This window comes from Allobosea sp. 05L423 (genome assembly GCF_056397745.1).
On the sequence record NZ_JBFTOA010000005.1, the window covers coordinates 114,210 to 337,007 of the forward strand.

212 protein-coding genes, 2 tRNA genes and 3 pseudogenes (2 of these 217 running past the window's edge) are annotated in these 222,798 nt (G+C 66.8%); 119 read left to right on the forward strand and 98 right to left on the reverse strand.

Annotated features, from left to right (window positions below; genetic code table 11):
- On the reverse strand, window positions 1–595 hold the 5' portion of the coding sequence (locus AC1DNE_RS14780; RefSeq protein ID WP_441469256.1) for an ABC transporter substrate-binding protein. It extends 959 nt beyond the left edge of the window; only the first 595 of its 1,554 coding nucleotides appear in the window; it begins with the start codon at window positions 593–595; its stop codon lies beyond the left edge, outside the window.
- An 11-nt stretch (window positions 596–606) separates the two neighbouring features.
- Entirely contained in the window at window positions 607–1,872 is a 1,266-nt protein-coding gene (locus AC1DNE_RS14785; RefSeq protein WP_441469257.1) for a M20 family metallopeptidase, read from the reverse strand.
- Window positions 1,873–1,989: 117 nt separating this feature from the next.
- On the opposite strand from AC1DNE_RS14785, the gene AC1DNE_RS14790 reads away from it, so the two are divergent.
- From AC1DNE_RS14790 to AC1DNE_RS14820, 7 genes are all read left to right on the forward strand, one after another.
- Window positions 1,990–2,880: a GntR family transcriptional regulator gene (locus AC1DNE_RS14790; protein ID WP_441469258.1), complete on the forward strand. Its 891-nt coding sequence runs from the start codon at window positions 1,990–1,992 to the stop codon at window positions 2,878–2,880.
- Window positions 2,881–3,258: 378 nt separating this feature from the next.
- Window positions 3,259–4,089 (forward strand): AraC family transcriptional regulator, encoded by an 831-nt coding sequence (locus tag AC1DNE_RS14795; protein WP_441469259.1) that lies wholly within the window; start codon window positions 3,259–3,261, stop codon window positions 4,087–4,089.
- Between the two features lie 97 nt (window positions 4,090–4,186).
- Complete coding sequence (locus tag AC1DNE_RS14800; RefSeq protein ID WP_441469260.1) at window positions 4,187–4,912, forward strand: alanyl-tRNA editing protein; 726 nt, start codon at window positions 4,187–4,189, stop codon at window positions 4,910–4,912.
- A gap of 8 nt (window positions 4,913–4,920) precedes the next feature.
- Window positions 4,921–5,856, forward strand: a complete 936-nt coding sequence (locus AC1DNE_RS14805; protein WP_441469261.1) for a DMT family transporter — start codon at window positions 4,921–4,923, stop codon at window positions 5,854–5,856.
- A complete protein-coding gene (locus tag AC1DNE_RS14810) occupies window positions 5,853–6,920 on the forward strand; it encodes a Glu/Leu/Phe/Val family dehydrogenase (protein ID WP_441469262.1) in 1,068 nt (355 codons plus the stop codon). Before AC1DNE_RS14805 ends, AC1DNE_RS14810 begins: the two co-directional genes overlap by 4 nt.
- A gap of 3 nt (window positions 6,921–6,923) precedes the next feature.
- Window positions 6,924–8,039 (forward strand): acetylornithine deacetylase, encoded by a 1,116-nt coding sequence (argE, locus tag AC1DNE_RS14815; protein WP_441469263.1) that lies wholly within the window; start codon window positions 6,924–6,926, stop codon window positions 8,037–8,039.
- A gap of 49 nt (window positions 8,040–8,088) precedes the next feature.
- A complete protein-coding gene (locus AC1DNE_RS14820) occupies window positions 8,089–9,429 on the forward strand; it encodes an MFS transporter (RefSeq protein WP_441469264.1) in 1,341 nt (446 codons plus the stop codon).
- A 197-nt stretch (window positions 9,430–9,626) separates the two neighbouring features.
- Here AC1DNE_RS14820 and AC1DNE_RS14825 read toward each other — a convergent pair whose 3' ends face one another.
- Window positions 9,627–10,172 carry a cupin domain-containing protein gene (locus tag AC1DNE_RS14825; protein ID WP_441469265.1) on the reverse strand — a complete coding sequence of 182 codons (546 nt, stop codon included), beginning with the start codon at window positions 10,170–10,172 and terminating at the stop codon, window positions 9,627–9,629.
- A gap of 135 nt (window positions 10,173–10,307) precedes the next feature.
- On the opposite strand from AC1DNE_RS14825, the gene hisD reads away from it, so the two are divergent.
- From hisD to AC1DNE_RS14850, 5 genes are all read left to right on the forward strand, one after another.
- A complete protein-coding gene (gene hisD / locus AC1DNE_RS14830; protein WP_441469266.1) occupies window positions 10,308–11,615 on the forward strand; it encodes a histidinol dehydrogenase in 1,308 nt (435 codons plus the stop codon).
- Between the two features lie 125 nt (window positions 11,616–11,740).
- Window positions 11,741–12,793 (forward strand): ABC transporter substrate-binding protein, encoded by a 1,053-nt coding sequence (locus tag AC1DNE_RS14835; RefSeq protein WP_441469267.1) that lies wholly within the window; start codon window positions 11,741–11,743, stop codon window positions 12,791–12,793.
- A gap of 180 nt (window positions 12,794–12,973) precedes the next feature.
- The gene (locus tag AC1DNE_RS14840) at window positions 12,974–14,044 is read left to right on the forward strand and encodes an ABC transporter ATP-binding protein (protein ID WP_441469268.1); all 1,071 of its coding nucleotides are present in this window, start codon (window positions 12,974–12,976) and stop codon (window positions 14,042–14,044) included.
- A complete protein-coding gene (locus AC1DNE_RS14845; protein ID WP_476765419.1) occupies window positions 14,041–15,210 on the forward strand; it encodes an ABC transporter permease in 1,170 nt (389 codons plus the stop codon). The genes AC1DNE_RS14840 and AC1DNE_RS14845 overlap by 4 nt, the downstream gene beginning before the upstream one ends.
- Complete coding sequence (locus tag AC1DNE_RS14850; protein ID WP_441469270.1) at window positions 15,207–16,040, forward strand: ABC transporter permease; 834 nt, start codon at window positions 15,207–15,209, stop codon at window positions 16,038–16,040. The genes AC1DNE_RS14845 and AC1DNE_RS14850 overlap by 4 nt, the downstream gene beginning before the upstream one ends.
- Before the next feature lie 261 nt (window positions 16,041–16,301).
- Here the strand turns inward: AC1DNE_RS14850 and AC1DNE_RS14855 are convergent, their stop codons facing one another.
- Window positions 16,302–16,715 carry a DUF411 domain-containing protein gene (locus AC1DNE_RS14855; RefSeq protein WP_441469271.1) on the reverse strand — a complete coding sequence of 138 codons (414 nt, stop codon included), beginning with the start codon at window positions 16,713–16,715 and terminating at the stop codon, window positions 16,302–16,304.
- A 270-nt stretch (window positions 16,716–16,985) separates the two neighbouring features.
- On the opposite strand from AC1DNE_RS14855, the gene AC1DNE_RS14860 reads away from it, so the two are divergent.
- Both AC1DNE_RS14860 and AC1DNE_RS14865 read left to right on the forward strand, forming a co-directional pair.
- Window positions 16,986–17,471: a DUF6790 family protein gene (locus AC1DNE_RS14860; RefSeq protein WP_441469272.1), complete on the forward strand. Its 486-nt coding sequence runs from the start codon at window positions 16,986–16,988 to the stop codon at window positions 17,469–17,471.
- Window positions 17,468–17,686: a hypothetical protein gene (locus tag AC1DNE_RS14865; protein WP_441469273.1), complete on the forward strand. Its 219-nt coding sequence runs from the start codon at window positions 17,468–17,470 to the stop codon at window positions 17,684–17,686. The genes AC1DNE_RS14860 and AC1DNE_RS14865 overlap by 4 nt, the downstream gene beginning before the upstream one ends.
- A gap of 203 nt (window positions 17,687–17,889) precedes the next feature.
- On the opposite strand, the gene AC1DNE_RS14870 is transcribed toward AC1DNE_RS14865, so the two are convergent.
- Both AC1DNE_RS14870 and AC1DNE_RS14875 read right to left on the reverse strand, forming a co-directional pair.
- Window positions 17,890–18,522: an HAD hydrolase-like protein gene (locus AC1DNE_RS14870; protein ID WP_441469274.1), complete on the reverse strand. Its 633-nt coding sequence runs from the start codon at window positions 18,520–18,522 to the stop codon at window positions 17,890–17,892.
- Window positions 18,523–18,839: 317 nt separating this feature from the next.
- Window positions 18,840–19,064, reverse strand: coding sequence for a hypothetical protein (locus tag AC1DNE_RS14875; protein ID WP_441469275.1), 225 nt, complete (start codon window positions 19,062–19,064; stop codon window positions 18,840–18,842).
- Between the two features lie 189 nt (window positions 19,065–19,253).
- Here AC1DNE_RS14875 and AC1DNE_RS14880 point away from each other — a divergent pair, with 189 nt between their 5' ends.
- The gene (locus tag AC1DNE_RS14880; RefSeq protein WP_441469276.1) at window positions 19,254–19,496 is read left to right on the forward strand and encodes a hypothetical protein; all 243 of its coding nucleotides are present in this window, start codon (window positions 19,254–19,256) and stop codon (window positions 19,494–19,496) included.
- Between the two features lie 128 nt (window positions 19,497–19,624).
- Window positions 19,625–19,885 (forward strand): PsiF family protein, encoded by a 261-nt coding sequence (locus AC1DNE_RS14885; RefSeq protein ID WP_441469277.1) that lies wholly within the window; start codon window positions 19,625–19,627, stop codon window positions 19,883–19,885.
- A gap of 85 nt (window positions 19,886–19,970) precedes the next feature.
- Here AC1DNE_RS14885 and AC1DNE_RS14890 read toward each other — a convergent pair whose 3' ends face one another.
- The 3 genes and pseudogenes from AC1DNE_RS14890 to AC1DNE_RS14900 form a co-directional block, all read right to left on the reverse strand.
- Window positions 19,971–20,510 carry a hypothetical protein gene (locus AC1DNE_RS14890; protein ID WP_441469278.1) on the reverse strand — a complete coding sequence of 180 codons (540 nt, stop codon included), beginning with the start codon at window positions 20,508–20,510 and terminating at the stop codon, window positions 19,971–19,973.
- A gap of 258 nt (window positions 20,511–20,768) precedes the next feature.
- Window positions 20,769–20,846 (reverse strand): annotated as a pseudogene (locus AC1DNE_RS14895) (IS5/IS1182 family transposase); the annotation flags it as partial.
- A gap of 140 nt (window positions 20,847–20,986) precedes the next feature.
- A complete protein-coding gene (locus AC1DNE_RS14900; RefSeq protein ID WP_476841114.1) occupies window positions 20,987–22,459 on the reverse strand; it encodes a DUF2252 domain-containing protein in 1,473 nt (490 codons plus the stop codon).
- A 310-nt stretch (window positions 22,460–22,769) separates the two neighbouring features.
- Here AC1DNE_RS14900 and AC1DNE_RS14905 point away from each other — a divergent pair, with 310 nt between their 5' ends.
- Together AC1DNE_RS14905 and mctP are read left to right on the forward strand one after the other, a co-directional pair.
- Complete coding sequence (locus AC1DNE_RS14905) at window positions 22,770–22,976, forward strand: DUF3311 domain-containing protein (RefSeq protein WP_441469281.1); 207 nt, start codon at window positions 22,770–22,772, stop codon at window positions 22,974–22,976.
- A 51-nt stretch (window positions 22,977–23,027) separates the two neighbouring features.
- Window positions 23,028–24,575 carry a monocarboxylate uptake permease MctP gene (gene mctP, locus AC1DNE_RS14910; protein ID WP_476766297.1) on the forward strand — a complete coding sequence of 516 codons (1,548 nt, stop codon included), beginning with the start codon at window positions 23,028–23,030 and terminating at the stop codon, window positions 24,573–24,575.
- 123 nt (window positions 24,576–24,698) lie between these two features.
- On the opposite strand, the gene AC1DNE_RS14915 is transcribed toward mctP, so the two are convergent.
- The 6 genes from AC1DNE_RS14915 to AC1DNE_RS14940 form a co-directional block, all read right to left on the reverse strand.
- The gene (locus AC1DNE_RS14915) at window positions 24,699–25,388 is read right to left on the reverse strand and encodes an anti-sigma factor family protein (RefSeq protein WP_476766298.1); all 690 of its coding nucleotides are present in this window, start codon (window positions 25,386–25,388) and stop codon (window positions 24,699–24,701) included.
- Window positions 25,389–25,495: 107 nt separating this feature from the next.
- Window positions 25,496–26,026 carry a sigma-70 family RNA polymerase sigma factor gene (locus AC1DNE_RS14920; RefSeq protein ID WP_441469284.1) on the reverse strand — a complete coding sequence of 177 codons (531 nt, stop codon included), beginning with the start codon at window positions 26,024–26,026 and terminating at the stop codon, window positions 25,496–25,498.
- A gap of 47 nt (window positions 26,027–26,073) precedes the next feature.
- Window positions 26,074–26,418, reverse strand: coding sequence for a cupredoxin domain-containing protein (locus AC1DNE_RS14925; RefSeq protein ID WP_441469285.1), 345 nt, complete (start codon window positions 26,416–26,418; stop codon window positions 26,074–26,076).
- A gap of 29 nt (window positions 26,419–26,447) precedes the next feature.
- Window positions 26,448–27,401, reverse strand: coding sequence for a metallophosphoesterase family protein (locus AC1DNE_RS14930; RefSeq protein ID WP_441469286.1), 954 nt, complete (start codon window positions 27,399–27,401; stop codon window positions 26,448–26,450).
- A gap of 504 nt (window positions 27,402–27,905) precedes the next feature.
- Window positions 27,906–28,397 carry a hypothetical protein gene (locus tag AC1DNE_RS14935; protein ID WP_476766299.1) on the reverse strand — a complete coding sequence of 164 codons (492 nt, stop codon included), beginning with the start codon at window positions 28,395–28,397 and terminating at the stop codon, window positions 27,906–27,908.
- A 430-nt stretch (window positions 28,398–28,827) separates the two neighbouring features.
- Window positions 28,828–28,903 (reverse strand) — tRNA-Ala (locus AC1DNE_RS14940).
- A 118-nt stretch (window positions 28,904–29,021) separates the two neighbouring features.
- On the opposite strand from AC1DNE_RS14940, the gene AC1DNE_RS14945 reads away from it, so the two are divergent.
- Together AC1DNE_RS14945 and AC1DNE_RS14950 are read left to right on the forward strand one after the other, a co-directional pair.
- Window positions 29,022–29,312, forward strand: a complete 291-nt coding sequence (locus AC1DNE_RS14945) for a YggT family protein (protein ID WP_441469299.1) — start codon at window positions 29,022–29,024, stop codon at window positions 29,310–29,312.
- A 109-nt stretch (window positions 29,313–29,421) separates the two neighbouring features.
- The gene (locus tag AC1DNE_RS14950) at window positions 29,422–31,017 is read left to right on the forward strand and encodes a gamma-glutamyltransferase (protein ID WP_476766300.1); all 1,596 of its coding nucleotides are present in this window, start codon (window positions 29,422–29,424) and stop codon (window positions 31,015–31,017) included.
- Between the two features lie 57 nt (window positions 31,018–31,074).
- On the opposite strand, the gene AC1DNE_RS14955 is transcribed toward AC1DNE_RS14950, so the two are convergent.
- Both AC1DNE_RS14955 and AC1DNE_RS14960 read right to left on the reverse strand, forming a co-directional pair.
- Window positions 31,075–32,655: an ABC transporter substrate-binding protein gene (locus AC1DNE_RS14955; RefSeq protein WP_476766301.1), complete on the reverse strand. Its 1,581-nt coding sequence runs from the start codon at window positions 32,653–32,655 to the stop codon at window positions 31,075–31,077.
- A 40-nt stretch (window positions 32,656–32,695) separates the two neighbouring features.
- Window positions 32,696–34,189: an amidase gene (locus tag AC1DNE_RS14960; protein ID WP_476766302.1), complete on the reverse strand. Its 1,494-nt coding sequence runs from the start codon at window positions 34,187–34,189 to the stop codon at window positions 32,696–32,698.
- Between the two features lie 131 nt (window positions 34,190–34,320).
- On the opposite strand from AC1DNE_RS14960, the gene AC1DNE_RS14965 reads away from it, so the two are divergent.
- Window positions 34,321–34,653 carry a DUF167 family protein gene (locus AC1DNE_RS14965; RefSeq protein ID WP_476766303.1) on the forward strand — a complete coding sequence of 111 codons (333 nt, stop codon included), beginning with the start codon at window positions 34,321–34,323 and terminating at the stop codon, window positions 34,651–34,653.
- Between the two features lie 69 nt (window positions 34,654–34,722).
- Window positions 34,723–35,421: a carbonic anhydrase gene (locus AC1DNE_RS14970; protein ID WP_441469304.1), complete on the forward strand. Its 699-nt coding sequence runs from the start codon at window positions 34,723–34,725 to the stop codon at window positions 35,419–35,421.
- A 117-nt stretch (window positions 35,422–35,538) separates the two neighbouring features.
- On the opposite strand, the gene AC1DNE_RS14975 is transcribed toward AC1DNE_RS14970, so the two are convergent.
- Window positions 35,539–36,468 carry a site-specific tyrosine recombinase XerD gene (locus AC1DNE_RS14975; protein WP_441469305.1) on the reverse strand — a complete coding sequence of 310 codons (930 nt, stop codon included), beginning with the start codon at window positions 36,466–36,468 and terminating at the stop codon, window positions 35,539–35,541.
- Window positions 36,465–36,611 carry a histidine kinase gene (locus AC1DNE_RS14980; RefSeq protein ID WP_441469306.1) on the reverse strand — a complete coding sequence of 49 codons (147 nt, stop codon included), beginning with the start codon at window positions 36,609–36,611 and terminating at the stop codon, window positions 36,465–36,467. Before AC1DNE_RS14980 ends, AC1DNE_RS14975 begins: the two co-directional genes overlap by 4 nt.
- Window positions 36,612–36,785: 174 nt before the next feature.
- On the opposite strand from AC1DNE_RS14980, the gene AC1DNE_RS14985 reads away from it, so the two are divergent.
- Window positions 36,786–37,379 (forward strand): shikimate kinase, encoded by a 594-nt coding sequence (locus AC1DNE_RS14985; RefSeq protein ID WP_441469307.1) that lies wholly within the window; start codon window positions 36,786–36,788, stop codon window positions 37,377–37,379.
- Between the two features lie 5 nt (window positions 37,380–37,384).
- Window positions 37,385–38,524 carry a 3-dehydroquinate synthase gene (gene aroB / locus AC1DNE_RS14990; protein ID WP_476766304.1) on the forward strand — a complete coding sequence of 380 codons (1,140 nt, stop codon included), beginning with the start codon at window positions 37,385–37,387 and terminating at the stop codon, window positions 38,522–38,524.
- A 15-nt stretch (window positions 38,525–38,539) separates the two neighbouring features.
- Here aroB and AC1DNE_RS14995 read toward each other — a convergent pair whose 3' ends face one another.
- The 11 genes from AC1DNE_RS14995 to AC1DNE_RS15045 form a co-directional block, all read right to left on the reverse strand.
- Entirely contained in the window at window positions 38,540–38,875 is a 336-nt protein-coding gene (locus tag AC1DNE_RS14995) for a DUF1330 domain-containing protein (protein WP_476766305.1), read from the reverse strand.
- A 99-nt stretch (window positions 38,876–38,974) separates the two neighbouring features.
- On the reverse strand, window positions 38,975–40,084 hold the full coding sequence (locus AC1DNE_RS15000; protein WP_441469310.1) for a calcium:cation antiporter: 1,110 nt from the start codon (window positions 40,082–40,084) through the stop codon (window positions 38,975–38,977).
- 129 nt (window positions 40,085–40,213) lie between these two features.
- Window positions 40,214–42,028 (reverse strand): glucan ABC transporter ATP-binding protein/ permease, encoded by a 1,815-nt coding sequence (locus AC1DNE_RS15005; RefSeq protein WP_476766307.1) that lies wholly within the window; start codon window positions 42,026–42,028, stop codon window positions 40,214–40,216.
- 11 nt (window positions 42,029–42,039) lie between these two features.
- Window positions 42,040–42,528 (reverse strand): hypothetical protein, encoded by a 489-nt coding sequence (locus AC1DNE_RS15010; protein ID WP_476766308.1) that lies wholly within the window; start codon window positions 42,526–42,528, stop codon window positions 42,040–42,042.
- A 126-nt stretch (window positions 42,529–42,654) separates the two neighbouring features.
- Window positions 42,655–42,951, reverse strand: a complete 297-nt coding sequence (locus AC1DNE_RS15015) for a hypothetical protein (protein WP_476766309.1) — start codon at window positions 42,949–42,951, stop codon at window positions 42,655–42,657.
- 7 nt (window positions 42,952–42,958) lie between these two features.
- Window positions 42,959–43,957, reverse strand: coding sequence for a WD40 repeat domain-containing protein (locus AC1DNE_RS15020; protein WP_476766356.1), 999 nt, complete (start codon window positions 43,955–43,957; stop codon window positions 42,959–42,961).
- A 182-nt stretch (window positions 43,958–44,139) separates the two neighbouring features.
- Window positions 44,140–45,102, reverse strand: coding sequence for a CobW family GTP-binding protein (locus AC1DNE_RS15025; protein ID WP_476766310.1), 963 nt, complete (start codon window positions 45,100–45,102; stop codon window positions 44,140–44,142).
- 43 nt (window positions 45,103–45,145) lie between these two features.
- Window positions 45,146–46,087 (reverse strand): metal ABC transporter substrate-binding protein, encoded by a 942-nt coding sequence (locus AC1DNE_RS15030; RefSeq protein WP_476766311.1) that lies wholly within the window; start codon window positions 46,085–46,087, stop codon window positions 45,146–45,148.
- A gap of 34 nt (window positions 46,088–46,121) precedes the next feature.
- Complete coding sequence (locus AC1DNE_RS15035) at window positions 46,122–46,997, reverse strand: metal ABC transporter permease (RefSeq protein WP_441469316.1); 876 nt, start codon at window positions 46,995–46,997, stop codon at window positions 46,122–46,124.
- A 163-nt stretch (window positions 46,998–47,160) separates the two neighbouring features.
- Complete coding sequence (gene aztA / locus AC1DNE_RS15040) at window positions 47,161–47,895, reverse strand: zinc ABC transporter ATP-binding protein AztA (protein ID WP_441469317.1); 735 nt, start codon at window positions 47,893–47,895, stop codon at window positions 47,161–47,163.
- Window positions 47,896–47,908: 13 nt separating this feature from the next.
- On the reverse strand, window positions 47,909–48,055 hold the full coding sequence (locus tag AC1DNE_RS15045; RefSeq protein WP_441469318.1) for a hypothetical protein: 147 nt from the start codon (window positions 48,053–48,055) through the stop codon (window positions 47,909–47,911).
- 133 nt (window positions 48,056–48,188) lie between these two features.
- On the opposite strand from AC1DNE_RS15045, the gene AC1DNE_RS15050 reads away from it, so the two are divergent.
- Entirely contained in the window at window positions 48,189–48,908 is a 720-nt protein-coding gene (locus AC1DNE_RS15050) for a hypothetical protein (protein ID WP_441469319.1), read from the forward strand.
- Between the two features lie 6 nt (window positions 48,909–48,914).
- Here the strand turns inward: AC1DNE_RS15050 and AC1DNE_RS15055 are convergent, their stop codons facing one another.
- Window positions 48,915–50,549, reverse strand: a complete 1,635-nt coding sequence (locus AC1DNE_RS15055; RefSeq protein WP_441469320.1) for an OpgD/OpgG family glucan biosynthesis protein — start codon at window positions 50,547–50,549, stop codon at window positions 48,915–48,917.
- Window positions 50,550–50,773: 224 nt separating this feature from the next.
- On the opposite strand from AC1DNE_RS15055, the gene AC1DNE_RS15060 reads away from it, so the two are divergent.
- From AC1DNE_RS15060 to AC1DNE_RS15070, 3 genes are all read left to right on the forward strand, one after another.
- Complete coding sequence (locus AC1DNE_RS15060) at window positions 50,774–51,742, forward strand: TAXI family TRAP transporter solute-binding subunit (RefSeq protein ID WP_441469321.1); 969 nt, start codon at window positions 50,774–50,776, stop codon at window positions 51,740–51,742.
- A gap of 108 nt (window positions 51,743–51,850) precedes the next feature.
- Window positions 51,851–54,007: a TRAP transporter permease gene (locus tag AC1DNE_RS15065; RefSeq protein ID WP_476766313.1), complete on the forward strand. Its 2,157-nt coding sequence runs from the start codon at window positions 51,851–51,853 to the stop codon at window positions 54,005–54,007.
- Entirely contained in the window at window positions 54,004–54,372 is a 369-nt protein-coding gene (locus AC1DNE_RS15070; protein WP_441469323.1) for a DUF1850 domain-containing protein, read from the forward strand. Before AC1DNE_RS15065 ends, AC1DNE_RS15070 begins: the two co-directional genes overlap by 4 nt.
- A gap of 110 nt (window positions 54,373–54,482) precedes the next feature.
- Here the strand turns inward: AC1DNE_RS15070 and AC1DNE_RS15075 are convergent, their stop codons facing one another.
- Window positions 54,483–54,722 carry a hypothetical protein gene (locus AC1DNE_RS15075; RefSeq protein ID WP_441469324.1) on the reverse strand — a complete coding sequence of 80 codons (240 nt, stop codon included), beginning with the start codon at window positions 54,720–54,722 and terminating at the stop codon, window positions 54,483–54,485.
- Window positions 54,723–54,857: 135 nt separating this feature from the next.
- Between AC1DNE_RS15075 and AC1DNE_RS15080 the strand changes: the two genes are divergently transcribed.
- From AC1DNE_RS15080 to AC1DNE_RS15100, 5 genes are read left to right on the forward strand one after another with little or no spacing between them, the layout of a single operon-like run.
- Window positions 54,858–56,447, forward strand: coding sequence for a gamma-glutamyltransferase family protein (locus tag AC1DNE_RS15080; protein WP_441469325.1), 1,590 nt, complete (start codon window positions 54,858–54,860; stop codon window positions 56,445–56,447).
- A gap of 6 nt (window positions 56,448–56,453) precedes the next feature.
- The gene (locus tag AC1DNE_RS15085; RefSeq protein ID WP_441469326.1) at window positions 56,454–57,650 is read left to right on the forward strand and encodes an amidase; all 1,197 of its coding nucleotides are present in this window, start codon (window positions 56,454–56,456) and stop codon (window positions 57,648–57,650) included.
- Window positions 57,651–57,662: 12 nt separating this feature from the next.
- Entirely contained in the window at window positions 57,663–58,292 is a 630-nt protein-coding gene (gene nthA, locus AC1DNE_RS15090) for a nitrile hydratase subunit alpha (RefSeq protein ID WP_441469327.1), read from the forward strand.
- A complete protein-coding gene (gene nthB / locus AC1DNE_RS15095; protein ID WP_476766314.1) occupies window positions 58,289–58,948 on the forward strand; it encodes a nitrile hydratase subunit beta in 660 nt (219 codons plus the stop codon). The genes nthA and nthB overlap by 4 nt, the downstream gene beginning before the upstream one ends.
- Window positions 58,935–59,318, forward strand: coding sequence for a nitrile hydratase accessory protein (locus tag AC1DNE_RS15100; RefSeq protein ID WP_476766315.1), 384 nt, complete (start codon window positions 58,935–58,937; stop codon window positions 59,316–59,318). Before nthB ends, AC1DNE_RS15100 begins: the two co-directional genes overlap by 14 nt.
- A 148-nt stretch (window positions 59,319–59,466) precedes the next feature.
- On the opposite strand, the gene AC1DNE_RS15105 is transcribed toward AC1DNE_RS15100, so the two are convergent.
- Window positions 59,467–60,495 (reverse strand): nickel/cobalt transporter, encoded by a 1,029-nt coding sequence (locus AC1DNE_RS15105; protein ID WP_476766316.1) that lies wholly within the window; start codon window positions 60,493–60,495, stop codon window positions 59,467–59,469.
- An 83-nt stretch (window positions 60,496–60,578) separates the two neighbouring features.
- Window positions 60,579–61,223 carry a DUF1007 family protein gene (locus tag AC1DNE_RS15110; RefSeq protein WP_441469331.1) on the reverse strand — a complete coding sequence of 215 codons (645 nt, stop codon included), beginning with the start codon at window positions 61,221–61,223 and terminating at the stop codon, window positions 60,579–60,581.
- Between the two features lie 317 nt (window positions 61,224–61,540).
- On the opposite strand from AC1DNE_RS15110, the gene AC1DNE_RS15115 reads away from it, so the two are divergent.
- The 4 genes from AC1DNE_RS15115 to AC1DNE_RS15130 all read left to right on the forward strand — a co-directional run bounded on the left by AC1DNE_RS15115 (window position 61,541) and on the right by AC1DNE_RS15130 (window position 66,591).
- Window positions 61,541–65,080 carry an indolepyruvate ferredoxin oxidoreductase family protein gene (locus AC1DNE_RS15115; protein ID WP_476766317.1) on the forward strand — a complete coding sequence of 1,180 codons (3,540 nt, stop codon included), beginning with the start codon at window positions 61,541–61,543 and terminating at the stop codon, window positions 65,078–65,080.
- 165 nt (window positions 65,081–65,245) lie between these two features.
- Complete coding sequence (locus AC1DNE_RS15120) at window positions 65,246–65,920, forward strand: Crp/Fnr family transcriptional regulator (RefSeq protein WP_441469333.1); 675 nt, start codon at window positions 65,246–65,248, stop codon at window positions 65,918–65,920.
- A gap of 80 nt (window positions 65,921–66,000) precedes the next feature.
- Entirely contained in the window at window positions 66,001–66,207 is a 207-nt protein-coding gene (locus tag AC1DNE_RS15125) for a hypothetical protein (protein ID WP_441469334.1), read from the forward strand.
- 78 nt (window positions 66,208–66,285) lie between these two features.
- Window positions 66,286–66,591 carry a hypothetical protein gene (locus AC1DNE_RS15130; RefSeq protein WP_476841115.1) on the forward strand — a complete coding sequence of 102 codons (306 nt, stop codon included), beginning with the start codon at window positions 66,286–66,288 and terminating at the stop codon, window positions 66,589–66,591.
- Window positions 66,592–66,688: 97 nt separating this feature from the next.
- Here AC1DNE_RS15130 and AC1DNE_RS15135 read toward each other — a convergent pair whose 3' ends face one another.
- Window positions 66,689–67,087, reverse strand: a complete 399-nt coding sequence (locus AC1DNE_RS15135) for a VOC family protein (protein ID WP_441469336.1) — start codon at window positions 67,085–67,087, stop codon at window positions 66,689–66,691.
- Between the two features lie 272 nt (window positions 67,088–67,359).
- Here AC1DNE_RS15135 and AC1DNE_RS15140 point away from each other — a divergent pair, with 272 nt between their 5' ends.
- The 7 genes from AC1DNE_RS15140 (at window position 67,360) to AC1DNE_RS15170 (ending at window position 76,168) form a co-directional block, all read left to right on the forward strand.
- Window positions 67,360–69,345 (forward strand): AMP-dependent synthetase/ligase, encoded by a 1,986-nt coding sequence (locus tag AC1DNE_RS15140; RefSeq protein ID WP_441469511.1) that lies wholly within the window; start codon window positions 67,360–67,362, stop codon window positions 69,343–69,345.
- 11 nt (window positions 69,346–69,356) lie between these two features.
- Window positions 69,357–70,157, forward strand: coding sequence for an ABC transporter ATP-binding protein (locus AC1DNE_RS15145; protein WP_441469512.1), 801 nt, complete (start codon window positions 69,357–69,359; stop codon window positions 70,155–70,157).
- A gap of 172 nt (window positions 70,158–70,329) precedes the next feature.
- Window positions 70,330–71,244, forward strand: coding sequence for a branched-chain amino acid ABC transporter permease (locus AC1DNE_RS15150; protein WP_441469513.1), 915 nt, complete (start codon window positions 70,330–70,332; stop codon window positions 71,242–71,244).
- A gap of 13 nt (window positions 71,245–71,257) precedes the next feature.
- Window positions 71,258–72,337, forward strand: coding sequence for a branched-chain amino acid ABC transporter permease (locus tag AC1DNE_RS15155; RefSeq protein WP_441469337.1), 1,080 nt, complete (start codon window positions 71,258–71,260; stop codon window positions 72,335–72,337).
- Between the two features lie 104 nt (window positions 72,338–72,441).
- The gene (locus AC1DNE_RS15160) at window positions 72,442–73,773 is read left to right on the forward strand and encodes an ABC transporter substrate-binding protein (protein ID WP_441469338.1); all 1,332 of its coding nucleotides are present in this window, start codon (window positions 72,442–72,444) and stop codon (window positions 73,771–73,773) included.
- A gap of 146 nt (window positions 73,774–73,919) precedes the next feature.
- Window positions 73,920–74,765 (forward strand): ABC transporter ATP-binding protein, encoded by an 846-nt coding sequence (locus tag AC1DNE_RS15165; protein ID WP_441469339.1) that lies wholly within the window; start codon window positions 73,920–73,922, stop codon window positions 74,763–74,765.
- Between the two features lie 170 nt (window positions 74,766–74,935).
- Window positions 74,936–76,168 carry a phenylacetate--CoA ligase family protein gene (locus tag AC1DNE_RS15170; protein ID WP_441469340.1) on the forward strand — a complete coding sequence of 411 codons (1,233 nt, stop codon included), beginning with the start codon at window positions 74,936–74,938 and terminating at the stop codon, window positions 76,166–76,168.
- 116 nt (window positions 76,169–76,284) lie between these two features.
- Here the strand turns inward: AC1DNE_RS15170 and ung are convergent, their stop codons facing one another.
- Together ung and AC1DNE_RS15180 are read right to left on the reverse strand one after the other, a co-directional pair.
- Window positions 76,285–76,983 (reverse strand): uracil-DNA glycosylase, encoded by a 699-nt coding sequence (ung, locus tag AC1DNE_RS15175; RefSeq protein ID WP_441469341.1) that lies wholly within the window; start codon window positions 76,981–76,983, stop codon window positions 76,285–76,287.
- Window positions 76,980–78,500 (reverse strand): bifunctional metallophosphatase/5'-nucleotidase, encoded by a 1,521-nt coding sequence (locus AC1DNE_RS15180; protein WP_441469342.1) that lies wholly within the window; start codon window positions 78,498–78,500, stop codon window positions 76,980–76,982. Before AC1DNE_RS15180 ends, ung begins: the two co-directional genes overlap by 4 nt.
- A 183-nt stretch (window positions 78,501–78,683) precedes the next feature.
- Here AC1DNE_RS15180 and hemH point away from each other — a divergent pair, with 183 nt between their 5' ends.
- Window positions 78,684–79,748 (forward strand): ferrochelatase, encoded by a 1,065-nt coding sequence (hemH, locus tag AC1DNE_RS15185; RefSeq protein ID WP_441469343.1) that lies wholly within the window; start codon window positions 78,684–78,686, stop codon window positions 79,746–79,748.
- Between the two features lie 134 nt (window positions 79,749–79,882).
- Here hemH and AC1DNE_RS15190 read toward each other — a convergent pair whose 3' ends face one another.
- Window positions 79,883–80,761, reverse strand: a complete 879-nt coding sequence (locus tag AC1DNE_RS15190) for an alpha/beta fold hydrolase (RefSeq protein ID WP_441469344.1) — start codon at window positions 80,759–80,761, stop codon at window positions 79,883–79,885.
- Window positions 80,762–80,806: 45 nt separating this feature from the next.
- Between AC1DNE_RS15190 and AC1DNE_RS15195 the strand changes: the two genes are divergently transcribed.
- Window positions 80,807–81,334, forward strand: coding sequence for a MarR family winged helix-turn-helix transcriptional regulator (locus AC1DNE_RS15195; RefSeq protein ID WP_441469345.1), 528 nt, complete (start codon window positions 80,807–80,809; stop codon window positions 81,332–81,334).
- Between the two features lie 12 nt (window positions 81,335–81,346).
- Here the strand turns inward: AC1DNE_RS15195 and AC1DNE_RS15200 are convergent, their stop codons facing one another.
- Together AC1DNE_RS15200 and AC1DNE_RS15205 are read right to left on the reverse strand one after the other, a co-directional pair.
- Window positions 81,347–81,982, reverse strand: coding sequence for a TIGR00725 family protein (locus tag AC1DNE_RS15200; RefSeq protein ID WP_441469346.1), 636 nt, complete (start codon window positions 81,980–81,982; stop codon window positions 81,347–81,349).
- A 4-nt stretch (window positions 81,983–81,986) separates the two neighbouring features.
- Window positions 81,987–82,700 (reverse strand): orotate phosphoribosyltransferase, encoded by a 714-nt coding sequence (locus tag AC1DNE_RS15205; RefSeq protein ID WP_441469347.1) that lies wholly within the window; start codon window positions 82,698–82,700, stop codon window positions 81,987–81,989.
- Window positions 82,701–83,035: 335 nt separating this feature from the next.
- Here AC1DNE_RS15205 and AC1DNE_RS15210 point away from each other — a divergent pair, with 335 nt between their 5' ends.
- Window positions 83,036–84,274 (forward strand): MFS transporter, encoded by a 1,239-nt coding sequence (locus AC1DNE_RS15210; RefSeq protein WP_441469348.1) that lies wholly within the window; start codon window positions 83,036–83,038, stop codon window positions 84,272–84,274.
- A 237-nt stretch (window positions 84,275–84,511) separates the two neighbouring features.
- On the opposite strand, the gene AC1DNE_RS15215 is transcribed toward AC1DNE_RS15210, so the two are convergent.
- Window positions 84,512–84,673 carry a sugar-binding domain-containing protein gene (locus AC1DNE_RS15215; protein WP_441469514.1) on the reverse strand — a complete coding sequence of 54 codons (162 nt, stop codon included), beginning with the start codon at window positions 84,671–84,673 and terminating at the stop codon, window positions 84,512–84,514.
- 376 nt (window positions 84,674–85,049) lie between these two features.
- Between AC1DNE_RS15215 and AC1DNE_RS15220 the strand changes: the two genes are divergently transcribed.
- A complete protein-coding gene (locus tag AC1DNE_RS15220; RefSeq protein ID WP_441469349.1) occupies window positions 85,050–85,997 on the forward strand; it encodes an N-carbamoyl-D-amino-acid hydrolase in 948 nt (315 codons plus the stop codon).
- 18 nt (window positions 85,998–86,015) lie between these two features.
- Here AC1DNE_RS15220 and hydA read toward each other — a convergent pair whose 3' ends face one another.
- Window positions 86,016–87,458: a dihydropyrimidinase gene (gene hydA / locus AC1DNE_RS15225; RefSeq protein WP_441469350.1), complete on the reverse strand. Its 1,443-nt coding sequence runs from the start codon at window positions 87,456–87,458 to the stop codon at window positions 86,016–86,018.
- A gap of 74 nt (window positions 87,459–87,532) precedes the next feature.
- Here hydA and AC1DNE_RS15230 point away from each other — a divergent pair, with 74 nt between their 5' ends.
- Window positions 87,533–88,384 (forward strand): NHL repeat-containing protein, encoded by an 852-nt coding sequence (locus AC1DNE_RS15230; RefSeq protein WP_476766320.1) that lies wholly within the window; start codon window positions 87,533–87,535, stop codon window positions 88,382–88,384.
- 20 nt (window positions 88,385–88,404) lie between these two features.
- Here AC1DNE_RS15230 and AC1DNE_RS15235 read toward each other — a convergent pair whose 3' ends face one another.
- The 4 genes from AC1DNE_RS15235 to AC1DNE_RS15250 are packed head-to-tail and all read right to left on the reverse strand — an operon-like array spanning window position 88,405 to window position 91,324.
- Complete coding sequence (locus AC1DNE_RS15235; protein WP_441469352.1) at window positions 88,405–89,079, reverse strand: amino acid ABC transporter permease; 675 nt, start codon at window positions 89,077–89,079, stop codon at window positions 88,405–88,407.
- On the reverse strand, window positions 89,079–89,753 hold the full coding sequence (locus AC1DNE_RS15240) for an amino acid ABC transporter permease (RefSeq protein ID WP_441469353.1): 675 nt from the start codon (window positions 89,751–89,753) through the stop codon (window positions 89,079–89,081). Before AC1DNE_RS15240 ends, AC1DNE_RS15235 begins: the two co-directional genes overlap by 1 nt.
- A 9-nt stretch (window positions 89,754–89,762) precedes the next feature.
- Window positions 89,763–90,512 (reverse strand): amino acid ABC transporter ATP-binding protein, encoded by a 750-nt coding sequence (locus tag AC1DNE_RS15245; RefSeq protein ID WP_441469354.1) that lies wholly within the window; start codon window positions 90,510–90,512, stop codon window positions 89,763–89,765.
- A 14-nt stretch (window positions 90,513–90,526) separates the two neighbouring features.
- Window positions 90,527–91,324, reverse strand: coding sequence for a substrate-binding periplasmic protein (locus AC1DNE_RS15250; RefSeq protein WP_441469355.1), 798 nt, complete (start codon window positions 91,322–91,324; stop codon window positions 90,527–90,529).
- Between AC1DNE_RS15250 and AC1DNE_RS15255 the strand changes: the two genes are divergently transcribed.
- A complete protein-coding gene (locus AC1DNE_RS15255; protein WP_441469356.1) occupies window positions 91,323–91,490 on the forward strand; it encodes a hypothetical protein in 168 nt (55 codons plus the stop codon). The genes AC1DNE_RS15250 and AC1DNE_RS15255 overlap by 2 nt on opposite strands.
- Window positions 91,491–91,545: 55 nt before the next feature.
- Here AC1DNE_RS15255 and AC1DNE_RS15260 read toward each other — a convergent pair whose 3' ends face one another.
- Complete coding sequence (locus AC1DNE_RS15260; protein ID WP_441469357.1) at window positions 91,546–92,472, reverse strand: LysR family transcriptional regulator; 927 nt, start codon at window positions 92,470–92,472, stop codon at window positions 91,546–91,548.
- A gap of 115 nt (window positions 92,473–92,587) precedes the next feature.
- On the opposite strand from AC1DNE_RS15260, the gene AC1DNE_RS15265 reads away from it, so the two are divergent.
- The 8 genes from AC1DNE_RS15265 to AC1DNE_RS15300 are packed head-to-tail and all read left to right on the forward strand — an operon-like array spanning window position 92,588 to window position 100,847.
- A complete protein-coding gene (locus AC1DNE_RS15265; protein WP_441469358.1) occupies window positions 92,588–93,685 on the forward strand; it encodes a DUF917 domain-containing protein in 1,098 nt (365 codons plus the stop codon).
- 48 nt (window positions 93,686–93,733) lie between these two features.
- On the forward strand, window positions 93,734–95,083 hold the full coding sequence (locus AC1DNE_RS15270) for a dihydroorotase (protein WP_441469359.1): 1,350 nt from the start codon (window positions 93,734–93,736) through the stop codon (window positions 95,081–95,083).
- A 7-nt stretch (window positions 95,084–95,090) separates the two neighbouring features.
- The gene (locus AC1DNE_RS15275) at window positions 95,091–96,335 is read left to right on the forward strand and encodes a hydantoinase/carbamoylase family amidase (RefSeq protein WP_476766321.1); all 1,245 of its coding nucleotides are present in this window, start codon (window positions 95,091–95,093) and stop codon (window positions 96,333–96,335) included.
- A gap of 4 nt (window positions 96,336–96,339) precedes the next feature.
- Window positions 96,340–97,002, forward strand: coding sequence for a flavin reductase family protein (locus tag AC1DNE_RS15280; RefSeq protein ID WP_476766322.1), 663 nt, complete (start codon window positions 96,340–96,342; stop codon window positions 97,000–97,002).
- Window positions 96,999–97,682, forward strand: coding sequence for an aspartate/glutamate racemase family protein (locus AC1DNE_RS15285; protein WP_476766323.1), 684 nt, complete (start codon window positions 96,999–97,001; stop codon window positions 97,680–97,682). Before AC1DNE_RS15280 ends, AC1DNE_RS15285 begins: the two co-directional genes overlap by 4 nt.
- A gap of 2 nt (window positions 97,683–97,684) precedes the next feature.
- The gene (locus AC1DNE_RS15290) at window positions 97,685–99,124 is read left to right on the forward strand and encodes an FAD-binding oxidoreductase (protein ID WP_476766324.1); all 1,440 of its coding nucleotides are present in this window, start codon (window positions 97,685–97,687) and stop codon (window positions 99,122–99,124) included.
- A gap of 8 nt (window positions 99,125–99,132) precedes the next feature.
- Entirely contained in the window at window positions 99,133–100,062 is a 930-nt protein-coding gene (locus tag AC1DNE_RS15295) for a dihydrodipicolinate synthase family protein (protein WP_476766325.1), read from the forward strand.
- A complete protein-coding gene (locus tag AC1DNE_RS15300) occupies window positions 100,062–100,847 on the forward strand; it encodes an SDR family oxidoreductase (RefSeq protein WP_441469365.1) in 786 nt (261 codons plus the stop codon). The genes AC1DNE_RS15295 and AC1DNE_RS15300 overlap by 1 nt, the downstream gene beginning before the upstream one ends.
- 206 nt (window positions 100,848–101,053) lie before the next feature.
- On the opposite strand, the gene AC1DNE_RS15305 is transcribed toward AC1DNE_RS15300, so the two are convergent.
- Window positions 101,054–101,128, reverse strand: a tRNA-Gly gene (locus AC1DNE_RS15305).
- A gap of 238 nt (window positions 101,129–101,366) precedes the next feature.
- Here AC1DNE_RS15305 and AC1DNE_RS15310 point away from each other — a divergent pair.
- The 4 genes from AC1DNE_RS15310 (at window position 101,367) to AC1DNE_RS15325 (ending at window position 104,961) form a co-directional block, all read left to right on the forward strand.
- Entirely contained in the window at window positions 101,367–101,891 is a 525-nt protein-coding gene (locus tag AC1DNE_RS15310; protein ID WP_441469366.1) for a prolyl-tRNA synthetase associated domain-containing protein, read from the forward strand.
- 81 nt (window positions 101,892–101,972) lie between these two features.
- Window positions 101,973–102,872: a thioredoxin gene (trxA, locus tag AC1DNE_RS15315; protein ID WP_476767283.1), complete on the forward strand. Its 900-nt coding sequence runs from the start codon at window positions 101,973–101,975 to the stop codon at window positions 102,870–102,872.
- Window positions 102,873–102,895: 23 nt separating this feature from the next.
- Window positions 102,896–103,567, forward strand: coding sequence for an LON peptidase substrate-binding domain-containing protein (locus tag AC1DNE_RS15320; RefSeq protein ID WP_476767282.1), 672 nt, complete (start codon window positions 102,896–102,898; stop codon window positions 103,565–103,567).
- Window positions 103,564–104,961 (forward strand): MFS transporter, encoded by a 1,398-nt coding sequence (locus AC1DNE_RS15325; RefSeq protein ID WP_476767281.1) that lies wholly within the window; start codon window positions 103,564–103,566, stop codon window positions 104,959–104,961. Before AC1DNE_RS15320 ends, AC1DNE_RS15325 begins: the two co-directional genes overlap by 4 nt.
- A gap of 16 nt (window positions 104,962–104,977) precedes the next feature.
- On the opposite strand, the gene AC1DNE_RS15330 is transcribed toward AC1DNE_RS15325, so the two are convergent.
- The 4 genes from AC1DNE_RS15330 to AC1DNE_RS15345 form a co-directional block, all read right to left on the reverse strand.
- Entirely contained in the window at window positions 104,978–106,414 is a 1,437-nt protein-coding gene (locus tag AC1DNE_RS15330; RefSeq protein ID WP_476767280.1) for a homospermidine synthase, read from the reverse strand.
- A 150-nt stretch (window positions 106,415–106,564) separates the two neighbouring features.
- Complete coding sequence (locus AC1DNE_RS15335) at window positions 106,565–107,101, reverse strand: GNAT family N-acetyltransferase (RefSeq protein ID WP_476767279.1); 537 nt, start codon at window positions 107,099–107,101, stop codon at window positions 106,565–106,567.
- 228 nt (window positions 107,102–107,329) lie between these two features.
- Window positions 107,330–108,475: a type III PLP-dependent enzyme gene (locus AC1DNE_RS15340; RefSeq protein ID WP_441469372.1), complete on the reverse strand. Its 1,146-nt coding sequence runs from the start codon at window positions 108,473–108,475 to the stop codon at window positions 107,330–107,332.
- 573 nt (window positions 108,476–109,048) lie between these two features.
- Entirely contained in the window at window positions 109,049–109,609 is a 561-nt protein-coding gene (locus AC1DNE_RS15345) for a glyoxalase superfamily protein (protein WP_441469373.1), read from the reverse strand.
- Window positions 109,610–109,883: 274 nt separating this feature from the next.
- Between AC1DNE_RS15345 and AC1DNE_RS15350 the strand changes: the two genes are divergently transcribed.
- Both AC1DNE_RS15350 and AC1DNE_RS15355 read left to right on the forward strand, forming a co-directional pair.
- A complete protein-coding gene (locus AC1DNE_RS15350) occupies window positions 109,884–111,506 on the forward strand; it encodes an OpgD/OpgG family glucan biosynthesis protein (RefSeq protein WP_441469374.1) in 1,623 nt (540 codons plus the stop codon).
- 16 nt (window positions 111,507–111,522) lie between these two features.
- Window positions 111,523–111,795, forward strand: coding sequence for a GNAT family N-acetyltransferase (locus tag AC1DNE_RS15355; RefSeq protein ID WP_476767278.1), 273 nt, complete (start codon window positions 111,523–111,525; stop codon window positions 111,793–111,795).
- A gap of 25 nt (window positions 111,796–111,820) precedes the next feature.
- Here AC1DNE_RS15355 and AC1DNE_RS15360 read toward each other — a convergent pair whose 3' ends face one another.
- Window positions 111,821–112,288: a Fur family transcriptional regulator gene (locus AC1DNE_RS15360; protein WP_441469376.1), complete on the reverse strand. Its 468-nt coding sequence runs from the start codon at window positions 112,286–112,288 to the stop codon at window positions 111,821–111,823.
- 164 nt (window positions 112,289–112,452) lie between these two features.
- On the reverse strand, window positions 112,453–113,460 hold the full coding sequence (locus AC1DNE_RS15365; RefSeq protein ID WP_476767277.1) for an LLM class flavin-dependent oxidoreductase: 1,008 nt from the start codon (window positions 113,458–113,460) through the stop codon (window positions 112,453–112,455).
- A gap of 188 nt (window positions 113,461–113,648) precedes the next feature.
- Here AC1DNE_RS15365 and AC1DNE_RS15370 point away from each other — a divergent pair, with 188 nt between their 5' ends.
- Window positions 113,649–113,825 carry a hypothetical protein gene (locus AC1DNE_RS15370; protein WP_441469378.1) on the forward strand — a complete coding sequence of 59 codons (177 nt, stop codon included), beginning with the start codon at window positions 113,649–113,651 and terminating at the stop codon, window positions 113,823–113,825.
- A gap of 18 nt (window positions 113,826–113,843) precedes the next feature.
- Here the strand turns inward: AC1DNE_RS15370 and serA are convergent, their stop codons facing one another.
- The 3 genes from serA to AC1DNE_RS15385 all read right to left on the reverse strand — a co-directional run bounded on the left by serA (window position 113,844) and on the right by AC1DNE_RS15385 (window position 116,634).
- Window positions 113,844–115,103 carry a phosphoglycerate dehydrogenase gene (serA, locus tag AC1DNE_RS15375; RefSeq protein WP_476767276.1) on the reverse strand — a complete coding sequence of 420 codons (1,260 nt, stop codon included), beginning with the start codon at window positions 115,101–115,103 and terminating at the stop codon, window positions 113,844–113,846.
- A gap of 96 nt (window positions 115,104–115,199) precedes the next feature.
- Window positions 115,200–115,646 carry an NfeD family protein gene (locus AC1DNE_RS15380; protein ID WP_441469380.1) on the reverse strand — a complete coding sequence of 149 codons (447 nt, stop codon included), beginning with the start codon at window positions 115,644–115,646 and terminating at the stop codon, window positions 115,200–115,202.
- A gap of 7 nt (window positions 115,647–115,653) precedes the next feature.
- Window positions 115,654–116,634 carry an SPFH domain-containing protein gene (locus AC1DNE_RS15385; RefSeq protein WP_441469381.1) on the reverse strand — a complete coding sequence of 327 codons (981 nt, stop codon included), beginning with the start codon at window positions 116,632–116,634 and terminating at the stop codon, window positions 115,654–115,656.
- A gap of 255 nt (window positions 116,635–116,889) precedes the next feature.
- On the opposite strand from AC1DNE_RS15385, the gene AC1DNE_RS15390 reads away from it, so the two are divergent.
- Complete coding sequence (locus tag AC1DNE_RS15390) at window positions 116,890–117,387, forward strand: c-type cytochrome (protein ID WP_441469382.1); 498 nt, start codon at window positions 116,890–116,892, stop codon at window positions 117,385–117,387.
- A 197-nt stretch (window positions 117,388–117,584) separates the two neighbouring features.
- Window positions 117,585–118,640, forward strand: coding sequence for an acyltransferase family protein (locus AC1DNE_RS15395; RefSeq protein WP_441469383.1), 1,056 nt, complete (start codon window positions 117,585–117,587; stop codon window positions 118,638–118,640).
- Window positions 118,641–118,736: 96 nt separating this feature from the next.
- On the opposite strand, the pseudogene AC1DNE_RS15400 reads toward AC1DNE_RS15395, so the two are convergent.
- Window positions 118,737–118,931 (reverse strand): annotated as a pseudogene (locus AC1DNE_RS15400) (SEC-C metal-binding domain-containing protein); the annotation flags it as partial.
- A gap of 47 nt (window positions 118,932–118,978) precedes the next feature.
- Window positions 118,979–121,520 (reverse strand): annotated as a pseudogene (gene secA / locus AC1DNE_RS15405) (preprotein translocase subunit SecA); the annotation flags it as partial.
- 368 nt (window positions 121,521–121,888) lie between these two features.
- On the opposite strand from secA, the gene AC1DNE_RS15410 reads away from it, so the two are divergent.
- The 5 genes from AC1DNE_RS15410 (at window position 121,889) to mutT (ending at window position 126,071) form a co-directional block, all read left to right on the forward strand.
- Window positions 121,889–122,749 carry a peptidylprolyl isomerase gene (locus tag AC1DNE_RS15410; protein WP_441469384.1) on the forward strand — a complete coding sequence of 287 codons (861 nt, stop codon included), beginning with the start codon at window positions 121,889–121,891 and terminating at the stop codon, window positions 122,747–122,749.
- A gap of 233 nt (window positions 122,750–122,982) precedes the next feature.
- Complete coding sequence (argJ, locus tag AC1DNE_RS15415; RefSeq protein ID WP_441469385.1) at window positions 122,983–124,233, forward strand: bifunctional glutamate N-acetyltransferase/amino-acid acetyltransferase ArgJ; 1,251 nt, start codon at window positions 122,983–122,985, stop codon at window positions 124,231–124,233.
- Entirely contained in the window at window positions 124,214–125,143 is a 930-nt protein-coding gene (locus tag AC1DNE_RS15420) for a DMT family transporter (protein ID WP_441469386.1), read from the forward strand. Before argJ ends, AC1DNE_RS15420 begins: the two co-directional genes overlap by 20 nt.
- A complete protein-coding gene (locus tag AC1DNE_RS15425; protein WP_476767178.1) occupies window positions 125,140–125,655 on the forward strand; it encodes a peptidase associated/transthyretin-like domain-containing protein in 516 nt (171 codons plus the stop codon). Before AC1DNE_RS15420 ends, AC1DNE_RS15425 begins: the two co-directional genes overlap by 4 nt.
- 11 nt (window positions 125,656–125,666) lie before the next feature.
- Window positions 125,667–126,071, forward strand: a complete 405-nt coding sequence (gene mutT / locus AC1DNE_RS15430; RefSeq protein ID WP_441469388.1) for an 8-oxo-dGTP diphosphatase MutT — start codon at window positions 125,667–125,669, stop codon at window positions 126,069–126,071.
- 58 nt (window positions 126,072–126,129) lie between these two features.
- Here mutT and AC1DNE_RS15435 read toward each other — a convergent pair whose 3' ends face one another.
- The 5 genes from AC1DNE_RS15435 to AC1DNE_RS15455 all read right to left on the reverse strand — a co-directional run bounded on the left by AC1DNE_RS15435 (window position 126,130) and on the right by AC1DNE_RS15455 (window position 132,703).
- Complete coding sequence (locus AC1DNE_RS15435) at window positions 126,130–126,831, reverse strand: DUF930 domain-containing protein (protein WP_441469389.1); 702 nt, start codon at window positions 126,829–126,831, stop codon at window positions 126,130–126,132.
- Window positions 126,832–126,934: 103 nt separating this feature from the next.
- Window positions 126,935–128,137: a winged helix-turn-helix domain-containing protein gene (locus AC1DNE_RS15440; protein WP_441469390.1), complete on the reverse strand. Its 1,203-nt coding sequence runs from the start codon at window positions 128,135–128,137 to the stop codon at window positions 126,935–126,937.
- Between the two features lie 99 nt (window positions 128,138–128,236).
- Window positions 128,237–128,761 carry a CAP domain-containing protein gene (locus AC1DNE_RS15445; protein ID WP_441469391.1) on the reverse strand — a complete coding sequence of 175 codons (525 nt, stop codon included), beginning with the start codon at window positions 128,759–128,761 and terminating at the stop codon, window positions 128,237–128,239.
- Window positions 128,762–128,765: 4 nt separating this feature from the next.
- The gene (locus AC1DNE_RS15450; RefSeq protein ID WP_441469392.1) at window positions 128,766–131,297 is read right to left on the reverse strand and encodes a DUF3772 domain-containing protein; all 2,532 of its coding nucleotides are present in this window, start codon (window positions 131,295–131,297) and stop codon (window positions 128,766–128,768) included.
- Window positions 131,298–131,602: 305 nt separating this feature from the next.
- Window positions 131,603–132,703 (reverse strand): ROK family protein, encoded by a 1,101-nt coding sequence (locus tag AC1DNE_RS15455; protein WP_441469393.1) that lies wholly within the window; start codon window positions 132,701–132,703, stop codon window positions 131,603–131,605.
- A 188-nt stretch (window positions 132,704–132,891) separates the two neighbouring features.
- On the opposite strand from AC1DNE_RS15455, the gene AC1DNE_RS15460 reads away from it, so the two are divergent.
- Window positions 132,892–133,368 carry a DUF2938 domain-containing protein gene (locus AC1DNE_RS15460; RefSeq protein WP_441469394.1) on the forward strand — a complete coding sequence of 159 codons (477 nt, stop codon included), beginning with the start codon at window positions 132,892–132,894 and terminating at the stop codon, window positions 133,366–133,368.
- A gap of 111 nt (window positions 133,369–133,479) precedes the next feature.
- Here AC1DNE_RS15460 and AC1DNE_RS15465 read toward each other — a convergent pair whose 3' ends face one another.
- The 3 genes from AC1DNE_RS15465 to gloB are packed head-to-tail and all read right to left on the reverse strand — an operon-like array spanning window position 133,480 to window position 135,468.
- Window positions 133,480–134,238: a GNAT family N-acetyltransferase gene (locus AC1DNE_RS15465; protein WP_441469395.1), complete on the reverse strand. Its 759-nt coding sequence runs from the start codon at window positions 134,236–134,238 to the stop codon at window positions 133,480–133,482.
- A 1-nt stretch (window position 134,239) separates the two neighbouring features.
- Window positions 134,240–134,695 (reverse strand): cupin domain-containing protein, encoded by a 456-nt coding sequence (locus tag AC1DNE_RS15470; protein ID WP_441469515.1) that lies wholly within the window; start codon window positions 134,693–134,695, stop codon window positions 134,240–134,242.
- An 8-nt stretch (window positions 134,696–134,703) separates the two neighbouring features.
- Window positions 134,704–135,468 carry a hydroxyacylglutathione hydrolase gene (gene gloB, locus AC1DNE_RS15475; RefSeq protein ID WP_441469396.1) on the reverse strand — a complete coding sequence of 255 codons (765 nt, stop codon included), beginning with the start codon at window positions 135,466–135,468 and terminating at the stop codon, window positions 134,704–134,706.
- Between the two features lie 157 nt (window positions 135,469–135,625).
- Here gloB and AC1DNE_RS15480 point away from each other — a divergent pair, with 157 nt between their 5' ends.
- The 4 genes from AC1DNE_RS15480 to AC1DNE_RS15495 all read left to right on the forward strand — a co-directional run bounded on the left by AC1DNE_RS15480 (window position 135,626) and on the right by AC1DNE_RS15495 (window position 140,181).
- Window positions 135,626–136,393: a class I SAM-dependent methyltransferase gene (locus tag AC1DNE_RS15480; RefSeq protein ID WP_441469397.1), complete on the forward strand. Its 768-nt coding sequence runs from the start codon at window positions 135,626–135,628 to the stop codon at window positions 136,391–136,393.
- 102 nt (window positions 136,394–136,495) lie between these two features.
- Complete coding sequence (locus tag AC1DNE_RS15485) at window positions 136,496–137,449, forward strand: acetyl-CoA carboxylase carboxyltransferase subunit alpha (protein WP_441469398.1); 954 nt, start codon at window positions 136,496–136,498, stop codon at window positions 137,447–137,449.
- Window positions 137,450–137,646: 197 nt separating this feature from the next.
- Window positions 137,647–139,065: a L,D-transpeptidase family protein gene (locus AC1DNE_RS15490; RefSeq protein ID WP_441469399.1), complete on the forward strand. Its 1,419-nt coding sequence runs from the start codon at window positions 137,647–137,649 to the stop codon at window positions 139,063–139,065.
- Window positions 139,066–139,326: 261 nt separating this feature from the next.
- On the forward strand, window positions 139,327–140,181 hold the full coding sequence (locus AC1DNE_RS15495; protein WP_476767177.1) for a TorF family putative porin: 855 nt from the start codon (window positions 139,327–139,329) through the stop codon (window positions 140,179–140,181).
- 75 nt (window positions 140,182–140,256) lie between these two features.
- Here the strand turns inward: AC1DNE_RS15495 and AC1DNE_RS15500 are convergent, their stop codons facing one another.
- Genes AC1DNE_RS15500 through AC1DNE_RS15515 form a run of 4 tightly spaced genes read right to left on the reverse strand, consistent with a single transcriptional unit; the run spans window position 140,257 to window position 147,346 of the window.
- Complete coding sequence (locus AC1DNE_RS15500; protein WP_476767176.1) at window positions 140,257–140,928, reverse strand: AroM family protein; 672 nt, start codon at window positions 140,926–140,928, stop codon at window positions 140,257–140,259.
- A 59-nt stretch (window positions 140,929–140,987) separates the two neighbouring features.
- Window positions 140,988–142,661 (reverse strand): OPT/YSL family transporter, encoded by a 1,674-nt coding sequence (locus AC1DNE_RS15505; protein ID WP_476767175.1) that lies wholly within the window; start codon window positions 142,659–142,661, stop codon window positions 140,988–140,990.
- A gap of 54 nt (window positions 142,662–142,715) precedes the next feature.
- The gene (locus AC1DNE_RS15510; RefSeq protein WP_476767174.1) at window positions 142,716–146,564 is read right to left on the reverse strand and encodes a hydantoinase B/oxoprolinase family protein; all 3,849 of its coding nucleotides are present in this window, start codon (window positions 146,562–146,564) and stop codon (window positions 142,716–142,718) included.
- Window positions 146,561–147,346 carry an IclR family transcriptional regulator gene (locus tag AC1DNE_RS15515; RefSeq protein ID WP_476767173.1) on the reverse strand — a complete coding sequence of 262 codons (786 nt, stop codon included), beginning with the start codon at window positions 147,344–147,346 and terminating at the stop codon, window positions 146,561–146,563. Before AC1DNE_RS15515 ends, AC1DNE_RS15510 begins: the two co-directional genes overlap by 4 nt.
- 204 nt (window positions 147,347–147,550) lie before the next feature.
- Here AC1DNE_RS15515 and AC1DNE_RS15520 point away from each other — a divergent pair, with 204 nt between their 5' ends.
- Window positions 147,551–148,522, forward strand: a complete 972-nt coding sequence (locus tag AC1DNE_RS15520) for an ornithine cyclodeaminase family protein (protein WP_441469405.1) — start codon at window positions 147,551–147,553, stop codon at window positions 148,520–148,522.
- A gap of 2 nt (window positions 148,523–148,524) precedes the next feature.
- Here AC1DNE_RS15520 and AC1DNE_RS15525 read toward each other — a convergent pair whose 3' ends face one another.
- Complete coding sequence (locus AC1DNE_RS15525) at window positions 148,525–148,956, reverse strand: DUF1810 domain-containing protein (RefSeq protein ID WP_476767172.1); 432 nt, start codon at window positions 148,954–148,956, stop codon at window positions 148,525–148,527.
- A 130-nt stretch (window positions 148,957–149,086) separates the two neighbouring features.
- Here AC1DNE_RS15525 and AC1DNE_RS15530 point away from each other — a divergent pair, with 130 nt between their 5' ends.
- Window positions 149,087–150,124 (forward strand): DmpA family aminopeptidase, encoded by a 1,038-nt coding sequence (locus AC1DNE_RS15530; RefSeq protein WP_476767171.1) that lies wholly within the window; start codon window positions 149,087–149,089, stop codon window positions 150,122–150,124.
- 129 nt (window positions 150,125–150,253) lie between these two features.
- On the opposite strand, the gene AC1DNE_RS15535 is transcribed toward AC1DNE_RS15530, so the two are convergent.
- Entirely contained in the window at window positions 150,254–151,516 is a 1,263-nt protein-coding gene (locus AC1DNE_RS15535; protein WP_476767170.1) for an aminopeptidase, read from the reverse strand.
- A gap of 108 nt (window positions 151,517–151,624) precedes the next feature.
- Window positions 151,625–152,515 (reverse strand): GntR family transcriptional regulator, encoded by an 891-nt coding sequence (locus AC1DNE_RS15540; protein ID WP_441469409.1) that lies wholly within the window; start codon window positions 152,513–152,515, stop codon window positions 151,625–151,627.
- Window positions 152,516–152,597: 82 nt separating this feature from the next.
- Here AC1DNE_RS15540 and AC1DNE_RS15545 point away from each other — a divergent pair, with 82 nt between their 5' ends.
- The 3 genes from AC1DNE_RS15545 to AC1DNE_RS15555 all read left to right on the forward strand — a co-directional run bounded on the left by AC1DNE_RS15545 (window position 152,598) and on the right by AC1DNE_RS15555 (window position 156,977).
- Window positions 152,598–153,740: a C45 family autoproteolytic acyltransferase/hydolase gene (locus AC1DNE_RS15545; protein WP_476767169.1), complete on the forward strand. Its 1,143-nt coding sequence runs from the start codon at window positions 152,598–152,600 to the stop codon at window positions 153,738–153,740.
- 48 nt (window positions 153,741–153,788) lie between these two features.
- Complete coding sequence (locus AC1DNE_RS15550; RefSeq protein ID WP_441469411.1) at window positions 153,789–155,342, forward strand: ABC transporter substrate-binding protein; 1,554 nt, start codon at window positions 153,789–153,791, stop codon at window positions 155,340–155,342.
- A gap of 93 nt (window positions 155,343–155,435) precedes the next feature.
- A complete protein-coding gene (locus tag AC1DNE_RS15555) occupies window positions 155,436–156,977 on the forward strand; it encodes an ABC transporter substrate-binding protein (RefSeq protein ID WP_476767167.1) in 1,542 nt (513 codons plus the stop codon).
- A 16-nt stretch (window positions 156,978–156,993) separates the two neighbouring features.
- Here AC1DNE_RS15555 and AC1DNE_RS15560 read toward each other — a convergent pair whose 3' ends face one another.
- Window positions 156,994–157,662, reverse strand: a complete 669-nt coding sequence (locus tag AC1DNE_RS15560; RefSeq protein WP_441469413.1) for a GntR family transcriptional regulator — start codon at window positions 157,660–157,662, stop codon at window positions 156,994–156,996.
- A gap of 107 nt (window positions 157,663–157,769) precedes the next feature.
- On the opposite strand from AC1DNE_RS15560, the gene AC1DNE_RS15565 reads away from it, so the two are divergent.
- Genes AC1DNE_RS15565 through AC1DNE_RS15585 form a run of 5 tightly spaced genes read left to right on the forward strand, consistent with a single transcriptional unit; the run spans window position 157,770 to window position 163,814 of the window.
- A complete protein-coding gene (locus AC1DNE_RS15565) occupies window positions 157,770–158,654 on the forward strand; it encodes an alpha/beta hydrolase family protein (RefSeq protein WP_441469414.1) in 885 nt (294 codons plus the stop codon).
- A gap of 29 nt (window positions 158,655–158,683) precedes the next feature.
- Window positions 158,684–160,225 (forward strand): ABC transporter substrate-binding protein, encoded by a 1,542-nt coding sequence (locus AC1DNE_RS15570; protein ID WP_441469415.1) that lies wholly within the window; start codon window positions 158,684–158,686, stop codon window positions 160,223–160,225.
- A gap of 60 nt (window positions 160,226–160,285) precedes the next feature.
- Window positions 160,286–161,230, forward strand: coding sequence for an ABC transporter permease (locus AC1DNE_RS15575; RefSeq protein WP_441469416.1), 945 nt, complete (start codon window positions 160,286–160,288; stop codon window positions 161,228–161,230).
- A 50-nt stretch (window positions 161,231–161,280) separates the two neighbouring features.
- Window positions 161,281–162,099, forward strand: coding sequence for an ABC transporter permease (locus AC1DNE_RS15580; RefSeq protein WP_441469516.1), 819 nt, complete (start codon window positions 161,281–161,283; stop codon window positions 162,097–162,099).
- Window positions 162,096–163,814, forward strand: coding sequence for an ABC transporter ATP-binding protein (locus AC1DNE_RS15585; protein ID WP_441469417.1), 1,719 nt, complete (start codon window positions 162,096–162,098; stop codon window positions 163,812–163,814). The genes AC1DNE_RS15580 and AC1DNE_RS15585 overlap by 4 nt, the downstream gene beginning before the upstream one ends.
- A 217-nt stretch (window positions 163,815–164,031) precedes the next feature.
- Here AC1DNE_RS15585 and AC1DNE_RS15590 read toward each other — a convergent pair whose 3' ends face one another.
- Genes AC1DNE_RS15590 through AC1DNE_RS15600 form a run of 3 tightly spaced genes read right to left on the reverse strand, consistent with a single transcriptional unit; the run spans window position 164,032 to window position 167,041 of the window.
- A complete protein-coding gene (locus tag AC1DNE_RS15590; protein WP_441469418.1) occupies window positions 164,032–165,225 on the reverse strand; it encodes an extracellular solute-binding protein in 1,194 nt (397 codons plus the stop codon).
- 32 nt (window positions 165,226–165,257) lie between these two features.
- Window positions 165,258–166,292 carry an N-acetylglucosamine-6-phosphate deacetylase gene (locus AC1DNE_RS15595; RefSeq protein ID WP_441469419.1) on the reverse strand — a complete coding sequence of 345 codons (1,035 nt, stop codon included), beginning with the start codon at window positions 166,290–166,292 and terminating at the stop codon, window positions 165,258–165,260.
- A 2-nt stretch (window positions 166,293–166,294) separates the two neighbouring features.
- Window positions 166,295–167,041 carry a 6-phosphogluconolactonase gene (locus AC1DNE_RS15600; RefSeq protein ID WP_441469420.1) on the reverse strand — a complete coding sequence of 249 codons (747 nt, stop codon included), beginning with the start codon at window positions 167,039–167,041 and terminating at the stop codon, window positions 166,295–166,297.
- Window positions 167,042–167,157: 116 nt separating this feature from the next.
- On the opposite strand from AC1DNE_RS15600, the gene AC1DNE_RS15605 reads away from it, so the two are divergent.
- The 11 genes from AC1DNE_RS15605 to AC1DNE_RS15655 all read left to right on the forward strand — a co-directional run bounded on the left by AC1DNE_RS15605 (window position 167,158) and on the right by AC1DNE_RS15655 (window position 179,130).
- Window positions 167,158–168,342 carry an ROK family protein gene (locus tag AC1DNE_RS15605; protein WP_441469421.1) on the forward strand — a complete coding sequence of 395 codons (1,185 nt, stop codon included), beginning with the start codon at window positions 167,158–167,160 and terminating at the stop codon, window positions 168,340–168,342.
- Between the two features lie 149 nt (window positions 168,343–168,491).
- Complete coding sequence (locus AC1DNE_RS15610; RefSeq protein WP_441469422.1) at window positions 168,492–169,667, forward strand: extracellular solute-binding protein; 1,176 nt, start codon at window positions 168,492–168,494, stop codon at window positions 169,665–169,667.
- 248 nt (window positions 169,668–169,915) lie between these two features.
- Window positions 169,916–170,956 (forward strand): Gfo/Idh/MocA family protein, encoded by a 1,041-nt coding sequence (locus AC1DNE_RS15615; protein ID WP_441469423.1) that lies wholly within the window; start codon window positions 169,916–169,918, stop codon window positions 170,954–170,956.
- Window positions 170,957–171,110: 154 nt separating this feature from the next.
- Complete coding sequence (locus AC1DNE_RS15620) at window positions 171,111–172,121, forward strand: Gfo/Idh/MocA family protein (protein ID WP_441469424.1); 1,011 nt, start codon at window positions 171,111–171,113, stop codon at window positions 172,119–172,121.
- 167 nt (window positions 172,122–172,288) lie between these two features.
- Window positions 172,289–173,815 (forward strand): xylulokinase, encoded by a 1,527-nt coding sequence (locus AC1DNE_RS15625; protein WP_441469425.1) that lies wholly within the window; start codon window positions 172,289–172,291, stop codon window positions 173,813–173,815.
- Window positions 173,816–173,827: 12 nt separating this feature from the next.
- Window positions 173,828–174,640 (forward strand): SDR family NAD(P)-dependent oxidoreductase, encoded by an 813-nt coding sequence (locus AC1DNE_RS15630; protein ID WP_441469426.1) that lies wholly within the window; start codon window positions 173,828–173,830, stop codon window positions 174,638–174,640.
- Between the two features lies 1 nt (window position 174,641).
- On the forward strand, window positions 174,642–175,598 hold the full coding sequence (locus AC1DNE_RS15635) for an ABC transporter permease (protein WP_476766613.1): 957 nt from the start codon (window positions 174,642–174,644) through the stop codon (window positions 175,596–175,598).
- Between the two features lie 32 nt (window positions 175,599–175,630).
- Window positions 175,631–176,590, forward strand: a complete 960-nt coding sequence (locus tag AC1DNE_RS15640; RefSeq protein ID WP_441469428.1) for a sugar ABC transporter substrate-binding protein — start codon at window positions 175,631–175,633, stop codon at window positions 176,588–176,590.
- A 151-nt stretch (window positions 176,591–176,741) separates the two neighbouring features.
- Window positions 176,742–177,512 (forward strand): ATP-binding cassette domain-containing protein, encoded by a 771-nt coding sequence (locus AC1DNE_RS15645; protein WP_441469429.1) that lies wholly within the window; start codon window positions 176,742–176,744, stop codon window positions 177,510–177,512.
- 155 nt (window positions 177,513–177,667) lie between these two features.
- Window positions 177,668–178,597 (forward strand): nucleoside hydrolase, encoded by a 930-nt coding sequence (locus tag AC1DNE_RS15650; protein ID WP_476766614.1) that lies wholly within the window; start codon window positions 177,668–177,670, stop codon window positions 178,595–178,597.
- An 11-nt stretch (window positions 178,598–178,608) separates the two neighbouring features.
- Entirely contained in the window at window positions 178,609–179,130 is a 522-nt protein-coding gene (locus AC1DNE_RS15655) for a hypothetical protein (RefSeq protein ID WP_476766615.1), read from the forward strand.
- Between the two features lie 183 nt (window positions 179,131–179,313).
- On the opposite strand, the gene AC1DNE_RS15660 is transcribed toward AC1DNE_RS15655, so the two are convergent.
- Entirely contained in the window at window positions 179,314–181,134 is a 1,821-nt protein-coding gene (locus AC1DNE_RS15660) for an ABC transporter ATP-binding protein (RefSeq protein ID WP_441469432.1), read from the reverse strand.
- Window positions 181,135–181,254: 120 nt separating this feature from the next.
- Between AC1DNE_RS15660 and AC1DNE_RS15665 the strand changes: the two genes are divergently transcribed.
- Both AC1DNE_RS15665 and AC1DNE_RS15670 read left to right on the forward strand, forming a co-directional pair.
- A complete protein-coding gene (locus AC1DNE_RS15665) occupies window positions 181,255–182,391 on the forward strand; it encodes a DSD1 family PLP-dependent enzyme (protein ID WP_441469433.1) in 1,137 nt (378 codons plus the stop codon).
- Between the two features lie 61 nt (window positions 182,392–182,452).
- Complete coding sequence (locus AC1DNE_RS15670) at window positions 182,453–183,229, forward strand: hypothetical protein (RefSeq protein ID WP_441469434.1); 777 nt, start codon at window positions 182,453–182,455, stop codon at window positions 183,227–183,229.
- 167 nt (window positions 183,230–183,396) lie between these two features.
- Here the strand turns inward: AC1DNE_RS15670 and obgE are convergent, their stop codons facing one another.
- Together obgE and AC1DNE_RS15680 are read right to left on the reverse strand one after the other, a co-directional pair.
- Complete coding sequence (gene obgE, locus AC1DNE_RS15675) at window positions 183,397–184,440, reverse strand: GTPase ObgE (protein ID WP_441469435.1); 1,044 nt, start codon at window positions 184,438–184,440, stop codon at window positions 183,397–183,399.
- Window positions 184,441–184,640: 200 nt separating this feature from the next.
- Window positions 184,641–185,507, reverse strand: coding sequence for a LysR family transcriptional regulator (locus tag AC1DNE_RS15680; protein ID WP_441469436.1), 867 nt, complete (start codon window positions 185,505–185,507; stop codon window positions 184,641–184,643).
- A 166-nt stretch (window positions 185,508–185,673) separates the two neighbouring features.
- On the opposite strand from AC1DNE_RS15680, the gene AC1DNE_RS15685 reads away from it, so the two are divergent.
- A complete protein-coding gene (locus tag AC1DNE_RS15685; RefSeq protein ID WP_441469437.1) occupies window positions 185,674–186,576 on the forward strand; it encodes a DMT family transporter in 903 nt (300 codons plus the stop codon).
- Between the two features lie 9 nt (window positions 186,577–186,585).
- Here AC1DNE_RS15685 and AC1DNE_RS15690 read toward each other — a convergent pair whose 3' ends face one another.
- Window positions 186,586–187,158 carry a dihydrofolate reductase family protein gene (locus AC1DNE_RS15690; RefSeq protein WP_441469438.1) on the reverse strand — a complete coding sequence of 191 codons (573 nt, stop codon included), beginning with the start codon at window positions 187,156–187,158 and terminating at the stop codon, window positions 186,586–186,588.
- 100 nt (window positions 187,159–187,258) lie between these two features.
- On the opposite strand from AC1DNE_RS15690, the gene AC1DNE_RS15695 reads away from it, so the two are divergent.
- The 3 genes from AC1DNE_RS15695 (at window position 187,259) to AC1DNE_RS15705 (ending at window position 189,638) form a co-directional block, all read left to right on the forward strand.
- A complete protein-coding gene (locus AC1DNE_RS15695; RefSeq protein WP_441469439.1) occupies window positions 187,259–187,762 on the forward strand; it encodes a winged helix-turn-helix transcriptional regulator in 504 nt (167 codons plus the stop codon).
- 74 nt (window positions 187,763–187,836) lie between these two features.
- Window positions 187,837–188,973, forward strand: a complete 1,137-nt coding sequence (locus tag AC1DNE_RS15700) for a hypothetical protein (protein WP_441469440.1) — start codon at window positions 187,837–187,839, stop codon at window positions 188,971–188,973.
- Window positions 188,970–189,638: a hypothetical protein gene (locus AC1DNE_RS15705; protein ID WP_441469441.1), complete on the forward strand. Its 669-nt coding sequence runs from the start codon at window positions 188,970–188,972 to the stop codon at window positions 189,636–189,638. The genes AC1DNE_RS15700 and AC1DNE_RS15705 overlap by 4 nt, the downstream gene beginning before the upstream one ends.
- A gap of 10 nt (window positions 189,639–189,648) precedes the next feature.
- Here the strand turns inward: AC1DNE_RS15705 and AC1DNE_RS15710 are convergent, their stop codons facing one another.
- The 3 genes from AC1DNE_RS15710 to AC1DNE_RS15720 form a co-directional block, all read right to left on the reverse strand.
- Window positions 189,649–192,870 (reverse strand): efflux RND transporter permease subunit, encoded by a 3,222-nt coding sequence (locus AC1DNE_RS15710; RefSeq protein ID WP_476766616.1) that lies wholly within the window; start codon window positions 192,868–192,870, stop codon window positions 189,649–189,651.
- Between the two features lie 11 nt (window positions 192,871–192,881).
- Window positions 192,882–194,069, reverse strand: coding sequence for an efflux RND transporter periplasmic adaptor subunit (locus AC1DNE_RS15715; RefSeq protein ID WP_441469443.1), 1,188 nt, complete (start codon window positions 194,067–194,069; stop codon window positions 192,882–192,884).
- 65 nt (window positions 194,070–194,134) lie between these two features.
- Window positions 194,135–194,773, reverse strand: a complete 639-nt coding sequence (locus tag AC1DNE_RS15720) for a TetR/AcrR family transcriptional regulator (RefSeq protein ID WP_441469444.1) — start codon at window positions 194,771–194,773, stop codon at window positions 194,135–194,137.
- A 247-nt stretch (window positions 194,774–195,020) separates the two neighbouring features.
- Here AC1DNE_RS15720 and AC1DNE_RS15725 point away from each other — a divergent pair, with 247 nt between their 5' ends.
- Complete coding sequence (locus AC1DNE_RS15725; protein WP_441469445.1) at window positions 195,021–195,824, forward strand: glutamine amidotransferase; 804 nt, start codon at window positions 195,021–195,023, stop codon at window positions 195,822–195,824.
- Window positions 195,821–197,062, forward strand: coding sequence for an NAD(P)/FAD-dependent oxidoreductase (locus AC1DNE_RS15730; protein WP_441469446.1), 1,242 nt, complete (start codon window positions 195,821–195,823; stop codon window positions 197,060–197,062). Before AC1DNE_RS15725 ends, AC1DNE_RS15730 begins: the two co-directional genes overlap by 4 nt.
- 253 nt (window positions 197,063–197,315) lie before the next feature.
- On the opposite strand, the gene AC1DNE_RS15735 is transcribed toward AC1DNE_RS15730, so the two are convergent.
- The 6 genes from AC1DNE_RS15735 to AC1DNE_RS15760 form a co-directional block, all read right to left on the reverse strand.
- Window positions 197,316–198,113, reverse strand: a complete 798-nt coding sequence (locus AC1DNE_RS15735) for a succinate dehydrogenase iron-sulfur subunit (protein ID WP_441469447.1) — start codon at window positions 198,111–198,113, stop codon at window positions 197,316–197,318.
- Between the two features lie 10 nt (window positions 198,114–198,123).
- Entirely contained in the window at window positions 198,124–199,956 is a 1,833-nt protein-coding gene (sdhA, locus tag AC1DNE_RS15740; RefSeq protein WP_441469448.1) for a succinate dehydrogenase flavoprotein subunit, read from the reverse strand.
- Window positions 199,957–199,960: 4 nt separating this feature from the next.
- Complete coding sequence (gene sdhD, locus AC1DNE_RS15745) at window positions 199,961–200,353, reverse strand: succinate dehydrogenase, hydrophobic membrane anchor protein (protein WP_441469449.1); 393 nt, start codon at window positions 200,351–200,353, stop codon at window positions 199,961–199,963.
- Window positions 200,354–200,363: 10 nt separating this feature from the next.
- Window positions 200,364–200,765 (reverse strand): succinate dehydrogenase, cytochrome b556 subunit, encoded by a 402-nt coding sequence (gene sdhC / locus AC1DNE_RS15750; RefSeq protein WP_441469450.1) that lies wholly within the window; start codon window positions 200,763–200,765, stop codon window positions 200,364–200,366.
- Between the two features lie 152 nt (window positions 200,766–200,917).
- A complete protein-coding gene (locus AC1DNE_RS15755; RefSeq protein ID WP_441469451.1) occupies window positions 200,918–201,979 on the reverse strand; it encodes a MaoC family dehydratase in 1,062 nt (353 codons plus the stop codon).
- Window positions 201,980–202,155: 176 nt separating this feature from the next.
- Complete coding sequence (locus tag AC1DNE_RS15760) at window positions 202,156–203,868, reverse strand: serine/threonine dehydratase (RefSeq protein ID WP_476803711.1); 1,713 nt, start codon at window positions 203,866–203,868, stop codon at window positions 202,156–202,158.
- A 91-nt stretch (window positions 203,869–203,959) separates the two neighbouring features.
- On the opposite strand from AC1DNE_RS15760, the gene AC1DNE_RS15765 reads away from it, so the two are divergent.
- Window positions 203,960–204,835 (forward strand): HpcH/HpaI aldolase/citrate lyase family protein, encoded by an 876-nt coding sequence (locus AC1DNE_RS15765; RefSeq protein WP_441469453.1) that lies wholly within the window; start codon window positions 203,960–203,962, stop codon window positions 204,833–204,835.
- 61 nt (window positions 204,836–204,896) lie between these two features.
- Here the strand turns inward: AC1DNE_RS15765 and ppa are convergent, their stop codons facing one another.
- Window positions 204,897–205,436, reverse strand: coding sequence for an inorganic diphosphatase (gene ppa / locus AC1DNE_RS15770; protein ID WP_441469454.1), 540 nt, complete (start codon window positions 205,434–205,436; stop codon window positions 204,897–204,899).
- 196 nt (window positions 205,437–205,632) lie between these two features.
- Between ppa and AC1DNE_RS15775 the strand changes: the two genes are divergently transcribed.
- Complete coding sequence (locus AC1DNE_RS15775; protein ID WP_441469455.1) at window positions 205,633–206,310, forward strand: fused DSP-PTPase phosphatase/NAD kinase-like protein; 678 nt, start codon at window positions 205,633–205,635, stop codon at window positions 206,308–206,310.
- Between the two features lie 16 nt (window positions 206,311–206,326).
- Here AC1DNE_RS15775 and AC1DNE_RS15780 read toward each other — a convergent pair whose 3' ends face one another.
- The 3 genes from AC1DNE_RS15780 to hmuQ form a co-directional block, all read right to left on the reverse strand.
- Window positions 206,327–207,682 (reverse strand): hypothetical protein, encoded by a 1,356-nt coding sequence (locus tag AC1DNE_RS15780; RefSeq protein ID WP_441469456.1) that lies wholly within the window; start codon window positions 207,680–207,682, stop codon window positions 206,327–206,329.
- Between the two features lie 237 nt (window positions 207,683–207,919).
- Window positions 207,920–208,441 (reverse strand): heme utilization cystosolic carrier protein HutX, encoded by a 522-nt coding sequence (gene hutX / locus AC1DNE_RS15785; protein ID WP_441469457.1) that lies wholly within the window; start codon window positions 208,439–208,441, stop codon window positions 207,920–207,922.
- A gap of 10 nt (window positions 208,442–208,451) precedes the next feature.
- Window positions 208,452–208,799 carry a heme-degrading protein HmuQ gene (gene hmuQ / locus AC1DNE_RS15790; RefSeq protein ID WP_441469458.1) on the reverse strand — a complete coding sequence of 116 codons (348 nt, stop codon included), beginning with the start codon at window positions 208,797–208,799 and terminating at the stop codon, window positions 208,452–208,454.
- A gap of 358 nt (window positions 208,800–209,157) precedes the next feature.
- Here hmuQ and AC1DNE_RS15795 point away from each other — a divergent pair, with 358 nt between their 5' ends.
- From AC1DNE_RS15795 to AC1DNE_RS15810, 4 genes are all read left to right on the forward strand, one after another.
- The gene (locus AC1DNE_RS15795; protein WP_441469459.1) at window positions 209,158–210,102 is read left to right on the forward strand and encodes a heme/hemin ABC transporter substrate-binding protein; all 945 of its coding nucleotides are present in this window, start codon (window positions 209,158–209,160) and stop codon (window positions 210,100–210,102) included.
- Window positions 210,099–211,205: a FecCD family ABC transporter permease gene (locus AC1DNE_RS15800; protein WP_441469460.1), complete on the forward strand. Its 1,107-nt coding sequence runs from the start codon at window positions 210,099–210,101 to the stop codon at window positions 211,203–211,205. The genes AC1DNE_RS15795 and AC1DNE_RS15800 overlap by 4 nt, the downstream gene beginning before the upstream one ends.
- A complete protein-coding gene (locus AC1DNE_RS15805; protein WP_441469461.1) occupies window positions 211,198–212,022 on the forward strand; it encodes a heme ABC transporter ATP-binding protein in 825 nt (274 codons plus the stop codon). The genes AC1DNE_RS15800 and AC1DNE_RS15805 overlap by 8 nt, the downstream gene beginning before the upstream one ends.
- A 109-nt stretch (window positions 212,023–212,131) precedes the next feature.
- On the forward strand, window positions 212,132–212,644 hold the full coding sequence (locus AC1DNE_RS15810; RefSeq protein WP_441469462.1) for a L,D-transpeptidase: 513 nt from the start codon (window positions 212,132–212,134) through the stop codon (window positions 212,642–212,644).
- Between the two features lie 4 nt (window positions 212,645–212,648).
- On the opposite strand, the gene AC1DNE_RS15815 is transcribed toward AC1DNE_RS15810, so the two are convergent.
- Window positions 212,649–213,596 (reverse strand): 2-hydroxyacid dehydrogenase, encoded by a 948-nt coding sequence (locus AC1DNE_RS15815; protein ID WP_441469463.1) that lies wholly within the window; start codon window positions 213,594–213,596, stop codon window positions 212,649–212,651.
- A gap of 237 nt (window positions 213,597–213,833) precedes the next feature.
- Between AC1DNE_RS15815 and AC1DNE_RS15820 the strand changes: the two genes are divergently transcribed.
- Window positions 213,834–214,151, forward strand: a complete 318-nt coding sequence (locus AC1DNE_RS15820; RefSeq protein WP_441469464.1) for a DUF2853 family protein — start codon at window positions 213,834–213,836, stop codon at window positions 214,149–214,151.
- Window positions 214,152–214,237: 86 nt separating this feature from the next.
- Here AC1DNE_RS15820 and AC1DNE_RS15825 read toward each other — a convergent pair whose 3' ends face one another.
- Entirely contained in the window at window positions 214,238–215,542 is a 1,305-nt protein-coding gene (locus tag AC1DNE_RS15825) for a class I SAM-dependent methyltransferase (protein WP_441469465.1), read from the reverse strand.
- Between the two features lie 154 nt (window positions 215,543–215,696).
- Between AC1DNE_RS15825 and AC1DNE_RS15830 the strand changes: the two genes are divergently transcribed.
- On the forward strand, window positions 215,697–216,074 hold the full coding sequence (locus AC1DNE_RS15830; protein WP_441469466.1) for a hypothetical protein: 378 nt from the start codon (window positions 215,697–215,699) through the stop codon (window positions 216,072–216,074).
- A gap of 31 nt (window positions 216,075–216,105) precedes the next feature.
- On the opposite strand, the gene AC1DNE_RS15835 is transcribed toward AC1DNE_RS15830, so the two are convergent.
- Window positions 216,106–216,327: a DUF1674 domain-containing protein gene (locus AC1DNE_RS15835; protein ID WP_441469467.1), complete on the reverse strand. Its 222-nt coding sequence runs from the start codon at window positions 216,325–216,327 to the stop codon at window positions 216,106–216,108.
- A gap of 183 nt (window positions 216,328–216,510) precedes the next feature.
- Here AC1DNE_RS15835 and htpX point away from each other — a divergent pair, with 183 nt between their 5' ends.
- From htpX to AC1DNE_RS15860, 5 genes are all read left to right on the forward strand, one after another.
- Window positions 216,511–217,464, forward strand: coding sequence for a zinc metalloprotease HtpX (htpX, locus tag AC1DNE_RS15840; RefSeq protein WP_441469468.1), 954 nt, complete (start codon window positions 216,511–216,513; stop codon window positions 217,462–217,464).
- Between the two features lies 1 nt (window position 217,465).
- A complete protein-coding gene (locus AC1DNE_RS15845; protein ID WP_441469469.1) occupies window positions 217,466–218,827 on the forward strand; it encodes an RsmB/NOP family class I SAM-dependent RNA methyltransferase in 1,362 nt (453 codons plus the stop codon).
- Between the two features lie 120 nt (window positions 218,828–218,947).
- Window positions 218,948–220,666 (forward strand): heparinase II/III family protein, encoded by a 1,719-nt coding sequence (locus tag AC1DNE_RS15850; protein ID WP_476841116.1) that lies wholly within the window; start codon window positions 218,948–218,950, stop codon window positions 220,664–220,666.
- Between the two features lie 105 nt (window positions 220,667–220,771).
- Window positions 220,772–222,364 (forward strand): bifunctional phosphoribosylaminoimidazolecarboxamide formyltransferase/IMP cyclohydrolase, encoded by a 1,593-nt coding sequence (purH, locus tag AC1DNE_RS15855; protein ID WP_476766623.1) that lies wholly within the window; start codon window positions 220,772–220,774, stop codon window positions 222,362–222,364.
- A 196-nt stretch (window positions 222,365–222,560) separates the two neighbouring features.
- Window positions 222,561–222,798, forward strand: partial view of a low temperature requirement protein A gene (locus AC1DNE_RS15860; RefSeq protein WP_476766624.1) — the start only. Its footprint extends 941 nt past the window's final position; the window shows 238 of its 1,179 coding nt (coding positions 1–238); its start codon is at window positions 222,561–222,563; its stop codon lies off the right edge, out of view.

Sequence of the window (222,798 nt, forward strand, 5' to 3'; positions counted from 1 at the left end):
AGACGAGCTTGAACGGACCGGTGCCGATCGCCTGGCGGTCGAGCTTCTCCAGCCCGCCCTTGATCACGGCGGCCGGCACGATCTTGGCGTTGGTGTAGGCCAGCGTCACCGGCAGGTCAGCGAAGGGCGCCGAGAGCGTGAAGACGACGGTAGTATCGTCCTTGGCCGCAACCTTGGCGATGGGGCCGACATTCTGGCGCGCCGGCGAGGCCGTCTTCGCATCGAGGATAGCCTCGAAGGTCGCAACCACGTCGGCGGCCGTGCAAGGCGAGCCGTCATGGAAGGTCAGGCCCTTGCGCAGGACGAAGGTCCACTCGGTCAGATCGGCCGAGTTGGTCCAGGATTCGGCCAGATCAGGCTCGGCGCTCATGTCGACCTTGAGCCGCGTCAGACCGGAATAGAGCAACTCGGCAACGAGGTATTCCGGGTTCACGCGGGTGACGAGCGGATTGAGCTTCGCAACCGCCTGGTCGACGCTGACGCGCAGCGTGCCGCCTCGCCGCGGTGTCTGCGCGAAGGCCGGCAGGCCGGATATGGCAAGGCCGCTCAGAGCAGCGGAGGCGGCGAGGAAATCGCGACGATGGATGCTCGGCATGGAACGCTCCTTCAGCTCTGGGACGAGGGCAGATCGGGGTTGATGTCGGGTCTGAAATCGACGGCGAGATAGGCGAGCACGGACTTCGCCAGCGAGACGATGTCAGGCACCGTCGTGTATTCGCCGGGCGAATGGATGTTGCGGTCGGGCCGGCCGAGGCCGCCGAGCAGCACTTCGCTCTGCCCGGTGGCGCGCTGGACCCAGCCGAAATCGGAACAGCTTGCTGCGCCCCATTTCCGGAATTCTTCCGGCGCATAGCCGAAGCCAGCGCCCATGGCAGCCTGCCAGCGCGGCCAATGCGGCCCCGCCGGATCCGCGGTCGGCATGAGATGACCGACCAGCGCCGTTTCGACCGAGAGGCCCGGCATGGCAGCCGTGCTGCGGCGGATCACCTCCTCGATCTCAGCGAGCGCCTCCTCGAAGCGCTCCTCGGGCGCATAGCGCCGGTTGACCGTCAGCTCGACGAGAGCCGGAACCTGCCCGCCGGCCGTTCCACCCGAGATCGCGGCGAGATTGAGCTGGGCCGCGAGCGGCGGCTTGCCCGGCGGCGGCGGCAAGGCCGAGATACGCGTCGCGACCTTTTCCTTCAGTTCCGTCAGCGCATTGAGCAGCGGCAGCGCGGCGTCGATCGCATTGAGCCCGGAACCCTTGCGATTGCCTTCGCCGGCATGGACGGCTTGGCCGTGGATCCGGACGAGCAGGTTGAACAGACCGAAGCAGCCTGCCCAGATCCGCGCCTCGGCACTGCCGTTGAAGTTGAGCGTGTGATCGGGGAGCCGGCCCTGCTCGGCGAGATAGCGAATACCGGGATAGAGACCGCCCTCCTCGTCGGTGCAGAAGAGCAGCATCGGATCATAGGCGAGCGCCACCCCGCAGACCCGCGCCGCCCGCAGAGCCAGCAGCACGGCGGCAATGCAGCCCTTCATGTCGGCAGCGCCAAGCCCTATCAGGCGATCGTCATCGCGTTCCAACCGCAGCGGAGCAGTTTCCCACCCGGCGGCGGCGGGCACCGTATCGACATGGAAATAGAGGCCGCAGGCTGGCCGACCGCTCGAGTGGCTGGCGATCAGATTCGTGCGCGGGCCAGCAGCGGGGCCATTCGGAACGCGCCAGAGTGCCTCGGGGACAGCCACGCGCTCGGTCGCAAAGCCGAGCGGAGCAACGAGTTCTTCCATCAACCCGGCGAAATCATCGTAACCGAGGCCGGGCGGGAAAGAGGTATCGACCGCGATCATCCGGCCGAGATCGGCGACGGCAGCGTCGACATGGGCGGACATCCAGCCGCCTGCCTCTGCCAGCGCAGTCTCATGGTGTCGCGGAGAGGAGGTTCCCGCCATCGCTCAGCCCAGCGAAGCCGCGCTTGTCCAGCGCCGGCACGATCTGCGATGGAGCACTTGAACCGCCGCAGCTGGCAATACCATTTGCGGGCCCCCCTCTTTCATATAAACTATATAGAAATAGGACAGACTGGCATGCCCCCTGTCAATGCCAAAAAAGCGACGAGCGCTGGCGCCGGAACAGGCAATGGCGCCGGCGCGGCTGCGCCGGTTCTGCCAAATTTCGGCGCTGGCGAGGCGGCGCCGCTCTATGAGCGCGTGAAACGGCATATGTCGGAGGCCATCCTGGTTGGCGAGTGGCCGCCCGGCATGATGCTGCCCAATGAAACGGCTTTGGCCCAGGGGTTCGGGGTCGCAGTCGGCACGGTGCGCCGGGCCATGAGCGATCTCGTCGCGGAGGGGCTGCTCTCCCGTCGCCGCAAGACCGGCACGGTCGTGACCGGGCGCACCCCACATCACAGCCTGCGCTTCTTCTTCCAATATTTCCGCTTGCACCGGGCCGATGGCAGCCTCGTGCACTCGACCAGCCAGTTCCTGGGCGTCGAGACCCTGCCCGCCACGCAGGCACAGGCCGAAGCGCTGCAGATCAGGACCGGCGGTGTGATCAAGGTCCACCGCATCCGCCATGTCGACGGCCGCCCGATAATGCACGACAAGCTGGTCATGGCGGAGGAGCGGCTGCCGGACTGGCCACACGACACCGCCGAATTACCGCCCTTGCTCTATCTCCATCTGTTGGAGCGCTACGGCATCCGGATCTCCGCGGTTCGCGAGCAGATCACCGCCGACCTCGCCGGCGACGAGGATATCACGCTGCTCCAGTTGGGCGGACGTGAAGCCGTGCTCACGATCGACGAGGTCGCATATGATCAGGCAGGCGTGCCCACGATCCTCGGGTGGCATCGCGCGACGACTGCCGCGCACGCCTATGTCAACGAAGTCAGGTAGGTCCATGCCAGAAACTGACATAGCGGAAGGGCCTTGAAGCCGACATTCAGGCGCCCGGCGTCTGGAAGATCGCAAGCGCCCCGTTGTGAACGGGACTGTGGATCGGCGCTCATCCGAAGGCCACTCTTCCAATGGCCATCGTCACTGCCGGGCCCCTTGCCACACGGCGTCATGTCCTCGCGCGGGCCAGCCTCGGCAGAGCGATGGCATGAGGCCCCGCTCTCGATGATCTCGCAGCCACTGCCGACCGACATTGCCAGTGCCTTCATCGCGCCCCTTTTGGAGCGCTGCCCATCGTGTCCTCGGTAGCCCCCTCTCGGTTGCGATCTCGGCACGATCGTTGCACGATCCCGGCTCTCCTGACGACCGGATCGGATCTTGGCCCGTACCGACCTGCGCAATTCGTCCCGCTACTGGCGCGACCCTCGGGTTCCGGGCCTGAGCTGTCTCGTCGCCGACTTCACCAGTCACGACTATGCGCCCCACAGCCACGAGGCCTTCGTCGTTGCGGTGACAGAGGTCGGCGGCGCCGAGTTCAAGAGCCGGGGACGGAGCGACGAGGCCGGGACCTCGACGCTGCTCGTGTTCAATCCCGACGAGCCGCATTCCGGGCGCATGGGCTGGAGCCCGCGCTGGCGCTATCGCGGGCTCTACCTGACCCGCCCGGCGATCGAGACGCTCAATGCCGCGCTCGGGCTCGATGCGACCGCCTATTTCTGCCGCAACAGCTTTCAGGATCCCGATCTGGTCGAGGCCTTCCTCGAGCTGCACCGCATTCTCGACGATGGCAACGACCCTTTCGAGGAGCGCGAGCTGTTGCTGCGCAGCTTCGGAGCCCTGATCCGGCGCCACGCCGCCGGCGAGCCCAGTCTGTCGCTGCCGGCGCGCGATGCCAACAAGGCCATCCACGTCCGCCAGATCATGCGCGAACGTCACATGGAGGAACTCACGCTGGAGGAACTCGGCGCCACGGTCGGGCTCACTCCGTTCCAGTTGATCGCGGTCTTCAAGCGCACCACGGGCCTGACGCCGCACGCGTATCTTACGCAACTGCGCCTGAAGGCTGCCATCGCCGCGCTCGGCCGCGGCACGAGCATCGCCGCCGCCGCCCTCGATGCCGGCTTCTATGACCAGAGCGCGCTGACGCGACATTTCAAGCGCAGCTATGGCATCACTCCGCTGCAATGGGTGCGCGCGACCACCGTCTGATCCGCGTTCTCAATTTCCGCCAATAGCCGCGCGGTTCGGCGCGCCAATCTCGTCCCCGAGCAGATGCCCTGTCGGCACTGCGGAAAGGATGAGATTCATGTCCCGCTACTTCTGCCTCGACAATCCGGAGGTCCCGACGCTCGCGACTGAGGTCGTCGAGGCGGGACCGGGCTGGGTCGTTCTCGCGGAGAGCCCGTTCTATCCCGGCGGCGGCGGGCAATTGCCCGATCGCGGCGCACTGGCCTGGGCCGGTGGCGAGGTCGCGGTCGCCGGCTTCGAGAACGAGGGAGGCCGGCTTCGGCTTATGCTCGGCGACCCCATCGAACTACCAGCCGGCGCCGTGGAAGCCCGGGTAGATCCGACTTTTCGCAAGCTGATGCGCGCGCTCCACACCGATCTGCACATCGTCAACGCGGTGGTCTTCCAGAGCTTCGACGGAGCGCTCGTCACCGGCGTCCAGATGAACGAGGACGGCACCGCGCGCATCGATTTCGACCTCCCGGATGCTGACAACGACCGCCTGCGCGCGATCGAGGAGCCGGTGAATGCGCTCATCCGGCAAGACCTCGCCATTCGGCAGGACTATCTGCCCGAGGCCGCGGCCTTCGCGGAGCCGGGGCTGATCCGCTCGCGCTCGGTCGCCCCGCCGCCGACCGCGGACGGGCAGGTGCGCGTCGTCGAGATCGTCGGCCTCGACCGTCAGGCCTGCGGGGGCACCCATCTCGCCTCGACCGGCGGCTCGCCGCCGATCCGCATCCTGAAGATCGACAACAAGGGCCGGCACAACCGGCGTCTGCGTATCGGCCTCGCGGGCGCGCTGTGAGGTCGGCGATGCCGATCCTCCGGCGCATCTGGGACCAGCCGCTGCTGCTGCTGCCCCTGCCGCCCCTCTTCTGGGCCGGAAACCTCGTGCTCGGACGGGCGCTCGCGGACACGTTCCCGCCGGTCTCGCTCGCGGTCGGGCGCTGGCTCGTCGCGCTCGCCTGTCTGGCGCCCTTCGTGCTCGGCGCGCTCAGCGCGCAGCGGCAGGCGCTCTTTCGTGCCCGCTGGCTCGTCCTGGCCTGCGGCGCCTTCGGCATCGCCGGCTACAATGCGCTCGGCTATCTCGCTTTGCAGAGTGCCCCCGCCGCCAGCGTCGCCTTCCTCAACTCGACCCTGCCGCTGATGGTGCCGCTGGCGGCTTTCGCACTCGGGGTAGAGCGTGTCTCGGCCCGCACGCTTGCCGGCATCGCCATCTCCTTCCTGGGCGTGACCTGGATCGTCGCGCGCGGCGAGCCCTCGAGCCTGTCGCGGCTGGGCATCAGCGGTGGCGAGCCGCTGGTCCTGCTCGCGGTCGCCAATTACGCGGTTTATTCGGTGCTGCTGCGCCGGCGGCCCGCCGATCTCGATCCGCTCCTCTTCCTGGCGGCGACGATGGTGGCGGGGCTTTTCGTGCTGCTGCCGTTCTGGATCTGGGAACTCGCACGCGGCGCGGCGATCCCAATCGCGCCCGGCCCGCTCGCCGCAGTGCTCTATATCGGCGTCTTCGCCTCGCTGCTGGCCTTCGTCATCTGGAACCGCTGCGTTGCGACGCTGGGTCCGAGCGTCACCGGGGCCTCCTTCCACCTCGTCGCCCTGTTCACCGCCATGCTCGCCTTCCTGCTGCTGGGCGAGTCCGTGCGGCCGTTCCACCTCGTTGGTGCCGCGATGATCCTGTGCGGCTTCGGCCTCGCGGCGACGAGCGGCCGCCCTTCCCCATCCCGAGCCGCCGGAGCGCTCAAGCCATGACCGTCTTTTCTCACGACGACTTCGCCGACCACGAGCAGGTGGTGTTCATCTCTGACGAGGCGGCGGGGTTGAAGGCTCTGATCGCGATCCACGACACCGCGCTCGGCCCCGCGCTCGGCGGCTGCCGCATGTACCCCTATGCCGACGAGCAGGCGGCGCTGCGCGACGTGCTTCGGCTCTCGCGCGGGATGACCTACAAGGCCGCCGCCGCGGGCCTCGATCTCGGCGGCGGCAAGGCGGTGATCATCGGCGATCCCAGCCGGCAGAAGACGCCGGAGCTTCTCATGGCGATGGGGCGGGCGGTCGAGCGGCTCGGCGGTCGCTACATCACGGCCGAGGATGTCGGCACCTCGGTGGCCGACTTCGCCGAGGTCCGCAAGGCGACGGGCCATGTCGTCGGCTTGCCGATCGAGCTCGGCGGCAGCGGCGACCCGTCGCCGACGACGGCGCTAGGCGTCTTCCACGGCCTGGACGCGGCCGCGCGGCATCGCTGGCGCGCGACGAGCCTGTCCGGGCGCTCGGTCGCCGTCCAGGGGCTGGGCAATGTCGGCTGGCATCTCTGCCAGCTTCTGCGCGAGGCGGGGGCGTCGCTGGTGGTCAGCGACGTCGACGAGAGCCGTGTCGCGAAGGCCGTTGCGACATTCTCGGCCCGTGCCGTGGCTCCCGAGGCGATCTATGCCGCCGAGGTCGACATCTTCTCGCCCTGCGCCATGGGCGCCGTGCTGGACGATGCGAGCATCGCCCGGCTGCGCTGCGGCGTCGTCGGCGGGGCGGCGAACAATCAGCTTGCGCGCGAGGAGCATGGCGAGCAGCTGCGCGCCCGCGGCATCCTCTACGCGCCGGACTTCGTGATCAATGCGGGCGGAATGATCCGCGTCGCGTCCGAGCGCGCCGGCTACGATCAGGATTTCGTCGATCGCGGCGTCGCGGGCATCGGCGACACGCTGGGGGCGATCTTCGAGAGCGCGGAGGCGGACGGCCTGCCGACCCAGACGGCCGCGCTGCGCCTCGCCCAGGCCCGGCTCGGGCGGGCTCGAGCCGGACAGCACGCGCTGGCAGCTTGAGCGATGAGCGCGACGGTCTCCCTGCTCGAGGAACTGGTCGGCTTCGACACCACGTCGAGCCGCTCGAACCTGGCTCTCATCGGCCGTGTGGCCGACCGGCTCGACAGCCTCGGTGCCCGCATCCGGTTGAGCTATGACGACGCTGGCGCCAAGGCGAACCTCCTCGCCAGCTTCGGGCCGCGGGCGCCGGGCGGCGTCGTCCTGTCGGGGCACACCGACGTCGTTCCGGTCGCCGACCAGGACTGGACCTCCGACCCGTTTCGTCTGGCCGAGCGCGACGGCAAGCTGCATGGCCGCGGCGCCGTCGACATGAAGGGCTTCGTCGCGGCCTGTCTTTCGGCGGCCGAGGGCTTTGCCGGCGCCGGTCTCGCCCGGCCGGTCCATCTCGCGCTGTCCTATGACGAGGAGGTCGGCTGCCTCGGGGTTCCCCGCCTCATCGACGACCTGCTGGCCCATGAGGAGAAGCCGGAGCTTGCGATCATCGGCGAGCCGACCGGCATGCGGATCGGCGACAGCCATCGCGGCTTCCTCGGCTTTCGCACCCGCTTCGAGGGCAAGGCCGCGCATTCGAGCGACCCCGGCGCCGGCGCGAGCGCGATCTATCCGGCTGCCGATTTCGTCGGCTTCCTGAAGACCATCGGGCACCGCACGGGCGTGGGAGCCGACGCGACCACGGTCAATATCGGCCAGATCGAGGGCGGAACCGCGATCAATATCGTACCGTCCCTTTGCGAGGTGCTCTGGGAATTCAGGCCGGTAACGGCCAGCGACGCCGCCGAGATCGAGGCGCTCGCCCGCTCCTATCTCGCGCGCGCGATGCCGGACGATGTCCGCCTGTCGATGCGGCGGGACATCCATGTCCCGCCGCTATGCGCGGGAGGCGACGAAGGTGCGCTCGCCGTCGTGGCTGCGCTCGGCGGCATCGCTCCGCCCTTCCCGATGGCTTTCGGCACGGAGGCCGGCTTCTTCCAGGGGGCGGGCATTCCCGCCGTCGTCTGCGGGCCGGGCTCTATCGGGCAGGCTCACCAGCCCGACGAATGGATCGCGCGCGCCGAGCTCGATGCCGCCGACGCCTTTCTCGCCCGTCTCACCGGCTGGGCCCGACGCCAGCACGCCTGAAAGCCCGGGGCCTCGACGCCAGGGGCATGTTTTCAAAGAGGGGATCACCATGACAGAACTCGCCGCCACGCATGCCATTTCCGAATCCAAGGCCGGGAGGACGGCCGACACGATTTCGAGCCGACGGGCGGTGATTGCAGCCGTCGTCGGTAACACGCTGGAATGGTACGACTTCGCCGTCTACGGCTTCTTCGCGCTGACGCTCGCCAAGCTCTTCTTTCCCGCGGGTGACGCCACGGTCTCGCTTTTGCTGACCGTCGCCACCTTCGGCGTCGGCTTCGTGATGCGTCCGGTCGGGGCGCTCGTGCTCGGGACGCTCGCCGACCGGCGCGGCCGCAAGGCGGCGCTCTCGCTGACGATCCTGCTGATGGCGCTCGGCACCGCCATGATCGGCTTCGCGCCGACCTACGCGACGGCCGGCGCCTGGGCGCCGGCGATCATCGTGCTCGCGCGGCTGATCCAGGGCTTCTCCGCCGGCGGCGAGATCGGCGGCGCCACAGCCTTCCTGGTCGAGCATGCTCCTCCCAAACGCCGCGGGCTCTATGCGAGCTGGCAGCAGGCAAGCCAGGCCGGGGCTCTGCTGCTGGGCTCGCTGACCGGCGCGCTGCTCACCGGCTTGCTGCCGCCGGCTGAGCTTGAGGCGTGGGGCTGGCGCGTGCCGTTCCTGATCGGGCTCTTGATCGCGCCGGTCGGTCTCTACATCCGCTCGCGCGTCGACGAGACCGAGGCCTTCAAGGCCATCCTGCGCGAGCGCGCCGCGCGGCCCGAGTCCGACTTCTCGCCGCTGCGCGACACGCTCGGCCAGCATCGTGCCGCCGTGATCACCGGCTTCGGCATCACCATCGCCTGGACGGTCTGCACCTATTTCTTCCTGGTCACCATGCCGACCTATGCGGTGCGCCAGCTCGGCGTGCCGCAGAGCGCGAGCCTTCTCGCCAACAGCGTCGGGCTCGTCCTGATCGTGGTGCTGGCACCCGTCTTCGGCGCCTGGTCCGACAGGGTAGGCCGGCGTCCGATCATGCTGGCTTCAGTGGTCGGGCTCTTCCTGCTGAGCTGGCCGGTGCTCTTCTGGCTGACGGGGCAGCCCAGTGCGTTCAACCTCATGCTCGCGCAGATCGTGTTCGCCGTGCTGATCGCCGGCTTCAGTGGCCCCGCGCCGGCGGCGATGGCCGAGCTCTACCCGCCCGCCATGCGCTCGACCGGCCTGTCCATCGCCTACAATCTCGCAGTCACCGTTTTCGGCGGGTTCGCGCCGTTCATCACCACCTGGCTGATCGCCCAGACGGGAAGCGCCCTCGCGCCGGCCTGGTATGTGATGCTGGCCGCAGCTATTAGCCTGAGCGCCTTGCTGATGGGCAGAAACCTGCTGAAGGCGTCATTCGGCCGCTAATTGGGGATCGCGCGACCAATCCGACGGGCGGCAGATCCGGGAGCTCGGCGGCAAATCGCAACAAGATTGCGGACGGAAGCCAAACCATGTGGCAACGGGACTTACTTGTCATGTTGGATTCGGTAGGGCGCACAACCAGACACCGCGCTTTGGCCCGAGAGCGGGCATATCCAACGCGGTTATCCTCGTCAGGGCCGCTAGTATGTCGGAGGCGTGATGGCGCTCACGATCTCGCTCGGCTCATTCGCGGCATTGCGGAATCGGTGCGGCTCCCGGCTGTCGAAATAATAACCATCACCGGTCTGCAAGATCGACGTTCGGCCCGCGACCGTGACCTCGACCGCGCCGCGGATAACGAGGCCACCTTCCTGAGCCGAATGGGAGAAGGCCTCGCCCGTATCGGCCCCCGGAGCGTAGGTCTCGTGCAGCATCAGCATCGAGCGGTTGGGAAATCCGGTTCCGATGACGCGGTAGGAGATGGCGTCGGCGCGGCCGATTTCGGCCATCTCCGCAGCTCGGCAGAAAGGATTTGGCGGAGAAACGGCATGAAAATCCAGAAAGAAGCCGGACATGGTCGTTCCGAGCGCGTCCAGCACGGCATGCAGCGTATCGAGCGAGGGACTGATCAGATCCCGCTCGATCAGGGAGATGGACGAGTGGGAAACACCTGAGCGCAAGGCGACGGCGCGGACGCTGAGCTTGCGGCGCTGGCGAAGCTCCCTCAAACGGTCGCCGATTTTCATGGAAGGCCTCCTTCACCAAGCCCTGCATGTGAGCGCAATTGGTGAGGATCTTCAACAGGCCCGCCGGCCCTCCTTGCCTTGTCGTCGCGTGCCGCTGAAGCTTGCAGCTCTCTCCTGCTCACCGGAACACGCTGCATGTCCAAGTCAGATCCCGCCCTGGAACGCCGGATAACGCGCATCAAGGCACCCCAGCGCAGCGCCTGGAGCGACAACACCCCCGTCGAGACAACCGTGAAAGCCGTTCTGGAGGCAGTGCGGCGTGATGGCGACGCCGCCTTGCGCCGCTATTCGCGCGAGTTCGACAAGGTCGATATCGAGGCGTTCGAGGTCACGCCGGCGGAGCGCGCCGCTGCGCTCGATGGACTGGAGAAGCAGACCCGCGCCGATACCGAATTCGCGATCGAACGGGTGCGGAGCTTCGCCGAGGCGCAGCGCCGGACCCTGCTGCCCCTCGACATCGAAGCGCTGCCGGGGCTGCATCTGGGCCACCGCATCATCCCGATCGCTCGCATCGGCGCCTATGTGCCGGGTGGGCGTTACCCGCTACTGTCGGCGCCGATCATGACGATCGTGCCGGCCAAAGTCGCCGGCTGCGACGAGGTTATCGCCTGCCTGCCGCCCGGAGCCCATCCCGCAATGGTCGCGGGCTGTCACCTCTCAGGGGCGGATCGGATTTTCCGTATCGGCGGCGCCCAGGCGATCGCGGCGATGGCGTTCGGCACGGAGAGCATTCCGGCCGTCGACAAGATCGTCGGGCCCGGAAACGCCTATGTGAACGAGGCCAAGCGGCAGGTCTTCGGCCAGGTCGGGATCGACCAGTTGGCCGGACCGAGCGAGATCTTTATCGTCGCGGATGAAACCGGCGATGCCGTGACGATCGCAGTCGATCTGCTGGCGCAAGCCGAGCATGACGTTCGTACCCGTGTCGGCCTCATCACCACCGATCGCGCTCTGGCCGAGAAGGTCCTAGTCGAGATCGAGCGCCAGCTCGGTAATCTCTCGACCGCGCCGGTGGCCGCCGCCGCCTGGCGCGACTATGGCGAGATCGTCGTCTGCGCTGACCAGGCGACGATGCTGGCCTACTCGGACCATATCGCCGCCGAGCACCTGGAAGTGCACACGCGCGATGCGCAGGCGACGGCCGCGAAGCTGCGCAATTACGGCTCGATCTTCGTCGGGGTCGCCGCCAGCGTGGTCTATTCCGACAAATGCTGCGGCACGAACCACACACTGCCCACCATGGCGGCCGGGCGCTACACCGGCGGCCTCTGGGTCGGCTCCTATCTCAAGACCTGCACGCATCAATGGCTCGACGAGCGCGGCGTCGCGGCCGTCGCTCCGCCGGCCATGCGCCAGAGTGCGAGCGAGGGCCTGGAAGGACACAGGCGGGCAGCGGCGCTGCGGCTCGCCCCGGCGCAGTTGCTGAGCGAGATCGGAGCCTGACCGGCGACAAGATTTTCCGGAAACCCTCTATCGCACCACGAAAAAGGGGGTTCCAATGAGGGCAACACCGATCCTGTCCGCGAGGGGCGGAACGGATCGCTGCAGCAGAAGCAGGGAGACAATCCATGACGTTTCTGAAGTCCATACTCGGCAACACCGCGCTCGCGGCGGGGCTCGTCATTGCCGGTCTCGGCGCGGCATCCGCCCGTGACCTGACCGTCGTATCCTGGGGCGGCAACTACCAGGACGCGCAGCGCAAGATTTACTTCAAGCCCTTCGCGGACAAGACCGGCAAGCCGGTCCTCGACGAATCCTGGGACGGGGGCGTCGGCGTCGTCCAGGCGAAGGTGAAAGCGGGAACGCCGAACTGGGACGCGGTACAGGTCGAGGCCGACGAGCTTGCCATCGGCTGCGCCGACGGCCTTTACGAAAAGCTCGACTGGAACAAGCTCGGCGGCAAGGACAAGTTCCTGCCGAGCGCGGTGAGCGACTGCGGCGTCGGGGCGATCGTCTGGTCGACGCTGCTCTCCTACGATTCCGAGAAGCTGAAGACGGCGCCGACCTCCTGGGCCGATTTCTGGGACACCAAGAAGTTTCCGGGCAAGCGCGCCCTTCGCCGGGGGCCGAAATACGCGCTCGAATTCGCGCTGATCGCCGACGGCGTCGCGCCGAAGGACGTGTACAAGGTGCTGCGCGAGAAGGGGGGCGTCGATCGCGCCTTCAAGAAGCTCGACGAGATCAAGTCCGACATCGTCTGGTGGGAATCGGGCGCGCAGCCGCTGCAACTGCTGAAATCCGGACAGGTCGTGATGACCTCAGCCTATAACGGCCGCATCAGCGGCATCAACAAGACCGAGGGCACCAAGTTCAAGACCGTCTGGCCAGGCAGCATCTACGCAGTCGACAGCTGGGTGATCCTGAAGGGCAGCCCCAACAAGGACCAGGCGATGGACTTCATCGCTTTCGCCAGCCTGCCGGAGAACCAGTCGAAGCTGCCGCAGGACATCGCCTACGGCCTGCCCAACAAGGCCGCCGCCACAGCCGTTCCGGCCGATCTCGCCGTGGATCTGCCGACCGCGCCGCAGAATCTCGAGAACGCGATCGCGATCGACGTCGATTACTGGAACGACAACATCGAGGACCTGACCAAGCGTTTCAACGCCTGGGTCGGCAAATAGCTCGGCGACGAGGGCGGCAACCTGCCGCTTTCGGTTCGCAGGTCTTCATGCAGCGAAGCCCCGGGTGCGCCAGAGCGTGCCCGGGGCCGTTCCGGCCGGCCGGCGTGGCGCGGCCATTCCCTCACGTTCCTCGCCGCGGCCGCAACGGCAGCGCCTTATTCGTCACGGGAAGATTGATCTTTGCGAGCTCCGGATCCGTTCATTCATTTCGCGGCCATCAGCAAGGTATTCGGCGCGGTAACCGTGGTCGACTCGCTCGACTTCCATGTCGCGCGGGGAGAGTTCGTCAGCCTCCTCGGCCCTTCGGGCTCGGGCAAGACGACCCTCCTGATGATGCTTGCCGGCTTCGAGACGCCGTCCGGCGGGAGCATCCATGTCGACGGGCGGCGCGTCGAGCATCTGCCGCCGCACAAGCGCGAGATGGGCGTGGTCTTCCAGAACTACGCTCTCTTCCCCCATATGACGATCGCCGAGAATGTCGGCTTTCCGCTCAAGATGCGCGGCGTCGCCCGGGCGGAACGCGAGACGCGGGTGAAGCGCGCGCTCGACCTCGTGCGCCTCGGCCATCTCGCCGACCGCAAGCCTTCGCAGCTCTCCGGCGGCCAGCAGCAGCGCATCGCGCTCTCCCGCGCCCTCGTCTACGAGCCCAAGGTCGTGCTGATGGACGAGCCGCTGAGCGCCCTCGACAAGCAATTGCGCGAGCATATGCAGCTCGAGATCCGCGCCCTGCATCGCGACCTCGGTCTGACGGTGATCTTCGTCACGCATGATCAGGGCGAGGCGCTGACCATGTCCGATCGTGTCGCCGTGCTGAACCGCGGCAAGATCGAGCAGTTCGATACGCCCTCGGGCCTCTACGACAGGCCGCGCACACGCTTCGTCGCCGAGTTCATCGGCGAGACCAATCTGCTTGCGGGACGAGTGTCCCAGCGTCAGGGCGAAGCCGGGACGGTCGCGCTCGCGGCCGGCGGGAGCGTGACCTGCGACAGGGCCGGAGCTTTCGAAGCCGGCCATGACGTCATGGTCTCGGTTCGTCCTGAAATGCTGCATCTCGTGCCGGATGCTGCGGCGAACGCATTGCCGGTGACCATCGAGGACCATGTCTATCATGGCGATCACATCCGCCTGCACCTCGCCTACGGCGAGAACCGCCTCGTCGCCAGGGCCGGGCGCCGCGATGCGGCACCGCCGATCGGCAGCAAGGCCTTCGCCAGCTTCGCGCCCGGCGACTGCTCGCTGGTGGCGCCATGAGCGCACGCCTCAAAGCCTTCCTCCTCGTGACGCCGATGGTGGTCTTCCTCGGCCTGTTCTTTCTCTGGCCGCTGTGGATGATGATTTCGACCGCGGTGCAGGGCGGCACGGTGCGCCTCGCCTTTCCGCAGACGGCGACCGCGATCACGAGCTGGGATGGCAACAGCCCGCCGTCCGCGCCGTTGCAGGCGGCGCTCATCCGGGATCTGCGGGCCGATACGCCGCAGGAGCGCTTCGGCGATGCGGTGCGCACGCTCAACAGCCAACAGGCCGGCTTCCGCACGCTGCTGCCCCGCACGGCGCGCGCCGTGCGGGAGGCCGGTGAGGCCGACGTGGTCGATCTCGCCGCCGTCGATCCGCGCTGGAGCGACCAAGCCTACTGGCTGGCGCTGAAGCGCAGCATGCCGGCCTATACGGACGCCAATCTGCTGGCGGCGGTCGACCTCAAGCGCAATGACGACGCGCGGATCGAGCCCGTGGAAGCCGACTTCGCCGTCAACCGCGCGATCATGCTGCGCACCTTCATCATTGCAGCGCAGGTCACGCTCCTCTGCGCAGCGATCGGCTTGCCTTTCGCGATGCTGGCGGCGAGCGTCAGCGGCTGGAAGCGCAATGCGCTGCTAATCGCCGTGCTGCTGCCGCTATGGACATCGCTGCTGGTGCGCACCGCCGCCTGGCTGATCCTGTTGCAGGACAACGGGCTCATCAACCAGACGCTGCGCGCGATCGGGCTGATCGATTCGCCGCTTTCGCTCATCTACAACCGCACCGGCGTGCTGATCGCCATGACGCATGTACTGCTGCCGCTGATGGTGCTGCCGATCTATGCCAGCCTGATCGCGATCCCGCGCAACCTGATGCCAGCCGCTGCGGCTCTGGGCGCCGCGCCATTGCAGGCCTTCCGGTACGTCCTGCTGCCGCTCGCCATGCCCGGACTGCTCTCGGGCTCGCTGCTCGTTTTCATGGTGGCGCTCGGCTACTACATCACGCCGGCGCTCACCGGTGGAGCCGGCGACCAGATGATCAGCTCGGTCATCGCCTTCTACGCCACCGGAACGGCGAACTGGGGCATGGCGGGCGCGCTCGGCCTGTTCCTGCTGGTGCCCACGATGGTACTCTACATCGCATACAGCCGGCTCTCGCGCACGCCGCTGGTGCAGACATGAGCGGCGTTTCGGTCCGCCCCGGCGGCGCCGCCTTCAACGCGCTGCGGCTCGCCTTCGCGGCACTGGCCGTCGCCTTCCTGCTACTGCCGCTCGTCGCGATCCTGCCGCTCGCCTTCACCGACAGCGTCTTCCTCGTCTACCCGATCAGCGGACCTTCGATGCGCTGGTTCGGCGCGCTCGCGGAAAGCCAGGCCTGGACGCGTGCGATCGTCAATTCGCTGATCATCGGCACGGGCGCGACCATCGTCGCCACAGTGGTCGGGACGCTGGCGGCGCTGGGCCTCAGGCGCGAACTCGTGCCGTTCTCCGGGCTGCTGCGTTCTGTGTTCCTGTTGCCGATGGTGGTGCCGGCGGTCGTGCTCGGCGTCGGCATGCAGATCCTCTACGCCCGCATGGGGCTGGCCTCGAGTTATCTCGGCGTCATCATTGCGCATGCCGTGCTGTGCGTGCCCTTCGTGCTCGTCAACGTCGCGAGTTCGCTCGCCAGCATCGATCCGGCGCTGGAGCGTGCCGCGTCCAGTCTCGGAGCCTCGCCGGTCAAGGTCTTCCAGAGCGTGACGCTGCCGCTGGCCATGCCGGGCATTTTGACCGGCGCGGTCTTCGCCTTCGCCACCTCGCTCGACGAGGTGGTGATCACGCTCTTCGTCGCCGGCCCCAACCAGACGACGCTCGCCCGCCAGATGTTTTCGTCTTTGCGTGAGAACATCAGCCCTGCAATCGCAGCAGCGGCCTTCATCATCATGATCCTGACGTTCGTGCTGCTCCTGACCGTCAAGGGCGCTTCGCTGTACCAGGCTTTGCGCAAGAGGCAGAGGATCGAGATCGGCTAGCTCGGGCATCATTAGAAGCCATCTGTCGCTTCGGTACTGGTCTGCGCAATAGCGGGATCTGGGCCCCGCTCGAAAGCAGACTTCCAGAGCTCCCGTGTCCGCATGACCGAAAATCGATCCAACTCAACGGAGGTGGATCAATGCCCGGTCCCCGGCCGGGCATCTTTCGTTTGTAGAATCGCGCGCTTCCGCTCGCTTGGCGTTCCGTCGAGACGCTGGAGATCCATCGTGCAAGTGGGGAAGGAGGATTGATTGCTCGGTTCAGATCTGTGCGAGCCCCCGGCAGCGCCCGAAGACGCTCTGTCTGCCCGCCGAGAAGATGATGACCTCGTGGGTATCGGGCGCCTGTCCACGCACCTCCATACCGGGCGAGCTGATGGGCATGCCTGCGACGACGAGGCCCGTCGCCTTGGGGCGCTCGACCAGCAGGCGCTTGATCGCCTCAGCCGGCTTGCTGCAGCCCTTATTCGGATAGTGCTTCGCGACGCAGGCGCGAGCCTCCTCGTCAGTCTGCTCGAAGCGCTCGCGCACCGGGACCATGCTGGCACAAACCACCCGCCGCGCCGTCGCGAGGCCATAGGCCAGCGTCTTGTCGCGGCCATCGCCGGCGTCCCCGAGGCCGTCGAGGATGCCCTCGATGCCCTTGACCTGACTGGTCAGCGACGAGCCGAACATCGGAGCCTTGCCTGATCGCAGACAACCGAACTGGTAACCGCAGCGGTAACCAGCCGCTTGGCGCTCTCTTCCTTGACCCTGCGGGCGATGTCCTGGGTCCAACCGCAACGCTTCGCGCGCTTGATGACGGCGACAGTGGAGATGCCGGCGCCGTTGGCGATATCGCGGACCGAGAGGACGCCGGCCCGGTATTCTCGCTATTCGGCTTCCCGATCAGTGGGTTTCCGCTCACGCAGCGTCTAAGCTCCGGCAAAATGCGCGGGGGGCACTATGGAAACGCTGATCCGGTTCGTGCTTGGCAATCTGACGGTGCTGATGTTCCCAGCGGCATTCGTCGCGGCCGCCGTCTCCAAGAGACCGGCACCGTACGAGGAGCGGCTGCTGGATTGGCTGCTTCTGCTTTTCCTGGGCATTGGCAGCATCTGGTCCGGGATATTTCACGTCTTCTTCCCGGCAATCGCCTCGAAGTCGATCGGGTGGAGCCCCAGCCCGTTCGAGACCGAGATTGGCATTGCCGACATCGCCATGGGGATCACCGCAATCGTTGCCTTCTGGCGACCGGTTCAGTTCAAAGGTGCGATTATTCTCTACGCAGTGGTCTTCTTCATCGGTGTCGCGATCAATCACGTCTACGATGCCGCCGCCGGCAACCTGGCAGTCAATAATTTCGGCTTGCTGCTAGTCTCTACGATTGTGAGCATCTTCCTGCTGCCCTGGCTCTACTTCAGGGCCCAGTCACGTGAGGCCGCCCGATGACCGATGTAAAGGCAGAGCCTGCAATCTTCGACGCGGCGCCAGCGCACCCGGAGGAAATCCGATCGGTGTTCGACCTGCGCGTTGGCAATCACATCACGCTGCAGGGCAAGTTGCGTATCACGCCGGCTGGACTGGTCTGTTCCGGGCTCGCGGTTGCCATGATGGGCTTCGGGCTCGGGTACATCGCCCGGTCCTTGTCGCGGCGAAACTGGTGAGCTTCTTCGAACTTCGGAACCGGCCAAGCCATAATGCAGCCCAGACCTACGCCGCCATTGGATGGCGAATTCCGGCTATCAGTCTAATCGGAAGGCCATGAGCCTAGCCTCGCCGCCCTGACATTGCGACACCAATGCAGCGGCCCGCTCTACGGCTCCCCAGTCGAGTCGATGGGCGTGCGGTCAGTCAATCCACGCATCCCTCAGGCGTGCGTCAGCCTCGCCGACAGTTCGCCGATGCTATCAAACGTCATGTCCGGCTTCGCTGCCCGCAACGCGGAAGCAGCATTGTAGCCGAAAGTCACTGCGCCGGCGGCGATTCCAACGCTTCGGGCAGCTTCGATGTCACGAACTTCGTCGCCCACGGCGATGGAACCTTGCTTGCTGGCCCCGCTGCGTTTGATGACAGCCTGAAATTTGGCGGCCTTGCCCCAGAGGGATGCTCCACAATTGAAATGGCTAACGTGGACAGCAGCAGAGCCGAGCTTCTCTCGAATTGCTTCCTCGCCATTCGAGCTCACTATGGCGACCTGAATATTGGATGCGGCCAAGCTGGCCAGCATGTTCTCGACGCCGGGAAATAGCCGCACCTCATCGCGGCTGTCTGCGCTCAGCTTGCGCATGTGCACGGCTATCGAAGGCATTCTCCAAAGGGGAACCTGAAGTCGCGCCACGATTTCTCGCGAACCTAACCCCCGAAGTTCTTCGATCTCATGCTCTGCGACCTCGCGAAATCCAAACCGCCGGGCAGTCTGATTGAGTACCGAGCAGAACCACGGGAAGCTGTCCGCCAGTGTTCCATCGTAATCGAATATGGCGAGCGAAAAGGGAGGCATAATGGCTCCTGAACTTCAGGTGTCATTGCCCCGAGCCGTCGAAGCGGTCAACCAGCCGCGCGCTAGCCAACCATGAGGCCGCGCGGGAATGTCGCCCCCCCTCGCCGCGTCGAACTTTAAAATCGGCACCGGACCATGCGGCGGGCCCGCCCGCATCGGCACTCCGGGCCTTGCGGTGACGCGCGAAGCGGTCCGAAACGATCGAGGAGGCCTGGCGGCCATCCTTCCGGGGAGGCCGATCCTCGCAAGCGGCCTCTTCGAACTCTGAAAATGGTAGGCCGATGTTCGGCCTCACCTTCAGCCGCGGCGGAATAGCCTCAGAAGATCTCGTTCTTGATGCCCTTCACCAAACCGATGGTCGCTCCGACAGAGGCGCCGACGCCGAGGCCGAGCTTTCCGCCGTAGCTGCCGATTTCAATACCCTTGTCCAAATCGGTCTTCACCGACTCTCCGATGCGCCCCAGGGCATCCTTCAGGCCCGCGCCGTTCACGCTGTCCAGCGTCTCGTCGTCCAGAGCGACATTGTCTCGGTTGGCGTTCATCGTTGCGCTCCTGCTCATCGGGCTAGGCCCGTTGTTTCGTTGAGCAAGGTGTAGTCAGGCCGGCTTACAGAACGCTTACAGGGATAGCGGAGTTCTCGTCGAACTCCGAAGCCAGCCTCCCTGGCGGGCAGGAACATAGTGCTCCAGGGCCGGGTTGATCCACCACATCAACCTGCCAAGGAGGGCGCCATGATCAAAGCTGCGATAGTCGCAGGTTTCGCCGTTGCCGCGCTTCCCACCTTGGCCGCGGCCGAGCCCAACCGAGTTGGGCCTGCGTGTGAACTGCCGGGGCAACCTGTTGTTGACCCAGGCGTGCTCCGGACCGAGTTCTCGCCGGCTGCTGAAGCGCCAAAGGAACAGGTGATCGATATGACCCTGTCATCGCAGCAACTCAACGCGATCCGCGTCGGACCGAAAGGCAGCACCCGCTAGCGGGTCTGAAACGTTGCCGGCGAGCTGTTCAGTACCCGTTCAAGTCAGTCCGCGCGATCATTCGTCATCCGACAGCCGACCCGGCGACTGCCAGGAACCGACCATCCGGGTTAATGACGGACGATGCCATGAACCTCTCGCGCTATCTGCTGCCGGTTGCCGCGCTCGCGATGATGACGGGTTACGGCTTTGCGCAAACACCCGTGCAGATGACCCCAGACACAAAGCCCGCGATGACGGCCCCTGCGCCCGCAGCGCCGGCCAAAAAGGCTACGACAACCTCCGGTCAAAGGACCGCCAAGTCGAAGGCCTGCTCTGATCAAGCGGATCAGAAGGGCCTTCACGGGAAGGCCCGAAAGCAGTTCCGCGACGAGTGCAAGAAGGCCTAAGCTCGACGCGGCTGGGCGCCATCCTGAACGTTGGGTGGCGCCTCTGTGGCCAGCACTTCGCGGCCGCGAGCTCTGAATGCCGTAGTCACCCCGGAATCGTGAATCCGTACTTTCCGCCCAATGCTTTGAAATCGGCCCGGCTGATCATACCGCCGTCCGGTTTCACGTACTGAGGCATGGCAGCGTAGTTGTCTTCGATCGTGTTCGGCTTCAGTGAGCGATCGAGCGCCGGCCCCGTGTTCGTGACCACGTAGCAGCCGGTGATCTTCGCCAGCTTCTTGCAGAAACCCAGGCCGCTGCCTCCGATGTTGCAGGCAGAAAGCCAGATCACTCTGAGGCTGTTGATCCGCATCCATGGGAAGCAGACCTCCACGTTGTCCTCGAAGAGCATCTGCCCGATCGCGATGTAGGCCTTGTAGGGTGGCTTTGCAGAGAAGCCGTGGCAGTTGAAGACGACGTGTTTGTCGCCCTCCTTCACCATGCCCACCATATCCTCGTTGCTGGCGCCGTTCCGGATGTATGGATTCCGGGTCAGGCTCGTGCGGAACAGCACTCCCTCCCCGTTCAACCCCACTGAGGGGCCAACGAGAGTGACCAGCTTTTGAGGAGGAACACCGCTGCTCATGGGATAGCCCCCGCCAGGAGGTTGAACCTGATCAGGGGCGTCTCGGATAGACGTCAGCCAAATGGATGACGCGGCATCGTCGCAGGGGCCGTTTCGCGCTGAGCGCTGGCCGGGAGGTGCCGTCCTCGACACATTTCGTAACAATGGCCACGGCAAAAGCCCGACCCGCATAGTCGGCGCTGTGCGCTTTAGCTGCGATTGGCCTTTTTGGCCGCGCTCAACTCTTCCAGTTCGGTAAAGGGCGCAAAGGGGCCACTGCCCGCGCGGCTCGTTGGGCAACAGCGGCGACAGGATCGACCATTCGTGGTCGGCGAGTTCGTAGCGACGGCGCGTCATCAAGCCGCCATCGGAAGCCTTGAATCACGCAACAGCCTAAAACCCAAAAGGACCTATGAGTTTACGGCCTAGGGGACGGCGCCCGCGATGCGCTCGACAACAAGTGATCGCCCGCGCCCGGGCCGAGGCTGCTCCTTCGGTCAGTGCCTGCCGGATGCCCGCGTCTCCGCATGGCGAGTTGGCTGACCGGCGCGACCGGAAACGGAAGCTTTCGGTCCAGGTTTGACCGCTGGTATCTCCATCGTCTTGCCGGAGCCCTTGGCGGCAACGAGCGCCGCATGGTCCTGCGTGGTCTGCGCCGCATAGGCCATTGCGAAGGACGCCACGGCCTCGTCGAATATCCCGGACCCGCCCATGTAGCCCGCGATGGCTACCGCATCGCCGGAGCGGACATGCGCGCGCGCCAGCGTTCGGCCGCACAATTCTGCGTACGCCGTCAGGGCTTGGCCCTCGACCACTTCGGCGATCGATCCCAGACGGCGGTTCTTGAGTTGCCGGACGTAGAACTGGCGCCCGCTGGCACTGTCGCCCGCCCACCCCAGGAACACGTCACTCGCCGCCTGCAGCATGCGCTGGCCTTCCACCACACGCTGCCCCTGATGGGGCTGCGCCGGGCTCCTGCCCTTCGTCAGCCGCGTGAGCACGGACGCCTGAGCCTCCTTGACCTGCAGGAACAGCGGCTCATCGTCCGCTGTCATGAACAGGCCGACCACGCAGAAGGTACCGACGCTGCCGACACCGACGACCTTGAAGGCAAGGTCCCGCAGGCCGTAGCGCGTAACCAGCACGCGGCGCTCCGGCGGCAAGGTCTCGCGGTAATGACGGAAGACCTTGTCGGCCTGCAGCGTTCGCGTGCCGTCGTGTTCCTCGGGAAGATGGTAGATCAGGGGCGGCCGATCCTCGATGCGCCAGGAGCCGTCGGCGGTGGCTTCGAGATGGGGAAAGTTGTCATCCTGCTGCGGGTTGTTCCGCGCTTTGGCGAGGAGGCCCTGCACATGCCGGCGCAGCGCCGGATCATCGATCCGCGCCAGTTCCTGCCCGAGTTCCGTGCGCGCCTGCCAAGCCTCTATCGGAGCGAGCTTGGCAAGCCTGCGCAGCCGGCGGCGGTAGGCCGCGACCGTCGCGGTGACAGTGAGACGGGCGGCCTTCTTGGAAAATCCGGCGTCGAGCGCCGCTACGGCGATACTCGCGGCAAGGCGCTTGAGGTCGACGGAGAAGTCGATGCCCGGCAGCGTTTCATCGAAGTCGTTGATGTCGAAGAGGATATTCTCCTCCGGGGTGGCGAAGACGCCGAAGTTCATGAGATGGCAGTCGCCGCAGGCCTGCACGTCCAGACCGGTCGATGGAATATCCGCAAGATCCGCCGCCATCACCGCCGCCGCACCGCGCAGAAAGGCGAATGGATTCTGCATCATGCGCTCGTAGCGAATGGGCAGAAGCTCCGGAATGCGGCTGCCATCGGTCTCGGCGAGAATGGAGACCGCGTCGCCGCCGTCGCGAAGCGACCATTGAGCATGGCTCTCGCGCGGAACCTTGCTGCGCAGGGCCTTGCCGGCGGCGTAGCGCTCGGCACGGGACAGGAGGAGTGGCTTGGTCGGTTGATGTCGTGCCATCGGTGACCTCGATCCTGACGTTTCGGCCCGCACGGCTTTCTCGTCAACGGGCCCGCCCCTGCCGGCGATATCCCGCGATCCGGCTTCGCATTCCGGCATCCCATGGAGAAAGGTGAGACGCCTCGCGCTGGTTCGTCAAATGACGCAACCGTGATCGCAAAACACTCGTTGCCCGGACACTGGCCAATTCCGAAACACACAAGTATCGGCCTTCACCGTGGTGCGTATTCGGAAAGCCATTGCCAGGCCCCGCCCAAGAGGAGCATAATTTTCGTTCTGACCCAAAGGCGCGATGTCGGGAGGGCTCGGAATGAACGGCACCGGAGAAAGACGGGGCAGATGGAGCTGGTGGTACCTGCTCTTCGTCATCCAGTTCGTCGCGGTCCTCTGGCCGCCCTTCTACAACCGGGCTGAGCCCGCCTGGGCAGGCATACCGTTCTTCTATTGGTACCAGATGCTCTGGGTGCTGATCGGGGCCGCCCTCACCGCCATCGTCTACTTTGCGGCAAAGGATTAGCTCGCCTCACCAGACCTTGCGCCTGAGGACGACGAGTTCGGGGAGCGTGTCATGCAGAACGTGAACTGGACCGCCACCATCGTGTTCGTGGCATTGTTCGGCTTCATTACATGGCTTGGCTTCGCCGCCGCCAACTGGCGCAAGGGAGATCTCGATCTCTTGCACGAATGGGGCCTTGGCGGCCGCAGATTCGGCACCTGGGTCACCTGGTTCCTGATCGGCGGCGACCTTTATACCGCCTATACCTTCATCGCCGTGCCGGCCCTCGCCTTCGGTGCCGGCGCGGTGGCATTCTTCGCCGTACCCTACACGATCGTCATCTATCCGATCCTGTTCCTCGTTTTTCCCAGGCTCTGGCACGTCTGCCATAGGCACGGCTACATCACCGCCGGCGACTTCGTCCGTGGCCGCTTCGGCAACCGCTGGCTGGCACTCGCCGTGACCATAACCGGCATCGTCGCGACCATGCCCTATATCGCGCTGCAGCTCGTCGGCATCCAGGTGGTGATCGGCGCGCTCGGCATTTCCGGCAGCGGCCTTGCCGCGGACCTGCCGCTGATCATCGCCTTCCTCATCCTGGCGGCCTTCACCTATTCGAGCGGCCTGCGCGCGCCGGCCTCGATCGCGATCGTCAAGGACATCCTGATCTATGTCACCGCCTTCACCGCGATCATCGCCATCCCGATCCAGCTCGGCGGCTTTGCCAAGATCTTTTCCGCCGTACCGGACGCGAAGATCCTGCTCGAGACGCCGGCTCCGGGCACGACAGGTGCCTACAGCACTTACGCGACGCTCGCCCTCGGATCGGCTCTCGCGCTGTTCCTCTACCCGCATTCCATGACCGGCATCCTCAGCGCCAGCAGTGGCCAGGCCGTCCGGCGCAACGCGGCCATGCTGCCTGCCTACTCCTTCCTGCTGGGTCTTTTGGCGCTGTTCGGCTTCTTCGCGATCGCCGCCGGCGTCCGCGCCATGCCGGAATATGCGGCGGGGTTTGCCGAGTTCGGCAATAATTTCGCGGTGCCCGCGCTGTTCCTGCACAGCTTCCCGTCCTGGTTCGTCGGCGTCGCCTTCGCCGCCGTCGGCATCGGGGCACTGGTTCCGGCGGCGATCATGTCGATCGCCGCCGCCAACCTCTACACCCGCAACATCCACCGGGAATTCATCAACCAGAACCCCACCGACCGGCAGGAAGCGCAGATGGCGAAATGGGTCTCGCTGATCGTCAAGCTCGGCGCGCTCATCTTCATCCTGTTCGTGCCGACGCAATACGCCATCCAGTTGCAGCTGCTCGGCGGCATCTGGATCATCCAGACGCTGCCGGCGGTGATGCTCGGCGTCTATACGCGCTGGTTCGACTCCTGGGCACTGCTGATCGGCTGGCTCGCCGGGATCGTCGCGGGGACGCTGATGGCCATCGCGTCCAATCTCACGCCCACCTATCCACTCAGCTTCGGCGGCCATGTCTTCCCAGGCTATACCGCCGTCTACACGCTCGTGCTCAACCTCGCCATCGCCGTCGTGTTGACCTTGGTCTTCCGGGCGTTGAGGGCACATTCAGTCCCTGCCGACGAGACGATTGCCGCCGACTACTACGCCTGACGTTCTCGCGGCCCGACCCGAACTTCACGAGCACGGCATGCGCAACCGCAGGCCGTGTGGGCTCCGCACCGGAACTTGCAAGGGAGTCGCCCCGCCGGCCTTCCAGGCACGAAGACGCGCGCATCAGCCCGCTGCAGCCGCGGCCCGGAAGCGGCTGACGAAGTCTTCGAGCGTGGCGCGATCGGTATCCGAGATGGCCCAATAGGAGAAAGCGCCGTCGGTCCAGCGGAGCAGCGAAAAGCCGCCGGTGGAACGCTCCGCCGCGACTGGCATCGCTGCGCTTCCGCTGTCCTGCGGCGCGGCCACCAGGGTGATCAGATGCTCACGGTGCTTGTAGACGAGAGCCGGCACCGGCTTGTCCCCGATCACTTCGACACGGCCGCCCAGGAGCGAAAAGCCGTCCTTCGCCAGGTCCGGCGCGGCGGGAGACAGGCCAATCCGGGCGTCGAGCCAGGGCTTGACCGTGTGCCGGTCCGACGAGGCGACATCCACCGGGCTTGCGGCAAGCAGGCTGCGGCGATGGCTGCTGGCGATCGCCGCCGCAAAGCTGTCGGGCGCACCACGTGTCATCGCCCATTGGGTCGCCCCACTCGCCAGAACCGCGGTGATGAGGACCGACGCCGCCATGGCGCGCCAGCCGAACGAGCCGAAGCGGGGAATTTCCGGCTGTCCCGCTTCTCCGCGACGAACGCCAAGCGCCGCGATGCGAGCCTGGAATGCCTCGCTGATGTCGGGCCGAGGCAATCTGCGAATGGCGGCCTGCGCCGCGGCGATACGGGCGTGCTCGGCCGCCAGCGCCAGATCGTTTGCCATACGCCGCTCCAGCGCCAAGCTCGTGGCCGCATCGAGTTCGCCATCAACCAGAGCGTGAAGCAGCAACCGAAGATCCGCAGGGTCCAGCGGCAATCCCATCGCTTCCTTCATCGGTTGCCCCCAAGTTCCGAGATCAGCAGCCCGCGCGCCCGCGACAGGCGCGACATCACCGTGCCCAGCGGCACATCGAGCATCGCCGCGATCTCCCGGTAGCTGAGGCCGTTAATATCCCGCAGCACCAGAACCTCGCGGAAACAGTGCGGCAGCATGGCGATCGCCGCTTCCAGCGCCGCCGCGTCCGCCTTGGCAATCAAGGCCGCCTCCGGCGTATCGACGCCTGTTTCGGCGCAGGCCCCAAGGGCGTCGAGATCGGCAAGGTCGCCAACGGCAACAATGCGACGTGGGTGGTTTCGCGCGAGCCAGGCGTAGGACACATTGCGCACGATCGTCAGCAGCCAGGCTCGCGCATTGCCGCCCGCATAGCCTGCCAGCCCCTTATGCGCCTTCAGGCAGGCCTCCTGCACCACGTCCTCGGCGTCATCGGCATTGCCGGTCAGCCAGCGGGCGAGCGCCAAGGCATCGGAGAGATGGGGCAGGACCACCTCGCCAAAGCGTTCCGCCGAGGCTTTGTCGCTCAACACCGCGGCATCGTCCGGTTCTCCGGGAACGGCTCGCCCGGCCACTCTCACGGGGTGACGGTGATGGTACCCTGCATATGCGGATGAAGCGCGCAAAAATAGGGAAAATCGCCGGTTTTCGTGAAGGTGAAGGCGTAGGCATCGCCCGTGTCGAGCGCCTTGGACCGAAACGAAGCATCGTTTGCAACGACGAGATGGGGAATGTCGTCATCGTTCTCGAAGGTCACGGCCGTCCCGACCTTCACCGTGAGGGTCTTGGGGGCAAAGGTGAAGTTCTCGATCTTGACGTGGGCGGCATCGGCGCCCCGAAGCGGGTTCTGCGTCAAGACGATGAGGCCGAGACCGACGAGCGCGGAGGCAAGCCGTCGAGCATTGAGGCCTGTGCGGATCATGGGAGGCGTCCTTGTTTGCGCCACGGGGGTCAGCTTCCCGCGAGCGTGCTGTCGATGATCGCGAGTTCCTCCTTGCCCCGCTTCACTGCGACATTGGTGATGCCGAGGAGATTGCGCAGCTGGCCGGGAGGCACGGTCATCGGCCCGGGCGATGGCGCGGTGCCGGGCGCCGGCTGCGGGAAGGCGGTCGAGAGGGCCGTGTGGAAGGTGACGTTGCCCTCCACCTTCTGCATGATCTGATGGATATGGCCGTTGAGCACGGTGACCGAGCCGAAACGCCTGAGCAGAGCAAGCGCCTGCGACGCATCGTCGGTGCCCCAGCCCCATTCCGGGTAGACCGCCCAAAGCGGAATATGGGCGAAGACGACGACGGGCGTGGAGGCACTGACAGCCTTCAGATCGTCGGCCAGCCAGGCGAGTTGCTCTGCCCCCAGATTGCCGAGGCCTCCGGCCTTGAGATTCACGACATTGACCAGGCCGACGAAGTGCACGCCATTCTGGTCGAAGGAATACCAGCCGGCCCCCCGTGTGCCGGCGCCGTAGCGGTCGAGGTAGGCGCGCCCGTTGTTCTCATCGATGACATCATGCTCGCCGGGCACATAGTGCACGTCGAACCCGGCGCCGCCGATGACCTGCGCGGCGGTGTCGAACTGCGAAGCCGTCGACAGATGGGTGATGTCCCCGGTGTGGATCATGAAGGACGGCTTTTCGGGCAGCGCCCGAACCTTGCCGATCGCCTCCTTCAATGTGTCGATGGCATATGGATTGGCGGCCTTGTCGAAGCCGATATGGCTGTCCGAGATTTGCAGAAACGTGAAGCCGGTGGATGCCCCTTCAGCCGCGCTGGCCTCGCCAAGTAGGCCGAGCGATACGGGCACACCGCTCGAAACCGTCCAGAGAATGCCGGTGCCCGCCCAGATCATGCACTCGAGCGCATGCCGGCGGTCGATAGGTTCGCCATTGCTGTCGCGATGATGAGTCATGTCGGTCTCCTGCAATGCCGCCGATGGCAGATGCTGAGAAGACCGGGAGAGAAGCGGGTTTATTCCCGTCCCCGCCGCGCCGGACGTTCACAGGGGCGTGATGGCATGAGGTCGGGGGATTGTACCGCGCGTCCGTGCATTCCTGCCAATGGGCGCGACGTCCATACAGGTGGCGCTCGCCTGGCTGTTCCGGTGGGCTCAGAGCATTCTTCCAGCGCTGAATGCGAGCGAACGACGGGCTGGATTGTTGTTGCGTATTGTTTGCCCGGTCACACCGGCGAGGCAGCGACGCGCGCTCGCGCCATCGCGACCGGGCTGAGCACGCCTATGCGCACGACGCGCATCACCAAGGCTCCAGCGGAATCTCTGCCTGGCTGAGCCTTGGTGTCCGGTGAGGGCTTCGATCGCCCAGCTACGACTACTCCGGCTTTCGGGCTTCCTGCACAGCCGGGACCCTACTGGCGGCGAAAGCAGCCGTCGACGCTTCAAGCGGTCCGATACGGACTAGTTGATCGACTTGATGCTGCCAAAAATGGCATCGAGCGCTTTGCCGTGTGTCTCGCGTTCCTTGTCATTGCCCCACACCGTAAGCATCATCACCCGATTGTTGGTGGCCGGCATCAGGATCAGGTCGACAGTCGTCGGGCCGTTTTCGTCGGCTGTCCGGAACTGGAACACGGTTGAGTCGATGCCATTGATCTTCATGTCGGCTTTGATCGGCTCGACAGCTTTTATCTTGTTGTCGCGCATCCATTTCTGGGTGTCGGACAGCATCTTGTCGATTTGACGTGCGTTTGCTGATTCAATGGACAAGAAGATTGCTTCGTCATCGGGCCGAGCCTGAAAGCCGAATTCGATCTCTTCAGTCGACCAATCATCCGGCAGAGCGATTGTGATCGTAGGATTTTTGGCCGGAACCGCGAAATTCTTGGCGAAGGCTGGAAATGCAAGGAGGCCAAGCGCCAAGGCGCCCGCGGCAATACGAGTGAAGAACATCGGGAACGATCTCTTGCGCCAAGTCAAGAAGATGGCCTGCAGCGCGCAACTCGAATACCGAGAATGAACGACTTTACGCAATGGGAAGCCGCGAAGAAATTTAATGTCCGGCCGGGCATCAACGGAATAGCGAAAGCGGCATCCCGACGAAGCCCAAATGCATGCAGGCCAGGGCAACGATGACGCCATGGCGTGAATCGTCTCGCTCCCGCTGCACCCGGATCGAGGATCGACGCGGCACAGAGGCCCCAGCGGAATTGCCGCCTGCATCAGCCATCGATTGCAGCCGAGGGCCTCGGCCGCGCGCGCTTGCGGAGTTTCGGCTTGTTTCAGCCCGACCTCAACCGCGTACGATCTTGGGTAAAATGCTGCGTTAATGGCGACCGCACAGAAGCGATGCCAACACTATCGCCCACTTAACGGAAAACCTTGGTGGAGCTGAGGGGATTCGAACCCCTGACCTCTGCAGTGCGATTGCAGCGCTCTCCCATCTGAGCTACAGCCCCAAGGCGCTGGCCTTCTAGGCTGTGCGCCGCGTGGATGTCAATCACTTCCGCCATCTGTTTTGGCGCGAACAGGGGATATTCCGCGAACCCTCTCCGGTCAGGCTTAAAAGGAAGATCGATGCGTGCCGTTCTCGACGTGGTTCTGCTCGCTCTGCAGATCTATGTGTGGCTTCTGATCGCTTCGGCTGTGCTGAGCTGGCTGATCGCCTTCAACGTCATCAACACCCGCAACCAGTTCGTCTCCACCGTCTGGGACACGCTCTACCGCATCACTGAACCGGCTCTGCGCCCGATCCGCGAACGCCTGCCCAATCTCGGCGGCATCGATATCTCGCCGATCATCCTGGTATTGATCATCTACTTCATCCAGAGCGTGATCGTCCGCTACATCTACCCCAACGTGTTCTGACCGCGCCCGTCCTGCAAGCGACGCGGCTCTCAGGCTGCGACGACGCATTCGACGCCGCCATGAGCGGTATGCAGTATGGCGGCCTCTGCAATCGCCCGAGGTCGCCAGCATGGCCGCAGCCGCCCGCCCCTATCGCAGCCAGAACTGGGTTCTGACCAAGCCTTCCGCGCGCGGAAGGCACGGCATCGTCGTCTCCCAGAGCCGCGAGGCCGCCGAAGCCGGAACAGCGATCCTCGAACAGGGAGGCAACGCCGCCGACGCCGCGGTTGCGGCCTGTTTCGCGCTGGCCGCGGTCGAGCCCTGGAACAGTGGCCTGGGCGGTATCGGCTTCGCCGTAGTGCTGAAGGCCGGCGAGAGCCGGGCACAGGTCGTCGATTTCGGGCCAATCGCCCCGCGGCGCGCCGATCCCGCCGATTACCCTCTCACCGGCGAGATGAAGAAGGACCTCTTCACCTGGCCCGAGGTCGTCGGCGACCGCAACATCCACGGCCCGCTCTCCTTCTGCATCCCCTCCTCCGTCGCCGGCTATGCGAAGTTGAAGGAGGCCTTCGGCTCCGCTTTGCCGCTCGCCGAGATCCTCGCCCCCGCTGTCGCGCTCGCGAAGCGCGGCCTGCCGGCCGATTGGTACACGACACTGAAGGTCGCCTCCTCGGCTTCGGTGCTCAGGCTCTACGAAGAGAGCGCGCGGATCTATCTGCCCGGCGGGCTGCCGCCGGTGCCGCCCTATCAGGGCGCGCCCGGCTTCATGACATTGGGCAAGCTGCCAGAGACGCTGGAGCGGCTCGCCGTGGCCGGCCTCGACGACTTCTATCGCGGTGACGTCGCCCGTCGTCTCGCAGCCGACATCGCCGCCGTCGGCGGCGTCGTGGACGAGCAGGATCTGGCGGGCTGCGCGGCGCAGCTGCGCGCCGCGCCGACGATCGACTGGCGCGACAGCCACCTCGTCCATACCGCTGGCGGCCTCACCGCCGCCCCGACGCTGGAGCGCGTCATTGCCGGCATGGCAGATGCGCCGATTGACGGCGAGGGTCCTTCAGCCGCCTGGTTCGCGCAGCTGTCACGCGTGATGCGGCAGGCCTATCGCGAGCGCCTAGACGGCCTCGGTGCCGCGACGGCTGCGAAGGAGCCCGGCGATACCTGCACCACCCATCTCACCGTGGTCGATGGCGAGGGCAATCTCGTCACCGTCACCACCACCCTGCTCTCCTCGATGGGCAGCCGCGTCGTGCTGCCCTCGACCGGCGTGCTGATGAACAACGGCATGATGTGGTTCGACCCACGCCCCGGCAGCGCCAACGCGATCGCGCCCGGGGCCCGGCCGCTCTGCAACATGTGCCCGGTCGTGGTGACGCCAAAGGATGGCGGCTGGCCGCGCCTTGCGGCCGGCTCCTCCGGCGGGCGGCGCATCCTCGCCAGCGTCTACCAGACCCTGGCCTGGCAGCTCGATTTCGGCATGGGGACCGAGGAAACCGCGCATCAGCCGCGCATCGACGTCTCCGGTCCGGATTCCGCCAGCGCAGATCTGCGGCTGCCGGCCGGGACGCTGGCCGCTCTGGAACAGGCCGGCCCGACGACGCTGGCCGAACACGCCGTCATGCCGATCAACTTCGCCTGTCCCAACTTCATCCGGGTCGATCGCGACGGCGCCGAAGGCTCGAGCGACGCCGCCTCGCCCTGGTCGGCCGCCGTCGCAGCTCAGCGCTGACACAGCGAAGGCGGGGCGGCACATGCCCGCCCCGCCGCAAACCTCCGGAGACGGTCCTCAGACCCGCTTCAGCCCCCAGGGATAGGGCGCCGAGCCCGGCAGCATGCCGGTCAGGTTCTTGCGGTAAGCGGTGCGGATCACGAACTGGCCGAGCGGGATGGTCGCGCATTCCTCGAGCGCCAGCCGGCCGAGTTCCGCGGCAACCTTTTTCTGGGCCGCCTCGTCGGGGGCGTAGAGCCATTGCTCGGCCAGGCCCTCGGCCTTGTCGCTCGTCCACCAGCCGAACCAGCCCTTCTCGCCCTGCCCGCGCACGAGGTTGGACAGTGCCGGATTGCCCCAGCCGACAGCCGATCCGGTCGTGTGGAAGATGCTCCAGCCGCCCTTCTCGACCGGCTCGCGGCTGTTGCGGCGCTGGATCACCGTGCCCCAGTCGCTCGCCGCCATCTCGACATTCATGCCGAGCTGCTTGAGCAGTTCGTAAGTCACTTCGCCGAGCGGACCGATATCGGGGAAGTCGGTCGGGTTGATGATGACAACCTTCTCGCCCTTGTAGCCGGACTCCTTGAGGGCGGCTTTGGCCTTCTCGATGCTGCCCGGCATCAGGTCTTCCTGCTCGCCGGTATAGTAGGGCGTGCCGCGCCACCAGAGATTGCGGCAGACCTGCCACATCGAGGTGTCGTCGCCTTGGGCGGCGCGCATGTAGTCCTCCTGCTTCACCGCCATGCGGACGGCGGCGCGCACCTTCGGATTGTTGAAGGGCGGCTGCAGGTGGTTGAGCCGGATGATGGCGCCGCGGCCGGCCTTGTCGATGACCTCGCGCTTGATGTCGGGGCTCTGGGCCAGCATCGGCTGAAGGTCGGCAAGCGGACGTTCCCACCAGTCGACCTCGCCGGTGGTCAGCGCCGCCGCCGCCGTCGCCGGGTCGGGCAGGATGTGCCACTCGATCCGCTTGAAGTTCGCGACCTTGCCGCCTGCATTTCGGCTCGGCGGCTCGCTGCGCGGCTTGTAGCCGTCGAACTTCTCGTAGACCGCGCGGCTGCCGGTGACGAACTCGCCGGCAACGAACTTGTAGGGGCCGGAGCCGATCATCTCCGTCACCTGCTTGGTCGCATCGGTCTGCGCCAGCCGCTCCGGCATGATGAAGGGCGGATTGTCGGCCTTGGAGAGCAGGTCGAGCATCATCGGAAAGGGCCGGGTGAGCTTGATCTCGATGGTGCGCTCATCCGGAGCGCTCCAGGCCTCGACAACCTTGGTCAGCAGCTGCCCGTAGGGGTCGCGCTGGCACCAGCGCTTCATGCTCTGGATGCAATCGGCCGGTTTCACCGGCGCGCCGTCATGGAAAGACAGCCCCTCGCGCAGCTTGATGCGCCAGGTCTTGCCGTCGGCCGAGACTTCGTGCCCCTCGGCCATCTGCGGCTGCGGCTTCAGGTCCAGATCGCCGCCATAGAGCGTGTCGAAGACGAAATAGCCGTGATTGTTGGTCACGGTCGCCGTCGTCCAGATCGGATCGAGCGCCGTCAGGTTGGCCTGTGGAACGAACTTCAGAACCGAGGCGCTCTGCGCGGCTGCGGAACGGGTCAGGCTCGGGCCGGCAATGGCGAGAGCCGCCGTCCCAGTGAGAAAATCGCGACGCTTCATATGTTCTCCCCTCTTATGGTTGGCAGTCGGTGCGTATTGCTTAGGCAAACCCCATGAAATTCGGGCTCTCGCTGATCGGCCGCGCCTTGGCGAGCTTGGCCAGATCCGGAACCGGGCGCGCCGTCAGCGGATCGCCCGCGAGTGCGGCCTCCAAGGCGGCGGCCACCGCCAGCACCTTGGCGTCGCCGCCGCGCGGGCCGACGATCTGCAGCCCGAAGGGCATGCCGTTGCGGTCGAGCCCGACCGGCAGCGAGATCGCCGGATGGCCGACGACGGTGACGGCATAGGCGAGCGCCAGCCAGTGGAAATAGGTCCGTGTCGCCTTGCCGTCGATCTCGGCCGGGAACAGCTCGGTCCAGGACCGCGGGCTCAGCGTCACCGCCGGCGACAGGATGACGTCGTAGCGCTCGAAGAACTGCTGCCAGCGATCATAGAGCACCGTCTGGTGCTTCATCGCCTTGGTCACGTCGAGGGCGGAATAGCCCAACCCTTCCTCGACATTGGCGCGGACATTCGGCCCGACCATCTCGGGCGTGTCGCGCACCTTGTCGAGATGGCTCGCGAGGAAGCCGACGGCGCGCAGGACCTCGAAGACCTCGTCCGTTCCCGCACAATCCGGCGTCGCTTCCTCCGCGGCATGGAAGAGATGGCTGAAGGCGCCCGTCTTCTCCGCAAAAACCTGGCTAATGTGACGCTCAGTCGGCGCGAAGCCGAAATCCGGCGTCACCGCGACCTTGAGCGACGCCAGGTCGATCGTCGCCGGCCGGGCGAAATCCTCCGGCCGGCGCACGGCCTTGCCGTGGATCGTCGTGGCAAGAGGATCGCAGGCGCTGTCCGACACCATGGTCGAGAGCAGCAGGCACAGATCAGGCACGTTGCGCGCCATCGGTCCCAGCACCGAAAGCGGGCTCCAGCCCAGTGCGCGCTTGTCGCTCGGAACGAGGCCGGGCGTCGGCCGGAAACCGACGATGCCGTTGAAGGCCGCCGGATTGCGCAGCGAGCCGCCCGTATCCGAGCCGGTCGCGATCGGGACCATGCCGGTCGCCAGCGCCACGCCCGAGCCGCCGGAGGAGCCGGCTGCGCTCTTCGAGGGGTCGAAGGGATTTCCGGTCGCGCCGTAGACCGCGTTGCGCGTATTGGCGCCCGCGCCCCATTCGGGGCTGTTGGTCTTGCCCGCTATGATCGCACCCGCCTTGCGCACCGAGGCGACGATCAGCTGATCCTCTTTCGGCACGAAATCGCGATAGAGCGCGCTGCCATAGGTGGTACGCAGCCCCGCGACGTTCTCCAGGTCCTTGATGCCGACCGGCAGGCCGTGCAGCGCACCGAGGCTGTGGCCGCGCGCCGTCGCCTCGTCCGCTGCAGCTGCCGCCTTGCGCGCCGCCTCGTCGTCGCGCGCCACCATCGCATTCACGGCGGGGTCGACCGCATCGATACGGTGGATGCAGCTTTCGAGGAGTTCGCGGGCGGACAACTTCTTGGCGCCGATGAGGGCGCGCGCAGCGACGGCGCTGAGATCGCAGGGTTCAGACAAGGCTCGGTCTCCGTTGCGCACGGCCCCTCGCTAGCGCTATGCCGCACGAGCCGGCGCCTCAGACTAGGCGACGACGGCCATATGTCCATGCGGCGGCGGCGCATGGCCGCCCCTTCCGGGAGAGAGGGCTCATGAGCGACCCGGCCGCCCGGCCCTGGCGGGAAACGAAGGAGGGGATCGCGCTAGATGTCCGCCTGACGCCGCGCGGCGGGCGCGATGCGCTCGACGGCGTCGAGACGCTCGCGGACGGCCGCATCGTCCTGAAGGCCCGTGTCCGCGCTGCCCCGACGGATGGCGAGGCGAATGCCGCGCTCATCCGCTTGCTGGCGAGCGAGCTGCGGCTGACCCGCTCGCAGCTTGCCATCGTGGGCGGAGCCACCGCACGACTGAAAACCGTGCTCCTTCGAGGCGAAGCGGCCGCCTTGTCGGCGACGCTCGCCCTGTGCCTCGGCGGGATCGCCTAGACGGTCTCCGCGATCCCGCATCGCAACATCGACTTGACGAAAGCCGCTGTTTCCTGTTCCAGAAGGGCCATGGACAAGCCTGCTGAGCCGTTCCCGCAGCGCCTGACGGAAGGCTACCGTGCCTTCCTCGACGATCGTTTCGTCCGGGAGCAGAGCCGATATGAAGAGCTCGGCGAGCACGGGCAGACGCCGAAGATCATGCTGATCGGCTGCTGCGACTCGCGCGTTTCGCCGGAAGTCATCTTCGATGCGCGGCCGGGCGAGATGTTCGTTGCCCGCAATATCGCGAATCTGATCCCGCCCTTCGCGCCGGACGACCAGCTCCACGGCACCTCGGCGGCGCTCGAATATGCGGTGCAGGCCCTCAAGGTCCAGCATATCGTCGTGCTCGGCCACGGCCGCTGCGGCGGCATCCGCGCCTTCGCCGACGACAGCCAGGAAGCGCTCTCGCCGGGCGATTTCATCGGCAAATGGATCACCCTGATCGGCCCGGCGGCCGAACGCACCGGCGGGCGCGGCCGCAACGAGAGCTTCGACGACTATCTGCACCGGCTGGAGCTGGCCTCGATCCAGCAATCGCTCGCCAATCTCCGCACCTTCCCCTGCGTCCAGATTCTGGAGAGCAAAGGCCGGCTGCATCTGCATGGCGCCTATTTCGCCGTTGCCTCCGGCGTGCTGATGATCCTCGACCCCGTCACCGGCCAATTCATCCCGGCCGTCGGCGAGATGCCCAAGCGCGTCCAGCAGATCCGCTGCTCCGAGGCGTGAGCGCTGTACTTCATGCTCGGGCTTGACCCGAGCATCTCGGAAACCAGCTGCTCTGACCCTGAGATTCTCGGGGCTGCGCTTCGCTCGGCCCGAGGGTGCTTCGGCATCGGCTGCGCCTCACTCCCCATCCGCCAGCGGGTGGAGATCGCGCACCATGCTCTTCAGCCGCTCATCGAGGACATGGGTGTAGATCTGCGTCGTCGCGATATCGGCATGCCCCAGCAGTTCCTGCACCACCCTGAGATCGGCGCCGTTCTGCAGCAGATGACTGGCGAAGGCGTGGCGCAGCACGTGGGGGCTGAGCGCGGCGGCTGAAAGCCCCGCCGCTCCGCCAAGCGTCTTGAGATCGCGCGCGAAGACCTGGCGTGTCAGGTGCCCGCTCTCGCCATCGGATGGGAACAGCCAGCGCCCTTCGGCCTGCCCGGCCTCCGTCAAAGCCGCCAGCCAGTCGCGCGCGGCCTGGCGTGCCGCCTCGTTCAGCGGCACCAGCCGTTCCTTGTCGCCCTTGCCGCGCACGATCAGGAAGCGTTCGCGCGTCGTCGCGGCCGAGCGTGGCAGCGCGATCAGCTCGGAGACGCGCAGGCCCGTGGCGTAGAGCATCTCGACGAGGCAGCGCATCCGCAGCGCCTTCAGCCGGGCTGCCCTCGTCGCGCCCTCCTGCGAACAAGCCGCCCGCGCAACGTCAAGCAACCGGTCGACATCGCCGACAGAGACCACCTTCGGGAGCGGTCGCCCCTGGCGCGGCCCCGAGATCGCGGCGGTAGGGTCGGTCCCGGCGAGCCCCTCGGTGTAGAGGAAGCGGTGGAACTGCCGGACGGCGGACAGCCTGCGCGCGGCGGACGAGGCCTTGAGCCCGCGCTCCGAAAGGTCCGCCAGCCAGCCGCGAATGTCCGCGGCGGTCGCGTCTCCCGGCGCCTTGCCGCCAAGGAATTCGAGATAATCCTCGACATCGCGCTCATAGGCGTCGAGCGTATTGCGCGCCGCGCCGCGCTCGGCGGCGAGCATGTCGAGGAAGGTATTCAGCCGCTGGCGCGACAACCGGCTCATTTCGGCTGGAGTTTCGAAGGCGGCACGATCTCGACCATCTCGCGCTGCACCGGTTGCACGAAGGTGACGAGCGCCACCATTCCACCGAAGACCAGACCGGCGATGATCGCGACGAAGGCGAGAAAACGGAATAACGTCGGCACGTCGGGCGGACTTTCGCAATCGCGCGATCTTGGGCCGAGTCACTATCCGCGATGCCGTCCACATCGCGCAAGGGCTGGCACGCCACAGCTGCGTGCAAAGCGCGGCCAAAAAGCCATGACGAAGGCATGACGCGGCCGGCAGCTGCGTGCTACAGCCCTCCCAGGGAAAATACATTGATGACCGCCGCTGCCACCATCGCCGCCCCGGACATGGCCGATCTCCGCACCGCCCTCGGCGGGCGCACCATCGTGCTCGTCGGCATGATGGGCTCCGGCAAGAGCTCAGTCGGGCGCCGGCTGGCCTCGCGGCTCGGCATGCCTTTCATCGACGCCGATGTCGAGATCGAGACAGCGGCCCGCATGACGATCCCCGAGATCTTCGAGCAGCGTGGCGAGGCCGAATTCCGCCAGGGCGAGCGACGCGTGATCAGCCGCATCCTGGAGACGCAGTCGCCTGTCGTGCTGGCGACCGGCGGCGGTGCCTTCATGAATGCCGACACGCGTGAGCGGATCAAGCAGTTCGGCATCTCGATCTGGCTCAAGGCCGAGCCGGACGTGCTGATGCGCCGCGTCCGCAAACGCTCGAACCGCCCCCTGCTTCAGACTGCCGATCCGGAGGCGACACTGCGCCGGATGCTGGCCGAACGCGAGCCCGTCTATGCCCTCGCCGATCTGACCATTCTGTCGAGCGACGAGCCTCACGAAGTCGTGGTCGGCGATACCATTGCCGCATTGGGCGGCTATCTGCGCCTGACGGCCGGAGAATAAACGTCATGAACGCCACCCTGACCGAGAAGGCCGGCGCGCGGATCGTCGTCCCCGTCGCGCTCGAAGGCCGCGCCTACGACATCCATATCGGCCGCCACCAGCTCTGCGAGGCGGCGGCGCTGATCGCGGCCTTCGCGCCCGGCGCCAAGGCCGCCCTCGTGACCGATACCAGCGTGGCCGCCCTGCATGGCGCCGCCTTCGAGACCTGCCTCCACCAGGAAGGGATCACGGCGACCCGCATCACCATTCCGCCGGGCGAGGGTTCGAAATCCTATGCCCAGTTCATCGCGCTCTGCGACGCGCTGCTGGCGGCGAAGATCGAGCGCAACGACCTCGTCATCGCCTTCGGCGGCGGCGTCGTCGGCGATCTCACCGGCTTCGCGGCGGCGGTGCTGCGGCGCGGCGTGCGTTTCGTGCAGGTACCGACCACGCTGCTCGCCCAGGTCGATTCCTCGGTGGGCGGCAAGACCGGCATCAACTCGCCGCATGGCAAGAACCTGATCGGCGCCTTCCATCAGCCTGCGCTCGTGATCGCCGACACCGCTCTGCTCGACACGCTGAGCGAGCGTGAGTTCAAGGCCGGCTATGCCGAGGTGGTAAAATATGGGCTGATCGACGATCCTGATTTCTTCGACTGGTGCGAAGCCAATTGGAGCCGCGTCATCGCCGGCGGACCGGAGCGCGACCATGCCGTCGCCGTCTCCTGCCGCGCCAAGGCGACGATCGTCGCCCGCGACGAGCGCGAGGAAGGTGATCGCGCCCTGCTCAATCTAGGCCACACCTTCGCCCATGCGCTGGAGCGGCTGACCAACTACGATTCCAGCCGCCTCGTCCATGGCGAGGCCGTCGCTATCGGGCTCGCGCTCGCCTTCCGCTTCTCGCAACGCCTCGGCCTCTGCGCGGGACAGGATGCCGGGCGTGTCGCGCGCCATCTCGACCATGTCGGCCTGCCAAGCCGTTTGCAGCAGGTGCCCGGCGGCGCCGGCACCGCCGATGAGATCGTCAGCGCCATGACGCAGGACAAGAAGGTCAAGCGCGGCGTGCTGACCTTCATTCTCACTCGCGGCATCGGCAAGAGCTTCATCGCGCCGGGCGTCGCTGCCGACGAGGTGCGCGGCTTCATCGAGGCCGAACTGGCGGCGTAAGGCTGGCGCAACGACTCAGGCGAGGCCGGCCTTCGCAAGGAAATCGGTCGCGCGGTAGCCGGACTCCACGCCGTTCACGATCATCGCGACGCTGAGCGAGTTCTCCGTCCGCAGCGGCAGGATATCGCGATAACCCGGCGAGTCGTACCAGGCGCGCGCCCGCTCCAGATTGGGAAAGGCGATGATCACGAGATCGCCCGGCCACGGCCCCTCGATGATCTCCGGCGTCGCGCCATGGATCAGGAACCGACCCTCATAGGGAACAAGCGTCGCGTCGATGCGCCGGATGTAGTCGATGATCTCCGGCCCGAGCCGGACATCCTGCAGATGGGCGATGGCGTAGGCGGCCATGATCATCTCCATTGAAAGGCCACCGATGGCAGCCGTCGCGGGAGACCATGTCGCGCCGGGCGGCGCGGGTCGATTACCTCTCGGGTTATCGCGTGCTGGTCAGGGGCTGAACACCAGCACCAGGAAGACGAAGAACACGGCGAGATGCACCGCCCCTTCCAGCATCGTGGTGCGCGTGCCCGTGAAGGTCAGCGTCGAGAGCAGCAGCGTCATGGCGGCGATCACCATGTTCGTCGCGGACAGGCCGAGCACAACCGGCTGACCGGTGAAGACGCCGATCAGCAACACCGCCGGTACCGTCATGCCGAGCGTCGAGGCCGCCGCGCCCAGGCACAGATTGACCGCGCGCTGGAGCTGATTGGCGGTGATCGCCCTCAGTGCCGCGATGCATTCCGGCGTGAACACCACCATGGCGATCAGGATGCCGCCGAGTGCCGTCGGGGCGCCGAGCTGGGCAATGCCGAAATCGAGCACCTTCGCCAGGCTCTTCGAGAGGATGACGATCGGCAGGATGTTGGCGAGGAGCAGGCCGACGCGCGGCAGCAATTCACCCGCGGAAGACAGGGAAGTCGGCCCGCCCTCGGCGACGGCCGCGGCAGACGCCGGCTTGCCGTCCTCCTCGGGCTCCCGGAAGAACATGCTGTGTCGGCCCGTCTGGAGCGCGAGGAAGGCGCCGTAGAGGGCGACCGTGAAGATCGAGAAGGCGATCGCCTGGAACGATGTCAGCGTCCCGTCGGGCGTCGAGGTGGTGAAGTTCGGCAGGAAGAGCGGGATCACCGTCAGCGGGATGATCACAGCGAGATAGGAAGAGGCGCCCTTCAGGTTATAGCGCTGCTGAAAATGCCTCAGGCCGCCGATGAGCAGCCCGACGCCGACCACGCCGTTGAGCACGATCATCAGCACCGCGAACATCGTGTCGCGTCCAAGCGTCGGCGCGCCCTTGGCGCCCAGCATGACGGCGCCCACCAGCGCCACCTCGATGATGACGATCGAGAGGGTCAGGATCAGCGTGCCATAGGGTTCGCCCAGCCTTTCGGCCAGTTCCTCGGCCTCGTGCACGACGCCGAAGGACGCCCAGACGATGATGCCGAGCAGCCAGAAGAACAGCAGCAGCGACGGCAACGGCGCGCCAAGCTGGCCAAGCAGGGTGTCGCCGAACAGCAGAAAAGCGGCAACCGAAAGCCAGGCACAGGCAAGGCGAAGGATCATCATCGTCGTCGTCACACGGAAGTTCTGTTGCGGGAAGGGCGCGACCTAATAAGCGGGAAAGGCGACATCGGCGCAACGGCTGATGTCGCATGCGACCTTCGCGACGGCCTTCCGAGAGCCGGCGGCGTATCAGCCGGCGCTGATTTTTTGCGCCAGCGGACTGGCATCGCTTTCGGCGAGCGGCACCGGATTGTCGGTGACGAGATATTGGGCCCGCGCCAGCGCCGCGAAGCGCCCGCCCTTGGCGACGAGCTCGTCGAAGGTGCCCATCTCCTCGACCTGCCCCTGCTCGAATACGAGGATGCGGTCGGCATTGCGGATGGTCGCGAGGCGATGCGCGATGACGAAGGTGGTGCGCCCCTTCATCACCTCTTCCAGCGCCTTCTGCAGCTTCACCTCGGTCGCCGCGTCGAGAGCAGAGGTCGCCTCGTCGAGGATCAGGATCGGCGGGTTCTTGAGCAGCGCGCGCGCGATCGAGATTCGCTGGCGCTCGCCGCCGGAGAGCGTGCGGCCGCGCTCGCCGACGAGGGTGTCGAGGCCGTCAGCCTGGCGCGCCATCACCTCGGTCGCCTGGGCGCGGTCGAGCGCCTGCATCAGCTCGGCATCGCTCGCCTCCGGCTTGCCGACCAGCAGGTTCTCGCGGATCGAGCGCGCGAACAGCATCGGCTCCTGGAAGACGACGCCGATATTGCGCCGGAGCGACAACAGCGAGATGTCGCGGATGTCCAGGCCATCGACCGTGATCCGCCCCGACTGCGGATCGAAGGCACGGTGCAGCAGCCCCAGTGTGGTCGATTTGCCCGAGCCGGTCGAGCCGACGACCGCGATGGTCTCGCCGGGCCTGACCGAGAAGGAGACGTCGCGCACCGCGGCGCGCTTGCCGTCATAGGAGAAGGAGACGTCCTCGAAGGCGACGGCGCCGCTGAGCCGGCCGGGGTCCGGAGCGTTCGGCAGGTCGCGCACGGTCGGCAACGTGTCGAGGACTTCGAAGAACTCGCGCATCTTCGGCGCCTGCATGAAGATGAAGTTCACGAAGGCGACGATCTGCTCGAGACGCCCAACCAGCATCGTCGCGAAACCCATGAAGGTGACGATCTCGCCGACAGTGGTCTGGCCGTGCATCAGGAGCCAGGTGCCGACGATGAAGATCGCCAGCACCGTCAGCGTCGCCGAGGCCCGCGTCGCGACATTGGCAACCGCCCACCAGGACAGCACCGGCAGTTGTGCGTTGAGGAGGTTCGTGATGGTCGAGCGCAGGCCGCGCACCTCGGCCTCGATGCGGGTGAAACTCTGGATCACCGGCACGTTGCCGAGCGCGTCCGAAGCGCGTTCGGCCAGGCTGGAATGATACGATTCGACACTGCGCTGGAGCTGGTCGGTCCGCCGCAGCACGAAGGCCGTCAGCGAGCCGAACAGGATGACGAGGGCGATCAGCAGCAGGCCGAGCTGCCAGTTCTTCCAGATGGTGAAGGGCAGCAGCACGAACAGCGCGACGATCGAGGCGCAATGCTCGCGGAAGAAGGAGAGCCAGAGCGCCCACATCGCGCTGGCGCCGTCGAGCATCACCTTGAGCACGCGGCCGGAATGGGTCTGCGTGTGATAGGCGAGCGGCAACGTCAGCGCATGCTCGAAATATTGCGCCATCACCGCGAGCCGGCGGCGATGGGCGAGCTTGTCGGCATGGAGCGCGACGAAGACGCCGAGCCCGATATTGGTGAGGCCGAAGCCGACCCAGGCGAGGATCAGATAGTCGATGCTGTCCCAGGTCAGCTTGCCGCCGGACATCTGGATCGTGGTCAGCCGGTCGATCAGCGTGCCGAAGAGCATCGGCTCTGCGAAGGCGACCGCGGCCAGCAGGACATTGGCCAAGGCCAGGATGAGACCCAGCCGCCTTTCCGGGCCGAGTTCACCGAGGACACGGGCATAGAGCGAAAGAAGCGACATCGCCCAGAGCTTTAGCCGAATGGGCGCAGCGGGCAAGCGGTCAACCTCAACGCTTCCTTCAAGAGCTGATCATTGTCGTTAATCCAGGTCTCGGCATTGCGGCAGCGCTTGTCCGGGTGATCGCTGCGCCGAGGTGCTGTCATGGATCCTGCTACGGGCATCGGCTTTTCGCCGGCATCGGTGTGCGCGTCGGCCTGATCATGCTCGATGGCGGCAACTTCAAGGCCTATTGCGACGTCCAGGCAGTGATCGTGATCTTCGGCGGCGCGACCGCCGCGACGATGATCCGCTTTCCGTTTTCCGTCATCCTGCACGGCCTGCCGATCGGTATGCGCTTCGCGTTCACGATGAGCGCAAGCCACCCGCACGAGCTGATCGACGAGATCACCCGCGTCGCAGAGATCGCGCGCAAGAGCGGGCCTGTCGCGCTCGAAAGCGTCGAGGTCTCCGATCCCTTCCTCACCCAGCGACTGCGCTACATCGCCGACGGGCACGACCAAGAATTCATCCGCGGGCCGAGGCGCCGGCGTTGCCGAACGGCCTCAAGCCGTGAGCGTGAAAGCAGACGCCCGGGCTTGCCCCGAGCATCTCACGACAACAAGGCACAGATTTCCGAGAGGCTTAGATCAAGCCTGAGCAGGACGGAGAACCTCCACCAGCGCTTCGGCAGTCACCTCGCTCATCGCCATCTGCAACTTGTAGGCGCGGGTCTTCTCGCCGGGCTTCATCACCAGGATCACCGTCTCGGTGCCCGGGCAGGCCGGATCGGCGCAGAGAATCTCGTTGGCGGCGATCGCCGCCGTCTCGGGAAGGCCGAGCAGCTCCCTCACCAGCACCTTCAACTGGTCGGCCGCAGCCTTCGCTTCGGCTTTCGCGTCACCGCCCTTGCGGACCTCAGCTTTGCCGAAAAGCCCGAAGCGCATGCGGTTCTCAGCTCGGCAGGACCAGCACGCCGGCGGCACCGTCCTCGGCACCGAAGGCGAGCCGCTTGCCACCCTTGTCCCAGGCGAAGGCGCTGATGCCGCTGTCGCGTTCGGCCGGCCGCACCAGCAGTTCGGAGCCGTCGGTCAGCCGCACCAGCAGGATGCAGCCATCATCGTAGCCGATCGCCAGCACCAGCGCGCCCGGGTGGAAGGCAACGCGGGTGACGCGGGCACGGCGCACGCCGCATTCGCGCGGCGCCTTGCCCTGTGGGCCATCGCCCTGGAACGGCCAGACGATCGCCCCATCCGCCCCGCTTGAGGCGAGCCAGAGCCCGTCATGCGACCAGGACAGCGAGCGCGGCTTCGCCGGATAGCCGGTCATCCGCATATGGCCGGGCTTGTCGCCGAGCTTCCAGCCATGCAGCGCATTCTCCTGCATCGAGCTGACGATGAAGCGCCCGTCCTGCGACCAGACGACGTCGAGGTGCGAGCCCTTCCATTCCAGGAATTCCGGCGTCGCCTCGGTGTTGGGATACCAGAGCGAAACACCGTTCATCTGCGCAATGGCGAGGCGGTAGCCCTTCGGCGCGAAGACGAGGCCCTGCGGCGTGCTCGCGGCTTCCAGCGTGCGGACGCGGCCCTTCTCGTCGCGGGCCTGCACGGTCTTGCCGTTGTTCCAGGCGAGGTTGCCCGAGGCCGACAGCGTGATCGCGTCGATCCAGCGCCGCTTGGGGTCCTTTGCCAGCTCTTCCGGCTCGCCTTCGATCCGGGTTGCGACGACGCGCCCGTCATCGCCGCCGGTGATGAGCCGATCGGCATCGCCCGTCGCCGACAGGATGCCGCCGGCATGGGCCTCGACCATATCGGTCGCGCCGTCGCGCCAGCGCAGCACGCGCCCGTCGGCGAGCGCGAGCGCGAGCCCCTGCTTCAGCCAGCGAGCGGCGACGACATGCGTCTCCGCGGCGATCGGGGTAACATGCTCGCGCAGCGAGACGGGTGGAGTCATCGTCGTCATGGCCGGGGTCTAACGCAGCTCGCGTTCGATGAAAACCGCGACGTCGTCCCGGGCGACCGAAGGGAGACCCGGGATCCATTCCGGAACGCCTCCGATGAAGGCTCCGGCATGGATCCCGGATCGGCGCCGCTCACGCGGCTTGTCCGGGATGACCGCGTTGGAGGTAGGGGCCCTCACGCCGCGCAGGCTTCAAACCCCCTGCGCAATTCGTTCTCGTTGAGATCGCGCCCGATGAAGACGAGCCGGCTCTCGCGGGTCTCGCCATCCTTCCAGTCGCGCTGCAGGTCGCCATCCAGGATCATGTGCACGCCCTGGAAGACGAAGCGGCGCGGCTCGTTCTTGAAGGCGAGGATGCCCTTGGATCGCAGGATGTTCGGACCCTGGATCTGAGTGAGGTCGTTGATCCACGGCATGAACTTCTCGGGATCGACATCGCCGGGCACGGTCAGCGAGATCGAGCGCACATCCTCGGCATGGTGATGATGATGCCCGGCCTCGAGGAAATCCGGCTCGATGTCGAGGATGCGGTCGAGGTCGAAGGCGTTGCGGTCGAGCAAGGCGGCGATATCGACATTGGCGCGCTCGGCCTTGTGCAACTTGGCATAGGGGTTGATCGCGCGGATCGCGGCCTCGACATCGGCCAGCTCTTCCGCGGTCACGAGATCGGTCTTGTTGAGAACGATGACATCGGCGAAGGCGATCTGGTTCTTCGCTTCGGGCGCGTCCTTCAGCCGGTCCTTGAGCCACTTCGCGTCGGTGACGGTGATGACGGCATCGAGGCGGGTCGCGTCGCCGACATCCTGGTCGACGAAGAAGGTCTGCGCGACCGGGGCAGGATCGGCGAGGCCGGTGGTCTCGACGATGATCGCGTCGAACTTGCCCTTGCGCTTCATCAGCCCGTCGAGAATGCGGATCAGGTCGCCGCGCACGGTGCAGCAGATGCAGCCGTTGTTCATCTCGAAGATTTCCTCGTCGGCGCCGACGATGAGGTCGCCATCGATGCCGGCCTCGCCGAACTCGTTGACGATGACGGCGAATTTCTTGCCGTGGTCCTCGGTCAGGATGCGGTTGAGGAGCGTGGTCTTGCCGGCGCCCAGATAGCCGGTGAGCACCGTGACGGGGATTTTCTCGGACATGGCTTGACCTGAATGACTGCGACGCAAGGACGACACCGCCCGGTCAGGCCGGGCCGGCGGTCAGCGCCTTTTCGATTTCGCTTATATTGTGCTTCATCATCTGGATGTAAGTCCCCGCCGGGCCGCTCTCGGCCGAGAGCGCATCCGAATAGAGCCGGCCGCCGACCTTGGCCCCGCTTTCACGGGCGATCTGCTCGACGAGGCGCGGATTGGTGACGTTTTCGAGGAAGACCGCCGGAATCTTCTGCGCCTTCACCTGCCGGATGATGCGGGCGACGTCCCTGGCGGAAGCTTCGGCCTCGGTCGAAACGCCCTGCGGCGCGACGAATTCGATACCATAGGCCTTCACGAAATAGCCGAAGGCATCATGCGTGGTGATCGCCTTGCGCCGCTCGGCCGGGATGCGCGCGACCGAAGCCTTCACCTCGCCTTCGAGCCCGTCCAGCGCCGCAAGATAGGTCGTGGCGTTGGCGTCGTAGGTAGCCTTGCCGGCGGGGTCGGCCATGCTCAGTGCATCGCGGATGTTGGCGACATAGGTCTTCGCATTGGCGATGCTCTGCCAGGCATGGGGGTCGTCATGGCCGTGGGCATGCGCATGACCACCCTTGCCGCGATCGTCATGGTCGTCATCGGCCTCGAGCGGCGTGATCCCCTTCGTCGCCTCGGCCAGCGTCGCCTTGGTGCCGGAGGATTTCACGAGACGCGGCAGCCAGCCCTCGAAATGCAGCCCGTTGACGACGACGAGCTTCGCAGCCGACATCGCCTTCGCATCGGCCGGGGTCGGCGAATAGACGTGGGCGTCGCCGTCCGGCCCAACCAGAGTCGTCATGTTGACGCGGTCGCCGCCGACCTGCCGGACGAAATCGCCGAGGACCGAGAAGCTCGCGACCACCGGCAGCTTCTCCTGCGCGAAAGCACAGAGCGGCGCGGCGGCTGCGGCGAGCCCGAAAGCGAGGCCGGCGACGAGGGCGCGACGGTTGGGCATTGGCAATTCCACGAAATGAAACGATATAACGTTTCTATCTCTGGAGATGGGCGCGAGGCAAGAGGCGACGCGCAAGTCCGTCCTGCGAGCCGAACAGGAGCGAGCCGATATAAATCGCGCCGGCCGCGAGGATGATCGAGGGGCCGGCAGGCAGGCTTGAACCGGCCGCGTAGGACACGACGAGCCCTGCATAGCCCGACACCATGCCGAAACCGGCAGCAAGCAGCAGCAGCCGCGTGATATCGGCCGTCCAGAAGCGCGCAGCAGCAGCCGGCAGCATCATCATGCCCACGGCGAGCAACGTCCCCAGCGCATGGAAACCGGCGACGAGGTTGAGCACGACGAGCGCGAGGAAAGTCAGATGCACGATGCCTCCGGAGCGGCTGACCGAGCGCAGGAAGCCGGGATCCACGCATTCCAGCACCAGCGGCCGGTAGAGCGCCGCCAGCGACAACAGCGACACGGTCGCGACACCGGCGAGCAGGATCAGCACCTGGTCGTCGAGCGCCAGGACATTGCCGAAGAGCACGTGCAGCAGGTCGATCGCCGACCCCCGCAGCGAGACGATGGTGACGCCCAGCGCCAGCGAGATCAGATAGAAGGCAGCGAGCGAAGCATCCTCCTTGAGCACCGTCGCCCGCGCCACCGCCCCGGCAGCGAGCGCCACGGCGAAGCCGGCCGCGAGCCCACCGATGGTCATCGCCGGCAGCGAGAAGCCGGCGACAAGATAGCCCAGCGCCGCGCCCGGCAGGATGGCATGCGCCATGGCGTCGCCTGTCAGGCTCATTCGCCTGAGCATCAGGAAGACGCCGATGGGCGCCCCCGAAACGGAGAGCGCCACCACGCCGACAAGCGCGCGCCGCATGAAGTCGAATTCGACGAAGGGGCTGATGAAGAGATCGTAGAGCATGAAACGCTATTTCCAGGTCATCCCGGGCGACCGCAGGGAGACCCGGGATCCATGCCTGAACCTCGTTCGGCAGCGCTCAGGCATGGATCCCGGGTCTTCGCTTCGCTACGCCCGGGATGACCGAGCACTTGTCATTGGGTTGGAGGAGGCGCTGGGGCGGTGGTTACGCCGCGTCGCGCTGGCAGGGAGTGGCGTGGCTGTCGAAGGCCTCGACCATGCGCCGCGCCTTCAGCAGGTTCTCTGGCGTCAGCACTGCGCCGGTCTCGCCCCAGGCGACAACCTCTCGCGCCAGCAGCAGCGTCTGCGGGAAAGCCTGCCGGACGGTCTCGATATCGTGCAGCACGGCGACGACGGTGCGGCTCTCGCCATGCCAGCGCCGGACGAGTTCGAGCAGATCGGCGGTCGTGCGCGCATCGATCGCGGTGAAGGGCTCGTCGAGCAGGATCACGTCGGCATCCTGCAGCAGGAGCCGCGCGAACAGCGCCCGCTGCATCTGCCCGCCGGAGAGCGTGCCGATCGGCCGGCGCTCGAAGCCGGTCAGGCCCACCGCCGCGATGGCATGCTCGATCTTGTGGGCAGCGCCCGCACCGATCCGGCCGAAGATGCCGGCCCGGTTCCACAGCCCCATCGCGACGAGATCGTAGACATGGATCGGGAAGGAGCGGTCGAGATCCGCCGATTGCGGGAGATAGGCGAGCCGCTTGCCCTTCGCGAGCGCAACGCCGCCGGACAGCGGCGCGAGCGCCCCGGCAATGCCCTTGAGCAAGGTCGACTTGCCGGCGCCGTTCGGGCCGACGATGGCGGTGAGGCTGCCGGTTTCGATCTCGCCCGAAAGGTGATGCACCGCCGGATGACGGTCATATCCCAGAGTCAGATCTGTCAGGCGGATGGCGGACATCAACGCTACTCGATCAAAGGATCACGGCCAGCGTCGCCACCCACAGCAGAGCGACGATGAGCGCCGCGAAACCAAGTCGCGCCGGCGCGGAAAGCCGCAGCAGCGAGAAACCGGGCTCTATCGCAACGGCATGGGAGTGAGTGTGGCTCTGCGACGGCATATGCACTGCTATAATATTACATTCGCCGCGGCGCAATGGCGGTCTGCCCGGCTGCCACGGCATCGCAGCGAAAGCGCTTGCATCAAGCGAGATTTTTGTACTCTATCTGTTCTAATTGGCCGGGGGACTTATCATGACGTTGCCGGTGCTTGCGGTCGCGGGCGCGACCTTGCGCGATCTCGGGCGCTTTCTGCTGCGCCATCCCTTAATGGTTTTAGTCGCGACGATATGTACGATCCCGATCCACCATCGACTCGTCCTGGTGGAACTGGCGGGGCAAAACGCGCCATCGCTCGAAAACTTCGCGACGTCGTGGCTCCTGAACGTCTCGTCGGCGATCCTCTGGCTGCCGCTTTGCCTCCTTGCAGTACGGGAGATCGTCCTGGGGCGGAACGTGGATTTCCGGATCGGCGCACCTTCGTTCACGACTTTGCGGTACGGCGCCTACAACGTCGTGGCGCTCTCGGCCATGCTGGTGATTTCAAGCGACGTTCCGGCATCTCCGGTCATCATGGCTGCGAAGTTGGTTTTCGCGATAGCGTTGAGCTGGATCCTGCTAAGGACGACGCTGGCATTCAGTGCACTCGCGCTCGGTAGGCAGGATCCCGGCCTCGCCCAGTCCATCGCAAGAACGGATGGGCTGACATGGCAGCTCCTCGCCATCGTCGTCGTGCCGGTGGCCGCAACGATGGCGGGTATCTTCGCGATCATGATCACCATGACGGGCATCTTGGATGTCGACGACAGCGACGCCTATATCTACCCGCTCGCCTTCGTGGGTGTTGCAAGCCAACTCGGCGTTCTCGGGATTGCGATCGCCGGGGCACATGTCTATCGCCTACTCGAAAGCTAGCGTTCCTCAGAACGGGAGATACTGGTAGAGCCAGGTCTCGGTCAGGACCGTGTCGCCGGCCTTGAGATAGCAGCGCAACTCGACCGGCTCGCTGCCGCCGACCGTAAGGTCGAACTGGGCGCGCCAGTGGCCGGGGACATCGTCCGGCATCGCCTCGGCGAAGACGTAGGAGAAGCTGCCGCGCGAGGCGGAAAGCACCACCTCCGGCTTCACGCCGAAGGGAATCGTCTCCAATGCCGGGCCGAGGAACTCGACCATGAACTTGCGCACGCCCTTTGGACGCGCCGTCCCGGGCTGGCCGCCATTTCCCAACCGCGTCGCGACGACCCGGCCGAGCGTGGTCGGAAAAGGTTCGTCGGCGAGCCAGTGCAGCGTGTAGCGGTAGTTGTAGGCATTGCCGGCTCGGGCCGAGGCCTCCGGCACCCACATCGCGACGATGTTGTCGTGGATCTCGTCGTCGGTCGGGATCTCGATCAGCTGAACCGAGCCCCTGCCCCAATCGCCTTCCGTCTCGACCCAGAGGCTCGGGCGGCGCTCGTAGAGCACGCCGTCCAGGTAGTGCCCGACTTCTCGATCGCGCTGCATCAGCCCGAAGCCGCGCGGGTTGTTGTCGACGAAGGCCGAGGCGATGGTGCGCGGCGGATTGTTGAGCGGCCGCCAGGCGCGCTCGCCCGGCCCCGTCCAGAGCGCAAGCCCGTCGGAATCATGGACCTCCGGGCGCCAGTCGATCGCCGTCGGCTTCAATGTCTCCGAATACCAGAACATCGAGGTCAGCGGCGCGATGCCGAGCCGCTCGACATCCTTGCGCAGATGGATCGCGGTTTCGATCTCCATGGTGACGCCCTTGCCGCGATGCATGCGGAAGCGATAGGCGCCGGCCACGCTCGGCCCCGAGAGCAGCGCATAGACCGTGACGTATTCGGCCCCGTCCTTCGGCGTCTCCAGCCAGATATGGGTGAAGTCAGGGAATTCCTCGGACCGGCCCGCGACTGCCGGGTCGATGGCGAGACCACGCGCCGAGAGGCCGTACTGATAGAGCTCGCCGATGGCGCGGAAATAGGACGCGCCGAGGAAGGCGACCCAGTCGTTCTTCTTCCAGTCGAGCGTCTCACCCTTGCGGCCGGGATGGCCACTGCGGCTTTCCTGGAAGCGGAAGCCGGCGAAGCCAGCCCCTGTCGGCAGCCCGCGCGCCGGCGAGTCGGCCGGCATCTCGAAATAGCTCTCGTCGTAGATAATCTCGCGCGCCCGGCCAGCCTCGACGACATGCATCCGCACCGGCTTCTGGAAATAGCGGCCGAGATGGAAGAAGGTCACCGGCCAGGGCGACGGCCCGTTCGCCCACAGCGCCATCTCCGGCTTGAACCTGATCTTGCCATGGGCGTCGTAATCGATCCGCTGCAGCACGTCCGGCCGCGGGCTCGGCGGCGGTTGATATGCCTGCGCCGCCATCTGCTTCGCCTGCGCCTTCAGCGCCTCGAAGGTGAAGTCCTCGGCCTGACCGAGCTTGAGCCCTTGCTGAGCCAGCGCCTCAGGCGTGAACCCGAGCGCCGCCAGCGTCGCCGTTGCGCCCGCGCCTGTGAGAAGAGTCCGTCGATCGAGGCGAAACCTCTGGTTGCTGCCCTGCCCGGCGCGGTTATCCATGTCGTTCCTGATAGCCTGTTGTCCCGTTGCCCGGCTGGCCCGCTCCCGGGGAAAGAGCAGCCGCGCGAAGCGGGAGATAGTCAGCCAATCATGGCGAAACCAGTCCGGGCTTGGGCTAAAGGCGAAAAGCGCGGGGCGCCGTCGTGCTTTCACTTTCACCGGCAGCATGCTCTAAAATGCGCGACAACCGGCCGCACGAGCCGGAGGCTTTCCAGGGAGACATCATGAAAACGCTGTTCCGCGCCCGGAACCTTGCCGGCCTCGCCGCCGCTGTCGCGCTCGCCGCCGCCCCGGTGAAAGCCAGTGCCCAGGACTTCATCAACATCCTGACCGGCGGCACCTCCGGCGTGTATTACCCCATGGGCGTCGCGCTCTCGAAGATCTATGGCGAGAAGATCCAGAACGTCCGGCCGACCGTGCAGGCGACCAAGGCCTCTGTCGAGAATCTCGTGCTGCTGCAGCAGGGCCGCGGCGAGATCGCCTTCACGCTCGGCGACTCGCTCGATGCCGCCTGGAAGGGCGACGAGGAAGCCGGCTTCAAGGCGCCGCTGAAGAAGCTGCGCGGTATCACCGCGATCTATCCGAACTATGTCCAGATCGTCGCCTCGAAGGAGAGCGGCATCAAGACGCTCGCCGATCTCAAGGGCAAGCGCCTCTCGGTCGGCGCGCCGAAATCCGGCACCGAGCTCAACGCCCGCGCCATCCTCGCGGCCGCCGGCATCACCTACAAGGACCTCGGCAAGATCGAGTACCTGCCCTTCGCCGAATCGGTCGAACTGATGAAGAATCGCCAGCTCGATGCCACCCTGCAATCGGCCGGCCTCGGCGTCGCTTCGCTGCGCGACCTCGCGACCTCCGTCGAGATCAACGTCGTCGAGGTGCCGAAGGCGGTCATCGACAAGGCCGGGCCGCCCTTCATCAGCGCCCCGATCCCGGCCAACACCTATACCGGCCAGACAAGCGACGTGAACACGGCCGCCGTGGTCAACTACCTCGTCACTCATGAGGGCGTGAAGGAGGAGCTCGTCTACCAGATGACCAAGAACGTCTTCGAGAATCTCGGCGATCTCGCCGCCTCGCACTCGGCCGGCAAGGAGATCAAGCTGGAGAAGGCGCTCGACGGCATGCCCGTGCCGCTGCATCCGGGCGCGGCGCGCTATCTCAAGGAAAAGGGCCTGAAGGCCGGTTCGTAGAACGTCATTCTCGGGCTTGTCCCGAGAATCTCATGACCAGTTCGCTGGTTTCCGAGATGCTCGGGTCAAGCCCGGGCATGACGGCGGTCGGCTTTCGAGGGTAGCGCGATGACACAGCAGACCTCCGTGACGGGAGCCGACACCGACCGGCTGCACGAACTCTCCGGCGCCACCCCGGTTCCGATCGAGCATCCCGATCTCGACAATTTCGAGCACGGCTTTCCGCCCGGCTTCGGCCCAGGCGGCTGGGGGCTCTTCGCCTATGCTCTGGCGATCGCCTTCGCCGCCTTCCAGATCGCGATCTCCGCCTGGAACTTCCTGCCGAGCCAGGCGGCGCGCGGCGTCCATGTCGGCTTCCTGCTGCTGCTCTCTTTCGGCCTCGTCGCCAATTTCCGGGCGAAGGATACGCCCGGCCGGCTGCTCGGCTGGGCGCTTGGCATCCTCGGCTTCGGCGTCGGCCTGTATCAATGGATCTTCTATGCCGACCTGATCCTGCGTGACGGCGACCCTTCGACCATGGACCTCGTCGTCGGCACGCTGCTGATCGTCCTGGTCTTCGAGGCGGCGCGCCGGCTGATGGGCAATGCCCTGCCGATCATGTGCGGCGTCTGCCTGCTCTACTGGTTCTTGGGCCAGTACCTGCCTGCGCCCTTCAACCATCGCGGCTATGGCTTCGACCAGATCATCGGCCATCTCTCCTTCGGCACGGAGGGCTTCTACGGCACGCCGATCTACGTCTCCGCGACCTACATCTTCCTGTTCATCGTCTTCGGCTCCTTCCTCGAGAAGGCCGGGATGATTCATCTCTTCAATGACGTCTCGCTTGGCATCTTCGGCGGCTCGCGCGGCGGCCCCGCCAAGGTCGCGGTGGTTTCATCCGGCATGATGGGCATGATCTCCGGCTCCGGCGTCGCCAACGTCGTCACCGTCGGCCAGTTCACCATTCCCCTGATGATCAAGTTCGGCTACCGCCGCGCCTTCGCGGCCGGCGTCGAGGCAACCGCCTCGATGGGCGGCCAGATCATGCCGCCGGTGATGGGCGCCGTCGCCTTCATCATGGCCGAGACGCTGGGCGTGCCCTATGCCGAGATCGTCAAGGCCGCCGCAATCCCGGCCGTGCTCTATTTCGCCTCGGCCTTCTGGATGGTGCATCTCGAAGCCGGCAAATACGGCCTCAAGGGCATCGAGCGCTCCATGCTGCCGAGCCCGCTCAAGGCCCTGCGCGAGCGCTGGTACCTGGCGCTGCCGCTCGCCGTGCTGATCTTCATGCTGTTCCACGGTTTCACGCCGCTCTTCGCCGGCACGATCGGCCTTGCCTTGACGGTAGGCTTGCTGCTCGGCGCGGGCATTGCGATGGGCCTGCGCACGCAGACCCTGCGCGTGATCTTCTGGATTGGCCTCGGCCTGATCGCGGCCGCGCTCTTCCGCGAGGGCATGGATATCCGCGTCGTCGCCGGGTTGATCGCGGTCTTGGTCCTCGCCAATGCGTTCACGCTCGGCGGGCGCACGACCTTGACGATCAGCCGCGACGCACTCGCCGACAGTGCCAAGACCGCCCTGCCGGTCGGCATCGCCTGCGCCATCGTCGGCACCATCATCGGCCTGATGACGCAGACCGGCATCGGCACCACCTTCGGCGCCTGGATCATCGGCCTCGGCCAGTCCAGCCTGTTCCTGGCGCTGATCCTGACGATGATCCTGTCGATCCTGCTCGGCACGGGCATCCCGACGATTCCGACCTACATCATCGTCGCGGCGCTTGCCGCCCCTGCGCTGGAGAAGCTCGGGGTGCCGCTGATCGTCAGCCACATGTTCGCTTTCTACTACGGCATCATGGCCGACCTCTCGCCGCCGGTAGCGCTGGCGGCACTCGCAGCCGCGCCGATCGCCAAAGAGAACCCCGACAAGATCGGCTGGGAGGCGATGCGCGTCGCGCTCGCGGGCTACGTCATCCCCTTCATCGCCGTCTATTCGCCGGCGCTGATGCTGCAACCGGGCGATCCGATGGCCAATGTCATCGGCTTCTGGCCGGCGGTGGTCTACGCCACCTTCAAGGCGACGGTCGCCATCGGCCTCTTCGGCATGGTCGCGATCGGCTACCTGTTCGGAAAGCTCTCCGTCATCGAGCGCGTGCTGAGCTTCGGCGCGGCGGTGCTGCTCTTCGGCGAGTTCGCCTATAGCGATCCACTCGGCTACGCGCTCGCCGCTGCTATCGTGCTGAGGCACTGGTTCGCGGTCCGCAAGGCCGAGACCGCGCTGGCATGAGCCTGTGTCTCGCGGCCGGCACGCTCGTCGTGGCGCTCGGCCGCAGCGAGATCACGCTCGGCTGGCACCATTCGGTGCAGAAGACGCTGTGGGAAGAGGTCTGGCGGGAGACGCCCGCCGGGCTCGAGATCGTCGAGGCGCGGATCGAGGGCTCCGGTGCCGGCATGGATCCGCCCGACGACGCCAAGCTTGTGGCTGGCTTCTGGCGCTGGCGCCCGGCGCTACCGCCGCTGAAGGAAGTCGTGATGCGCCGCTCGGGTGCGACGGGGGACTGGCGCATCTGCGCGGCATCAGGCTGCCGCTCGGTGGGAGACTATCTCCCGGCGGATGCCGATCCGGTCACGTTGAAGATCTGCGAGCAATAGCCGTCATTCTCGGGCGGAGCGAAGCGCAGACCCGAGAATCTCTTGAAGGCGAGGCGCGGGAGCCTTCCTCGGCCTGATATGCTCGGGTCAAGCCCGAGCATGACGCCCGATCAATCGACCTCGGTCAGATGCTCGATCTTGAGCATCCGGCGCATCAGGTTGAGCAGGCCATAGGCCGCGAAGACCGAGAAGATCGCCATCATGATGTATTCGAAGATGGCGCCGAGATCGAACAAGCCCGCCAGCGCCCAACCAGCCGCCAGGGCCACGCCGAAGAGCTCGACGGCAATCAGGATCCCGAACGAGGAGACCATGATCAGGTTGCGCCAGTTCATATGCCGTCCGGCCATGCTGTCCTTCCTTCGCGTGCCGGCCGCCTCACGCCGCCATGCGCCCTAGGCACCTAGCGGAGCTTGCCGCCCCATGCAACAAATTCGCGCCCGCCGCCCCCAGATGGGCATGATTCCGGAACTTGAAAAGCCCTGATGCTGGATACGCCTGTCTTCGCCTCCGCTGCAGTGGCAGCGCCCCATCGCCTCGCCTCCGAGGCCGGGCGAGCCGTGCTCGCCGAAGGCGGCAATGCGATCGAAGCCATGGTCGCGATGGCCGCGACGATCGCCGTGGTCTATCCGCATATGAACGCGATCGGCGGCGACGGCTTCTGGCTGGTGCATGAGCCCGGCGGCCGGCTGCACGGCATCGAGGCCTGTGGCCCGGCCGGCTCTCTCGCCACGATCGAGCGCTATCGCGGCAACGGCTACGACACCATTCCCTCGCGCGGGCCGGAAGCGGCATTGACCGTCGCCGGCGCCGTCGGAGGCTGGCAGCTTGCCCTCGATCTCTCGCGCTCGCTCGGCGGGCGCATGCCGCTCAGAGAATTGCTGATCGATGCCATCAGCCATTGCCGGGAAGGCTATGCGGTCTCGGATTCCGAGCTCGGCAACAAGCCCAACGAGCTGGAGGCGCTGAAGGCCGCGCCCGGCTTCCTCTCCAGCTTCTGGGTCGACGGCGCGCCGCCCAAGCCCGGCGCCCGCCGCAGGCCGGAAGCGCTCGGCGCAGCCCTGCAGCAGCTCGCCGATGCCGGCCTCGACGACTTCTACCGCGGCGACGTCGGGCGCGAGATCGCGGCCGATCTCGAACGCATCGGCGCCCCCGTCACTCGCGCCGATCTCGAACGCTATCGCGCGCGCTCCGTCGCGCCGCTGACGCTCAAGTTGCCCGGCCTCACCGTCGCCAACCTGCCGCCGCCGACGCAGGGGCTGGCTTCGCTGATCATCCTCGGCATCTTCGAGCGGCTCGGCCGGTTCGAGCTCGACAGCTTCGAGCACCATCACGGGCTGATCGAGGCGACGAAGCGCGGCTTCGCCATTCGCGACCGCTATGTCACCGACCCGGCCGAGCTCGATCACCCGCCTGCGGACTTCCTGACCGACGCCGCGTTGAAGCGCGAGGCCGCGGCCATCGATATGAAGCGGGCGGCGAAGCTGCCCCTGCGCAATGGCGACGGTGATACGATCTGGATGGGCGCGATCGACGGCAGCGGCCTTGCTGTGTCCTACATCCAGTCGATCTATTGGGAATACGGCTCCGGCTGCGTGCTGCCCGCAACCGGCATCCACTGGCAGAACCGCGGCGTCTCCTTCTCGCTCGACAGGAATGCCGCCAATCCGCTGGCGCCGGGGCGCAAGCCCTTCCACACGCTCAATCCTGCCTTCGCCCGCTTCGATGACGGGCGCATCCTGCCCTATGGCTCGATGGGCGGCGACGGCCAGCCGCAGTTCCAGGCGCAGATCCTGACGCGCTACCGTGCCGGCCAGAACCTCGCCACGGCGGTCGACGCGCCGCGCTGGCTCTTCGGCAAGACCTGGGGGGCCGGCTCAACCAGCCTCAAGCTCGAAAGCCGCTTCGATTCCTCGTTGCTGGAACGGCTCGATGCCGCCGGCCATCCGGTCGAGGAGAGCGGCCTGGCCTATTCCGAGGGCTTCGGCCATGCCGGCATGCTGGTGAAGCACGCCAAGGGCCGTGTCGAGGCGGTGCACGACCCGCGCTCCGACGGCGATGCAAGGGGGATCTGACGCCAGATGACTTTCGACGATCCGTTCCGCTGCTTTGTTCCCTACCCCGACGCGCCGGTGAAGCACGCCGCCGCGGGGCCTCTGGCCGGGCTGACGCTCGCGGTGAAGGATCTCTTCGACGTCAAGGGCTATCCGACCGGGGCGGGCTCGCCGCTGGTGCTGGCGCAGTCCGGCATCAAGACGAAGACGGCCCCGATCGTGAAGGACCTGCTCCAGGCCGGCGCCCGCTTTGTCGGCAAGACCCATACCGACGAACTCGCCTTCTCGCTCAACGGCCAGAATGCGCATTTCGGCTCGCCGATCAATCCCGCTGCGCCCGAGCGGATCACCGGCGGCTCGTCCTGCGGCTCGATGGCGGCGGTGGCGGGGCGCCTCGCCGATATCGCTGTTGGTTCCGACACCGGCGGGTCGGTGCGGGCTCCCGCAAGCTATGGTGGGCTCTTCGGCATCCGCCCGACCCATGGCCGGCTCTCGCTGAAGCGGGTTTGGCCGCTGGCGGAGAGCCTCGATACGCCCGGCTGGTTTGCCCGCGACGGCGAGGTCTTCGCCCGCGTGTCCAACACGCTGTTCGATCTGGATCGGACAGAACTGCCGGAGACGCCGCGCCTCATCATCGCCGACGACATGTTCGCCCAGGCCATCCCCGAGGCCGAGTCGATCCTGCGCAATGTCGTGCAGCGCACGATCCCGGCACTCGGCCAGCCGGAAAGCGTCAAGCTGGTGCGCGATCTCGACGCGCTCTACTGGGCCTTCCGCTGGATTCAAGGTCGCGAAGCCTGGTTGTCCGACGGCGCCATGATCGAGCGCTTCGCCCCGCCGCTCGGGCCGGGCGTCAGGGAGCGTTTCATCTTCTCCAAGGCGGTGACCGACGCCGAATACGCCCGGGGAGAAGCCACCCGCAAAACCTTCCGCACCCGGCTCGCGCGCCTTCTCGGCCGGGACGGCGTGCTGATCCTGCCGACCATGCCGGACATCGCCCCGTTAATCGCAGCGAAAGAGGCGGAGCTGGAGGATTTCCGCAACCGGGCCCTGCGTCTGCTCTGCCTTGCGGGGCTGTCTGGCTTCCCGCAGATCACCATTCCCGTGGCGCAGCGCGAGGGCGCGCCGCTCGGCCTGTCGCTTATCGGACCGAAGGGCTCCGACCGCTCCCTCGTCGCCTTCGCGGTGCGCTACGAGCGCGCCGCCCGCATCCGGATCGCCTGAGAGGAGGCCGCCATGAGCGGACATCACCACCACGATCACGACCATCATCACGACAACCACTTCACCGCCATCGAGGCGCGCGTGAAGGCGCTGGAAACGCTGATGGTTCAGAAGGGCTATGTCGATCCGGCCGCGCTCGACGCGATCATCGATACCTACGAGACGAAGATCGGCCCGCGCGACGGCGCCCGCATCGTCGCAAAAGCCTGGACCGATCCGGCCTTCGCCGAACGCTTGAAGGCGGATGGCACGGCAGCGGCGGCCGAGCTCGGCTATGGCGGGCGCGGCGGCGAGCATATCGTCGCCTGCTTCAACACGCCCGAGCAGCACAACCTGATCGTCTGCACGCTCTGCTCCTGCTACCCGTGGCCGGTGCTGGGGCTGCCGCCGGTCTGGTACAAATCCCCGCCTTATCGCGCCAAGGCGGTGATCGACCCGCGCGGCACCATCGCCGATTTCGGCGTGACGCTACCGGAGAGCCAGCGCATCCGCGTCTGGGATTCGACGGCCGAGACCCGCTTCATCGTCATCCCGATGCGCCCGGCCGGCACCGAGGGCTGGAGCGAGGAAAAACTCGCCAGCATCGTGACCCGCGATTCGATGATCGGGACCGGTTTGCCGAAGGTGGAGGACGCCGCATGAACAGCGCCCATGACCTCGGCGGACAGATGGCTTTCGGGCCGGTCGTCCCCGAGCCGAACGAGCCGGTCTTCCACGGCGACTGGGAGAAGCGCGTGCTCGCGATCAATGTCGCGGCCGGCGCCATGGGCGCCTGGACCATCGACGAGATCCGCCATGCCCGCGAGAGCCTGCCACCAGCGCAATATCTCTCCTCGACCTATTATGAGATCTGGCTGGCCGCGCTCGACGAGGTGCTGGTCAAGCATGGCTTCCTGACATCGGACGAACTCGCCACCGGCAAGCCTTCGGCTGAGCGCCGCGAACCGAAGCGCGTGCTCAAGGGCGAGGAGGTCGCCGGCGTGCTGCGCCGCGGCTTCCCCTATGAGCGCGAAACGAAGGCGCCGGCCCGCTTTGCCGTCGGCGACAAGGTCCGCACCATCGTGATGCACCCGCAGCACCACACCCGCCTGCCGCGCTATGCCCGCGGCAAGGAAGGCGTGATCGAGCGCATCGTCGGCTGCCACGTCTTCCCCGATACCGGCTCGCAAGGCCTGCCCGAGACGGCGCAATGGCTCTACACGGTGGTCTTCACCGGCAGCGAGCTCTGGGGCCGCGATGGCGACCCGACCTCCACCGTCAGCATCGAGGCCTGGGAGAGCTATCTTGAGCCGGCCTGAGACCGACCTGGCGGCAGCGTTGGCCGCCGACACGCCGATCCCGCGCGATGCCGCGGGGCCGATCTTCGCCGAGCCCTGGCAGGCGCAGGCCTTCGCGCTGGTCGTCGAACTCCAGAACAAGGGCGTCTTCAGCGCCGAGGAATGGGCACAGGCGCTCGGTGCCGAGATCCGCGAGGCGCTGGCGGCCGGCGGTTGCCGCGACGGCTCGGATTATTACGAGCGCTGGTGCGAGGCGCTGGAGCATCTCCTGATCGCGAAGGGCCTCACCTCGCATGACGGCGTCGACGCACTCACCGCCTCCTGGGTGCGTGCGGCCGAGGCGACTCCACACGGTAAGCCGATCCTGCTGGAGAATGATCCGCTGCGTTAGCAGGCAGGAGCGCCAGAACCTCTGCCGTCATCCCGGGCTTGCCCCGGGATCCATCGTAAGGCTCCACGCTCTACGATGGATCCCGGATCTACGCGACTACGTCGCTTGTCCGGGATGACGGCGAGGCTCTGTACCGAACCGAACCGCTTCAGCTCCCCATCCCGCCGATCCAGAGGCCGGTGAACAGTGCCGCGCCGAGCACAGCGACGAAGGCGGCCGCCAGCAATTCGAGCCCGGCGATCAGTCGGGCCGAGCGCAGGCTGCCGCCACCGGCGAATTTCAGCGCCGCGAATTTGAAGAACACGGCGAAGGCCGCGAGCGCCCCGGTGGTGAGCGCGGTGCCCAACGCCATGGCGAAGGTCGCGGCGATGCCGGCCCAGAACAGCCCCTGCGCATTGGCGAAGACGAGAATGATCAGAGCCCCCGCGCAGGGCCGTGCACCAGCCGCGACGACGACGCCGGCCATGTCCCGCCAGCCGGACAGTCGCGAGACCTGATCGGCATCGGGCATATGGACGTGGTCGCAGGCCGCCGGATCATGCGCAGCGCCCGCCTCCAGCCCAATAAATGCGCCCGACTTGCGCCAGAGCATCAGTAGCCCGACCAGCGCGACCAGCAGGAAGCTGCCCTGCTCGATCACGGTCGTTGCGGCATTCATCTGCATGGCCGTGACCCGCAGCAGCAGCGTCGCCACCGTCACGATCGCGGTGGCGACCAGGGCCTGCAGCAGGGCCGCCGCGAAGCTCAGGCCAAGGCCGCGCTTCAGGCTGCGGTTGTCGGCGACGATGTAGCCGGAGATCACCGCCTTGCCGTGTCCGGGCCCGGCTGCGTGGAAGACGCCATAGCCGAAGGAGAGCCCGAGCAAACCCCAGAGCGCGCCGGGCGCCGTCGCGATCGCCTTCAGCGCCGCCGTCAGCTCGCGGTAGAAGCTCGACTGCCAGGCGATCAGCAGCGCGCCGAAGCCGGTGGTGGACGGCAGCGCCTCGCGTGGTAGCGCCGTGCCGAAAGGATTGCGCGGCGGAGGCGGAGGCGGTGGGCTAACACTCGCGATCAGCATGGCGAGAAGCGCAACCACGCCCGCGACCAGGAGCAGCGCCAGCGCCGCAACGACGATACGCGCAAATAGCGGCCTCGCCACTTTCGAGCCCTCATCCTGAGGAGCGCTCGGAGAGCGCATCTCGAAGGATGATCCAGAGTGCGCTGGACCATCCTTCGAGACGCCGCTCCGCGGCTCCTCAGGATGAGGGCTGAGTGACATAGTCACGGACATGCCACCAGCGCCCGCGTCGTCACTTCGAGCCCGCTGACATCGGGCATCGCGGTGATGTCGGCTTCGGCCAGGCGCTTCTGCGTGGCATCGTCGAGCTTGGGCGGCCGGTTCACCCGCACCACGCAGCCCTGCGGCGCGCCCTTGGTCACGACCGCGTCGGGCTCGTCGACGATGCTGAAGGCGACGAAATAGGTGGGATCGCCGATCTCGATGCCGAACGAGCGCGCTTTCGCCGGGCTCTTCAACGGCAGCGTGAAGACCAGGGTCAGCACCTTGTTGTCGAAGGACATCACCTGCTCGCCCGGCGTGCCGAATTCCTGCTTGCGGCCATTGAGCTTGGCCGCCGTGAAGAACTCGACATCCGGCAGCGATTCGACGTTGGTCTTGGCGAGTTCGGCGAGCTCGTCCGACGTCAGCTTGCCGTCCCCGTTCTTGTCGAGGCCCTGCGTGATATAGGCCGAATAGGCCTCGTCGAAGCTCCAACGGTGCCGGATCGCCTGCACCGTGCCGTCGGGCGCGAAGACGATCTCTGCCTTGGCATTGACGAAGACGTGCGGATGCGCAGCCGCCGGCCCGGCCGCGATGGCGGCCAGCAGGAGCCCGGCGAGGGCCGTCAAAGATGCGCGTCGCGTCAAAGGCGAACCCTCCGTGATCCTCCGGTGGCTTTGCGTGGATCATGGTTAAGCGATCGTCAACGACCATGACGGGCCTACGACCACCGCAACAGCCATCCCCGCCAAACGGGGCCAAATCGCGGCGCTCCCGCATGACGCCTGGCCTCCACGACCATCATCCCTCTGGACCGCGCCTCGAAAACTGGAATGATACCAGATCAATTGACCGCCTCCGGTCGATATGTCAGCATCACTGACATATTTGCCGCAAAGACGGCACAGCATGAGGCCGGGACAACCGGTCCGTCGGCGGGAACGACGATCCGGGGAGGTCGAGCATGGCCGAGACACCGCGCATATCCGGCACTGACGCGGGAGCACTGCGCAGCGTCGCGCTCGACGACAAATACGATCTCGACAAGCGTGAGGTGTTCCTCACCGGCACACAGGCCGTCGCCCGCATGCTGCTGATGCAGCGCGAGCGCGACCGCCGCGCCGGGTTAGACACCGCCGGCTTCGTCTCGGGCTATCGCGGCTCCCCGCTCGGCGGGCTCGACCAGCAATTGATGCGCGCCGGCAAGGCGCTGAAGGCCGCGAACATCGTTTTCCAGCCCGGTCTGAACGAGGACCTCGCCGCCACCGCAATCTGGGGCACGCAGCAGGCGGGGTTAAGCGGTGAAGGCAGGCACGATGGTGTCTTCGCGCTCTGGTACGGCAAGGGGCCGGGCGTCGACCGCTCCGGCGACGTCTTCCGCCACGGCAACATGGCCGGCACCGATCCCCTTGGCGGCGTGATCTGCCTGATGGGCGACGACCATACCGCAGAATCCTCGACCAACGCTCATCAGACCGAATTCGTCCTGGTCGACCGGATGATGCCGATCCTGAACCCGGCCGGCGTACAGGAGATCATCGACTACGGCCTGCATGGCATTGCGCTCTCGCGCTTCGCCTCGGTCTGGGTCGGCATCAAATGCGTGAAGGACAACATCGAATCGACGGCCTCGATCGACGGCTCGCTCGATCGCGTCGAGATTATCACGCCGACGGACTACGTTCCGCCGCCCGGCGGCCTCGCCATCCGCCGCGAGCTCGATTTCGTCGAGCAGGAGCGCCGGATGCACCTCTACAAGCGCGATGCGATGCTCGCCTATCTGCGCGCCAACAAGCTCAACCGCATCGTCACCCATGGCGGCCGGCAGCCGCGCATCGGCATCGCCACCGTCGGCAAATCGTATCTCGACGTGCAGCAGGCGCTGGAGGATCTCGGCATCGACGAGGTCCGCGCCAATGATCTCGGCATCCGCCTGTTCAAGCTCGCCTGCCCCTGGCCGATCGATCCGGCCGAGCTGAAGGCCTTCGCCGAGGGCCTCGACCTGATCATGGTGGTAGAGGAAAAGCGCTCGCTGATCGAGGTGCAGGTCCGCGAGGAGCTCTATGGCGCCCCGCACCAGCCCATGGTGATCGGCAAGAAGGACGAAAAGGGAGAGTGGCTCTTCCCGGTCCATGGCGCACTCGACCCCAACGACATCGCGATCGCCCTGGGCGGCCGCCTGCTCCAGTATCGCGACGATCCCGCCCTGCGCGCGAGGCTGGACGAGATCGCGAAAGCGCAGGGGCGGCTTGCCGAAGCGCAGGAGATCGCGAAGCGCACCCCTTATTTCTGCTCGGGCTGCCCGCATAACTCCTCGACAATCGTGCCCGAGGGGTCGCGCGCCTATGCCGGCATCGGCTGCCACTACATGGTGCAGTGGATGGACCGCGACACGGCAGGTTTCACCCAGATGGGCGGCGAGGGCGCCAACTGGGTCGGCGAAGCGCCGTTCTCGACGCGCGGCCACGTCTTCCAGAATCTCGGCGACGGTACCTATACCCATTCCGGCTCGCTCGCGATCCGCTGGGCCGTCGCCTCTGGCGTCAACGTCACCTACAAGCTGCTCTACAACGACGCCGTCGCCATGACCGGCGGCCAGCAGGCGGAAGGCCATCTCTCCCCCGACCAGATGGCGCGGCAGGTCGCGGCCGAAGGCGTGAGGCGCATCGCCGTCGTCAGCGACGACCCCGGCAAATATCCGCCCGGCACGCAATGGCCGGCCGGCACGACCCTGCACCACCGCGACGAGCTCGACGCCGTCCAGCGCGAACTCGCCACGATCTCCGGCGTCTCGCTGTTGCTCTACGACCAGACCTGCGCCACCGAGAAGCGCCGGCGGCGCAAGCGCGGCGCCTATCCCGATCCGGACAAGCGCGTAATCGTCAACGAGCTGGTCTGCGAGGGCTGCGGTGATTGCGGCGTGCAGTCGAACTGCGTCTCGGTACAGCCGCTCGAGACCGAGTTCGGCCGCAAGCGCCAGATCGATCAGTCGAACTGCAACAAGGACTTCTCCTGCATCAAGGGCTTCTGCCCGTCCTTCGTCACCGTCCACGGCGCCAAGCCTAAGAAGGCCGATCCGCTCAGGCTCGACGCCGCGGCGCTCGGCGAGGGCAAGGTCCCCGAACCGACCGTGCCGGCGCTCGACCGCAGCTATGCCGTGATCGTCACCGGCGTCGGCGGCACCGGCGTCGTCACCATCGGTGCCATCCTCGGCATGGCCGCGCATCTCGAAGGCAAGGGCTGCGGCATGATCGACATGGCCGGCCTGGCCCAGAAGGGCGGCGCCGTCTTCAGCCACGTCAAGCTCGCGCCGCATCCCGACGACATCCACGCCATCCGCGTCACGGCGGGACAAGCCGATCTCGTGCTGGGCTGCGATCTCACCGTCACCGGCTCGAAGAAGGTGCTCGGCGCGATCCGCCCCGAACGCGGCACCGTCATCGTCAACACCGCCGAGAGCCTGCCGGGCGACTTCACCCGCAACGCCGATTTCTCCCTGCCGACGGAGCGGCTGAAGCGCGCGATCCTGTCGGCGGCCGGCCGCGACCGGACGCATTTCCTCGACGCGACCGCCGCTGCGGTGGCCTTCCTCGGCAATGCCATCGCCGCCAACATGTTCATGCTCGGCCATGCCTGGCAGCTCGGCTGTGTTCCGCTTTCCCGCGATGCCCTGCTCAGGGCGATCGAGCTCAATGGCGAGGCCGTGGCGATGAACAGGCAAGCCTTCGAGCTCGGCCGCCGCGCCGCGCATGATCCCCAGGGGCTGGCCGAACTTCTCTCGCAGACCAAGGCGGCGACGCCAGCCCGCCAGCTTTCGCAGACGCTCGACGAGATCATCGAGCGCCGCGTCGCCTTCCTCACCGCCTATCAGAACGCCGCCTATGCGGCGCGCTACCGCCACCTCGTCGCCCGCGTGCAGACGCGGGAAGCCGCAGTCATGCCGGGCCAGACCACGCTGAGCGAGTCCGTCGCCCGCAATCTCTTCAAGCTGATGGCCTATAAGGACGAGTACGAGGTCGCCCGCCTCTACAGCGACGGCGCCTTCCGCAAGCAGGTCGCCGCGACCTTCGAGGGAGGCAGCGACGGCAAGAAGCTGCGCTACGAGTTCCACCTCGCCCCCCCGCTGCTGGCCCAGCGCGATCCGAACACGGGCCTGCCGCGCAAGATCAGCTTCGGTCCCTGGATGATGGGCGCTTTCTCGGTGCTGGCGAAGTTCAAAGGCCTGCGCGGCACCGCCTTCGACCCCTTCGGCTACACCGAGGAACGACGCACCGAGCGCCGCCTGATCGCCGATTACGAGGCCCTATTGAACGAGCTGCTGACGACGCTCACGCCGGAGAACCACACGCTTTGCGTGGCGCTCGCCGCGATCCCCGAAATGATCCGCGGCTTCGGCCATGTCAAAGAACGGCATCTGAAGGCAGCGAAGGCCGAGGAAGCGGTGCTGCTGGGGCAATTGCGCGAGGGCGGCCCTGCTGCGGTAATGTCGCAGGCTGCGGAATAGCCGGCAACGCGCTGTGCCGTCATGCTCGGGCTTGACCCGAGCATCTCATGACAAGGAGCCTCCAGAGCCTCTTCCTGAAGGCGATTCTCGGGCCTACGTTCCGCTTCGCCCGAGAATGACGCCACGCCGCCGAAACCTGCCTCATCAACCCGGATAACCGCCATCTTGATCACCCCCGAGGAACTGCGCGCCATCGCCTCCTGGTCCCATGACCTGTCGGAGGACGAGTTCGAGGAGGCCCGGCGCGGCATCTCCTTCAAGAGCTACGGCAAGGGTGCCTCGATCTGCCATGTCGGCGACCGGCTGGAATCCTGGACCGGGGTCGCCGAGGGGCTAGTCAAGATGGCGACCACCTCGAAATCCGGCAAAACGGCGACGCTCGCGGGCCTGCGCGCCGGCGCCTGGTTCGGCGAGGGCACGGTGATCAAGGCCGAACCGCGCCGTTACGAGTTGGTTGCCCTGCGCGAGTCGCGGATCGCCTTGATGCGCCGCTCGACCTTCCTCTGGCTGTTCGAGCATTCGGCGGCGTTCAACCGCTTCCTCGTCCACCAGTTCAATGAGCGGCTCGCGCAGTTCATCTCGCTGGCAGAGACAGAGCGCACGCTCGATTCAACCGGCCGCCTCGCCCGCAATCTCGCCTGGCTGTTCAACCCGATCCTCTACCCCGATCTCGGCCGCACGCTGGCGATCTCGCAGGAGGAACTCGGCATGCTCGCAGGCATTTCGCGCCAGATGGCCAATCAGGGCCTGGCGAAGCTTGCCGATCTCGGCCTGATCGAAGTTGGGCACGGCAGCATTACCATCCGCGACCTCGGCAAGCTTGCCCGCTACGAAGGTTGAGGATTCCCGGAAGGGCACCAAATCGCATCTCGCGCGTTGCCTTTCCCGAACAGTCCCGTGCGGAGAAAGGAACTTTCGAGATGTTTGGCTTCTTCGATCTGTTCATGAAGCGGGTCAACGACCAGGCGGCCGAATACGCTGCCGCTCAATCGGACATCGCCCATCGCGTCTGGGGCGATTGGGCCGACCCCTTCCACGTCCTCCAGCCGGTAAAAGTGAGCGTCGATCGCCGTGCAAGCCCGGGGACGCCGCGCCGCGGCCAAGCCGCGAGGCGCGGGCCTTTCTGAACGGCAGCCAACCTGCCCGTTCAGGCTTCATTGGGTCCGGTCTTGATCCAATGCGGCCATCGACTGAAGGAGACGACCATGCGTAGAATTCTGATGGCCGCCGGCCTAGCTCTGGCTGCGATCGCCGCCACGCCGGCCGGCGCCGCGCCGCAAACCGTTCCGCACGCCGCGGCGCTGGACAGGCTGCCGGCCGAGTATACACGTCACATCCGCGAACATCGCGAATGGGAAATCCAGCGGAACATGGAGCGGCAGCACCGGCGCGACTACTACCGCCAAGGCCGCGGCTATGATCGCGGCTACGGTTACGGTCGCCGCCATGGCGGGCCGCCGCCGCACGCGCCGGCCCATGGCTACCGGCGCCATCACTACGAGCGCTACTGACCGATCATCCGCCGCGTCCCGAGAGCCCGCCATCACGAGGATGGCGGGCTTTTCGATTCGGCTTGGCGCTTGAAACCGTGCCGACGGTCAAGTCAGGCTAAGCCGGGGCGTTGCACACCGCCTCGATATTGAAGCCATCGGGATCGACCACGAAGGCCGCGTAGTAGTAGGTGCCGTAATGGGCGCGTAGCCCTGGCGCGCCGTTGTCGCGCCCGCCATGCTGGAGCGCCGCCGCATGGAATTGATCGACGGCCGCCCGATCCGGCGCGGCAAAGGCAAGGTGAAATCCCGGGCCGGGCGGCCTCTGACCGTCCGGCTGCAGCTTCAGGGCCAATTTGTCGCCGCCACCCGGTGCGCCATAGCCGACCGCCTGCCCCGACTCGCCTGGCCTCAGGTCAGACCAGACCCTGACATATCCCAGCGGCGCCAGCACGGCGTCGTAGAAGGCGCTGGCGCGTTCGATGTCGGAAACGCCGAATGATAGATGATGAAGCATGTGCCGGTCCGCCACAGCGGCAGGGCGCTATCCGGCCCGCCGGTTGATCGTGCCCGATTCGCGAGGGAAATCAGTGCCAAAGCCAGGAAGGGCGCTGCAAATTTGCGCACGAAGCACACTTCGGCGGGACAATAGTCAACAAAAGGAGAATTGTCTGTCAAGCGGGTCCTTGCGAAGATGATACCCGCCTGCAAGTCTTGCATGAGAACGAGGCCGGGAACCGGCTTACAGGAAGCTGCCACGACGCATGGCGGCTCGTCAGGGAGAACGCAATCGTGGCAAGCGGCACCGCCGGCCAGGCGGACACCTTTCCGAAATTGCTGTTGCGCAACGCCGGGGAGCGCGCGTCCCGCGTCGCCTTCCGCCACAAGGATCTCGGCATCTGGCAGTCCTGGGACTGGGCCGAGGTGGCAAGCCATGTTCGCAACTTCGCCAAGGGCATGCAGGATCTCGGGCTGAAGCGCGGCGAGAAGGTCGCGATCATCGGCTACAACCGGCCGAAGCTCTATTGGTCGATGTGCGCTGCGCAATGGATCGGCGCGATCCCTGTGCCGGTCTATGCCGACGGCGTCGCCGAGGAGATGGCCTATGTCCTCGACCATGCCGAGGCCGCCTTCGCCGTGGTGCAGGACCAGGAGCAGGTCGACAAGCTGCTCTCGATCGCCGACCGCCTGCCGCATCTGCGCCAGATGCTCTACGACGAGCCGCGCGGCCTGCGCGACTACGATCACAGCAAGCTCCACGCCATCGAAACGGTGATCGCGGCCGGCGCCAAGGCGCTCAAGGACCCGCAGGCCGAGGCAGCGCTCGCCCGCGAGATGGAGCAGGGCAAGGGCTCGGACCTCGGCATCATCCTCTACACCTCCGGCACGACGGGGCGGCCCAAGGGCGTGATGCTCAGCCATTACAACGTCATCGTCGCCGCCGAGATCGGCTGCGGTTTCGACGGGCTCAACGAGAGCGACGAGGTCATCGCCTATCTGCCGATCGCCTGGGTCGGCGACCACGTCTTCTCCTATGCGCAGGCGATGCTGGCGGGCTTCTGCGTCAACTGCCCGGAAAGCCCGGACACCGTCGTCGACGACCGCCGCGAAGTCGGCACGACCTACGCCTTCGCCCCGCCGCGCGTCTTCGAGAACATGCTGACCATCACCATGGTGCGCATGGAGGACGCCGGCGCCCTGAAGCGCAGGATGTTCCACTACTTCCTCGGCGTGGCCAAGCAGTACGGCGAGCAGATCCTGAACGGCGAGAGCGTGCCGCTCAAGGGCCGGCTGCTCTACAAGCTCGGCGACCTCCTGGTCTACGGCCCGCTGCGCAACCGCTTCGGCCTGACCAACATCAAGGTCGGCTACACCGCCGGCGAAGCGATCGGCCCCGAGCTCTTCCGCTTCTACCGCTCGATCGGCGTCAACCTGAAGCAGCTCTACGGCCAGACCGAGGCCGGCGTTTACATCACCATGCAGCCCAACGGCGAGATCAAGGCCGACACGGTCGGCAAGCCGGCGCCGCTGGTCGAGATCCGCATCGACGACAATGGCGAGGTGCTTTACCGCTCGCCCTCGATCTTCGGCGGCTATTACAAGGACCCGGACAAGACCGCCGAGACGATGACCGCCGACGGCTATGTCCGATCGGGCGACGCCGGCTTCTTCGATGAGGGCGGCCACCTCAAGATCATCGACCGCGCCAAGGACGTCGGCAAGCTCGCGAGCGGCGACCTCTTCCCGCCCAAATACATCGAGAACAAGCTGAAGTTCTATCCGAACATCAAGGAAGCCGTCGCCTTCGGCCAGGGCCGCGACTACGCCACCGTCGCGCTGAACATCGATCTCACCGCCGTCGGCAACTGGGCCGAGCGCAACAACGTGGTCTACGCCTCCTATCAGGAGCTTGCCGGCCACGACCTCGTCTACGACATGATCGCCAAGCACGTCGACGAGGTGAACCGCTCGCTCGCCACCGAGCCGATGATGGGCGGGGCCCAGATCAAGCGCTTCCTCATCCTGCACAAGGAACTCGACGCCGACGACGGCGAGCTCACCCGCACCCAGAAGGTGCGGCGCGGCTTCATCGCCGAGCGCTACGCCCCGCTGGTCGCGGCTCTCTACGACGGCTCGGAGGCCGCCGACATCTCGACCGAAGTCACCTTCGAGGACGGCCGCAAGGGTGCGATCTCGGCCCGGGTCAAGGTGCGCGACGCCAAGACCTATCCCGTCACCGGGCAGGAGGCGCCGGCAGCGGCGAAAGCGGCATGAACGCGGAGCCGATGAACGTGACGGGCACCCCCATCCGCGGCAAGGGCGAAGTCCTGCTCTCGGTCGAGAACATCTCGCTGCGCTTCGGCGGCGTGAAGGCGATCACCGATGTCTCCTTCGACATCCGCAAGGGCGAAATCCGCGCCATCATCGGCCCCAACGGCGCCGGCAAGACCTCGATGCTCAACTGCATCAACGGGTTCTACCAGCCGCAGGAAGGCCAGATCGTCTTCAAGGGCGAGCGCCGCGCCAAGATGCGCCCGCATCGCGCCGCCGCCGGCGGCATCGCCCGCACCTTCCAGAACGTCGCGCTGTTCAAGGGCATGTCGACGCTCGACAACATCATGACCGGCCGCACGCTCAAGATGAAGAGGGGTTTGTTCTGGCAGGCGCTGCGCCACGGCCCGGCGATGCAGGAGGAGATCGCGCACCGCCGCGTCGTCGAGGACATCATCGACTTCCTGCAGATCGAGCACATCCGCAAGCTGCCGGTCGGCAAGCTGCCCTACGGCCTGCAGAAGCGCGTCGAGCTCGGCCGTGCGCTCGCCATGGAGCCTGAGCTGCTCCTGCTCGACGAGCCGATGGCCGGCATGAACCTCGAGGAGAAGGAGGACATGTGCCGCTTCATCCTCGACGTGAACAACCAGTTCGGCACGACGATCGCTTTGATCGAGCATGACATGGGGGTCGTGATGGACCTCTCCGACCGCGTCGTCGTGCTCGAATACGGCCGCAAGATCGCCGACGGCACGCCCGACGAGGTCAAGGCGAACCAGAAGGTGATCGACGCCTATCTCGGCGTGGCGCATTGAGGAGCGCGGACATATGAGCGACATCGCCACCCGCCCGGCCTCGAACCCGCTGGCCAATCCCTGGATCAAGGCCGGCCTGATCCTCGCCGCCGTCGTGATCGCCGCGATCGTCGGCGCCCGGCTCGACGGCTCCGGCACCCTCAACGCCATCTTCGTCGACCCCTTCCAGCAGATGGCGCAGGCGCCGGACCTCCTGGCACAGACGGTCTGGGAAGGGCTCGTCTCCGGCGTGCTCTACGCCCTGATCGCGCTCGGCTTCGTGCTGATCTTCAAGGCCTCGGGCGTGTTCAACTTCGCCCAGGGCATCATGGTGGTGTTCGCGGCGCTGACGCTGGTCGGCCTCTACGAGAAGGGCGTGCCGGCCTTCCTCGCCGTCATCATCACCCTCGGCGTCATGTTCGCGCTCGCCGTCACCATCGAGCGCGTGGTGCTGCGGCCGCTGGTCAACCAGCCGGACATCATCCTGTTCATGGCGACCTTCGGCATCACCTATTTCCTGATCGGCTTCGGCGAAGCGCTGTTCGGCGGCAATCCCAAGCAGATGATCGCCGACCAGCTCTATCTGCCGAAGGGCGCGCTCGATCTGCAGATCCTCGGCGGGCTGGTCTCGCTGCAGAAGATCGACATCGCCGCGGCCGTGATCGCCTCGCTGATGATCGCGCTGCTCGCCGCCTTCTTCCAGTACACCCGCATCGGCCGCGCGCTGCGTGCCGTCGCCGACAGCCACAAGGCCGCGCTCTCGGTCGGCATTTCGCTCAACCAGATCTGGGTCATCGTCTGGTTCACCGCCGGCATCGTCGCGCTGATCACCGGCATCATGTGGGGCGCGCGCTCGGACGTCTCCTTCGCGCTCGAGATCGTGGCGCTGAAGGCGCTGCCGGTGCTGATCCTCGGCGGCTTCACCTCGATTCCCGGCGCCATCGTTGGCGGCCTCATCATCGGCATCGGCGAGAAGCTCGGCGAGTTCTACTGGGGCCCGCTGGTCGGCGGCGGCATCGAAAGCTGGCTCGCCTATTTCATCGCGCTGGGCTTCCTGCTGTTCAGGCCGCAGGGACTGTTCGGCGACAAGATCATCGAACGTATCTGAGGAGCCGGACGACATGCTCTACCGCGAGGCCGGCCAGTTCAAATCGACCTACTCCGCCGACATGGCCGTCTTCCCGCTCAGGGAAGACCGGATCGGCATTGCCGTCATCCTGGCGATCGCCTTCGTCGCCATCCCCTTCTTCGGCAGCGACTTCTTCATCGCCTCGGTGATGATCCCCTTCCTCGTCTTCTCGCTGGCGGCGATCGGGCTCAACATCCTCACCGGCTATACCGGGCTGATCTCGCTTGGCACCGCCGCCTTCATGGGCGTCGGCGCCTATGCCTGCTACAAGCTGACGACCTTCTTCCCGAACGTGAACATCATCGTCCTGATCCTGGTGTCGGGGCTGTTCTCGGCCGGCATCGGCGTGCTCTTCGGCCTGCCCTCGCTGCGCATCAAGGGCTTCTACCTCGCCGTCGCCACGCTCGCCGCGCAGTTCTTCCTGCAATGGGCCTTCGTGCGCGTGCCCTGGCTGTTCAACTACAACGCCTCGGGCGCGATCGAGGTGCCTCAGCGCACGCTGTTCGACGTCCCGCTGACGGGAGCGTCCGCGACGCCCGAGACACGCTATTTCGTCTGCCTCGGCCTTGTCGTGGTGCTGACCTGGTTCGCCTCGAACCTGGTCCACGGCAAGCTCGGCCGCTCCTGGATGGCGGTGCGCGACATGGACATCGCCGCCGAACTCATGGGCATCAAGCTGCTCAACGCCAAGCTGATGGCCTTCGCGGTCTCGTCCTATTTCGCCGGCGTCGCAGGCGCGATGATGATCTTCCTCTGGTACGGCGGCGGCGAGGCGGCGGACGTGTTCTCGATCCGGCTCTCCTTCAACATCCTGTTCATGGTCATCATCGGGGGGCTCGGCTCGCTGATCGGCTCCTTCTTCGGTGCGGCCTTCCTTTCCATCCTGCCGACCGCGCTGAAGTTCGGCCTGCCAGCGCTCGGAGTCCCGATCGGCGGCGCAGCGGCCGAGCACGTCACTTTCATGCTCGTCGGCGCGCTGATCATCCTCTTCCTGATCGTCGAGCCGCACGGCCTCGCCCGGCTCTGGCAGATCGGCAAGCAGAAATTGCGGACGTGGCCCTTCCCCTACTGAGGCTAAGGGATGGACCCAAGAAACGACCGGCGACGCTGAAGCGCCGGCGCTGAAAGACCGATCCGGCAGCTGTCTGGTCGGGAGGAAACAAACGGAGGAAGTCCATGAAGACCAGCATTCTGATGAAAGGGGCGGCTCTGGGCGCCCTACTCACCGCAGCCGGCGCGATCGCTCCGGCCGCGGCGCAGGACAGCGTCTACTTCGCCAACAACGCCTATCGCACCGGCCCGTTCTCCGGCTCGGGCATCCCGATCGGCGACGGCATGCGCGACTACGTCACGATGATCAACGAGCGCGACGGCGGCGTGAACGGCGTCAAGGTCATCTACGAGGAGTGCGAGACCGGCTACGACACCAAGAAGTCGATCGAGTGCTACGAGCAGGCCAAGGCGAAGAACACCATCGTCTATTCGCCCTGGTCGACCGGCGCGACGCTCGCCGCGATCCCGCGCGCCCATGTCGACAAGATCCCGATCCTGTCGATGGCCTATGGCCTCTCCGCCTCGGCTGATGGCACGAACTTCCCCTGGGTCTTCATCCCGCCCTTCACCTATTGGGACGGCGCCTCCGTCATGGTGAAGCACATGGCGGCCGAGCTCGGCGGCCTCGACAAGCTCAAGGGCAAGAAGCTCGGCCTGATCCATCTCGACGCGCCCTTCGGCAAGGAGCCGATCCCGGTGCTCGAGAACCTCGCCAAGAAATACGGCTTCGAGCTGAAGCTGTACCCGGTGGCGGCGGCCGACATGCAGAATCAGGGCTCGCTCTGGCTCTCGATCCGGCGTGACCGGCCGGACTTCCTCTACAACCAGGGCTGGGGCGCGATGAACCCGACTGCGGTCAAGGAAGCCGCCAAGAACAACTTCCCGATGAACAAGTTCGTCGGCGTGTGGTGGGCTGGCGGCGATGACGACGCGCGTGCGGGCGGCGAGCAGGCCAAGGGCTACCGGTCGCTGAGCTGGACGCTGAGCGGCACCGAGGCGCCCGCGATGCAGGACATCCTGAAGTTCGTGGTCGACAAGGGCAAGAGCACGACACCGAAGGAGAAGGTCGGCGAGGCCCTCTACAACCGCGGCGTCTACAACGCGATGCTGGTCGTCGAGGGCATCCGCAACGCGCAGAAGCTCACCGGCAAGAAGGTGATCGATGCGCAGGACATGCGTCGCGGCCTGGAATCGCTCAACCTGACCGAGGCGCGCCTGAAGGAGATCGGGCTCGGCGGCTTCGTCACGCCGACGACGATCTCCTGCACCGACCATTCCGGCCACAGCAAGATGTTCGTCTCGGAGTGGGACGGCACGAAGTGGACCAAGAAGGCCGACTGGGTCGAGCCGATGAAGGACGAGGTCCGTCCGCTGATCGAGACCAACGCCAAGGACTATGTCGAGAAGGCCGGCAACTGGCCGAAGCGCTCCGAGACCTGCGAGAAGTCGTCGTAACGCAACGCCGAGCCTTCTCCCCCGGGGGGAAGGTGGCCCGGCATAGCCGGGTCGGATGAGGGAAAGGACGGATGAGGAGCTACAGCCCTCATCCGTCTGCTCCGCAGGCACCTTCTCCCCCGAGAGGAGAAGGATTTGGAGGTCCGATGTCCACCGCCACTCTTGAAAAGCCAACCGCAGCGACCGCGAGCGACACCATCCTGTCGCTCAACAATATCGAGGTCATCTACGACCATGTCGTGCTGGTGCTGAAGGGGGTCTCGCTGACCGTGCCGCGCGCCGGCATCGTCGCGATCCTCGGTGCCAACGGCGCCGGCAAGACCACGACGCTGAAGGCGATCTCCAACCTGCTCAAGGCCGAGCGCGGCGAGGTCACCAAGGGCTCGATCATTTTCGACGGCGAGCGCGTCGACAAGATGTCCCCGAACGAGCTGGTCCGGCGCGGCTGCATCCAGGTCATGGAGGGGCGGCACTGCTTCGGCCATCTCTCCATCGAGGAAAACCTGCTGACCGGCGCCTTCACCCGCCGCGACGGCAACGCCGCGATCAAGCGCGACCTCGAGAAGATCTACACGCTGTTCCCCCGCCTCAGGCAGCGCCGCAATTCGCAGGCCGGCTACACCTCCGGCGGCGAGCAGCAGATGTGCGCCATCGGCCGCGCGATGATGTCGAAGCCGAAGATGATCCTGCTCGACGAGCCCTCGATGGGCCTCGCGCCGCAGATCGTCGAAGAGATCTTCGAGATCGTTCGCCGGCTCAATGCCGAGGAAGGCGTCTCCTTCCTCGTCGCCGAACAGAACACCAACATGGCGCTGCGCTACGCCACCTATGGCTACATCATGGAGACCGGCCGCGTCGTCATGGATGGCGAAGCCCAGATGCTGCGCGAGAACGAGGACGTGAAGGAATTCTACCTTGGCGTCGCCGAGGGCAACAAGAAGTCCTTCCGCGAGGTGAAGAGCTACAAGCGCCGCAAGCGCTGGCTGTCGTGAACATCTGCCATCTTGCGAAGCCCTCATCCTGAGGAGCCGCGCAGCGGCGTCTCGAAGGATGCTCCGGGAGGTTCCGGAGATATCTGGAACATCCTTCGAGACGCACTCTCCGAGCGCTCCTCAGGATGAGGGCTGCTACCTGCCAAAGACCCGATGAACGAGACCGCACCATGACCGAGCATTACGACGCGCTCGAAACCCGCTCGCCCGAGGAGCGCGAGGCCGATCTCTTCGCGCGGCTGCCGAAGCTGATCGCCGCCGCGATGCAGGCACCGGCCTATGCCGAACGGTTGCGCGACATCGATCCCGCATCCGTGACGAGCCGCGAGGCACTGGCGCGCCTGCCGGTTTTGCGCAAGGCCGACTTGCCCGCGCTCCAGCAGCAGGCGCTGCCCTTCGGCGGCTTCGTCCCGGCTCACGCCGGCTCCTTCGGCCGGCTCTTCACCTCGCCAGGCCCGATCTTCGAGCCCGAGGGCACCGCCGCCGATGCCTGGAACGCGGCGCGCGGCCTCCATGCCGCCGGCTTCCGGCCGGGCGACATCGTGCTGAACACGCTTAGCTATCACCTGACGCCGGGTGGCTTCATCATGGACTCCGCAGCCCGCGCCATCGGCTGCGCCGTGATCCCGGCCGGGCCCGGCAATACCGAGCAGCAGATGGAGGTGATCTCCGCCTATCGGCCGAGCGCCTATGCCGGCACGCCGGACTTCCTCAAGATCCTGATCGAAGCCGCCGACGCTCGCGGCGTCGATATCTCCTCGATCAAGCGCGCGGTTGTCTCCGGTGCAGCCTTCCCACCCTCGCTGCAGGCCTGGGTCGGGGAGCGCGGGATAGACGCCTACCAGCTCTATGCGACCGCCGATGTCGGCGTCATCGCCTACGAAACGCCGGCACGCGAGGGCATGGTGCTGAACGAGAACCTGATCGTCGAGATCGTCCGCCCCGGTACCGGCGACCCCGTTCCCGAGGGCGAGGTCGGCGAGGTCGTCATCACCAATCTCGACCCGCATCACCCTCAAATCAGACTCGCCGTCGGCGATCTCACCGCCGTCCTGCCGGGCAGGAGCGCCTGCGGACGCAGCAACACCCGCATCAGGGGCTGGATGGGCCGCGCCGACCAGACCGCCAAGATCAAGGGCATGTTCGTGCGTCCCGAGCAGGTCGCCGAGATCGCCAGGCGCCATGCCGAGATCGCCAAGCTCAGGCTTGTGGTCGGCCGCGCCAACGAGACCGACACCATGACCCTCAAGGCCGAGATCTACGCCGAACCAGCCGGCTTCGTCGACGCGGTGTCCTCGACCCTGCAGCAGGTGACGAAGCTCAAGGGCGCGGTCGAGATCCTGCCGCTCGGCGCCCTGCCCAATGACGGCAAGGTCATCGCCGACGAGCGGCCGGTGGGGTGACATCCGCCGTCATTCTCGGGCGAAGCAGGGCTTCGACCCGAGAATCTCTTGCCGAACAAGGCGCCTCTTCTAACGCGAGATGCTCCGGTCAAGCCCGAGCATGACGGTCGTCGACATCACCAGGCGATCGCCTTCTCCCCCTGCCCTTCCAGCCAGGCATTCGCCCGGCTGAACGGCTTCGACCCGAAGAAGCCGCGCCTTGCCGAAAGCGGAGAAGGATGAGCGCTGGCGATGACGAGATGCCGGTCCTCGTCGATCAGCGGCCGCTTCGCCTGCGCGGGCGCACCCCAGAGCAGAAAGACGGCATGGGGTCGCTCCCGCGAGACGGCCGCGATGACGGCGTCCGTAACCTTCCCCCAGCCGAGCGAAAGGTGCGAACCCGCCTTGCTCGCCCCCTCCCGCACCGTCAGCGCGGTGTTGAGCAGCAACACGCCCTGCTGCGCCCAGCGCGTCAGGTCGCCGTCGGACGGCGCCGCCCTCCCGAGATCCTCGGCCCGCTCCTTGTAGATGTTGACGAGCGAGCGTGGCAGCGGCGGCGGGCCGACATAGGAGAAGGCGAGCCCATTGGCATGCCCGGGCGTCGGATAGGGATCCTGCCCGAGGATCACGGCGCGGACCGCGTCCAGCGGCGTCAGCGCCAGCGCGGCGAAGACCCGCTCCGGCGCCGGTGCCACGACATGCCCGGCCTCCCGCTCGGCATCGACGACGGCGCAGGCGCGCGCGGCGTCTCCCCCGGCAGCGAAGACCGGCAGGTCGCGCCAGCCCCTGGAATTCCCGCTCGCCAGAAAGGCAGCGAGCGCGTCGGTGCAGCTCACTTCAGGACGGCCCTGCCCTCGACCTTGGCGTCGACCGTGCCGAGCCGGCGCACATAGACCATCACTTCGTTCGCCATCAGCTTGCCGTCGGTGAGGCCGATCAGCGTCCTGCCGCGGCCCAGCGCCGTATAGCCGTCGCCGCCTTCCAGCATGAAGTTGTTGGAAGCGACGGTATATTTGCCGGCCGGGTCGATCGGCTTGCCGTCGACCGTGACCGCGATGACGCGCGAGCCTTGCGGCTGCTTGAGATCGGCTTCGAAGGTGAGGCCGGAGACCACGGGGAAGCGGCCGGCGCCCTGCGGCGCATCGCGCAAGCCGTTTTCGATCGCGTCCCTCACGTCCTTGCCGGTGATCTCGACCATCACCGTGGCGTTTCCGAAGGGCAGTTCGCTCAGCACGTCGCGGCGCGTCAGCTTCTGCCCGGCGGCATATTGCTTGTTGGCGCGGATGCCGCCGGCATTGGTGATGGCGAGCTGGGCGCCGGTCGCGGCCCGGATCGCATCGGCGATCAGGTTGCCGATCGCGGTCTCCTGCGTGCGGATGACGCCGGTGCGGGAATCGAGCGGCGCGGCCAGCGTGGCGATGTCGACGTCGAGCTCCTTCGAGAGCTCCGCCTCATAGCCCTTCACGATCGCGGCGACATCCGGGTCCGGCGTGGCGGAGCGGGAATCGTTGACGCGGAAGGTCGGCGTCCAGGAGACCTGCCGGGCCGCGCCCTCGCCCTTGACGCTGACGGCGATGTCGATGGCGGTGACGTAATTGCCCTCCTCGTTCGACTCGACCATCACCACCTTGCCGTCATAGGCGATGGCGAGGTCATGATCGTGGCCGGTCAGCACGATGTCGACGACGCGCGAGCGGACGATCTCATAATCCATCGCCCGGTCGGCATGGACGACGGCGACGAGAATGTCGGCGCCCTGCCCCTTCAGCGCCTTCGCCTCGCGGCGCAGCGCCTCCATCGTCGAGGAGAATTTCAGGTCGCCCGGAAAGGAAACCTGCGGCGTCGAGTCGAAGGCTGTGCCGATGACGCCGACCTTGATGCCGCCGAGCTCGAAGATCTGGCTGTCCTTGTGGCCGGGCAGCGGATTGCCCGACGCGTCGCGCAGATTGGCAGCGAAGGTCGGGTAGGTCTGCGCGGCCACGAGCTTGAGATAGTTCTCCTTGCCGAAATCGAATTCGTGGTTGCCCGGCACGAAGACGTCGATGCCCATCTTGTTCTGCATGGCGACGATATGCGCGCCCTGGTCGAAGCCCGACATCAGCGAGGGCGAGTAGCAGTCGCCGGCATGGCAGAAGAGCACCGGCACACCCTTGGCCCGCTCGGCCTTGGCGATGCCGGACGCGCGCGCGAAGCCGCCGCGCCCCTTGTCGTCGCTCATCTTGTAGATGTCGTTGACGAGCAGCAGCGTGAAGCTCGGCGCCGGCTGCTGCGCCATCGCCACCGGGGCGGTCGCGGCGAGCGTGGCAGGCGCCGCCAGGACGCCTAGAGCCTTGCGGCGGGTGAGTTTCGTCATGGCAGGCGCCCCTCAGGTCTTGAGAACGGCTCCAGACTAGCAAGAGTTAAGCCGCACTGACCAGAGGATGCATCGCGCCGCCGGACGGCGGCGGCAATGTCGCACCCATGCTTTCAACAGGCTTCAAGGCTGGACGAAAGCGCGAACTCGTCTAAATCACGGTGGCAAGGAGAGCATCCGCTCATGACTGCTGACATCGCCGCGGCGCCCGGCCGCGAGGCCGCTTCCCTGCCGCCCGACCATCCCAGGGTGCAATACGGACGCATCGGCGTGCTGCTGATGAATCTCGGCACGCCCGAGGGCACCGGCTACTGGCCGATGCGCGCCTACCTCAAGGAGTTCCTGTCCGACCGGCGCGTCATCGAGGAGCCGCGCTGGAAATGGTGGCCGATCCTCAACCTGATCATCCTGTCGACGCGCCCCGGTCGCAAAGGCAAGGATTACGCATCGATCTGGAACAACGAGCGCAACGAGGGCCCACTCAAGACCATCACCCGCTCGCAGGCCGAGCAGCTCGCCGAGCGCCTGAAGCCGCTCGCAGGCGACCGCGTCGTCTTCGACTGGGCGATGCGCTACGGCTTTCCCGATGTGAAGAGCCGGTTGAAGGCCCTGCTCGACCAGGGCTGCGAACGCATCCTGCTGGTGCCGCTTTATCCGCAATATGCCGCGCCGACCTCGGCCACGGCCTGCGACCAGGCCTTCCGCGCGCTGATGCAGATGCGCTGGCAGCCCTCGGTACGCGTCTCGCCGCCCTATCACGACGACCCTGTCTATATCGGCGCGCTGGCCCGCTCGATGCGCGCCTCGCTCGCCAAGCTCGATTTCGAACCCGAGGTCATCCTCTGCTCCTTCCACGGCATGCCGAAGGAATACCTGCTGAAGGGCGACCCCTATTACTGCCAATGCGTCAAGACCTGGCGCCTGCTGCGCGCCGAGCTCGGTCTCTCCGAAGAGCGCTTCCCACTGACCTTCCAGTCGCGCTTCGGCCCCGACGAGTGGCTGCAGCCCTATACCGACGAGACGGTGAAGGCACTGGCCCTGGCCGGGAAGAAGTCTATGGCGATCGTCGCGCCCGGCTTCTCGGCCGATTGCCTGGAGACGCTCGAGGAGCTCGACGGCGAGAACCGCGAGATCTTCCTGCACAATGGCGGCGAGAAATTCGCCTATCTGCCCTGCCTCAACGACTCGCGCGAGGGCATCGACGTCATCGCCGAAGTCGTGCAGCGGGAGCTGATGGGCTGGCTCTGAGCTTTCGCAGGCTCAGCTGATCCCGTCATTGCGAGCAAAGCGAAGCAATCCAAGGGGACCGGGTGGAACCGTCGAGCCCCGCGGTCCCTGGATTGCTTCATCGCTTCGCTTCTCGCAATGACGGCATGTCGTGCTCAATTCGCGACGAAGCGCGCCACGCTCTCGGCCACCGGCCGCGCCTTCAGGATGCGGCGATGGCCGAGCCCCTCCGTCGCTTCGAGCCTGACGAAGGAGCCGGCGCCGGCCAGCGCTTGCGCATGCTGGAAGCCGAGTTCGCGGTCCTGGCGGTCGTGAATGACCAGCGTCGGCAGTCCGATCGCCTCCAGCTGCAGCGGCCCTTCGAAGACCTCGACCGGGTTGCCCGCAACGACATGGATGCGCCGCTCCAGGGCCGCCTGACCGCGCCGGCCAAGGCCGATCGCGGCGCCGAATTGCCGGGTGATCTCGGTGATCGAAGACGGCGCGGCGATCAGCACCAACCGCCCGGCGCTGACCGGCGGCTGCCCCCTGACCGAGCCCGCCAATGCAGCAAGCGCGATCGCGCCGCCGAAGGAATGCGTGACGATCGCATGCAGCGGCCCGAACACCCGCGCCACGGCTGCGAGACTCGCCACGCCGAGCGGGAGGTTGAGCTCGCGCCCCGTCGAAGCGCCATGGCCCGGCAGGTCGAAGGCGACGACCCGGAAGCCCGCGGTCAGTAGCGGCTCGACGAAGGCGGTCATCGAGGCCGCCTCTCCCGTCCAGCCATGGACCAGCAGCACTGTCCCGGTCGCCGCGCGCCCCTCCGGCTCGAAGACATAGGCCTGCACGCTCCCGCAGGGGAACGGGATCGCGCGTCGGCTGGCTAGCCGTAGTCTTGTCGCGGCAGCCTGTTCGGGCGATTTTCCGTTTCGCTTCAGCGGCCTCGGCGGGGTACAGAACAGACGGAAAGCAAGCCGGCCGGTCGCACCGGGTGCCACGAAGCTGGCGGCCCGGACCAGCGGGCGCATGTAGCGGAGAGCGGAAGTGGTCATGGCACAGACTCTGTCTTGTTCAGCGCTGAACGAATATGTTCAGCCATGAACAAAAAGCAAGAGCTTTCCGCGCCGACCCCTTCCAATCAGGCGACAACACAGATTCTGCCCTGGGACCTGCCGCGCTTCCGCAACTGGGTTGCCGTCGCCCGCGCACATAGCCTGTGGGAGAAGGTCTTCACCGAGGCGCTGGCGCCGCTCGACATTCAGCTCGCGCATTACGACGTGCTCGCCAACATCTTTCATGCGCCAGGCCTTTCGCAGCAGGCACTGGCCGAGAAACTGCTGGTCGGACGCAGCGCGATGAGCATGTTGCTGCCGGTGCTGGAGCGGCGCGGGTTGATCGAGCGACGCAATGACGAAACTGACAAGCGCCTGCGCCGCCTCTGGCTGACGCCCGCAGGCGAAGCTCTGACCCGCAAGGCGATGGCGATCCACGTCGCCGAGATCGAGGCGATGATGACTGTGCTCAGCGACGAGGAATGCCATGCCGCCGGCGAGTCGATGCGCCGCGTCGCCAAGGCGCTCGAGGCCCGCAGCGCAGCCGCAGGAAACCGCCTCGGCAGGTCGTGAACCGAAAGTCGATCAGAGGGCCAGGATGACCCGTGCAACGGCATCGAGCGCCGCCTCGGCATCGGCGCATTCGAGCGCCCCATCGACCGCGGGCGCGCCGTCCAGCAGGAACACCGGCCGCTTGAACTGCAGGGCGAAGGCGATCTCCGACAGGGTACCGTAGCCGCCGCCGATCGCGACGAGGCAGCGGGCGGCACGGGCGATCAGCGCATTGCGCGCCACGCCGATCCCCGTCGCAAGCGGAACGGTGACGTAAGGATTGGCCGCCTCCGGCTCGTCATCGGGCAGCAGGCCAATCGACAGCCCGCCGGCCTGCGCGACGCCACGGCAGACCTCCTCCATCACGCCTGAGCGGCCGCCACACAGCACGGTGACGCCGTGCTCGGCGAGAAGCCGCCCCAAGGTCTCGGCGGCAACGGCCTGAGACGCGGTCGGCGTGCGCGTGCCGATCACGGCGACGGGCGTGCGCAGCGGCATCCCGCTCTCGCGCTGGAGCCAGCGCAGGGCATGGGCAGCCGAGACCGGCTCCCCCGGCCTGCCTGGTTGCGCTTCGCTCCATCGTCGCGCCGCCGGATCGAACATCCGGCCGCGCTCGTCGTGCAGCTCCCCGCTCTTGATATCGAGACGCAGCTGCGGGTCCTGAAGCATCGGCTCAGGCCGGCTTCTTTTCTTCACCGAAGGCGGAGATGCCGCCATGCTTGGACGACCAGCTCGCCGGATCGTTGAGGAAGCTCTCGACCTCGGCAAGGATCTTCGGCTCGAAATGGCCGCTGTCCTTCGCGACGGCCAGCACGTCCCACCAGGTGGTGAGGTAGTGCAGGTTCACACCGATCTCCGCCATCAGCTCGCGGCTCTTCGGGAAGATGTCGTAGTAGAACAGCACGAAGCAGTGCTGCACATCGGCGCCGGCATTGCGCAGCGCCTCGCAGAAATTGACCTTGCTGCGGCCGTCGGTGGCGAGATCCTCGACCAGCAGCGTACGCGCACCTTCGACGACCGAACCCTCGATCTGGGCGTTGCGGCCGAAGCCCTTCGGCTTCTTGCGCACATACTGCATCGGCAGCGCGAGGCGGTCCGAGATCCAGGCGGCAAAGGGAATGCCGGCCGTCTCGCCGCCGGCGATGGTGTCGAGCGACTCGTAGCCGATGTCGCGCACGATCGTGGTGGCGGCGAAGTCGATCAGCGTCGAGCGCAGGCGCGGATAGGAGATGATCTTGCGGCAGTCGATATAGACCGGGCTCGCCCAGCCCGAGGTGAAGAAGAAGGGCTTGTCGCTGTAGAAATGGACCGCCTTGATCTCGAGCAGCATCTTGGCCGCTTCGCGCGCGATCACGGTCCTGTCGGTGGGGGTGAACAGGTTGGGCATGGCGCGGTTTCTCCGGGCTGAGCGACGCCGCTCGCCGGGGAGGGCAAGGGCGCAGGGGCAGGTCGAATTGGCAAACGGCCTCTTCTGATCGCCCCCGCCCGGCAGGTCAATCCCCGTGCCGCGATTTCCACCACGGCGCGCGGACAGGCGCCCCGCTGTCGCCAAAGCCACACGCGCAAATGTTTCCTGACACATCCACAGGCAGGGTCGAGGCCAATTATTGCGCCGGCTCCGGCTGCGTGACATGTCGAACCGACACCACGCATTTGAGCGCGCCTCGATCAGCTTTGCGGCTCAGCATCGTTCGGCCGCGCGAAAACGAGGGGCTTTGAGCCATGAGCGATCGGACAACATCTGCCGCCGCGCTGTCGGCACCGACGACGGTGGACGACAAGGCGCGCAAGGCGCTGTGGGGCGCCGCCATCGGCTATGCGATGGACGGCTTCGATCTGCTCATCCTCGGCTTCATGCTCAGGGCGATCTCGGCCGATCTGCAGCTGAGCCAGGCCCAGGCCGCCTCGCTGGTGACGGCGACGCTCGTCGGCGCCGTGCTCGGCGGCATCGGTTTCGGCATGCTCTCGGACCGCATCGGCCGCGTCCGCGTCCTGACCTGGACCATCGTCCTGTTTGCCGTCTTCACCGGCCTGTGCGCCTTCGCCCAGGGCTATTGGGATCTGCTGATCTACCGGACCATCGCCGGCCTCGGGCTCGGCGGCGAATTCGGCATCGGCATGGCGCTCGTCGCCGAGGCCTGGCCGGCCTCGAAGCGGGCGCGCGCTTCCTCCTATGTCGGCCTCGGCTGGCAGGTCGGCGTTCTCGCGGCAGCCCTCGTCACCCCGCTGCTGCTGCCCACGATTGGCTGGCGCGGCATGTTCGCCATCGGCGTCCTGCCAGCGATCGCGGCCTATTTCATCCGGCATTCGCTGCACGAGCCCGATGTCTTCGTCGCCCGCTCCAAGGACCGTCCGAAGGAATCGGCCCTTCGCCTGCTGGTCAAGGACTGGGAGACCACCAAGCTCAGCATCGGCATGGTGATCCTCTGCTCGGTCCAGAACTTCGGCTATTACGGCGTGATGATCTGGCTGCCGAACTACCTCGCCACGCGGTTCGGCTTCGCCCTCACCCAATCGGCCCTGTGGACGGCGGTGACCATCGCCGGCATGGCACTCGGCATCTTCGCCTTCGGCCATATCGCCGACCGGATCGGCCGTCGCCCGGCCTTCTTCGGCTACATGCTCGGCGCCGCGGTGATGGTCATCGTCTATTCGCGGCTGATCGACCCGATGCAGCTCCTCGTCGCCGGTGCGGTGATGGGCTTCTTCGTCAACGGCATGCTCGGCGGCTACGGCGCGCTGATGAGCGAGCTCTTCCCGACCGCAGCCCGCGCGACGGCGCAGAACGTGCTGTTCAACATCGGCCGCGGCGTCGGCGGCTTCGGCCCCGTCGTCGTGGGAGCGATCGCCGCTGCCTATGGCTTCCAGACCGCCATCGCGCTGCTCGCGACCCTCTATGTCCTCGACATCCTCGCGATGTGGCTCCTCATCCCCGAGAAGCGCGGCGAAGAGCTGCTGTAAGCCGCGCCGTCGCGACAGGACGCACTGCGGGACTGCTGGCGCGGAGGCCGCGCCAGCCGCTTCAAGACGCATCTGCAACCAGCGCGAGCAAGCCAGCCCTGCCTCTCGAAATGTCGCTGGTCGCTGCAGGGAAGCTCGATGGCTTCATCTCTTTGAAGGCCCACAGGTCGCGTCGAACGGCCTGATCCATGAGGAGCTTCTGGACGCGATCCGGGGCGCCTGACCGCGCCGGATCGATCAGCCCTTGTGTAGCGCCAGCGCTGCCACAGCGGCGTCCTCATCGGTGATCAGGATGGAAGCCCGCCCGGCACGCAGCGTAGCCGCAATCACCGCCGCCTTGTTCCTGCTGCCGCAAGCCGGGATCACGGTGGGAATGCGGCGCAGTCCCTCGAGCGGCAGGGCAGTCGCACACCGATCGCCGGGACAGCGCTATCTCCCGAGACTTACATCGCTTTCCCGGCGCTTCACAATGCGATCGGCAGCTTCCACAGTGGGCCTGGGGCACCGATCGGTCCTGCGTGGCGAAGCGTAAATCCAATCGGCTTCGTTTCAGCTCCGGTCGGAAAACCAAGTCGGCGGAGAAAGCATAACGCCGCATTATAGCTGATCGCAAACAAAGCATATGAAGAATGGGAGGCAACGATCTAAGGCTTTGATACGGCCCAGCAACCCCAAAGGGGCAGCCTCGACGAAAGCCACGCTCGGACGCGGCATATCGATCTCGAAGGAGGTCGTGATCGGGCGGCCCTCCACTTTCATCCGATCAGGAACGCCCGTGCCACGTATCGTCACAGTCGCCGCCGCCCAGTTGGGCCCGATCCAGCGGGCCGAGAGCCGCAAGCAGGTCGTCGAGCGCATGATCGCGCTCATGGAGGCGGCCAAGGCGCAGGGCGCGACATTCATCGTCTATCCCGAGCTGGCGCTGACCACCTTCTTCCCGCGCTGGTACAGCGAGGATCGCGCCGCGGCCGACCCCTGGTTCGAGCGCGCTATGCCCGGCCCGGAGACGCAGCCGCTCTTCGACAAGGCGAAGGAACTCGGGATGGCCATGAGCTTCGGTTATGCCGAGCTCACCCCGGAGGGACGCCACTTCAACAGCTCGATCCTCGTCGACCGCACAGGCCGGATCGTCGGAAAGTACCGGAAGATCCACCTTCCCGGCCATGTCGAGTTCGACCCGGAGCGCGCGCATCAGCATCTCGAGAAGCGCTATTTCGAGCCCGGCGATCTCGGCTTCCCGGTCTGGGAGTTCGAAGGCGGGCTGTTCGGGATGGCGATCTGCAACGACCGGCGCTGGCCCGAGACCTATCGCGTCATGGGGCTGCAGGGCGTCGAGATGGTCGTGCTCGGCTACAACACTCCCTCCGTCAACTCGCAATCTCCCAATGAGACGGCAGCCGACCGCCTGTTCCATCACCGGCTCTCGGTTCAGGCCGGCGCCTACCAGAACTCGACCTGGGTCGTGGCCGTCGCCAAGGCCGGCACGGAAGACGGCCACCACCTCTTCGGCGGCACGCTGATCGCCGCGCCGGATGGCAAGATCGTCGGCGAACTCGACCACGAGGAAGATGGCGTGCTCGTCCATCCCTGCGATCTCGACGACACTCGCTTCGGCAAGGCGACGATCTTCGACTTCGCCCGCCACCGCCGCGTCGAGCATTACGGCCTGCTGACCGAGCGCACCGGCGTCGGCGCCCCGCTCGGAAAGACGGAGGGCGCCTGAGCGCCCTCCTTGGCTCTCTCATCGGAACGGGTCGAACGGAGTGGGGAAGCGGCCCGCCGGCGCGATCTCGGCATAGGGGCCGCGCGCCAGCAACTGCCCCTGCCCCGGCTGCGCCAGCACGCGTTCGCCGTCGAAGACGAGGCGGCCGCGCTGATAGGTGGCCGTCGGATAGCCCTGCACCTCCATCCCCTCATAGGGCGTGTAGTCGCTGCCGTGATGCTGCATGGCATTGGTGAGGGTGACGCGCCGGTTTGGATCGAGCAGCACGATATCGGCATCGGCCCCCACCACGATCGCGCCCTTGCGCGGCGCCAACCCGAAACGCCTGGCCGGATTGGTCGCAACGAGATCGACGAAGCGGCGCAGGTCGATGCGCCCCTTCGCGACGCCTTCCGAGTAGAGAATGGGCAGCCGCGCCGCGAGGCCGGGCACGCCGTTCGGAATCTTGTTGAACGGCGCATTCTCGCCATGCTGCTTCTTGCCGCGCGGATCGTCGTAGCGCAGCGGCGAATGGTCGGACGAGACGATGTCGATGACGCCGTCGCGCAGGTACTGCCAGAGCGCCTCGCGGTCGGCGGCGTTGCGCAGGGCCGGCGAGATCATGAACTTCGCGCCTTCGAAGCCCGGCCTGTCCATGTCGGCCTCGTCGAGCACGAGATATTGCGTGCAGGTCTCGGCCCAGGCCTTCTGCCCGCGCGCCTGCGCCCGCTCGACCTCCTCGCCCGATTGCGCGCCGGAGACGTGGAAGATCTGGATCGGCGTATCCAGCGCCTCGGCCAGTGCCAGAATCCGATGCGTCGCCTCGCGCTCCACGACCATGGGCTTGGCCCAGGCGAGATGACGCGGCGCCGTCAATCCGGCCGCCAGCAGCGCCTGCGTCAACCAGGTGATCAATTCATGATGCTCGGCATGGACGCAGACCAGCGCGCCCGCCCGCCGCGCCGCAGCCAGCGTCTGCAGGATCTGCGCGTCGCCGAGGCGGTTGCTGTCATAGGTCATGAAAATCTTGACGGAGCGATGCCCGGCCTCGACCAGCGCCGGCAACTCGCTTTCCAGCACCTCCGGCGTCGGGTCGTTGACCAGCAGGTGGAAGGCATGGTCGATCCGAGCCTGCTTCGCCTTCTCGGCATAGGCGGCGACTGCGCCGGCCAGCGAGCCGCCCCGGATCTGCGGCGCATGGCAGACGACCGTGGTCGTCCCGCCCGCGGCGGCGGATGCCGTACCGCTCTCGAATCCATCCGCGATATCAGCGCCCGAGGAAAAGGGCTGATCGAGATGGACGTGGCTGTCGACGCCGCCGGGCAGCACGAGCTGGCCCCGCGCATCGACCTCTTCCCGGCCGCCCGGCAACCCCTCGCCGATCGCGGCGATGATGCCGTCGACGACACCGATATCGAAAGGCCCGATATCGCAGGCGGTCACGGCCGTTCCGCCGCGGATGACGAGATCGAAATCGCTCATGGTCTTTCTCCCCATGCGGCCGGGGCCCTGAAGTGGCGGCCACCCACAGCGCGCGAAACAGCGACGAGGTCAGAATGAAAACGGAATTGCGCGTTGCGCTCGGCGACAGGCTCTTCGGCGTCGAGCGCCCCTGGGGCGCGCTGCCCTCGATGCCGGGAAGGATCACCGATCTCGCCATCGACAGGGACGGGCTCGTCCATGTCCTGCTGCGCCGCGACAGCGCCGTCGATCCCGACGGCCCCTGCGTCGTCACGCTCGCAGCCGACGGCAGGCTCCTGCGGAGCTGGGGCGAGGCGCTCTGCCTCGACGCGCACAAGATCGCGGGGATGCCCGATGGCGGGCTCGCCATCGTCGACCGCGACGCCCATCGGATTCTCTTTTGCGACGCCGAGGGGCAGGTCCGGCAGCAGATCGGCGAGAGCCATCGGCCCGGCCATCCCTTCAATCATCCCAGCGACATCGCCTTCGCGCCCGATGGCGGCTTCTATGTCGCCGACGGCTACGGCAACGGGCTCATCCATCGCTTCGACGCCGAGGGGCGCCCGCTCGGTCGCTGGGGCGCGGTCGGCACGGCGCCGGGCGCCTTCCTGACGCCGCACGGCATCTGCGTGCTCAGCGACAACAGCGTCATCGTCGCCGATCGCGAGAACAGCCGCGTGCAGAGCTTCACGGCCGATGGCGAGCTTCTGGCGGTATGGGACGCCTTCCTGCGGCCCCAGGATGTCGTCGCCGATGCGGAAGACCGGATTCATGTCTGCGATTCCATCCCGACGCTGAGCCTGCTCTCGCCGGACGGTGCCCTGCTCGGCCGCTGCCGGCCGGTTCTCAACGGAGCCCATGGCCTCTGGCTCGGACCTGCCGGCGACATCTTCCTCGCCGAGACCAATCCGAACCGCATCACCCGCCTCTTCCCCGTCGCGTCCTGACGCGGCGGATCGGCTGCGCTTCACGCGGCCGACGGAGCCGTGCGGTTCTGCAGCCGCGAGACCAGCCGCACGAAGGGCCAGAACATCAGGAAGTAGACGATCGCCACCGCGATCAGCGGGGTCGGATTGTAGAGCAGGCCCTGTGCGAGCTGCGCCGAGCGCAGCAGCTCCTGCAACGCAACCGCCGAGGCGATCGAAGTCTGCTTCACCAGCTCGACCGTGTTGCTGATCAGGTCCGGCAGCACATTGCGCGTGCCCTGCGGCACGACGACGTAGACCATGCTCTGGTACCAGTTCAGCCCGGTCGAGCGCGCCGCCTCGCGCTGGCCCTTCGGCACGGATTCGATGCCGGCGCGGAAGATCTCGGCGAAATAGCTCGACCCGTTCAGCGTCAGCGCCAGCACGGCCGCGGTGAACTCGTTGAGCTTCAGGCCCAGGAACGGCAGGCCGAAGAAGATGAAGATCAGCAGCACCAGCGGCGGGATCGCACGCATCACGTCGACATAGGCGATCAGCAGGAAGCGCAGCAGCTTGCTGGGCACGTCCTGCGCCATCGCGATGGCGATGCCGGCGAACACCGAGAGCGGCACGGCCACCGCGGCCAGCGCCAGCGTCATCCAGAAGCCCTGCAGCAGCAGCGGCCAGACCTGTTTGAGGACGTCGAAATTGAAGAAGGTCGTGACGAGCTCGTCCATCATGACCTCGGATGCGCGTAGACATGTTCCAGCCAGCGCGTGAAGCGCACGAAGGGCAGGAACAGCAGGAGGAAGAGCAGCGCGCCGACGGTGAGCGCAGTCGGATTGGCGACGTTGGACTGGATGCTCGACGTCACGTTGAGCAGTTCCGGCACGGCCACGACCGAGCCCAGCGTCGTGCCCTTGCTGATGCCGATGGCGCGGTTGGTCAGCGGCGGGATAGACATACGCACCACCTGCGGCAAGATGATGTAGGCCAGCGTCTGGGTGAAGCCGAGGCCCGTCGAGCGCCCCGCCTCCCACTGCCCCTTCGCCACGGCGTTGATGCCGGCCCAGAAGATCTCTTCGGCAAAGGCTGAGAGTACGATCGCAAGCGCCAGCACGGTCGCCGTGACCGGCTCCAGCACCAGCCCGAAATAGGGCAGCGCGAAATAGGCCAGCACGATCAGGACGAGCTGCGGGATCGAGCGGAAGAAGTCGATATAGAAGATGATCAGCCAGTTCAGCGGCCGGATGCCGTAGAGCCTGAGGATCGCGAGCGCGAGGCCGAGCGGGATGCCGATCAGCACCGTCAGGATCGACATCTCGACGGTGATCAGGAAGCCGCGCAGGATGTCGGGCCAGTAGGCCGACAGCAGCCCGAAATCGAAGAAGTAGCGGACGATCTGATCCATGTGCGCCCGTCAGCCGTGCGAGCGCATCACGAAGTCGCGGATGCGCTGGTGCTGCGGGTTGATCAGGATCTCCTGCGGCGTGCCCTCGGCCAGGATCGCGCCATGGTCCATGAAGACGACGCGGTCGGCGACATCGCGCGCGAACTTCATCTCATGCGTCACCACGATCATGGTCATGCCCATTTCCTTGGTGCGGACCATGACGTTGAGCACTTCGCCGACGAGCTCTGGATCGAGCGCCGAGGTCGGCTCGTCGAAGAGCATGACCTGCGGCTCCAGCGCCATGGCGCGGGCGATGCCGACGCGCTGCTGCTGTCCGCCGGACAGCTCGGCCGGATAGGAATCGGCCTTGTGGGCGAGGCCGACGACCTCGAGGTGGTGCCGCGCCTTGCGCTCGGCCTCCTCCTTGCCGAGGCCGACCACCTTGCGCAGCGCCAGCATCACGTTCCCCAGCGCGGTCTTGTGCGGGTAGAGATGGATGCCCTGGAAGACCATGCCGATCCGGCGGCGCAGGAGATTGAGGTCCACCTTCGGACCGGTGATCTCCTGCCCGCCGACGCGGATGGTGCCCGCCGTCGGTTCCTCCAGCCGGTTGATGCAGCGCAGGCAGGTGCTCTTGCCCGAACCGGAGGAGCCGACGATCACGACGGCCTCGCCCTTGCCGACCTTGAGGTCGACGCCGCGCAGCACCTCGACATGGCCGAAGCTCTTGCGCAGCCCCTCGATCGAAACGATCGTCTCAGCAGGCGTGGCCGTCATGGCGGGCTGCGAGTTCACTTGCAGGCAGCCTTGCGCTCGGTCGCGTCATAGCCCTCGAAATCCGGCGCGCCGGTGCCCGGATAGACCTTTGCCGCCGAGGAATTGGCATCCGGCTTCACGCCGAACCACTTCTCGTGGATCTTCGCGAGCGTGCCGTCGGTCTTCATGCATTCCAGCGCACCTTCGACCTGAGACCGGAAGGCGGCGTCCTCCTTGCGGAAGGCGATGCCGAAGTTGCGGCCGCTGTCGAGCACGAAGGCAACTTCCGCAGCTGGCGTCTGCGTGGAGACATAGCGCGAGACCGGCGCATCGGCGACGTTGGCGAAGGCGCGGCCGATCATGACCGCCTGCACGGCGTCGGCATTCTTGTTGTAGCGCTGGATGGTGAAGCCGTACTTGGCCTCGTTGTCGGTCAGCCACTTGTCCGAGATCGAGCCGTTGTTGACGGTCAGCGCCTTGCCCTTCAGCTCGTCGAGATTGGCGATCTTGTTGCCCTTCTTGACGAGGAAGCCGAGGCCCGTCGGCATGTAGGGCTCGCTGAACAGCATCTGCGCGGCACGCTCGGGCGTAATGTTGGTCGGCGCCGGGATCATCTCGTAGCGCTTGGAGAACAGGCCGGCGAAGATCGCCGAGAAGTTCGAATCCGTGACCTCGACGCCCGGGCGGCCAAGCTTCTGGGCGATCGCGAGGGACATATCATAGGTGAAGCCGGTGGTCTCGCCGGCCGGTGTCTTGAAGCAGAACGGCGCGAAACCGAGGTCGCAGGCCACTTTCAGCTTTTCGTTCTGCGGATGATCGGCGTCCTCAGCCATGGCCGGCATCGCGATGAGGGCGGCCAACGCCAAGCCCCTGATGGCGGCGCGCGCCATCCCGATCGAATTCAGTTTCATGCTTCCGCTCCCGTTGTGCGACGGCGCCGCCGCGATCGTTGCGCCCCTGTTCCAGCAACAATCCGGCCACGTCTGGAGCGAAGCCTAACAGGGCGAAATCATGCCCTGCCAATTATTTATTGTCAGGTTTCCATAACATGATGTTAAGCGTCTTCGGGCGGCTCCGCATCCTTGCCCCTGGGCAAGGGCGGCACCAATCCGCGCAAAATGTCGACGAAAGAGCTCGCCGTCCGCGAAAGCGGCTCGAAGCGCGGCGTCAGAAGGTGCGCGCGGACCCGCGTCTTGGGCGCGAGCGGGCGCGACACCAGCTCCGGCCAGGTCCGCCCGCGCAGCACGAACTCGTCGACGACCGCGATGCCGGCGCCGGCCCGCACCATTGCGCAGGCGACGGGCGTGAAGCGAACGACGGTGCTGATGCGGAGCGGCGCGGCTTTCAGAGCGAGCGCACGACCGACGACATCGCCATAGGGCGTCTGCGGCCCGAACCCGATCAGCGGATAAGGTACGAGATCGGCCGGGCGGATCACGCGCAGCCGCGCCAACGCATGGTCGCGCGGCATGATCACCATCAGCCGCCCCTCTGTCAGCACCTCCATGTCGAGCGTCGGCTCGTCGACGGGAAGGATCGAGACGCCGAGATCGGCCCGGCCGGCCACGATCTTGGCGACGATCTCGAGCAGGGTCAGCACCTCGAACTCGACGCGCAGATCCGGGAAGCGCTCGCGCAGGCGGGCAATGGCGTCCGGCACCAGCGCCTGCCCGACGCTCGGGCTCGCGACGATCCGCACCGAGCCCGTGCCGCGCTCCCGCAGTTCCTCCGCCAGCTCGTTGACCCGGACCACGCCCTGATGGACCTGATCGACCTCCTGGAACAGGCGGCGAGCCTCCGGCGTCGGCTGCACGCGGCCGCGTACCCGTTCGAACAGGCGCAGCGCCAACCGGTCCTCCGTATAGGCCAGGAGACGGCTGATCGCCGGCTGCGAGACCGAGAGCAGCCGGGCCGCGCCGCTGATCGAGCCAGTGATCATGATGGCACGGAAGACTTCGATCTGCCGGAGATTGAGGCGCATGAGGATAACATCCGATTATGGTCGGCCGCATAATAAGCATGATTCATTTCGCGCATAGCGCTCTAAGCTCGATCTCGCGCCGGCAACGACCGGTCACAAGGGACGAGGCCGGCCGATGAGGCGCTTTCTGACGATGAGGGATGTCGAGGCCGCTGTGGCCGGCGGTTCGGTCTTCGCCGCGGGCGGAGGCGGCTGGGCCGATCACGGCCGCATGCTCGGCACCGCCGCGGTCAACACCGGCAGGCCCGAGCTCGTCACCATGGACGAGATTCCCGACGACGCCATCATCGCCACCGCCGCCGCCATCGGCGCACCCGCCGGCACGACCGAGTGGGAGATGTGGGGCATCGACTACGTCAAGGCCGTGCAGCTGCTGCAGGAGGCACTGGGCAAGCCAGTCTACGGCCTCATCATCGGCCAGAACGGCATGTCGAGCACGCTGAACGCCTGGCTTCCCAGCGCGATCCTCGGGGTGAAAGTGGTCGACGCCGTCGGCGACATCCGCGCCCACCCCACCGGCGACATGGGCTCGATCGGCCTCGCCAACAGCCCGGAAGCGACCATTCAGGTCGCGGTCGGCGGCAACCGTGCCAAGAACCAGTATATCGAGCTGGTGACCCGCGGCGCCACGGCCAAGGTCTCGCCGATCCTGCGCACCGCTTCGGACATGTCCGGCGGCTTCATCGCCTCCTGCCGCAACCCCGTCTCGGCGGCCTACGTTCGCCAGAATGCCGCGCTCGGCGGCATCTCGATGGCGCTGGCACTGGGCGAGCGCATCCTCGATGCCAGGCCGAAGGGCGGTTCGGCCGTGATCGACGCGATCTGCGACCAGACCGGCGGTTCGATCATCGCGCGCGGCCCCGTCGCCAAGAAGGATGTCCGCTACACCAACGAGGCCTTCGACATCGGCACGATCCAGGTCGGCACCGGTGCGGCCGCGCGCATCATCCACGTCATGAACGAGTACATGGCCGTCACCGACCTGGATGGCGCCCGGCACGCCTGCTTCCCGGACGTGATCACCACGCTCGACAATGACGGCCAACCAGCCAGCGCCGGCCATGTCCGCGAGGGCATGGAGCTCTCGGTCCTGCGCGTGCCCAAGGACAAGATCCCGCTGAGCTCCAGCGTGACCGACCCCAGCGTCTATCCGATCGTCGAGAAGGCGCTCGGCATGAACTTCACCGAATACGCGCTCGGCCGCGAAGGCTAGGCCACGCGCTTCTCCCCACACCCGCAGGATCATCCGGATACCCCAGTCATGAGCGATTTCGATCTCGTCCTCCGCGGCAACATCGTGCTGTCCGACACGATCATCGAGGACGGCTATGTCGCCGTCACCGGCGGCAAGATCGGCAAGGTCGGGTCCGGCACACCGCCCTCGGCCCGCGAGACGCAGGATTTCCGCGGCCAGTGGATCATTCCCGGCGTCATCGACGGGCAGGTCCATTCCGGCAGCCAGGCCGATCACGAGGGCATCGGCATGTGCTCGCGCGCTGCGGCGGCCGGCGGGGTCACCGTCATGGTCGACATGCCCTATGACGAGCCCGAGCCCGTCACCAGCGCCAAGCTCTTCAACGAGAAGGTCGCGGTGGTCGAGCGCGACGCCCATGTCGATGTCGCGCTCTACGCGACCATCACCATCGAGAACGGGCTCCATGCCATTCCCGGCCTCGTCGAGGCCGGCGCCTGCGCCTTCAAGTTCTCGACCTTCGAGGCCAACCCGACGCGCTTTCCGCGCATCGGCGACGACACGCTCTACGAAGCCTTCAAGCTGATCGAGCCGACCGGCCTGCTCTGCGGCGTCCACAATCAGGACCAGGAGATGACCCGGCGCAATATCGCCAGGCTGATCGAAGCCGGCGATACCGGCCCGGACGCCTTCCTGCGCGCCCATACGCCGCTGATCGAGAACCTCGCAACCGCCCGCATCTACGAGATCGGCGCCGAGACGGGCGCGCGCGCCCACGCCGTCCACGTCTCGACCTCCCGCGGCTTCGAGATCTGCAACATGTACAAGCGCGCCGGCTACAAGGCGACGGTCGAGAGCTGTGTGCAGTACTTCATGCTCAACGCCGAGGAACACGTCCCGCGCTTCGGCGCCAAGGTGAAGCATTATCCGCCGATCCGCCCGAAGGCCGAGAGCGAGTTGCTCTGGAGCCATCTCGCCGCCGGCCATTGCGATTTCATCTCGTCCGATCACGTCTCCTGGGGCCTGGAGAAGAAGGGCGACCCGATGATCTTCAAGAACACCTCGGGCGGCCCGGGCATCGAGACCCTGCTGCCGGCCCTCTGGACCGGCTGCGAAGAGCACGGCCTCTCCCCGACCATCGTCGTGAAGCAGCTCTGCGAGGGGCCGGCGAAGGCTTTCCTGCTCGCCGACAAGGGCCGGCTCGAAGCCGGCGCCGACGCCGACATCACCGTGCTGGAGCCGGGCCGCTTCATTCATGACCCCAGCAAGAGCCTCGCGGCGGTGAAGTGGAGCTCGATGGAGGGTCGCGAGTTCCGCGTCCGCGTCGCCGCAACTTACGTACGCGGCCAGCTCGCCTGGGACGGCACCGAGATCCGCAACAAGGCAGGCGACGGCCGCTTCCTGCGTCCGGCGGCGTAGGCACATCATGTCGATCGATCAGGACCGTCTCTGGCGGCGCATCGAGGCGCTCTCGCGGATCACCGATCCGGAGCGCCCCTGGACGCGGCGCTCCTTCACCCCGCGCTTCCTCGAAGGCCGCGAATGGCTCACGGCGGAATTCCGCGACGCCGGGCTGGAGACGGAGCTCGACGCTGCCGGCAACCTGGTCGGCCGACTCACCGGGGCGGATCCGTCGCTGAAGCCGATCCTGATCGGCTCGCATTCCGACACCGTGCCGTCCGGCGGACGCTATGACGGCATTCTCGGCGTGCTCGCCGCATTGGAAGTCGCGCAGAGCTTCAGCGAGCGCGGCGACCGTCTGCGCCATACGCTGGAGGTCGTCGACTTCCTGGCCGAGGAGCCGAGCGAATTCGGTCTGTCCTGCATCGGCAGCCGCGCCCTCGCAGGCGCGCTGACCGAGCAGCATCTCGCCCTCACCCGCCCTGACGGCATGACGCTGCGCGAAGGCATCGCTTTCGTCGGCGGCCGGCCCGAAGAGCTGGCCGCGGTCAAGCGCGCGGCCGGCAGCGTCGCGGCCTATGTCGAGGTCCATATCGAGCAGGGCCGCGTGCTGGAGAACGAGCGCATCCCGATCGGCATCGTCACCGACATCGTCGGCATCCGCCGCGAGCGCATCACCGTGACCGGCCGGGCCGACCATGCCGGCGCAACTCCGATGCCGCTCAGGGCCGATGCGCTGGTCGGCGCCGCCAAGCTCGTCGAGGCCGCCTACAAGCGGGCGCTCGCGACAGCCCGGGACAACCAGCCTCTGGTCGCCACCTTCGGGCGCATCGAGGTCATCCCCAACGCGGCCAATGCCGTGCCGGGCGAGGCCGTCCTGACGCTCGAGGTCCGCTCCGGCAACGAGGCGGCGGTCAAGGCCTTCGGCGAAGCGCTGGTACGTGACCTGCGCCCCGCGCTCGAAGAACTCCGGCTCTCCATCGCCGTCGAGCCGATCAGCCATGTCGCGCCGACGGCCTGCGCGCCGGAAATCCGTTCGGCCATCGCCAATGCATCCACCTCGCTCCGGCTCGCCACGCGCGACCTGCCGAGCGGCGCCGGCCATGACGGCGTCCAGGTCGCCCATACCGGCCCGATCGGGATGATCTTCGTACCCTGCCTCGAAGGCCGCAGCCACGCGCCGGAGGAATCGATCACGCCCGAGCAGGCCGGAGACGGCGCCCGCGTGCTGGCCGAGACGGTGCGCCTGCTCGATGTGAGCCTGGGCTGAGCCGATGGACTGGGCCGCAAGCGATCTGGCGGAACGCGACCTCTACAAGCTCCTCGTCAACACCGTGCTGCCGCGCCCGATCGCGCTCGTCACCACGGTCGATGCGCAAGGGCGCGCCAACGCCGCGCCCTTCAGCTTCTTCAACGTCTTCAGCCATGCGCCGCCGCTGGTCGTGCTCGGCATCGAGGGCCGCGATGGCGCGACTTCGCCACTGAAAGATACGATGCGGAATATCCGCGAGACCGGCAGCTTCGTCGTCAATCTGGTCGATCGCGCCATGGTCGAGGCGATGCAGATCTGCGCCATCGACTTCCCCGGCGAGGTCGACGAGATCGAGGCGGCGGGGCTCGCGACCGCGCCGAGCGCCACGATTGCCGCGCCCAGGCTCGCCGCCTCCCCGGTCCAGCTCGAATGCCGCGAGACGGTCTCGCTCTCGCTCGGCACCCGCAATCGCAATCTCGTCGTCGGCGAAATCCGGCACATCCATATCCGCGACGGCGTCGTCGACGAGCGCTTGCATGTCGATATCGACAAGCTCGACCTCGTCGGCCGCCTGCACGGTACCGATTGGTACGTCACGCTGCGCGACCGTTTCCAGGCTCCACGTCAGACACTCGCAAGCTGGCGCGAACGGTCGCGGACCATCCCGGAAGGAGAGGTATCGTGAGCGGCACGATCTACGTCATCAATCCCAATTCGACCGAGCGCGTGACCAAGGAGATCGATGTCGCGGTCGCACCGCTGCGCATCGCCGGTGGCCCCGCGATCGAATGCCTGACGCTGGCCGAAGGTCCGCCCGGCATCCAGTCGCAGCGCGATATCGACGGGCTGATCCCCGCCCTGCTCAAGCGCGCCGCAGGCCTCGAGAACGAAGCCGCGGCCTTTGTTATCGCCTGTTTCTCCGACCCCGGCATGCATGCCCTGCGCGAGCAGAGCACGAAGCCGGTGCTGGGCATCGCCGAATGCGGCGTACTGACCGCCCTGACACTCGGCCAGCGCTTCGGCATCGTCGCCATGCTGCAGAATTCGATCCCGCGCCACCTGCGCTATCTCGGCGCCATGGGCCTGATGGGACGCTTCGCGGGCGACCTGCCCGTGAACCTCACCATCGCCGAGATGGCCGACGATGAACTGACGCTCGGCCGCATGATCGGCGTCGGCCGCACGCTGCGCGACACGCACCATGCCGATGTGCTGGTCATGGGCTGCGCCGGGATGGCGCGCTTCCGCGAGCCGCTGGAACGAGAACTGGGCATCCCGATCGTCGAGCCGACCCAGGCGGCGGTGACGATGGCGATCGGGCGCGTGCGGCTGGGCTGGGGCGGACGCCCTCTCCGCGGAGGCTGAACATGGACGATCTGATTGCCGAACTCGCCGGGGCTCTCGGCGAGGCGAATGTCCTCGTCTCCCAGCAGGACCAGGCGCCTTTCCTCACCGACTGGCTCGGCAAATATCGCGGCGCCGCACGGGCCGTCGCCCGGCCCGGCTCGACCGCGGAGGTCGCGGCCGTGATGCGCATCTGCACACGCCACAAGGTGCCTGTCGTTCCGCAGGGCGGCAATACCAGCATGTCGGGCGGCGCGACGCCGGATGAATCCGGCAACGCCGTCGTCCTTTCGCTCGCGCGGCTGAACCGCATTCGCGACATCGATGCTGTCAGCAATACGATCACCGTGGAGGCCGGCGTCGTCCTCGCCAAGGTTCAGCAGGCGGCGCAGGAGGCCGGGCGCTTCTTCCCTCTCAGCCTCGGGGCCGAGGGCAGTTGCACCATCGGCGGCAATCTCGCTGCGAATGCCGGCGGCGTCGCCGTCCTGCGCTACGGCACGATGCGCGAGCTCACCCTCGGCCTCGAAGTCGTGCTGGCCGATGGGCGCATCTGGGACGGGCTGACGGCGCTGCGCAAGGACAATACAGGCTACGCCCTGCGCGACCTCTTCATCGGCTCGGAAGGCACGCTCGGCGTCATCACCGGCGCGGTGCTGAAGCTCTTCGCCCAGCCGCATGCCCGTGCCAGTGCTTTCGTCGCCGTCGAGGACGCTGAAGCGGCGCTATCCCTTTTGTCGGCGGTTCGCGACCGTTGCGGCGACCGGCTGACAGCCTTCGAGTTCATGACCGGCGATTGCCTGTCGCTGATCCTGCGCCATATCGGCGATGCGCGCCTGCCGCTCGCCACGCTGCCGCCGGCGGCAGTGCTGATCGAGCTTTCGGACCAGGACGACGAGCAGGGCCTGCGCGAGCGCCTCGAAGCCTCGCTGGCCGAGAGCATCGAGGCCGGCCTCGTGCTCGACGCCGCCATCGCGCAGGACGGCACGCAGGCCAGAGCCTTCTGGCGCATCCGCGAAGGCGTGTCGGAAGCGCTGGTGCGCGAGGGCAAGGCCGCCAAGCACGACGTCTCCATGCCGGTGTCGGCCATGGCCGATTTCGTCGCCGCAGCCGATGCCGCCGTCCGCGCGGCGGCGCCGGGCGTAAGGCCGATCGTGTTCGGCCATCTCGGCGACGGCAACCTGCACTACAACCTGCTGCCGGCGTTGGGACAGGACCCAGCCGATTTCGCGGCCCTCACTCCCGAACTCACCCGCATCGTCCATGACGAGATCGGCCGCCGGCGCGGCTCGATCAGCGCCGAGCATGGCATCGGCCAGCTGCGCGTCTCCGAGATGAAGCTGCGCAAGGCGCCGCTCGAACTCGAACTGATGCACCAGCTCAAGCACCTGCTCGATCCGGCAGGCCTGCTCAATCCGGGCAAACTTCTGCCGGGCAAGCTCCTGCCCGCTTCCACCAAGAACTGAGGACGACCATGGCTCTGCTCGATGAAACCGCTGGGGGTGTCTACGTCATCGCGGTGACGCCCTTCACAGACACCGGCGCGCTCGATCTCGAAAGCACCGACCGGATGGTCGATTTCTACCTGGAGAAGGGCGCGACCGGCCTCACCGTCCTCGGCATGATGGGCGAGGCGCCCAAGCTGACGGCGGACGAATCCCGTATCTTCGTGCGCCGCGTGCTGGCGCGCGTGCAGGGGCGCGTGCCCGTCGTCGCGGGCGTCTCGGCGCCGGGCTTCGCCGCGATGCGCGAGCTCAGCGAGAGCGTGATGGGTGACGGCGCCGCCGGCGTCATGGTCGCCCCGCCCTCCAACCTGCGGACCGACGACCAGATCGTCTCCTATTATGCGATGGCGGCGGAGACGCTGGGGCCGAAGACGCCCTTCGTGCTGCAGGATTTCCCGCTGGTCACCCAGGTGCAGATCACCCCGGCCGTGATCCTGAAGATCGTCGCCGCCCATCCGAGCTGCGTCATGCTCAAGCACGAGGACTGGCCGGGCCTCGCCAAGATCTCGGCGCTGCGCGCGGCGAGCGACAATGGCGGCCGCCGCATCTCGATCCTCGTCGGCAATGGCGGCATGTTCCTGCCGGAAGAACTTTCGCGCGGCGCCGACGGCGCCATGACCGGCTTCGCCTATCCCGAGATGATGGTCGATGTCTGGAAGGCCCATGCCGCCGGCAATGTCGAGCGCGCGCATGATCTCTTCGACGCCTATCTGCCGCTCGCCCGCTACGAGCAGCAGCCCGGCCTCGGCCTCGCCATCCGCAAGCACACCCTGGCGAAGCGCGGCGCCATCGCCTCCGCCACCCTGCGCAGGCCGGGCGGGGCGTTGTCGAAAGCGGATATCGCCGATATCGAACGGCTCATCGCGCGGCAGGAGCGGCGCCTCAAGGAGATCGGCTGATGGATCTGGGACTTGTTGGAAAGCGCGCGCTCGTATTGGGCGCGAGCCGCGGACTCGGCGCCGCGATCGCGCAGGCGCTCGCCACTGAAGGCGCGACCGTCATCGCCGCCGCCCGCAGCACCGATGTCACGGAAAGCTGGATCGCCGCTCTGCCGGCGGACCAGCGCGGCCGCGTCAGCGCCGCGAAACTGGACCTTGCCGATCTCGCCTCGGTCGATGCCCTTGCCGAGCGTCTCGTCGCGGAAGGCGGCGTCGACATCCTGATCGGCAACTCCGGCGGCCCGCCGCCCGGCGAGGCGCGCGACGCCAAGCGCGGCGACTGGCTGAAGCACTTCGAGGGCATGGCAGCCAATCTCTTCCATCTGGCGCAGCAGCTCCTGCCCGGCATGACGGAGCGCGGCTGGGGCCGCATCGTCACCATCGCCTCCTCCGGTGTCGAGCAGCCGATCCCGCGTCTCGCCCTCTCCAACGGCATCCGCGCCGCCGTGATCGGCTGGTCGAAGACGCTGGCTTCGGAGGTTGCGGGCAGCGGCGTGACGGTCAATGTCGTCCTGCCCGGCCGCATCCACACCGAGCGCGTCGACCAGCTCGACGATGCCGCGGCCGCCCGCAGCGGCGGCACGCGCGACGCGGTGGCACAGGCCTCGATGGCGACGATCCCCGCCGGACGCTATGGCAAACCGCAGGAATTCGCCGATGTGGTCACATTCCTCGCCAGCGAGCGGGCAAGCTATGTGACGGGCGCGAAGATCCGTATCGACGGCGGCTTGATCAGAGGCATCTGAACCCGGACTCGTCTGCGCCAGCGACAATAGAGCTGGCGCAGACGCCTGGACGTGGCGCTCGCCGTATCGATCTGCGGGGTGGAATACCTGCGGCTCGTCATCAATACAGGCGCGGATCGTTTCGCACGTCCTCGGCGCGCCGCGCCAAAAAGCAAAAAGCGCCGGAAGATCCGACGCTTGCATGCTTCTCAAGCCTTGAGATTGTCTGGAGCGGGCGAAGGGATTCGAACCCTCGACCCCAACCTTGGCAAGGTTGTGCTCTACCCCTGAGCTACACCCGCATCCGAGACAGCGGCGCCGTGGCGGCGCGGTCGGGTTATTGCCCCAAAGCGCGGCGGAGTGCAAGCACCTGACGAAAGTTTTTTGCCGGCCGTTGATAACCCGCTCTCTGACGCGACATCTTGCCGTCTGCGCAAGGTGAGGTTAGGCATCGCGAATGGCACGCTTTCCCCGGCCGACGTGGTGGAAACGTGCCATGCCAGACCGATTCCGACGCTTGCGATCACCGGCCTCCCCACGATGAACACGCCCGTCACTCCCGAACAGCTCTGCGAACATCTCTCCGCGCGCGGCATCGCCTTCCATCGGATGGACCATCCCGCGGTCTTCACCGTCGCCGAATCGACTGTTCATCGTGAGCCGCTGCAGGGCCTGCACACCAAGAACCTGTTCCTGAAGGACAAGAAGGGGCGGCTGTTCCTCGTCTCGGCCGAGGCCGATGCCCGGATCGATCTCAAGCGCCTGCATGAGCGGATCGGCGCCAGCGGCAGGCTCTCCTTCGGGTCGGCCGAGCTGCTGCTGGAGAAACTCGGCGTCACGCCGGGCTCGGTCACCGCCTTCGCCGTGATCAACGACCGCGCCGGCGACGTCACCATGGTGCTCGACGCCAATCTGGTGACGGGCGAGGACGTCAACTTCCACCCGCTGATCAATACGGCCACGCTCAGGGTCGGGCGCGACGATTTCCTCGCCTTCCTCAGGCAGACCGGCCATGAGCCGCTGATCGTCGATTTGCCCGTCCCACCCGATGGACAGAACAGCTAAAGCTCCCCATCTATGGGGCGACTGCGCAGGCGGCCGCATCGGCGCGCCGGCGCCTCTACGAAGCATCACGAAGGGCGACCCATGCTGGTCAATGGCGAGGCGGCCGAGCAATCCGGCCTGATCAAGGACACCACGACGCAGGCCTTCCGCCAGGACGTCATCGCTGAATCGATGAAGCAGCCGGTGCTGATCGATTTCTGGGCGCCCTGGTGCGGCCCCTGCAAGCAGCTTACCCCTGTCATCGAGAAGGTCGTCAAGGCCGCCGGCGGCAAGGTCAAGCTCGTCAAGATGAACATCGACGAACACCCGCAGATCCCCGGCCAGCTCGGCATCCAGTCGATTCCCGCCGTCATCGCCTTCAAGCAGGGCCAGCCGATCGACGGCTTCATGGGCGCACAGCCGGAAAGCCAGGTGAAGGCGTTCATCGAACGCCTGGTCGGCCCGATGGGGCCCGGCGCGACGGAGGAACTGATTGCGGCCGCGCAGGCCGCCGCCGAGGCCGGCGACCCGGCCGGCGCGAGCGAGCTCTATGCGGGCGTGCTCCAGACCGAACCCGACAACCTCGCCGCCATCGCGGGGCTGGCACGGCTGCACCTCGACACCGGCGATACCGAAGGCGCCAAGGGCATCCTCGCCATGACGCCGCAGGACAAGGCCGGCGACCCGGCCATCACGGCCTTGCGCGCCGCGATCGAGCTCGCCGAGCAGGCTGCCTCCCTCGGCGACACAGCGGAGCTCGAGGCAAAGGTCGCTGCCGATCCGAAGAATCACCAGGCTCGTTTCGACCTGGCGCTGGCGCTCAATGCCCGTGACCGACGCGACGACGCGGTCGACCATCTGATCGCCATCATCAAGGCCGACAGGAAGTGGAACGACGACGGTGCGCGCAAGCAGCTGCTCCAGCTCTTCGAGGCCTGGGGCCCGATGGACGATGCAAGCGTTACCGGCCGCCGCAAGCTGTCGACCCTGTTGTTCTCCTGACCGCCGAGAGGACGGAACCGCGCATGGGCATGAACGCCGTCTATGAGGGGGCCGGGGATTGCCCTGAGGTGATCCCGCTCTTCCCCTTGAGCGGCGCGCTGCTCCTGCCGCGCGGCCAGATGCCGCTCAACATCTTCGAGCCGCGCTATCTCGCCATGATCGACGACGCGCTGAAAGGCGAGCGCGTCGTCGGGATGATTCAGCCCGAGCCCGAGGTCGGCCGCCAGCCGGAGATCCCTCCGTTGCTCAAGGTCGGCTGCCTGGGCCGCATCACCCAGCTCGCAGAGACCGGCGACGGGCGCTACATCGTCACCCTGACCGGGATCAGCCGGTTCCGGCTGCTGGACGAACTGTCGGTCACCACGGCCTATCGGCAGGCACGGGTCGACTACCAGCCCTTCGCCGCCGATTTCGTGGCGCGGACAGGCGAGGAGGAGGTCGACCGCAAGGGCCTGCTCAAGGCGCTCAAAGACTTCGCCAAGGCGAACGACCTCAAGATCGACTGGAAGGGCGTCAACGAGGCGCCGAACGAGGCCCTGGTCAACGCGCTCTCGATGATGTGTCCGTTCGGACCGCGCGAAAAGCAGGCCCTGCTCGAGGCGCGGACGCTGAAGGACCGGGCCGAGGTGCTGGTCGCGATCACCGAGATCGAGCTCGCCCGCGGCGGCAGTGATCCGGACACCACCCTGCAGTGACCGTATCCACGCCGCCCGCCGAAGCCCCGCCGAAAGTTTGGCCGCCGCGCAGCGCGGTCACGGCGTGGCTGTTCTTCGACTGGGCGGCGCAGCCCTTCTTCACGCTGATCACCACCTTCGTCTTCGCGCCCTTCTTCGCCTCGGCGCTCGCGAAGGATGCCGCCGCCGGCCAGGCGCTCTGGGGCTATGCCACCGGCTTTGCCGGCTTCTGCATCGCCCTGCTCTCGCCTTTGCTCGGCGGCATCGCGGACAGGACCGGGCCGCGCAAGCCCTGGATCGCGGCTTTCGGCGCGCTGCTCGTCATCGGCTCGGCCATGCTCTGGTTCGCCGTGCCGGGCTCGGCTTCGGCGGTGCCGATCGCGCTCGCCGGCTTCATCGTCGCGACGGTCGGCGCGGAGTTCGCCACCACCTTCAACAACGCGATGATGACGCGGCTGGTGCCAACGGAGCGCCTCGGCTGGCTCTCCGGAACCGGCTGGGCCATCGGCTATCTTGGCGGGCTCTTGTCGCTCGCGATCACGCTCGGCCTTCTCGCGGCGGAACCTCAGACCGGCAAGACGCTGGCGGGCATCGCGCCGATCCTCGGGCTCGATGCGGCTGCGCGCGAAGGCGACCGCTTCTCCGGCCCGCTCACCGCACTATGGTTCGTGGTCTTCGTCACGCCGATGTTCCTGTTCACGCCGGATTCGAGCAAGACGGGCCTGAGCCTCGCCGAAGCGGCAAAAGGCGGCGTCGGGCGGCTGAAGGCTACGCTGGCCGAGTTGCCGAAGCTGCCTTCGCTCGGCCGCTTCCTGCTCGCCAACATGATCTACCAGGATGCGCTGGTCGCCCTCTTCGCCTTCGGCGGCATCTATGCGGCCGGCGTCTTCGGCTGGCAGACCATCGAGCTCGGCATCTTCGGGATTCTGCTCACCGTCACCGGCACGCTCGGCGCCTGGCTCGGCGGCAAGCTCGACGACACCATCGGCGGCAAGCCGGTGATTCTGGGCTCGATCGCCTGCCTGCTCTTTGCCTGCCTGGGCATCCTCTCGCTGAGTGCAGACCATATCCTGTTCGTGATCCCGGCCGCCCCGCACGCACCCGGCGACGGGCTCTACGCAACGCTGCCGGAGCGGGTCTATCTCGGTCTCGGCCTGCTGATCGGCCTCGTCGCCGGCCCGTTGCAGGCCGCTTCGCGCAGCCTGATGGCGCGGCTCGCTCCACCCGGCCGCATCGGCGAGTTCTTCGGGCTGTTCGCCCTGTCAGGCAAGGTCACGTCCTTTATGGGCCCGACGCTGGTCGCGCTGGCGACAAGCGCCTTCTCCAGCCAGCGTGCCGGGCTTGCCGTCCTGATCGTCTTCTTCCTGGCGGGCGCGGCGTTGCTCGCCGGCGTCACAGTGAAACGGGCGCCGTAGCGCCCGTTTCGGTTCCTCAGCGAACCAGGATGTTCCGGAACTGCCAGGGATCGCTGGTATCGATATCCTCCGGGAACAGGCCAGGGCGGCCATCGAGCGGCGTCCAGTCGGTGTAGTAGCCCTTCACCGGCCCGAGATAAGGCTGCTGGATCTCGAGGCAGCGATTGTAATCGAGCTCCTCGACCTCGACGATGCCGGCGCGCGGGTTCTCCAGCGCCCAGACCATGCCGGCCAGCACGGAAGAGGTGACCTGCAGGCCGGTCGCGGTCTGATAGGGCGCGAGCGAACGCGCCTCCTCGGTCGAGAGCTGCGAGCCGAACCAGTAGGCGCCCTTGTCGTGGCCGTAGAGCAGCACGCCGAGCTCATCGATGCCGTCGACGACCTCCTTCTCCTCGAGGATGTGGTGCTCCTCCTGCGGGCGGCCGGCATTGCCGAACATCTCGTGCAGCGAGAGCACGGCATCGTTCGCCGGGTGGTAGGCGTAATGGCAGGTCGGCCGGTAGGTCGCCTTGCCGGTCTCGTCGCGCACGGTGAAATAGTCCGCGATCGAAATCGACTCGTTATGCGTGACCAGGAAGCCGTACTGCGCGCCCGGTGTCGGGCACCAGCTGCGGACCTTGGTCTCGGCGCCGGCCTGCATCAGATAGATCGCCGCTTGCGAGCCTGTCTCGTGACCATGGGCATTCGCCGGCATCCATTTCTCGTGGGTGCCCCAGCCGAGCTCGGCCGGCTGGACGGCCTCGGCGATGAAGCCCTCGACAGACCAGGTGTTGACGAAGACGTTCGGCGGCTTCGGGTTCCGCGAGCGCTGCGTGTCGCGCTCGGCGATGTGGATGCCCTTGACGCCGACGCGGTGCATCAGCGCCGCCCATTCCTCGCGGGTGGTCGGCTGCGTCGCATTGAGGCGCATGTCGGCGGCGAGGTTCGTCAACGCCCGCTTCACCAGCGAGGAGACCATGCCGGGGTTGGCGCCGCAGCAGGAGACAGCCGTCGGCGTGCCGGCCGGCCGCGCTCGCTTGGCGGCAAGCGTCATCTCGCGCAGCGCATAGTTCGAGCGCTCGGCCGGCCCCTTGCTGTCGTCGAAATAGAAGCCGAGCCAGGGTTCGTTGACCGTATCGATGTAGAGGGCGCCGAGGCTGGAGGCGAACTCCATCAGGTCGCGCGAGCCGGTGTCGCAGGACAGGTTCACGCAGAAGCCCTGCCCGCCGCCGGCGGTCAGCAGCGGCTCCAGGATTTCCTTGTAGTTAGCCGGCGTCAGCGCTTCCTGGATGAAGCGAATGCCACGCTCGTCGAGGAGATGGCGGTTGGAATCATCTGGAGCAATGACGACGAAGCGGCTCTTGTCGAACTTGAAGTGCCGTTCGAGCAGCGGCAGCGTACCGCGGCCGATCGAGCCGAAGCCGATCATCACGATCGGGCCGGTGATCTCGCCGTAGACGGGCCAATTCGTCATTCTCTGTAACTCCTGGGTTCTGGGGATAAAAAGGTCGAAAGGGTCGTATGAGCGCAAAATCGCGCCGTCAATCGCCTGGGACGCCTTCCACGCGGGTGAGCGCATGGAAAGCGCCGGGCGATGACGGCGCGATGACGAATGTCTGAAGCGTCAGGCGGCCTGCGCCACCTCTTGCACTTCGAAGGCGGCGGGATTGGCAACGCCAGTGGCGACCAGCACGCCGCTTGCACTGCCGAGCGCGCCATCGCGCAGCTCGATGGCGAGGAAGCGCTCGCGCTCGACCGGGCCGGGCATGGCGAGCCCGCGCGTCAGCGCCGGATCGAAGCCGAAGCGGGCGTAGTAGGGCGCGTCGCCGACAAGGATGACGGCGCCGTGCCCGCGGCAGGCGGCGCGCCAGAGCGCCTCGCGCATCATCGCCTTGCCGAGCCCTTCGCCCTGCAGCTCGGGCTTGACCGCAAGCGGGCCGAGCAGCAGCGCCGGCACGCCATTGGCCTCCACATGCCAGAGCCGGACGGTCGCCAGCAGCTCGCCGTCGCGTTCGGCGGTCAGCGCTAGGCCCTCGGCCGGCAGACGGCCCTCGCGCAGGCGCTCGCTGGACTTGGCGGTGCGGCGCTCGCCGAGGCAACGGTCGAGCAGCGCCTCGCGGGCGGGAATGTCGGTGGCGAGCTCGTCGCGGATCGTGATCATGACGCACCTCCTGCCGGAGCGCCTGCTTTCACGCAGACCTTCCCGGCGCCGCGCGAGCGCGGCCACAAGCGGATGGGTTGTGTGGAAGGGGGTCCGGCGGGAGCCACGCCCGCATCTCCGTTCTGGAGATACGAACGCTCCGCCCGTTTGACCGGGCAGCCTGCCGTCTCAGACAGGGCGCTTCGCCGGACCCGATAGTTGAGGAAGGAGCTCGCGCTCCTTCCGACGTCAGATGACGTACTGCTTCAGCGGCGGGAAGCCATTGAAGGCGACGGCCGAATAGGTCGTCGTATAGGCGCCCGTGCCCTCGATCAGCACCTTGTCGCCGATCTCCAGCGAGAAGGGCAGCATGTACGGGGTCTTCTCGTACATGACGTCGACCGAGTCGCAGGTCGGACCGGCGAGCACGCATGGGACGGTCGCATCGCCATCGCGCGTCGTGCGGATGGGGTAGCGGATCGCCTCGTCCATGGTCTCGGCGAGACCGTTGAACTTGCCGATGTCGAGATAGACCCAGCGGACCTCGTCCGACTCGGCCTTCTTCGAGATCAGCACGACCTCGGCCTCGATCAGGCCGGCCTCACCGACCATCCCGCGGCCCGGCTCGATGATCGTCTCGGGCAGCTGGTTGCCGAAATGCTTCGACAGCGCCCGGAAGATCGCGTCGCCATAGGACGGCACGCCCGGAATCGGCTTCAGGTAGCGCGCCGGGAAGCCGCCGCCGAGGTTGACCATCGACAGCGAGATGCCACGGGTAGCGCATTCCTTGAAGATCGCCGAGGCCGAGGCCAGGGCGGAATCCCAGGCATTCACATTCGCCTGCTGCGAGCCGACGTGGAACGAGATGCCATAGGCCAGCAGGCCGAGGCGATGGCCGTGCTCGAGCACGTCCGCGGCCATTTCGGGCACGCAGCCGAACTTGCGCGAAAGAGGCCAGTCGGCGCCGGCGCCGTCGCAGAGGATGCGGCAGAAAATGCGCGCATCCTTCGTGCCGGTCTTCTCGGCGGAACGGGCGACCTTCTCGACTTCGGCCGTGCAGTCGACGGCGAAGAGGCGCACGCCGAGCTCCATGGCGCGCGCGACGTCGCGCTCCTTCTTGATGGTGTTGCCGAAGGAGATGCGGTCGGCGGTAGCGCCGGCAGCCAGCGCGAGCTCGATCTCGACGACCGAAGCGCAGTCGAAGCAGGAGCCGAGCTTGGCCAGCAGGGCAAGCACCTCCGCCGCCGGGTTCGCCTTCACCGCGTAGAAGACGCGGGTGTCGGGCAGCGCACGGGCGAAGGCATGATAATTCTCGCGCACGACATCGGTGTCGATGACGACGCAGGGCCCGTCCTCACGTCGGGTGCGAAGAAACTCACGGATGCGGTCGGTCATGAGACGCGACTCCCCTACGACGCAAGCGGCGTCGATGCGATGTATCGCCGGAATGAGTCGTTCGCGGTCGCAAGGCGCTGTGGAGACGCCTGCTACAGCGGACGAAACGTCCGGACCCGAAACACCGTTCGATTGGGGAAAACCCCGCACGGCCGGCAATGAAGGACAAGCCTCTTCGGTGCCGGCCTGTGGAAAGCCGGCGAGACCAAAAAAGCCCGCTCCGTCGTTGCTTTAAGCTGCGTCCCCCGTGGAGATTCGGGGTTCGCCGGTTTTGCCTCCGGCTGCTGGTCTGTGTCGGGGAACAATCTCCTTGCGGAGACTGGGAGGCGTGATTTGAGGGATGTCCATCCCCTCCATCCGTCCTCCAACCCCTGGCGGCTGTCCGGCCTCTTGTCCGAATGCCCACCGACCAGCACGCGGCCACAGGCACGTGCGAATTGGGTGAAGGCGATATACGGACCGCGACTCCCGACTACAAGTGTTTTGTGAGCCCGGAGCCGCATTTTTTTGCAGGGCCGATCCGCACCCGGGCCAGAGCGGGTTCACGGCCGAAACCGCTTCGCTGGCTATGGGTTAGTCGCGCTTCTCGCAGAAGCGGATCCGGTTGCCGAACGGGTCCGGCACTTCAAGCGTCCGGCCACCCGGCCCGTCCTCCTGAATGCCCGGCCGCGAATAGGAATAGCGCTTGCCGATCAGCTCGGCGCGATAGGCGTCGACGCCCTGCATCCAGACGAAGACGGTCGAGCCGGGGCTCGCGTCGCCGTGATGCTCCGAGAGATGGAGCTGCAGCCCGGAGCGCGACACCTGCATATAGAGCGGCATGTCCGGCCCGAAGCGATGGTCCCAGTCCATCGAGAAGCCGAGGAAGTCGAGATAGAATTGCTTCGCCTTGGCCTCGTCGAAGATCCTGAGGACGGGAATCCCCATCTGCAGGCGCACCGCTTCATCCGTCGCCGCGGCCGACACATCGGGCGCAGCCTCGCCGATCTTTGCCGCCAGCACGTTCCAGTCGTCATAGCCGAACTGGCGCGCCACGATTTCCAGCGCTTCGGAATGGGAAAGCGGCACCTGCCTGGCGACCATGGTCTCGCGCAGGCTTTTCGCCATCAGCTTCGCATCGCGGAAGCTACGCATCGTCGTGATCCTTCTCGCTGCGGACGGTGGGATCGGGGCTCGCCTTGCCGATATCCGTCCACGAGTCGATCGGGATCAGGACAGGGGCTTGAGGGATGCGTTCACCTTGCCCTTTAGGGCGCGAGCGGCTGGCCGCATCCGGCCGGTCGCGAAGGTTGCGATATCTTCATCTCCTGTCAATGGCGGATGCCCTAGACCGGCCCTATTTGATGGCCTTAAGTCTCGGCTGCCGCCTATTTTGCGCAGCCGACGCGACGGGGAAGACGGACCACGCATGACCACGACAGATCGCCGCCGGGTTTTGGGCGGACTCTCAGCCGCGCTCTGCCTCTCGGCAGCGCCCTCCGTCCTTTTGGCGCAGCAGCCGCGGCCTCAGACACCGCCGCCGCAAGGTCAGCCGCAGACGCCGCCTCCTCAGAACGCGGCGCCGCAGCCGCGCTTCAGCTTCGAGGACGTGCAGCGCCGGGCACGCGAGATCGCTGCCGTCGCCTATGAGCCGAGCGCGAGCCTGCCCGAAGCGCTGGCGAAGCTCGACTACGATTCCTGGCGCGACATCCGCTTCCGGCCGGAGCGGGCGCTGCTGGCGCAGAACGGCTCGCCCTTCCGCATGCAGATGTTCCATCCGGGCTTTCTGTTCACCCGGCCGGTCACGGTGAACGTGGTGCGCGACGGCGTGCCGACCCCTGTGCCCTATGCCGCCAACCTGTTCGATTACGGCAAGGTCAAGTTCGACAAGCCTTTGCCGGTCAATCTCGGCTTCGCCGGCTTCCGCCTGCACTTTCCTCTCAACGACCCCCGCGTCTTCGACGAGCTGATCTCTTTCATCGGCGCGAGCTATTTCCGCGTGCTCGGCCGCGGCCAGCGCTACGGCCTCTCGGCACGCGGGCTGTCGATCGGCGCGGGCACCGCGAGCGAAGAGTTCCCGATCTTCCGTGAATTCTGGATCGAGCAGCCTGCCGCCGATGCCGAGCGCGTCATCATCCACACGCTGCTCGATTCCCCCTCGGTGACCGGCGCCTTCCGCTTCACCATCTATCCCGATCTCGACACGGTGATCGATGTCGCGGCAACACTTTATCCGCGCGTGCCGATCGAGAAGCTCGGACTCGCGCCGCTGACCTCGATGTTCTTCACGGGGGAGAACGACCGCCGCTTCTTCGACGACTTCCGCAGCGAACTGCACGATTCCGACGGGCTGATGATCCATTCCGGCAGCGGCGAATGGATCTGGCGCCCGCTGCGCAATCCCAAGCAGCAGGCCGTCTCCTCCTTCGTCGAGCGCAATGTCCGCGGCTTCGGCCTGATGCAGCGCGACCGCACCTTCGAGCATTATCAGGATCTCGACCTCGCCTATGAGCTGCGCCCGTCCTACTGGATCGAGCCGCAGGGCGACTGGGGCGAAGGCGTCGTCGAGCTGATCGAGATGGCGACCGCGGACGAGACCAACGACAATATCGTTGCGCTCTGGGCGCCGAAGACACCGCTCGAACCCGGCCGCGAATTCTCCTTCGCCTACAAGCTCACCGCCATGCTCGATTCCAGCGATCTGCATCCGGGCGGCCGGGTGATCAACACCTACCAGGCCAAGCCGAAGGCGCTGGGTTCGGGCGAGCCTGTGACGGAGGGCGCCCGGCGCTTCATTGTCGATTTCGCCGGCGGCGACCTCGATTATCACGTCAAGCAGCCGGAAAAGGTCGAGATCGTGCCATCGATCGCCTATGGCCGGATCGACCGCGCCTTCATTGTGCCGAACCAGAAGACCAAGGGTTTCCGCGCCTTCATCGACGTGGTGGTCGAGCCTGGCCAGCTGGCCGAGATGCGGGCCTTCCTGAGGAGCGGCGGCAAAGCGCTCACCGAAACCTGGAGCTACCCCTGGCGCTCCGAAGCGCAAGGCTGATCTGGAGGAGCCGACCATGGACGTCGTCGAGAATCCCGAACAGAACCGGTTCGAGCTGTCGCTCGACGGCGGCACGGCCATCGTCGCCTACCGGCAGGACGGCAACCGGCTCGTGCTGATCCATACCGAGGTGCCCGAGCAGTTCGCCGGGCAGGGCATCGGCTCGCGGCTCGCGAAGGGCGTCTTCGATCTGATCCGGGCGAGCGGACGCAAGGCGGTGGTCCGCTGCGAGTTCCTCAAGGGCTGGATCGCGAAGCATCGCGAATACGACGACATCATCGACGGCTAAAAGCATCGGCCGAGGCCGCTGCGCGTCAGCTCTGCTTGCGGCTCTTGCGCACCGCCGGCGTCTTGGCCGGTTGCTTCTTGCGGCCATAAAGCTCCAGCCGGTGCCGTACGAGCTCATAGCCGAGCTCGGCGGCGATACGCCGCTGCAGCTCCTCGATCGCGTCCGAGGAGAATTCGATCACCTCGCCGGAATCGATGTCGATCAGATGGTCGTGATGCTCCTGGCCGGCATGCTCGTAGCGCGAGACGCCGTCCTCGAAAGCGTGGCGTTCGATCGCCCCTTGCGACTCCAGCACCTTCATCGTGCGGTAGACGGTCGAGAGCGAGAGCGTCGGATCGAGGGCGAAGGCACGGGTGAAAATGCCCTTCGCATCGGGGTGATCATCCGCCTCCGCCAACACGCGCAGGATCAGCCGCCGCTGCTGCGTCATGCGCAGCCCGGCCCCCTTGAGCTGGCTTTCGAAAACGGCAACGCGCCGGTCCACTTCGATCATGTCACGGAGATACCGCGAACGAGCGAATTTGCAAATTCGCCTATACGATAATCACTCTCATTTGCATTATTATTGCAAATGCTTTGCTATCGCAATGACTGTCGCGGCCGTCATGCTGCGCAACATCGCGCAGCATGACGGTGCGTTCGGCAGGCCTGCCGTTCTCAGGCTGCGCCCCGAACCGCGCCGAGATCGGCCGCGATTCCGGCCACCAGCTCGAAGGAGCGCTTGCGCTTCTCATGGTCGAAGATCGGCGCGGTGATCATGATCTCATCGGCGCCGGTCTCGCGGATGAAGGCGCCGAGCGAACGCTTCAGCGTCTCCGGCGAGCCGATGAAGGCATAGCGCAGCATCTGCGAGACATGCGCCTTCTCCGCCGGCGACCAGTACTGCTCGATATCGTCGATCGGCGGCTGCAGCTTGCCGCGCGCGCCGCGGACCATGCCGACGAAGCGCTGCTGCAGCGAGGTCGCGAGATGGCGCGCCTCCTCATCGGTCTCTGCGGCGACGACATTGATGCCCGGCATGGCATAGGACGCCGCAAGCTGCTCCGACGGCTTGAAGCGCTCGCGATAGATGGCGAGCGCCTGCAGCAGCGCATCCGGCGCGAAATGCGAAGCAAAGGAATAGGGCAGGCCGAGCTCGGCGGCGAGCTGCGCGCCGAACAGGCTGGAACCGAGGATCCAGAGCGGGACGTTCAGCCCCTCCCCCGGCACGGCGCGGATCGCCTGGTTGGAACCGGCCGGCGCGAACAGCGCCTGCAGCTCGAGTACGTCCCGCGGGAAGCTGTCGGAAGACATCGGGCTGCGCCGCAGCGCCCTGAGCGTGAGCTGGTCGGTACCGGGCGCGCGGCCGAGACCGAGATCGATGCGGCCGGGGAAGAGCGCCTCCAGCGTACCGAACTGCTCGGCGATGACGAGGGGCGCATGGTTCGGCAGCATGATGCCGCCGGCGCCGATCCGCATCGTGCTGGTCGCCGCCGCGAGCTGGCCGATGACGACCGAGGTCGCCGCGCTCGCGATGCCGACCATGTTGTGGTGCTCGGCCACCCAGTAGCGGCTGTAGCCGAGCTTCTCGGCGTGACGCGCCAGATCGATCGACTTGAGCAGCGCCTGGCGCGGCCCCTCCCCTTCGACGACGGGAACGAGATCGAGGACGGAGATCGCGACCATGGCGGCCCTGCTGGCTGGCACCGGACGACCGCCGGCGGGAAGGCTGAGCTTCACCAGATGGGAAGGCTGCGCGCTCCGGTCCAGAGGCAGGCCCGCTTCGTCATGGCGCGCCTGCGCTGGCGTTCTGGCGGAACGCCCATCGCCCTGCGGCGTTGATCTTCAAAGCCATCCGCGCCGAAGGAGAAACCATGAACACAACAGCCAATCCGGCCAAGGAAAGCCTGCGCAAGGAGCAGAAGGAACAGCGCAAGGCCGAGCGCGAGCACGGCAAGGACGCTGAGCTCGACCGGGCGCTGAGGGACACCTTCCCCGCCAGTGACCCCGTCGCGGTGGAAACGCCGACCAAACCGGGGGGGCGCGACTGAGATGCTTTCCCCGGCGCGTCAGTCGCGCTGATAGAGCAGCCGAGCGCGGATCGTGCCGTCGAGGGCACGGATCTCGCGCAGGATGTCCCGCGCCTCTGTGATCGAAACCTTGTCGGCCTCGATGACGACATAACCGACCTCGCCGTCGGTATGGTAGTTCTGCGCGGCAATGTTGACCTGCCGGTTCGCGAAGACGTCGTTGAGGCGCCGCAGCATGCCCGGCACGTTGCGCTGGACATGAATGAAGCGCGTGCCCACAGCGCGGACCGGAATCTGCACCTGCGGAAAGTTCACCGCGCCGACCGTCGAGCCGACATCGGAATAGTCGACGAGCTTGCGCGCAACCTCTGCGCCGATGCGCTCCTGCGCTTCCTCGGTCGAACCGCCGATATGCGGCGTCAGGATCACGTTGGCGCAGCCCTGCAGTGGTGAGACGAAGCGTTCCGCGTTGGAGGCGGGTTCGACCGGGAAGACATCGACCGCGGCACCTGCCAGATGACCGCTGTTCAGCGCCGCCGCGACCGCGTCGAGATCGACGACGGTGCCGCGCGAGTTGTTGATGAGGTAGGCGCCCTTCTTCATCTTGGCGACCTGGGCGGCGCCGATCATGCCGGCCGTCTGCAGCGTCTCCGGCACATGCAGCGAAACGATGTCGGCTGCAGCGAGCAGGGCGTTCAGGCTCTTCGTCGGCTCGGTGTTGCCGTGGCGCAGCCTATCGGTGTGATCGTAGTAGATCACGCGCATGCCCATAGCCTCGGCGAGCGTCGAGAGCTGGCTGCCGATATTGCCGTAGCCGACGATGCCGAGCGTCTTGCCGCGCACCTCGAAGGAGCCGTTGGCCGACTTGTCCCAGCCGCCATCATGAGCCGAGCGCGAGCGGTCCGGAATGCGCCGGAGTAGCATCACGATCTCGCCGATGGTGAGCTCCGCGACGCTGCGGGTGTTGGAGAACGGCGCGTTGAAGACCGGCACGCCCTGCTGGCGCGCCGCCTCGAGATCCACCTGATTGGTGCCGACCGAGAAGCATCCAACGGCAAAGAGCCGGTCGGCAGCGGCGAAGATCTCCGGAGTGAGATGCGTGCGCGAGCGGATGCCGAGCACATGCACGCCCTGGATCGCCTTGAGCAGCGCCTCGCGGTCGAGCGCCTTGGGCAGCCGCTCCAGATTGGAGTAGCCGGCCTGCTCCAGCAGTTCGACGGCGGAATCGTTGATACCTTCCAGCAGCAGGACCTTGATGCGGTCCTTCGGAAGGGAAAGGCGTTCGCTGAGGCTGGTCATGGTGGCTGCGCTCGTGAAGGAGCGGTTGCTATAGTCCTCATGGCGCGCGAGGGAAACGCTTTCCGTGCAGGTCCGCGGCGAAAACGCGTGGCAGACTCACGCCTTCTCGACCACCAGCGTCGCGCCCTCGACCCGCACCACCTTGATCTCCGTGCCCGCCAGAAACTCCGGCCCGATCACGCGCCAGGAGGAATCGCCGACGCGGATGCGACCCTCGCCGCCGGTCATCGTCGCCTCCAGCCTGAAGACCTTGCCGATCAGCTGGCGGCCGCGATCGTTGAGCCCGGTCGCGGCGTCCGGTTCCTCGCTCCGGCGGCGCGTCAGCAACCGCCCCGCGGCGACGCAGGCGACGGCGAGGATCGCGAAAACGATGCAGGCCGCCTGCCAGCCGAAACCGAGGACGCCGACCACCGCGCCGGTGACCAGCGCGGCCACGCCGAGCCAGATCAGGAAGACGCCGGGTGCCAGCATCTCCCCGCCGATCAGCAGCAGGCCGAGGATCGCCCAGAGCCAGCCGCTATGTGTCATTAGCCAGTCCGGCATGACCACCTCAGACGCCCGTCCGGCCCGAAGCCGGCACCGAGCCGGAGCCGCGGCGCTCGGCCACCGCCTCCTCGCCGAAGACGGCCTTGGTGAGCTGGGCGATGCCGCCGACCGTGCCGGCGAGCGCGGCGGCCTCGATCGGTACGATCACCACCTTGCTGTTCTGGCTCGAGGCGATCGCCTTCAGCGCATCGGTGTAACGCTCGGCGATCAGGAAGTTGGCGGCCTGGATGTCGCCGCGGCCGATCGCCTCCGAGACCATGGCGGTCGCGGCCGCCTCGGCTTGCGCCAGCCTTTCGCGCGCCTCAGCATCGCGCAGGGCCGCCTCCTTGCGGCCCTCGGCGGCGAGGATCTGCGACTGCTTCTGGCCCTCGGCCTTGAGGATTTCGGCTTGTCGCAGGCCTTCGGCCTCCAGCACGGCGGCCCGCTTCTCGCGCTCCGCCTTCATCTGCCGGTTCATCGCGCCGGCGATATCGGCCGGCGGCAGGATGTCCCGGATTTCGATACGGGTCACTTTGACGCCCCAGGGCGAGGCGGCGGCGTCCATGACGCGCAGCAGCCGCTCGTTGATCTCGTCGCGATGCGACAGGAGCTGGTCGAGGTCCATCGAGCCGACCACGGTGCGGATATTGGTCATGGTCAGGACCATCAGCGCATCATTGAGCGACGAGACCTCGTAGCAGGCCTTGGCAGCGTCGAGCACCTGGAAGAAGGCGGCGGCATCGATGCGAACGCCGGCATTGTCCTTGGTGATCGCTTCCTGCGAGGGAATGTCGAGCACCTGCTCCATGACGTTCACCTTGTGCCCGATGCGGTCGATATAGGGCACGATCAGGCCAAGGCCCGCGCTCAGCGTGCGCGAATAGCGGCCGAAACGCTCGACGGTGTAGTTGTAGCCCTGCGGGACTGTGCGGACGCCGCGCGCGATCGTCAGGACGACCAGCGCCACGACGACGATGACGGCGATATTGTAGCCCGACAGTTCCATCCCACACCCCTTGCGGCGCCGACGACGCCGGCCCGGCCTCCGACGACGCCCAAACTGGCGGTTGCCGCGAGCGGATGCAAGCTGCGGGCGTGGTCAGGAGCTGCCTTGCGCTGGCTGGCCTTCGCCATCGGACGGGGCGACCGCGAACGTCATGCTCGCCCTGGTGGCGGACATCGGGTAGCATCAACCGGCCTGAGCATAACGGTTGCCCGGCACGAAGCGATGGCCGGGCCGCATCCCGCGCGGGAGGGCGCCATGCGATTCATCGCCGGTTTCATCACAGCCTTCATCGCCCTGGCCATCGCCGGACTCGCAGTTGTCTTCAGCGGCGTCGTCAATATTGCCGCCAGCGAGCCGCACAGCGCTCCGGTGTTCTTCCTGCTGCAGACCGCCATGCGTCAATCGGTGGCCCGCCAGGCGGCCAGGGTGCCGGCGCCGGCACCGTCCGCGGACATTGCCCGCGGGTTCCGTCTCTACAACGAGACCTGCGTTTACTGCCACGGCGGCCCCGGGAAAGACCCGGTCGATATCGGCAAGGGCCTCAATCCAGAGCCGCCGTTCCTGCCGGACACGATCCAGCGCTGGAGCGCCGCCGAGATCTTCTGGATCGTCAAGAACGGTGTTCGGATGACAGGCATGCCGGCCTTCGCGGAGTCCCACAGCGACGACGAGCTGCGGGCCGTCGTCGCCTTCGTGCAGAAACTGCCGGGCATGTCGGCGGAGCAATATGCCGCCTATGAGAAGGAGCAGTGAGCCTCATCCCCACGAAACCTTGATGATCTCAAACCGATGCGGCCGGCCCGCGCAAGCCATGGCCGCTCGGGACAAGGCAGGGCGCGAAGCCGCGCGCGCCCTTGCCGAAAGCTTAACGGCACCCGATCCTATCCGGACGCAATCATAACCCCCTGCTAAGCCGGCCGTGCGAGGCTCCGGTTGGAGGAACCGGCATCATGGCTGAAACGACTGCATCGCCCCAGCGCCCGGCCGGCGGCCGCATCGGCTGGGTCGATACGGGCAAGGGCATCTGCATCATCCTGGTCGTGCTGATGCATGTGGCCGGCGGGCTCGAAGGCGCCACGGGGCAGGAGAGCTGGATCGATCCGCTGATCGCCTGGGCGAAACAGTTCCGCATGCCCGGCCTGTTCCTGCTCTCGGGGCTGTTCGTGCCGCGCCTCGTCGGCCTCGGCTGGAGCGCCTTCGACGATCGCAAGATCGTGCCGCTCGCCTATTTCTATCTGCTCTGGTTCAGCATCAACACGTTGATGCGCTCCCCGCCCTGGGGTGAGGCAGGCCTCTCGGGCTTCGTGCAGAACTATGCGCTGGGCCTCGTCGACCCCTTCGGCGTGCTCTGGTTCATCTATCTGCTCGCCATCTTCTTCGTCGTCGCCAAGGCGGTGTGGCGCTGCCGCCGCGTCGCGCTGATGATGGCCGCGCTGCTGGCGATGGCACCGCTGAGCACCGGCTGGATGGTGCCCGACCAGTTCACCGCCTATTTCGTCTTTTTCCTCGCCGGCGCCGTGTTCTCGGCCGAGATCCGCGCCGCCGCCGACCGGGCCGCGGACCATAGTGGCAAGACCTTTCTGTTCTGGGCCGGCTGGTTCGCCGTCAGCGCCCTGGCCACGCCCTTCCTCGGCCACGACGTAGAGATGGCACCACTGGGCGTGCATCTGCTGCTGGGTGTCGCAGGCGTCGCCGGGATCCTGCTCAGCGCGGTGCTGCTGGCCGGGCGCCTGCCCTGGCTCGACTATTGCGGGCGCAACTCCCTGCCGATCTACCTCGCCTTCTTCCTGCCGATGGTGATCGGCCGGACCGTGCTGCTGCGCTCGGGCATCCCGCTCGATCCCGGCGTCGCCGCGCTGCTGCTGACGGCGATCTCCGTCGCCGTGCCGCTGCTGATGCACCGGCTTGTCAGGGGCACGCCCCTGGCCTTCCTGTTCGCGCGCCCGGCCTGGCTCGGCCTGCGGCCGCGCGCGGCCGGGCAGCGGGAGCTCGGCTCCTCGCTCTGACCGACGGCAGGTCGCCGCGATCTCCCGCGCACGCCCCGAAACGCAGCGCGCCCGGCACAAGGCCGGGCGCGAAGAGCGTGAGCGGGAGTGGCGGCCTCAGGCGAACTGGCCGTGGCAGTGCTTGAACTTCTTGCCGGAGCCGCAGGGGCAGGGCTCGTTGCGGCCGACCTTGCCCCAGGTCGCAGGATCGGCCGGGTTGCGGTCCAGCACCTCCGTATCGGCATCGACAGCGGCGAACTGCACACTGCCGCCGCCATAGTCACCGCCGCCGAAGCCCGAACCGGCGCCATCCTGCGCCAGCAGCGGTGCCTGCTCGTCTTCCGGCTGCTCGAAGCGGACCTCGACGCGCGAGAGATGGCCGGTGACCTGCTGCCGAAGCTGGCCGATCAGCCCGTCGAACAGTTCGAACGCCTCCTGCTTGTACTCCTGCAGCGGGTCGCGCTGGGCGAGGCCGCGCCAGCCGATGACCTGTCTGAGATGGTCGAGCGTAACCAGATGCTCGCGCCAGAGATGGTCGAGGGACTGCAGCAGCACCTGCTTCTCGACATAGGTCATGACCTCGTCGCTGTTGCGCTCGATGCGGCCGGCATAGTCCTCGTCGGCGAGCTTGCGGATGCGCTCGCGGATCTCGCTGTCGGCGATGCCCTCTTCCTTCGCCCAGTCCTCGACCGGCAGGTCGAGGTTGAGATACTGGATCACCTCCTGCTTGAGGCCGGCGGTATCCCACTGCTCGGGATAGGCCTCCTCCGGGATGTGGCGGGCGACGACATCCTCGACCACACCGTGGCGCATGTCGTCGATCGTCTCGCGCACGCTGGCTTGGCGCATGAAGTCGCGGCGCTGCTCGAACACGACCTTGCGCTGGTCGTTCATGACGTCGTCGTACTTCAGGATGTTCTTGCGGATGTCGAAGTTGCGTGCCTCGACCTTGCCCTGCGCCTTCTCGACCGCCTTGTTGATCCAGGGATGGACGATCGCCTCGTCCTCCTTGAGGCCGAGCTTCGTCAGCATGCCGTCCATCCGGTCGGAGCCGAAGATGCGCATCAGGTCGTCCTGCAGCGACAGGAAGAACTTCGAGCGACCGGGATCGCCCTGGCGGCCGGCGCGGCCACGCAGCTGGTTGTCGATGCGCCGGCTCTCATGGCGCTCGGTGCCGACGATGTAGAGGCCGCCGGACTTGAGCACGCGCTGCTTGAACTCGGCGACCTCGACGCGGATCGCCGCCGCCTTGGCGTCGCGCTCCGGGCCCGGCTCCATGCCGGCGAGGTCGTGGTTGATCCGCATCTCGGCATTGCCGCCGAGCTGGATGTCGGTGCCGCGGCCGGCCATGTTGGTGGCGATGGTGATCGCGCCGGGCACGCCGGCCTGGGCGACGATATAGGCCTCCTGCTCGTGGAAGCGGGCGTTCAGCACGGCGAAGGCCTTGGTGGTCTTGCCCTCGCGCGCCGCCTGGTAGACAGGCTCCAGCGCCGTCGGGTCGGTGAAGTCGAGCAGCTTGTAGCCCGCCTTCTCCAGCATGTCGGCGACGAGCTCGGAGCGCTCGATCGAGGTGGTGCCGACCAGGATCGGCTGGCCGTTGGCCTGCGCCGCCTGGATCTCGCGGATGATGGCGCGGACCTTCTCCTCGAAGGTGCGGTAGACCTCGTCATCCTCGTCCTTGCGGGCGACCGGGACGTTGGTCGGAATCTCGACGACCTCGAGCTTGTAGATCTGGAAGAACTCGTCGGCCTCGGTCGCCGCCGTTCCGGTCATGCCGGCGAGCTTCTTGTAGAGGCGGAAATAGTTCTGGAAGGTGATCGAGGCCAGCGTCGCGTTCTCGGGCTGGACGGTGACGTTCTCCTTGGCCTCCAGCGCCTGGTGCAGGCCTTCCGAATAGCGCCGGCCCGGCATCATACGGCCGGTGAACTCGTCGATGATGACGACCTCGTCGCCACGGACGATGTAGTCCTTGTCGCGGGTGAAGAGCGTGTGGGCGCGCAGCGCCTGGTTGACGTGGTGGACGAGCGTGACGTTGTGAGCGTCGTAGAGATCGCCCTCGGTCAGCAGGCCCGCCTCGCGCAGCAGCTCCTCGATATGCTCGTTGCCGGCCTCGGTCAGCGCAACCGTGCGCTGCTTCTCGTCGACCTCGTAATCACCGGCGACGAGCCCCGGCAGCACCTTGTCGATCGCGACATAGAGATCGGACTTGTCGTCGAGCGGGCCGGAGATGATCAGCGGCGTGCGAGCTTCGTCGACCAGGATTGAGTCGACCTCGTCGACGATGGAGAAGTGGTGGCCGCGCTGGCTCATCTGCGCGACGTCGTACTTCATGTTGTCGCGCAGATAATCGAAGCCGAACTCGTTGTTCGTGCCGTAGGTGATGTCGCAGGCATAGGCGCGCTGGCGTTCCTCGTCGTCGAGGCCGTGCACGATGATGCCGACCGTGAGGCCGAGGAAGTTGTAGAGCTTCGCCATCCACTCGGCGTCGCGCCGGGCGAGGTAGTCGTTGACGGTGACGACGTGGACGCCCTTGCCCTCGAGCGCGTTGAGATAGGTCGGCAGGGTCGCGACCAGCGTCTTGCCTTCGCCCGTCTTCATCTCGGCGATCGCACCCTCGTGCAGCACCATGCCGCCGATGAGCTGCACATCGTAGGGGCGCTGGCCGAGCACGCGCTTGGCGGCTTCGCGCACCGTGGCAAAAGCCGGAACGAGCAGGTCGTCGAGCTTGGCCCCGTTGGCGAGCTGCTGCCTGAACTCGTCGGTGCGCGCCTTCAGCGCCTCGTCGCTCAGCGCCGACAGCTCGTTCTCGAGGGCATTGATTGCAGCGACGCGGGGCTGGTAGCCCTTGACGCGGCGGTCATTCGACGAGCCGAAGAGTTTCTTTGCGAGCGCGCCAAGCATGTTGGGCCTTTCAGGTGATGCTTGGGCCCCCGGCCGCGCGGTCTGGTCCGCGCTCGGGTCGGAGGCCCGGTATTCTCGAATGCGACCGCGTGTTTAGACGCGTGCGCGGGCAGGGTCCAGCGTGCGTTTCGTCCAATCGGCAGCGAAACGGCAAGTGAATTCGGGTGTGGATGTGGGGTTTTTCCCGGCCGCTTCCAAGGGCGGAACCCTGAGATCGCGCGACGTCGCGGCACCATGCCCCTCGGCCGGGTGGCGCAAAGCTGCGTGATCGACCTCCGCAATCGCTTGAACCGCCTTGCCTTTGCCGCGTTCAACTGGCAGTGCAGCCGCCAAAGCGTCTCGGGTTTTCCGACGAAAGGCCGTCACTCATGAACTCAGCCCGTTTCATCGCCGTCCTCGGCTTCGCGCTGCTGGCGGGACCGGCCTTCGCGCAGGCCGACAAGGTCGTTGCCAAGGTCGACGGCATCGCGATCACCGAGAAGGACATCCAGCTCGCCAGCGAGGATCTCGGCGAGCGCCTTGCCCAGCTCCCCGAGGACCGCAAGCGCGACGAGGTCATCAACTACCTCGTCGACCTCAAGCTCGGCGCCAAGGCGGCGGCCGATGCCAAGATCACGGATTCGCCGGACTTCACGGCCCGCCTCGCCTATTACCGCGAGAAGGTGCTGCTCGACGAGTACCTGACCCGCGAGGGCAAGAAGGCCGTCACCGCCGACGCCGCCAAGAAGCTCTTTGACGAAACCACCAAGGCGATGACGCCCGAGGAAGAGGCTCATGCCCGCCACATCCTCGTCGAGGACGAGGCCCAGGCCAAGGCCGTGGTCGAGCGACTGAAGAAGGGCGAGGATTTCGCCAAGGTCGCCGCCGACGTTTCGAAGGATCCGGGCTCGGGCAAGGAGGGCGGCGATCTCGGCTGGTTCACCAAGGACCGCATGGTTCCGGAATTCGCCGAGGCCGCCTTCAAGCTGAAGAAGGGCGAGGTCTCGGAACCGGTGAAGAGCCAGTTCGGCTGGCACATCATCAAGCTGGAGGACAAGCGCACCAAGCCGCTGCCGGACTTCGCCGCGGTGAAGCCGCAGATCGACCAGTACCTCGAGCGCAAGGCCCAGCAGGACCTTGTGGTGGCGCTGCGCGAGAAGGCCAAGATCGAGCGCCTCGACAAGCCGGCCGCTCCGGCAGCTCCTGCGCCCGCCGCTCCGGCTGCCCCGGCCGCGCCGAAGAAGAACTGATCCAGCCTCGTCATTTTCGGGCGAAGCGTGGCGCAGACCCGAGAATCTCCGGCGAGGGATGCTCGGGTCGAGCCCGCGCATGACGCAGACCCTCAATTTCGCGGGCGGCCCTTGCGGCCGCCCTTCTTGTTTTCGTCACCGGCCTGCGGCAGAGGGACTCTCGAACGAGACGCACTGCCCGGCGAGCGAACGATTCGCCGGTCTTCGAGCAGTGCTCCGCAGGAGGAGCTCCGATGGCCGGCAAGGATGTCCCCGTTTCCCCGCTCGCGCCGAAGCGCCAGCCCAAGGTCCCGCCGGTTCCGGGCGTGCGCTTCGCCACCGCCGAGGCCGGCATCCGCTACAAGGGCCGCACCGATGTCTGGTTCGCGCTGCTCGATGCGGGCACGCAGGTCGCCGGCGTTTTCACACGCTCGAAATGCCCGTCGGCTCCGGTCGACTGGTGCCGCGATAATCTGAGCCAAGGCTCCGCCCGCGCCGTCGTCGTCAATTCCGGCAATGCCAATGCTTTCACCGGCGTGAAGGGCCGTGATTCCGTCAAGCTGACGGCCGAGATCGCGGCCAAGGCGGCAGGGTGCAAGCCGCAGGAGGTGTTCATCGCCTCGACCGGTGTGATCGGCGAGCCGCTCGACGCGACCAAGTTCAAGGGTGTGCTCGACGATTGCGCCAAACGCGCCGCCGACGGTCCCTGGATCGACGCCGCCAAGGCGATCATGACCACCGACACCTTCCCGAAGGCGCTGACCCGCAAGGCGAAGATCGACGGCAAGGAGGTCGTGATCGCCGGCATCGCCAAGGGCGCCGGCATGATCGCGCCGGATATGGCGACGATGCTCTCCTTCGTCTTCACCGATGCCCCGATCGCTGCGCCCGTGCTGCAGGCCCTGCTCTCCAAGGGTGTGAAGGGCTCGTTCAACGCGGTGACCGTCGACAGCGACACGTCGACCTCGGACACGCTGATGCTCTTCGCCACCGGCAAGGCGGCCGAGCGCGGCGTCCCCGCGATCACCGAGGTCAACGACCTCAGACTCTCCGGCTTCAAGCGGGCGCTGAACTCGATCCTGCTCGAGCTCGCCCATCTCGTCTGCAAGGACGGCGAAGGCGCCCGCAAATTCGTCGAGGTGCGGGTTACCGGCGCGGCTTCCGCCCGCTCAGCCAAGCGCGTCGCGCTCTCGATCGCCAATTCGCCGCTGGTCAAGACCGCCGTCGCCGGCGAGGACGCCAACTGGGGCCGCGTCGTCATGGCCGTCGGCAAGGCCGGCGAGCCGGCCGACCGCGACAGGCTCGACATCGGGTTCGGCGACATCGTCGTGGCCAAGCAGGGTGCGCGTGCTCCGTCCTATGACGAGGTCGCGGTCTCCGACTACATGAAGGGCGATAACATCGTCATCACCGCCGATCTCGGCATCGGACGCGGCAAGGCCACGGTCTGGACCTGCGACCTGACCAAGGCCTATGTCGAGATCAATGGCGACTATCGCTCCTGAGGGCGCGCCGTCGCAGGAGCCCAGCCGCAGCTTCATCGCCGTCAACCTGCTCATCTGCTCCCTGCTCTGGGGGTCGAGCTACCTGTTCATCAAGCTGATGAGCGGGGAGGTTTCGGCGCTGGCGATCGCCGCCAGCCGGGGCCTGCTGGGCACCGCCGTGCTGTCGCTCTGGAGCCTGGGGCGCGGCCGCAGCCCGCTGCCACGGCGCGCCGAGATCCTGCCCTGGATCGTGCTCGGCACCACCAATGGCTGGCTGCCGAACGTGCTCGTCGGCTACGCGCTGGTCCAGCTCGCCAGCGGGCCGGCAGCGATGATCCAGGCGGCGGGGCCGCTCGTCACCGCGCTTGCGGCCCATCTCATCTTCTCCGAGGAGCGGCTGAGCCCGCGTCGCTTCGGCGGCATCCTCCTCGGCATGGCCGGCGTTGCCCTGCTGATCGGCCCGCGCCTGTTCGAGGGCGGCGGCACCGCGCTCAGCGTGCTCGCCATGATCGGCGCAACGCTGAGCTACGCCACCGCCAACCTTTATGTCCGCACCGTGCCGGCCGCGACGGGCGATCCCGCCCGGCTGGCATTGGGCCAGCAGATGTTTTCCGGCACCATCGCCACGACGCTGACGCTCGCTGTGCTCGGTCCTGCGGCCTTCCTGCCGCTCGGCGACCATCTGCCGGCGATGCTGGCGCTCGGCATCTTCGCCACCGCGATCCCGGTCACCGTCTTCATGCGGCTGATCCGGGCGGCAGGGCCGACGCGGGCCGCGATGACCGGGTATCTCGTGCCGACGGTAGCCGTTATCCTCGGCGTGGTCGTCCTCCATGAAAACCTGGGGTTGCATCAAATCCTCGGCGGTTGCATCATCCTGGCCGGCGTCTTCCTCGTCACGACGGCGCCGCGCAGGGTGGGGGCCATATGAGGATCGAGACTATCGCGGCGGCCATTCTGGCCGGCGCCGTCATGGCCGGTTGCGTCGAGCGCAAACCGGCAACGGTGGCCTTTTCCGCCGAGGAGGCCGCCTACATCAAGAAACCGGGAACCGGCGTCATCGTCGGCCACGCCTTCCGCACCAAGCCGAGCGGCGTGGTGGTCAATGCAGCCGGCCAGGTCGTGCGCCTCATCCCGGCCACCGGCTTCGCCCGCGAGCGCTTCGCCAATTTGTACGGCAACGGCAAATTTGTCCCGTACCGCAACTTTCCGGCCAGTGACGTGGTCGACCCCGACTATGCCGAATACACGCGCACGACCAAGGCCGAGTCCAATGGCCGCTTCGCCTTCGACAAGGTCGCGCCCGGCAGCTATCTCATCACCACCCAGGTCATCTGGGGCGATGAGAACGCCTTCACGCGGGAGGGCGGCTTGGTCTATGACAGCGTCACGGTGACGGGCAAGGAAACCGAGCCCGTCCAGGTCATCCTTTCCGGCAACTGAGTCACGTCCCCTTGAAGCTGCTCCTCGTCGTCGCCTGCGCCCTGATCGATGCCGACAACCGCGTGCTCGTCACCCAGCGTCCGGAAGGCAAGGCGCTGGCCGGGCTCTGGGAATTCCCGGGCGGCAAGCTCGAAACCGGCGAGCGGCCCGAGCCGGCGCTCATCCGCGAGCTTCAGGAAGAACTCGGCATCACCGTGAAGGAGGATTGCCTCGCGCCGCTGACCTTCGCCAGCTACGCCTATCCCGAGTTCCATCTGCTGATGCCGCTCTATATCTGCCGGCGCTGGGAGGGAACGGTGATCTCCGGCGAAGGGCAGGCGCTGAAATGGGTCCGCCCCGGCAAGCTGCGCGACCTCGCCATGCCCCCGGCCGACGAACCGCTGATCCCGTCGCTGATCGATCTGCTGGGCGCCTAGAGCCTACCGGGATTTGACGGAACAACGCCGTCAAATCAGCATGCTCCAAGTCACCCGCTCAATGCACGGCCGGCAGGCCGAGCGTCTGCCAGCGGGCCTGCGGTATGGGGTCCCCGACCTGGAAGGCGAAGGCCGTCACCCGCTTGAGATCGACGGAAATCGTGCATTCGAAACGCAGCCCATACCAGCGCCGCCGGCTGCGGAAGGCAGCGCCCTCCGCCTGCAGGATATGGCCGGCATAGCGGATGTCGGCCGTGGCGTAGGCGGTGACCCGGTCGGGTTCGTAGCTGCGCTGCCAGGCATGGATCTGGCCCATCGCCTCCAGCCCGCAGAGCTGCTCGACGCGCTCATCCGGTGCCAGGCGCGGCAGCATCGCCAATGTCTCGCGGCTGCGCGGATCGGCGAGAACCTGCTGCGACAGCAGGCGCCGCGGCCGGACGAGCCCGTCCGGCTCGGCAGAAACCGGGGGTTGCGCGGGTATCGGCGCGGTTGGCACGGAGGGCGGCGGTGCCGGCTCCGGCACAGGAGCGGACTCGGCCGGCGGCGCGAGTGGCGGCGGTGGCGGCGGGCGGATCATCGCCTCGAACTGCTCGGGCGTCTGCAGCTCGACATCGACGCTCTGCTCGACGAAGGCCGGCATCTCGTCAAACTGCTGGATGGCGACGGAAGCGAGCCAGGCCAGCAGCGCCGCATGGATGAGCGATGCGACCGGCAGGCCGGGATCGGGCATCGCCCAGCGCGTACGGCTCGCGGCCGGCACGGCTCAGGCCGCATCCTGCAGCGGCACGAAGGCACCGGTCCGGAATTTCGCTGCCATCGGCTCGTTTCGCGCCCTTCGCCCCTGAAGAGCGCAACAGCGCCGATCAAGCCGACATTTTTGTGATCTCGGGCAGCGGCTCCAGCTCGGCTTCGCCCCGCCCGAGCTGGAAGCGCTCGAAGCGCTGCAGCTCCTCCTCGATCGCCGCCTTGAGTGGCGGTGCCTCATGGCCGTCGAGCCAGCTCCATTGCTGCAACAGCAGCTTGCCGGCGGCCCGGTCTGTCTTGAGGTCGAGCACCGCGACGATCCGGTCCCCCGCCAGCACCGGGAGGCCGAAATAGCCGTAGACGCGCTTCTCCTTCGGCAGATAGGCCTCGAAGATATGGGCGTAATCGAAGAAGAGCTTCGCCCGCTTGCGTTGGATCATCAGCGGATCGAAGGGCGAGAGGATGTGGATCAGCGTCTCCTCCGGTGCTTGCAACAGCTCCAGCGATGCCGGCGTCGCCCAATGCTGCGTCTTGCCGGCCCCCTCCACCGCGACCTCGACCAGTTCCTTGCGCTTGGCGCGGGCGGCGATCAGCTCCGCCACCGCCTTCTTGCTCGGCGCATCGAGATGGCAGGCGGAATCGAGGCTGACGAGCCCCTGCGCGCGCAGCGCCCGGTCGAGCTTGTAGGCCGTGACCTGCCGCTCGCTCGCGGGTGTCGGCTTCTTCTCCCACTGGAAGTGCCGGTCGAACAGCTCATAGGTCTTGAGCATGCCCGCGCGCGCCGCGATCGCAAGTTCGCCATCGTAGAAGGCGCGTTCCAGCAGACCCTTGGACGGCTTCTTGCTGGCCCAGAGATGCGCCTTCTCGATCAACTCCTCCTCGATGTCGCGGATCGTCAGCGCCCCGTCCCTGCGGATGCGGCGCAGGAGCTTGCGCGTCTCCTCGCGGGCGCCGACCGCCGACCAGCGCTTCGGCTCCTCGCGATGCGCCTTCATCTCGGGCAGGAAATAGCGGATGTCGCGGGTCGGCACATATGACAGCGCATGCGTCCAGTATTCGAAGACGCTCTTCTCGGCCGCTTGCAGATGGGCGAGGTCGGCCCGGCGATAGCCGGGGATGCGGGCATAGAGAATGTGATGGTGGCAGCGCTCGATCACGTTGATCGTGTCGATCTGCACATAGCCGAGTTGCTCGACCGCCTTCCGCGCCGCGGCAGGCCCGGCCCCGAAGGGCTCGCGCGTGTCGAGGCGCTGGGCGTGGAGCCAGATGCGCCGGGCCTGTTCGGTCGTCAGAGAATGGGGCTTGCGGGGTCGCGGAGGCATGACCCGCAGGCTAGCCCCGTCCGCGCCGCGCCGTAAGGGGCGCAGCTCGCGGCCGCTGACAGCCCATGGCGGGAGCGCGAGAGCCTCGGCCGCACGCCCTCACGGCGCGACGATCAGCGCCCAGTAGACCTGATATTTCGAGCCCGGTGCATAGGCGGTCGCGATGCCCATGCGCTTGGCCCTGGCATCCTTCATGACGCGGTCATGCTGGGGCGAATCCCGCCAGCCGGAGAAGGCCTCGGCAAGGCGCCGGTAGCCGGCGGAGAGATTGGCCTCAGCCCCCGGCTGGCCTTCCTTGGCAAGCCGCGCCTTGACCGCATCGGCCTGCACCGGCTTGTCGGACGCCGCCATCGCCGCGGCCTCGCGCTGCGCGGCCTCGACCAGCGCCGGGTCGAGCGTCAGCGTGCCGAGCCCGGCATTGAGGCGATAGGCCGAGATCATCGCCCGCGCCTGCTCGGCATCGACCTGGGCCGAGGCCGAGCCGAGATCGCGATAAAAGGCGGGCTGGCCCTGGCGCTGCGGCTCGGTGCAGCCCGCGACACCGAGAAGGGCGAGCGCGCCGACCAGCGCAGCCGGGCAGGTCATCGCGCGCGAACCCGCGGCGCGGCGCAAAAAGCTGGGCATCCGATCATTCCTTGCTGTCTTCTTTGGCGGGCTCGAGCGCCGGGAGCGGTGCGGGCTTCGCCGCTTCGGCGGCCTCCTCGGTCTCGTCAGCCTCGACCGGCTTGCGGGAACGGCGAGCAGCGGCAGACGCGGCCGGCTTCGTAGCCGCCCGCTTCGCCCGCCCGCCTGCATCTCCCCGCCCGACTGCCGTAGCGATGCTGTCGAGGGAGTGCTCGACGCCTTCCAGCCCACGCACGATCAGCTGCGGCGTTTCGGCAACCGGCTCCATCTCGGCGAGGCGCTTGTGGATGGCGAAATTGAGATCGCTGGTCACACGTCCGACGATCTCGACATCGCCCACCACGCAGACCAATTCGAAATCCATCGTCGTGGTGCCGAGCTTCTTGAACTGCACGACCGGCGGCGGCTTCTGCATCACGTCGCCATGGTTCGCGGCCACTTCGGACAGCATGGCCCGGACCTGCCCGGCCTCCAGGGAGCGCGGGACCGAGAGCGCAATCAGCACACGGCCGGTCCGATCGTTGCGGACGCGGTTGCGCACCACGCCGGAAATCAGGTTCGAGTTCGGGACGATCACCGTCGAGCGGTCGAAGGTCGCGATTTCGGTCGAGCGGACGTTGATGCGTTTGACGATGCCTTCGATGTCGCCGACCAGCACCTGATCGCCGACGCGGATCGGCCGCTCCCAGAGCAGGATGAGCCCCGAGACAAAATTCGACACCACCGACTGCAGGCCGAAACCGATACCGACGGACAGGGCCGAAGCGACCAGCGTCAGACGCTCGAGGCTCAGGCCCACCGCCGAAACCGCGATCGCCACTGCGCCGATATAGCCGACATAGCCCGCCGCTGTGCTGATCGAGTTGCGCAGGCCAGGATCGAGTGCAGTCGTCGGCAGGAACTGGTTGTCGAGCCACCGCTGCAGCGCCCGCGTCGCGGCGAGGCCGAGCCCGAAGACGAAGGCGAAGACAACGATGGTCGAGAGCGAGATCGTGACGCCGCCGACCTGGAACCCGAAGAAGGCAGCCCGCAGCGAAACCAGGAAATCGGTCGATTCCAGGCCCCAGGGCGCAAGCACCATGAGGACCGTGACGGCGATCAGCAGCAGCTTCAGCGCGCCGACACCGATCACGGCCACCTTGTCCAGGGTGGTGCTGCGCAGTCCCATTCCAGCCTTGAGCGTGAGGGCAAAGCGGCCCTTGCCGGTCAGGAGACGCGGAACACCGAGATCGATGAACTGGAAGGCCAGCAGGAACAGGCAGGCGACGATGCCGATCCAGAGCGTCTGCTCGGCCAGAAAGGCGGCGAAGACGACATAGCCGCTAAGTGCCGAGGCGATGATGAGGAAGCCCATAACCCAGCCGAGGATTCGGACCGGGCCGAGACTCGCTCCATCCACCGGCACATAGGGGCCGAGACACGCCTCCTGCTCGACCTCGTCGTCGTCGCGGATCTGGTAGAGCCCGGCGATCAGCGTCAGCGCGAAGAGAATGGCGAAGAGCGCCTTGACGATGATCGAGATCGCGAGGCCGGCCGCGATCGCCTGCAGCCAGGCTTCGAAGACCTTGCCGACCGACATCACGAGCGCCAGCGAAGAGGCGATCCAGACGGCGCTGCGCGCCGTGGGGTCCATCACGCTGATCATGCGCCGCTGCGGGCTGGACGGCGCGAACAGGGCGTCGGCCAGGGCCTGGACGAAGGCGAAGAAGGCAAGGCCGACGACCACGGCCCAGATCACCGGCTGGATGCGCGGCGGCAAGAGCCCGGTCGTGCTCAGCGCCTTGTAGATCAGCCAGCTCGCCAGCACCGGCGGCGCGGCACCCGCGACGATATGGGCCAGCGCGATATAGAGGCAGTGCAGGTTACCGGTGTCCTGCGTGTTGCTGAAACGCGCCTTGAAGCGCGGCAGATAGCGCGCCCTGGCGACATAGAGCAGGATGGCACCGAGAAAAGCGAGCGCGACCACGCCGCCTCGCGTGCCGGAGAAGGCATCGCTCACGCCTTCCAGCCAGCCGCCGAAGATATAGCCGGAGGCCCGCAGATCCTCCGGCGCCGTGGCGATGGCGTTGCCCCAGACTTCGGGGTTGGCAACGGAAGGTCCGGCGGCAAAGAGCGTCTTGGCGAAAATCTCGCGGCGCTTGTCGCCGATCGCGCTCTGCAGCTGCTCCGCCTGCAACAGCGAGGCCTTGGCGATCTTCAGGATCTCGTCGGCGTCGGCATAGGCCTTGGCGCGGGCCTCGCGATCACGCGTAATCTCGGCGCTCTCGGGCGGCGCATTGGCGTCGGGCTTCGCACCGAGCTGGTCGAGCCGGAGCTTGGCCTGGTCGACACGCGGCGTCTGCTCGTCGATGATGACGCGCAGCTGGTCGAGCGAGGGCTGCAGGCGGACGCGCTGCCTCTGCAGTTCCGTATCGCTCGCCTCCGGAGATGCGAGGGTCGTCTCGATCTGCGCGAGCTCGGTGCGGATCGCATCGAGGCGCGCCCGGGGACTGCCGGGTTCGGCTGGCGCTGCCGTCGTCTGGGCAAGGGAGGGCATTGCCGCCGCCATGGCCAACGCAAGCCAGAGCAAGCATGTGACCAGAACGCGCGTGAGGTTTTGGAACGGCGTTTGCGCCACGCGTGCTGCCATGGTGGTGCCGCCCTGCCCCCTGGAATGATTCGCCTCGGGCTCGACCCTCGGCACAGCCGTGCCCGCAAGGCAAGACGGAGAGCGGAATTCGGCGGCCAACAAGGCTGAGGCTCCTCGAATAACGGCGGGGCTGATGAGCCGGAAGCGGCTCCGACCCGCTCATCGCCGCAAAACACGACCTCAAGATGGCATCGCGCTGCAGCGTGCCGGGATCAGCGCTTGCCTTCCGCCTTGTCCTTCTTGCCAGCCTTGACCTTGTCGCGGTTGTGGTAGCTGGCATTGCCGAGCCCCGTCCCGATCGTCAGAACCGCCCAGTTCTCGACATCCTGCATCGCCGGCATCTCGCTCAGCCCCTGGATGACGGCGTCGTTGTGCATCACGATTTCCGTCTCGTGGTCGCCGATCGCGGGAACGAGTTGGCGGATGCTGTCGACGAGGTTGAAGCGGCTGCTTTCCCAGTTGCCCGGAAGGTTCTGCGCGCCGCGCTCGATCGCCCCGTCCGGCTGGATCAGGCCGGGACAACCGACACCGATAAAGGGCGCGACCCTCAGGCCCTCCTTCTCAGCATTCTCGATCTGGTCCCGCAGCATCTTGCCCAGCCGCTTGATCGCCTGATCGCGGCTCGGCTCCTCGTCGGCATGGCGCCAGAGCTCGGATTTCCAGACCCGCGCCTTGCTCAGATCCGGCGACTTCTTCTGCCTGAGCTCGACGATGCCGGCGCGGATGTTCGAGCCGCCGATATCGACCGCGACGAGACTGTCATAGGCCTCGAACATCCATTTCGGCGCAAGATGCGCGCTGCCGACAAGGCCGGCTTCGTCCGGGTGATGGCTGACCGGTACGAGATCGAGCGCGCGCCCGTCGGTGCGCAGGATGATGGCGGCGCGCGCAATGGCGAGTTCGCCGACACGACTCTCCCGGAAACCGCCGCCGACGACGATGCGCTCGACCAAGGCCCAGCTCTTCAGGCGAGCGAAGCGGCGGATGACGAAGGCGAGCGATTGAGCGAAGCCCTCGACCGCGCTGAGCACCAGGGCGGCCTCCGCGGCATCGCCTTCCTTGATCAGGGCATCGAGCTCCCTCTTGCTGATCTCGGCGGTCTTGCCCTTCAGCGGGTCATCGCCATTGCGCCTCAAATGGTTGCGCAGCGCATCCAGATGCCCGACGAAGGCGCTGCGGCTCGCCTTATCGCCGACGAAGCCGTCATCGTCCCGAACCTCCAGATTGTAGCTGGTAATCGCGACCGACGGCAGCTCGGTCGCACCATGCGGCCCGGTCGCGGCGTTGCGTGTCTCGGCGGTTGCCGTGGCCATGGAGGGTCCCCTCAGTCAGCGCGGATTCGTCAGGGCAAACCCCGCAGGGCAGGACGCGGTTCCCAAGCCCGGGCGATGCGCCGCATGCAGCACACCCCCGCATGTCCGGACCCGCCCCACAGTTGACCGACGCACCAATCACCGCTCCAACCAGTCGAGCCATGTCGTGTGGCCTGGGGGGATAAAGCGTGTCTGATCTGATTTTGCGCATGATCGTCATCGGGGCCGGAGCGACGGCGCTCACTGATCTGTGGGCACAGTTCCTGCGGCTTTTCGGGCTGCCCAAGCCGAACTGGGCGATGCCGGGGCGCTGGTTCGCCCATCTGCCGCGCGGCCGCGTCTGGCATGACGACATCGCCAAGTCCGAGCCCGTCGCCGGCGAGCTCGCGATCGGCTGGATCTGCCACTATCTGGTCGGCATCGCCTTCGCCGGCATCGTGCTGGCGATCTGGGGCGCGGACTGGGCTCGCAACCCGACCTTCCTGCCGGCACTGATCGTCGGCTGGGCAACGATCGGCTGCGGCTGGTTTGTTCTGCAGCCGGGCATGGGCATGGGTGTCGCCGCCTCCAAGAAGCCGAATGCCGGCCAGATCCGCCTGCTCAACTTCGTCAGCCACACCCTCTTCGCCATCGGCCTCTACGGCACGGCGCTGCTGATCCGGTGATCTCCTCCGTCATGTCCGGGCTTGCCCCGGGCATCTCGTGACGCGGAGGCTCGGGTGCCTCTTCCGGCCGTCATTCTCGGGTCAAGCCCGAGAATGACGGCCTGGACAGTCTCAATCGAGAATACGCGTCTCGTACTGGTAGAGCGTGCGGAAGCCGAGGCTGCCATAGAGATTGATCGCGACCGCGTTGCTCTGTTCGACCTGCAGATAGGCGCTGTGGCAGCTCATCGCGCCGGCCCAGCCCATCAGCCCGCGGACGATCCTGCGGCCGAAGCCATGGCCGCGATGGCCGGGATGAACGCAGATCAGGCCGATCTCCGCCATGCCGCGCTCGGCCACGCTCATGCCGAAGGCGACAGCCTCGCCCTCGACCAGCCAGGTGGCGAAGGCGGCCGGCAGCCTCACGCGCTCGACGATCGCCGCGAGATTGCCGGCATGGGTCTTGATTCCGCTCTGAAGGGCGGCGACGCCGGCAATCCATTCGAGGCTCGGCCGCGCCTCGATCTGCAATTCAGGCTCCTCCGAGGCGGCGATGTCGGCGAGTGGCGCCATCTGGCCGAAGGACTTGTCCTTGACCCGGTAGCCGCGCTCCAGCACCGCGGCGCGGGTCGCATCAGTGACGAGCGGGGTCAGCCTGATGCTCGGCGCCAGCCCATCGGCGCGATAAAGTTCCGCGATCAGGTCGAGCGTCGCATCGTCGAGCTCGGCGCCATAAACCAGCGGCGTCGCCGAATTGGCACGCCCGGAATAGCCGTTGGCAAAGCGCAGCGCCCAATCGCCGACGATGAGCGTCGAGAGGGCCGGCCAGGCATTGACGATCCGCCGCTCGCAGCCGAGCACGAGCGCGCTGTCTTCCGTCTTTGTCAGCATGTCATCCCCCAGCCGGCTTGCGCGGCGTCGGCCGCCAGCCCGGCGGCGCCATCTCGAAACCCGAAAATTCGAACCCCGGCGCGACCGTGCAGCCTACCAGCGTCCAGGCGCCGAGCGAGGTCGCGCTCTGCCACCAGCCGGCCGGCACCACGAATTGCGGCCGCTGGCCGGTGGCAAGCTCGGTGCCGAGGTGATGGGCCGAGGCGTCATGACCGTTGGGTGAGACGGTGATGACCAGCGGCGCGCCGGCATAATGATGCCAGATCTCGGCAGCATCGACGCGATGCCATTCCGAGGTCTCGCCGGTGTCGAGGAGGTAGTAGATCGCGGTCGAGAAGCCCCTGGCCTCCGGCCCGGTCGGATCGCGGAAGGTCTCGCGGTAATGGCCGCCCTCGGGATGGGGCTTGAGTTCGAGCAGCCGGATGACCTCGGCCGCCGTCAGCCCGTCGAGCCGCATCGACATGGTCAGAACCGGTTCTTGGCTTCGCGCAGCGCCGCGAAGACCTTGTCGGCCGAAGCGCCCACCAGCCCGACGGCAGCGGCGAGAGCGCCTTCGCCCGCACGGAAGAACGGGTTGGTCGCCCGCTCGTCCGCCACTGTGGTCAGCGCCCAGAAGCGGCCGTCGGCCTTGGCCTTCTCGGCCTCGGCGAAACGCGCCTTGAGCCCCTCGTTCGCCGGATCGACGGAGCGGGCGAAGCGGGCATTGGCCAGGGTGTAGTCATGGCCGCCGAGGAGACGCGTATCGCCCGGCAGCGCCATCAGCCGCGACAGCGAGGTCCACATCCGCTCCATCTGTCCCGGCTGGACGCGCCCGCAGCCCATGACGAAAACAACGTCGCCGACGAGGGCGAGCTTCGCACCGCGCCCGACATAGCTGAGATGCCCGTCGGAATGACCGGGCGTATGCCAGATCTCGAAGCGCTCCCCGCCGAGCGAGACGGCATCGCCCTCGCCGACCACCTTGTCGAGCGGCGCGCTGGCGCGAGCGTCGGCCGGGCCGATGACCGTGGCACCGGTCACCTGCTTCACCTCCGCGACACCCTGCGTGTGATCGTGATGCGCGTGGGTGATGAAGATGTCGCTGATCGTCCAGCCCTTCTGCCGGGCGGCGGCCAGCATCTCGCCGGCATCGGGCACGTCGATGGCCGCGCAGGCGCCGGTGGCGGGATCGTGGAGCAGCGCGCCGGCATTGTCGCTAAGCGTGCGGAAGACGTGAAGGTCGAGCGGCATGGCTTCCTCCGGGAGGGTCGGCCCGTCGCGCGGGCGGATGATCGCCTTCCTGAATGAGCCATGCCCGGCCTCCGATCAACCCGCAACGACACAGCAGGCACCTGCCGCCGCCGCCCTGCCCTTGCGTTCGGCCGCGCGGCGTTCCATCTCAAGCGCCATGCCTCTCGACGTCGTCGACCTGCGCGCCTTCTATGCCAGCCCGCTCGGCCATGTGGCCCGGCGCTTCATCGGCCGAACGATGCTGCGCTTCTGGCCCGACTGCTCGCGCCAGCGCCTCCTCGGCCTCGGCTTTTCGACGCCCTATCTTTCCGTGCTCGGCATCGATGCCGAGCGGACCATCGCCTTCATGCCGGCGGCGCAGGGCGTGGTGAACTGGCCGGCGCCCGGCCTTTCCGCCTCGGCTCTGGTCGAACCCACCCTGCTGCCGCTGCCGACCGCCTCGATCGACCGTGTCGTCCTCGTCCATGCGCTGGAGGAGACGGAAAGCCCGGACGACCTGCTCGACGAGGTCGCGCGCGTCCTCAATCCCGGCGGGCGGATGATCCTCGTCGTGCCGAACCGGCGTGGACTCTGGGCCCGGATGGACGGCACGCCCTTCGGCCAGGGCCGCCCCTTCAGCCGCCGCCAGCTGTCGGCGCTGATGCGCGCCGCCGAATTCTCGCCAGAGCATTGGGCCGAGGCGCTCTACGTCCCGCCGCTGCAGCGGCGGCTCCTGATGCGTTCCGCCCCTGTCTGGGAGCAGATCGGCGCCGGCCTGTCCCTGCCCTTCGCGGGCGTGCATGTCATCGACGCGACCAAGCAGTTCTACCGGCGCGCGCCCCTGCGCGCGACGCGGCGCAGCTTCGCGCTGCGTCCAATCCTGCTGCCGCAGCCCGCTCCCACCCCGCGCGCGGCGGCCCCGCCGACGGAAAGCCGGACGGGTTGACTTTTTTGCCGGGGCGCGGCCAAGGTCCGCCGCCTTTCGCGCCGGTTGTGCCGTAAACCGCTGTTCCGCCCGATTTTCGCGCGGATTCTGAACTGGATCACGATGCGTAGCTATCTGGATTTCGAGAAACCGGTCGCCGAACTGGAGGCGAAGGCGGATGAATTGCGGGCCCTCGAGGCACGCGGCGACGGCATTTCCCTGTCAGAAGAGATCGGCAAGCTCGACGCCAAGGCCAGCCAGGCGCTGAAGGACATCTATGCCGCGCTGACGCCCTGGCAGAAGACGCTTGTGGCGCGCCATCCGCAGCGCCCGCACTTCAAGGATTACTGCGCCGGGCTGATCGAGGAATTCACGCCGCTCGCCGGCGACCGCGCCTTTGGCGAGGACGAGGCCATCGTCGGCGGCTTCGGCCGCTTCCGCGGCGAGCCGGTCTGCGTCATCGGCCAGGAGAAGGGGGATTCGACCGAGACCCGCATCCGGCACAATTTCGGCATGCCCAAGCCCGAAGGCTACCGCAAGGCCGTGCGCCTCGCGGAGATGGCCGACCGCTTTGGCCTGCCGGTGCTGAGCTTCGTCGACACCGCCGGCGCCTATCCCGGCATCGAGGCCGAGGAGCGCGGCCAGGCCGAGGCCATCGCCCGCTCGACGGAAACCTGGCTGGGGCTGCGCAGCCCCAGCGTCGCGCTCGTCATCGGCGAGGGCGGCTCGGGCGGCGCCATCGCCATTGCCGCAGCCAGCCGCGTGCTGATGCTGGAGCATGCGATCTATTCGGTGATCTCGCCCGAAGGCGCAGCTTCTATCCTCTGGCGCGACACGGCCCGCGCGCAGGACGCAGCCACCGGCATGAAGATCACGGCGCAGGACCTGCTGAAGTTCGGCGTCATCGACCGGATCGTGCAGGAGCCGACCGGCGGCGCCCATCGCGACGCGCACGCGGCGATCAGCCGCGCTGGCGACGCGATCGCCGCTGCGCTCGGCGACCTGGCTGGCCTCAGCGGCGAGGATATCGTTGCGAAGCGGGCCGAAAAGTTCCTCGCGATCGGGCGCAATCTCTGAGCAATCTCGGAACGGGATATCTCCCTCGGCGAAGACGGGGGCTCTTTACCGGCCGTTGACCATGTGGCCAGACTCGGCGGGCCTATGGTAAGGAACCCTCAAGGCTAACGCTTCTACAACGAGTCGACGGGCACAATTTGGCCGTCTTGCGAAGTCACAGGTCGCACCTCGGCCTGCCGTTCGATGGGATTGACGACGTGGCAATCAAGCAACTCGCGCTCGTGGCTTTTGTTGCATTGACGCTGGCGGCCTGTGAGGAGGAGCGTTATCGCGGCTCCGCCCGGCACAACATTCCGATCCCGACCGCGACCTACGCGCTGATGTCCGAGAAGGGCATGAGCAAGGATCAGCCGATCCTGATCCGCTCCTACAAGAAGGAATCGGAGCTCGAGGTCTGGAAGCGCAAGGCCGACGGTCAGTACGCCCTGCTCAAGACCTTCCCGATGTGCCGCTGGTCCGGCCAGCTCGGCCCGAAGGTGCGCGAGGGCGATCGCATGGCTCCCGAGGGCTTCTATGCCATCGCGCCTCAGCAGATGAACCCGAACTCGTCCTATTACGTCTCGTTCAACATGGGCTACCCGAACGCCTATGACCGGGCGCATGGCCGCACGGGCGCGCATCTGATGGTCCACGGCGCCTGCTCCTCGGCCGGCTGCTACTCGATGACCGACGACCAGATCGGCGAGATCTACGCGCTGGTGCGCGAGGCGCAGAACGCCGGCCAGCGCGCCGTGCAGATGCAGGCCCTGCCCTTCCGGATGACGCCGGAGAACCTCGCCAAGCATCGCCTCGACCCCAACATCGCCTTCTGGAAGAACCTGAAGGAAGGCACGGATTATTTCGAGGTCACCCGCGACGAGCCCGCCGTCTCCGTGGCTGGCGGCCGCTACGTCTTCAACGGTGGCTCGGCTCCGGCCGCCGTCGCCGTTAAGCGCCAGCAGGATGAGGTCCAGGTCGCCTCGCTCGTCGCCAAGGGTACGCCGGCGATCAAGCTGATCTATGACGACGGCGACCAGCACTCGTCCTTCAAGCAGACCCTGCTTTCCGGCGGCTCCGATGCGCTCAACCGCTCGGCGTCCTGGGGGTCCAGGGATGTCGGCGTCAGCCGCGTCGATGCCCTCTCGGTCGGCCCGCGCGTCGTCGTCCTCGACGACTCGGGCAAGGCGAAGGCGACCGTCCGCGCTGCCTCGGCCGACAATGACGCCGTGCTCGCCGCCATCGCCGCCGCCCCTGCGGAAGAGGCGGCCAAGCCCGAGCAAAAGCCTGCCGCTGCACCGCGCCCGGCAGCAGCCCCGGCCGCGGCGCAGCTCGCCAAGGTCGCCCCCGGCAACGCCCTCCAGGCGCCTGTGCTGGCGAGCGCGGCTTCGACGCCGGTCGCCCCGGCCGCACCCGCCGAGGAAAAGCCCCTGCTGCAGCGCGCGCTCAGCTTCATGCCGGTCTTCGGCGGCGGTTCCAGCGCCACGGCTGACCAGGGCAGCGCGCCCATCGCTTCGGTCGTCCCGGCAACGCCGACCAGCACCAGCGCGCCGCTGCCGCCGCGCCGGGCCAATGGGCTGAAGACGTCGAGCCTCGACCAGTCGATGGCCGGCTACGCGAGCCAGCCGACGACTCGCTGAGCCCAGCGCTGCCGTCGCGCACTGTGACTAAAACAGCACAACACACGCTATAATTGAATTTGCCTGCTTCGCAGGCGCGAAGGCCCTCGTTTCGAGGGCCTTTGCTTTTTGCGTGGGCGGAGCGCCCAAAATCTCGCCTTGCCGGCAAACCGGCCTCGCCCGCTTGATGCGACGACAGCGCAATCAATGCGCGGCGAGGGGTTTCTGCAGATGTCCGATTTCTTCCGTTCCTCGATTCTGGGTTTAAGCCTGGCGACTGCGATGGGCGCAGCCCAAGCCTCGGACCTGCCGAGCAAAAAGGGGCCGCCGCCCGCCCCGGTCGTCCCGGCGATCACCTGGTTCGATGTCGCCTTCAGCGTGAAGGGCATGACCGACTACAACTTCCGCGGCATTTCGCAGACCGATCGCAAGCCGGCCATCCAGGGCGGCGCCGAGCTTCAGATCTACAACAATCTGTTTTATCTCGGCGTCTACGGCTCGAACGTCGATCTCGCCACGAGCCCCAACGCCGAGATCGACTTCTACGGCGGCATCCGGCCGAAATTCGGCGACCTCTCCTTCGACTTCGGCGTATGGCAATATTACTACCCCGCCGAAAAGCAGCTGATCGACGGTGCCGGCGTGTTCTGGACGCCGAAGAACACCGACTTCACCGAGGTCTACGGCAAGGTCTCCTACACCTTCGCCGAGAGCCTGACGCTCGGCGCCAACGTCTTCTACGCCTGGGACTGGCTCGGCACCGGCGCGAGCGGCACCTATGCTTCGCTCACGGCCAAGTACAACCTGCCCTTCCTCGAAGGCTTGTCGGTCTCCGGCGAGCTCGGTCACTACTGGCTCGGCACCACCAATCTCGCGATCTGGTCGACCGTGCCGCCGACCAACCTGCCCGACTACACCTACTGGAACGCCGGCGTCTCCTATACCTGGAAGAACGTCACCGCCGACCTGCGCTATCACGACACCGACCTGTCCAAGAACGACTGCTTCCTGCTGACGGCTGATCCGCGCGGCATCGCCAGCGGCACGGGTCGTTCCAATTGGTGCGGTGCCGCCGTCGTCGCGACGCTCTCCTTCGACATCACCGCGAGCAGCCTCGGCGTCTTCGCGACGAAATAAGGCGAAGACAGACCACGCAAAACACCGGCCGCCCCACGGGGCGGCCTTTGCGTTTCAGCCGACGTAGCCTCGTCGTCAGACGATCTCGGAAACCAGCTTGGCGATCAGGCTGTTCGACAGGATGACCGGCAGACCGGCTTCCGCCGCCTCCCGGCGATGCCGCTCGACGAAGCCCATGCAATCCATCAGCAGAATCTCGGCGCCGCGCCCGGACAACCCGCGTGCGGCTTCCGTGACCGACGCACCGTCGCCGCCATAGGGCGAAGCGGCGGCATAGAGCGGAGCGCGGCCGAGCGGCGCCCATTTGCCGGCCTCCGAGGAGATCTGCTCTGCCAGAGGCACGATGATCCCCAGTTGCGCGCCTTGCGTCAGCGCTGCCACGGCGGCCGGCAGGATGCGGTCAGGCTCGACGAGCCGCGCCTTCTCCGTACTCAGGCTCTCGAAATGGCCCGTGCAGAGCATCAGGATGGTGCTGCAGCCTTCGTCCTCCAGCATGGCGAGCTTGCGCTGCGCCGCCTTCTCGGTGCGGGCACGGTCGATGACGACCGCGCTGCCGTCGAGCAGCTTCGTGATCAGCACCGGCCAGCTCGGCTCTGCCGCGAAATCGCGTTCGATCTCGGCGCGGCTGAGACCATCCAGTACGCCGGCATGGCGTCGCGGCAGGTTCGCATCGAGCACCGCATCCAGGATCGGCGTGATGTCGGCCCGCGGCGCCTGGCCGATGGTGAGGGTTCCGAGCTTGCTCATGGTCTCGCGCTTTCCCAGTTCGAAAGGCCCGGGCGGTCTCCCGTGCGGGCCTCGGTCCCTCAACGCTTCCAGAAGTTCTTCGAGACGGAGTCGAAGAAGGAGAAGATCGCGTCGCCGGCGATGACGCCAGCGGCGAAGACCTCCATGTCGCCCTCGCCGCTCTTGCCGCGCAGCTTCTCCCAGACCACCCGGCAGAGGATGCCGGCCAGCACCGCCCAGCCCGCCATCGGGAAGTTGATCAGGAGGCCGGTGGCGAAGAGAACGCCGATCTGCCGCTTCGGCCCGCCGATGAACTGCAGGATCGCGCCGGGGATCGCCCAGAGGAAGAGCTGCCAGGCGACGCCATCAGCCACGCCCGCCTTGATCGTCGCGGCATAGACCTTGTTCACGGGTGCGACGAGGTTCTGATCGAAGAAGGACTGGTAGGAGAACAGCACGACCGCGCCGGCGACCACGAAGGCGAACATCGCGGCAAAGAGCTGCTGGCGGCGACCGTCAAGCTCGAAGGCGGGGTCGGCACCATTGCCGCGCAACAGATAACCAGCCTTGAGGTCATAGCCCATATCGGCAAAGGCAGGGCCGGTTGCGGCCGAGAAGCCGACGAGCAGCGCCAGCGCCGGCATCGGGAAGCCGATCAGCATGCCGATGATCAGCGTGATCAGCGCCACCGCGAAGGCCGGGAACCAGCCCGAATGCATCGCGGCGAGGCCGACGATCAGCTCATGCACATAGGCCGCGAAGGCGGCGTAGAGCACGAACAGGATCAGCATGCCGATCGACATGTCGCTCATCAGGCCTCCGACGGCCGCGATGAAGATGGCGATGGCGAGATAGCCGACGGTGCCGAGGCCGAGCGCGCGGCGCACCTCCGCATCGCTGACACCGGCCCTGGCTTCGTCAGCCTTGGCGGCATCGCTGCGCCGGAACAGCAGCAGCGCAACCTGCAGGAGCGCGACGAGGCCGGCGCCGATCATGAAGCCATGCGGGATATAGGCGGCCATCAGGTCGCCCTTCGGGATGATGGTCTCGAACAAAGGTCCGCCGAAGAGCGGGCCGGAATAGCCGCGCAGCAGCAGGCCGACGCCGAACATCAGCAGCGCCCAGATATTGCCGATGAAGGCGACGCCGAAGGCCGACATCGGGATTCCGGTGACGGCGGCCGAGCCAGCGAAGCCGATCCAGGCGAGCGGGATCTTGATGAAGGAGGCGACGACGCCGGTGCCGAAGCCGATCCCCATCAGCACCGCCTTGCGGCCGCCCTCGTCGCCGGCCTTGATCGCCTCGGCGGCGGCAACGCCCGGCGGCCAGGCGCCGGTCGCCGGGAAGACGCGGGAATCGAACATCCGGTAGAGCAGATAGGCGTCGAGCAGCATGGCGAAGAAGGCGCCCGCCAGCATCGGCAGCACGAGGTCCGGTCGGCCGAGCAGCCAGGGAATGCCGACCGGCAGGAGCAGGCTGTTCGCCGCGCCGAAGGTGGCCGAGGAGATCGCGCTCTGGGCCAGGTTCTGCACATGGATCGAGCGGTAGCGGGCGAAGATCGCGAGCGGCACCCGCGCCAGCGCCATGGCGGCGAGCGCGCCGATCAGCGAGGTGTTCGCGGTGATGCCGAGCGACACCAGAAGCTGCATGCCGATGATCGCGCCGAAGACGCAAAGAATGGCAATGAGCAGCAGCGTCGCCGGCTCGAATAGGCTCGGGTGCCGCTGAGGCACTCCTCCAGTCGGATTGTTCATGCCTCAGTCCCCATAATCGCCCCTTGCGGGCTGTTTGCGTCTCGATGCAGCCCGTCAGGCAACCAGGATGCCGGCCTTGGCCTCGCCAACGTCCTGCGTGGCATGCGTTCCCTGCACGCCGTAATCCCGCTTCGCGACTTCCGGCGAAACGAGGCCGAGCGCGACGTCGCGGGCGATCGCCTCCCGCGAGCGCTCCGAGGCCGGGCCGTAACCGGCGCCGCCGGCCAGCACGAGCTCGACGATCTCATGTGGTTGCCTGACCTGGACGAGCTCGCCGGTGCCGACGTCCTTCAGCACATGGCCCTGCTCGTCGATGACCCGGCCGGAGGCCCCGCCGCCGGCCTTGCCGCCGAACAGGCCGGGAATCGGGTTGTTGACCCCCTCCGGATAGAGCGAGACTAGCGTCGGCAACCCGTCATCGGAGAGCTTGCGCAGCCGCACGCGCTGGCCGAGGCCGCCGCGATGCTGGCCGGCGCCGCCGGAGTCGGTGAGATAGGTCTTCTCGACCACCAGCACCGGCACCCGCGACTCGAAGGTCTCGATCGAGGTGTTGGCCGCCGAGGTCGGGTAGAGCAGGCCGGACTTGCCGTCGCCCTGGGCCGAGCCGCCCTGGCCGCCGCCGCAGAAAAGCATGTCGGAATAGGTGTCGCCGGCCGCATCGCGGCCATAGACGCTCGCCGCCACCGGCAGGCCGGTGAAGGCCTGGACCTGCTTCGGCGCCGCCTTGGACAAGGCGCGGAAGATGTTCGGCGCCAGATACCAGCCGGTGCGGGTGCGCAGGTTCACCGCCAGCGGCTTGTCGCAGTTCAGGATCGAGCCCTTCGGGGCCTCGACCGTGAAGGCGCGGTAGCAGCCGGCATTGCCGCGGACATTAGGCGTCAGCATGCATTTCAGCGGATAGGTCGCATGCGCCATCGTATAGTTGAGCGTGCAGTTCAGCCCACCCTGCGGGAGCTGCGGCGGCGCTCCGGCGAAGTCGAGATGGATCGTGTCCCCCTTCACCGTCAGCGCCAGCGGATAGGTCATCGGCGTACCCAGCGGGTTGTTCGAGACGGTGCCGTGATAGGTGCCGTCCGGCAGGGCGCGGATCGCCTCGCGCATCGCCTTCTCCGAACGGCTCTGCACGACATGGGCGAGCGCCCGCAGATCCTGCATGCCGTAATCGGTGAGGAAGGACTGCAGCCGCTCGGCGCCGATCGCATTGGCCGCGACGAAGGAGTGCAGGTCGCCAAGCACCTGCTCGGAATTGCGCACGTTCTCGCCGAGCAGGCGCACCAGCGTCTCGTTGATCCGGCCGGCCTCGTAGAGCTTCATCGGCGGTATCTGGAAGCCTTCCTCGTAGATCTCGCGAGCGCGCAGCGAATCCTTGGTGCCGCCGATGTCGGAGACGTGGCCGACCGTGCCCATCAGTCCGACGACCCGGTCGCCGAGGAAGACGGGGGTGACCACCGCGATGTCGAAGAGATGGCCGGCGCAGAGCCAGGGATCGTTGGTGATCAGCACGTCGCCGGGCTCGAGCGTATCCGCCGGATAGCGCTCCAGCAGCGCCTTGACCGCGCGCGGCAGCGTCAGGTTGAACACCGGCATGGCGCGTGGACTGTGCGCCAGCGTCTCGCCTTCGGGATCGAGCAATTCGCAGGCGAAGTCCTGCGCCTCCGAGATCACCAGCGAGAAGGCGGTGCGGCAGACGGTCAGCCACATCTCCTCGACGACGTTGATCATGCGGCTCCACATGATCTCGAGCGAGATCGGATCGGCCTCGATGCGGCGCGCGGCCTCGGCCAGCGGCATGTCGGCGGTGATCGAGGTCTCGACCGCATTGGCCTGGCCGACATGGATGAGCAGGTTCAGCACATCGTCGATGGCGACGCCGTCGCCCGGCGGGATGATGGTGGTCGCCTCGCGCTCCTCGATGATCGCCGGCCCCTTGACGGTGTCTCCGGAGCGCAGCGCATAGCGGTCATAGACCGTCGCCTCGCTCCAGCCGCCCTCGAACCAGGCCTTGCGGGTGCCCTTTATCTTAGCCGCCGCATCGCCGCCGCCGGCTGCTCCAGAGAGCGACAGGGTCGGGACGGGCCCGGCGCAGCGGACGCGGAAGTTGATCGCCTCCAGCCGCGCGCCCTCATAGACCGAGGTGTAGCGGGCGGAATAAGCCTTGCTGAAGGCAGCGCGGATCGCTTCCAGGCTGGAAGCATCGATGGTGCCGGCCGGCAGCGGCACGGCGATATCGTGCATCTGGCCGACGAGGCGCATATCGCCCGAGCGCTCGACCGTGACGTCCTCCGGCTTCACCCCGGCCTCGATCAGGTGCTTGCGGCCCTCGGCCTCGAGGTCCCTGAGCACGGCGTTGACGGCCTCGGCATCGAAGCCCTGGGAAAACTCGACCGGCAGCGAGCGCACCATGTCGAAGGAGAGCGGCGCAGCGAGGAAGCCGAGCGCGGAAGCCGCGCCCGAGGCCGGCGGGATGATGACCTGCCTGACGCCGAGCACGCGAGCGACGTCGACCGCATGGGCCGGGCCGGCGCCGCCGAACCCAACCATGGCGTAGTGGCGGGGGTCCTTGCCCTTCTCGACGAGATGGACGCGAGCGGCGGCGCCCATGCTCTCGACCACGACCTTATGGATGCCCCAGGCGGCTTCCTCGATCGAGAGGCCGAGCGGCGCGGCGACCGTCGAGACGGCCTTGCGCGCCGCCTCAAGGTCGAGCGCCATGCGCCCGCCCAGGAAGAAGCCCGGATCGTAATAGCCGAGCACGAGATTGGCGTCGGTCACGGTCGGCTTCACGCCGCCCATGCCGTAGCAGGCCGGGCCCGGATCGGAGCCGGCCGAATGCGGGCCGACCTTGAGCAGGCCGACCTCGTCGATCGCCGCGATCGAGCCGCCACCGGCGCCGATCTCGATCATGTCGATGACGGGCGCCTTGATCGGCAGGCCGGAGCCCTTGGCGAAGCGGTTGACGCGGCCGGCTTCGAGCATCGGCGCGATCTCGGCGCGGCCATCCTCGATCATGCAGGCCTTGGCGGTGGTGCCGCCCATGTCGAAGGAGATCACGTCCTTATGGCCGGCGAGCTCGCCGAACAGGGCCGTGGCAAGGCCGCCGCCGGCCGGACCGCTTTCGAGCAGGCGGATCGGGAAGGTGCGCGCCGTCTCGGGCGAGACGAGGCCGCCGGCCGAGTGCATGAGCGTCAACGAGCCGCGGAAGGAGCGGGCGGCGAGCTCGCGCTCCAGCCGCTGCAGGTAGCGCCGCATCAGCGGCTGCACATAGGCGTTGGCGGCTGTGGTGACGAAGCGTTGGTACTCCCAGATCTCGGCCACGACCTCGCTCGACAGCGAGACGGTGAGCTCCGGGCAGGTCTCGCGGACGATGCGGCCGGCTTCCTGCTCATGTGCCGGGTTGCGGTAGCTGTTGAGGAAGCAGACCGCGATCGCCTCGCAGCCGGCAGCCGCGAGTTCGCGAGCCGCATTGCGCACCGCGTCGGCGTCGAGCGCGGTCACGACCTTGCCGTCGCGGTCGATGCGCTCGGCCACTTCGAGGCGATGTTCCCGCGAGACCAGCGGATCGGGGAAGGTCAGGAACAGGTCGTAGATGTCGTAGCGCTGCTCCGTCCCCATTTCGAGGATGTCGCGGAAGCCCCTGGTGGTAATCAGGCCGAGCTTGGAGCCCTTGCGCTCGATCACCGCGTTGGTGACCAGCGTGGTGCCGTGGACGATGTCGCCGACATCGGCGAGCGTGATCCCGGCCATCTCGGTGAGTTCGCCGAGGCCGATCAGCGCGGCCTCGGACGGGTCGTGCGGCGTCGTCAGGCGTTTGTGCAGCCGAACCGAGCGCTCCTGCGAGTCGTAGAGGATGAAATCGGTGAAGGTGCCGCCGATGTCGAAGCCGATACGCCAACGATTGCTCATGGAGCGATCTCCGCGATGGGAAGGTTCAAGGGAAGGAAGCGCTTGTCCTGGGTCAGGGCCGCGATCTCGGCGGCGCCCTCCCCCAGCAAGCGGATGATGGCGAGGCGCTCGGCCGGCTCGACCGTGGCAGCCGGGAAGGAGATGCAGATCGCAACCTCGTCGCCGGTAGCTGGATCGCCGACGGCGACCGAGATGGCGCGCACGCCGCGCACCGCCTCGTCATGGGATTCGGCGAAGCCGGCGCGCCGGACCACGGCGAGGCGGGCCATCAGCTCGTCCATGGTCTGCGGCGCGGTTTCGGAGGGAGCGGTGAAGTCCGCCGGATAGAGCGCACGGACCTCGTCGTCCGAGAGCCTGGCGAGCAGGGCGCGGCCGGTGCTGGAAGCGAAGGCGGGGATGCGGTCGCCGATCGCGGTGACGACGCGCAGCGCGTGGCGCCCGGGATGGGCGGTGACGCCGACGATCTCGTTGCCGCGGCGGACGCTGATATAGCCGGTATGCCCGATCTGGTCGGAGATCTTGCCGACCACCGCATCGGCGCGGTCGATCAGCGAGGCCGCAAAGCGATAGAGATGCCCGACCTGGTTGAGCAGCAGCGAGGGGCGATAGCGCTTGCTGTCACCGACCGTTTCGAGAAGCCCCTCGTCCCGCATCGCCCGCAGCAGCCGCGAGGCGTTGCTCTTCGGCATGCCCAGCAGAGAAACGAGATCGGTCACCGTCACGTCGTGACGGGTGCTCGAGAAGCAACGAAGCACATCCACGGCCGACGACAAGATGGACATCGGGATCAGCCTTAGAAGTTCCATTAAATGGAACTTAAGTTGCAATAATGGGAACGATACGCCGGTCAATGAGGATGTCAATCCTGTGATCGCACGCGGCCGCTGCGCGTTCCGCCGTCTCGACGCCCGCCATGCTCGGCTGTATCCCCGACTTTAGGTCGGCTTTCTCCGGCCGCCGCGCCTTGCCGCTACGGAGTTCTCGGGATGAGCGACACCCTGCTTTATCTGTCGCGCGAGGACGTCCGGGCCCTGTCGATCCCGCCCGCCGCGGCGCGGGAAGCCGTGCTCCAGGGCTTTCGCCACCATGCTGCCGGGCTGAACCGCAGCCTGCCGAAGAGCACGCTGACGCTAGGCCACGGCCACGGCTTCCAGGCGATGACGGCGGCGTCCTCCCCGCTGGGGATCGCCACGGTAAAATGGGTGGCGATGGCGCCCGTCGCTGCCGGCTCTCCACTGCCGGCGGTGAGTGCGCTGATCTGCGTCAGCGACTACGAGACAGGCCAACCGCTCGCCGTCCTCGACGGCGACGAGATCACGCTGATGCGCACCGCGGCGATCAGCGCCGCCGCGGCATCGCTGCTGGCGCCAGCCGCACCGCAAACCATCGGCTTCGTCGGCTGCGGCTTGCAGGCTCACGCCCATCTCGCCGCCTTCCACGACCTCTATCCCGGCCTGACCAACGCGCTGATGCTGAGCCGCAGCCGCTCCTCAGCCGAGCGCCTCGCCGAAGCGGCGCGCGCAGCCGGCCTTGCTGCTGCGGACATCGTTGATGATGCCGACGCACTCCTCGCCCGCAGCGACATCGTGATCTCGATGGTGCCGGGCGCAGCGGGCATGACGCCCTTCCTTGATGCGAAGCGCCTGAAGCCGAACGCCTTGGCGGTCGCAGTCGATACCGGCCGTAGCTGGAAGCCGGAGACGCTGCCGGCCTTCGACCTTCTGGCCACCGACAGCCTCGAACAATCGCGCGCCCCCTATGGCGCCGACGGCAACCCCGTCACCACTGTCACCTTCCAGCAAGACCTGATCGGGCTGGCCGCGGCACCGCAGCCGAACGCTGCGACCGGCCGCGCCCTCTTCGCCTTTCGCGGCGTCGCCTTCGCCGACCTGGCACTTGCGCATCTTGCCGTCGCGCGGGCCCGCGCGCAGGGGCTCGGAACGGCGCTGCCACGCTGAGGCTAGCCCTTGCCGAGCAGTTCGAAGGTGCGCGGATCGGCAATCCCGTCGAAGAAGCGGCGCAGCACCGCACGATGGGGGTTGGCGCCGTCCCCGCTCGCGACATCGAACAGCGTCATCGAGGAGCACAGCTTCCGGTCGTCGGGCGAGCCGAAGATTGCGTTTGCGCTGCGGCCCTCATGCGCCAACACCGCCTCCGTGATGGTTCGGAGGCGCGGCCCGAGAACCGGATGCGCCAGATAGGCCCGCGCCTCGTCGAGCGAGCCGATGCCGTAGAATTCGGAGTTCGGGGACAGACCCAGACCCCGCATCTGCGGGAACACGAACCAGATCCAGTGGCTGCGCTTGCGCCCGGCCTTCACCTCGGCGAGCGCATCGTCCCAGACGGGTTCTTGCGCATCGAGAAAGCGCTGCAGATGGAATGGATCGGACATCGGCACACTCCCTGCTTCGCCATCCCCAACGCACGAGCCGCCTCGCCGTTCATTCGGCTGCGCCCAGTGCGCTTGAGCCGGCGCGCGCCCATGCTATTCCCGCCGCACGGACCCAGCGAGACCCGACACCATGACCCAGCGCCTGCGCGATTTCGGCCTCTCCTGCGGCATCATGCAGCCGGGCCTGCTCAACGCCATCACCGACGTGCCGGGCGTGAAGCTCGGCCACTGCACGCTGCGCGAAGGCGACACCCTCACCGGCTTCACGGCGCTGCTGCCGCATGACGGCAATCTCTTCCGCCGCAAGCTGCGCGCGGCGGTCGAAATCATCAACGGCTTCGGCAAAAGCGCGGGGCTGATGCAGCTCGCCGAACTCGGCCAGATCGAAACGCCGCTCCTGCTCTGCAACACGCTCGCAGTCGGCACCGGTTTCGACGCTCTGGTCGCCCGCGCTCTCGCTGCCAACCCCGACATCGGCCGCGAGACCGGCACGGTCAATCCGATCGTGCTCGAATGCAATGACGGCTATCTCTCCGACATCCGCGCTCGCGCGCTGACGCAGGAACACGCCTTCGCCGCGCTCGACGCCGTCGCCTCAGGGCCGGTCGCGGAGGGCGCGGTCGGCGCCGGCACCGGCATGAGCGCCTTCGGCTTCAAGGGCGGCATCGGCACCGCCTCGCGGCGCTTCGATCTCGATGCGGCGAGCTACACGCTTGGCGTGCTCGCGCTGGCGAATTTCGGCAATGCAGGCGACCTCGTCCTGCCCGACGGCCGCCGCCCGGTTCCGCCGGAAGGGAGGCCGCAAAGCGAGCGCGGCTCGGTCATCCTGGTCATCGCGACCGACGTGCCGCTGGAGTCGCGGCAATTGCATCGCGTCGCGCGGCGCGGCGGCGCCGGCCTCGCCCGGCTCGGCGCCTTCTGGGGCAATGGCAGCGGCGACATCGCCGTCGCCTTCTCGACTGCCGATCCGATCGACCACGATCAGCCGAACGACCTCGTCGCGCTGCGCGCCCTCAACGAGAGCCGCATCGATACGCTCTTCCGCGCCGCCACTGAAGCGACGCAGGAGGCCGTGCTCAACGCGATGATCATGGCCCCGGCCACGACCGGGCGGGACGGGCATCATCGCCCCTCGCTCGGGGACTGGCTGAGGGCGAACGCCGGCTAAAACAGAACCATCCCGTCATGCTCGCCCTTTTGGCGAGCATCCACGTCTTGAACGCCGTCCGGCATCGGTGAAGACGTGGATGGTCGGTACAAGCCCGACCACGACGGACAGCGAACCGATCCAGGCCGCTCAGGCCCACTCGCCCTTGCGGAACACCGGCACGCGGCGCCCATCGGCATGGACGCCATCGATATCGACCTCGCCGGAGCCGATCATCCAGTCGATATGGATCAGGCTCTTGTTGCCGCCCTGCGCCGCGATCTGCTCCGGCGTCAGGTTGGCGCCGTCGACGAAGCATTTCGAATAGCACTGCCCAAGCGCGATATGGCAGGAGGCGTTCTCGTCGAAGAGCGTGTTGTAGAACAGGATGCCGCTCTTCGAGATCGGCGATGAATGCGGCACCAGCGCGACTTCACCGAGCCGGCGGGCGCCCTCGTCCGTGTCCAGCACCTTGTTGAGCACGGCCTCGCCGCGCGCGGCCTTGGCCTCCACGATCCGGCCGCCCTCGAAGCGCACCTGGATGCCGTCGATCAGCGAGCCCTGATAGGACAGCGGCTTGGTGCTGGAGACATGGCCCTCGACCCGGCGCGCATGCGGCGTGGTGAAGACCTCCTCGGTCGGGATGTTGGGGTTGCAGACGATGCCGTTCTTGGCCGGCGAGGCACCGCCCTGCCAGTCATGGCCATCGGCCAGGCCCACGACGAGATCGGTGCCCGGCCCGGTGAAGTGCAGCGAGGCGAAGCGCTGACCGTTCAGCCAGTCGCGGCGCGCCCGCAGCGCGGCGTTATGCGCCGCCCAGGCCGCGACCGGATCGGCCTCGTTGATGCGGGAGGCGGCGAAGATCGCTTCGGCCAGCTTGCCGATCGCAACCTCCTCGGCATCGCCCGGGAACACCTGGCGAGCCCAGGCCGCGCTCGGATAGGCCAGGATGTTCCAGTTAATGTCGAAGCCGGCGATCTTCTCCAGCGCCGGCTGGTAGGCGACGGAATTCGCCTTGCTGGCGCGGCCGACCTTGGCCGGATCCTCATTCGCCAGCAGCATCGGATTGTCGCCGACGACGGCGAGCCGCGCGGTGTTGGCCGAGAAGGCCTTGGCGACGCCCTCATAGAGCCAGCCCGGCGCCTTGTCGAAGCTCGCATCCGGCGCATAGCGATAGCGCGCGAGCGTGATCTCCTCGTCCGCCAGCATCGGCGTCACAATGCCGGCGCCAGCCTTGTAGGCGTGCTCGGCGATGCGCCGCACCAGCGGCAGCGCCGCGACCGGCGCGGTGAGGAACAGGTCCTGCCCAGGCTGCAGATTGAGGCCGACGCGGATGGCGACCTCCGCCAGCTTGTCCAGCTTGGCGGCATCGATGGCTTGCCGGGTCTCTTGGGGACGCTGATGAACAGTCATGGCACTCAACCTGTCGGATTCGGGATATCAGCCATTGCTCGCCCAAATCGCCGCCGGGTCAACCGTCCCGGCGGCAAGGCAGCCATCCGGTGACCGGGCGGCGAGCGATCACGCGGTCGTTTCAGCCTGCTTCGTGCCCAGCCTGAGCTTGCTCGCCCGCAGCAGATGACTGCGCATCAGCGCCGAGGCGACCTCGTTCTCGCCCGCCTCAAGGTGATCGAGCATGGCCATATGCTCCGTGCAGTTCACCTGCACGCGCTCGAAACCCAGGCCCCAGTCGTAGTTCGAGAGGCGCCGGAGCTGGTTCTGGCGCCGCACGGCCGAATGGAAATAGCGATTGCCCGTCGCCGCGGCCAAGCCTTCGTGGAAATCGGCATTCATTTCGTAGAAGGCGATGCTGGAGGATTCGCGCCAGGGTCGTTGCAGGGCGTCGACATGCCGCGCCCGCATCTCCGCGATCCAGCCGGGCTCAAGGCGGAAGCCCGGTTCGAGCATCCCCATCGGCTCGATCACCATGCGGAAGCGATAGCTCTCGTCGCGAAGGCGCTTGTCGCGCGGCTCGTGCAGGAAACGCCAGCCATAGCCGGGCTTGCGCTCGACCATGTCGAGATCGGCGAGGCGGGCGAGCAATTTCTGCGCCTCGGGCCGACCGAGATCATAGCGCCGCATCACCTCCAGCTCCGAAACCTCGTCCGGCAGCAGCCCGTTCTCGCGCTCATGCGCCAGCCGGACAATGGCGAGATCGATCGCCTCCGGCGGCAAGGCGCCGTCGCTCTCGGCAGGCAGCTTCAGGATCTCGACGCCCTTGTTGAGATGGCGCCGGACGATGCCCTGCTCGGCGAGATGGTCGAGCGCCGCGCGCACCGGCGTCCGTGACACGCCGAGGCGGCGCGCCGTGGCGTTCTCGTTCAGCCAGGCACCGGCATCGAGCGCATCGTCCCGCACCAGTTGCAGGATGCGCCCGGCGATCTCCTGCTGCAGCCGGGTCGGCATTGCCATCGGAAAGCCCTTGCCTGTTTTAGTTTGCGATGAAATACATTACAGATCGATGTCACGCCAGCATATCGGAAAGTTGTGCGCCATGGTCCAGCCCTGCCCCTTCGTCGACGTTTCGGGCTCGCCCTATGAACGCGGCCGCCAGCATGGCGCGGCCGTGCCGCAGCGCGTGAAGCGCTCGATCGAGCTCTATGGCGGCCAGCTCGGCGATCTCGGCTACGACGCCACCGCCAAATCGGCACTGATCGGCGAGTTCGCCAGCGAGATCGAGGCCTTCGGCGCCCATTATATCGAGGAGATGCGCGGCATCGCCGACGGCGCTGGCGTCGCGCTCGAAGACATCATCATGGTCAATGCCCGCACCGAGGTCATCGCCAAGGCGCGGATGGTCAAGAACAAGCCCGTTGAGGCGACAGAAGAGCTCGACGACGGCTGCACCGGCGCGATCATCCTGCCCGAGCGCAGCGCCACCGGCGAGCTGATCCACGGCCAGAACTGGGACTGGCGGGCCGAATGCGCGGAGACCGCGATCGTGCTGCGCGTGCGCCGCGACGACGGGCCGGATTTCCTGACCTTCGTCGAGGCCGGCGGCCTCGCCCGCTGCGGCATGAACGCGGCCGGCATCTCGATCACCGCCAACTATCTCGAATGCGAGCGCGACTTCACCCAGACCGGCGTGCCGCTCGCCCTGATCCGCCGCAAGGTGCTGGAGCAGGAGCACCTCGCCTTCGCGATCAAGGCCGTGGCGGCGACGCCGAAGGCCTGCTCCAACAACATGATGCTCTCGACCGTGAAGGGCTTCGGCATCGATTTCGAATGCGCGCCGGACGAGGCCTTCCCGATCTATCCGGAAGACGGGATGATCGTTCACGCCAACCACTGGGTCGGCCAGATCGCCTTGACCAAGGTGAAGAACACCAGCATCCCGCGCGTGCCGGAGAGCTTCTACCGCGACTGGCGGGTCAAGAAGCTGCTCGATGAAGCCGGCCGCAAGCTGACCGTCGACGATCTCAAGCAGGCCCTCTTCGACGATTTCCTGACGCCGTATTCGGTCTGCCGTCCGGCGCGCCCGAACGAGCAGGGCAACCTCTCGGCGACGGTCGCAATGGTGATCATGCAGCCGGCGAAGGGGATCATGGAGGTCGCGCCGCTGCCGGCCGAGAACCGCGTCTTCACCCGCTACAGCCTGACCGAGAATCCCGTCCTGCTCGCCGAAGCGGCCGAATAGTTCGATCCCGGTCCCGCGTCACAACCGAACAAAAAACAGGGGAACATGATGCGCAGAACCACCAAAACAGCCCTTGCCGCCGCGCTTCTGTGCGGCGGCCTCGTTCAGGCCGCGGGGGCGAGCGCGCTGCGCATCCAGCTGCGCGCCGATATCCGTTCGATCAATCCGGGCGTCAATCGCGACGCCAATACCGATGGCGTCGTCGTTCAGATAGTCGAGGGCCTCGTCGCCTATGGCGAGGACGCTCTGCCCAAGCCTTTGCTGGCCGAGAGGGTCGACATCTCCCCCGACGGCAAGAACTACACCTTCACGCTGCGCCAGGGCGTGAAGTTCCACAACGGCGCAGCCCTGACCGCAGCCGACGTGCTGTGGAGCTGGAACCGCTATATGGACCCGAAGACCGACTGGCGCTGCCTCTCGGAATTTGACGGCCGCGGCCAGGTCAAGGTCGAGAAAATCACCGCGCCTGATGACAAGACCGTCGTCTTCGAACTGGACAAGCCGAGCGCGCTCTTCCTCTCGGCGCTCGCCCGCACCGATTGCGCGATGACCGGCATCCTCCACAAGGACTCGGTCAAGGCCGACGGCAGCTTCGACAAGCCGATCGGCACCGGCCCGTTCAAGTTCGCGGAATGGAAGCGCGGCGAGTACATCCGGCTGGAGCGCTTCGCCGACTATGCCTCGCTGCCCGGCAAGATCGACGGGCTGACCGGCGCCAAGAAGCCGCTGGTTGACGAGGTGCGTTTCCTCATCATTCCCGACAACGCGACGGCCAAGGCCGCCCTGCTGAAGGGCGATATCGACGTCGTCCCGGATATCGCCAACACCGACATCGCCGAGCTCAAGAAGAACGACAAGGTCAAGACCTCCGTCGTCACCAGCATGGGCCTCGTCGGCCTGATCATCCAGACGCGCGACCCGCTGCTGCAGAACCTCAAGCTGCGCCAGGCGATCGCCGCCGCGATCGACTCCAAGGAGCTGGTCGCCGCCGTCAGCGACGGCATCGGCACGCCGAACAACTCGATCGTCCCGGCTCTTTCGGCCTATTACGGCCCGGTGCAGAAGGAAGGCTGGAAATACGACCCGGCCGCCGCCAAGAAGCTCATCGCGGAAGCCGGCTACAAGGGCGAGAAGATCGTGATGCTCGCCAACAAGCGCTACCCCGAAAGCTTCGACGCCGCCGTCGTCGCCCAGCAGATGCTCCAGGCTGTCGGACTCAACGTCGAGATCGAGGTGCTGGAATGGGCGACGCAGCTCGACCGCTACAGCAAGGGCAACTACACGATCCAGGCCTTCCCCTATTCGGGCCGCATGGACCCCGCCCTGAGCTACGAGTCGATGACCGGCCCGAAGGACAAGCAGCCGCGCAAGCTCTGGGACAATCCGGAGGTGCAGGCCGAGCTCGACAAGTCGATGGTGGTGACCGACCGCGCCGAACGTCAGAAGATCTTCGACGGGCTGCACAAGCGCTTCCTCGCGGAAGTGCCCATGGTGATGCTCTACAACGGCATCGTCGGCGGTGCGATGGGCGCCAAGACCAAGGGCTATGTCTCGACCGTGAGCTCGCTGCCGCGGGCCTGGGAAGTCACTGTCGGCGAATAGCGCTCAAACCGCCCCATCTTCGGGATCTCCCGCGACATCGAGGCATGCCCGCACAGGGCGTGCCCTGACGGCATGGCAGTAAGGGGAACGAGAATGATCCGCATTTCAGCGCCTGCTCTCGCGCTCGCACTTATCGGCGGGGCGGCCCAGGCACAGACGATCAACGTCGCGCTCAACGCCGACATCCGCAGCACCAATCCGGGCGTCAACCGCGACGACAATACCGACGCCGTCGTGCTGCACATGGTCGAGGGCCTCGTCGGCTATCGCGAGAATGGCGCTGTCGCGCCGCTGCTCGCCGAGAAGATCGAGATCTCGCCGGACGGACGGACCTACACTTTCCACCTGCGCAAGCGCGTGAAGTTCCACAACGGCGCCGAGATGACCTCGGCCGACGTTTTGTGGAGCTGGAACCGCTACATGGATGCGAAGACCGACTGGCGCTGCAAGGCGGAATTCGACGGCCGGCTCGGGCTGAAGGTCATTGAAGCGGCCGTCCCCGATGCAACGACCTTCGTGATGAAGCTGGAGAAGCCGAGCGCGCTCTTCCTCGACACCATGGCCCGCACCGACTGCGCGATGGTCGCGATCCTGCACAAGGACTCGGTCAAGGCCGACGGCAGCTGGGACAAGCCGGTCGGTACCGGCCCGTTCCAGCTCGCCGACTGGCGCCGGGGCGAATTCGTGCTGCTCAAGCGCTTCGATGCTTACGCTTCCCCGCCCGGCGAGAAGCGCGACGGCTATGTCGGCTCCAAGCGCCCGCTGGCGCAGGAGGTCAAGTTCCTCTCGATCGCCGATGGTGCGACGGTCAAGGCCGGCCTGATGTCGGGCGCGCTCGACGTCGCCGATGTGCCGGACGAGGACGTGCCGGAGATGAAGAAGAGCGGCCTGCAGGTGCTGACCGCGCCGAGCGCGACCAAGCACACCATCTTGATCCAGACCAGCGACCCGCTGCTGTCGAATGTGAAGATGCGCCAGGCCATCGCCTCCGCGCTCGATCTCGACGAGATCGTCGGTGCCGTCTCGAACGGCCTGGGCAAGACCAATAATTCGGCGGTCTACGTCACCTCACCCTTCTACGACGAGGTCCAGAAGAAGCGTTACACGCACGATCCGGCGCAGACGAAGAAGCTGCTGGCCGAAGCCGGCTACAAGGGCGAGACGATCAAGCTGATCGCCAACAAGCGCTCGACCGTGCCGAGCTACCCCGTCGCGATCATGGCGCAGGCGATGCTGCAGGCCTCCGGCATCAAGGCCGAGATCGAGATCCTGGAATGGGCGACGCAGCTCGACCGGTTCTCGAAGGGCAACTACCAGATGATGTCCTTCAGCTATTCCGCCCGCATCGATCCGGCCCAGAGCTACAATCAGTTCTCCGGCCCGAAGGACAAGCTGCCCTCCAAGGTCTGGGACAATGCGGAGGCCAACGCCCTCATCGAGAGGGCGACGCTGGTCAATGACGAAGCCGAGCGGAAGACGATCTTCGACCAGCTGCATGTGATGATGCTGGCCGATGCGCCGCTGATCTTCCTCTACAACCAGGTCGACACGGCCGTCGTTTCCAGGCGTCTGCAGGGCTTCGCGCCCTGGGTCGCCTCGAAGCCGCGCCTCTGGGAGGTCAGCGTCGCCAGGTAACCTCCGGGTGCGTCGGTCAGCCCGGCCCGCCGATCGCGGCCGGCTCTGGCGTGCCGCCCTTGACGACATGCGCCGCGATCACGGCGGCGAGGCGTCGGCCGTCACGGGCCTTCAGGGCCTCCATCATCGCGTAGTGCTCGCGGTCGCTGCGCAGCAGCGATTCATGCGAGCTCCAGACCGTGATCTGCGAACCGCGCGCCCGGTCTCGCAGCGCCCAGATCGTTTCCTCGAGCACGGCATTGCCGCAGAAGGAGTACAGCAGCTGATGGAAGATGCGGTTGATCTCGCTCTGCTCGGTGCGGCTGCCGGTCAGCACCGCCTTGGAGAACTGCGCCGCGAGCTCGTCCAGCCGCGCGATCGTCGCCGTGTCGATACGCGCGACGATACCCGCCGCCGCCGCCATCTCGAGGATGACCCGTGTCGCCTGGATCTCCTCATAGGTCTTCATGTCGACCTCGGCGACGCGATAGCCCCGGTTCGGGACATGCTCGATCGTCTTGCGCACGGCGAGCTCGTCGAGGGCGCTGCGCACGTCGAAACGCGTCGCCTGGAAGCGCTCCTCAAGATCGATCTGACGCAGCCACTCGCCCGGCCTGAACATGCGCAGCCTGATCGCCTGCGCGATCTCGTTCGCGAGGATGGCCCGCCGCGTGCCGGTGTTTCTGCGTTTCCGCTCGGACGTCATGAAGGGCTCTCTAGCAGGATTCGGGCGGCACGACAGAAGTCGGTTGCGAAGCCAACCATAACATGCGACACAATTGGCGCCAATAATTTCGCCAGAGGAGAGAAGCCGTGAGCGCCGTGGCAGAAAAGACCGGTAAGCCGGAAATCGAGGCAGCCGCGCGCGCCAAGGCGCTCTACGAATACGGACCGACCTCGATCTACGCCTCGAAGCACGATCCACGCTTCCCCTATTGCCTCTATGTCCCGCCGAACCTCGGCAAGACCGGCGAGGCGCCAGAGCTCATCGTCGCCATGCACGGCACCGGCCGCGGCTTCACTGGCTATCGCGACGCCTTCTCGGCCTTCGCCCGCTGGAACAACTGCATCATCCTGGCGCCGCTCTTCCCGATCGGCGTGATGGGCGACGGCTACCGCGACGGCTTCAAGTACATGCGCGAGGGCAACCTCCGCTACGACCATGTGCTGCTCGCCATCGTCGAGGAGGTTTCCGAGCGCTATGGCATCGCCTTCGAGCGCTTCGGTCTGTTCGGCTATTCCGGCGGCGGCCATTTCGCCCACCGTTTCCTGCTGCTGCAGCCGCACAAGCTCTGGGGCGTCTCGATCGGCGCGCCGGGTTCGGTGACCCTGCTCGATCCCACGCGCGACTGGTGGGTCGGGACGCGCAACTTCGCCGAGCTCTTCGGCCAGGAGCTCGACATCCCCGCGATGAAGCAGGTCGCGGTGCAGATGGTCGTCGGCGCCGCCGATCTCGAGACCTGGGAGATCACCCACAAGCCGGGCGGCCGCAACTGGATGCCGGACGCCAACCATGCCGGCGCGACGCGGCCGGAGCGGCTGGCGAGCTTGCGCGATTCCTTCGCAGAGAATGGCATCGCGGCGCGCTTCGATCTCGTGCCGAACACGCCGCATGACGGGGTCAAGGTCGTGCCGGTGGTCGAGGACTTCTTCGCCGGCGAACTCAGCAGGATTCGCGCCGCCCGCAAGGCCGGCTGAACGACCATAACGACAACAGGGGAACCATCATGAAGCGCCTCCTTGTCTCCGCCGCTGCGCTCGCCCTCTCGGCCGGCGCCCTGCAGGCCCAGACGCTGACCGCCGTGCTCAACGCCGACATCCGTTCGACCAACCCCGGCGTGAACCGGGACGGCAACACCGACGCGGTCGTTCTGCACTTCGTCGAAGGGCTCGTCGGCTATGCCGAGGACGGCTCGGTCGGCCCGCTTCTGGCCGAGAAGGTCGACATCTCCGCGGACGGCAAGACCTATACCTTCCGCCTGCGCAAGGGCGTGAAATTCCACAACGGCGCCACGATGACCTCGGCCGACGCGCTGTGGAGCTGGAACCGCTACATGGATCCGAAGACGGATTGGCGCTGCCTGTCCGATTTCGACGGGCGCAATGGCCTCAAGGTCATCTCCGCCACCGCTCCCGATGCCGACACCTTCGTCATGGAGATCAACGAGCCGAACGGGCTCTTCCTCGACTCGCTCGCCCGCGCGGACTGCGGCGGCACGGCCGTGATCCACAAGGATTCGGTTAAGGCCGACGGCAGCTGGGACAAGCCGATCGGCACAGGCCCCTTCATGCTCGGCGAATGGAAGCGCGGCCAGTCGGTCCAGCTCCTCGCCTTCGACCAGTACGTCTCGCCCAAGGGCGACAAGCGCGACGGCTACATCGGCAGCAAGCGGCCGCTGGTGAAGGAAGCGCGCTTCATGGTCATCCCCGATGCGGCGACGGTGAAGGCCGGCCTGCTCGCGGGCTCGCTCGACATGGCGCTGATGCCGGAATCGGACGTGCCCGATCTCAAGGGCGCGCCCAATGTCGCGCTCGCGATTGCCCCGAACCCGGTCAGGCACAGCCTGATTATCCAGACGCGCGATCCGCTGCTGAAGAACCAGGCCCTGCGCCAGGCCATCGCCGCCTCGATCGACTTCCCCGAGCTCGTCGGCAACGTCAGCAACGGCCTCGGCAAGCCCAATAACTCGCCGGTCTACACGACCTCGAAATACTACGGCGGGGCGGAGAAGCAGGGCTTCAAATACGACCCTGCCGCGGCCAAGGCCTTGCTGCAGAAGGCCGGCTACAAGGGCGAGAAGATCGTGATCCTCGCCAACAAGCGCTCCTCCGTGCCGAGCTTCAACACCGCCGTCATAGCGCAGGCGATGATGCAGGCGGCCGGCATCAATGCCGAGATCGAGGTGCTGGAGTGGGCGACGCAGCTCGACCGCTACAACAAGGGCAACTACCAGATGCAGGCCTTCTCCTATTCGAGCCGCTTCGATCCCGCGCTCGGATTCGAGCAGATCGCCGGCCCGAAGGACAAGCAGCCGCGCAAGATCTGGGAGGACCCGGAAGCGCTCGAGCTGATCCAGAAGTCGATGGTGGTGACCGATACAGCCGAGCGCCAGAAGATCTTCGATGAGCTGCACAAGCGCTTCATCGAGCAGGTGCCGACCATCTTCACCCATAACGACCTCGACATCATCGCCCATTCCAAGCGCGTGACAGGCGTGACGCCGTGGGCGTCGCAGCTGCGGCTCTGGGAGGTTGGCTTCGCCAAGTGAGGCGGTGCCTCCGGCCCTGGCTTTGGCCGGGACCGGCAGTGAGGCTTGGGAGGGCCTTCGATGTTTCGTTTCGCGCTGACGCGGATCGCGATGGCGTTGCCGACGCTGCTGATCGTGGCGGTGTCGGTCTTCGTCCTGATCCGCCTGATTCCCGGCGACCCCGCACAGCTGATGCTGGGTGATCTGGCAACGCCGGCAAGCCTCGCCGATCTCCGGGCCCGGCTCGGCCTCGACCAGAGCCTGCCGGTGCAGTTCGGCATCTGGATCGGCAACGTGCTGCACGGCGATTTCGGCCAGTCGATCTCGTCGCAGCAGGCGGTGCTGCCGCTGATCCTGTCGCGCTTCTGGGTCTCGGCCCAGATCGTGCTGGTCGCGGTGCTGCTGGCGAGCTGCGTCGCGGTGCCCGCCGGCGTCATCGCCGCCTGGAAGCAGGACACCCCGATCGATCTCGGCCTCGTCGCCACCGCCACGCTGCTGCTCTCGATCCCCACTTTCTGGCTCGGCCTGTTGCTGCTGCTATTCTTCGGCCTCAAGCTCGAATGGCTGCCGGTTGTCGGCTACGTCTCGATCGCCGAAAACCCCTGGGCCGGCATCCTCTATCTCGTCATGCCGATCATGACGCTGTTCCTGCACGAGATCGGCGTGATCCTGCGCATGGCGCGCGCCTCGACGCTCGAGGTGCTCCGGCTAGACTACATCACCCATGCCCGCGCCAAGGGCCTCTCGGAAAGCGCGGTGCTCTGGCGCCATGCCTTCAAGAACGCCTTCGGCCCGACCTGGACGCTGATCGGCCTGGTGCTCGGCAACCTGCTCGGCGGCATCGCGGTGGTCGAGACCGTCTTCACGATCCCCGGCCTCGGGCGCCTGCTCGTCGATGCAATCTTCGCGCGCGACTATCCCGTGATCCAGGGCTGCATGCTCTTCGTCGCCTTCACCTATGTGCTGGTGAACCTCGTCATCGACCTCTGCTATCCGGTCTTCGATCCCAGGGTGACCGCGCAATGAGCAGCAACAGCACCATGAGCGGTGGCGGCGCCGTGAAGAAGGCCAGCCGAATGAAACTCCCCGCCGCCAATGCGATCGTCGGCGGCACGCTGATCGGCATCCTGCTCGCGACGGCGTGCATCGGCGCCCTCTGGACACCCTACGATCCGCTCAAGCTCTCCTTCCGCGAGAAGCTGGCGGCGCCCTCCGCGCTGCACTGGCTCGGCACCGACGAGTTCGGCCGCGACGTGCTGTCCCGCCTGATGGCGGGCGCGGCGACCTCGGTCTGGATCAGCCTGCTGACGGTGACGCTCGCCGTCGTGATGGGCACCACGATCGGCCTGTTCTCCGGCTATATGCGCGGCTGGGTCGACCGGGTGATCATGGCCTTCAACGATGCGCTGCTCGCCTTCCCCGGCATCCTCCTGGCGCTCGGCCTGCTCGCGGTGGTCGGCGCCAACAAATACGGCATCATCGTCGCGCTCGGCATCGCCTACACGCCGTCGGTCGCCCGCGTCGTGCGCGGGACGGTGCTCTCGCTGCGCGAGCGCGAGTTCATTGCCGCCTCGCGCGTGATGGGCAACTCCGAGAGCTTCACCATGGCCCGCCACATCCTGCCGAACTGCATCGCGCCGCTGACCGTGCTGGCGACCTCGATGTTCGGCTATGTGCTGCTGGCGGAAAGCGCGCTCTCCTTCCTGGGCCTGGGCGTTCCGCCGCCGGCGCCGACCTGGGGCAACATGCTCGCAGGCTCCCGGCCCTATATCGGCCAGGCCGTCTGGCTCGGCATCTTCCCGGGCTTGTGCATCTCGCTGACCCTGCTCGGCATCAACCTGCTCGGCGACGCCGTGCGCGACACGCTCGACCCGCGGATGAGGGGTTCGCGATGACCAAAGCGCTTTCAAGCGAAGTGGGCACCGGTTCGCGTCAAGAAAACGCGGCCAACAAGAGCGCCGCCGCTCTCCTAGACGTCGCCGGCCTGACGCTCAGGATCGGCACGACCGGCCGCACGGTCGTCAACGACGTCTCCTTCCAGGTCTTCCCCGGCGAGATCGTCGGCATCGTCGGCGAATCCGGCTCCGGCAAGACGCTCGCGGCCCGCGCCGTGATGGGTTTCATCCCCCCCGCCGTCGCGCTCACCTCCGGCACGATCCGCTTCGACGGGCAGGACGTGATGGCGATGAGCGGCAAGGATCTGCGCGCCATGCGCGGCTCGCGCGTCGGCATGGTCTTCCAGGAGCCGATGACCTCGCTCAACCCGTCGATGCTGATCGGCCGCCAGCTCGACGAGGGTCTGGCGCTGCACCGCAAGCTCGACGCAGCCCAGCGCCGCGCGCTCATCCTCGACATGCTCAGGCGCGTCGGCCTGCGCGACCCGGAAGGCGCGCTCACCGCCTATCCGCACCAATTCTCCGGCGGCATGCGCCAGCGCATCATGCTGGCCTCGGTGATGCTGCTGAAGCCGGCGCTGCTCCTCGCCGACGAGCCGACCACGGCCCTCGACGCTGTCGTCCAGCGCGACGTGATGGAGCTGATGGTCGAATTGACCCAGGCCAACAACACCGCCGTGCTGCTGATCTCGCATGATCTCGGCATGGTCGCGCGCTATTGCAGCCGCATCGTTGTGATGTGCCAGGGCGACGTGGTCGAGCAAGGATCGAGCGAAGAGATCCTCGCCCGACCGCAGCACCCCTATACGCGCAAGCTGCTCTCGGCGATGCCGCACCGGCTGCCGGCGCGGCTGCTGCCGCAGGCGAAGACCCCGATCGTCTCGGTGCGCGACCTCGTCGTCGAATATCCCGGCCGGCAGGGCTTCTTCCGCAAGGAGGCAGCCAAGCGCGCGCTGCATGGCATCAGCCTCGATGTGCAGCCCGGCGAGGTCGTAGCCGTGGTCGGCGGCTCCGGCTCGGGCAAGACCACTCTCGGCCAGTCCATCGCCGGGCTCGTCAAGCCGGCCGGCGGCGAGATCCGCTTCAACGGCAAGCCCATCACGAAGAGCGAGACGGCTTACTGGGACTATCGGCTGAACTGCCAGATGGTGTTCCAGGACCCCTATTCCTCGCTCGATCCGCGCATGACGATCGGCCAGCTCGTCGGCGAGCCGCTGCGGCTGGTGCCGGACATGACTCCGGGAGACAAGAAGGCGCGCGTCGCCGAGGTTCTGGCCGAGGTCGGCCTCAAGGACGGCTTCGCCGAGCGTTACCCGCATGAGCTCTCGGGCGGCCAGCGCCAGCGCATCGCCATCGCCCGCGCGGTCGTGCGCCGGCCGAGCTTCGTCATCGCCGACGAGCCGGTCTCGGCGCTCGACGTGACCGTGCGCGCGCAGGTGCTCGAGCTCTTCGACGAGTTGCAGAAGAAGCACGGCTTCTCCTGCCTCTTCATCAGCCATGACCTCGGCGTGGTCGAGCAGGTCGCCGACCGGGTCATCGTTATGCAGGACGGCCGCATCGTCGAGGAAGGCCCCCGCGACGACATCTTCGACAATCCGCAGCACGCCTACACTCAGAAGCTTCTCGCAGCCGTCCCCGGCCTCGAAAGCACCGGCGATGGCGGCGTCAGGCTGTTCTGGCGGCGCGCCGAAAACGACGCATCGGTCGTCAGCTAGGGTTTGTCGACACTTCGCCACCTGGGCCTTTTCGCGGACTCACGCGGTCATCCCGGATCAAGCCCGGGATGACCGCGTGAGTCCGCGTAGATCAGCATGCTCCAGTTCGAGAACGAAATCGGCCCGGAATCCATCGTCGGTGGCGGCACCGTGCGATGGTTTCCGGGCCTTTTCTTCGCTCCGCATCGAAGGCGGAGCGAAGGAATAATGGCTTCGATCAGCGCTTGCGCTTGGCGCCGACCAGTTCGTCCCACTTGCGGAAGGCGACGACCATCTTGTCGGGCTTCAGCGGCAGCTCGATCGGGTTCTTGGCGATGAGGTCGGCATATTCAGGCCGGCCGAACTCCGCGATCACCTCCTGGCTGCGCTTCGGCGCCAGGGAGAGCGGCACGTCCTTCACCGCCGGGCCGGGATAGAGATAGCCCTCGTCATAGGAATAGGCCTGCATCTTCGGCGTCAGCACATGCGCCATGATGTCGAGCACGACGGCGAGGCGATCGTTCGGGATGCCCTTCGGCACGCACATGAAGAAGGCGTCCGAGACCCAGTGGAAGCCTTTCAGCGTCTGGATCTTGGCTTCCTTCGGCACGATGCCGAGCGCACGCGGATTGATGTCCCAACCCGTGGTCGAGATGATGATGTCGCGCGAGCCGTCGCCGAACTCCTTCATCGTCGCGCCCGTGCCGGCCGGGTAGTACTCGATGTGCTCGCCGAGTTCCTGCAGATAGGCCCAGGTCTTGTCCCAGCCATTGACCGGGTCCTGCGGATCCTTGTCGCCGAGGATATAGGGCAGGCCCATCATGAAGGTGCGGCCGGGGCCTGAATTGGTCGGGCGCGCATACATGAACTTGCTGGGATTGGCCTTGGCCCAGGCCAGCAGCTCCTCGGCCGTCGTCGGCACCTGCTTGACCCGGTCCGGCATGTATTCGAGCAGCGGCCCGGACGGGTAATAGTTCACCACCGTGCCGAAGCCGGCGCCCTGCACCTTGTGGAGATTGAGCGCCGCGGGCTCGTAATTCTGCTCGATATTGGGGAATTTCTCGGCGAAATCCGGGAAGATCTTGAGCCAGAGATTCTGCTCGAGGCCGGCAGCCAGGCCATCCGAGCCGGTCAGGACCAGATCGAGATCGGCGCGCCCGGCATCCTGCTGCGCCTTGATCTTGCTCGCCAGTTCCGGCGCCGGCGCTTTCACATAGGTGATGCGCGAGACGAGCTTGGGATTGGCGTTGCGGTAGTCGTCGAAGGCCTGCTGCATCAGCGCCAGCGCCCCGCCGACATCGATGATGTTGATGCCGACCGGCGCCGAAGGCAGCGGCGGCGCGGCGGCGAAGGCGCCGTTCGCGCCGATGGTCAGCGCGCCGAGGCCGCCCAGCACGGTGCGGCGATCCACGCCTTTCGAAAATTCGCTCATCGTTTTCCCCTCTTGCTTGGTTGGTAACGTCTTCAGGATGCCGCCACAGCGGCGAAATCGCGGCGCTCGTTGCCGATGCGCACGCTGCGGATGCGGAGTTCCGGCGACCACTCGATCGCGCTCTCCGGCAAGGTGATGCCAGCCTGCGCCAGCGCGTCGGCGATGCAGGCCAGCGCATGGGTCGAGGCCATGGCAATTGCCCCCTCCGGCGTCGCGATGCCCCAGGCGACGACATTCCGAACGGCGTCGTCGAGCTTGAGCGCCGAGCCCGCCAGCGAGGCGCCGCCCGGCTGGCGCACCGAACCATCGGCGGCGAGATCGACCGGCATGCCGGCGAAGCTGTAACGGCCCGGCACTGCGCCAGCAGCAACCACGGCGTCCGTGACGAGGATCGAGCGCTCCGCGCCCTTTGCCCGGATCAGGCTCTTCAGCGCCTTCGGATGGATATGGATGCCATCCGCGATGAAGCCGGCCATCAGCCGGTCTTCGGCGAGCTGGGCGAAGAGCGGGTTGACGAGCTTGTGCAGCTGCTGCGGCAGGCCGTTGCCGAGATGGGTCGAGAGCGTCGCGCCCGCCTCCGCAGCGGCGCCGGCGGTCTCGAAATCGACGGCGGAATGGCCTATGGCGACGACCTTGCCCGCTTGCGCCAGCTTGCCGGCGAGGGCGACGCCGCCTTCGACCTCCGGCGCCAGCGTCACCATCAGGATCGGCCGCGACAAGAGCTGGTCAAGATGCGCGACCAGCTCGGCCGTTGCCACCGTCATCGCCTCCGGTGGGTGGCAGCCGGAATAGCCGGCGGACGGGTTCAGGAACGGGCCTTCGAGATGGTAGCCCGGGCACATCAGCGGCCCGAGCCGGCTTCCGCTCACCGCTGCGTCGAGCGCCCGGAATCGCTCTTCCAGCTCATGCGGATGCGCAGTGATGATCGTCGGCAGGCAGGTGGTCACGCCCGTCGCCAGCATCGCCTCCAGCGCCCGGTCGAGCTCCGCCGCCGTGATCGTACCGGAGTTGAAATCCACCCCGCCGAAGCCATTGACCTGCAGATCGACGAGACCGGGCGTGCGCATCGTCAGCCCTTCCGGCTCAGCAGCGAAGCGGCCGGCGGATCGATGAACAGCACGGTGCGCTTGTGTGTCTGCAGGATCGAGGCGGGGCTGAGATTGCTGACCGGCCCTTCCAGAGCGGCCTTGGCGGCCTCGGCCTTGCGCGTGTCGGAGACGGAGAGGACGATCAGCTCGCTCTTGAGGATCTGGCGCACGCTCATCGAGATCGCCTGTTGCGGCACGGCGTCGAAGCTCGGGAACCAGCCCTCGCCGAATTGCTGCTGCCGGCAGGCCTCGTCCAGGTTCACGACGAGATAAGGCTCCTCGGTCTCGAAATCCGCCGGCGGGTCGTTGAAGGCGAGATGGCAGTTCTCGCCGATCCCGGCGAAGCAGACGGCGATGCGCTTGCCGGCGATCTGCTGGTTGAGCTGCTTTACCGCCGCTGCGGCATCGCCCTCGCCATCGACCGGAATGAAGGTCGGCGCGCTGTTCAGCGGCGCCATGAAGCGCTCGCGCAGATAGCGCCGGAAGCTCGCCGGATGGCTCTCGCTCAAGCCGACATATTCGTCGAGATGGAAGGCCGTGACCTTCGACCAGTCGATGCCCTCGGCCGCCACGAGATGCTTCAGCATCTCGAACTGGCTCGCGCCGGTCGCCACGATGATCGTCGCTTCGCCGTGACGGGCGAGTTCCTCACGGATCGCCTGCGCGCCGAGCGCCGCCGCCTGCTGGCCGAGCGTCTCCTTGTCGGAGGCAACATGCATCTCGATCATCGATTTTTGAACCTTTTACGTCAGGAAATTTCCGATATTCTGGTATCGAGCTTATGAAGCTTCGGCTGAAACGCAATGATTAATTTTGAACGCAACCGTTCTGAATAGAGTTTGCCTTGTCCCTGCTGACGATCGACGAAAGCCACCTCGCGCTTGCCCATGACCGGGACTGCGCTCGCATCTACCGGCTGGTCCTGAACGGCGAGGCTCATTCCCGCGCCGATATCGGCCGCATCCTCCAGCTGCGCTCGACCAGTGTCTCGCGGGTCGTCGGCGAACTCATAGCCCGCCGCCTGGTCATCGAGACCATCGGCGAGGCGAGCGGTCGCGGGCGGCCGCCGGCCATCCTCGTTGCCCATACGCGCCGCATCGGCGCCTCCGTCATTTATGTCTCCAGCCAGTCGCTCTCGGGCGCATTGGTCGACCTCAACGGCCATCTCGTCGCCGAGCGCCGTCGCCCCATTGCCGGCGACGCCGACAATGCCACCATCGCCATGGCGATGGCCGAACTCGCCCGGAACCTGCTCGACGCGATGCCTCCCGGCATGAGCCATGCCGGCACGGCGGTCTCGCTCTCCGGCCTGATCGACCTGAAGCAGGGGCAATGGCTGATGGCCTCGCGCTGGCCGCGCATGCGCGGGCTCGACATCGCCTCCGTGCTCGCCCCCGTCGCCGGCCCCGTCACGATCTGCCGCAATCTCGACGCCGAGCTGCGCGCCCGCGCCGCCCGCGAGCCCGAGAATTTCGCGGGCGGGACGATCCTGCTGCATTGGGGCTGGGGCGTAGGGCTGGCCTATGCGGTCGATGGCGAACCCTTCGCGCCCACCGGCTCCTTCGGCGAAATCGGCCACTGGCGGCTCGCGGCCCTGCACGACCGCCCCTGCGGCTGCGGCAACACGGCCTGCCTCGAAACCGGCGCCGCCCTCTGGTCCCTGCTCCCCGCGCTGCGCCGCCACTGGCCCGATCTCGACCAGGACGAGATCCGGCTTGCCCGGCAGCTTGCCGGGCTCGACCTTCTGTCCCTCCCGGAAATCGACATGGCGGCGCAGCTGCTCGCCCGCGCGCTCGCCAATGCCTGTCGCCTGCTGTTTCCCGCCCGCATCGCGGTGAGCGGTCCGTTCTCGGCCAATCCGCAGCTCTGGGCCCGGTTCAACACGCTGTTCCGGGCGGAAGGCACGATGGATGGCTTCTCCGTCCCAGACCTCTCCGGCGTGCCCGCCAGCCACCTCTATGAAATCCACGGCGCCGCCGCGCCACTGCTCAGCCGTGCGGCGGAGGCGCTCCTCCTCGAACAAGCCTGACCCACCCCTTCATCGCATGCTTCAGCATGGTGCCGGCCATGCCCGCGAATGCGCTGGCGCGCCACAAAGTGGTGCACTAGTATCCCAGGCAAGAGCTCCTGATGCCGACCACGGCACGACAAAAGAGAGCCAAACCCCAGGGAGAGACCATGAACCATCCGACACGCCGTACCGTCATGGCCGGAGCGGCCGGCCTCGCCGCGTTGAAAGCCGGCGGCGCGCTGGCGCAAAGCGCTCCGGTCGCGCTCAACATCATCGACGTCGCCGGCAATCTGCAGCTGACGCAGGTCGCCATCGAGAAATTCGCCAAAGACAACCCGAAGCTGATCTCGCGCCTGAACTTCTCGCGCGCGCCCTCGCCGGAGCTGCCGGCCAAGCTCAAGGCCCAACAACAGGCCAACCGCGTCGACATCGACCTCGTGTTGACCGGCCCCGGCGCCATGTCGGACGGCATCCAGCAGGGGCTCTGGGTCGATGTCTGGAAATCCCATGCCAAGGACCTGCCGAAGCCGGAAGAGGTCTATCACGAGCAGGCGCTGATGATGCAGCGCAACTTCGGCCAGAACGAGGGCGTCGCCGTCGTCTATTCCCCCTCCGGCCCGCTGTTCGAATACGCGCCCGAGCGCCTCAAGACCGTTCCGAAGACCGCCGAGGACCTGCTTGCCTACGTCAAGCAGAACCCCAAGCGCTTCACCTATGCACGGCCGGTCAATTCCGGACCCGGCTGGACCTGGCTGCAGGGCCTGCCCTACATCCTCGGCGACGCCGATCCCTCCGATCCGATGAAGGGCTGGGACAAGAGCTGGGCCTATCTCAAGGAACTCGGCACCGGCATCGACTACTATCCGGGCGGCACCGCCGCGACGATGAAGGAGCTGGGCGAAGGCACCCGCGACGTCATCGTCTCGACGCTGGGCTGGGACATCAACCCGCGCGTGCTCGGCATCGTGCCGAAGGAGGCCAAGGTCTTCGTTCTCGACAAGACCCACTGGATTCCCGACACGCAGTTCATGTGCATCCCGAGGGGTGTCGCGGCCGACAAGATGCCGGCGCTCGTCGCACTGATGGCCCATATGCTCAAGCCGGAGGCGCAGGCTGTCACCTACGACAAGGGCTATTTCTATCCCGGCCCGGCGGTGAAGGGCGTGACGCTTGCCATGGCCCCGCAGGAAAGCCGCGACATCCTCGCCGAATACGGCCGACCGGAATATGACGGGCTCATCACCAGCCTGCCGACCCGGCCGCCGCTGACGCCCGAGCGCCTCGTCGCCGCCTTCCGGCGCTGGGACCAGGAGATCGGCGTCGGCCACGGCGCGCCGCAATAAGGGTCTGTACTCGTCATGGACGCGGTTCTGACGCTGGGCATTTTGAGCGGCGGGCAGGAGCTTAGCCGCAGCAAACCGCCCGGTTTGCAAGGCTATGCGACACACCAGCCGCCCAAAAGGCCCGCGCCCCTTCGGGGTCGGGCGAAAACGCCCGACAGCCGTGTCGGTCCCTTGCCCGATGCCACAAGGCATCGGGCGGCGGGCTCCTCCTTACTCTCGGGCGTTTTGGCCCGATCAGAGCCACGTCCATGACGAGAACAGACCCTACCATGCGCTTCGCCGCCATCGGCCTCGACCACCGCCATATCTACCATATGGTCGGTGGTCTCCTCGAAGCCGGCGCGACCTGCGTCGGCTTCGATCCCGCGACGAGCGACGAGCGCGTCCTCGCCGGTTTCCGCGAGCGGTTCCCGAATCTGCCGGAAAGCACGGCCGAGCGGCTCATCGACGACCCGTCGGTCGATCTGATCGTCTGCGCCGCCATTCCGGCAGAGCGTGCCGAGCTGGCCATCCGCGCCATGCGAGCCGGCAAGGATGTGATGATCGACAAGCCCGGCGTCACCAGCTTTGACCAGCTTGCGGCCATCGAGAAGGCCGTGACTGAAACGGGCCGCATCTTCTCGATCTGCTTCTCCGAGCGCTTCATCGTCCCAGCGACGATCATAGCCGGCAAATTGATTGCCGATGGTGCGATCGGCCGAGTTGTTCAGACTCTCGGCATGGGGCCGCACCGTCTCAACCGGGCGATCCGGCCGGGCTGGTTCTTCGACAAGCGCCGCTATGGCGGCATCCTCACCGACATCGCCTCGCACCAGATCGACCAGTTCCTCCATTTTACGGGTTCGGAGGATGCGCAGATCGTGGCCTCCGGCGTCGGCCATTTCGGCGTGCCCGACCTGCCTGAGTTCGAAGATTTCGGCGAAGTCCTGCTGCGCAGCGACAGGGCCGGCGGCTACATTCGCGTCGACTGGTTCACTGCCGATGGCCTGCCGACCTGGGGCGACGGGCGGCTCACCATCCTCGGCACCGAAGGCACGATCGAACTGCGCAAATATGTCGATGTCGCCGGGCGCCCCGGCACCGACCATGTCTTCCTCGTCGACAAATCCGGCACCAGCCATATCGACGCTTCGCGAGAGCCGCTGACCTATTTCCGGGATCTGATTGCCGACATCGGCGCCCGCAGCGAAACCGCGATGGGCCAGCGCCACGCCTTCACCGTCTGCAGGCTGGCGCTGGAGGCACAGGCGAAGGCGACCTGGCTGCCTGCCCGGCAGCGGGAAGCCTGAACGATGTCATCCCGGGCGACCGAAGGGAGACCCGGGATCAATGCCGGAACATTTTTCGGCAGAGCTCAGGCATGGATCCCGGATCGGCGCGGCTTCGCCGCTTGTCAGGGATGACCCCGGTGGAATTATCGAGTGAGAATGGGAATCGCCTGACATGAGACGCAAGCTCGGTATCGCCGTGATCGGGCTCGGCCCCGCCTCCCTGCCGCATTCCAAAAGCCTGCTCGACCTTGCCGATCGTGCGAATGTGCGCTGGGCGGTGAGCCGGACGCCCGATCGGGCCAAGGCCTATGCCGACCAGTTTCCCTTCCCGACGACCACCGATCTCGACGCTGTTCTGACCGATCCTGCGGTTGAAGCAGTCATCGTGCTGACCCCGCCGAGCAGCCATCTCGATGTCTCCGCGCTTTGCCTCGAAGCCGGCAAACATGTCCTCGTCGAGAAGCCGCTCGAACTGACCAGCGAGCGCGGCCAGCGCCTGGTCGACACCGCCCGCCGGACAGGCAGGACCTTCGGCGTCGTGCTGCAGCATCGCTTCCGCCCCGCCAGCCTGCGCCTCAAGGCCGCCCTGCAATCAGGCGAGCTCGGCACCATCGAGGCCGCCTTCCTCTCCGTGCCCTGGTGGCGCCCGCAGAGCTATTACGACGAGCCGGGGCGCGGCACGCTCGCCCGCGACGGGGGCGGCGTGCTGCTGACCCAGGCGATCCACTCGCTCGACCTGTTTCGCTCGCTGGTCGGCGTCTCCAGGGTCGTCGCGGCACAGGCGCGCACCACCGCCCTCCATCGCATGGAAACCGAGGATTACGTCTCCGCGTTGCTGGAGACCGGCAACGGCGCCCCCGCGACGTTGGTGACGACAACCGCCGCCTATCCCGGCTACCCCGAACGCATCGAAATCACTGGCACCAAGGGTTTTGCCGCCCTGATCGGCGGGAGGCTGCGCCTCGCCTTCCTCGATGGCCACGAGGAAATCGTCGAGGCGGAGGGCTCGACCGGTAGCGGCGCCAACATCATGGATTTCCCGCATGACGCCCACCGCGCCGTCATCGCCGATTTCTTCGATGCGATCGAGCAAGGCCGCGACCCGGTCGTCACCGGCGAGGAGGCCCTGACGTCGCAACGCCTCGTCGACGACATCCTCAAGGCAGCGCGCGGTGCGGCCTGAGGGCGCCGTCGTTCCCGGCTTCAGCGCGATTTCGCTGCCGATGACCCAGCTATCGTCATTCCGGGCTTGACCCGGAATCCATCGTGGAGCACCGGAGCCCTTCGATGGATTCCGGATCGACGCCGCCAACGCGGCTTGTCTGGAATGACGGGTGTAGTTCTATCCTCATGCAGCAGATCAGCGTCGTCCTAGCCTGCGATCTCGGCGGCAGCAGCTTTCGCGCCGCGCTGATCGCCCCGCATGGCGCGGTGCTGGCCGAGAGCGCCGCCGCCGGCCCCGCCCTCGACGATCGCCTCGGGCATTCGGAGGTCGCCGCCGAAGGCTGGTGGGCGCTCCTGCTCGAAACCGTCGGCGATCTGGCGCGGCAGCAACCCGGCCTTTTCGCGCGGGTCGAAGCCATCGCGATCTGCGGCGTGACGCGGACGCAGATCTTCCTGGGCAACGACGGCAGCGAGCTTCGCCCGGCCCTGACCTGGAAGGATGCGCGCTCCGACGCGGTCGCGGCCGGGCTTCGTGAGAGGCTAGGGGGCCATCCGGAAGCCGGGCGCATCAACGCCTTCCATCCGCTCGCGCGCCTCGCCTGGCTCGCGGAAGCAGAGCCGGAGAATTTTCGCGCTCTCGCCCGCGTGCTCGAACCGAAGGACTATCTGAATTTCCGCCTGACCGGCAGTCAGGCCAGCGACCCGGTCTCGATGGCGCGGCTCATCGCCTGCGCGGAGACGCATGATGGGGTCTCGGCGCTCGCCGCCATCGGCCTGTCGCCGGCCGTGATCCCGCCGATCCTCGAACCCTGCGACGCCGTCGAGCCCGTTCGGACCGACCTGCCCGCGCCATTCGATCGGCTTGCCGGAATTCCGGTCTTCTGCGGTTGCAACGACACCTGGGCGGCCGTGGCCGGACTGGGCGCTCTGCGCGCGGGCTATGCCTACAACATTTCCGGCACGACCGAGGTGCTCGGCGTGCTCGGTCCGAAACAGGCCGAGGCCGAGGGCCTCATCACCGTCGACTGGCGCGGCCTCTGGCATCTCGGCGGTCCCAGCCAGAACGGCGCCGACACAGCCGCCTGGCTGGTCGAGCTGCTCGGCGGTTCGGATGGCGTCGGCGGCACCATCGAGCGCCTGCTCGCCGGCCAGCGTCATCCCCAGCCCGTGATCTTCCTGCCCTATCTGCAGGGCGAGCGCGTGCCCTACTGGAATCCGAACCTGCGCGGCGCCTTTGTCGGGCTCGGCCGCCGGCACGGCCCCACCGACCTCGCCTATGCCGTGCTGGAAGGCGTCGCCTGCCTCAATCGCCTGGTCCTGGAGCGTGCGGAAGCGGCGCTCGGCAGCTGCGTCGAAGAGATCCGCTTCGGCGGCGGCGCGGCGGCCAATCCCGCCTGGGCGCAGATCAAGGCCGATCTCTGCGGCCGCCACATCGTGGTCGGCCGCGCAAGGGAGCCCGGTCTGCTCGGCGCCGCGATCATCGCCTGGACGGGGCTCGGGCGCTTCGCTTCGCTGGAAGCGGCGCAGGATGCGCTGGTCGAGGTAGCCCACCGTTATGAACCGGATCCCGCCCGGCGCCCTGCCTATGACGCGCTCTACGCCCTCTATCGCCGCAGCGAGGAAGCGCTGGCGCCGATCTCGGCTGACCTAACGGCGCTGGCGCAGACCTCGGCTGCGTTGCCCGGTCTCGCCAACCCCGAAACGACCCCGTAAGAACGCTTCCCCATGCCCACACCACCGACCATGAACAACCCGAAGGAAAGAGGCCCCGTCACGCTCCTGACCGGAGCATCGGGAGGCATTGTCGGCGCGCTTGCGGTGATGCTCGCCCGCGCTGGTCACAGGCTGGTCCTCTCGGGCCTCGACCAACCCGGCCTCGACGCGGTGGCGGCGGAGGTCGCGGCAGGCGGCGGAGAAGCGGTGACGCTCGCCGGCGATGTCCGCGAACGCGATCTCGCCCAGGCTCTCGTCGATCTGGCCGCTTCACGCTTCGGCCGGCTCGACCATCTCGTCACCGGCGCCGGGGCCTCCCGGCCCGTGGCCATGGTCGAGATGGAGGACGAGGAGTGGGACAAGCTGGTCGACGTCAATCTCTCGGCCGTCTTCCGCATCTCCAAGGCTGCCGCGCGCCGGATGATCGCCCAGGGCGATGGTGGCGCGATCGTCCATATTTCCTCCATCGCCTACAGCAATGGCGGCGCCAATCTTGCCTATGGCTCGGCGAAGGGCGGTGTCGCGACCCTGACCTACGGCATGGCCCAGCAGCTTGGGCGGCACGGCATCCGCGTCAATGCCGTTGCGCCCGGCATCATCGATACGCCAATGGTGAGGAACGGATTCGCGCAGCAGTTCAATGCGCTCGTCGAGGGCGCGGCAGTACGCACGCCGCTGGGGAGATTGGGACGACCCGAGGATGTCGCCAACGTGATCGCATTCCTGCTTTCGGACGGCGCCGCCTTCGTCACCGGCGCCCTGATCCCGATCACCGGCGGCATCGAGATACTCCAGCCGATCTCCGCCATCGCCAGGGGAGCCTGAGTTGGGCCGCATCGACCTGCGCGAATTGATCGGGCACTACGGCACGGCGATCGCCGGCCTCGCGCTGATCCTGTTCTTCCTGATCTTCGCGCCGAACTTCGCCAGCGCCACCAACATCGTCAACGTGCTGAAGGATACGAGCTTCCTCGCGATTCTGGCGCTCGGCTTCGCCCTCGCCTTCACCGTGGCGGAACTCGACCTCTCCGTCGCCGAGATGGCGAGCTTGGCCGCCGTCGTCTGCGGCTGGTTGGTGCAGCTCCAGTATCCGCCCGCTGTCGCAGTGGCGGCAGCGCTCGGCGTCGGCGTCGTGCTCGGCTCGCTCAACGGCTACGGCGTCACGGTATTACGCATCCCCTCGCTGATCATGACGCTCGGCACCGCCGCCATCGCCAAGGGCCTCGCCTTCATGATCACCCAGGGCGTCGCTTTCGTCGGCCGCTGGCCGGTCGGCTTCACCGGGCTTGCTCGCGGCTACACCTTCGGCATCCCCAATCTCGTGCTCTGGATGGCCGGCGCCACGCTCTTCGCCTGGGGCCTGGTCAAATGGACACGGACCGGCGCCCATATGGTCGCGACCGGAGAGGCGGACGAGGCGGCCCGGCTCGCCGGCATCGCCACGGCGCGGATGAAGCGCATCGGCCTGCTGCTGGCCGGGGTCTTCGCCAGCATCATGGCCGTGCTGCTGGCCGCCAACCTGTCCTCGGCCGCGCCGAACATGGCGGGCGATTATCTGCTCTATGCCATCGCCGCCGTGCTGCTCGGCATGACCATGTTCGATCCCGGCAAACCCAATGTGCCCGGCACGGTCTTTGCGGCGCTGGTGCTCAAGGTGCTCGGCAACGGCTTGGTGCTGCTCGGCGCGCCCTACTACATTCAGGACATCGTGCTCGGCGCGATCATCATCGGCTCGGTCGCCTTCTCGGCGAGCGCGATGAAGAAGGCGGCGTTCAAGGTCTAGGCGACACAGAACAACAACAGGGGAGAGTCCACATGTTCGGCAAGAATGGGTTCGGCTTGAGGAAGATGCTGGTGGCCGCCGCCGCGCTCGTCGCGCTCGGCCAGTCGGCTGATGCCTTCGAGGTCGGCATCATCGGCTTCCAGTTCTCGTCGGAGACGCATGCGCGGGTCGCCAATGCCGCCGCCGCCGCCGCCAAGGCCAAGGGCTGGAACGTCACGCTGCTGAACTCCGAAGGCGCGCTGCCGAAGCATGCCGAGCAGTTCGACGCGCTGATCGCCAAGAAGGTCGACGCGATCATCATCGCCATGGGCAAGCCGGTCGAGGCCGACGCCCAGTTCAAGGCGGCCAAGGACGCCAAGATCCCGGTGATCACCGTGCAGTCCGGTGCGAGCCCGCATGCGCTCTTCGACATTCAGACCAACGAGTACAAGGTCGGCGCCGACGCCGCGCTCTACCTGCTCGGTCAGCTCGGCTACCAGGGCAACATCGTCTCGGCCCGGTTCGATCTCAACGTCGCCTCGCGCATCCGCGGCCGGCTGCTCGATGCCGTGCTCGCCGAGAACCAGGCGGTGAAGGAACTCGGCAAGTTCTCGATGGCCCGCACCCAGAGCTGGCGCGACGACGTCCGCGCCGGCATGCAGGCGCTGATGCTGCAGAACCAGGGCAAGATCAACGGCATCTGGGCCTCGTTCGACGGCCAGGCCTACATCATCGACGACCTGCTGCAGGCCCAGGGCGTGAAGAAGGGCCAGATCCCGCTGATCTCGGTCGATGGCGGCAAGGAGAGCTACGAGCGCATCGCCGATCCGGCCTCGACGTTCGTCGCCACCGTCGCGATCCCCTTCGAGGAGATGGGCAAGCAGGCGGTCGATGCGATCCAGGCGATCGTCGTCGACAAGAAGCCGAAGGAGAGCATCACCTCCGGCCCATATCTCTTCACCGAGGCCGTGCTGGTCGACAAGAACAACGTCCAGCAGTTCCTGAAGAAGTGAGGGCGCGCGCCCTTTCCGCGTCATGGTCGGGTTTGTCCCGACCGTCCACGTCTTCTTCGGCTCATTAGGATGTTCAAGACGTGGATGCTCGCCACAAGGGCGAGCATGACGCCGGCGCCAGCCATTCGGACTCGTGACAAGCGTTGAAGCCATGACCGGGACGACCAATACCCCCCTCCTCTCGCTGCGCGGCATCGGCAAGGCCTATGGTCCGGTCGTCGCCGTGCGCGATGTCGACCTCGACATCTTCCCGGGCGAGGTCGTGGCCCTCTGCGGCGACAACGGCGCCGGCAAGTCGAGCCTGATCAAGGTGATCTCGGGCGCCGAGGAGGCGACGAGCGGAACCATCAGCCTGCGCGGCAAGCCGGTCACGTTCGCTTCGCCGCATGACGCGCTGGAGAACGGCGTCGCGACGATCTATCAGGACCTCGCGCTCGCCCCGCGCCTCTCCATCGCCCAGAATGTCTTCATGGGTTCGGAGCTGACCAAGCCGGTGCTGCTGCCCTTCCTGCGCATCCTCGACAAGAAGCGGATGATCGCGGAATCGCAGCGCTATCTCTCGCAGCTCTCCGCCGCCGTCACCGACATGACGCGCCCGGTCGAGCGGCTCTCCGGCGGCCAGCGCCAGGCGGTCGCGATCTCCCGCGCCCTGCGCTGGAATGCCGAGATCATCATCATGGACGAGCCGACAGCCGCACTCGGCGTCAAGGAGAGCGCGCTCGTCCTCGACCTCATCCGCAAGCTCAAGGCCGATAGGCGCACCGTCATCCTGATCAGCCACAACATGCGCGACGTGGTGGCCTTGGCCGACCGTATCGTCATCATGGGCGCCGGCCGCAAATACGTCGACCGCCCCCTCGGCGACCTCAGCGCCGACGACATCGCCCATCTGATCATGGCCGGCAATGCCAAGGCCGCCTGAGATGGCCCTCCTCCTGCCCGCAGCCCTCATCCTGAGGAGCGGGCGCAGCCCGCGTCTCGAAGGATGCTTCAGGAGGTACGGGAAACATCTGGAACATCCTTCGAGACGCCGCCTCGCGGCTCCTCAGGATGAGGGTTGAATTGGCGGAGACGGAAATGCGCGAGCCGATCATCATCGACACCGATCCCGGCCAGGACGACGCCGTAGCCCTTCTGCTCGCCTTCGCCGGCGCCGACCGCCTCGACCTCAAGGCGATCACCGCGGTCGCGGGCAATGTCCCGGTCGCGCAAACCACGGCAAATGCGCTGCGCATCCGCGATCTCGCCCGCCGCAGCGACATTCCCGTCCATCGCGGTGCCGAAGGCCCGCTTGTCATCCCGCTCGAAACCGCCGAATTCGTCTGCGGCCCTGACGGGCTGGCAGGCGCGGGCCTTCCCGCCGCTGCGAGCGAAGCTGCGCCCGGTCACGCGGTCCAGGCGATCATCGATATCTGCCGGGCTGCGCCAGAGGCTGGCATCACGCTCTGTCCGCTGGGACCGCTGACCAATCTCGCACTCACCTTCCGGCTCGCACCCGACATCCTGCCGAAGATCAGGCGCATCGTGCTGATGGGCGGCGCCATCGGCCTCGGCAACATCACCCCGGCCGCCGAATTCAATGCCTATGTCGATCCGCACGCCGCGGCGGTGGTCTTCGGCTGCGGCCGGCCGATCGTGATGTTCGGTCTCGGTGTCACGCTGCAGGCCATCGCCAGCCACGCGCAGATCGCCCGCATCGGCACGCTCGGCAACGCAGCCGGCAACGCCGTCCATGGCATGCTGACCCGCCCGCGCCCCGGCGGGCTCGGCAGCGACGGGCACCCGATGCACGACCCCTGCGTGGTCGCCTATCTGCTCTGGCCCGAGCTCTTTGAAGGCCGCGACTGCTTCGTCACGGTCGAGACCGGTGACGGCCCCTTGCGCGGGCGTACCACCATCGACTGGAACGGCCGCCTGAAGCGCGAGCCCAATGCTCACGTCGTCTCGGCCGTGAACGCCCATGAGCTGTTCGAACGGATGATCGAGCGGCTCGCCACCCTGCCCTGAAGGATCGCCCCATGCCGCATTTCGTCCAAGCGCTGCAGCAGGAGGCGACTGACGCCATCGCGCGGATGCAGGAGGCGGCGCTGCGCGCCCGCCACGCCCATGCCCGCGCCGAACTGATGCGCCACATGCTGACCACCGCCCGCAAGGTGAAGGACAGGCCGAAGGCCGAGGCCGTCGAAACCGTCGTGCGCGAATGGATGGATGCCTGGAACCTCGGGCGCTCCGACTGGCCCCATATCGCCCGCGAGATGGAGGCCTTCACCGAGGCCTTCCACGACTATGCCAATGCACCGAGCGATACACATGACGCACGACTGCGCGAGGCCTGCGCGGCGCTCGACGCGGTCCTTGAGAAGGAAGGCACCTCGATCTCCGATCAGATGGCCTTCCGCTCGCAATGCGCGCATCGCTGGTGGGAGCTGGTGAGCCCGATCCCCGACGACCTGCCTGGCCGCAAGCCGCGGCCATCGATCCCGCCGCTTGAATCCGGCAAACCATTCTGGGAAGCCGGCTGCGCGGCATTCTGCCGCTAGAGTGTGCCGATCCCGCGCGGAACCGGGGGTGATCCCCGCCGGAGCGAAGCGGAGAGCCGGGATCGAGGCTGCACGCGACCGGAAATGCTGCCGCATGGATCCCGGGTCAGGCCCGGGATGACGCCGTGTTTCCGTATAAGCCCGGCACGCTCCAGGGAGAGGATAACTGGTTCGAGAAAGCGGTCAGCTTTCGAGGAACTGCATCCGGTACAGCCGCGCATAAGCGCCCTCGCGCGCCAGCAGCTCGTCATGGCTGCCGGTTTCGACGATTTTACCTTCGTCCATCACGACGATCAGGTCGGCCTCGCGGATCGTCGAGAGCCGGTGCGCGATGACGAGGGTGGTGCGACCCTTCGTCAGCTTCGCCAGCGCCTGCTGCACGAGGCGCTCGGACTCCGTGTCGAGTGCGCTGGTGGCCTCATCGAGCAGCAGGATCGGCGCGTCCTTCAACATGGCGCGGGCGATGGCAATGCGCTGGCGCTCGCCCCCCGAGAGCTTGTGGCCGCGCTCGCCCACCGGGGCATCGTAGCCGCCCGGCATCGCCATGATGAAGTCGTGCGCCGCCGCGGCCTTGGCGGCCGCGATGATCTCGTCCTGCGTTGCCCGGGGGCGGCCGAACGCAATGTTGGCACGCACCGTATCGTCGAACAAAACCACGTCCTGGCTGACGACGCCGATCTGATGGCGCAGGCTTTCGAGCGTCACGCCGCGCAGATCCTGCCCGTCGATCTCGATCCGCCCCCCGACCGGGTCGTAGAGGCGCGGTACCAGCGCGAGCAGGGTCGACTTGCCCGAACCGGAACGGCCGACCAGCGCAGTGGTGGTTCCGCCGCGCGCGACGAGATCGATGCCCTCCAGCGCCCGCTGGTCCTCACGATAGCGGAAGCGCAGATGGCGGAAGGCGACTTCGCCCGTCGTGATCGCCAACGGCCTGGCATCCGGCCGGTCGAGGATCATCGGCTTCTCGTCCATCAGCGCGTAATAGCGCTTCAGCGAAGCGCCGGCCTCCTGGACAATGGCATTGAGATTGCCGAGCGAGCGCATCGGCTGGGCAGCCAGCAGCAGCGCGGAGACATAGCCGGTGAAATCGCCCACGGTGGAGGCGCCCGAGGTGATGCGCACGCCGATGGCAGCCAGCACGCCGGCAACCGCGATGCCGCCGCCGACCTCGAGCAGCGGGTCGAGCCGGCCGCGGGCGTTGGCCGCCTTGACCTTCAGCGTCCGGATCGTCTCGAAGGCGCTGGTCGCGCGCTGCTTCAGGTAGGGCTCGAGGGAATCCGTCTTGGCGACGCGGGCGCCCTGCAGGCTTTCGGTGACCAGGCTCGCCATGATGCCCGTCTGCTCCTGCTGCGAACTCGCCATGCGCCGGAGCTTCTTGCCGATCCGGCCGATCGGATGGGCGATGACCGGCGCGATCAGCACCACCACCAGCGTCATCTGCCAGTCGATCCAGAACAGCGCGCCAACGAGCGCGATCGCCGTCACCACGTCGCGGATCGCGATGTTGACGATGCGCGTCAGCGCCTCCTTCACGAAGGTGAAGTCGGTGGTGAAGCGCTGGGTGAGCGAAGCGGGGTTTTCCTTCTGGAGCTGTGCCAGATCGGCATCGATCAGGTGCCCGTAGAGCGCCGACTGCATCTCCGCCTCGATCCGGCTGACGACCTTGTTGGTCATCACGGTCTGGGCGAGCAGCGAGAAACCCTTGATCGCGGTGACGATGACCACGACCGTCGCGACCGCGTTGACGACCCCGATCTCATAGCCGATCGACTTCGAGACCAGCCGCTCCATGCGGCGCACGAAGCCGGTCGATTCGGCCGTCAGCGGATCGGCGAAGGCATCGAAGGCCGCCTTGATCAGCAGCGGATAGAAGCTCGTCGTCGCGGCGATGACCACGACGAGACCGAGAATCATCAGCATCTGCGGCAGGTAGGATTTGATTTGCTCACGCCAGACGCGGGCGAAGAGCGCGAGGGTATCGTCGGTGACGCGGCCGATCTTCATGGGCCGCGCCTATCACGGCAGGGCGGCAAGCGCCACTGGCGCATGGCCGCATCCAGAAGGCAGGCCTTGCTCAGGACACGAAGCTGTCCTCCCATAGCCATAACCGACTCAGGAGACTCCATGTCGCAATCGCCGCCGGCGCAGCCCGGTCAAAGCCTCGCCGAGATCGAGACTCCTGCTCTGTTGCTCGATCTCGACGCCTTCGAACGCAACCTCGTCGCCATGGCGGCCTTTACCCAGGCCCACGGCGTCAGGCTGCGGCCCCATGCCAAGACCCACAAGAGTCCGGAGATCGCCCTGCGCCAGATCGCCAACGGGGCCGTGGGCCAGTGCTGCCAGAAGGTCGCGGAGGCTGAAATCCTGGTCGCGGGCGGTGTCGGCGACGTATTGGTGACCAACGAGATCGCCAGCCCCGCCAAGCTCGACCGGCTGGCGCGGCTCGCCCGCAGTGCCCGCATCGGCCTCTGCGTCGACCATCCCGACGGCGTGCGCGACGCTGCCGAGGCTGCCGCGCGCAACGATGTCGTCCTCGACGTCCTCGTCGAGATCGATGTCGGCGGGCGGCGCTGCGGCGTGGCGCCCGGAGAGGGCGCGGTCAGGCTGGCGGAAGCCATCGCCCGCTCCAACACGCTGCGCTTTGCCGGCCTGCAGGCCTATCACGGCTCTGCCCAGCACATGCGATCGATCGACGAGCGGCGCGAGGCGATCGAACGCGCAGGCCTCGCAGCGCGCAACACCGCGGAGCGCCTCGCCCATGCCGGGCTGACTTGCGAGATCATCAGCGGTGCCGGCACCGGCACCTACGAACTTGAGACGCAATCCGGCATCTGGAACGAAATCCAGGCCGGCTCCTACATCTTCATGGACGCCGATTACGCCCGCAACCGCCAGGCCGACGGCACACCGTTCCGCAGCTTCGAGCATGCGCTCTTCGTCCTCGCCGGGGTGATGAGCAAGCCGGTTCCGGATCGCGCCATCGTCGATGCCGGCCACAAGGCGGTCGCCATCGATTCCGGCATGCCGGTTCCGTTCCGACGCGATGGGGCGATCTATACCAAGCCCTCGGACGAGCACGGCATCCTGACGGGAGAGCCGATCGCGCTGCCGCATCGCGGCGACCGCCTGCTGCTGGTGCCCGGCCATTGCGACCCGACGGTCAATCTGCACGACTGGTATGTCTGCGTGCGCGGTCTGCACGGGCCAGACGCGCATGTGGAAGCCGTCTGGCCAGTCGCGGCGCGCGGCGCACTGACCTGACGGCCCGAAAGGAGGAAACCGGCTTTCGGAAGCAGTCGATGCCAAGCGGCAGCGCATAGCCATGCTGGCGGAACTGGCCCTGCGGTTGGCGACCCCGGCCTCGCGCATGACCCGCCGGCTCGGCCTTGTCGACGAAAGCGTCGCGCTCTGGTCGCGCGGCCTGCGCCAGCGCCGGGCCTGGGCCGCGCATCACGCCCGCTGCCGGGACATCGTCGCGCAGGCCGTCACCGAGCTGCCGGAGCGACGGACTGCCGTCATTCTGGGCTCAGGGCTGCTGCGCGACGTCCCGCTCGGCCTGCTCGCCGCCAATTTCGAGCGCGTGCTGCTGGTCGATGCCGTACACCTCCCGCAGGTCCGGCTCCGCATGCGCCTGCGCCGCAACGTCGCATTGCTCACCCGCGACCTCACGGGAGTCATGGGTTGGCTCGCCGGCGAGAGCGGCGGCCGGAGCGATCCGCTCGCCGACTTCATCGCCGATCCGGCGGTCGATCTGGTCGTATCCGCCAACCTGCTCTCGCAGCTCGCCTGGCCGATCGAGGACTGGCTCGCGGACAATCCGGCTGAAGCTGCGAAGCTGCCGACTGATCTCGCGGCACGCTGCGTCGCCTGGCATCTCGACGATCTCCGCCGTTTCCACGGTCGCGTGATCCTGCTCAGCGATGTCGGGATGATCGAGCGCGACCGCGGAGGCACGATCAGCGACCGGCTCGACCTGATGCGCGGCGTCGAGTTGCCCCCGCCGGACGAGGGCTGGGACTGGCCGGTCGCGCCCTTCGGCGAAGCGGCACGCAACCGCGAGAGCATTCACCGCGTCGGCGCTTGGCGCGACTTCCGCTAGCGCAGCGCCGTCATTAGGCGTTCCGAGGACGGACTCATGAATACGTGGTCATCCGAGGCTTGCCCCGCGATCCTTCCGCGAGCGCCGGAGCCTTGTGATGGATCCGGATCGACGCCGCTGACGCGGTTTGTCCGGGAGGGCGCGGCGGCTCCGTGAGAATTCCGGCCTCAGGGGCGCCAGCCGGTCTCCGTCGCCGGAGCGTTCTCGCGCTCCTCTTCACGCCGGGCTTCCTCGACCACGGCGAAGAGCGCTCTGAGCGCCGCATCGACGCCCTCGCCCGAGGCGGAGGAGAGGATGATCGGCATGCGCTTCGCCGCCCGCTTCAGCCGCGCCACCTGTTCCTTCAGGACTTCCGGCGTCAGCGCATCGACCTTGGAGAGCGCGACGATCTCCGGCTTGTCGGCCAGCCCCTCGCCATAGGCCTCCAGCTCCTCCCGCACCGTCTTGTAGGCCTTGCCGGCATGCTCGCTGGTGCCCTCGACCAGATGCAGCAACACGCGGCAGCGCTCGATATGGCCGAGGAAGCGGTCGCCGAGGCCGTGGCCTTCATGCGCGCCCTCGATCAGCCCGGGAATATCGGCCAGCACCATCTCGCGCCCGTCGACGCGCACGACGCCGAGGCCGGGATGCAACGTGGTGAAGGGATAATCCGCGATCTTGGGCTTCGCCGCCGTGACGGTGGCGAGGAAGGTCGACTTGCCGGCATTGGGCAGGCCGACGAGCCCGGCATCGGCGATCAGCTTCAGCCGGAGCCAGACCCAACGCTCCTCGCCCGGCAGGCCGGGGTTGGCATGGCGTGGCGCCTGGTTGGTCGCGGTCTTGAAGTAGGCGTTGCCGAAGCCGCCATTGCCGCCCTTGCACAGCACGAAGCGCTGACCGGGCTCGGTCAGGTCGGCGACCTTGGTCTCGCCGTCCTCGTCGAGGATCTCCGTGCCCGGCGGCACCTTCAGCACGATCGCCGGCGAATTGGCGCCGTGGCGATCCTTGCCCATGCCATGCTCGCCGGTGCGGGCCTTGAAGTGCTGCTGGAAGCGGAAATCGATCAGCGTGTTCAGCCCCTGCACGCATTCGACGACGATGTCGCCGCCGCGCCCGCCGTCGCCGCCGTTAGGCCCGCCGAACTCGATGAACTTTTCGCGGCGGAAGGAGACGCAGCCCGCGCCGCCGTCACCCGCCTTCACATAGATCTTGGCCTGGTCGAGGAATTTCATGGGACTCGGGATCTTGTCAGAACAAATACGGGCGTCATCCCGGACAAGCGGCGAAGCCGCGCCGATCCGGGATCCATCATCGAACGAAACGCTCTGGCATGGATACCGGGTCTCCGCATCGCTGCGCCCGGGATGACGCCTGAGGGAAATTGGTTGCCTTGGCTTTAGGCCGATGTGCTGCGATGGGCAATGGCACCTTCCTAAGCCGCGTGCCTCAAAAGGCTCATTTCCTCGCGAAGGGCGTCGGCGAAGCGCCGCGCGGCGAGATCGGGACGTGGCGCCATGATCAGCCCGACGGTGAGCTCGAAAAGCGGCGGCAGGCCTTCTGCCGGGCCGATCCGGCGCAGTGAAGGCGGCACCGCGCTCTCGGTGATCGCCGCCACGCAGAAGCCTGCCTCCACCGCCGACAGCACGCCGGAGGTGTGCGAGCAGGAGAAGACCAGTCGATGCGCCTTGCCGGCCGTGTTGAGCGCAGCGAGGATGCGCGGCCGCGCCCGGCAGCCTTCCGCGAAGAGCGCGAGCGGCAGCATCTCCTGCAGCTCCGGCCGATGCCCGCGCGCCGCCACCCAGACCAGCGGTTCACGGCGCAGCACCTCGCCCATCGGCTTGTTGGGATCCTGCGTGACCACGGCCAGGTCGAACTCGCCGGCCAGCAGCGCCGGCTCGATGCGCTTCGACAGGTCGCAGCGCACTTCGAGCTCCACCTTCGGATGTTCGGCGGCGAAGCGCGCGATCAGCGGCCGCAGATAAGCGTCCATGTAGTCATCGGGAATGCCGATGCGCAGCCGGCCGGATGGCGTGTCGCCGGCCAGATCGGCGAGCGCCTCACGCTCGACCGCGAGCAGGCGCCGCGCATGGGCGATCAGCCGCTCGCCGGCATCGGTCGGCGTGACGCCGCGGCGCGAGCGCTCGAGCAGCTTGTGGCCGAGCTGGCTCTCCAGATCCTGGATGCGGACCGAAATCGCCGATTGCGTCCGGCCGAGCCGCGCGCTCGCAGCAGTGAAGCCCCCGGTCTCCGCCACCGCCACCAGCATGCCGAGCGCGGCAAGGTCGAAATGAACGGTCATGACGTGCCTCCTTGGAACGCGCAGCATCGATCGATTTTAAGAATGGTTAAATCAGAATAATCCGTTTTTCCGATGCAAGGAAGCGTCCTATATCGGCGCCTGAACGAGGCTGAGCCCGCCGTGCCATCGCGACCGGAGCTGGCCTCACCATCCGTCAGAAAACACCATGTCCGCTCCTGCGATTCCCGTCCGGCCCGCATCGCCCGCCCTCGCGATGTTCATTGCGCTGCTCGCCGGCGCGACCTTCATCGGCTTCTCCGGCATCTTCGTGCGCCTCGCCGATGTCGGCCCCGCCGCCGCCGGCTTCTGGCGCATGCTCTTCGCTTTGCCCGTCCTCGCCGCCTGGACGGCGCTGGAGCAGCGCAAGCCGGCAGGTGGCAAGGTTCGCAGCGGCGCCTTCGGTGCGGTCGCGCTGGCCGGGCTGACCTTCGGCATCGACGTCACGCTCTATAATGCCGCGCTCGGCCACACCACGATCGCCAACGCCTCGCTGCTCGGCAATCTCGCGCCGGTCGGCGTCGTGCTCGGCGGCTGGCTGCTGCTCGGCGACCGCCCCTCGCGGCGCATTCTCGGCGCGCTGATGCTGGCGATCGCCGGCGCGCTCCTGCTCGTCCTGCCGAAATTCACCGGCGGGGCGCAGGTCTCGGGCAATCTGCTCGGAGACAGCCTCGCGGTCGGGGCCGCGATGTCCTATGCCGCCTATATCCTGGCAGTGCGCCGCGCCCGTGACCGGGCCGATGCCGGCTATGTCAGCCTCATCTCCAGCATGGTCTGCGCCGTGTTCTGCCTCGTAGCCGCGCTGGCATTCGGCGAGCAGATCATCCCGGGGAGCCTGCAGGGCTGGCTCGCCGTCGCCGCGCTCGGCCTCGTCTCCCACGCGCTCGGCCAGGGGCTGATCACGCTCTCGCTCGGCAGCTACGGCGCCAGCGCCGCTTCGCTCGTCATGGTCTGGCCGGCGCTGGTCAGCGTCCTCGCCGCCTGGGCGCTCTTCGGCGAGCAGCCGACCCCGGTGCAGGCCTTCGGCGGCGTCGCGATTCTCGCCGCCGTGCTGATGGTCCGGCGTGGCTGAACCACAGGGCTACACCCCAGCCGGCCCGGCCTTCACAGCGTAATGCAGGATCACGGTCCCGTTCTCCAGCGGGCGGGCCGCGAGCAGAGCGAATCTACGCTTCTCCGTGCCCGTCTTGAACAAGGGCGTGCCCTGCCCGATCGTGACCGGCGCGACTGCCAGCATGATCTCGTCGACCAGCCCCGCCGCCAGCAGGGCCTCGGTCAGCTCCGCGCTGCCGAAGACATAGATGTCCTTCTCCGACGCGGCCTTGCGGCTGATGATCTCGCCGGCGATGTCCGCCGTGACGGTGGTGTTGTTCCAGTCCGAGCCAGTGAGACTGCGCGAGGCGACGAGTTTCGGCAGGGCGTTCATGAAGGCCTTGGTCTCGCCCTCCTCCTCCTGGGTYGTCGTCCAATAGGCCTTCATCCCCTCATAGGTGACGCGGCCGAAGACGAGCAGGCCGGCCTTGCGTCCGAACTCGCTGCTGAGCGCGCTCAGCTCATCGCCCCAGGCGTCGTTGTGAAAGCTGAGGTCCCACTTCTCCTTGCCTTCGAAGAATCCGTCCAGCGTCATCAGATTCCAGACGATCACCTTGGCCATCTCACTCTCCTGCCATGTACGCGCCAAACCAGTTCTGAATTGCAATCGGTTGATGGTTAGCCAAACCGATTTTATATCGCAAGCAGTCTTGGAGGCGAGCATGCGCGAGACCGGCCGTTCGGGCTGTCCGATCAATCTGACGCTGGAAATCCTGGGCGATCGCTGGAGCCTGATCGTCCTGCGCGACGTGATGTTCGGCAATCGCCGGCATTTCCGCGAGCTCATGGCGAAATCCGACGAGGGCATCGCCTCCAACATCCTCGCCGACAGGCTGAAGCGCCTGGTCCAGAACGGATTGCTGTCCCGACGCGATGACGCCAGCCACAAGCAGAAGGCGATCTACAGCCTGACAGAGATGGGCATCGCCCTCGTCCCCGTCTTCGCCGCGATGGGCGACTGGGGCCGCCGTTTCCTGCCGGTCACGGAAGAACTCTCGATCCGCGCCGAGATCCTGGCCGACGGAGGGGCACTGCTCTGGGAGCGCTTCATGGAAGAGCTCCGCTTCCTCCACCTCGGCGCCCCCCGGCCGGAGCAATCCGTGCTGGACGAGCTGACGCAGGCTTATCGGGACGCGCTGGCGCGGCGACAAGCCGTGCCGGGCTGAGACCGTCAAGCGACGGCAAACTTATCCCCGGCGGCCAAAGCTGCCGGACACTGGGGCTCCTCCAGGAGCCCGCCATGCCAATCCGACATCAGCCCTCTTATCCGAGCCGCGAGCTTCGCGCGCTCCGCCTGCGCCTGCTGTGCTTGCGCCATGAACTCGGCCTGATCCGCCACGAGCACCGGTACCGCAAGTACAATCCGAACCAGGCGCGCGTCCCTGCCGGCGGCCCCGGAGGCGGGCAATGGACCAGCGGTGGAGGGGGTGGCGGCGGCTCCGATGGCGGAAACCCGGATTCTCCCGAGGGCGCATCGCTCGGCGAAGACAGCGGCTGGTCCTCGCTCGGCGAGAGCTGGAATGAAGACGGCTCCGTCTTCGAGCAAACCGTCACGGACGGCGCGGGCACCACGATCCAGTCGGAATATGCTGCCTCGCGCACCGCCGGCTTCGACGAACGCCAGACCGTCACTTTGCCCGGCGGCGACAAGATCAGCTTCGAGACGACGGACCGCACACAGACGATCCGCGACGGCGGCCCCGATGGCGATCTCGTCGCCCGCACGGTCTGGACGCAGTCCGGACCCGAACCCGATGCGACGGTGCAGCCGGCCTATTCGAAGCGCGACGCCATCCAAACCATCATCAGCGGCGGCGCGGCCCTCTTCAACTGGCAGTCGCCGTACAACAGCGGCGACGGCCAACAGACTATCATGGGCTTCAACGCCCGCGACTATCGGCCGGGAGAAAGCACCAGCGGCAAAGTCGAGCTCAGCTATTGTGGCCGCGTCAGCAATGAACAGGCCGAACTAGCTTGCCGGCGTTTGCCGGATGTCCAGGAAATGGCTGACCGAGCGGCGAATGCCGCCGGCTCTCCCGAGCTATACCCCTCGCGCGCAATTTATGGCAGTGTAGTCCATGGCCATTTTAGCAGATATATGAAAGATCGCTACGATCCTTACTTTAAGGCAGAGCAGTCATTTATCAAAGAGAACGAAGAAGGGGCAGTGGAAAGCGCAGTTCGTTACGGTTATCCGGGCTCGATCCGCGTGGATGCTTATGAGTATCGCCAAGACGGCACCCTCTGTGTCTATGATCTGAAAACTGGCAACGCCGGATTGTCTGACCGGCGGGCCGAAATTCTTGCCAACGCAGCCAAGATGGGTTTCGGCCCCGTTAGACGCATTCTCGTCATAGAGGTGAGGCCCAGCGGATGACGACGAAGAAGCAGATCAGGAAGCTTCTGGATACGGTGGCAGCGCGCCATGACGATCTCATCGTCAGAGGCCCCTTCCTGGTCTTGGCACCTCTGAGACATGTCCTTCGCTCAATCTCTATCGACCGAAGCTCGGATGCCAATCACCCGAGCTTCTATTGGCACATCGGCCACGCCTTCAATCCTTTCGGATCGCTCCAAGGGCTGTGCTGCGACATTTTCTGGCTACCCAAGGGTGGCCCACGCTTCTGGTCCGACGCCGGCTTCACCGAGGCTTTCGTCGAGACCGTCGAGCAGCGCATCCTGCCGATGCTGCGCCGCGTGCAGACGATCGATGACATGTTCCATGTCGAAGGCGAACCGCGCTCCTATCAATACGACAACTGGCTGAATAACTACGAACCTTACCAGCTCCACATGCATGCTGCGTTTGGACGTCTCGATCAGGCCGCCACCGTCGCTGAGAAGATCAAGAATTGGCATCTTGCGAAGAATTGGCGGCAGCCGGAATTCATATATGCAAATCAGCTCGGCGCTCTTGTTGCGGCTGGAGATCGCAAGGCGGTCATAGCGTTGCTGCATGAGTGGGAGGAAGACTTCGTGCGAAGGAAGGACCTCCTCTCCATCTACGAACGCACGCCCTTCCCGCTCGAACTCCAGCCGTAATCCTGACGCCTCACTCCGCCGCCAGCCGCGGCGCGGACGGCTTCGACATCGCTTCCGCGGTCGCGATCGCAGGCGCGGCATGTTCCTCGATCGGCTCCCACTGGCTTTCGTCCTCGGCCTTGCCGAAGAAGCGGCCGAAGAGCCAGCCCGTCGCCCGCGAGAGATCGTCCATCACCATGTAGAAGGACGGCACGAAGATGAGCGACAGTACCGTCGACACGATCAGCCCGCCGATCACCGCGATCGCCATCGGGGCGCGGAACTCGCCGCCATCGCCGACGCCATAGGCCGAGGGCAGCATGCCCGCCGCCATGGCGATGGTCGTCATCAGGATCGGCCGCGCCCGCTTGCGCCCGGCCTCGATCACCGCCGTCATCCGGTCCTTGCCGCGCCCGACCTCCTCGACCGCGAAATCGACCAGCATGATCGCGTTCTTGGTGACGATGCCCATCAGCATCAGCAGGCCGATATAGACCGGCATCGAGACGGCGTTGTTCGTGGCGAGCAGCGCGATCACCACGCCGCCGAAGGAGAGCGGCAGCGAGAGCAGGATCGTGATCGGCTGGAAGACCGAACCGAACAGCAGGATCAGCACCGCCAGGACCAGCATCAGGCCCGTCGTCATCGCGGTCACGAAGCCCTGGACGACCTCGCCCTGGATCTCGGCGTCGCCGGTTGCCGCGACCCAGACTCCATCAGGCAGGCCGACTTCCTCGACGATGTCGTGGAATTTGTCCTGCGCCGTGCCGAGCTCGAAGCCGCGCTTGAGATCGGCGCCGATCTGGGCCCGGCGGACGCGGTCGTAGCGGTCGATCGAACTCGGCCCCTCGCCGAAGCCGATATCGGCCACGGCCGTGAGCGGGATCGAGACGCCGCTCGTATTGGTCACGCGCAGCGCCGCGATGTTGCGCATATCGGTGCGCGCGGCTTCGTCGAGCTGGACGCGGATCGGCACCAGCCGGTCGCCGGCATTGAACTTGGCAAGGTTGGCGCCGACATCGCCGATGGTGGCGACACGCACGGCCTCCGAGATCGCTTCGGGCGTGACCCCGAGATTGGCGGCCTCCTCCAGCTTCGGCGTGACGCGCAGCTCGGGGCGGCTGAGCGAACCTGCCGTCGCGACGTTGAGATAGCCGTCGACCTGGCGCATCCGCGCCTCGATCTTCGCAACGGCGGCATCGAGCGCCTCACCGTTCTTCGACAGGATCGAGAAGGCCATCTCGCGCTCGCCGCGCTCGTTGACATACCAGGCGCGAACATCCGGCACACTGGCGAGCTTCTCGGCGATGGTGACCTTGAGCTCCTTCTGCTTGATGTCGCGCTCGGCCTTCGGCTTGAGCAGGATGAAGACCGCGGCGCGGCGCACCTCGCGCTGGCCGGTCGGCGACGCCCCGCCCAGCACGAAGACGTCGCGCACCTCGGGAATCGTCTTCAGCGCGTCGACGAGCTTGTCGGTGGTGACCCGCGTGTCGTCCAGCGTCGACCCCGGCGGCAGCTCGACCGAGGCGACGACACGGGAGGTGTCCTCGTCCGGAATGAAGCCCGTCGGCAGCATCTGCGTCGCCTGGATCGAGCCGACCAGGAACATGAAGCCGACCAGCAGCGTCGCATAGGCCGTGTTGAACGGCATGGTCCGCCAGCGCCCGGTGCCGTCGAAGCGCGGGAAGAACGGGATGCGCCGCTTCTTCAGCGTGCCCTTCAGCAGGCCGACATAGGCGCCCATGATCCGCCCGTCCTTCGGATCGGCATGATCGACCGGCTTCATCAGATAGGCCGCCATCATCGGCGTGATCAGCCGCGCGACGAGCAGCGAGAACAGCACGGCGACCGCGACCGTCAGCCCGAACTGGCGGAAATACTGGCCGGCGACGCCACCCATGAAAGAGACCGGTGCGAAGATCGCGACGATGGTCAGCGTGATCGCGATGACCGCGAGGCCGATCTCGTCGGCAGCTTCCATCGCGGCGCGATAGGGCGATTTGCCCATCTTCATGTGCCGGACGATGTTCTCGATCTCGACGATGGCGTCGTCGACCAGGATGCCGGTCACCAGCGTGATGCCCAGCAGGCTGACGAGATTGAGCGAGAAGCCCATCAGCTCCATCGCCCAGAAAGTGGGTATGGCAGAGAGCGGCAATGCAACCGCCGTGATCAGCGTCGCGCGCCAGTTACGCAGGAACAGGAAGACGACGATGACGGCGAGCGCAGCGCCCTCCAGCAGCGTTTCCATCGCCGCCTTGTAGTTGCCGTAGGTATAGGCGACGGCGTCGTCGATCGGCGTGATCTTGATGTCGGGGAAGCGCTTGTTCAGCTCGGCGACGCGCTGCGCCACGACATCCTTGACCGAGAGCTCGCTCGACCCCTTGGAACGAAACACGGCGAAGGTCACGACCGGGCTCTTGTTCAGCCTGCCAAAGGCGCGCGGCTCGGAATTGGAATCCTCGACGCGGCCGAGCTCCTTCAGGCGCACCTCGCGCCCGCCGGTCAGCATGATCTTGGTCTCGGCCAGATCGGCGACGCTGCGGGCGCTCGCCAGCGTGCGGATCGCCTGCTCCTGCCCGCCGACCTCGCCGCGACCACCAGCCAGATCGACATTGGTGGCACGGATCTGGCGGTTGACCTCGCCGGCAGTGATGCCGAGCGCCAGCAGCCGGTCAGGGTCGAGCGAAATGCGGATCTCGCGATCGACGCCGCCATAGCGCTCGACGCGGCCGACGCCCTTCAGCCCCTGCAACTCGCGCGCGACGATATCGTCGACATGCCAGGAGAGCTGCTCCAGCGTCATGCCGGCCGAGGCCGCGCCATAGGTCAGGATCGACTGCCCCTCGACATCGATGCGCTGGATGATCGGCTCGTCGATCGTCCGCGGCAGGTCGGCCCTGATCTTGGCAATGGCGTCCTTGACGTCGTTGACGGCGCGGTCGGTGTTGGTTTCGAGCCGGAACTCGATGATGGTCGAGGACTGCCCGTCGGTCAGCGTCGACATGACATGCTTCACGCCGGTGATGTTGGCGACGGAATCCTCGACACGCTTGCTGACCTGGCTCTCGAGCTCGGCCGGCGCCGCTCCGGACTGGGTCACGGTGACGGAGACGAGCGGTACGTCGATGTTCGGAAAGCGCGTGACCGGCAGCTTCGAGAAGGCGAGCAGCCCGAGCACGCAGAGCACGACGAAGAGCAGGATCGCCGGAACCGGCTGTCGGATCGACCAGGCGGAGAAATTCACGTTCATGGCCGCATCCGTCAGTTGGTCGCGACGGGCGTCACGAGGTCGCCGTCGCGCACGAAGGTGCCTGCGCGCGCCACCGCGGTCTCGCCTTCCGAAAGGCCGGTGGCGATCTCGGCGCGACCGCCGCCGGCGAGGCCGAGCGTGACCGGCTTGGTCGTGACCCGGCCATCCCTGACGGTCTGCACCGTCGCGCCCGAGCGGCTATAGGTGATAGCCGAAAGGGGCAGGGTCACGGCGCGCTTGCGGCCGGTCTCGATGGTGCCGCGCGCAAAGGCGCCGATCGCGACCGCCGGATTACCGTCGAGCGCGACGCGGACACGGCCCAGGCGCGAGGCCTTGTCCACCTCCGGCGAGATCAGCCGAATCGTGCCGGCGAGCGCGTTCTTGGCTCCGGCGGGCAGGACCGAAACCGACTGCCCGACCTTAAGGCCCGGCAGCTCGACCTCGGCGACCTGCGCTTCCAGTTCGATCGCGCCGTCGGCGATGATGCGGAACAGCGGCTCGGTGGTCGGCAGCATGCTCGCCGTCGCGCCGAGCTTGGCGTTCCGGCGGCTGACGATGCCGGCAGCCGGCGCCTTGATCTCGGTGCGGGCGAGCTTGACATCGATATCCTTGCCCTGCGCCTGGGCGAGCGCGAGGTCGGCCGTCGCGATCGCCAGCAGCTGCCGGGCCGCATTGGCGCGCGCCTGGCCGGAGCGCGCGGCGGCGGCACGCTGGTCGAACGTCTCCATGCTGGCATTGCCGCTCTCGCGCAGCGCCTTGGTGCGGTCGAAGGCGTTGTTGGCCTGGACCAGATTGGCGTCGGTCTCCGCGATCTGAGCATTGGCTTGCGCGACAGCAGCCTCGGCACGGGCGATCTGCGCGTCGTTCTGGACCTTCTGCACCTCGAGCGTCGTCCGGCTCAGCCGCGCGAGCACCTGGCCTCGCGCGACCCTGTCGCCTTCCTCCGCCAGAAGCTGGACGATCGACAGCCCGTCGACCTCGGGGGCGACCAGAACCTCGTCGCGTGCGACCATCGAACCGGAAACGACGACGCTCTGGACGATCTCGGTCAGCTCGGCCTTGGTCACGGTGACCGACGGCCCGGCGGCCGGCGCCGTGTGCGCCGGAGTCTGCGCGACGACCGGCAGCGGCGCCACCAGCAGTGCCGCGGCAAGCGCCAGAGGGGCTGCCACGCGCGGGACGGGCATGCGAACGGTCATCGGAAGCGATCCTGTTGCGGCCTTGAGGCCGGAGAAAAAGTGAGAGGGCCCGGCAGAAGCAGATGTCATGGCTGCGTCCCCGTTTCAGGCAGGAGCATGGTCCGCGCGAGCTGGCGCATGCTCGCGAAGAGCGTGTCCGCGGCGGCGGCATCGTCGAAATTCGGGTCCATCGCCCGCCGACAGAAATAGCCGTCGGCCATCATCGAGATCGCCAGAAGGAAGCGGTGCTCGTCCAGCTGAGGCGGCAATTCGCCATTGCGCTTGGCCTCGCCGATCGCAGCCGCCAGCCCCTCGATCACGGTGCCATCGATATCGGCGCACATGCGCGCCATCTCGGGATTGCGCGCGGCCTCGGCCCAGATCTGCACGGCGATCACGGCTTTCTCCCGCGGCTGGCGGACCAGATGCTTGCGGCCGAGCTCTTCGAGCTGGTCGAGCAGCGAGCCGTTATCGGGACAAAGGCTGCCGAAATCCTCCGCGATCAGGCTGCGGTCCCGCTCGGACATGCCGGCGATGATCGCGTCCTTGGAGCTGAAGTAGCGGTAGAGATTGCCTGGGCTCATGGCCGCCTCGGCCGCGACATCCTGCATCGTCGCCGCATGGAAGCCGGCGCGCGCGAAGACGCGCTCGGCCGCATCGAGGATGCGGATATGGCGCTCCGACAGGGCGGAAGCGGACTGCGACGCGGAAACCAGCGGTGGCATCAGAACTCGATACAATGAGAATGAACGTTCATTCTCATCCCAGATCAGCAGGCCGACGTCAAGCGGGACACCTCCGTCGCCTGCCTGATCCGGCATGATCGAAGAAGCTTGCCGGATCATTGCAGCGCTTCCGGCTCACAAATTGCTTGCTTCGTCCCGACTGGAACCTCATGCTGAAGGGCGATCTGTCATGGCTTTGCGCGCCTTCCCCTCGCCTTCCGGTGCGCGAGCGATTTTGAAGCCCGTGATGAACGACCACGCCTTCGCCCTCCGCGCCGCCCGCAGAACGCGCTCCCCCCTCGCCACCCGGCCGAGCCGCCCCGCACCCAAGCCGGTGCTCGTCGTGCTGCATCAGGAGCATTCGACCTCCGGCCGCGTCGGCCGGCTGCTGCAGGCACGCGGGCACGCGCTCGACATCCGCAAGCCGCGCTTCGGCGACCCGCTGCCGCAGACCATGCGTGGCCATGCGGGCGCCGTGATCTTCGGCGGCCCGATGGGCGCCAACGATCCCGAAGACTTCATCAAGGCCGAGATCGACTGGATCGGCACCTGCCTGAACGAGAATGCCCCCTTCCTCGGCATCTGCCTCGGCGCGCAAATGCTGGCGAAGCAGATGGGCGCGCGCGTCTATACTCATGGGCAGGGGCGGGCCGAGGTCGGCTATTATCCGCTTGCCGTGACCGAGGCCGGCGCCGCACATGCCGACGCCGCGCAATTCGTCTGGCCGGGCACGGTCTATCAATGGCACCGCGACGGCTTCGATTGCCCGACCGGTGCCGAATGTCTCGCCACGGGCGGGGATTTCCCCGTGCAGGCCATTCGCGCGGGTTCGAAGGCCTATGGCATCCAGTTCCATCCCGAGGTGACGCCGGCGATGATGTATCGCTGGTCGGTGCGCGGCCATGAGCGCACGCTGATGCCCGGAGCCCAGCTCGGCCATACGCACCTGCCGGGCTGGTTTCAGCATGACCCGGCGGTCAGGCTCTGGCTCGACGCATTTCTCGATCACTGGCTGGAGGAGCCGGCCGCAGCCGGCCTGCAACGCACTTGACCCGCACAGCTCTTGTTCTCGGCGCCGGCATGGTCGGCGTCTCCTGCGCGCTTGCCCTGCAGAAGCGCGGCATCGCCGTTACGCTCATCGACCGTAAGGAGCCGGGGCGCGAGACCTCCTATGGCAATGCTGGGGTGCTCGCGAGTTCCTCGATCCTGCCGCTCAACAACCCCTCGCTCTATGCGAAGATCACGGATTATCTCGGCAATCGCCACCCCGCGCTCAATCTGAGCTGGCGCCGCGCCCTCGCCCGGCCAGGCTGGCTGCTGCGCTTCCTCTGGGAGGCCCGCCCCTCCCAGGCAGCCGCCCGCATCGCCGCGCTCGCATCGCTCACGGCCAGCACGGTCGAGCGTCATCGTGCCCTGATGACTGAGGCCGGCGTCGCCCATCGCCTGCGCGAGACCGGTACGCTCAAGCTCTGGCGCACCGACGCTGGCCACGCAGCGGCCCAGGCCGAGCATGATTTCCTGAAGCGCCACGGCATCAAGTCGCAGATCCTCGACCGGCAGGGCCTCTCCGCCGTCGAGCCGAGCCTGAACCCGATCTTCCCGGTCGCTCTGCTGATCCCCTGCGTCGGCTCGGTCGATTCCCCCGGCGCCGTCACCGCGGCCTACGCCTCCCTCTTCGCCGGCCGTGGCGGGCGCATCGTGCAGGCCGCGGTCACCGGTCTCGCCCGCCAAGGCGCCGGCTGGCGCGCGAACACGGCGCAGGGCAGCTTCGATGCCGACATCGCGGTGGTCGCGCTCGGCCCCTGGAGCGGCGATCTGCTGAAGCCGCTGGGACTCGACCCCTGGCTCGATGTCGAGCGCGGCTATCACCGCCATCTCAAGCCGGGTGCCGGCACCCGGCTGTCGCGGCCGGTCTACGATGTCGACGGCGCCTACTACCTGGCGCCGATGGAGCAGGGCTTTCGCGTCACCAGCGGCGTCGATCTCTCGTTCCGCGATGCCCCGGACGACCACCGTCAGATCGACAGCGCGACAGTCGCGGCGCGCGAGGCCTTTCCGCTCGGCGAGATCGTCGGCGAGACCTGGCGCGGGGCGCGGCCGACCTTGCCGGATTCCTTACCGATGATCGGCCCCGCGCCGCGCAGTCCCGGTCTCTGGCTCGCCTTCGGCAACCAGCATATCGGCTTCTCGACCGGCCCGATCACCGGCGAGATCATCGCCGCCATGGTCTGCGGCGAGCCGCCCCCGGCCGATCCGAAGCCGTTCAGGCCAGAGCGCTATGTTCGCTGATCGTCATTGCGAGCGCAGCGAAGCAATCCAGAAAGGCTCACTCGACGGCTGCTGGATTGCTTCGCTGCGCTCGCAATGACGGGAATGTCGGTTCCAACATCACAATGACGCCGTGGCGAGCCGAGCGCGAATGCGCGGGCGTGAGTCGGCTGGCGTGACGGCCAAGAACCGGAGCGGAGCGGACTTCTGTCCGTGAGCACCGGAAACGCAGGCCGTCGCATCAGACGGCCGCGCCAGTAGTATTCGCGCCGGATCAGACCTGGCGCGCGACCATCATCTTCTTCACTTCCGCGATCGCCTTGGCGGGGTTGAGCCCCTTCGGGCAGGCATTCGCGCAGTTCATGATGGTGTGGCAGCGATAAAGCCGGAAGGGGTCTTCCAGATTGTCGAGCCGCTCGCCGGTCGCCTCGTCGCGCGAGTCGATCAGCCAGCGATAGGCCTGCAGCAGCGCGGCCGGGCCGAGATAGCGGTCGCCGTTCCACCAATAGCTCGGGCAGGAGGTCGAGCAGCAGGCGCAGAGGATGCACTCGTAGAGACCGTCGAGCTTCTCGCGGTCGTCCTTGGCCTGGCGCCACTCCTTCTCGGGGGCCGGCGTCGTCGTCTTCAGCCAGGGTTCGATCGAGGCATGCTGGGCATAGAAGCGGGTGAGGTCCGGGACGAGGTCCTTGACCACCGGCATATGCGGCAGCGGATAGATCGCGACCTTGCCCACGTTCTTGCCGGTGCCGCCGCACTCGTCGATGCCGGTGGTGCAGGCCAGCCCGTTCTTGCCGTCCATGTTCATGGCGCAGGAGCCGCAGATGCCCTCGCGGCAGGAGCGCCGGAAGGTCAGCGTCGGATCGACCTTGTTCTTGATCCAGATCAGCGCGTCCAGGACCATCGGCCCGCAATCGTCGCGGTCGACATAATAGGTGTCGGTGCGCGGATTGGCGGTGTCGTCCGGGTTCCAGCGATAGATCTTGAACTCTGTGACGTTCTTGGCGCCGGCCGGCTTCGGCCAGGCCTTGCCCTCGGTCAGGCGGGAGTTCTTCGGGAGATTGAATTCGGCCATCGGATCGTCCTCAGTACACCCGCGCCTTGGGCTTGATGTACTCGATGTCGTTGGACATCGTGTACGTGTGCACCGGCCGGTCGTCGAGGGTGACCGTGCGCTTCTCGTCGTCGATCCAGGACAGGGTGTGCTTCATCCAGTCCTTGTCGTCACGGTTCGGATAGTCCTCGCGCGCATGGGCGCCGCGGCTTTCCGGACGGTTCAGCGCCGAGTCCATGGTGACGACCGCCTGGGTGATCAGGTTGTCGAATTCCAGCGTCTCGATCAGGTCGGAGTTCCAGATCAGCGAGCGATCCTTGGTGCCGACATCGGTGATGCCGCCCCAGACCTCGTGGATAAGCTTGTGGCCCTCTTCCAGCGTCTCGCCGGTGCGGTAGACGGCGCAGTTGTCCTGCATCGTCCGCTGCATCCGGTCGCGCAGCACCGCGGTCGGCGTGGCGCCCGAGGCGTTGCGGTACTTGTCGAGGCGGGTGAGCGCGAGGTCGGAGGAGCCCTTCGGCAGCTCCGGCTGCTTCTCGCCGGCCGTGACCGTCTCGGCGCAGCGCAGTCCCGCCGCGCGGCCGAAGACGACGAGGTCGATCAGCGAGTTGGAGCCGAGGCGGTTGGCGCCATGCACCGAGACGCAGGCCGCCTCGCCCAGCGCCATCAGGCCGGGAACGACCGTATCCGGATCGCCGCCGACCTTGGTCAGCACCTCGCCGTGATAGTTCGTCGGGATGCCGCCCATGTTGTAGTGGACGGTCGGCAGCACCGGGATCGGCTCGCGGGTGACGTCGACGCCGGCGAAGATCTTGGCGCTCTCCGAGATGCCCGGCAGGCGCTCGTGCAGGATCTTCGGATCGAGATGGTCGAGGTGCAGGTAGATGTGATCCTTGTTCTTGCCGACGCCGCGGCCAGCCCGGATCTCCATCGTCATCGAGCGCGAGACGACGTCGCGCGAGGCGAGGTCCTTGGCCGAGGGGGCATAGCGCTCCATGAAGCGCTCGCCCTCCGAGTTGGTGAGATAGCCGCCCTCGCCGCGCGCGCCCTCGGTGATCAGGCAGCCGGAACCGTAGATGCCGGTCGGATGGAACTGCACGAACTCCATGTCCTGCAGCGGCAGGCCGGCGCGCAGCACCATGCCGCCGCCGTCGCCGGTGCAGGTATGGGCCGAGGTCGCCGAGAAATAGGCGCGGCCATAACCGCCGGTCGCCAGGATGGTCTGCTGCGAGCGGAAGCGGTGCAGCGTACCGTCATCGAGCTTGAGCGCGATCACGCCCCGGCAATGGCCGTCTTCGTCCATGATCAGGTCGATGGCGAAGTACTCGATGAAGAACTCGGTGTTGTAGCGCAGCGCCTGGCCATAGAGCGTGTGCAGCATGGCGTGGCCGGTGCGGTCAGCGGCGGCGCAGGTGCGCTGGGCCGGCGGGCCCTCGCCGAACTCGGTGGTCATGCCGCCGAAGGGGCGCTGGTAGATGCGGCCGTCTTCGGTGCGCGAGAAGGGCACACCCCAGTGCTCGAGCTCGTAGACGGCGGCCGGCGCGTTGCGCACGAGATATTCGATGGCGTCCTGGTCGCCGAGCCAGTCCGACCCCTTGACGGTGTCGTACATGTGCCACTGCCAGGTGTCCTTGCCCATGTTGCCGAGCGAGGCGGCGACGCCGCCCTGCGCGGCGACGGTGTGCGAGCGGGTCGGGAACACCTTGGTGATGCAGGCCGTGCGCAGGCCGGCCTGCGAGCAGCCGACGGTGGCGCGCAGACCCGCGCCACCGGCGCCGACGACGACGACGTCGAAGGTGTGGTCAGTGATCGGATAGGCGGTGCCGGTATAGGCCGGGACCGGGCGGGACTTGGTGATCGCCATCGGATCAGCCTCCAAAAGACAGCTTCAGCACCGCGTAGACGCTGGCCGCGCCGACAACGATGGCGAAGAAGGTGTTGGCCATCACGGCGAGGATCTTGGGACCCTCGCTGGTGACGTAATCCTCGATAATGACCTGCATGCCGATCCGCATGTGGATGCAGGCCGACAGGATGAAGAGCAGCATCAGGATCGCGACGCAGGGGTTAGACAAAAGCGCGACCGCGGCCGGATAGGGCCGGCCGACCAGCGCGATGACGATACCCACGAAGATTACCGTGAGGATGAGGTTCGAGACCGCAGTAACGCGCTGCAGCCAGAAATGGCCGGTGCCGGACTTGGCGGAACCCAGGCCGCGGACGCGGCCGAGCGGGGTGCGCATCGAGGAATTGGACTGCATGGCGAACTCCTCAGCGCAGGGCCAGCGCGACGATCCAGATCAGGACCGTCAGGCTGACGGAGCCGATCAGCGTGAACTTGGCGAGGTTCATGCGCGTCTGCAGCTCATAGCCCTTGCCCATGTCCCAGACGAAATGCCTGAGACCGCCGAGCATGTGGTGGATCAGCGAGAAGCTGTAGAGGAACAGCACGAGGCGGCCGAGCAAGGAGCCGGCGATGGCCTGCGCCGCGTCGAAGGCGGTCGGGCCGGAAGCGGCGGCAACCAGCCAGGCGGCGATCAGCACCGTGCCGAGATAGAGCCCCGTGCCGGTGACACGATGGGCGACGGACATCGCCATCGTCCAGGACCAGCGATAGATCTGAAGGTGCGGCGAAAGCGGGCGAGCAGCGGGCTTGACCTCGGCCAATATCATTCTCCGATCAAGCGGCCCGCTGAAAGACGGCGGACCCATTTGGGATCATTCTAGAGTGACTGGTTCTCTAACGAAACCGTTCCGGCGCTGCAATGCGGCACGCGCAGAACGAAGTTACAGATTATGAAAATCGTCATTTCGTTACAAAAGGCTTAGCGCGGCATCAGCGCCCAGTAGTCGAAATCGAGAATCACGCTTGGATCATACTGGTCGCCCAGCTTCAACGGGTGGTCGGCGCAGGGCCGGTTCTTGGTCGCGACGAGCCTGAGACGAAGCGCGCCGACATCGCTGCGGCCCGGCAGCTCCGCGCTCGCCAGCACCTCGCTCCAGGCATAGACGGTGTCGCCGGCGAAGAGCGGCGCGACATGCCGCCCGCCATTGATCGCGGCGATGTGGAAAGCGTTGCCGAGCCCGTTGAAGGAGAGAGCCCGGGCCAGGCTGATGACATGGCCGCCATAGATCAGCCGCTTGCCGAACCGGCTGCCTTGGGCCGCATGGGCATCGAAATGCACCCTGGCCGTGTTCTGGTAGAGGCGCGTCGCGAGCTGGTGCTCCGCCTCCTCGACGGTCATGCCGTCGACATGGTCGATCCGTTCGCCGGCCGCGTAGTCGCTCCAGCGGAAGGACGAGCCCGCGAGCGCATCATCATAGGCTGCGAGATCAAGGGGCGGGCAACCCTCGCCGAGCGCTTCCGGCTGGACGGCCTTGGCCAGCTCCGGCACCTGCTCGGCATGGGCCGGCGTGCCCGGCGTGCGCTTGCGCACCAGCACCCAGCGCGCATAGCTCAGCACGATCTCGCCATGCTGGTTGCGGCCGATGGAGCGGACATAGACGATGCCGGCATCGCCCGCAGACGTCTGCTTCAGCCCGATCACCTCCGACGTGGTGGAGAGCGTGTCGCCCGCGAAGACCGGCTTGAGAAAGCGCCCGTCGGCATAGCCGAGATTGGCGACGGCATTGAGCGAAACATCCGGCACGGTCTTGCCGAAGACGATGTGGAAGACCAGCAGATCGTCGACGGGCGCGGCCGGATAGCCGACGGCGCGGGCGAAAGCCTCGGAGGACTGCACTGCGAAGCGCGGACCATAGAGGGCCGTATAGAGCGCAACATCGCCCGCCGTCACCGTGCGCGGCGTCGCATGGACGATGGTGTCCCCGAGGTGGAAATCCTCGAAGAAGCGGCCGGAACTGGTCTTGGGCGCAGAGCCTGACATGCGTCACCTCCTGATCGCGTGCGATTTTGCGCTGCAACGAAGGCGATCGTCCAGCCCCGACGAAAGCACGAGCAGCATGCGCGGGCTTGACGCGAGCGTTTCGTGAAGGAGGCGCGCCCTGCTCCTCAGGAGGTTATCGGGTCACCGCTGCGCGGCGCCCGAGAATGACGCCCCGATCAACCCACGATCGCCGCGAGCTTCGTCAGATCGATATTCGCGCCGCAGACCAGCACGCCGAGCCGCTCGCCCTTCGCGGGCTGGTAGGCGCCGCAGAGCAGCGCTCCCAATGCCGCCGCTCCACCCGGCTCGACCGCCAGGCGGAAATCGCGCCAGAGCACTGCCTGCGCCTCGGTGATCGCCGCATCCGGCACCAGCGCGATATGATCGACGCTGTCCTTCGTCACGTCGTAGACGAGCTGACCGACATTGCGGGCACCGAGCGAATCGGCGGCGACCGACGCGACCTTCACCTCGACCGGTCCCTTGGCATCGAGGGCGGCCTGCAGGGCGCGCGACCCCTCCGGTTCGACGCCGACGACCTTGACCTTGCTGCCGGCGAACCAGCTCGCGATGCCGGAAATCAGCCCGCCGCCGCCGACCGCGACGAGCACGGTGTCGAGGTCGGGCTCCTGCAGATCCCATTCGCGGCCAAGCGTGCCCTGCCCGGTGATCGTCTCCTTCGCGGCGAAGGGGTGGATCTTCAGCGCGCCGGTCTCGGCGACGAAGCGGTCGCAGGCTGCCTGCGCATCGTCATACTGGGCACCGCCGACCACGACATCGGCGCCAAACCGGCGAATCGCCTCGATCTTGGCCGCGGGCGAAATCTCGGGGACGAAGATCGTCGCCTTCACACCGCGCTTCATCGCCGCATAGGCGACGGCCGCGCCGTGGTTGCCGCCGGAGGCGGCCGAGACGCCCGCCGCCGGCACCGGCAGCGACAGCAGGTTGTTGAAGGCGCCGCGCGTCTTGAACGAGCCGGCATGCTGCAGGCATTCCAGCTTGAGCGAGACATCCGCCTCGGAGCCGAAAGCGCCCGTGCCCAGCCGCATCACCGGGGTAACCCGGGCATGGCCGGCGATGCGCGCCGCCGCTTCCTCGATCATCGGACGGGTGACGGGACGTGCGCTCATGACGATATCCTGTTGAGGCTCGGAGACCGGACGATAGGTCCAGATCGCAATCGGAAGCCCGTGGCTATCGCGTCCCGGCGGATTGGGGAAGGGCTTCCCGTGCCCGGCGGCAATGTGCCGGGCAACCACCAGCGCCGCCAGTGCGTCAAGAAGGTCGTCGCCGGCCGCGCCCCGCGGCGGCCTCGCCGAGACGGCTTCCCGCGCGATCCCCGCCGCCCGTAGCAGGTCGCGTCGTTCGGCCATGCCGGACGGATTGACGACACCCTTGATCTTCTTCGGATGCGTGAGCGGATCGCCTTTCATCGTCCGGAAGGCCAGTTCGGGATGAACCTCGAAAACGCGCTCGCACATCGACGGCTCGGCCCGCAGCAGGACGTCGATCTCCCGGATCTTCGGGAAGAGATGGAAGCCCTGCTTCGACACCTTCCGCGGCGGCTCGGAATGGGCGAGGGCCAGCGCGCAGGCCTGTTCATAATCGCGGGCCTCGACAGCGCAACGCGCGGGGATCGCGAACACGGAGGATTGCCTGTCGCCCAGCAGGGCACGCACCGCTTGCTCCGGCCCGCGTCCGGAACCCTTCACCCGATCCGGCAAGCCGATCGGCATGTCGACCGCGACGATCGCGGGCACGATCTCACCCGCGAACAGATCGGCGAAGTGCGGCACCACCTGGACGAGCGGCGCGGCCCGTCCATCGGCAGAAGCCATGGCGACGATCCAGCCCGCCTTGCAGCCGTCGACCCCGGCCAACCATGCCATGCCCCTCTCCTTCGCCTTTCGCAGAGCTGGTATTGCGCCTGCGTTGCTCTACTGTGCAGTGCAGCACAAGCCGGCCGAGTCAGGAGAGAAGATGACGACGATCCGCCCCCGCCGCAGCGCCCTTTATATGCCGGGCTCGAATGCACGCGCGCTGGAAAAAGCCCGCGAGATCGCAGCCGATGTGCTGATTCTCGATCTTGAGGATGCAGTCGCCCCCGACGCCAAGGCTACCGCGCGCGAGCAGGTCTGCGCCGCGGTGAAGGCCGGCGGCTACGGCCGGCGCGAGTTGGTTATCCGCGTCAATGGTGTCGGAACGCCCTGGTTCGCCGATGATCTGGCTGCCGCCACGGAGGCGCTGCCGCAGGCGATCCTGGTCCCGAAGGTCTCGGCGCCGGAGACCCTGCAGGAGATCGGCGGACAGCTGACCGGCTTGTGGGCCGACCCCGCTATCGCCGTCTGGGCGATGATCGAGACCCCGCTCGCCATCCTCGACGTCGAGCGCATCGCGCGCGCCGCCCGCGACCCCGCGACGCGCCTGTCCTGCTTCGTCATGGGCACCAACGATCTCGCCAAGGAGACACGGGCCCGCTTCGTGCCCGGCCGCGCGCCGATGCTGCCCTGGCTGACGCAGGCCATTCTGGCGGCCCGCGCCCATGGCATCGACATCCTGGACGGGGTCTACAACGACATCAAGGACGAGGCCGGCTTCCGCGCCGAATGCGAGCAGGGGCGCGATCTCGGCTTCGACGGCAGGACACTGATCCATCCCTCGCAGGTCGGCATCGCCAACGCGGTTTTCGCCCCCGACGAGGCCGAGCTGGCACGAGCAAACGCCATCATCGCCGCCTTCGACCTGCCGGAGAACACCGGCAAGGGCGCGATCCAGCTCGACGGCCGCATGGTCGAATTGCTGCACGCCGACATGGCGCGCCGGACGGTCGCGCTGGCGGCAGCGATCGCAGCCTGAAAAGAAAACGGGGCCGCGCATGGCGCAGCCCCGTGAACATCTGGATCGCGGGGCGCCGGGATCAGCCCTTCTTGGCGGCCTTGGCGCGCTCCATGGCCTCGATGATCAGCTTCTTGGCCTCCGCGGCGTCCCCCCAGCCCTTGAGCTTCACCCACTTGCCGGGCTCGAGATCCTTGTAGTGCTCGAAGAAGTGCTGGATCTGGTCGAGCGTGATCTGCGGCAGATCGGTGTAGTTGTGCACGTTCTCGTAGCGCTTGGTCAGCTTCGGCACGGGCACGGCGATGATCTTCTCGTCGCCGCCGCCCTCGTCCTCCATCAGCATCACGCCGATCGGCCGAACCGCGATGTAGGAACCCGGCACCAGCGGGCGCGTATTCGCGACGAGGACGTCGCAGGGGTCCCCGTCCTCCGAGAGCGTATGCGGGATGAAGCCGTAATTCCCCGGATAGCGCATCGGCGTGTAGAGGAAGCGGTCGACGAAGAGCGTGCCGGCGTCCTTGTCCATCTCATACTTGATCGGCTCGCCTCCGATCGCCACTTCGATCAGGACGTTGACTTCGTCGGGCGGATTCTTGCCGATGGAGATGGCGTCGATGCGCATGGGGAACCTGTCGTTACAAAATTTCGCCGGGCCTTATGCAAGTTCGGAGCAAAAAGTCCAACCCCTTCCTTGGTTTTCGGTTGCCCAATGATTTGCGCTGCCGGAGTCACGCTGGTATCGGGCGCTGCATGAAATCGACCAAGGCTTTTCCGTGCTGACCCGGCTACGCCCCGATGAAGAGCGTTACGCCCGTCGCATGGCACGCATCGCACGCTGGGACCGGCCGATCGAGAGCCGCGGCCAGCGCCTGCGCGCCTGGGCCAACATGCTGCTCGTCGACCACGGCATCTTCCGCCTGGCCTATCTCAACACGCATCGGGTGACGCCGCGGCTCTGGCGCTCGGCCCAGCCGGCACCGCATCAGATCGCCGGCTTTGCCCGCCGGGGCATCAAGACGATCGTCAATCTGCGCGGCGGGCGCGAGCACGGCTCCTGGCCCTTGCAGAAGGAAGCCTGCGAGCGTCACGGCATTGCCCTGATCGATTTCGTCCTGCGCTCGCGCGGCGCGCCGGACCGCGAGACGATCCTCAATGCGAAGGACTTCTTCGCGAGCCTGCAGGAACCCGTGCTGGTGCATTGCAAGTCGGGCGCGGACCGGGCCGGCTTCTTCTCCGCCCTCTATCTCCTGATCCACGAAAAGCGCCCGCTCGCGGAAGCCATGCGGCAGCTCTCGCTGCGCTACGGCCATTTCCGCTTTGCCAAGACCGGAATTCTGGATGCCTTCTTCGAGGCCTATCGCCGCGAGGGCGAGGCCAAGGGGATCGCATTCCTCGATTGGGTCGAGACCATCTACGATCCGGAGCGGCTCGAGCGCGAATTCAAACCGGGCGTGGTTTCGTCGCTGATCGCCGACAGGCTGATCCGTCGGGAGTGACCGAGCCGTCGTCGGCTCAGCGCGCCGGGCTGCCGACGACCGGCGCGGTCTCTGCGTCCCCGAGGTGCAGCCAGATGAAGCCCGTATGGACCAGCGCGCGCAGGATCGAGATCAGGCCGATCGCCTGCAGGAGCTCCGGCGACAACGCTCTGAACCAGTTCATCGCCGCGATGATCGCGACCAGGGCCAGTGCATTGATCAGCACTTGCCAGGCTGGCTGGCGCGATAGCGTCGCCATGTCCTGGAGTGGCGTCAGCACCGCAATGCCGGCGTAGAACGGCGCGAGAAGCGCCAGAACCGGGCCGAGATTGTCCCAATGGGTTCCCTCGAACAGCGGCTCGACCAAAGTCGCGACCACGGCGATCGCGCCGAACAGCATCGCCGCAGCAGCGATCAGGCCCAGCGCCATCACCCGTGCCACGAAACGTCGGCGCGGCCCCGCATAGGCGCGCAACCGGTTGAGCGCGATGGGCGCCGACACCGTACCGAACATCTGCGTCGGCATGTCGAGCAAGCGCATCGATAGTGCGACTTGCGCAGCGAGCGCCGTATTGGCGGCGTAGGGCAGCGCCAACACGGGTGCGATCGCGAAGCCATAGGCCAGCAGCGCGCTCGGCAGCCATGTCAGCGGGACGCTTCGCCAATGATAGGCTGCGACAAGCAGGCTCTGCCACGACCACAGATGCGGCTCGACGAACGGCAAGATCGCGCGCCAGCGCCGTCGCAGCAGATAGAGAGCAGCAAGGACATGGCCCAGCGCATCGGCCATGAAGAGGGCGAGCGCTTTCGGCCCGAAGATGCCGATCAGGATCAACATGACCGCGGGTTGCGCGACGGCCTGGACGACGTTGCTGTTGCCGATCGCGCGGAAGTCTCCCTCGGCGGTCGCCTCGGTCCAGAGCAGCCTCAGCACCGCGCGCGCCGACAGCGAAACGAGGAACAGCAGGGCGATCGCCGGGGCGACCCAGCCGGACAGCACCAGCCCGACCAGCAAGATCGCGGCGACACCGCAGAACGCCAGGCCGACGGCCGCGGCAAGCCGGAAGGCACGCCCGAGACGCGCGCGATCAGCACTCTGGAAGAAGACGGCTTCCAGCCGCAGCAATGCCGCGATCGAAACGAAATTGACCAACGCCGAGAACACGGCGAAGGCGGCAAAGACGAAAGGCGGGCAGAGGATGGCGGCGACCAGCAGCCCCCATACCGAGATCAGCCGCGCTTGAATGAAGCGCAGGCCGAGCAGAATCGAAGAGCTCAGGCTGGAGCGCAGCAGCGGCGCGCGTGCCGCCACAAAGCGCCGGCCCGCCGACAGGCGCCCGGTGGCTTGGCGTGGCGGCAGCTGCACCCGTTCCAGGACGACTTGAGCGGTCATATCGACATCCACGCTCGGATGATCGGATGGGCCGTCTCGTGCCGGTCCCACGCCATTCTTCACGGAAGAACGATCGGCGGACTGATTCACGGGTGACGCGCCTTCTGCCGAGGAGGCTGCGCCTGTATGGTTAACGATCGATTAAACTTGGTCACGGGCCGATAGCTGGAGAGGGGGCGATGATCCCCGCCCCCGGGTCACGGCGCATGAACCGCACCATGTCGCCTTTTTTGCGGCTCAGACGAATTTGGTCTTCAGCGCCTCGAACCGCGCCAGCTGATCCGGCAGGAGCTGACGCGCTGCATCGCGCCGCACGAAGATCTTGAACATCACCTCGCCGACGCCGTTGAAGAACTGGACCGAGCAGGCCCGCCGGCCCTGCGCCGTGGAGCGGTCCACCAGATAGATCGCGCGGCAGTTCTCGGCCTTGATATGGCCGCCAATGGGGCTGTCGCCATGGATGTTGTAGTAGCCATGGGCGAAGCTGCCGACCGGCAGCGCGCCTTCGCATTCCAGCACGATGTCGGGGGTGTGCATCAGGAAGAGCACAGTGCCCCAGGTCGCGAGGTCCTTCCAGACATCCTCGAAGCGCCCAGGCGCTACGAAGAGGCGCTGCTCGCCAGGCAGGAGCTCGAGCACCGCGCGCGTCGAGACATTCGCCTCACGCGCCACGGCCTCGATGAGGCCGTCGGGCTTGGCAGCGAGCAGCGCGCGCGCATGCTCGATCGGATCGCGGGTCGCGACGTCGGCAGTCGTCATAGCCGCCGCCTTACTCGGCCGCCTGGCGGGGAAGGTGCGGGTTGGTCTCGCTCAGCACTGTCTCGAAGCCCTCGAACTCGGGATGACCGAGATAGATCGGCTTCGGACGCGGCTGGCCGGCACTGCGATGCGACTCGCGGAACTGGTCCGACTTCGTCCAGGTGATGAAGTCGTCCTTCGAGGCCCAGGTCGTGTGCGAGGAGTAGAGCGTGTGATCCTCCTTCTCCGGCCCCTTGAGCAGGTGGAAGGCGATGAAGCCGGGCATCTCGTCGAGCCGGCTCTTGCGTGAGGACCAGACGGTCTCGAAGGCGACCTCCTCGCCCTTGACGACCTTGAAGCGATTCATGGCGATGAACATCGACGCATCCTGCATGTGAAGCCGCGAGACGGCTGAAATGGAACGGTGCCGCTGCGCGGCCGGTCATCGCCGTTCCCGGATACACGCCTGGCGAAGCGTCTACCGTGGAGAATGCGCGCCGGGAGCGGCCGCGCGACGACGCGCCGCGACCGAAGCCGGCGGCGCACAGGCGCTGCCCTTGACCCCTTGTAGTAAAGATGAATATCACCGTCAACAATACATCTGGTCAATTCTTGTTTTGAGGAATTAAAAACAAGAATTTACTTTGTATTGAACCATTCTAAACGAGCCGATCTTTTAAATCGGTCTGAATTGCAATGGCCGCAGCCCATCGCTCGCGTCCGAACGGAGTTGCAACATGTCTGGCTCACGCGACCGAGCGATGCATTCCGGTCCCGCGCAACCGAACCGGCGGGAACTGGCGGCCTCGGCCTTGTCATTGCTCGGCCTGGCCGCGCTCGGCTCCTTTGGCCCCGCCCTGGCCCAGGCACCCGAACGCATCGTCGTCGCCGGTGGCGTCATCACCGAGGTGATCTATGCGCTCGGCTTGCAGGATCAGATCGTCGGCGTCGATTCCACCAGCCAGTTCCCGGCCGAGGCGCTGAAGGACAAGGCGAATGTCGGTTACGTCCGCGCGCTGTCGGCCGAGGGCGTCCTCTCGCTGAAGCCCTCGCTGATCATGTTGATCGACGGCGCTGGCCCGCCTGACGCCGTTTCGCTGCTGAACGAATCCGGCGTGAAGATCGCCCGCATCAACGACGGGCTGACCCCGGAAGGCGTCACCACGAAGATCGCCGCAATAGGGGCTGCGATCGGCGCTGCGGCTCCCGCCGAGCGCCTTGCGGCGCAGACCAAGGCCCGGTTCGACGAGTTGGCAACACTGCGCTCCGGCATGACGAAGAAGAAAAGGGTCCTCTTCCTGCTTTCGCTACAGAATGGCCGCGCCCTCGTCGGCGGCCGCAACAGCTCGGCCGATGCGATCATCTCACTGGCGGGCGGCATCAACGTCGCCGATGCGATCGAAGGCTACAAGCCGATGACGGACGAGGCGATCGCCGCAGCCGCGCCCGAGATGGTGCTGATGATGCGCAACAGCAGCGCCCACAACACCACCCCCGACGAACTCTTCGCCATGCCGTCATTCTCCCAGACGCCCGCGGCCAAGGACAAGCGGCTTGTCCATATGGACGGGCTCTATCTGCTCGGCTTCGGCCCGCGCACGCCGATGGCGGCACGCGATCTGATGGCCGCGATTTATCCGGAGGCGGCGATCCCGCCGCTGAAGACGGCCGCCGCCCCGTGACGCTTGCGGCACCCGCCCCCGCTATCGCTTCCAACGCGCTGACGACGCTGATCGCCGGCAGGCGCCGCATCGGCCTGCTGGCCGTCGTCGGCCTCTCCCTGGTCTGCCTGCTGATCGCCATCGTCGCGATCGGCCAGGGCGCCATCTCGATTCCTCCCGGGCGCGTCGCCGAAATCCTGATGGCAAAGCTGACGGGCGACGCCACGCTGCTGGATGGTCGCGATGCGCTCGTCGTACTCAACATCCGCCTGCCGCGCGTACTGCTCGGCCTGCTCGTCGGCGCCGGCCTCGCCATCTCCGGCGCCCTGATGCAGGGCCTGTTCCGCAACCCGCTGGCCGACCCCGGCCTCGTCGGCGTTTCCAGCGGCGCCGCCCTGGCCGCGGCCGCCACCATCGTGCTGGGGGACAGTTTCCTGGCGGGCACTGTGATGAAACTGCCCTTCGCCGCCCTGCCCGTTGGCGCCTTCTGCGGCGGCCTCGTTTCCACGCTGGCGCTCTATGTCATCGCCACGCGCGGCGGCCGGACCTCGGTCGCCACCATGCTGCTGGCCGGCGTCGCGCTCGGTGCGATGGCGAGCGCGCTGACCGGCCTGCTCGCCTTCATGTCGGACGACCGGCAGTTGCGCGACCTGACCTTCTGGTCGCTCGGCAGCCTCGGCGGTGCGAGCTGGACCAAGCTCTCAGTGGTCGCGCCAATCATCCTGCCGCTGCTGCTGACCATGCCGCTGCTGGCGCGCGGATTGAACGGGCTGATGCTCGGCGAGGCCGAGGCCTATCACCTCGGCATCCCCGTCCAGCGCATCAAGGCGCTGGCGATCCTGCTGGTCGCGCTCGCCGTCGGCGCCAGCGTCGCCTCGGCCGGAATGATCGGCTTCGTCGGCATCGTCGTGCCGCATCTGATCCGGCTTTGCGTCGGGCCGGATCACCGGCTGCTGCTGCCGCTTTCGGCACTCGGCGGCGCGATGCTGCTGGTCGGCGCCGACATCGTCGCGCGGCTGATCGTTGTCCCGGCGGAGCTGCCGATCGGCATCGTCACCGCCACGATCGGCGCGCCCTTCTTCCTCTGGCTGCTGCTGCGACGCACGAGCGCTCTCGATGTCTGAAGCGACACCCATCCTCTCCGCCCATGGCGCGAGCTTCGCCGCCAGCGGTCGCCGGCTCGTCGCCGACGCCAACCTGCAGCTCGCCGGGGGCACGACCACGATCCTGATCGGGCCGAACGGCGCGGGAAAATCGACCCTGCTCAAGCTCCTGACCGGCGAGACGAAGCCCGCCAGCGGGGAAATCCGCATGTCCGGCGAGCCGCTGGCGGCGGTGCCACACTGGCGCCTCGCCTGCCAGCGCGCCGTCATGGCCCAGCATGCCCGCCTCGCCTTCCCTTTCAGCGTCTACGAGGTCGCGAGCCTTGGCGTCGACGGCATAGGCCGGGCGCTGACGCGCCAGCGCCGCGAGGCGATCGTCGCAGACAGTCTCGCAGCCGCCGGGGTGATCGACCTTGCCGGCCGGCGCTATCAGACGCTCTCGGGCGGCGAGCAGCAGCGCGTGCAGTTCGCCCGCGTCCTCTGCCAGCTCGAGGCCGGCCGCAGCGTCGCCGAGCGGCAGGTGCTCTTCCTCGACGAGCCGATCGCCAGCCTCGATCTCTGCCATCAGCTGGCCCTGCTCGACATGGCGCGCAGCATCGCGGCCCGCGGCGTCGCGGTGCTGATCGTCCTGCACGACCTCAACCTCGCCGTGACCTATGCCGACCATCTGGTGGTGATGGACCAGGGGCAGATCATCGCGCAGGGGCCGCCGGCGAAGACGTTGGACGACGCCTTGCTACGCCAGGTGTTCAAGGTAGACCTGACCCTGAGCCGGGCGCCCGCCCCGGGCTTGCCGTTCCTGCTGCCGCAGCAGCATCGCTCGCGTCCTGCGGCCTGAATCGCGATTCACCCGCCCTTCATCCTGAATCCGGCTTCACCATATCGCTCAACCCATGCTTCATGACTGAGGACTAAACCCCGTCCACGTCCGAACGGGAGTTTCGACCATGGCCAGATACGCTGCCGCCATCGGCCTCGCCGCAGCCTTGCTGCTGCCGGGCCTGACCAGCGCCGAAGCACGCGACGTCATCGGGCTGCGCGATGATCGCTTTGAGCCCGGCACCATCATCATCCGCACCGGCGAGCGGAAGCTCTATTTCGTCGTCTCTCCCGGCGAGGCTATTCGCTACACCATCGCGGTCGGCAAGGCCGGCAAGCAATGGCGCGGCGTCAAATATGTCGAGGAGATGCAGGTCGACCCGGCCTGGGCTCCGCCGTCCGAGGTCAAGCGCGACAATCCTCGCCTGCCCGACGTCATTCCCGGCGGCTCGCCGCGCAATCCGATGGGTGCGCGCGTCATCGGCCTCGGCCCCGGCGGACAATACGCCATTCACGGCACGAACATGCCGAACACCATCGGCACCGCCGCCTCCTATGGCTGCTTCCGCATGCATAATCAGGACGTGATCGACCTGTACGCCCGCGTCCAGATGGGCACGCCGGTGGTCGTTCTCCCCTGACTTCTCAGATCGTGACGGGCGAGAGCAACGGTTCGCTGGCGAAGAACGCCCGCAGATTGCCGAGCATGACATCCTGCTGCGCCGCTTGAGCCGAGTCCGAGGCGGCCGCGATGTGCGGCGTCAGCACGACATTGTCGAGCGCCTTCAGCCTGTCGGAGACATGCGGCTCGTGCTCGTAGACATCGAGCCCCGCGCCTGCGATCGCGCCGGTCTCCAGCGCCGCGCACAGCGCGCCCTCGTCGACCGCGATGCCGCGCGAGATGTTGACCAGATGCCCGTGCGGCCCCAGCGCCTTCAGCACGGCGGCATCGACGGCATGGCGGTTCTCGGCGCTGGCGCGGGCCGAGACGACGAGGACGTCCGCCCAGTCGGCGAGGCCGAGCAGGCTGTCGTGATAGAGATAGGGCATATCAACGCGCCGGCTGCGATTGTGGTAGCCGATTTCCATCTCGAAGGCCTCGGCGCGGCGCGCGATGCGGCTGCCGATCGCGCCGAGGCCGTAGATGCCGAGCCTGCGCCCTGCCAGCCCCGGCACCGAGGCCATGCGCTGGACGGAATTGCCCTGCCAGCGCCCGGCCCTGACGAAACGGTCGGCCTGCGGGATCTGCCGCGCGGTGGCGAGCAACAGTCCCATCGCGAACTCGGCCACGCCAGTGGCATTGGCCTCTCCGGCATTGGCGAGGGCAATGCCGCGCGCCTTGGCATGGGCACGGTCGACGCCTTCGATCCCGGTGCCATAGCAGCAGATCAGCTTGAGCCTTGGCAGCGCGTCGAGCAGCGCGGCATCGGTGCTGAGGCTTCCCATCGTGAGCAGCGCCTCGGCCTGCTCCGCGCCAGGCGGCAAGGCGTCCGGCGCAGAGCGTTCCATCGGCCCCAGCAGGGTGAAGTTCTCCTTGAGCCGCGCGATCAGGGCCTCCGGCATGCGCGGCACCATCAGTATCGTCGGCTTCATTGCGTTGCTCCAGCGGATGCTGCATCGCAGCACCACGCCGCCGATCGCTCAACCCACATCGGCAAATGCCCCGCCATCCGCTCCACGCATTCCGGGCTTCGACGAAAGACGCATCGAATCGCTCCAAAAGCCGGCAATCACGCGCTTTTTCCCCTCGCCGCCCGAAGGGAACCGCGTTAACCTCCGGCCGCGACACGCAACCGCCCGTGCCACGACGGGCCAGGAAGGGGCAACCAGATGGATCACCTCGCCGACGTGAAGAAGTTCGCCAAGAAGCCACTGAACGATGCTGCCTTCGCCGGAATGTCCAAGGCCTATGCGCTCGTGATGAGCAAGCCCGACACCCGCTACGTCGCCTGCTCGGACCCGGCCGAGGTCGACCGCGTCCGCGAGAATTTCCTGAAGAAGAAACTCGGTCTGAAGTCCGGCGATCTCGACGGCTCGATCAAGGCGATCTGCGAGCATATGAAGGCAGACCGGACCAAATCCCGCCTGACCTTCTACTACCTGCTGGCCGAACATCACGGAAAGCTCGACCTCTTCGTCAAGAAGTAGGTCATGGCCCGGCCCAAGCCGGGCACTCCCACCCGCATATGCAGGGATGAACGGCATGGCCGGCCGTCACGCCGGCCGGGGGCCGCTCAGTCGCGATAAAGGTCTGCGCGCGTCAGCGGTAGGCCCGACGGCCCCTTGCGCCGCTTCGAGACCAGCGTCTGGTTGACCAGCGCCCCGCCGCGCTCGAAGGCGAGCGAGCAGCCGGCGAGATAGAGCAGCCACATCCGCGTCCGCTCCGGGCCGATCTCGGCCTCGGCCTTCGCCTTGTTCGCCGCGAGCCTTTCCCACCATAGCCGCGTCGTGCGCTGATAGTGTTCGCGCCAGCCTTCGACATCGTGGATTTCGAAGCCGTGGCGCTCGAGATTGGCGATCGACATGCCGAGATGGTCGAGCTCACCGCCCGGGAAGATGTAGCGCACCAGCGCACGGTATTCCGCCGGCATCTTGTTGAAGGCCTTCTCGGTCTTCTTGGCGCGCCGCGAGATGCAATGATGCAGATAGAGCCCGCGCGGCCGCAGTAGCCGGTTCACCGCCTGGAAATAGGACGGATGATTGCGGATGCCGACATGCTCGAACATGCCGATCGAGGAGATCTTGTCGAATTCCCCCTCCATCTGGGTGAAGTCCTTGAGATGGAGCGTGACCTTGCCCTGAAGCCCGAGCTTTTCGACCTTCTCGCGCGCCAAGGCGAGCTGTTCCTCCGCCAGCGTCACGCCATGGGCCTCGACGCCGTAATAGCGCGCGGCATGGCAGACCAGCGCGCCCCAGCCGCAGCCGATGTCGAGGAAACGGTCTCCCGGCTTCAGGCGCAGCTTCCGGCAGATCATGTCGAGCTTGTCGCGCTGAGCCCGTTCCAGATCGCCGTGATCCTCGGTGAAATAGGCGCAGGTGTAGACCATCTCCTCGTCGAGGAAGAGCCGGTAGAAATTATTCGAGACGTCGTAATGATAGGCGATGTTGGCCTTGTTGGTGGCCGGGGCGCCGTCACGCGCGATCTCGTCGCCCTTGCGGTGGCTAACGGCGGCCTCGGCCTTTCCGGGCGCAAAGACGAAGCGCCTGATAACGTCGAAGACGGCACTCTTCGGGATGTTGCGCGCGAGCTTGCCGACCTTGCCATCGGGGCGCGCCGCCGCGAGATCGAAGATCGAGCCGTTCTGGATCGAGATGCGGTCGGTGATATGCAGATTGAGCAGCGTGTCGAGCTTGGGCTTGCGGATCAGCGCGGCCGGCACGCCGGCATCGGCGACGGCGATGGCGAGCCCGTCAGAGGGCCAGGAGGCGGGCACGGAGCTGCCGTCCCAGAGCCGGAAGCCGAGCTTCAGTCCGAGCTTGTCATGGGCCTCCGCCAGAAGGCGGCGCAGGGCGGCGAGCCGCTGGTCGTCATTCGTCATGATCGGCTCCTATTGGCTGCCTCCCTCTGGCAGCCGAAAGCAGTTGGCAATCGCCGCCACCTGCAAACGGACCCGACATAAACCATAACGCAGTGAAGTCATGAGGTTTTCGTATCGACGCTGCTAGAAGAGATGCGTTCGAGAGGAAGGTGCCATGAAGCCGAAACTGTTTCTCACGCTCATCATAGCGGCCTCATGCTACCTCATGCAGAATCTCGACGTTTGGGCGCAAACGCCGAACCCCAGCTCACCCCTTGCCGCTCAGTCGGTCGGACGCGGGCAGCCCACACGAATCAACGTAAACTTTCGCATTGAGATCGATGGCGAAGCCGGAGACCTGGCGGCCACCGAGAAGGCTAGAAAAATACTTTACAGCCAGGCGGCGCGGGAATGCTCGGTGCTCACCGCGAGCTTCTCGGGCACGAGTTGCCTCATGGAAAACCTGAACGTCATGTTTCAGAGGGACGGCTCGGTGAACCGGGGTTCGGCATTCCTGAACGGCAACGCCGTGTATCAGCTTCGCGCCGATTGAGGCGACAGAGACTCCCTTTCGCGGTCTCTTCTCAGAAATCGCTGGCGATGCCCTTCACCTCCCAATCGTCGTAACGCACGGGGTCCAGCCCGCCGCGCCCATTGACTTCGCGCTGGCCGGCGATTTCCGCCGCATGGGCGTCGATCGCGGCGCGGCGTGCCTCGGCCTCGGCCAGAGCACGCTTGGCCGCCGGCGAGAGCACCTTCTCCGTCATGGCAGGTGCGGGCGTGGCATCGCTGGCTTTTTCCGGCATGCGGAACATCTCCAAGTTTTTGCCTTTTCGCATTTTCTTCACGCGAACCGGCGTCCACTTCGCTCGAAAATGCTCTTGGCCCGGACTTGCAGGATTGGGCCGATGCCCACCACATAAGGCAGGAAACCGGCATTCGCGAGGGTAATCCGCCCTTTTTTCGTACCGGCAAGCGAAGGGAATACGATGAACTACGTCAGGACCGGCATGCTGATGGCGGGTTTGACCGCGCTGTTTCTCAGCGTCGGCTACCTGCTGGGCGGGAGTAGCGGCATGCTGATCGCGCTGATCTTCGCCGCCGGCACCAATCTCTTCAGCTACTGGAATTCCGACCGGCTGGCGCTCGCCGCCCATAATGCCCAGGAGGTCGATGAGCGCAGCGCGCCCGAGCTCTATGGCATGGTCCGCAACCTCGCCGCCCGCGCCAACATGCCGATGCCGCGGGTCTATCTGATCCAGGAGGACCAGCCCAACGCCTTCGCCACCGGCCGCAACCCCGAGAACGCGGCCGTCGCCGCGACGACAGGCATCCTGCGCACGCTGACCTATGAGGAACTGGCCGGCGTGATGGCGCATGAGCTCGCGCATATCAAGAACCACGACACGCTGACCATGACGATCACCGCGACCTTTGCCGGCGCGATCTCCTCGCTCGTCACCTTCGGCATGTTCTTCGGCTCGCGCGACAACCGCCCGAATTTCATCGTCCAGATCCTGCTGTCGATCCTCGCGCCGATGGCGGCCGCCCTGATCCAGATGGCGATCTCGCGCTCGCGCGAGTACGAGGCTGACAAGCTCGGTGGGCAGATCTGCGGCAATCCGGTCTGGCTCGCCGATGCGCTGGCCAAGATCGCGGCGGGCGTCCAGCACATTCCCAACGAGACAGCCGAGGCCAAGCCTGCTACGGCGCACATGTTCATCATCAATCCCTTGACCGGCGGCGGCATGGATAATCTGTTCTCGACCCACCCCGACACCGGCAACCGCATCGCCGCGCTGATGGAGCAGGCCCGTATCATGGGCGTCGGCACCGGCGCTGCCGGAGCCGGGTTCGCCGCCCAGGCCGGCAACGGCCCCTGGGGCCAGGCCGGCGGCAGCTCTTGGGACAACCCGCCGCACCAGCGCGGGCCCTGGGGCTGAGATGGCCGGTCACGTCCCCTCGCGCCCCCGCCCGCAGGCGGCGGCCCCGAAGCGCGACAATGCGCCCGGCCTCGCGGCGCGCCGCCTCGCCGCGGATGTCATCGACGAGGTGCTGCGCGCCCACGTCGCGCTCGACGAGACCTTCGAGCGGCTGCTGCCGGATTCGGGCCTGGATGCCGCCGATGCCGGGCTCGCCCGCGCTATCGCCGTCACCGCCTTCCGCCGGCTGGGCACGATCCAGCACGCGGTCGATGCCCGCCTTGAACGGGGCAGCCCACAGCGGTCCGGTCTCTTCGAGCCGATCGTGACGGCGGCAGCGGCACAGATTCTCTTCCTCGACGTACCCGACCATGCCGCCGTCGATCTCGCGATTCGGCATCTGCACGAAGACCCGCGCTCGGCCCGTTATGCCGCGTTGGGGAACGCGCTGTTGCGCCGGCTGGTGCGTGAGCGTGACGCGATCCTGGCCGAGACGCAGATGGACGCCTTCCGCGACACACCTGCCTGGCTGGCCGAGAGCTGGCGCGTCGCCTATGGCAAGGATACCGCCGCCGCGATCGCCGCCAGCCATCGCGAGGAGCCGCCGCTCGACATCACCGTCAAGGCCGACCCCGCCCGCTGGGCCGAGGCTCTCGGCGGCATCGCCCTGCCGACGGGCTCGGTCCGGCTGCGCGAGCGGCAGGCCATCGCCGGGCTGCCCGGATACGATGAGGGCGAGTGGTGGGTGCAGGACGCCGCCGCCGCGCTGCCGGTGAAGCTGCTGGCGCCGCAACCCGGCGAGCGCATCGCCGATCTCTGCGCCGCGCCCGGCGGCAAGACCGCCCAGATCGCCGTCGCTGGCGCCGATGTGACGGCATTGGATCGCTCGGCGCCGCGCCTGCGCCGTCTGAAGACCAATCTCGCCCGCCTCGGCCTGACGGCGAATGTCGCCACTGCCGATGCCTCGACCTGGAAGGCCGAACCCTTCGACGCCGTTCTGCTCGACGCGCCCTGCAGCGCGACCGGCACGATCCGCCGCCACCCGGACGTCGCCTGGACCAAGCTGCCGGAGGATCGCGACCGGCTCGCCGGCCTGCAGGCGCGCCTGCTCGATGCGGCCGCCGCCCTGACGAAGCCCGGCGGACGGCTGGTCTACTGCACCTGCTCGCTCGAAGCCGCCGAGGGCGAAGCGCAGATCGCCGCCTTTCTCGTCCGTCATCCCCAGTTTCGTCGTAAACCCGTCGAGGCGGCCGAAATCGGCGGTTTGGCAGAAGCAATCGACGCAAACGGTGATATCCGGACCCTGCCGCACCAGTTGAAGGGCGAATCCCCGCGCCTCTCCGGATGGGCGGGATTTTACGCAAGCCGCCTGATCAGGCTATGACGGGGCAAGGATTCGCGCGCTGGGACGGCGCGGCTCCGCTGGTACTATCCGCGCGGCATCGGGCCGCGCCCGGGGACGGAGCATACGGGGGTTTTGAGCGGCTGGTCTGAGCGACGGGGGTTGGCCCAGGCCGCGATCGGACGGGCGGCGCGGCGGACCCGTGGCCAGTTCGTCGGCGCGACGCGCAAGCTCTGGCCCTTTGGGCGCAGCACCCCGACCCGTCTCCTCTTCGCGCCGCATGATCTGCGCACTGCCGATCCGACGACCGCCGGCGATTTCTACGCCGGCTACTACAGCTTCGCCGGCCGCACCCTGCGCAGCCACGGCGAATCGCCCTTCGATGTCGAGCCGCCGAGCGACGCCTGGGCCGAGGCTCTGTACGGCTTCGGCTGGCTGCGCCACATGCGTGCAGCCGACACCGCGATCGCCCGCGCCAATGCCCGCAGCCTCGTCGAGGATTTCATCGCCAGGCGCCGCGAGCGGCATGACATCGCCCGCCGCCCGGCCGTGGCCGCCCGCCGCCTGATCGCGCTCCTCTCTCACTCGCCTCTCCTGCTGGAAGGTGCCGATCACGTCTTCTACGAGCGCTTCCTGCGCCATGTCGCACGTCTGGCCGACCGTTTGAGCCTCGCGCTTGCCGGCGCTGTGGAAGGGGTCGACCGGCTGAACACGCTGATCGCAGTCACCCTCGCCGCAATCTGCCTCGATGGGCAGGACGCCCGCCGCCGCCGCGCCGAGACGATGCTTTCCGACGAGTTGGACGAACAGATCCTGCCCGATGGCGGCCATCTCTCGCGCAATCCGCGCCTGCTCGTCGAACTTCTCCTCGACCTGCTGCCGCTGCGGGAGACTTTCGCGGCGCGCGGGCTCGAGCCGCCGCGCGGCGTGCTGACCGCGATCGAGCGGATGATGCCGCATTTGCGCCTGTTCCGGCACGGCGACGGTTCACTTGCCCTGTTCAACGGCATGGGCACGACCGCACCCGACCTGATGGCGACGCTCGCGGCCTATGACGATGCGCGCGGCCGCCCGACCGAGCATGCCGCCTATTCCGGCTATAGCCGTCTCGCCGCGGGGCGCAGCGTCGTCGTCGCCGATGCCGGCGCACCGCCGCCCGGCGCCTATTCGATCGAGGCCCATGCCGGCTGCCTCGCCTTCGAATTTTCCAGCGGCGCGCAGCGCATCATCGTCAATTGCGGCGCGAGCCGCTTCGGCCCGCCGGAACTCAGGCTCGCCGCGCGCAGCACCGCCGCCCACTCCGCCCTCGTTCTCGACGATCGCTCCAGTGCGAATTTCGGCATGGTTCTCGGCGAGATGCGGATCGTCTCCGGGCCGCGCGATGTCCGCGTCGCACGCCAGGACGGCGCCGACGGTCCGGAATGGGTCGCGAGCCATGACGGCTACCGCCGCAGCATCGGCGCGCTCCACACCCGCCGCCTCCTGCTCGCCCAGGACGGATCCACGCTTTCGGGCGAGGACGAGGTCGCGCTGAGCGGAATGCGCGAAACGCTGCCGGCCGCGGCCCGCTTTCATCTTCACCCCAATGTCCGTGCCAGCCTCGTCAGGGATGGCAGCGGCGCGCTGCTGGCGCTCGCTTCCGGCGAGGTCTGGAGCTTCGAGGCCGGGGGGCTGCCGATCGTGCTCGAGGAGAGCATCTTCCTGGCCGCTTCGGACGGCAGACGGCGCACGGAGCAGCTCGTCGTCGCCTTCGACGCCGCCGCCGCGCCGCGGATCACCTGGCGCCTCACCCGGATCAGCACCGCCAATCCGCGCGCCGGCAAGACGGTGGCCGCGGCCATTGCCGAACGCGAATCCGCCGAGCCCGCTCCCGACGCGTGACGGTTCTGCGACGCAGAGCTTTGCCTTTCGCGGCGCAGCATGATAGCCCGCGCGCGTCTGCCCAAGAACTGCCTTCCCTGCAATCCAAGCCGGACCAGAACCCCGATGCCGAATGAACTTCGCCGCGTCGAACGCGCTCTCCTTTCCGTTTCCGACAAGACGGGACTGATCGACTTCGCGCGCGCCCTCCACAAGCTCGGCATCGCGCTGGTCTCGACCGGCGGCACCGCCAAGGCGATCGCCGAGGCCGGTCTGCCGGTCAGCGACGTCTCCGACCTCACCGGCTTCCCCGAGATGATGGATGGCCGCGTCAAGACGCTGCATCCGAAGGTCCATGGCGGCCTGCTCGCCATCCGCTCGCATCCCGAGCACCAGGCCTCCATGCTCGGCCACGGCATCCAGCCGATCGACCTGCTGGTCGTGAACCTCTACCCCTTCGAGGCAACGGTCGCAGCCGGCAGATCCTATGACGACTGCATCGAGAACATCGATATCGGCGGCCCGGCGATGATCCGCGCCGCGGCGAAGAACCATCACGACGTCGCCGTGGTGGTCGAGCCGTCCGACTATCCCTCGGTGCTCGCCGACCTGGAGGCGCAGAAGGGCGCGACCACGCTGACGCTGCGCCGCAAGCTCGCGCAGAAGGCCTATGCCCGCACGGCGGCCTATGACGCGGCGATCTCGAACTGGTTCGCCAACGAGCTCGGCGATACCGCCCCGGCCTTCCGCGCGCTCGGCGGCGCGCTCGCCGAGACCATGCGCTATGGCGAGAACCCGCATCAATGGGCTGCCTTCTACCGCACCCCGGAGAATCGCCCGGGCGTCTCGACCGCGCGCCAAGTCCAGGGCAAGCAGCTCTCCTACAACAACATCAACGACACCGATGCGGCCTTCGAATGCGTCGCCGAGTTCGATCCGAAGGCCTCGGCGGCCTGCGTCATCGTCAAGCACGCCAACCCCTGCGGCGTCGCGGCCGGCGCCTCGTTGCTCGAGGCCTATGAGCGTGCGCTCGCCTGCGACCCGGTCTCGGCCTTCGGCGGCATCGTGGCGCTGAACCGCAAGCTCGATGCGGCCGCCGCCAAGAAGATCGTCGAGGTCTTCACCGAGGTCATCATCGCTCCCGACGCTGACGAGGAGGCGATCGCCATGATCGCCGCCAAGAAGAATTTGCGCCTGCTGCTCACCGGCGGCCTGCCGGATGTCCGCGCGCCCGGCCTTGCGCTCCGGACCGTCTCCGGCGGCTTCCTCGCCCAGTCGCGCGACAACGCCGTCGTCGACGACATGGAGCTCAAGGTCGTCACGAAGCGCCAGCCGAGCGAGCGCGAGCTTGCCGATCTGCGCTTCGCTTTCCGCGTCGCCAAGCACGTCAAGTCGAACGCCATCGTCTATGCCAGGGATCTCGCCACGGTCGGCATCGGCGCCGGCCAGATGAGCCGTGTCGATTCCTCGCGCATCGCTGCCTGGAAGGCGGCCGAGGCGGCGAAGGCGGCAGGCGTGGCCGAGAGCCTCGCCAAGGGCTCTGCCGTTGCCTCCGATGCCTTCTTCCCCTTCGCCGACGGCCTGCTCGCGGCGGCGGAAGCGGGCGCCACCGCGGTGATCCAGCCCGGCGGCTCGATGCGCGACGACGAGGTCATCAAGGCAGCCGACGATGCCGGCCTCGCCATGGTCTTCACCGGACACCGCCACTTCCGCCATTGACGGCGGCGGCGGCAGCGGGACAGGCTGGCTGCAAGCTGAAGCCTTTCGGGTCCTCGCACGGTCATCCCGGGCGACCGTAGGGAGACCCGGGATCCATGCCTGAACCTTTGTTGGAAGCCCTCGGGCACTGGATCCCGGATCTCGGCTTGTCCGGGATGGCGGCGAGTGTGGGATCGAAGGTTGAGCGAGGCATGAGATGACGCGAAGCGCCAAACCCGGCGCGCTGCTTAGGGAGCGCGTCGAACACCAGCATGCGAGGGTCGCTTACGTCGAGCTGTTCTTCGACCTGGTCTTCGTCTTCGCCATCACCCAGATCTCGCACACGCTGCTCGAGCATTTCAGCGCGCTCGGGCTGGCCCAGGCCGCCTTTCTGCTCGGTGCCGTCTGGTGGGTCTGGATCTATACGAGCTGGGTGACGAACTGGCTCGACCCCG

Excerpts from the sequence above, each read along its gene's own strand:
- AC1DNE_RS15260 (WP_441469357.1), bottom strand. The coding sequence starts at position 92,472 with ATGCGCCTCAATCTCCGGCAGATCGAAGTCTTCCGTGCCATCATGATC.
- trxA (WP_476767283.1), top strand. The coding sequence starts at position 101,973 with ATGCTGGTCAATGGCGAGGCGGCCGAGCAATCCGGCCTGATCAAGGAC.
- AC1DNE_RS15420 (WP_441469386.1), top strand. The coding sequence starts at position 124,214 with ATGGCGACTATCGCTCCTGAGGGCGCGCCGTCGCAGGAGCCCAGCCGC.
- AC1DNE_RS15025 (WP_476766310.1), bottom strand. The coding sequence starts at position 45,102 with ATGTCCGAGAAAATCCCCGTCACGGTGCTCACCGGCTATCTGGGCGCC.
- AC1DNE_RS15650 (WP_476766614.1), top strand. The coding sequence starts at position 177,668 with ATGCGCGAGCCGATCATCATCGACACCGATCCCGGCCAGGACGACGCC.
- AC1DNE_RS14800 (WP_441469260.1), top strand. The coding sequence starts at position 4,187 with ATGTCCCGCTACTTCTGCCTCGACAATCCGGAGGTCCCGACGCTCGCG.
- nthA (WP_441469327.1), top strand. The coding sequence starts at position 57,663 with ATGAGCGGACATCACCACCACGATCACGACCATCATCACGACAACCAC.
- AC1DNE_RS14945 (WP_441469299.1), top strand. The coding sequence starts at position 29,022 with ATGCGTGCCGTTCTCGACGTGGTTCTGCTCGCTCTGCAGATCTATGTG.
- AC1DNE_RS15230 (WP_476766320.1), top strand. The coding sequence starts at position 87,533 with ATGAAAACGGAATTGCGCGTTGCGCTCGGCGACAGGCTCTTCGGCGTC.
- AC1DNE_RS15595 (WP_441469419.1), bottom strand. The coding sequence starts at position 166,292 with ATGCGCACGCCCGGTCTCGTCGATCTGCAGGTCAATGGCTTCGGCGGG.
- AC1DNE_RS14855 (WP_441469271.1), bottom strand. The coding sequence starts at position 16,715 with ATGTTCGGCTCGTCGCTGACCAGTCAGGTCAAGGGCATCGAGGGCATC.
- AC1DNE_RS15570 (WP_441469415.1), top strand. The coding sequence starts at position 158,684 with ATGAAGCGCCTCCTTGTCTCCGCCGCTGCGCTCGCCCTCTCGGCCGGC.
- AC1DNE_RS15390 (WP_441469382.1), top strand. The coding sequence starts at position 116,890 with ATGCGATTCATCGCCGGTTTCATCACAGCCTTCATCGCCCTGGCCATC.
- AC1DNE_RS15210 (WP_441469348.1), top strand. The coding sequence starts at position 83,036 with ATGAGCGATCGGACAACATCTGCCGCCGCGCTGTCGGCACCGACGACG.
- AC1DNE_RS15540 (WP_441469409.1), bottom strand. The coding sequence starts at position 152,515 with ATGGCAATGCCGACCCGGCTGCAGCAGGAGATCGCCGGGCGCATCCTG.
- AC1DNE_RS15630 (WP_441469426.1), top strand. The coding sequence starts at position 173,828 with ATGCCCACACCACCGACCATGAACAACCCGAAGGAAAGAGGCCCCGTC.
- AC1DNE_RS14825 (WP_441469265.1), bottom strand. The coding sequence starts at position 10,172 with ATGAAAATCGGCGACCGTTTGAGGGAGCTTCGCCAGCGCCGCAAGCTC.
- AC1DNE_RS15000 (WP_441469310.1), bottom strand. The coding sequence starts at position 40,084 with ATGATCCTTCGCCTTGCCTGTGCCTGGCTTTCGGTTGCCGCTTTTCTG.
- AC1DNE_RS15725 (WP_441469445.1), top strand. The coding sequence starts at position 195,021 with ATGAACGACCACGCCTTCGCCCTCCGCGCCGCCCGCAGAACGCGCTCC.
- AC1DNE_RS14850 (WP_441469270.1), top strand. The coding sequence starts at position 15,207 with ATGAGCGGCGTTTCGGTCCGCCCCGGCGGCGCCGCCTTCAACGCGCTG.
- AC1DNE_RS15190 (WP_441469344.1), bottom strand. The coding sequence starts at position 80,761 with ATGACCACTTCCGCTCTCCGCTACATGCGCCCGCTGGTCCGGGCCGCC.
- AC1DNE_RS15485 (WP_441469398.1), top strand. The coding sequence starts at position 136,496 with ATGCGTAGCTATCTGGATTTCGAGAAACCGGTCGCCGAACTGGAGGCG.
- AC1DNE_RS15270 (WP_441469359.1), top strand. The coding sequence starts at position 93,734 with ATGAGCGATTTCGATCTCGTCCTCCGCGGCAACATCGTGCTGTCCGAC.
- AC1DNE_RS15005 (WP_476766307.1), bottom strand. The coding sequence starts at position 42,028 with ATGTCGCTTCTTTCGCTCTATGCCCGTGTCCTCGGTGAACTCGGCCCG.
- AC1DNE_RS15470 (WP_441469515.1), bottom strand. The coding sequence starts at position 134,695 with ATGCGGCTCGACGGGCTGACGGCGGCCGAGGTCATCCGGCTGCTCGAA.
- AC1DNE_RS15575 (WP_441469416.1), top strand. The coding sequence starts at position 160,286 with ATGTTTCGTTTCGCGCTGACGCGGATCGCGATGGCGTTGCCGACGCTG.
- purH (WP_476766623.1), top strand. The coding sequence starts at position 220,772 with ATGCCGAATGAACTTCGCCGCGTCGAACGCGCTCTCCTTTCCGTTTCC.
- AC1DNE_RS15715 (WP_441469443.1), bottom strand. The coding sequence starts at position 194,069 with ATGACCGTTCGCATGCCCGTCCCGCGCGTGGCAGCCCCTCTGGCGCTT.
- AC1DNE_RS14955 (WP_476766301.1), bottom strand. The coding sequence starts at position 32,655 with ATGAAGCGTCGCGATTTTCTCACTGGGACGGCGGCTCTCGCCATTGCC.
- AC1DNE_RS15495 (WP_476767177.1), top strand. The coding sequence starts at position 139,327 with ATGGGCGCAGCCCAAGCCTCGGACCTGCCGAGCAAAAAGGGGCCGCCG.
- AC1DNE_RS15500 (WP_476767176.1), bottom strand. The coding sequence starts at position 140,928 with ATGAGCAAGCTCGGAACCCTCACCATCGGCCAGGCGCCGCGGGCCGAC.
- AC1DNE_RS15505 (WP_476767175.1), bottom strand. The coding sequence starts at position 142,661 with ATGAACAATCCGACTGGAGGAGTGCCTCAGCGGCACCCGAGCCTATTC.
- AC1DNE_RS15240 (WP_441469353.1), bottom strand. The coding sequence starts at position 89,753 with ATGGATCAGATCGTCCGCTACTTCTTCGATTTCGGGCTGCTGTCGGCC.
- AC1DNE_RS15275 (WP_476766321.1), top strand. The coding sequence starts at position 95,091 with ATGTCGATCGATCAGGACCGTCTCTGGCGGCGCATCGAGGCGCTCTCG.
- htpX (WP_441469468.1), top strand. The coding sequence starts at position 216,511 with ATGAACTACGTCAGGACCGGCATGCTGATGGCGGGTTTGACCGCGCTG.
- serA (WP_476767276.1), bottom strand. The coding sequence starts at position 115,103 with ATGACCAGCCTCAGCGAACGCCTTTCCCTTCCGAAGGACCGCATCAAG.
- AC1DNE_RS14870 (WP_441469274.1), bottom strand. The coding sequence starts at position 18,522 with ATGCCTCCCTTTTCGCTCGCCATATTCGATTACGATGGAACACTGGCG.
- AC1DNE_RS15320 (WP_476767282.1), top strand. The coding sequence starts at position 102,896 with ATGGGCATGAACGCCGTCTATGAGGGGGCCGGGGATTGCCCTGAGGTG.
- AC1DNE_RS15235 (WP_441469352.1), bottom strand. The coding sequence starts at position 89,079 with ATGGACGAGCTCGTCACGACCTTCTTCAATTTCGACGTCCTCAAACAG.
- AC1DNE_RS15265 (WP_441469358.1), top strand. The coding sequence starts at position 92,588 with ATGAGGCGCTTTCTGACGATGAGGGATGTCGAGGCCGCTGTGGCCGGC.
- hisD (WP_441469266.1), top strand. The coding sequence starts at position 10,308 with ATGTCCAAGTCAGATCCCGCCCTGGAACGCCGGATAACGCGCATCAAG.
- AC1DNE_RS15310 (WP_441469366.1), top strand. The coding sequence starts at position 101,367 with ATGAACACGCCCGTCACTCCCGAACAGCTCTGCGAACATCTCTCCGCG.
- obgE (WP_441469435.1), bottom strand. The coding sequence starts at position 184,440 with ATGAAATTCCTCGACCAGGCCAAGATCTATGTGAAGGCGGGTGACGGC.
- AC1DNE_RS14885 (WP_441469277.1), top strand. The coding sequence starts at position 19,625 with ATGAACCTCTCGCGCTATCTGCTGCCGGTTGCCGCGCTCGCGATGATG.
- AC1DNE_RS15355 (WP_476767278.1), top strand. The coding sequence starts at position 111,523 with ATGGACGTCGTCGAGAATCCCGAACAGAACCGGTTCGAGCTGTCGCTC.
- AC1DNE_RS15465 (WP_441469395.1), bottom strand. The coding sequence starts at position 134,238 with ATGCTGACAAAGACGGAAGACAGCGCGCTCGTGCTCGGCTGCGAGCGG.
- hmuQ (WP_441469458.1), bottom strand. The coding sequence starts at position 208,799 with ATGTTCATCGCCATGAATCGCTTCAAGGTCGTCAAGGGCGAGGAGGTC.
- AC1DNE_RS15685 (WP_441469437.1), top strand. The coding sequence starts at position 185,674 with ATGTCCGCTCCTGCGATTCCCGTCCGGCCCGCATCGCCCGCCCTCGCG.
- AC1DNE_RS15525 (WP_476767172.1), bottom strand. The coding sequence starts at position 148,956 with ATGTCCGATCCATTCCATCTGCAGCGCTTTCTCGATGCGCAAGAACCC.
- AC1DNE_RS14880 (WP_441469276.1), top strand. The coding sequence starts at position 19,254 with ATGATCAAAGCTGCGATAGTCGCAGGTTTCGCCGTTGCCGCGCTTCCC.
- AC1DNE_RS15250 (WP_441469355.1), bottom strand. The coding sequence starts at position 91,324 with ATGGCTGAGGACGCCGATCATCCGCAGAACGAAAAGCTGAAAGTGGCC.
- AC1DNE_RS15425 (WP_476767178.1), top strand. The coding sequence starts at position 125,140 with ATGAGGATCGAGACTATCGCGGCGGCCATTCTGGCCGGCGCCGTCATG.
- AC1DNE_RS15030 (WP_476766311.1), bottom strand. The coding sequence starts at position 46,087 with ATGCCCAACCGTCGCGCCCTCGTCGCCGGCCTCGCTTTCGGGCTCGCC.
- AC1DNE_RS15135 (WP_441469336.1), bottom strand. The coding sequence starts at position 67,087 with ATGCTTCATCATCTATCATTCGGCGTTTCCGACATCGAACGCGCCAGC.
- mctP (WP_476766297.1), top strand. The coding sequence starts at position 23,028 with ATGCAGAACGTGAACTGGACCGCCACCATCGTGTTCGTGGCATTGTTC.
- AC1DNE_RS15035 (WP_441469316.1), bottom strand. The coding sequence starts at position 46,997 with ATGCTCTACGATCTCTTCATCAGCCCCTTCGTCGAATTCGACTTCATG.
- AC1DNE_RS15610 (WP_441469422.1), top strand. The coding sequence starts at position 168,492 with ATGAACCATCCGACACGCCGTACCGTCATGGCCGGAGCGGCCGGCCTC.
- AC1DNE_RS15560 (WP_441469413.1), bottom strand. The coding sequence starts at position 157,662 with ATGACGTCCGAGCGGAAACGCAGAAACACCGGCACGCGGCGGGCCATC.
- AC1DNE_RS15775 (WP_441469455.1), top strand. The coding sequence starts at position 205,633 with ATGGCACGCATCGCACGCTGGGACCGGCCGATCGAGAGCCGCGGCCAG.
- AC1DNE_RS15050 (WP_441469319.1), top strand. The coding sequence starts at position 48,189 with ATGACGTTGCCGGTGCTTGCGGTCGCGGGCGCGACCTTGCGCGATCTC.
- AC1DNE_RS15245 (WP_441469354.1), bottom strand. The coding sequence starts at position 90,512 with ATGACGGCCACGCCTGCTGAGACGATCGTTTCGATCGAGGGGCTGCGC.
- AC1DNE_RS15700 (WP_441469440.1), top strand. The coding sequence starts at position 187,837 with ATGCCAATCCGACATCAGCCCTCTTATCCGAGCCGCGAGCTTCGCGCG.
- AC1DNE_RS15600 (WP_441469420.1), bottom strand. The coding sequence starts at position 167,041 with ATGATCGAGATGCATGTTGCCTCCGACAAGGAGACGCTCGGCCAGCAG.
- aztA (WP_441469317.1), bottom strand. The coding sequence starts at position 47,895 with ATGTCCGCCATCCGCCTGACAGATCTGACTCTGGGATATGACCGTCAT.
- AC1DNE_RS14995 (WP_476766305.1), bottom strand. The coding sequence starts at position 38,875 with ATGGCCGCCTACGCCATCGCCCATCTGCAGGATGTCCGGCTCGGGCCG.
- AC1DNE_RS15440 (WP_441469390.1), bottom strand. The coding sequence starts at position 128,137 with ATGCCTCCGCGACCCCGCAAGCCCCATTCTCTGACGACCGAACAGGCC.
- AC1DNE_RS14950 (WP_476766300.1), top strand. The coding sequence starts at position 29,422 with ATGGCCGCAGCCGCCCGCCCCTATCGCAGCCAGAACTGGGTTCTGACC.
- AC1DNE_RS14935 (WP_476766299.1), bottom strand. The coding sequence starts at position 28,397 with ATGTTCTTCACTCGTATTGCCGCGGGCGCCTTGGCGCTTGGCCTCCTT.
- AC1DNE_RS14820 (WP_441469264.1), top strand. The coding sequence starts at position 8,089 with ATGACAGAACTCGCCGCCACGCATGCCATTTCCGAATCCAAGGCCGGG.
- AC1DNE_RS14965 (WP_476766303.1), top strand. The coding sequence starts at position 34,321 with ATGAGCGACCCGGCCGCCCGGCCCTGGCGGGAAACGAAGGAGGGGATC.
- AC1DNE_RS14805 (WP_441469261.1), top strand. The coding sequence starts at position 4,921 with ATGCCGATCCTCCGGCGCATCTGGGACCAGCCGCTGCTGCTGCTGCCC.
- AC1DNE_RS15340 (WP_441469372.1), bottom strand. The coding sequence starts at position 108,475 with ATGACCGACCGCATCCGTGAGTTTCTTCGCACCCGACGTGAGGACGGG.
- AC1DNE_RS15165 (WP_441469339.1), top strand. The coding sequence starts at position 73,920 with ATGTCCACCGCCACTCTTGAAAAGCCAACCGCAGCGACCGCGAGCGAC.
- AC1DNE_RS15780 (WP_441469456.1), bottom strand. The coding sequence starts at position 207,682 with ATGACCGCTCAAGTCGTCCTGGAACGGGTGCAGCTGCCGCCACGCCAA.
- AC1DNE_RS15075 (WP_441469324.1), bottom strand. The coding sequence starts at position 54,722 with ATGGCCGGACGGCATATGAACTGGCGCAACCTGATCATGGTCTCCTCG.
- AC1DNE_RS14905 (WP_441469281.1), top strand. The coding sequence starts at position 22,770 with ATGAACGGCACCGGAGAAAGACGGGGCAGATGGAGCTGGTGGTACCTG.
- AC1DNE_RS14860 (WP_441469272.1), top strand. The coding sequence starts at position 16,986 with ATGGAAACGCTGATCCGGTTCGTGCTTGGCAATCTGACGGTGCTGATG.
- AC1DNE_RS15555 (WP_476767167.1), top strand. The coding sequence starts at position 155,436 with ATGATCCGCATTTCAGCGCCTGCTCTCGCGCTCGCACTTATCGGCGGG.
- AC1DNE_RS14810 (WP_441469262.1), top strand. The coding sequence starts at position 5,853 with ATGACCGTCTTTTCTCACGACGACTTCGCCGACCACGAGCAGGTGGTG.
- AC1DNE_RS15640 (WP_441469428.1), top strand. The coding sequence starts at position 175,631 with ATGTTCGGCAAGAATGGGTTCGGCTTGAGGAAGATGCTGGTGGCCGCC.
- AC1DNE_RS15125 (WP_441469334.1), top strand. The coding sequence starts at position 66,001 with ATGTTTGGCTTCTTCGATCTGTTCATGAAGCGGGTCAACGACCAGGCG.
- AC1DNE_RS15645 (WP_441469429.1), top strand. The coding sequence starts at position 176,742 with ATGACCGGGACGACCAATACCCCCCTCCTCTCGCTGCGCGGCATCGGC.
- AC1DNE_RS15280 (WP_476766322.1), top strand. The coding sequence starts at position 96,340 with ATGGACTGGGCCGCAAGCGATCTGGCGGAACGCGACCTCTACAAGCTC.
- gloB (WP_441469396.1), bottom strand. The coding sequence starts at position 135,468 with ATGCCGCTCGACCTTCACGTCTTCCGCACGCTTAGCGACAATGCCGGC.
- AC1DNE_RS15195 (WP_441469345.1), top strand. The coding sequence starts at position 80,807 with ATGAACAAAAAGCAAGAGCTTTCCGCGCCGACCCCTTCCAATCAGGCG.
- argJ (WP_441469385.1), top strand. The coding sequence starts at position 122,983 with ATGGCCGGCAAGGATGTCCCCGTTTCCCCGCTCGCGCCGAAGCGCCAG.
- AC1DNE_RS14915 (WP_476766298.1), bottom strand. The coding sequence starts at position 25,388 with ATGGCAAACGATCTGGCGCTGGCGGCCGAGCACGCCCGTATCGCCGCG.
- AC1DNE_RS14875 (WP_441469275.1), bottom strand. The coding sequence starts at position 19,064 with ATGAACGCCAACCGAGACAATGTCGCTCTGGACGACGAGACGCTGGAC.
- AC1DNE_RS15535 (WP_476767170.1), bottom strand. The coding sequence starts at position 151,516 with ATGACTGTTCATCAGCGTCCCCAAGAGACCCGGCAAGCCATCGATGCC.
- AC1DNE_RS15755 (WP_441469451.1), bottom strand. The coding sequence starts at position 201,979 with ATGTCAGGCTCTGCGCCCAAGACCAGTTCCGGCCGCTTCTTCGAGGAT.
- AC1DNE_RS15515 (WP_476767173.1), bottom strand. The coding sequence starts at position 147,346 with ATGTCCATCTTGTCGTCGGCCGTGGATGTGCTTCGTTGCTTCTCGAGC.
- AC1DNE_RS14900 (WP_476841114.1), bottom strand. The coding sequence starts at position 22,459 with ATGGCACGACATCAACCGACCAAGCCACTCCTCCTGTCCCGTGCCGAG.
- AC1DNE_RS14835 (WP_441469267.1), top strand. The coding sequence starts at position 11,741 with ATGACGTTTCTGAAGTCCATACTCGGCAACACCGCGCTCGCGGCGGGG.
- AC1DNE_RS15330 (WP_476767280.1), bottom strand. The coding sequence starts at position 106,414 with ATGACGAATTGGCCCGTCTACGGCGAGATCACCGGCCCGATCGTGATG.
- AC1DNE_RS15145 (WP_441469512.1), top strand. The coding sequence starts at position 69,357 with ATGAACGTGACGGGCACCCCCATCCGCGGCAAGGGCGAAGTCCTGCTC.
- AC1DNE_RS15815 (WP_441469463.1), bottom strand. The coding sequence starts at position 213,596 with ATGAAGCCGACGATACTGATGGTGCCGCGCATGCCGGAGGCCCTGATC.
- AC1DNE_RS15045 (WP_441469318.1), bottom strand. The coding sequence starts at position 48,055 with ATGCCGTCGCAGAGCCACACTCACTCCCATGCCGTTGCGATAGAGCCC.
- AC1DNE_RS15810 (WP_441469462.1), top strand. The coding sequence starts at position 212,132 with ATGGCCAGATACGCTGCCGCCATCGGCCTCGCCGCAGCCTTGCTGCTG.
- AC1DNE_RS15615 (WP_441469423.1), top strand. The coding sequence starts at position 169,916 with ATGACGAGAACAGACCCTACCATGCGCTTCGCCGCCATCGGCCTCGAC.
- AC1DNE_RS15830 (WP_441469466.1), top strand. The coding sequence starts at position 215,697 with ATGAAGCCGAAACTGTTTCTCACGCTCATCATAGCGGCCTCATGCTAC.
- AC1DNE_RS15510 (WP_476767174.1), bottom strand. The coding sequence starts at position 146,564 with ATGAGCAATCGTTGGCGTATCGGCTTCGACATCGGCGGCACCTTCACC.
- argE (WP_441469263.1), top strand. The coding sequence starts at position 6,924 with ATGAGCGCGACGGTCTCCCTGCTCGAGGAACTGGTCGGCTTCGACACC.
- AC1DNE_RS15015 (WP_476766309.1), bottom strand. The coding sequence starts at position 42,951 with ATGCGCTTCGGGCTTTTCGGCAAAGCTGAGGTCCGCAAGGGCGGTGAC.
- AC1DNE_RS15130 (WP_476841115.1), top strand. The coding sequence starts at position 66,286 with ATGCGTAGAATTCTGATGGCCGCCGGCCTAGCTCTGGCTGCGATCGCC.
- hydA (WP_441469350.1), bottom strand. The coding sequence starts at position 87,458 with ATGAGCGATTTCGATCTCGTCATCCGCGGCGGAACGGCCGTGACCGCC.
- sdhC (WP_441469450.1), bottom strand. The coding sequence starts at position 200,765 with ATGATATTGGCCGAGGTCAAGCCCGCTGCTCGCCCGCTTTCGCCGCAC.
- AC1DNE_RS14890 (WP_441469278.1), bottom strand. The coding sequence starts at position 20,510 with ATGAGCAGCGGTGTTCCTCCTCAAAAGCTGGTCACTCTCGTTGGCCCC.
- AC1DNE_RS15835 (WP_441469467.1), bottom strand. The coding sequence starts at position 216,327 with ATGCCGGAAAAAGCCAGCGATGCCACGCCCGCACCTGCCATGACGGAG.
- AC1DNE_RS15370 (WP_441469378.1), top strand. The coding sequence starts at position 113,649 with ATGAACACAACAGCCAATCCGGCCAAGGAAAGCCTGCGCAAGGAGCAG.
- AC1DNE_RS15155 (WP_441469337.1), top strand. The coding sequence starts at position 71,258 with ATGCTCTACCGCGAGGCCGGCCAGTTCAAATCGACCTACTCCGCCGAC.
- AC1DNE_RS15055 (WP_441469320.1), bottom strand. The coding sequence starts at position 50,549 with ATGGATAACCGCGCCGGGCAGGGCAGCAACCAGAGGTTTCGCCTCGAT.
- AC1DNE_RS15205 (WP_441469347.1), bottom strand. The coding sequence starts at position 82,700 with ATGCCCAACCTGTTCACCCCCACCGACAGGACCGTGATCGCGCGCGAA.
- AC1DNE_RS15580 (WP_441469516.1), top strand. The coding sequence starts at position 161,281 with ATGAAACTCCCCGCCGCCAATGCGATCGTCGGCGGCACGCTGATCGGC.
- AC1DNE_RS15160 (WP_441469338.1), top strand. The coding sequence starts at position 72,442 with ATGAAGACCAGCATTCTGATGAAAGGGGCGGCTCTGGGCGCCCTACTC.
- AC1DNE_RS15625 (WP_441469425.1), top strand. The coding sequence starts at position 172,289 with ATGCAGCAGATCAGCGTCGTCCTAGCCTGCGATCTCGGCGGCAGCAGC.
- AC1DNE_RS15085 (WP_441469326.1), top strand. The coding sequence starts at position 56,454 with ATGACTTTCGACGATCCGTTCCGCTGCTTTGTTCCCTACCCCGACGCG.
- hemH (WP_441469343.1), top strand. The coding sequence starts at position 78,684 with ATGACTGCTGACATCGCCGCGGCGCCCGGCCGCGAGGCCGCTTCCCTG.
- AC1DNE_RS15795 (WP_441469459.1), top strand. The coding sequence starts at position 209,158 with ATGTCTGGCTCACGCGACCGAGCGATGCATTCCGGTCCCGCGCAACCG.
- AC1DNE_RS15620 (WP_441469424.1), top strand. The coding sequence starts at position 171,111 with ATGAGACGCAAGCTCGGTATCGCCGTGATCGGGCTCGGCCCCGCCTCC.
- AC1DNE_RS15385 (WP_441469381.1), bottom strand. The coding sequence starts at position 116,634 with ATGGAACTGTCGGGCTACAATATCGCCGTCATCGTCGTCGTGGCGCTG.
- AC1DNE_RS15180 (WP_441469342.1), bottom strand. The coding sequence starts at position 78,500 with ATGACGAAACTCACCCGCCGCAAGGCTCTAGGCGTCCTGGCGGCGCCT.
- AC1DNE_RS15335 (WP_476767279.1), bottom strand. The coding sequence starts at position 107,101 with ATGATCACGATCCGCGACGAGCTCGCCACCGACATTCCCGCCCGCGAG.
- AC1DNE_RS14865 (WP_441469273.1), top strand. The coding sequence starts at position 17,468 with ATGACCGATGTAAAGGCAGAGCCTGCAATCTTCGACGCGGCGCCAGCG.
- AC1DNE_RS15765 (WP_441469453.1), top strand. The coding sequence starts at position 203,960 with ATGACGACGATCCGCCCCCGCCGCAGCGCCCTTTATATGCCGGGCTCG.
- AC1DNE_RS15080 (WP_441469325.1), top strand. The coding sequence starts at position 54,858 with ATGCTGGATACGCCTGTCTTCGCCTCCGCTGCAGTGGCAGCGCCCCAT.
- AC1DNE_RS15520 (WP_441469405.1), top strand. The coding sequence starts at position 147,551 with ATGAGCGACACCCTGCTTTATCTGTCGCGCGAGGACGTCCGGGCCCTG.
- sdhD (WP_441469449.1), bottom strand. The coding sequence starts at position 200,353 with ATGCAGTCCAATTCCTCGATGCGCACCCCGCTCGGCCGCGTCCGCGGC.
- AC1DNE_RS15710 (WP_476766616.1), bottom strand. The coding sequence starts at position 192,870 with ATGAACGTGAATTTCTCCGCCTGGTCGATCCGACAGCCGGTTCCGGCG.
- AC1DNE_RS14845 (WP_476765419.1), top strand. The coding sequence starts at position 14,041 with ATGAGCGCACGCCTCAAAGCCTTCCTCCTCGTGACGCCGATGGTGGTC.
- AC1DNE_RS14930 (WP_441469286.1), bottom strand. The coding sequence starts at position 27,401 with ATGACTCATCATCGCGACAGCAATGGCGAACCTATCGACCGCCGGCAT.
- AC1DNE_RS15450 (WP_441469392.1), bottom strand. The coding sequence starts at position 131,297 with ATGCCCTCCCTTGCCCAGACGACGGCAGCGCCAGCCGAACCCGGCAGT.
- AC1DNE_RS14970 (WP_441469304.1), top strand. The coding sequence starts at position 34,723 with ATGGACAAGCCTGCTGAGCCGTTCCCGCAGCGCCTGACGGAAGGCTAC.
- AC1DNE_RS15290 (WP_476766324.1), top strand. The coding sequence starts at position 97,685 with ATGGACGATCTGATTGCCGAACTCGCCGGGGCTCTCGGCGAGGCGAAT.
- AC1DNE_RS15820 (WP_441469464.1), top strand. The coding sequence starts at position 213,834 with ATGGATCACCTCGCCGACGTGAAGAAGTTCGCCAAGAAGCCACTGAAC.
- AC1DNE_RS15545 (WP_476767169.1), top strand. The coding sequence starts at position 152,598 with ATGGTCCAGCCCTGCCCCTTCGTCGACGTTTCGGGCTCGCCCTATGAA.
- AC1DNE_RS15365 (WP_476767277.1), bottom strand. The coding sequence starts at position 113,460 with ATGGTCGCGATCTCCGTCCTCGATCTCGTTCCCGTCGTCGAAGGGGAG.
- AC1DNE_RS15670 (WP_441469434.1), top strand. The coding sequence starts at position 182,453 with ATGCTGGCGGAACTGGCCCTGCGGTTGGCGACCCCGGCCTCGCGCATG.
- AC1DNE_RS15105 (WP_476766316.1), bottom strand. The coding sequence starts at position 60,495 with ATGCGCTCTCCGAGCGCTCCTCAGGATGAGGGCTCGAAAGTGGCGAGG.
- AC1DNE_RS15395 (WP_441469383.1), top strand. The coding sequence starts at position 117,585 with ATGGCTGAAACGACTGCATCGCCCCAGCGCCCGGCCGGCGGCCGCATC.
- AC1DNE_RS15660 (WP_441469432.1), bottom strand. The coding sequence starts at position 181,134 with ATGAAGATCGGCCGCGTCACCGACGATACCCTCGCGCTCTTCGCCCGC.
- AC1DNE_RS15735 (WP_441469447.1), bottom strand. The coding sequence starts at position 198,113 with ATGGCCGAATTCAATCTCCCGAAGAACTCCCGCCTGACCGAGGGCAAG.
- AC1DNE_RS15410 (WP_441469384.1), top strand. The coding sequence starts at position 121,889 with ATGAACTCAGCCCGTTTCATCGCCGTCCTCGGCTTCGCGCTGCTGGCG.
- AC1DNE_RS15760 (WP_476803711.1), bottom strand. The coding sequence starts at position 203,868 with ATGGCATGGTTGGCCGGGGTCGACGGCTGCAAGGCGGGCTGGATCGTC.
- AC1DNE_RS15530 (WP_476767171.1), top strand. The coding sequence starts at position 149,087 with ATGACCCAGCGCCTGCGCGATTTCGGCCTCTCCTGCGGCATCATGCAG.
- AC1DNE_RS15455 (WP_441469393.1), bottom strand. The coding sequence starts at position 132,703 with ATGGCCACGGCAACCGCCGAGACACGCAACGCCGCGACCGGGCCGCAT.
- AC1DNE_RS15300 (WP_441469365.1), top strand. The coding sequence starts at position 100,062 with ATGGATCTGGGACTTGTTGGAAAGCGCGCGCTCGTATTGGGCGCGAGC.
- AC1DNE_RS15655 (WP_476766615.1), top strand. The coding sequence starts at position 178,609 with ATGCCGCATTTCGTCCAAGCGCTGCAGCAGGAGGCGACTGACGCCATC.
- AC1DNE_RS14785 (WP_441469257.1), bottom strand. The coding sequence starts at position 1,872 with ATGTCCGCCCATGTCGACGCTGCCGTCGCCGATCTCGGCCGGATGATC.
- AC1DNE_RS15825 (WP_441469465.1), bottom strand. The coding sequence starts at position 215,542 with ATGACGAATGACGACCAGCGGCTCGCCGCCCTGCGCCGCCTTCTGGCG.
- ppa (WP_441469454.1), bottom strand. The coding sequence starts at position 205,436 with ATGCGCATCGACGCCATCTCCATCGGCAAGAATCCGCCCGACGAAGTC.
- AC1DNE_RS15060 (WP_441469321.1), top strand. The coding sequence starts at position 50,774 with ATGAAAACGCTGTTCCGCGCCCGGAACCTTGCCGGCCTCGCCGCCGCT.
- AC1DNE_RS15665 (WP_441469433.1), top strand. The coding sequence starts at position 181,255 with ATGTCGCAATCGCCGCCGGCGCAGCCCGGTCAAAGCCTCGCCGAGATC.
- AC1DNE_RS15350 (WP_441469374.1), top strand. The coding sequence starts at position 109,884 with ATGACCACGACAGATCGCCGCCGGGTTTTGGGCGGACTCTCAGCCGCG.
- AC1DNE_RS15360 (WP_441469376.1), bottom strand. The coding sequence starts at position 112,288 with ATGATCGAAGTGGACCGGCGCGTTGCCGTTTTCGAAAGCCAGCTCAAG.
- AC1DNE_RS15070 (WP_441469323.1), top strand. The coding sequence starts at position 54,004 with ATGAGCCTGTGTCTCGCGGCCGGCACGCTCGTCGTGGCGCTCGGCCGC.
- AC1DNE_RS15380 (WP_441469380.1), bottom strand. The coding sequence starts at position 115,646 with ATGCCGGACTGGCTAATGACACATAGCGGCTGGCTCTGGGCGATCCTC.
- AC1DNE_RS15345 (WP_441469373.1), bottom strand. The coding sequence starts at position 109,609 with ATGCGTAGCTTCCGCGATGCGAAGCTGATGGCGAAAAGCCTGCGCGAG.
- AC1DNE_RS15295 (WP_476766325.1), top strand. The coding sequence starts at position 99,133 with ATGGCTCTGCTCGATGAAACCGCTGGGGGTGTCTACGTCATCGCGGTG.
- AC1DNE_RS15255 (WP_441469356.1), top strand. The coding sequence starts at position 91,323 with ATGGCCGGCATCGCGATGAGGGCGGCCAACGCCAAGCCCCTGATGGCG.
- AC1DNE_RS15680 (WP_441469436.1), bottom strand. The coding sequence starts at position 185,507 with ATGACCGTTCATTTCGACCTTGCCGCGCTCGGCATGCTGGTGGCGGTG.
- AC1DNE_RS15720 (WP_441469444.1), bottom strand. The coding sequence starts at position 194,773 with ATGCCACCGCTGGTTTCCGCGTCGCAGTCCGCTTCCGCCCTGTCGGAG.
- AC1DNE_RS15445 (WP_441469391.1), bottom strand. The coding sequence starts at position 128,761 with ATGCCCAGCTTTTTGCGCCGCGCCGCGGGTTCGCGCGCGATGACCTGC.
- AC1DNE_RS14975 (WP_441469305.1), bottom strand. The coding sequence starts at position 36,468 with ATGAGCCGGTTGTCGCGCCAGCGGCTGAATACCTTCCTCGACATGCTC.
- AC1DNE_RS15705 (WP_441469441.1), top strand. The coding sequence starts at position 188,970 with ATGACGACGAAGAAGCAGATCAGGAAGCTTCTGGATACGGTGGCAGCG.
- AC1DNE_RS15805 (WP_441469461.1), top strand. The coding sequence starts at position 211,198 with ATGTCTGAAGCGACACCCATCCTCTCCGCCCATGGCGCGAGCTTCGCC.
- sdhA (WP_441469448.1), bottom strand. The coding sequence starts at position 199,956 with ATGGCGATCACCAAGTCCCGCCCGGTCCCGGCCTATACCGGCACCGCC.
- nthB (WP_476766314.1), top strand. The coding sequence starts at position 58,289 with ATGAACAGCGCCCATGACCTCGGCGGACAGATGGCTTTCGGGCCGGTC.
- AC1DNE_RS15150 (WP_441469513.1), top strand. The coding sequence starts at position 70,330 with ATGGCGCAGGCGCCGGACCTCCTGGCACAGACGGTCTGGGAAGGGCTC.
- AC1DNE_RS15170 (WP_441469340.1), top strand. The coding sequence starts at position 74,936 with ATGACCGAGCATTACGACGCGCTCGAAACCCGCTCGCCCGAGGAGCGC.
- AC1DNE_RS15845 (WP_441469469.1), top strand. The coding sequence starts at position 217,466 with ATGGCCGGTCACGTCCCCTCGCGCCCCCGCCCGCAGGCGGCGGCCCCG.
- AC1DNE_RS14925 (WP_441469285.1), bottom strand. The coding sequence starts at position 26,418 with ATGATCCGCACAGGCCTCAATGCTCGACGGCTTGCCTCCGCGCTCGTC.
- AC1DNE_RS15590 (WP_441469418.1), bottom strand. The coding sequence starts at position 165,225 with ATGAGCGAATTTTCGAAAGGCGTGGATCGCCGCACCGTGCTGGGCGGC.
- AC1DNE_RS15695 (WP_441469439.1), top strand. The coding sequence starts at position 187,259 with ATGCGCGAGACCGGCCGTTCGGGCTGTCCGATCAATCTGACGCTGGAA.
- AC1DNE_RS15480 (WP_441469397.1), top strand. The coding sequence starts at position 135,626 with ATGCCTCTCGACGTCGTCGACCTGCGCGCCTTCTATGCCAGCCCGCTC.
- AC1DNE_RS15200 (WP_441469346.1), bottom strand. The coding sequence starts at position 81,982 with ATGCTTCAGGACCCGCAGCTGCGTCTCGATATCAAGAGCGGGGAGCTG.
- AC1DNE_RS15115 (WP_476766317.1), top strand. The coding sequence starts at position 61,541 with ATGGCCGAGACACCGCGCATATCCGGCACTGACGCGGGAGCACTGCGC.
- AC1DNE_RS15020 (WP_476766356.1), bottom strand. The coding sequence starts at position 43,957 with ATGACTCCACCCGTCTCGCTGCGCGAGCATGTTACCCCGATCGCCGCG.
- AC1DNE_RS15585 (WP_441469417.1), top strand. The coding sequence starts at position 162,096 with ATGACCAAAGCGCTTTCAAGCGAAGTGGGCACCGGTTCGCGTCAAGAA.
- AC1DNE_RS15550 (WP_441469411.1), top strand. The coding sequence starts at position 153,789 with ATGCGCAGAACCACCAAAACAGCCCTTGCCGCCGCGCTTCTGTGCGGC.
- AC1DNE_RS15065 (WP_476766313.1), top strand. The coding sequence starts at position 51,851 with ATGACACAGCAGACCTCCGTGACGGGAGCCGACACCGACCGGCTGCAC.
- hutX (WP_441469457.1), bottom strand. The coding sequence starts at position 208,441 with ATGACGACTGCCGACGTCGCGACCCGCGATCCGATCGAGCATGCGCGC.
- aroB (WP_476766304.1), top strand. The coding sequence starts at position 37,385 with ATGAACGCCACCCTGACCGAGAAGGCCGGCGCGCGGATCGTCGTCCCC.